At 49.0% G+C, this 230,686-nt stretch carries 213 protein-coding genes, 17 tRNA genes, 7 rRNA genes, 4 pseudogenes and 1 other annotated feature (2 of these 242 only partly in view); of the genes and pseudogenes, 151 read left to right on the forward strand and 90 right to left on the reverse strand.

All coding sequences use genetic code 11. The features are described from left to right. The 8 genes from ACN28R_RS00745 to rpoS all read left to right on the forward strand — a co-directional run. A protein-coding gene (locus ACN28R_RS00745; RefSeq protein ID WP_048637680.1) for a DUF3561 family protein crosses the window boundary here: on the forward strand, positions 1–124 show its end. Its footprint begins 209 nt before the window's first position; the window shows 124 of its 333 coding nt (coding positions 210–333); the start codon falls outside the window, past its left edge; its stop codon occupies positions 122–124. 258 nt (positions 125–382) lie between these two features. Continuing rightward, positions 383–712: a cell division protein FtsB gene (ftsB, locus tag ACN28R_RS00750; RefSeq protein WP_095833306.1), complete on the forward strand. Its 330-nt coding sequence runs from the start codon at positions 383–385 to the stop codon at positions 710–712. A gap of 3 nt (positions 713–715) precedes the next feature. Beyond that, positions 716–1,432 (forward strand): 2-C-methyl-D-erythritol 4-phosphate cytidylyltransferase, encoded by a 717-nt coding sequence (ispD, locus tag ACN28R_RS00755; RefSeq protein WP_095833307.1) that lies wholly within the window; start codon positions 716–718, stop codon positions 1,430–1,432. Positions 1,433–1,471: 39 nt separating this feature from the next. Beyond that, positions 1,472–1,969: a 2-C-methyl-D-erythritol 2,4-cyclodiphosphate synthase gene (gene ispF / locus ACN28R_RS00760; RefSeq protein ID WP_048637683.1), complete on the forward strand. Its 498-nt coding sequence runs from the start codon at positions 1,472–1,474 to the stop codon at positions 1,967–1,969. A gap of 2 nt (positions 1,970–1,971) precedes the next feature. Beyond that, positions 1,972–3,018 carry a tRNA pseudouridine(13) synthase TruD gene (gene truD, locus ACN28R_RS00765; RefSeq protein WP_095833308.1) on the forward strand — a complete coding sequence of 349 codons (1,047 nt, stop codon included), beginning with the start codon at positions 1,972–1,974 and terminating at the stop codon, positions 3,016–3,018. A gap of 126 nt (positions 3,019–3,144) precedes the next feature. Next, positions 3,145–3,771 (forward strand): protein-L-isoaspartate(D-aspartate) O-methyltransferase, encoded by a 627-nt coding sequence (locus ACN28R_RS00770; protein WP_048637685.1) that lies wholly within the window; start codon positions 3,145–3,147, stop codon positions 3,769–3,771. Between the two features lie 275 nt (positions 3,772–4,046). Then, positions 4,047–5,075 (forward strand): murein hydrolase activator NlpD, encoded by a 1,029-nt coding sequence (gene nlpD / locus ACN28R_RS00775; RefSeq protein ID WP_183096819.1) that lies wholly within the window; start codon positions 4,047–4,049, stop codon positions 5,073–5,075. A gap of 53 nt (positions 5,076–5,128) precedes the next feature. After that, entirely contained in the window at positions 5,129–6,121 is a 993-nt protein-coding gene (gene rpoS / locus ACN28R_RS00780; protein ID WP_048637687.1) for an RNA polymerase sigma factor RpoS, read from the forward strand. A 167-nt stretch (positions 6,122–6,288) separates the two neighbouring features. Here the strand turns inward: rpoS and proS are convergent, their stop codons facing one another. The 6 genes from proS to metN form a co-directional block, all read right to left on the reverse strand. After that, positions 6,289–8,007 carry a proline--tRNA ligase gene (gene proS / locus ACN28R_RS00785; protein WP_048637688.1) on the reverse strand — a complete coding sequence of 573 codons (1,719 nt, stop codon included), beginning with the start codon at positions 8,005–8,007 and terminating at the stop codon, positions 6,289–6,291. Positions 8,008–8,143: 136 nt separating this feature from the next. Then, positions 8,144–8,887, reverse strand: coding sequence for a tRNA (N6-threonylcarbamoyladenosine(37)-N6)-methyltransferase TrmO (tsaA, locus tag ACN28R_RS00790; RefSeq protein WP_095833310.1), 744 nt, complete (start codon positions 8,885–8,887; stop codon positions 8,144–8,146). Further along, complete coding sequence (gene rcsF, locus ACN28R_RS00795; protein WP_048637690.1) at positions 8,884–9,294, reverse strand: Rcs stress response system protein RcsF; 411 nt, start codon at positions 9,292–9,294, stop codon at positions 8,884–8,886. Before rcsF ends, tsaA begins: the two co-directional genes overlap by 4 nt. Positions 9,295–9,410: 116 nt before the next feature. Then, the gene (locus ACN28R_RS00800; protein WP_048637691.1) at positions 9,411–10,226 is read right to left on the reverse strand and encodes a MetQ/NlpA family lipoprotein; all 816 of its coding nucleotides are present in this window, start codon (positions 10,224–10,226) and stop codon (positions 9,411–9,413) included. Between the two features lie 71 nt (positions 10,227–10,297). Next, positions 10,298–10,951 (reverse strand): methionine ABC transporter permease MetI, encoded by a 654-nt coding sequence (locus ACN28R_RS00805; protein WP_048637692.1) that lies wholly within the window; start codon positions 10,949–10,951, stop codon positions 10,298–10,300. Then, positions 10,944–11,975, reverse strand: coding sequence for a methionine ABC transporter ATP-binding protein MetN (gene metN, locus ACN28R_RS00810; RefSeq protein WP_095833311.1), 1,032 nt, complete (start codon positions 11,973–11,975; stop codon positions 10,944–10,946). The genes ACN28R_RS00805 and metN overlap by 8 nt, the downstream gene beginning before the upstream one ends. Positions 11,976–12,153: 178 nt before the next feature. Here metN and gmhB point away from each other — a divergent pair, with 178 nt between their 5' ends. From gmhB to rrf (ACN28R_RS00845), 7 genes are all read left to right on the forward strand, one after another. Then, entirely contained in the window at positions 12,154–12,729 is a 576-nt protein-coding gene (gene gmhB / locus ACN28R_RS00815) for a D-glycero-beta-D-manno-heptose 1,7-bisphosphate 7-phosphatase (protein ID WP_048637694.1), read from the forward strand. A gap of 373 nt (positions 12,730–13,102) precedes the next feature. Next, a 16S ribosomal RNA gene (locus ACN28R_RS00820) occupies positions 13,103–14,644 on the forward strand. 90 nt (positions 14,645–14,734) lie between these two features. Continuing rightward, positions 14,735–14,810 (forward strand) — tRNA-Glu (locus ACN28R_RS00825). A gap of 258 nt (positions 14,811–15,068) precedes the next feature. Beyond that, a 23S ribosomal RNA gene (locus ACN28R_RS00830) occupies positions 15,069–18,167 on the forward strand. 106 nt (positions 18,168–18,273) lie between these two features. Continuing rightward, a 5S ribosomal RNA gene (gene rrf / locus ACN28R_RS00835) occupies positions 18,274–18,389 on the forward strand. A gap of 17 nt (positions 18,390–18,406) precedes the next feature. After that, positions 18,407–18,482 (forward strand) — tRNA-Thr (locus ACN28R_RS00840). A gap of 39 nt (positions 18,483–18,521) precedes the next feature. After that, a 5S ribosomal RNA gene (rrf, locus tag ACN28R_RS00845) occupies positions 18,522–18,637 on the forward strand. The 16S, 23S and 5S rRNA genes sit together here with 2 tRNA genes alongside, the layout of an rRNA operon. 200 nt (positions 18,638–18,837) lie before the next feature. Here rrf (ACN28R_RS00845) and pssA read toward each other — a convergent pair. The 4 genes from pssA to trxC all read right to left on the reverse strand — a co-directional run bounded on the left by pssA (position 18,838) and on the right by trxC (position 24,332). Then, entirely contained in the window at positions 18,838–20,193 is a 1,356-nt protein-coding gene (gene pssA / locus ACN28R_RS00850; RefSeq protein WP_048637695.1) for a CDP-diacylglycerol--serine O-phosphatidyltransferase, read from the reverse strand. 167 nt (positions 20,194–20,360) lie between these two features. Beyond that, positions 20,361–23,009: a bifunctional acetate--CoA ligase family protein/GNAT family N-acetyltransferase gene (locus ACN28R_RS00855; protein ID WP_095833312.1), complete on the reverse strand. Its 2,649-nt coding sequence runs from the start codon at positions 23,007–23,009 to the stop codon at positions 20,361–20,363. Positions 23,010–23,059: 50 nt separating this feature from the next. Next, the gene (locus ACN28R_RS00860; protein WP_095833313.1) at positions 23,060–23,758 is read right to left on the reverse strand and encodes a tRNA-uridine aminocarboxypropyltransferase; all 699 of its coding nucleotides are present in this window, start codon (positions 23,756–23,758) and stop codon (positions 23,060–23,062) included. 154 nt (positions 23,759–23,912) lie between these two features. Further along, entirely contained in the window at positions 23,913–24,332 is a 420-nt protein-coding gene (gene trxC, locus ACN28R_RS00865; RefSeq protein ID WP_048637698.1) for a thioredoxin TrxC, read from the reverse strand. A gap of 268 nt (positions 24,333–24,600) precedes the next feature. Between trxC and ACN28R_RS00870 the strand changes: the two genes are divergently transcribed. Together ACN28R_RS00870 and ACN28R_RS00875 are read left to right on the forward strand one after the other, a co-directional pair. Beyond that, on the forward strand, positions 24,601–25,752 hold the full coding sequence (locus ACN28R_RS00870) for a tRNA/rRNA methyltransferase (protein ID WP_095833314.1): 1,152 nt from the start codon (positions 24,601–24,603) through the stop codon (positions 25,750–25,752). Between the two features lie 235 nt (positions 25,753–25,987). Beyond that, entirely contained in the window at positions 25,988–26,431 is a 444-nt protein-coding gene (locus ACN28R_RS00875) for a DUF3574 domain-containing protein (RefSeq protein ID WP_095833315.1), read from the forward strand. 140 nt (positions 26,432–26,571) lie between these two features. Here the strand turns inward: ACN28R_RS00875 and emrB are convergent, their stop codons facing one another. The 7 genes from emrB to ACN28R_RS00910 form a co-directional block, all read right to left on the reverse strand. Then, entirely contained in the window at positions 26,572–28,107 is a 1,536-nt protein-coding gene (gene emrB / locus ACN28R_RS00880; protein ID WP_048637701.1) for a multidrug efflux MFS transporter permease subunit EmrB, read from the reverse strand. 17 nt (positions 28,108–28,124) lie between these two features. Then, positions 28,125–29,300 carry a multidrug efflux MFS transporter periplasmic adaptor subunit EmrA gene (gene emrA / locus ACN28R_RS00885; RefSeq protein ID WP_095833316.1) on the reverse strand — a complete coding sequence of 392 codons (1,176 nt, stop codon included), beginning with the start codon at positions 29,298–29,300 and terminating at the stop codon, positions 28,125–28,127. A gap of 266 nt (positions 29,301–29,566) precedes the next feature. Further along, positions 29,567–30,082, reverse strand: a complete 516-nt coding sequence (gene mprA, locus ACN28R_RS00890; protein WP_095833317.1) for a transcriptional repressor MprA — start codon at positions 30,080–30,082, stop codon at positions 29,567–29,569. Positions 30,083–30,519: 437 nt separating this feature from the next. Continuing rightward, complete coding sequence (gene proX / locus ACN28R_RS00895; protein ID WP_095833318.1) at positions 30,520–31,518, reverse strand: glycine betaine/L-proline ABC transporter substrate-binding protein ProX; 999 nt, start codon at positions 31,516–31,518, stop codon at positions 30,520–30,522. A 155-nt stretch (positions 31,519–31,673) separates the two neighbouring features. Beyond that, the gene (proW, locus tag ACN28R_RS00900; RefSeq protein ID WP_048637705.1) at positions 31,674–32,900 is read right to left on the reverse strand and encodes a glycine betaine/L-proline ABC transporter permease ProW; all 1,227 of its coding nucleotides are present in this window, start codon (positions 32,898–32,900) and stop codon (positions 31,674–31,676) included. Then, entirely contained in the window at positions 32,893–34,095 is a 1,203-nt protein-coding gene (proV, locus tag ACN28R_RS00905; protein WP_095833319.1) for a glycine betaine/L-proline ABC transporter ATP-binding protein ProV, read from the reverse strand. The genes proW and proV overlap by 8 nt, the downstream gene beginning before the upstream one ends. A gap of 773 nt (positions 34,096–34,868) precedes the next feature. Then, positions 34,869–36,455, reverse strand: a complete 1,587-nt coding sequence (locus ACN28R_RS00910) for a gamma-glutamyltransferase family protein (protein ID WP_095833320.1) — start codon at positions 36,453–36,455, stop codon at positions 34,869–34,871. A 930-nt stretch (positions 36,456–37,385) separates the two neighbouring features. Between ACN28R_RS00910 and ACN28R_RS00915 the strand changes: the two genes are divergently transcribed. The 3 genes from ACN28R_RS00915 to ACN28R_RS00925 all read left to right on the forward strand — a co-directional run bounded on the left by ACN28R_RS00915 (position 37,386) and on the right by ACN28R_RS00925 (position 40,240). After that, positions 37,386–37,742, forward strand: coding sequence for a YdiL family protein (locus ACN28R_RS00915; RefSeq protein ID WP_048637708.1), 357 nt, complete (start codon positions 37,386–37,388; stop codon positions 37,740–37,742). Between the two features lie 12 nt (positions 37,743–37,754). Further along, positions 37,755–38,318 carry a shikimate kinase AroL gene (gene aroL / locus ACN28R_RS00920; protein WP_048637709.1) on the forward strand — a complete coding sequence of 188 codons (564 nt, stop codon included), beginning with the start codon at positions 37,755–37,757 and terminating at the stop codon, positions 38,316–38,318. Positions 38,319–39,019: 701 nt separating this feature from the next. Next, entirely contained in the window at positions 39,020–40,240 is a 1,221-nt protein-coding gene (locus ACN28R_RS00925; RefSeq protein ID WP_095833321.1) for an MFS transporter, read from the forward strand. Positions 40,241–40,300: 60 nt separating this feature from the next. Here the strand turns inward: ACN28R_RS00925 and ACN28R_RS00930 are convergent, their stop codons facing one another. Continuing rightward, entirely contained in the window at positions 40,301–41,203 is a 903-nt protein-coding gene (locus ACN28R_RS00930) for a LysR family transcriptional regulator (RefSeq protein WP_048637711.1), read from the reverse strand. A 758-nt stretch (positions 41,204–41,961) separates the two neighbouring features. Here ACN28R_RS00930 and ACN28R_RS00935 point away from each other — a divergent pair. The 5 genes from ACN28R_RS00935 (at position 41,962) to ACN28R_RS00955 (ending at position 48,024) form a co-directional block, all read left to right on the forward strand. Next, positions 41,962–43,197, forward strand: coding sequence for an MFS transporter (locus ACN28R_RS00935; RefSeq protein WP_095833322.1), 1,236 nt, complete (start codon positions 41,962–41,964; stop codon positions 43,195–43,197). A gap of 165 nt (positions 43,198–43,362) precedes the next feature. Continuing rightward, positions 43,363–44,229 carry a quinate/shikimate dehydrogenase gene (gene ydiB / locus ACN28R_RS00940; RefSeq protein WP_095833323.1) on the forward strand — a complete coding sequence of 289 codons (867 nt, stop codon included), beginning with the start codon at positions 43,363–43,365 and terminating at the stop codon, positions 44,227–44,229. Positions 44,230–44,240: 11 nt separating this feature from the next. After that, entirely contained in the window at positions 44,241–44,996 is a 756-nt protein-coding gene (gene aroD, locus ACN28R_RS00945) for a type I 3-dehydroquinate dehydratase (RefSeq protein ID WP_048637714.1), read from the forward strand. A gap of 265 nt (positions 44,997–45,261) precedes the next feature. Next, a complete protein-coding gene (locus ACN28R_RS00950) occupies positions 45,262–46,854 on the forward strand; it encodes an acyl CoA:acetate/3-ketoacid CoA transferase (protein ID WP_048637715.1) in 1,593 nt (530 codons plus the stop codon). A gap of 21 nt (positions 46,855–46,875) precedes the next feature. Next, positions 46,876–48,024 carry an acyl-CoA dehydrogenase gene (locus ACN28R_RS00955; protein WP_048637716.1) on the forward strand — a complete coding sequence of 383 codons (1,149 nt, stop codon included), beginning with the start codon at positions 46,876–46,878 and terminating at the stop codon, positions 48,022–48,024. A 128-nt stretch (positions 48,025–48,152) separates the two neighbouring features. Here the strand turns inward: ACN28R_RS00955 and ACN28R_RS00960 are convergent, their stop codons facing one another. After that, entirely contained in the window at positions 48,153–49,064 is a 912-nt protein-coding gene (locus tag ACN28R_RS00960; RefSeq protein ID WP_048637717.1) for an AraC family transcriptional regulator, read from the reverse strand. Positions 49,065–49,853: 789 nt separating this feature from the next. Between ACN28R_RS00960 and ACN28R_RS00965 the strand changes: the two genes are divergently transcribed. From ACN28R_RS00965 to fadK, 6 genes are all read left to right on the forward strand, one after another. Continuing rightward, complete coding sequence (locus tag ACN28R_RS00965; protein ID WP_156186745.1) at positions 49,854–49,994, forward strand: hypothetical protein; 141 nt, start codon at positions 49,854–49,856, stop codon at positions 49,992–49,994. 8 nt (positions 49,995–50,002) lie between these two features. Further along, the gene (locus ACN28R_RS00970) at positions 50,003–50,767 is read left to right on the forward strand and encodes an electron transfer flavoprotein (protein WP_048637718.1); all 765 of its coding nucleotides are present in this window, start codon (positions 50,003–50,005) and stop codon (positions 50,765–50,767) included. Positions 50,768–50,789: 22 nt separating this feature from the next. Next, positions 50,790–51,743: an electron transfer flavoprotein subunit alpha gene (locus ACN28R_RS00975; protein WP_095833324.1), complete on the forward strand. Its 954-nt coding sequence runs from the start codon at positions 50,790–50,792 to the stop codon at positions 51,741–51,743. Positions 51,744–51,854: 111 nt separating this feature from the next. Beyond that, a complete protein-coding gene (locus tag ACN28R_RS00980; protein ID WP_048637720.1) occupies positions 51,855–53,144 on the forward strand; it encodes an FAD-dependent oxidoreductase in 1,290 nt (429 codons plus the stop codon). Next, positions 53,141–53,434 carry a ferredoxin family protein gene (locus tag ACN28R_RS00985; RefSeq protein WP_048637721.1) on the forward strand — a complete coding sequence of 98 codons (294 nt, stop codon included), beginning with the start codon at positions 53,141–53,143 and terminating at the stop codon, positions 53,432–53,434. Before ACN28R_RS00980 ends, ACN28R_RS00985 begins: the two co-directional genes overlap by 4 nt. Before the next feature lie 193 nt (positions 53,435–53,627). Further along, entirely contained in the window at positions 53,628–55,307 is a 1,680-nt protein-coding gene (gene fadK, locus ACN28R_RS00990) for a medium-chain fatty-acid--CoA ligase (RefSeq protein WP_095833325.1), read from the forward strand. A 13-nt stretch (positions 55,308–55,320) separates the two neighbouring features. Here the strand turns inward: fadK and ACN28R_RS00995 are convergent, their stop codons facing one another. Both ACN28R_RS00995 and ACN28R_RS01000 read right to left on the reverse strand, forming a co-directional pair. Further along, the gene (locus tag ACN28R_RS00995) at positions 55,321–56,088 is read right to left on the reverse strand and encodes an amidohydrolase (protein WP_048637723.1); all 768 of its coding nucleotides are present in this window, start codon (positions 56,086–56,088) and stop codon (positions 55,321–55,323) included. Then, positions 56,076–57,233 carry a pyridoxal phosphate-dependent aminotransferase gene (locus ACN28R_RS01000; RefSeq protein ID WP_048637724.1) on the reverse strand — a complete coding sequence of 386 codons (1,158 nt, stop codon included), beginning with the start codon at positions 57,231–57,233 and terminating at the stop codon, positions 56,076–56,078. The genes ACN28R_RS00995 and ACN28R_RS01000 overlap by 13 nt, the downstream gene beginning before the upstream one ends. Positions 57,234–57,444: 211 nt before the next feature. Here ACN28R_RS01000 and ACN28R_RS01005 point away from each other — a divergent pair, with 211 nt between their 5' ends. From ACN28R_RS01005 to ACN28R_RS01015, 3 genes are read left to right on the forward strand one after another with little or no spacing between them, the layout of a single operon-like run. Beyond that, positions 57,445–58,059, forward strand: coding sequence for a methylthioribulose 1-phosphate dehydratase (locus ACN28R_RS01005; protein WP_048637725.1), 615 nt, complete (start codon positions 57,445–57,447; stop codon positions 58,057–58,059). Further along, positions 58,056–58,760 carry an acireductone synthase gene (gene mtnC / locus ACN28R_RS01010; protein ID WP_048637726.1) on the forward strand — a complete coding sequence of 235 codons (705 nt, stop codon included), beginning with the start codon at positions 58,056–58,058 and terminating at the stop codon, positions 58,758–58,760. Before ACN28R_RS01005 ends, mtnC begins: the two co-directional genes overlap by 4 nt. Beyond that, entirely contained in the window at positions 58,757–59,302 is a 546-nt protein-coding gene (locus ACN28R_RS01015; protein WP_048637727.1) for a 1,2-dihydroxy-3-keto-5-methylthiopentene dioxygenase, read from the forward strand. The genes mtnC and ACN28R_RS01015 overlap by 4 nt, the downstream gene beginning before the upstream one ends. A gap of 205 nt (positions 59,303–59,507) precedes the next feature. Here the strand turns inward: ACN28R_RS01015 and mtnA are convergent, their stop codons facing one another. Then, positions 59,508–60,548, reverse strand: a complete 1,041-nt coding sequence (gene mtnA, locus ACN28R_RS01020) for an S-methyl-5-thioribose-1-phosphate isomerase (protein ID WP_048637728.1) — start codon at positions 60,546–60,548, stop codon at positions 59,508–59,510. A 136-nt stretch (positions 60,549–60,684) separates the two neighbouring features. Here mtnA and mtnK point away from each other — a divergent pair, with 136 nt between their 5' ends. After that, complete coding sequence (mtnK, locus tag ACN28R_RS01025; RefSeq protein ID WP_048637729.1) at positions 60,685–61,887, forward strand: S-methyl-5-thioribose kinase; 1,203 nt, start codon at positions 60,685–60,687, stop codon at positions 61,885–61,887. A gap of 42 nt (positions 61,888–61,929) precedes the next feature. On the opposite strand, the gene yajD is transcribed toward mtnK, so the two are convergent. Then, positions 61,930–62,280 (reverse strand): HNH nuclease YajD, encoded by a 351-nt coding sequence (yajD, locus tag ACN28R_RS01030; protein WP_048637730.1) that lies wholly within the window; start codon positions 62,278–62,280, stop codon positions 61,930–61,932. A 204-nt stretch (positions 62,281–62,484) separates the two neighbouring features. Further along, positions 62,485–64,203 (reverse strand): ABC-F family ATP-binding cassette domain-containing protein, encoded by a 1,719-nt coding sequence (locus ACN28R_RS01035; protein ID WP_048637731.1) that lies wholly within the window; start codon positions 64,201–64,203, stop codon positions 62,485–62,487. 489 nt (positions 64,204–64,692) lie between these two features. Between ACN28R_RS01035 and lpcA the strand changes: the two genes are divergently transcribed. Next, positions 64,693–65,277, forward strand: coding sequence for a D-sedoheptulose 7-phosphate isomerase (gene lpcA, locus ACN28R_RS01040; RefSeq protein WP_048637732.1), 585 nt, complete (start codon positions 64,693–64,695; stop codon positions 65,275–65,277). A gap of 34 nt (positions 65,278–65,311) precedes the next feature. Next, positions 65,312–66,079: a class II glutamine amidotransferase gene (locus ACN28R_RS01045; protein WP_048637733.1), complete on the forward strand. Its 768-nt coding sequence runs from the start codon at positions 65,312–65,314 to the stop codon at positions 66,077–66,079. Here ACN28R_RS01045 and dpaA read toward each other — a convergent pair. Together dpaA and ACN28R_RS01055 are read right to left on the reverse strand one after the other, a co-directional pair. Further along, positions 66,050–66,772 carry a peptidoglycan meso-diaminopimelic acid protein amidase gene (dpaA, locus tag ACN28R_RS01050; protein WP_048637734.1) on the reverse strand — a complete coding sequence of 241 codons (723 nt, stop codon included), beginning with the start codon at positions 66,770–66,772 and terminating at the stop codon, positions 66,050–66,052. The two genes, ACN28R_RS01045 and dpaA, sit on opposite strands and share 30 nt — an antisense overlap. A gap of 423 nt (positions 66,773–67,195) precedes the next feature. Next, the gene (locus ACN28R_RS01055; protein ID WP_095833326.1) at positions 67,196–67,966 is read right to left on the reverse strand and encodes a class I SAM-dependent methyltransferase; all 771 of its coding nucleotides are present in this window, start codon (positions 67,964–67,966) and stop codon (positions 67,196–67,198) included. A gap of 138 nt (positions 67,967–68,104) precedes the next feature. Between ACN28R_RS01055 and dinB the strand changes: the two genes are divergently transcribed. After that, positions 68,105–69,163: a DNA polymerase IV gene (dinB, locus tag ACN28R_RS01060; protein ID WP_095833327.1), complete on the forward strand. Its 1,059-nt coding sequence runs from the start codon at positions 68,105–68,107 to the stop codon at positions 69,161–69,163. A 28-nt stretch (positions 69,164–69,191) separates the two neighbouring features. Here dinB and pepD read toward each other — a convergent pair whose 3' ends face one another. Continuing rightward, positions 69,192–70,652, reverse strand: coding sequence for a beta-Ala-His dipeptidase (pepD, locus tag ACN28R_RS01065; protein ID WP_048637737.1), 1,461 nt, complete (start codon positions 70,650–70,652; stop codon positions 69,192–69,194). A gap of 466 nt (positions 70,653–71,118) precedes the next feature. Further along, entirely contained in the window at positions 71,119–71,481 is a 363-nt protein-coding gene (locus tag ACN28R_RS01070) for a hypothetical protein (RefSeq protein ID WP_048637738.1), read from the reverse strand. 239 nt (positions 71,482–71,720) lie between these two features. Here ACN28R_RS01070 and gpt point away from each other — a divergent pair, with 239 nt between their 5' ends. The 15 genes from gpt (at position 71,721) to ACN28R_RS01145 (ending at position 81,965) form a co-directional block, all read left to right on the forward strand. Then, entirely contained in the window at positions 71,721–72,179 is a 459-nt protein-coding gene (gene gpt / locus ACN28R_RS01075; protein WP_048637739.1) for a xanthine phosphoribosyltransferase, read from the forward strand. Between the two features lie 343 nt (positions 72,180–72,522). Next, complete coding sequence (gene frsA / locus ACN28R_RS01080; protein ID WP_095833328.1) at positions 72,523–73,770, forward strand: esterase FrsA; 1,248 nt, start codon at positions 72,523–72,525, stop codon at positions 73,768–73,770. 59 nt (positions 73,771–73,829) lie between these two features. Next, positions 73,830–74,204, forward strand: coding sequence for a sigma factor-binding protein Crl (gene crl, locus ACN28R_RS01085; protein WP_048637741.1), 375 nt, complete (start codon positions 73,830–73,832; stop codon positions 74,202–74,204). A 126-nt stretch (positions 74,205–74,330) separates the two neighbouring features. After that, positions 74,331–75,434, forward strand: a complete 1,104-nt coding sequence (proB, locus tag ACN28R_RS01090) for a glutamate 5-kinase (RefSeq protein ID WP_095833329.1) — start codon at positions 74,331–74,333, stop codon at positions 75,432–75,434. Between the two features lie 10 nt (positions 75,435–75,444). Further along, positions 75,445–76,698: a glutamate-5-semialdehyde dehydrogenase gene (proA, locus tag ACN28R_RS01095; RefSeq protein WP_048637742.1), complete on the forward strand. Its 1,254-nt coding sequence runs from the start codon at positions 75,445–75,447 to the stop codon at positions 76,696–76,698. Positions 76,699–76,888: 190 nt separating this feature from the next. Then, positions 76,889–76,964, forward strand: a tRNA-Thr gene (locus ACN28R_RS01100). 175 nt (positions 76,965–77,139) lie between these two features. After that, on the forward strand, positions 77,140–78,354 hold the full coding sequence (locus ACN28R_RS01105; RefSeq protein WP_095833330.1) for a tyrosine-type recombinase/integrase: 1,215 nt from the start codon (positions 77,140–77,142) through the stop codon (positions 78,352–78,354). A 326-nt stretch (positions 78,355–78,680) separates the two neighbouring features. Further along, the gene (locus ACN28R_RS01110; RefSeq protein WP_049594956.1) at positions 78,681–78,881 is read left to right on the forward strand and encodes a helix-turn-helix transcriptional regulator; all 201 of its coding nucleotides are present in this window, start codon (positions 78,681–78,683) and stop codon (positions 78,879–78,881) included. A 137-nt stretch (positions 78,882–79,018) separates the two neighbouring features. After that, positions 79,019–79,345 carry a hypothetical protein gene (locus ACN28R_RS01115; RefSeq protein ID WP_095833331.1) on the forward strand — a complete coding sequence of 109 codons (327 nt, stop codon included), beginning with the start codon at positions 79,019–79,021 and terminating at the stop codon, positions 79,343–79,345. Positions 79,346–79,430: 85 nt separating this feature from the next. Further along, positions 79,431–79,721 carry a hypothetical protein gene (locus tag ACN28R_RS01120; RefSeq protein WP_095833332.1) on the forward strand — a complete coding sequence of 97 codons (291 nt, stop codon included), beginning with the start codon at positions 79,431–79,433 and terminating at the stop codon, positions 79,719–79,721. A 54-nt stretch (positions 79,722–79,775) separates the two neighbouring features. Continuing rightward, positions 79,776–80,141: a hypothetical protein gene (locus tag ACN28R_RS01125; RefSeq protein WP_095833333.1), complete on the forward strand. Its 366-nt coding sequence runs from the start codon at positions 79,776–79,778 to the stop codon at positions 80,139–80,141. Positions 80,142–80,201: 60 nt separating this feature from the next. Further along, the gene (locus ACN28R_RS01130) at positions 80,202–80,444 is read left to right on the forward strand and encodes an H-NS family histone-like protein (protein ID WP_095833334.1); all 243 of its coding nucleotides are present in this window, start codon (positions 80,202–80,204) and stop codon (positions 80,442–80,444) included. 118 nt (positions 80,445–80,562) lie between these two features. Beyond that, entirely contained in the window at positions 80,563–80,886 is a 324-nt protein-coding gene (locus ACN28R_RS01135; RefSeq protein ID WP_095833335.1) for an antibiotic biosynthesis monooxygenase family protein, read from the forward strand. Then, entirely contained in the window at positions 80,879–81,271 is a 393-nt protein-coding gene (locus ACN28R_RS01140; RefSeq protein ID WP_095833336.1) for an amino acid-binding protein, read from the forward strand. The genes ACN28R_RS01135 and ACN28R_RS01140 overlap by 8 nt, the downstream gene beginning before the upstream one ends. Before the next feature lies 1 nt (position 81,272). After that, positions 81,273–81,965: an ArsR/SmtB family transcription factor gene (locus tag ACN28R_RS01145; RefSeq protein ID WP_095833337.1), complete on the forward strand. Its 693-nt coding sequence runs from the start codon at positions 81,273–81,275 to the stop codon at positions 81,963–81,965. Positions 81,966–81,981: 16 nt separating this feature from the next. On the opposite strand, the pseudogene ACN28R_RS01150 reads toward ACN28R_RS01145, so the two are convergent. After that, positions 81,982–82,446 (reverse strand): annotated as a pseudogene (locus tag ACN28R_RS01150) (DUF4756 family protein); the annotation flags it as partial. Between the two features lie 228 nt (positions 82,447–82,674). Next, positions 82,675–83,376, reverse strand: coding sequence for a DNA-binding protein (locus tag ACN28R_RS01155; RefSeq protein ID WP_095833338.1), 702 nt, complete (start codon positions 83,374–83,376; stop codon positions 82,675–82,677). Between the two features lie 1,319 nt (positions 83,377–84,695). Between ACN28R_RS01155 and ACN28R_RS01160 the strand changes: the two genes are divergently transcribed. From ACN28R_RS01160 to ACN28R_RS01190, 7 genes are all read left to right on the forward strand, one after another. Next, positions 84,696–85,493: a hypothetical protein gene (locus ACN28R_RS01160; RefSeq protein WP_095835694.1), complete on the forward strand. Its 798-nt coding sequence runs from the start codon at positions 84,696–84,698 to the stop codon at positions 85,491–85,493. 167 nt (positions 85,494–85,660) lie between these two features. Beyond that, on the forward strand, positions 85,661–86,731 hold the full coding sequence (locus ACN28R_RS01165) for a hypothetical protein (protein WP_095835695.1): 1,071 nt from the start codon (positions 85,661–85,663) through the stop codon (positions 86,729–86,731). An 8-nt stretch (positions 86,732–86,739) separates the two neighbouring features. Continuing rightward, positions 86,740–86,988 (forward strand): hypothetical protein, encoded by a 249-nt coding sequence (locus tag ACN28R_RS01170; RefSeq protein ID WP_121514261.1) that lies wholly within the window; start codon positions 86,740–86,742, stop codon positions 86,986–86,988. A gap of 138 nt (positions 86,989–87,126) precedes the next feature. After that, a complete protein-coding gene (locus ACN28R_RS01175; protein WP_095833339.1) occupies positions 87,127–87,681 on the forward strand; it encodes a hypothetical protein in 555 nt (184 codons plus the stop codon). A gap of 9 nt (positions 87,682–87,690) precedes the next feature. Next, positions 87,691–88,107: a type II toxin-antitoxin system YafO family toxin gene (locus ACN28R_RS01180; RefSeq protein WP_095833340.1), complete on the forward strand. Its 417-nt coding sequence runs from the start codon at positions 87,691–87,693 to the stop codon at positions 88,105–88,107. Positions 88,108–88,392: 285 nt separating this feature from the next. Next, positions 88,393–89,079 (forward strand): hypothetical protein, encoded by a 687-nt coding sequence (locus ACN28R_RS01185; protein WP_095833341.1) that lies wholly within the window; start codon positions 88,393–88,395, stop codon positions 89,077–89,079. A gap of 318 nt (positions 89,080–89,397) precedes the next feature. Continuing rightward, complete coding sequence (locus tag ACN28R_RS01190; protein WP_095833342.1) at positions 89,398–90,951, forward strand: P-loop ATPase, Sll1717 family; 1,554 nt, start codon at positions 89,398–89,400, stop codon at positions 90,949–90,951. A gap of 105 nt (positions 90,952–91,056) precedes the next feature. On the opposite strand, the gene ACN28R_RS01195 is transcribed toward ACN28R_RS01190, so the two are convergent. Both ACN28R_RS01195 and ACN28R_RS01200 read right to left on the reverse strand, forming a co-directional pair. Next, complete coding sequence (locus ACN28R_RS01195) at positions 91,057–91,434, reverse strand: hypothetical protein (RefSeq protein ID WP_095833343.1); 378 nt, start codon at positions 91,432–91,434, stop codon at positions 91,057–91,059. Positions 91,435–91,478: 44 nt separating this feature from the next. Then, positions 91,479–91,967 (reverse strand): DUF4755 domain-containing protein, encoded by a 489-nt coding sequence (locus ACN28R_RS01200; RefSeq protein WP_095833344.1) that lies wholly within the window; start codon positions 91,965–91,967, stop codon positions 91,479–91,481. A gap of 438 nt (positions 91,968–92,405) precedes the next feature. On the opposite strand from ACN28R_RS01200, the gene ACN28R_RS01205 reads away from it, so the two are divergent. The 4 genes from ACN28R_RS01205 (at position 92,406) to ACN28R_RS01220 (ending at position 95,476) form a co-directional block, all read left to right on the forward strand. Beyond that, positions 92,406–92,960, forward strand: a complete 555-nt coding sequence (locus ACN28R_RS01205; RefSeq protein WP_095833345.1) for a membrane lipoprotein lipid attachment site-containing protein — start codon at positions 92,406–92,408, stop codon at positions 92,958–92,960. Positions 92,961–93,295: 335 nt separating this feature from the next. Then, positions 93,296–94,492, forward strand: coding sequence for a hypothetical protein (locus ACN28R_RS01210; RefSeq protein WP_095833346.1), 1,197 nt, complete (start codon positions 93,296–93,298; stop codon positions 94,490–94,492). Continuing rightward, positions 94,479–94,829 carry a hypothetical protein gene (locus ACN28R_RS01215; RefSeq protein ID WP_095833347.1) on the forward strand — a complete coding sequence of 117 codons (351 nt, stop codon included), beginning with the start codon at positions 94,479–94,481 and terminating at the stop codon, positions 94,827–94,829. Before ACN28R_RS01210 ends, ACN28R_RS01215 begins: the two co-directional genes overlap by 14 nt. Before the next feature lie 245 nt (positions 94,830–95,074). After that, positions 95,075–95,476: a type II toxin-antitoxin system RelE/ParE family toxin gene (locus ACN28R_RS01220; protein ID WP_236840172.1), complete on the forward strand. Its 402-nt coding sequence runs from the start codon at positions 95,075–95,077 to the stop codon at positions 95,474–95,476. Here the strand turns inward: ACN28R_RS01220 and ACN28R_RS01225 are convergent. Continuing rightward, entirely contained in the window at positions 95,473–95,790 is a 318-nt protein-coding gene (locus ACN28R_RS01225) for a helix-turn-helix domain-containing protein (protein WP_095833348.1), read from the reverse strand. The genes ACN28R_RS01220 and ACN28R_RS01225 overlap by 4 nt on opposite strands. Positions 95,791–95,877: 87 nt before the next feature. Then, entirely contained in the window at positions 95,878–97,305 is a 1,428-nt protein-coding gene (gene mobQ / locus ACN28R_RS01230; protein ID WP_095833349.1) for a MobQ family relaxase, read from the reverse strand. A 757-nt stretch (positions 97,306–98,062) separates the two neighbouring features. Here mobQ and ACN28R_RS01235 point away from each other — a divergent pair. The 6 genes from ACN28R_RS01235 (at position 98,063) to ACN28R_RS01260 (ending at position 103,765) form a co-directional block, all read left to right on the forward strand. Beyond that, positions 98,063–98,932, forward strand: a complete 870-nt coding sequence (locus ACN28R_RS01235; RefSeq protein WP_095833350.1) for a hypothetical protein — start codon at positions 98,063–98,065, stop codon at positions 98,930–98,932. Positions 98,933–98,940: 8 nt separating this feature from the next. After that, positions 98,941–99,324, forward strand: a complete 384-nt coding sequence (locus ACN28R_RS01240) for a hypothetical protein (RefSeq protein ID WP_095833351.1) — start codon at positions 98,941–98,943, stop codon at positions 99,322–99,324. A gap of 73 nt (positions 99,325–99,397) precedes the next feature. Then, positions 99,398–101,524, forward strand: a complete 2,127-nt coding sequence (locus tag ACN28R_RS01245) for a KAP family P-loop NTPase fold protein (protein ID WP_095833352.1) — start codon at positions 99,398–99,400, stop codon at positions 101,522–101,524. 380 nt (positions 101,525–101,904) lie between these two features. Continuing rightward, positions 101,905–102,198 (forward strand): hypothetical protein, encoded by a 294-nt coding sequence (locus ACN28R_RS01250; protein WP_095833353.1) that lies wholly within the window; start codon positions 101,905–101,907, stop codon positions 102,196–102,198. A 28-nt stretch (positions 102,199–102,226) separates the two neighbouring features. Next, the gene (locus ACN28R_RS01255; protein ID WP_095833354.1) at positions 102,227–102,511 is read left to right on the forward strand and encodes a conjugal transfer protein TraD; all 285 of its coding nucleotides are present in this window, start codon (positions 102,227–102,229) and stop codon (positions 102,509–102,511) included. A gap of 213 nt (positions 102,512–102,724) precedes the next feature. Continuing rightward, positions 102,725–103,765, forward strand: coding sequence for a hypothetical protein (locus tag ACN28R_RS01260; RefSeq protein ID WP_095833355.1), 1,041 nt, complete (start codon positions 102,725–102,727; stop codon positions 103,763–103,765). A 62-nt stretch (positions 103,766–103,827) separates the two neighbouring features. On the opposite strand, the gene ACN28R_RS01265 is transcribed toward ACN28R_RS01260, so the two are convergent. Continuing rightward, positions 103,828–104,229, reverse strand: coding sequence for an H-NS family histone-like protein (locus ACN28R_RS01265; protein ID WP_095833356.1), 402 nt, complete (start codon positions 104,227–104,229; stop codon positions 103,828–103,830). Positions 104,230–104,331: 102 nt separating this feature from the next. Between ACN28R_RS01265 and ACN28R_RS01270 the strand changes: the two genes are divergently transcribed. From ACN28R_RS01270 to ACN28R_RS01290, 5 genes are all read left to right on the forward strand, one after another. Beyond that, the gene (locus tag ACN28R_RS01270; RefSeq protein WP_095833357.1) at positions 104,332–104,514 is read left to right on the forward strand and encodes a hypothetical protein; all 183 of its coding nucleotides are present in this window, start codon (positions 104,332–104,334) and stop codon (positions 104,512–104,514) included. Between the two features lie 248 nt (positions 104,515–104,762). After that, positions 104,763–105,329: a type 4 pilus major pilin gene (locus ACN28R_RS01275; protein ID WP_095833358.1), complete on the forward strand. Its 567-nt coding sequence runs from the start codon at positions 104,763–104,765 to the stop codon at positions 105,327–105,329. A 106-nt stretch (positions 105,330–105,435) separates the two neighbouring features. After that, positions 105,436–106,848, forward strand: coding sequence for a shufflon system plasmid conjugative transfer pilus tip adhesin PilV (gene pilV / locus ACN28R_RS01280; protein WP_095833359.1), 1,413 nt, complete (start codon positions 105,436–105,438; stop codon positions 106,846–106,848). 116 nt (positions 106,849–106,964) lie between these two features. Further along, positions 106,965–107,486, forward strand: coding sequence for a hypothetical protein (locus ACN28R_RS01285; protein ID WP_145957952.1), 522 nt, complete (start codon positions 106,965–106,967; stop codon positions 107,484–107,486). 12 nt (positions 107,487–107,498) lie between these two features. Beyond that, positions 107,499–108,695 (forward strand): hypothetical protein, encoded by a 1,197-nt coding sequence (locus tag ACN28R_RS01290; protein WP_095833360.1) that lies wholly within the window; start codon positions 107,499–107,501, stop codon positions 108,693–108,695. Between the two features lie 291 nt (positions 108,696–108,986). Here ACN28R_RS01290 and ACN28R_RS01295 read toward each other — a convergent pair whose 3' ends face one another. Then, positions 108,987–109,157 carry a hypothetical protein gene (locus ACN28R_RS01295; protein WP_183096849.1) on the reverse strand — a complete coding sequence of 57 codons (171 nt, stop codon included), beginning with the start codon at positions 109,155–109,157 and terminating at the stop codon, positions 108,987–108,989. Positions 109,158–109,626: 469 nt separating this feature from the next. On the opposite strand from ACN28R_RS01295, the gene ACN28R_RS01300 reads away from it, so the two are divergent. From ACN28R_RS01300 to ACN28R_RS01315, 4 genes are all read left to right on the forward strand, one after another. Next, positions 109,627–111,609 (forward strand): ORC-CDC6 family AAA ATPase, encoded by a 1,983-nt coding sequence (locus ACN28R_RS01300; protein ID WP_183096848.1) that lies wholly within the window; start codon positions 109,627–109,629, stop codon positions 111,607–111,609. 392 nt (positions 111,610–112,001) lie between these two features. Continuing rightward, on the forward strand, positions 112,002–112,295 hold the full coding sequence (gene yafN / locus ACN28R_RS01305; protein ID WP_095833361.1) for a type I toxin-antitoxin system antitoxin YafN: 294 nt from the start codon (positions 112,002–112,004) through the stop codon (positions 112,293–112,295). Then, positions 112,292–112,696, forward strand: a complete 405-nt coding sequence (locus ACN28R_RS01310) for a type II toxin-antitoxin system YafO family toxin (RefSeq protein ID WP_095833362.1) — start codon at positions 112,292–112,294, stop codon at positions 112,694–112,696. The genes yafN and ACN28R_RS01310 overlap by 4 nt, the downstream gene beginning before the upstream one ends. Positions 112,697–113,302: 606 nt before the next feature. Then, positions 113,303–114,834 (forward strand): IS3 family transposase gene (locus tag ACN28R_RS01315; RefSeq protein WP_375153882.1). Its coding sequence is split into 2 segments (ribosomal slippage): positions 113,303–113,753 and positions 113,753–114,834, totalling 1,533 coding nucleotides; the frame shifts between segments, so codons are not numbered across the junction. A 340-nt stretch (positions 114,835–115,174) separates the two neighbouring features. On the opposite strand, the gene ACN28R_RS01320 is transcribed toward ACN28R_RS01315, so the two are convergent. From ACN28R_RS01320 to ACN28R_RS01340, 6 genes are all read right to left on the reverse strand, one after another. Further along, a complete protein-coding gene (locus ACN28R_RS01320; RefSeq protein ID WP_095833364.1) occupies positions 115,175–115,879 on the reverse strand; it encodes a DUF6602 domain-containing protein in 705 nt (234 codons plus the stop codon). Positions 115,880–116,085: 206 nt separating this feature from the next. Next, on the reverse strand, positions 116,086–116,889 hold the full coding sequence (locus tag ACN28R_RS01325) for a hypothetical protein (RefSeq protein WP_222103762.1): 804 nt from the start codon (positions 116,887–116,889) through the stop codon (positions 116,086–116,088). Between the two features lie 41 nt (positions 116,890–116,930). Then, entirely contained in the window at positions 116,931–118,682 is a 1,752-nt protein-coding gene (locus ACN28R_RS01330) for an ATP-binding protein (RefSeq protein WP_095833365.1), read from the reverse strand. Positions 118,683–118,935: 253 nt separating this feature from the next. Then, on the reverse strand, positions 118,936–119,271 hold the full coding sequence (locus tag ACN28R_RS23850; RefSeq protein ID WP_472297956.1) for a phage integrase central domain-containing protein: 336 nt from the start codon (positions 119,269–119,271) through the stop codon (positions 118,936–118,938). 25 nt (positions 119,272–119,296) lie between these two features. After that, positions 119,297–119,467 (reverse strand): Arm DNA-binding domain-containing protein, encoded by a 171-nt coding sequence (locus ACN28R_RS23855; RefSeq protein ID WP_335634602.1) that lies wholly within the window; start codon positions 119,465–119,467, stop codon positions 119,297–119,299. 397 nt (positions 119,468–119,864) lie between these two features. Next, a complete protein-coding gene (locus ACN28R_RS01340; RefSeq protein ID WP_331456938.1) occupies positions 119,865–119,990 on the reverse strand; it encodes an integrase arm-type DNA-binding domain-containing protein in 126 nt (41 codons plus the stop codon). A 222-nt stretch (positions 119,991–120,212) separates the two neighbouring features. Here ACN28R_RS01340 and ACN28R_RS01345 point away from each other — a divergent pair. Next, positions 120,213–120,284, forward strand: a pseudogene (locus ACN28R_RS01345) (DUF4102 domain-containing protein); the annotation flags it as partial. A 51-nt stretch (positions 120,285–120,335) separates the two neighbouring features. Next, positions 120,336–120,998 (forward strand): VOC family protein, encoded by a 663-nt coding sequence (locus ACN28R_RS01350; protein WP_048637746.1) that lies wholly within the window; start codon positions 120,336–120,338, stop codon positions 120,996–120,998. 16 nt (positions 120,999–121,014) lie between these two features. On the opposite strand, the gene ACN28R_RS01355 is transcribed toward ACN28R_RS01350, so the two are convergent. Further along, a complete protein-coding gene (locus ACN28R_RS01355; protein WP_048637747.1) occupies positions 121,015–121,224 on the reverse strand; it encodes a hypothetical protein in 210 nt (69 codons plus the stop codon). A 235-nt stretch (positions 121,225–121,459) separates the two neighbouring features. Here ACN28R_RS01355 and ACN28R_RS01360 point away from each other — a divergent pair, with 235 nt between their 5' ends. Further along, positions 121,460–121,978, forward strand: coding sequence for a GNAT family N-acetyltransferase (locus ACN28R_RS01360; RefSeq protein WP_072065844.1), 519 nt, complete (start codon positions 121,460–121,462; stop codon positions 121,976–121,978). Positions 121,979–122,005: 27 nt separating this feature from the next. Here the strand turns inward: ACN28R_RS01360 and ACN28R_RS01365 are convergent, their stop codons facing one another. Further along, complete coding sequence (locus ACN28R_RS01365) at positions 122,006–122,680, reverse strand: MarC family NAAT transporter (protein ID WP_048637749.1); 675 nt, start codon at positions 122,678–122,680, stop codon at positions 122,006–122,008. A 96-nt stretch (positions 122,681–122,776) separates the two neighbouring features. Further along, positions 122,777–123,277, reverse strand: coding sequence for an SRPBCC family protein (locus ACN28R_RS01370; protein ID WP_095833366.1), 501 nt, complete (start codon positions 123,275–123,277; stop codon positions 122,777–122,779). Positions 123,278–123,492: 215 nt separating this feature from the next. Between ACN28R_RS01370 and pncC the strand changes: the two genes are divergently transcribed. The 13 genes from pncC to luxS all read left to right on the forward strand — a co-directional run bounded on the left by pncC (position 123,493) and on the right by luxS (position 133,760). Next, a complete protein-coding gene (pncC, locus tag ACN28R_RS01375; RefSeq protein WP_048637751.1) occupies positions 123,493–123,987 on the forward strand; it encodes a nicotinamide-nucleotide amidase in 495 nt (164 codons plus the stop codon). A 105-nt stretch (positions 123,988–124,092) separates the two neighbouring features. Continuing rightward, a complete protein-coding gene (gene recA, locus ACN28R_RS01380; protein ID WP_095833367.1) occupies positions 124,093–125,163 on the forward strand; it encodes a recombinase RecA in 1,071 nt (356 codons plus the stop codon). Positions 125,164–125,210: 47 nt separating this feature from the next. Then, on the forward strand, positions 125,211–125,699 hold the full coding sequence (gene recX / locus ACN28R_RS01385; protein ID WP_095833368.1) for a recombination regulator RecX: 489 nt from the start codon (positions 125,211–125,213) through the stop codon (positions 125,697–125,699). Positions 125,700–125,836: 137 nt separating this feature from the next. After that, the gene (alaS, locus tag ACN28R_RS01390; RefSeq protein WP_048637754.1) at positions 125,837–128,464 is read left to right on the forward strand and encodes an alanine--tRNA ligase; all 2,628 of its coding nucleotides are present in this window, start codon (positions 125,837–125,839) and stop codon (positions 128,462–128,464) included. Positions 128,465–128,785: 321 nt separating this feature from the next. Then, on the forward strand, positions 128,786–128,971 hold the full coding sequence (csrA, locus tag ACN28R_RS01395; RefSeq protein WP_048637755.1) for a carbon storage regulator CsrA: 186 nt from the start codon (positions 128,786–128,788) through the stop codon (positions 128,969–128,971). Between the two features lie 304 nt (positions 128,972–129,275). Further along, a tRNA-Ser gene (locus tag ACN28R_RS01400) sits at positions 129,276–129,368 on the forward strand. 8 nt (positions 129,369–129,376) lie between these two features. After that, a tRNA-Arg gene (locus ACN28R_RS01405) sits at positions 129,377–129,453 on the forward strand. 213 nt (positions 129,454–129,666) lie between these two features. After that, a tRNA-Arg gene (locus tag ACN28R_RS01410) sits at positions 129,667–129,743 on the forward strand. Between the two features lie 199 nt (positions 129,744–129,942). After that, positions 129,943–130,019 (forward strand) — tRNA-Arg (locus tag ACN28R_RS01415). A gap of 446 nt (positions 130,020–130,465) precedes the next feature. Beyond that, on the forward strand, positions 130,466–131,032 hold the full coding sequence (gene yqaB, locus ACN28R_RS01420; protein ID WP_095833370.1) for a fructose-1-phosphate/6-phosphogluconate phosphatase: 567 nt from the start codon (positions 130,466–130,468) through the stop codon (positions 131,030–131,032). After that, positions 131,029–131,457, forward strand: coding sequence for a YqaA family protein (locus ACN28R_RS01425; RefSeq protein WP_048637757.1), 429 nt, complete (start codon positions 131,029–131,031; stop codon positions 131,455–131,457). The genes yqaB and ACN28R_RS01425 overlap by 4 nt, the downstream gene beginning before the upstream one ends. An 81-nt stretch (positions 131,458–131,538) precedes the next feature. Next, on the forward strand, positions 131,539–133,092 hold the full coding sequence (gene gshA, locus ACN28R_RS01430) for a glutamate--cysteine ligase (protein ID WP_048637758.1): 1,554 nt from the start codon (positions 131,539–131,541) through the stop codon (positions 133,090–133,092). A gap of 152 nt (positions 133,093–133,244) precedes the next feature. Beyond that, on the forward strand, positions 133,245–133,760 hold the full coding sequence (gene luxS, locus ACN28R_RS01435) for an S-ribosylhomocysteine lyase (protein WP_048637759.1): 516 nt from the start codon (positions 133,245–133,247) through the stop codon (positions 133,758–133,760). Between the two features lie 67 nt (positions 133,761–133,827). Here luxS and ACN28R_RS01440 read toward each other — a convergent pair whose 3' ends face one another. After that, positions 133,828–134,622, reverse strand: coding sequence for a cytochrome C assembly family protein (locus ACN28R_RS01440; protein ID WP_048637760.1), 795 nt, complete (start codon positions 134,620–134,622; stop codon positions 133,828–133,830). 170 nt (positions 134,623–134,792) lie between these two features. Here ACN28R_RS01440 and ffh point away from each other — a divergent pair, with 170 nt between their 5' ends. The 5 genes from ffh to rplS all read left to right on the forward strand — a co-directional run bounded on the left by ffh (position 134,793) and on the right by rplS (position 138,335). Further along, positions 134,793–136,154, forward strand: coding sequence for a signal recognition particle protein (gene ffh / locus ACN28R_RS01445; RefSeq protein WP_048637761.1), 1,362 nt, complete (start codon positions 134,793–134,795; stop codon positions 136,152–136,154). Positions 136,155–136,309: 155 nt separating this feature from the next. Beyond that, positions 136,310–136,558 carry a 30S ribosomal protein S16 gene (gene rpsP / locus ACN28R_RS01450; RefSeq protein ID WP_048637762.1) on the forward strand — a complete coding sequence of 83 codons (249 nt, stop codon included), beginning with the start codon at positions 136,310–136,312 and terminating at the stop codon, positions 136,556–136,558. Positions 136,559–136,576: 18 nt separating this feature from the next. After that, a complete protein-coding gene (gene rimM / locus ACN28R_RS01455) occupies positions 136,577–137,125 on the forward strand; it encodes a ribosome maturation factor RimM (protein ID WP_048637763.1) in 549 nt (182 codons plus the stop codon). 38 nt (positions 137,126–137,163) lie between these two features. Next, a complete protein-coding gene (gene trmD / locus ACN28R_RS01460) occupies positions 137,164–137,919 on the forward strand; it encodes a tRNA (guanosine(37)-N1)-methyltransferase TrmD (protein WP_095833371.1) in 756 nt (251 codons plus the stop codon). Between the two features lie 68 nt (positions 137,920–137,987). Next, positions 137,988–138,335 (forward strand): 50S ribosomal protein L19, encoded by a 348-nt coding sequence (gene rplS, locus ACN28R_RS01465; protein ID WP_048637765.1) that lies wholly within the window; start codon positions 137,988–137,990, stop codon positions 138,333–138,335. 97 nt (positions 138,336–138,432) lie between these two features. Here the strand turns inward: rplS and ACN28R_RS01470 are convergent, their stop codons facing one another. Together ACN28R_RS01470 and btsR are read right to left on the reverse strand one after the other, a co-directional pair. After that, positions 138,433–138,780: a DUF2799 domain-containing protein gene (locus ACN28R_RS01470; protein ID WP_095833372.1), complete on the reverse strand. Its 348-nt coding sequence runs from the start codon at positions 138,778–138,780 to the stop codon at positions 138,433–138,435. A gap of 49 nt (positions 138,781–138,829) precedes the next feature. After that, positions 138,830–139,546, reverse strand: coding sequence for a two-component system response regulator BtsR (btsR, locus tag ACN28R_RS01475; protein ID WP_095833373.1), 717 nt, complete (start codon positions 139,544–139,546; stop codon positions 138,830–138,832). Between the two features lie 229 nt (positions 139,547–139,775). Here btsR and ACN28R_RS01480 point away from each other — a divergent pair, with 229 nt between their 5' ends. After that, positions 139,776–140,849, forward strand: a complete 1,074-nt coding sequence (locus tag ACN28R_RS01480) for a 3-deoxy-7-phosphoheptulonate synthase (RefSeq protein WP_095833374.1) — start codon at positions 139,776–139,778, stop codon at positions 140,847–140,849. Positions 140,850–140,854: 5 nt separating this feature from the next. After that, positions 140,855–141,976: a bifunctional chorismate mutase/prephenate dehydrogenase gene (gene tyrA, locus ACN28R_RS01485; protein ID WP_095833375.1), complete on the forward strand. Its 1,122-nt coding sequence runs from the start codon at positions 140,855–140,857 to the stop codon at positions 141,974–141,976. Between the two features lie 56 nt (positions 141,977–142,032). Here the strand turns inward: tyrA and pheA are convergent, their stop codons facing one another. From pheA to bamD, 3 genes are all read right to left on the reverse strand, one after another. Further along, the gene (pheA, locus tag ACN28R_RS01490; RefSeq protein WP_048637770.1) at positions 142,033–143,193 is read right to left on the reverse strand and encodes a bifunctional chorismate mutase/prephenate dehydratase; all 1,161 of its coding nucleotides are present in this window, start codon (positions 143,191–143,193) and stop codon (positions 142,033–142,035) included. An 89-nt stretch (positions 143,194–143,282) separates the two neighbouring features. Then, positions 143,283–143,411: a sequence feature (Phe leader region), on the reverse strand. A gap of 196 nt (positions 143,412–143,607) precedes the next feature. Further along, positions 143,608–143,946, reverse strand: coding sequence for a ribosome-associated translation inhibitor RaiA (gene raiA / locus ACN28R_RS01495; RefSeq protein WP_048637771.1), 339 nt, complete (start codon positions 143,944–143,946; stop codon positions 143,608–143,610). A gap of 298 nt (positions 143,947–144,244) precedes the next feature. After that, the gene (gene bamD / locus ACN28R_RS01500) at positions 144,245–144,979 is read right to left on the reverse strand and encodes an outer membrane protein assembly factor BamD (RefSeq protein ID WP_095833376.1); all 735 of its coding nucleotides are present in this window, start codon (positions 144,977–144,979) and stop codon (positions 144,245–144,247) included. A gap of 133 nt (positions 144,980–145,112) precedes the next feature. Between bamD and rluD the strand changes: the two genes are divergently transcribed. The 10 genes from rluD (at position 145,113) to ACN28R_RS01550 (ending at position 156,673) form a co-directional block, all read left to right on the forward strand. Next, a complete protein-coding gene (gene rluD / locus ACN28R_RS01505; protein ID WP_095833377.1) occupies positions 145,113–146,090 on the forward strand; it encodes a 23S rRNA pseudouridine(1911/1915/1917) synthase RluD in 978 nt (325 codons plus the stop codon). 7 nt (positions 146,091–146,097) lie between these two features. Next, positions 146,098–146,823: a purine nucleoside phosphorylase YfiH gene (gene yfiH / locus ACN28R_RS01510; protein ID WP_095833378.1), complete on the forward strand. Its 726-nt coding sequence runs from the start codon at positions 146,098–146,100 to the stop codon at positions 146,821–146,823. Between the two features lie 133 nt (positions 146,824–146,956). Beyond that, the gene (gene clpB / locus ACN28R_RS01515) at positions 146,957–149,530 is read left to right on the forward strand and encodes an ATP-dependent chaperone ClpB (protein ID WP_048637775.1); all 2,574 of its coding nucleotides are present in this window, start codon (positions 146,957–146,959) and stop codon (positions 149,528–149,530) included. A 484-nt stretch (positions 149,531–150,014) separates the two neighbouring features. Beyond that, a 16S ribosomal RNA gene (locus ACN28R_RS01520) occupies positions 150,015–151,556 on the forward strand. Between the two features lie 77 nt (positions 151,557–151,633). Next, positions 151,634–151,710, forward strand: a tRNA-Ile gene (locus tag ACN28R_RS01525). Positions 151,711–151,840: 130 nt separating this feature from the next. Then, positions 151,841–151,916 (forward strand) — tRNA-Ala (locus ACN28R_RS01530). 197 nt (positions 151,917–152,113) lie between these two features. Next, positions 152,114–155,212: ribosomal RNA gene (locus tag ACN28R_RS01535) — 23S ribosomal RNA — on the forward strand. Positions 155,213–155,320: 108 nt separating this feature from the next. Continuing rightward, positions 155,321–155,436, forward strand: a 5S ribosomal RNA gene (gene rrf, locus ACN28R_RS01540). A 118-nt stretch (positions 155,437–155,554) separates the two neighbouring features. Further along, positions 155,555–155,631, forward strand: a tRNA-Asp gene (locus ACN28R_RS01545). Positions 155,632–155,863: 232 nt separating this feature from the next. Beyond that, positions 155,864–156,673, forward strand: coding sequence for an endonuclease/exonuclease/phosphatase family protein (locus tag ACN28R_RS01550; protein ID WP_048637776.1), 810 nt, complete (start codon positions 155,864–155,866; stop codon positions 156,671–156,673). Positions 156,674–156,684: 11 nt separating this feature from the next. Here the strand turns inward: ACN28R_RS01550 and ACN28R_RS01555 are convergent. From ACN28R_RS01555 to gloB, 3 genes and pseudogenes are all read right to left on the reverse strand, one after another. Continuing rightward, a pseudogene (locus ACN28R_RS01555) lies at positions 156,685–158,018 on the reverse strand (IS4 family transposase). Positions 158,019–158,132: 114 nt separating this feature from the next. After that, on the reverse strand, positions 158,133–159,515 hold the full coding sequence (gene mltD, locus ACN28R_RS01560) for a murein transglycosylase D (RefSeq protein WP_095833379.1): 1,383 nt from the start codon (positions 159,513–159,515) through the stop codon (positions 158,133–158,135). Between the two features lie 70 nt (positions 159,516–159,585). Beyond that, positions 159,586–160,341: a hydroxyacylglutathione hydrolase gene (gene gloB / locus ACN28R_RS01565; RefSeq protein WP_048637778.1), complete on the reverse strand. Its 756-nt coding sequence runs from the start codon at positions 160,339–160,341 to the stop codon at positions 159,586–159,588. Positions 160,342–160,384: 43 nt separating this feature from the next. Here gloB and ACN28R_RS01570 point away from each other — a divergent pair. After that, positions 160,385–160,747 (forward strand): annotated as a pseudogene (locus ACN28R_RS01570) (methyltransferase domain-containing protein); the annotation flags it as partial. 63 nt (positions 160,748–160,810) lie between these two features. On the opposite strand, the gene ACN28R_RS01575 reads toward ACN28R_RS01570, so the two are convergent. Both ACN28R_RS01575 and rnhA read right to left on the reverse strand, forming a co-directional pair. Next, on the reverse strand, positions 160,811–160,957 hold the full coding sequence (locus ACN28R_RS01575) for a DUF2950 family protein (RefSeq protein WP_372490524.1): 147 nt from the start codon (positions 160,955–160,957) through the stop codon (positions 160,811–160,813). A 140-nt stretch (positions 160,958–161,097) separates the two neighbouring features. Further along, a complete protein-coding gene (gene rnhA, locus ACN28R_RS01580) occupies positions 161,098–161,667 on the reverse strand; it encodes a ribonuclease HI (protein ID WP_183096798.1) in 570 nt (189 codons plus the stop codon). Between rnhA and dnaQ the strand changes: the two genes are divergently transcribed. The 4 genes from dnaQ to ACN28R_RS01600 all read left to right on the forward strand — a co-directional run bounded on the left by dnaQ (position 161,621) and on the right by ACN28R_RS01600 (position 164,484). Beyond that, on the forward strand, positions 161,621–162,358 hold the full coding sequence (dnaQ, locus tag ACN28R_RS01585) for a DNA polymerase III subunit epsilon (protein WP_048637781.1): 738 nt from the start codon (positions 161,621–161,623) through the stop codon (positions 162,356–162,358). The two genes, rnhA and dnaQ, sit on opposite strands and share 47 nt — an antisense overlap. 126 nt (positions 162,359–162,484) lie before the next feature. After that, a tRNA-Asp gene (locus ACN28R_RS01590) sits at positions 162,485–162,561 on the forward strand. A 340-nt stretch (positions 162,562–162,901) separates the two neighbouring features. Beyond that, positions 162,902–163,822, forward strand: coding sequence for a DUF1266 domain-containing protein (locus tag ACN28R_RS01595; protein WP_095833381.1), 921 nt, complete (start codon positions 162,902–162,904; stop codon positions 163,820–163,822). Positions 163,823–164,001: 179 nt separating this feature from the next. Beyond that, on the forward strand, positions 164,002–164,484 hold the full coding sequence (locus ACN28R_RS01600; protein WP_236840225.1) for a hypothetical protein: 483 nt from the start codon (positions 164,002–164,004) through the stop codon (positions 164,482–164,484). A gap of 161 nt (positions 164,485–164,645) precedes the next feature. On the opposite strand, the gene nrdF is transcribed toward ACN28R_RS01600, so the two are convergent. The 7 genes from nrdF to ACN28R_RS01635 all read right to left on the reverse strand — a co-directional run bounded on the left by nrdF (position 164,646) and on the right by ACN28R_RS01635 (position 170,894). After that, positions 164,646–165,608: a class 1b ribonucleoside-diphosphate reductase subunit beta gene (gene nrdF / locus ACN28R_RS01605; protein ID WP_048637784.1), complete on the reverse strand. Its 963-nt coding sequence runs from the start codon at positions 165,606–165,608 to the stop codon at positions 164,646–164,648. Between the two features lie 24 nt (positions 165,609–165,632). Next, positions 165,633–167,783 carry a class 1b ribonucleoside-diphosphate reductase subunit alpha gene (nrdE, locus tag ACN28R_RS01610; RefSeq protein ID WP_095833382.1) on the reverse strand — a complete coding sequence of 717 codons (2,151 nt, stop codon included), beginning with the start codon at positions 167,781–167,783 and terminating at the stop codon, positions 165,633–165,635. Beyond that, positions 167,762–168,169: a class Ib ribonucleoside-diphosphate reductase assembly flavoprotein NrdI gene (gene nrdI, locus ACN28R_RS01615; RefSeq protein ID WP_048637786.1), complete on the reverse strand. Its 408-nt coding sequence runs from the start codon at positions 168,167–168,169 to the stop codon at positions 167,762–167,764. Before nrdI ends, nrdE begins: the two co-directional genes overlap by 22 nt. A gap of 8 nt (positions 168,170–168,177) precedes the next feature. Then, entirely contained in the window at positions 168,178–168,414 is a 237-nt protein-coding gene (nrdH, locus tag ACN28R_RS01620; protein ID WP_048637787.1) for a glutaredoxin-like protein NrdH, read from the reverse strand. A gap of 336 nt (positions 168,415–168,750) precedes the next feature. Continuing rightward, positions 168,751–169,545, reverse strand: a complete 795-nt coding sequence (speD, locus tag ACN28R_RS01625) for an adenosylmethionine decarboxylase (protein WP_095833383.1) — start codon at positions 169,543–169,545, stop codon at positions 168,751–168,753. Positions 169,546–169,574: 29 nt separating this feature from the next. Then, positions 169,575–170,438 carry a polyamine aminopropyltransferase gene (gene speE, locus ACN28R_RS01630; protein ID WP_095833384.1) on the reverse strand — a complete coding sequence of 288 codons (864 nt, stop codon included), beginning with the start codon at positions 170,436–170,438 and terminating at the stop codon, positions 169,575–169,577. A 108-nt stretch (positions 170,439–170,546) separates the two neighbouring features. Then, positions 170,547–170,894, reverse strand: coding sequence for a YacC family pilotin-like protein (locus ACN28R_RS01635; RefSeq protein ID WP_048637790.1), 348 nt, complete (start codon positions 170,892–170,894; stop codon positions 170,547–170,549). A gap of 329 nt (positions 170,895–171,223) precedes the next feature. On the opposite strand from ACN28R_RS01635, the gene ACN28R_RS01640 reads away from it, so the two are divergent. Beyond that, positions 171,224–172,858 carry an ABC transporter permease gene (locus ACN28R_RS01640; protein WP_220701768.1) on the forward strand — a complete coding sequence of 545 codons (1,635 nt, stop codon included), beginning with the start codon at positions 171,224–171,226 and terminating at the stop codon, positions 172,856–172,858. Next, the gene (locus ACN28R_RS01645) at positions 172,855–173,901 is read left to right on the forward strand and encodes an ABC transporter ATP-binding protein (protein WP_095833385.1); all 1,047 of its coding nucleotides are present in this window, start codon (positions 172,855–172,857) and stop codon (positions 173,899–173,901) included. The genes ACN28R_RS01640 and ACN28R_RS01645 overlap by 4 nt, the downstream gene beginning before the upstream one ends. Positions 173,902–173,926: 25 nt before the next feature. Here ACN28R_RS01645 and ACN28R_RS01650 read toward each other — a convergent pair whose 3' ends face one another. From ACN28R_RS01650 to ACN28R_RS01660, 3 genes are all read right to left on the reverse strand, one after another. Then, positions 173,927–174,322: a DUF6515 family protein gene (locus tag ACN28R_RS01650; protein WP_048637792.1), complete on the reverse strand. Its 396-nt coding sequence runs from the start codon at positions 174,320–174,322 to the stop codon at positions 173,927–173,929. Between the two features lie 65 nt (positions 174,323–174,387). Then, entirely contained in the window at positions 174,388–174,747 is a 360-nt protein-coding gene (locus tag ACN28R_RS01655; RefSeq protein WP_053085526.1) for a hypothetical protein, read from the reverse strand. A 198-nt stretch (positions 174,748–174,945) separates the two neighbouring features. After that, the gene (locus ACN28R_RS01660) at positions 174,946–175,371 is read right to left on the reverse strand and encodes a GNAT family N-acetyltransferase (RefSeq protein ID WP_048637793.1); all 426 of its coding nucleotides are present in this window, start codon (positions 175,369–175,371) and stop codon (positions 174,946–174,948) included. A gap of 156 nt (positions 175,372–175,527) precedes the next feature. Here ACN28R_RS01660 and hpt point away from each other — a divergent pair, with 156 nt between their 5' ends. Next, positions 175,528–176,061, forward strand: coding sequence for a hypoxanthine phosphoribosyltransferase (gene hpt / locus ACN28R_RS01665; protein WP_048639827.1), 534 nt, complete (start codon positions 175,528–175,530; stop codon positions 176,059–176,061). Positions 176,062–176,109: 48 nt separating this feature from the next. Here the strand turns inward: hpt and can are convergent, their stop codons facing one another. Beyond that, a complete protein-coding gene (gene can, locus ACN28R_RS01670; protein WP_048637794.1) occupies positions 176,110–176,751 on the reverse strand; it encodes a carbonate dehydratase in 642 nt (213 codons plus the stop codon). 267 nt (positions 176,752–177,018) lie between these two features. Here can and ACN28R_RS01675 point away from each other — a divergent pair, with 267 nt between their 5' ends. Both ACN28R_RS01675 and ACN28R_RS01680 read left to right on the forward strand, forming a co-directional pair. Next, positions 177,019–177,942: an ABC transporter ATP-binding protein gene (locus tag ACN28R_RS01675; RefSeq protein ID WP_095833386.1), complete on the forward strand. Its 924-nt coding sequence runs from the start codon at positions 177,019–177,021 to the stop codon at positions 177,940–177,942. After that, complete coding sequence (locus ACN28R_RS01680; protein ID WP_048637796.1) at positions 177,939–178,709, forward strand: ABC transporter permease; 771 nt, start codon at positions 177,939–177,941, stop codon at positions 178,707–178,709. The genes ACN28R_RS01675 and ACN28R_RS01680 overlap by 4 nt, the downstream gene beginning before the upstream one ends. 478 nt (positions 178,710–179,187) lie before the next feature. Here the strand turns inward: ACN28R_RS01680 and panD are convergent, their stop codons facing one another. From panD to thpR, 9 genes are all read right to left on the reverse strand, one after another. Continuing rightward, entirely contained in the window at positions 179,188–179,568 is a 381-nt protein-coding gene (gene panD / locus ACN28R_RS01685; protein ID WP_048637797.1) for an aspartate 1-decarboxylase, read from the reverse strand. Between the two features lie 16 nt (positions 179,569–179,584). After that, positions 179,585–180,439, reverse strand: a complete 855-nt coding sequence (panC, locus tag ACN28R_RS01690) for a pantoate--beta-alanine ligase (protein ID WP_095833387.1) — start codon at positions 180,437–180,439, stop codon at positions 179,585–179,587. Between the two features lie 155 nt (positions 180,440–180,594). After that, entirely contained in the window at positions 180,595–181,389 is a 795-nt protein-coding gene (gene panB / locus ACN28R_RS01695) for a 3-methyl-2-oxobutanoate hydroxymethyltransferase (protein ID WP_048637799.1), read from the reverse strand. Between the two features lie 109 nt (positions 181,390–181,498). Then, positions 181,499–181,996 carry a 2-amino-4-hydroxy-6-hydroxymethyldihydropteridine diphosphokinase gene (gene folK, locus ACN28R_RS01700; RefSeq protein ID WP_095833388.1) on the reverse strand — a complete coding sequence of 166 codons (498 nt, stop codon included), beginning with the start codon at positions 181,994–181,996 and terminating at the stop codon, positions 181,499–181,501. Further along, a complete protein-coding gene (gene pcnB / locus ACN28R_RS01705) occupies positions 181,996–183,408 on the reverse strand; it encodes a polynucleotide adenylyltransferase PcnB (protein WP_220701772.1) in 1,413 nt (470 codons plus the stop codon). The genes folK and pcnB overlap by 1 nt, the downstream gene beginning before the upstream one ends. 121 nt (positions 183,409–183,529) lie before the next feature. Beyond that, complete coding sequence (gene gluQRS, locus ACN28R_RS01710) at positions 183,530–184,450, reverse strand: tRNA glutamyl-Q(34) synthetase GluQRS (protein ID WP_095833390.1); 921 nt, start codon at positions 184,448–184,450, stop codon at positions 183,530–183,532. 175 nt (positions 184,451–184,625) lie between these two features. After that, positions 184,626–185,081, reverse strand: coding sequence for an RNA polymerase-binding protein DksA (gene dksA, locus ACN28R_RS01715; protein WP_048637802.1), 456 nt, complete (start codon positions 185,079–185,081; stop codon positions 184,626–184,628). Positions 185,082–185,404: 323 nt separating this feature from the next. Then, on the reverse strand, positions 185,405–186,109 hold the full coding sequence (sfsA, locus tag ACN28R_RS01720) for a DNA/RNA nuclease SfsA (protein WP_095833391.1): 705 nt from the start codon (positions 186,107–186,109) through the stop codon (positions 185,405–185,407). Positions 186,110–186,116: 7 nt separating this feature from the next. Continuing rightward, positions 186,117–186,653 carry an RNA 2',3'-cyclic phosphodiesterase gene (gene thpR, locus ACN28R_RS01725; protein WP_048637804.1) on the reverse strand — a complete coding sequence of 179 codons (537 nt, stop codon included), beginning with the start codon at positions 186,651–186,653 and terminating at the stop codon, positions 186,117–186,119. A gap of 75 nt (positions 186,654–186,728) precedes the next feature. Between thpR and hrpB the strand changes: the two genes are divergently transcribed. Both hrpB and mrcB read left to right on the forward strand, forming a co-directional pair. After that, on the forward strand, positions 186,729–189,173 hold the full coding sequence (hrpB, locus tag ACN28R_RS01730) for an ATP-dependent helicase HrpB (protein ID WP_095833392.1): 2,445 nt from the start codon (positions 186,729–186,731) through the stop codon (positions 189,171–189,173). 102 nt (positions 189,174–189,275) lie between these two features. Beyond that, on the forward strand, positions 189,276–191,759 hold the full coding sequence (gene mrcB / locus ACN28R_RS01735; RefSeq protein ID WP_095833393.1) for a bifunctional glycosyl transferase/transpeptidase: 2,484 nt from the start codon (positions 189,276–189,278) through the stop codon (positions 191,757–191,759). A 212-nt stretch (positions 191,760–191,971) separates the two neighbouring features. Here mrcB and ACN28R_RS01740 read toward each other — a convergent pair whose 3' ends face one another. After that, positions 191,972–192,562 (reverse strand): LysE family translocator, encoded by a 591-nt coding sequence (locus ACN28R_RS01740; RefSeq protein WP_048637807.1) that lies wholly within the window; start codon positions 192,560–192,562, stop codon positions 191,972–191,974. Positions 192,563–192,699: 137 nt separating this feature from the next. Here ACN28R_RS01740 and ACN28R_RS01745 point away from each other — a divergent pair, with 137 nt between their 5' ends. Further along, complete coding sequence (locus ACN28R_RS01745; RefSeq protein WP_095835699.1) at positions 192,700–194,160, forward strand: aminotransferase-like domain-containing protein; 1,461 nt, start codon at positions 192,700–192,702, stop codon at positions 194,158–194,160. Between the two features lie 40 nt (positions 194,161–194,200). Here the strand turns inward: ACN28R_RS01745 and hemL are convergent, their stop codons facing one another. Then, positions 194,201–195,481 carry a glutamate-1-semialdehyde 2,1-aminomutase gene (gene hemL, locus ACN28R_RS01750; protein ID WP_048637808.1) on the reverse strand — a complete coding sequence of 427 codons (1,281 nt, stop codon included), beginning with the start codon at positions 195,479–195,481 and terminating at the stop codon, positions 194,201–194,203. A 260-nt stretch (positions 195,482–195,741) separates the two neighbouring features. Between hemL and erpA the strand changes: the two genes are divergently transcribed. Beyond that, positions 195,742–196,092 carry an iron-sulfur cluster insertion protein ErpA gene (gene erpA, locus ACN28R_RS01755; RefSeq protein WP_048637809.1) on the forward strand — a complete coding sequence of 117 codons (351 nt, stop codon included), beginning with the start codon at positions 195,742–195,744 and terminating at the stop codon, positions 196,090–196,092. A gap of 288 nt (positions 196,093–196,380) precedes the next feature. Here erpA and ACN28R_RS01760 read toward each other — a convergent pair whose 3' ends face one another. The 3 genes from ACN28R_RS01760 to mtnN all read right to left on the reverse strand — a co-directional run bounded on the left by ACN28R_RS01760 (position 196,381) and on the right by mtnN (position 198,435). After that, positions 196,381–196,653: a hypothetical protein gene (locus tag ACN28R_RS01760; protein WP_095833394.1), complete on the reverse strand. Its 273-nt coding sequence runs from the start codon at positions 196,651–196,653 to the stop codon at positions 196,381–196,383. A 254-nt stretch (positions 196,654–196,907) separates the two neighbouring features. Continuing rightward, positions 196,908–197,726, reverse strand: a complete 819-nt coding sequence (gene btuF / locus ACN28R_RS01765) for a vitamin B12 ABC transporter substrate-binding protein BtuF (protein WP_048637811.1) — start codon at positions 197,724–197,726, stop codon at positions 196,908–196,910. A 7-nt stretch (positions 197,727–197,733) separates the two neighbouring features. After that, positions 197,734–198,435: a 5'-methylthioadenosine/S-adenosylhomocysteine nucleosidase gene (mtnN, locus tag ACN28R_RS01770; RefSeq protein ID WP_095833395.1), complete on the reverse strand. Its 702-nt coding sequence runs from the start codon at positions 198,433–198,435 to the stop codon at positions 197,734–197,736. A 123-nt stretch (positions 198,436–198,558) separates the two neighbouring features. Here mtnN and dgt point away from each other — a divergent pair, with 123 nt between their 5' ends. The 7 genes from dgt (at position 198,559) to ACN28R_RS01805 (ending at position 207,350) form a co-directional block, all read left to right on the forward strand. Next, positions 198,559–200,064, forward strand: coding sequence for a dGTPase (dgt, locus tag ACN28R_RS01775; RefSeq protein ID WP_095833396.1), 1,506 nt, complete (start codon positions 198,559–198,561; stop codon positions 200,062–200,064). A gap of 203 nt (positions 200,065–200,267) precedes the next feature. Then, the gene (degP, locus tag ACN28R_RS01780; protein ID WP_048637814.1) at positions 200,268–201,704 is read left to right on the forward strand and encodes a serine endoprotease DegP; all 1,437 of its coding nucleotides are present in this window, start codon (positions 200,268–200,270) and stop codon (positions 201,702–201,704) included. 275 nt (positions 201,705–201,979) lie between these two features. Further along, a complete protein-coding gene (locus ACN28R_RS01785) occupies positions 201,980–203,137 on the forward strand; it encodes a CdaR family transcriptional regulator (protein ID WP_048637815.1) in 1,158 nt (385 codons plus the stop codon). A gap of 405 nt (positions 203,138–203,542) precedes the next feature. Beyond that, positions 203,543–204,553, forward strand: coding sequence for a sulfate ABC transporter substrate-binding protein (locus tag ACN28R_RS01790; RefSeq protein WP_048639830.1), 1,011 nt, complete (start codon positions 203,543–203,545; stop codon positions 204,551–204,553). A 109-nt stretch (positions 204,554–204,662) separates the two neighbouring features. After that, positions 204,663–205,475, forward strand: coding sequence for a sulfate ABC transporter permease subunit CysT (gene cysT, locus ACN28R_RS01795; RefSeq protein WP_048637816.1), 813 nt, complete (start codon positions 204,663–204,665; stop codon positions 205,473–205,475). An 11-nt stretch (positions 205,476–205,486) separates the two neighbouring features. Further along, positions 205,487–206,368: a sulfate ABC transporter permease subunit CysW gene (gene cysW, locus ACN28R_RS01800; protein WP_095833397.1), complete on the forward strand. Its 882-nt coding sequence runs from the start codon at positions 205,487–205,489 to the stop codon at positions 206,366–206,368. Beyond that, positions 206,358–207,350, forward strand: coding sequence for a sulfate/molybdate ABC transporter ATP-binding protein (locus ACN28R_RS01805; RefSeq protein WP_048637818.1), 993 nt, complete (start codon positions 206,358–206,360; stop codon positions 207,348–207,350). The genes cysW and ACN28R_RS01805 overlap by 11 nt, the downstream gene beginning before the upstream one ends. 325 nt (positions 207,351–207,675) lie before the next feature. Here the strand turns inward: ACN28R_RS01805 and ACN28R_RS01810 are convergent. The 4 genes from ACN28R_RS01810 to ACN28R_RS01825 all read right to left on the reverse strand — a co-directional run bounded on the left by ACN28R_RS01810 (position 207,676) and on the right by ACN28R_RS01825 (position 208,076). Beyond that, a tRNA-Lys gene (locus ACN28R_RS01810) sits at positions 207,676–207,751 on the reverse strand. Between the two features lie 7 nt (positions 207,752–207,758). After that, positions 207,759–207,834, reverse strand: a tRNA-Val gene (locus tag ACN28R_RS01815). 45 nt (positions 207,835–207,879) lie between these two features. Then, positions 207,880–207,955: transfer RNA gene (locus tag ACN28R_RS01820), tRNA-Val, on the reverse strand. A 45-nt stretch (positions 207,956–208,000) separates the two neighbouring features. Next, positions 208,001–208,076, reverse strand: a tRNA-Val gene (locus ACN28R_RS01825). Positions 208,077–208,347: 271 nt separating this feature from the next. On the opposite strand from ACN28R_RS01825, the gene gltX reads away from it, so the two are divergent. The 3 genes from gltX (at position 208,348) to ACN28R_RS01840 (ending at position 210,157) form a co-directional block, all read left to right on the forward strand. Further along, positions 208,348–209,763, forward strand: a complete 1,416-nt coding sequence (gene gltX / locus ACN28R_RS01830; RefSeq protein WP_095833398.1) for a glutamate--tRNA ligase — start codon at positions 208,348–208,350, stop codon at positions 209,761–209,763. A gap of 198 nt (positions 209,764–209,961) precedes the next feature. Further along, positions 209,962–210,037, forward strand: a tRNA-Ala gene (locus tag ACN28R_RS01835). Between the two features lie 44 nt (positions 210,038–210,081). Further along, positions 210,082–210,157 (forward strand) — tRNA-Ala (locus ACN28R_RS01840). A 104-nt stretch (positions 210,158–210,261) separates the two neighbouring features. Here the strand turns inward: ACN28R_RS01840 and ung are convergent. Continuing rightward, positions 210,262–210,948, reverse strand: coding sequence for a uracil-DNA glycosylase (gene ung / locus ACN28R_RS01845; RefSeq protein ID WP_048637820.1), 687 nt, complete (start codon positions 210,946–210,948; stop codon positions 210,262–210,264). Between the two features lie 488 nt (positions 210,949–211,436). Here ung and grcA point away from each other — a divergent pair, with 488 nt between their 5' ends. Next, complete coding sequence (grcA, locus tag ACN28R_RS01850; RefSeq protein ID WP_048637821.1) at positions 211,437–211,820, forward strand: autonomous glycyl radical cofactor GrcA; 384 nt, start codon at positions 211,437–211,439, stop codon at positions 211,818–211,820. A gap of 190 nt (positions 211,821–212,010) precedes the next feature. On the opposite strand, the gene ACN28R_RS01855 is transcribed toward grcA, so the two are convergent. Then, positions 212,011–212,976, reverse strand: coding sequence for a metallophosphoesterase (locus tag ACN28R_RS01855; RefSeq protein ID WP_095833399.1), 966 nt, complete (start codon positions 212,974–212,976; stop codon positions 212,011–212,013). Positions 212,977–213,226: 250 nt separating this feature from the next. Continuing rightward, the gene (gene srmB / locus ACN28R_RS01860) at positions 213,227–214,552 is read right to left on the reverse strand and encodes an ATP-dependent RNA helicase SrmB (protein ID WP_095833400.1); all 1,326 of its coding nucleotides are present in this window, start codon (positions 214,550–214,552) and stop codon (positions 213,227–213,229) included. 133 nt (positions 214,553–214,685) lie between these two features. Between srmB and trmN the strand changes: the two genes are divergently transcribed. After that, positions 214,686–215,432, forward strand: coding sequence for a tRNA(1)(Val) (adenine(37)-N(6))-methyltransferase TrmN (gene trmN / locus ACN28R_RS01865; RefSeq protein ID WP_095833401.1), 747 nt, complete (start codon positions 214,686–214,688; stop codon positions 215,430–215,432). A 34-nt stretch (positions 215,433–215,466) separates the two neighbouring features. Here the strand turns inward: trmN and nadB are convergent, their stop codons facing one another. Continuing rightward, on the reverse strand, positions 215,467–217,068 hold the full coding sequence (nadB, locus tag ACN28R_RS01870; protein WP_095833402.1) for an L-aspartate oxidase: 1,602 nt from the start codon (positions 217,066–217,068) through the stop codon (positions 215,467–215,469). A gap of 376 nt (positions 217,069–217,444) precedes the next feature. Between nadB and rpoE the strand changes: the two genes are divergently transcribed. The 11 genes from rpoE to acpS all read left to right on the forward strand — a co-directional run bounded on the left by rpoE (position 217,445) and on the right by acpS (position 226,973). After that, positions 217,445–218,020: an RNA polymerase sigma factor RpoE gene (rpoE, locus tag ACN28R_RS01875; RefSeq protein ID WP_048637826.1), complete on the forward strand. Its 576-nt coding sequence runs from the start codon at positions 217,445–217,447 to the stop codon at positions 218,018–218,020. Between the two features lie 57 nt (positions 218,021–218,077). Further along, complete coding sequence (gene rseA / locus ACN28R_RS01880; protein ID WP_048637827.1) at positions 218,078–218,731, forward strand: anti-sigma-E factor RseA; 654 nt, start codon at positions 218,078–218,080, stop codon at positions 218,729–218,731. After that, positions 218,731–219,684: a sigma-E factor regulatory protein RseB gene (gene rseB / locus ACN28R_RS01885; RefSeq protein ID WP_048637828.1), complete on the forward strand. Its 954-nt coding sequence runs from the start codon at positions 218,731–218,733 to the stop codon at positions 219,682–219,684. Before rseA ends, rseB begins: the two co-directional genes overlap by 1 nt. Next, complete coding sequence (rseC, locus tag ACN28R_RS01890; RefSeq protein WP_095833403.1) at positions 219,685–220,152, forward strand: SoxR-reducing system protein RseC; 468 nt, start codon at positions 219,685–219,687, stop codon at positions 220,150–220,152. It abuts the gene before it with no gap. A 236-nt stretch (positions 220,153–220,388) separates the two neighbouring features. Then, complete coding sequence (lepA, locus tag ACN28R_RS01895) at positions 220,389–222,188, forward strand: translation elongation factor 4 (RefSeq protein WP_048637830.1); 1,800 nt, start codon at positions 220,389–220,391, stop codon at positions 222,186–222,188. Positions 222,189–222,204: 16 nt separating this feature from the next. Next, entirely contained in the window at positions 222,205–223,164 is a 960-nt protein-coding gene (lepB, locus tag ACN28R_RS01900) for a signal peptidase I (protein ID WP_095833404.1), read from the forward strand. A 285-nt stretch (positions 223,165–223,449) separates the two neighbouring features. Then, the gene (gene rnc / locus ACN28R_RS01905) at positions 223,450–224,130 is read left to right on the forward strand and encodes a ribonuclease III (RefSeq protein ID WP_048637832.1); all 681 of its coding nucleotides are present in this window, start codon (positions 223,450–223,452) and stop codon (positions 224,128–224,130) included. Further along, a complete protein-coding gene (gene era, locus ACN28R_RS01910) occupies positions 224,127–225,032 on the forward strand; it encodes a GTPase Era (RefSeq protein ID WP_048637833.1) in 906 nt (301 codons plus the stop codon). The genes rnc and era overlap by 4 nt, the downstream gene beginning before the upstream one ends. Before the next feature lie 11 nt (positions 225,033–225,043). Further along, the gene (gene recO / locus ACN28R_RS01915; protein WP_095833405.1) at positions 225,044–225,781 is read left to right on the forward strand and encodes a DNA repair protein RecO; all 738 of its coding nucleotides are present in this window, start codon (positions 225,044–225,046) and stop codon (positions 225,779–225,781) included. Between the two features lie 80 nt (positions 225,782–225,861). Beyond that, positions 225,862–226,593 (forward strand): pyridoxine 5'-phosphate synthase, encoded by a 732-nt coding sequence (gene pdxJ, locus ACN28R_RS01920; protein WP_048637835.1) that lies wholly within the window; start codon positions 225,862–225,864, stop codon positions 226,591–226,593. Next, positions 226,593–226,973 carry a holo-ACP synthase gene (gene acpS, locus ACN28R_RS01925; protein ID WP_048637836.1) on the forward strand — a complete coding sequence of 127 codons (381 nt, stop codon included), beginning with the start codon at positions 226,593–226,595 and terminating at the stop codon, positions 226,971–226,973. The genes pdxJ and acpS overlap by 1 nt, the downstream gene beginning before the upstream one ends. A 2-nt stretch (positions 226,974–226,975) precedes the next feature. On the opposite strand, the gene ACN28R_RS01930 is transcribed toward acpS, so the two are convergent. Next, positions 226,976–227,236 (reverse strand): YfhL family 4Fe-4S dicluster ferredoxin, encoded by a 261-nt coding sequence (locus ACN28R_RS01930; protein ID WP_048637837.1) that lies wholly within the window; start codon positions 227,234–227,236, stop codon positions 226,976–226,978. Positions 227,237–227,585: 349 nt separating this feature from the next. Here ACN28R_RS01930 and pdeH point away from each other — a divergent pair, with 349 nt between their 5' ends. Then, positions 227,586–228,377: a cyclic-guanylate-specific phosphodiesterase gene (gene pdeH, locus ACN28R_RS01935; RefSeq protein WP_072065848.1), complete on the forward strand. Its 792-nt coding sequence runs from the start codon at positions 227,586–227,588 to the stop codon at positions 228,375–228,377. Between the two features lie 823 nt (positions 228,378–229,200). After that, positions 229,201–230,686 carry the 5' portion of a sensor domain-containing protein gene (locus tag ACN28R_RS01940; RefSeq protein WP_095833406.1) on the forward strand. It continues 29 nt past the right edge of the window, so the window shows 1,486 of its 1,515 coding nt (coding positions 1–1,486); it begins with the start codon at positions 229,201–229,203; its stop codon lies beyond the right edge, outside the window.

A 230,686-nucleotide genomic window follows, 5' to 3' on the forward strand; every position in this document is an offset into this window, starting at 1 on the left:
GATAATCGTCGGCGTGGCATTCTGTTTTATGTTGTCTCAACGTATCTGGTACGCCTTGTCGGCAACGGGATTGTCAACGTTCTTACTGGTCTGGCTGACGTTTTCTTTTTTCATCGGCGAGTAAATCCTGCGCCCGTTAATATCAGGAGCCTCTCGATCCTTGACTGGGCGGTATGACGATGGGGAGGTGGGTTGTTTTTTCAGTGTGTTTCATCATTTTTCCCATTAGTGAACCACTTTTTCCCCTCTGCTATACGATCTATTTTCAGCATTCTTTCCTGTCTTTTCCCCTTCTTTCACGGGAATCTTCGCCCCTGTAGCTAGACAGTGTGGAGTCGAAGCAAAAGTTATGGGATGATTAGGCGGCTTTTCAGGGGGCGGGATGGGAAAACTTACGCTGTTATTATTGATAATACTCGGCTGGCTTCAGTATTCGCTGTGGCTGGGGAAGAATGGTGTTCATGATTATGTTCGGGTCAACGACGACGTTGTTGTCCAGCAGGCGAACAATGCCAAGCTGAAGGCTCGTAATGAACAACTGTTTGCGGAAATCGACGATCTGGACGGCGGACAGGAAGCGATTGAAGAGCGTGCGCGCAATGAACTGGGCATGATTAAACCCGGAGAAAGCTTTTATCGCCTGGTTCCTGAATCCGGATACCGCAGTGGCGTGAACGCCCCGTCATCGTTACCCAACAATACATCACACTAACGCATGCTAAAACAAATTGCTTCCCAGCCAGAGGTTGTCGCTGTCTTACCTGCCGCCGGCAACGGCAGCCGGATGCAAAGCACTTGCCCTAAACAGTATTTGACTATCGGCAGTAAAACCATTCTTGAACACGCGATCGGCGCGCTGTTGTCTCATCCCCGCATCACCCGAGTGATTGTCGCCATTAGTCCTGATGACACCCGCTTTCACGCTTTGCCTATCGCCGGCGATCCTCGCGTCAGTGTGGTTATCGGCGGGAAACAGCGCGCTGATTCCGTGCTGGCGGGGCTAAATAGCGTTGCCGGCGCTGAATGGGCGCTGGTGCATGACGCGGCGCGACCTTGCCTGCACCAGGACGATCTTGAACGGCTGCTGAGTATTACGCGGCATAGTGACGTCGGAGGAATTCTGGCGTCTCCCGTTCGTGATACCATGAAGCGCGGCGCGGGAATGGCGATAGATCACACGGTGGAGCGTAACGATCTGTGGCATGCCCTGACGCCGCAGCTGTTTCCATTGGCATTACTGAAAACCTGTTTACAGCAGGCGTTGCGTGATGGCGCGACAGTCACTGACGAAGCCTCCGCTCTGGAGTATTGTGGTTATCATCCACAAATCGTCAGCGGGCGGGCTGATAACATCAAAGTAACCCGTCCGGAAGATCTGGCATTGGCTGCGTTTTATTTAACGAATTTACAGCACAGCCATTCTATTGGGTAAACCTACATTCTACTGAATAAGTTATAAGGAGAACGCACGATGCGTATCGGTCACGGTTTCGATGTTCATAAATTGGGTGGCGAAGGTCCACTGGTGATCGGCGGGGTGCGTATTCCTTATACTCAGGGGCTGCTTGCGCATTCTGACGGGGATGTCGTCTTACATGCGGTGACGGATGCGCTGCTGGGCGCTGCCGCGATGGGCGACATCGGCAAACTATTTCCCGATACCGATCCGGCATTCAAAGGCGCCGACAGCCGTGGGTTGCTGCGTGAAGCGTGGCGTCGCATCGGCGAAAAAGGCTATCGGCTAGGCAATCTGGATGTCACGATCATCGCTCAGGCGCCGAAGATGGCCCCCCACATTCCGCAAATGCGCGTCAATCTGGCGGAAGATCTGCAAAGTCATATGGACGACGTGAACGTCAAGGCCACCACCACCGAGCAGCTCGGATTTACCGGCCGGGGTGAGGGCATCGCCTGTGAAGCCGTCGTACTGTTAGTGAAAAGTGAAGCGGGTGAAATCGTCGCATGGTAGGCATGGAAATGCATGAAACGCTTACCTGGTTGCATGGCAAACCGCTGGCATCGGGCGTACTGAAATCCACGGCGGAAGATTTCAAGGTGATTGAAGATTTGGGCTTTCAGCCTGATGGAGAAGGCGAGCATATCCTGGCGCGTATCCGTAAATGCGGTTGCAATACGCAATTTGTGGCGGAAGCGCTGGCGAAATTTGCCCGAATACCGCAACGTGCGGTGAGCTACGCGGGTCTGAAAGATCGGCATGCGCTGACGGAGCAATGGTTTTGCCTCCATATTCCTGGTAAAGATTCCCCTGATTTAAATGACTTCGCTCTGGAAGGTTGTGAAGTTCTTGAATTTGCACGTCATCGTCGTAAATTGCGTATTGGCGCATTGCAGGGGAACGCTTTTACGCTGGTATTGCGCCAAATCAGCGATCGGGCCGAGGTCGACGCCCGTTTGCAGCGGATTGCGCAAGACGGCGTACCTAACTATTTCGGCAGTCAGCGATTCGGCAAAAACGGCAATAACCTGGCGCAGGCCCGCCTCTGGGCAAACAATGATATCCGGGTTAAGGAACGCAGCAAGCGCAGTTTTTATCTTTCCGCCAGCCGCAGCGCCTTGTTTAATCAGGTAGCCAGCGTCCGGTTGACGCAGCAATTGGCTACAACGGTTTTATGCGGCGATGCATTACAATTAGCGGGGCGTGGCAGTTGGTTTGTCGCCAAACCCGATGAATTGTCCGTTTTACAGGCGCGTCTTGATGCCGGCGAACTTCTGGTAACGGCGCCGTTGCCGGGGGATGGCGCGCCGGGCACGCGGGATGCCGCGCTGGTTTTTGAACAGGAAAACCTTGCCGGTCAGGAAACGTTGCTGTCTTTATTGCGGCGCGAACGGGTAGAGCCGGCTCGTCGGGCGATACTGCTCTATCCGCGGCAAATGAGCTGGAATTGGCTGGATGAGGCAACGCTCGAACTGAAATTCTGGTTGCCGGCGGGGAGTTTCGCTACCAGCGTCGTGCGTGAAATTCTGAACCCGCATCAGGACATTGATATCAGCGCCTGATGTCTTGCGGTTTATTTTTAATTGACCGGATTTAATGACAACGATGATGGCGGCTGCAAATTTTACCCTGTGGGGGAAAATGAGTATATCGACGACAAGGTTAACCAAAGCTGAGGTTAGCGGGGTATGGTAAACAAACGCATGCAAACGCTGCTGGATCTCTTGCGCCGGCAGGGAATACAGGATGAGCGCCTGCTGCAGGCGATAGCCGCCGTGCCCAGAGAGCGCTTTGTTGACGAAGCTTTTGAACACAAGGCTTATGAGAATACAGCGTTGCCGATAGGGTCGGGGCAGACGATTTCGCAGCCCTATATGGTGGCGAAAATGACGGAATTATTGGGCTTGACGCCGGTTTCCCGCGTATTGGAAATCGGTACCGGCTCAGGGTATCAAACGGCGATCCTGGCGCATTTGGTTAAACATGTCTGTTCCGTTGAGCGTATCAAAGGGCTTCAGTGGCAGGCTAAACGCCGCCTTAAACAGCTTGATTTGCATAATGTCTCTACCCGTCACGGCGATGGCTGGCAGGGCTGGGCATCGCGCGGGCCCTTTGATGCCATTATTGTGACGGCCGCGCCACCGGAGATCCCCCAAGCCCTGCTGGATCAGCTAGATGAAGGCGGAGTGATGGTTCTGCCGGTAGGCGATCTGTCACAAATGTTACAGGTGGTTAAGCGTCAGGCAGGCGAGTTTATTATCCAAACAGTTGAGGCAGTTCGGTTTGTTCCTCTAGTCAAAGGCGAATTAGCCTGATACGGTTGCGGCGAGTCTTGTCTGTTGTTGGGAATTTAAGATTTCAATACAACTGGTTTATGGTATGAACTTGCTGATATTGCTAGCATCAGATAAGAATGTTGTCTCTCCGATTTCGTTTATGTGTCAGGGATGAAGAAATGGCGATCTTTCTCGTTCTGATTGACGAAAAAAATACCTGAACTCAGTTACGCTACAATGGATATGGGCTACAAATGTCTGAACTGATTACTGAATTTTATAGTTATAGGGGAGTAAGGCGCATGGGAAGCCGAATGATGAATTTGCGTCAGATCGCTGCTTGTTCGTTGGTTGTCTTAGGGTTGGCCGGTTGTTCTAATGATAATTCCAAATCCGCACCGATCAGCAGCGTCGGCGGAAATGCGGGCAGCGGCAGAAGCGGCATGATGTCCGCGCCCCCATCACAGATGACGTCCGCCGACTCGAAAGTGACCACTCGCGATGGCCGAATCGTTTATAACCGCAGTTATGACAATATCCCGAAAGGAAGTTACAACGGTGGGAGTACTTATACGGTTAAGCGGGGAGACACGCTGTTTTACATCGCCTGGATCACCGGCAACGATTATCGCGACCTTGCCCAACGCAACAATATTTCTGAGCCTTATAGTTTGAATGTCGGTCAGACTCTGAGTCTGGGCAACGGCGTGGATACTTCCGGCGCCGCGACCAGCGGCGGCATGATGGCGGCTAGAGATGCAACCACGGGGGGCGTACCGGTACCGCCTTCAAGCAATCAAATACAAACGAGTAATCAAATACAAAATACGCAGGTTGATTCTCGGACAACTAACGCGTATTCTGATAATTCGGGTAAACAGAATGTAGGTAAGATGTTACCTACAACAGGGGCTGCAACGACTGCTCCTGTTACCGCACCAGCGGCTGTTGCCAGCAGCAATACGGCTGCTGTCGGCAGTTGGCGTTGGCCCACAGAAGGGAAAGTCATCGATAGTTTCTCCGATTCGGAAGGAGGAAATAAAGGGATTGATATCGCCGGCTCTCGTGGGCAATCCGTTGTTGCTACCGCCAGTGGGCGTGTAGTTTATGCGGGCAACGCGTTGCGTGGTTACGGTAATCTGATAATCATCAAACATAATGATGACTACCTGAGTGCCTACGCTCATAATGAAAGCATGCTGGTCCGGGAGCAACAAGAAGTCACGGCGGGGCAAAAAATAGCTACCATGGGTAGCACCGGAACCAGTTCAGTTCGTTTGCATTTTGAAATTCGTTACAAGGGGAAATCCGTAAACCCGCTGCGTTTTCTTCCGCAGCGATAAATCGGGCAGAGTATTTCGGTATTCTGCCAAGGGATCACGGGTAGGAGCCACTTATGAGCCAAAATACGCTGAAAGTTAACGAGTTGCATGAAGATGCTGATTTTGAAGAGAATGGACTTGACGTTTTTGAAGACAAAGCGCTAGCAGAGGAAGAAACCAGTGATAATGACTCAGCTGAAGAAGAGTTGTTATCACAGGGAGTTCCGCAGCGTGTTTTAGATGCGACGCAGCTCTATTTGGGAGAAATTGGTTATTCACCGCTTTTAACTGCTGAAGAAGAAGTCTTTTTTGCCCGGCGAGCGTTGCGTGGCGATACGCCGTCACGCCGCCGGATGATAGAAAGTAATCTGAGGCTGGTAGTAAAGATCGCCCGCCGTTACAACAATCGTGGTCTGGCATTATTGGATCTGATTGAAGAAGGTAACCTTGGCCTGATCCGGGCCGTTGAAAAATTTGACCCAGAGAAGGGATTCCGTTTTTCAACTTACGCCACCTGGTGGATCCGGCAAACCATAGAACGGGCGATCATGAATCAGACCCGAACTATTCGCCTGCCAATCCACATCGTTAAAGAATTGAATGTCTATCTGCGTACCGCACGCGAACTTTCTCATAAACTGGACCATGAGCCGAGTGCGGAAGAGATTGCCGAACAGCTCGACAAACCTGTTGATGATGTTAATCGCATGCTTCGTCTGAATGAGCGCATTACCTCCGTTGACACTCCGCTGGGCGGTGATTCGGAAAAGGCGCTGTTGGATATACTGGCGGATGAAAAAGACAATGGGCCGGAAGATACCACCCAGAATAACGATATGAAGCAGAATATCGTTAAGTGGCTGTTTGAACTGAACGCGAAACAGCGTGAAGTATTGGCTCGTCGTTTTGGCCTGTTAGGATACGAAGCGGCTACATTGGAAGATGTTGGTCGGGAAATCGGTCTTACGCGCGAGCGTGTTCGACAGATTCAGGTCGAAGGGTTACGTCGTCTGCGGGAAATCCTGCAGGTGCAAGGGCTGGATATTGAAGAATTGTTCCGTGAGTAATGCCGATTGGCCGATCTTGACGGAATAGAAATGGTGGGGGAACCCACCATTTTTTATGGCGGGTATTCTGCCCGCCTGCCAGGATCGTCGTAAGCGACGTTTAAAATCGCTTCCGGCGATTTTTTATATCTGTCCTTCCCGTCATGGAAAGGACAGACTCCCGGCAATTAGCGCACCACGTTTGCCACCAGGAAATCGACGATTTCGCTGGTTTTAATCATTTGCTTCTCACCGCCGCGGCGATTTTTATATTCAATCTCTTCATTATCCAGATTGCGATCGCCAATGACGATGGTGTGCGGTACGCCAATCAGTTCCATATCGGCAAACATCACACCCGGACGCTCTTTGCGGTCATCCAGCAGGACTTCGATGCCTTTTGCCCGTAATTGTTGATAAATATCTTCGGCAACCTCTTTCACGCGGAAAGATTTGTGCATATTCATCGGCAGAATGGCAACGTGGAAAGGCGCGATAGCATCAGGCCAGATAATGCCGCGATCGTCGTGGTTTTGCTCAATCGCCGCCGCCACCACACGGGTAATGCCGATGCCGTAGCAGCCCATCATCAGGATCTGATTACGCCCGTCTTCTCCCTGAACGGTCGCTTTCAGGGCTTCAGAGTATTTGCTGCCTAATTGGAAGATATGGCCAACTTCAATACCACGTTTGATTTGCAGCGTGCCTTTTTCATCCGGGCTGATATCGCCTTCCACCACGTTGCGAATATCGGCAACCAGCGGCAGAGCTACGTCGCGTTCCCAGTTGATGCCAAAGTAGTGTTTGCCGTCAATGTTGGCACCGGCGCCAAAATCACTCATTGCCGCAACCGTGCGGTCGACCACGACGGGAATAGGCAAATTAACCGGGCCAAGCGAACCAGGACCCGCACCGATAATCGAACGGATCTCTTCTTCCGTGGCGAATGTCAGCGGGCTGGCTACTAACGAAAGTTTCTCGGCCTTAACTTCGTTTAATTCATGATCGCCGCGAACCAGCAGGGCGACCAGCTTATGGCCGCTCTCCTCGGTGGCTTTCACCAGCAACGTTTTTACGGTTTTCTCAACCGGAAGTTTGAATTGCCCAACCAGTTCCGCGATGGTTTTAGCATTTGGCGTGTCGACCAGGCGGAGTTCTTCTTTTGCTTCAGCGCGCCCTAATTTAGGCGCAACGGCTTCCGCCAATTCAATATTTGCGGCATAGTCGGAACCGGTAGAGAAAACGACATCGTCTTCGCCACTCTCCGCCAATACCTGAAATTCATGGGACGCATTACCGCCGATAGAACCGGTATCGGCCTGAACCGCTCTGAAATCCAAATCCATACGGCTGAATATTTTACTGTAGGCGGCGTACATTGCATCGTACGTGACCTGTAATGATTCCTGTGAGGTATGGAAAGAATAGGCATCTTTCATCAGGAACTCGCGGGAACGCATCACGCCAAAGCGCGGACGGACTTCATCACGAAATTTGGTCTGAATCTGAAAGAAATTCAACGGTAGCTGTTTATAGGAGCTGATTTCGTTACGAACCAAATCGGTAATGACTTCTTCATGCGTTGGACCGAGTACGAACGGACGTTCGCCGCGATCGACAAAACGCAACAGTTCGGGACCATATTGCTCCCAACGGCCACTCTCCACCCACAAATCGGCGGGCTGAACGACCGGCATAGACACTTCGATCGCGCCAGCGTTGTTCATTTCTTCGCGAACGATGTTTTCAACTTTTTTCAGAACCCGTAAGCCAGTCGGCAACCAGGTATAAAGGCCGGAGGCCAGTTTACGGATCATTCCGGCTCGGAGCATCAGCTGATGGCTGATCACTTCCGCATCGGCAGGCGTCTCCTTTAGTGTGGAGAGCAGATATTGGCTAGTACGCATGGTGTTTTAGTTCCGTTAGAACGACGAATGGCATCAGGCTGCCAGTGCAGCCGAAGACATAAAAAGTGGCTTAGTTTACCAGTGTGCGCCGTTCGTCAAAAGAGACGCCGAACAATTTTATGGCGGTTAGCGCCGTTCACTCATTGCGCCTGCTATCCTCGGTGTGAGAAAACGATGGAGCTTCAAGGCAGAGCACTTCCGTGCGCAGCGTCGACACCCGCCAGCGGACGTTAAATTCCAGCAGTAAAACGGCGTATTCCCTCTCGCTATCCTCACCTTTACGATAAGCAGGGCGCGGATCCTGAGCGAGTATCTGAGTGATAAACCGTTTTAAATGGGGATATTTTTTCTGCTGCGCGGCGATCTGCTGTTCCGCCAGCGGGGAAAAAATAACCGGCATTGCGCCTTCCGGAGCCAACTGCGCAAAACCCGCCTGGGCGTGAGGCTGACTTTCCGCAAATGGCAGATAGGGCTTGATATCAATCACCGGCGTCCCATCGACCAGATCGAGACTTCCCAACTCCAGCTTTACCGAATTGCCTTCAGTATGGATCGCTTTCAATTCCACCAGCGACATGCCGACAGGATTGGGGCGAAAGGTCGAACGTGTGGCAAAAACGCCCACGCGCGCATTTCCGCCTAATCTGGGAGGCCGAACGGTGGGGCGCCAGCCGCCTTCCATGGTTTGATGGAAAATAAACAGGATCCAGATGTGACTGAAATCAGTTAATCCACGCACGCATTCCGGCTGGTTGTATGGCGGCAGTAGCTGGAGTTCGCCTCCGCCATCTTCAATCAGACCCGGCTGCCGCGGAATGGCAAACTTTTCTTTATAAGGGGAGCGGATTACGCCGATCTGATTGAAAAAGAACCCTTTCATTGATTGGAAACTTGTAATGCCGAGCCTTGGCAAACCGCTTGACGATAACAGCCGGCGACGCCGCTGATAATCTGACATTCATGCAGCAGAACGGCATTGGCTTTGATGGCGGTTGCACGGGTCTGCATTCTTTTGCGGGCGGTGGCGATGTTGGGGGGCGCGTCTTGAACGCTTACCTGACAGGATGAGCCGGAAACTTCGCCCATATCACGGAACGGGGTGCCAACCAATTCTTCGGCACTCTTGTATAACACTGCCGGAGCGGCAGGCCGGGGAGCCGGTTTGGGTTTAGCCGCCGGTTCGACTTTATGTTCGCTGACGGGTGGATGCTCCGGGGCTGGTGACTTTTGTAATAGAGAACATCCTGTTAGCGACATTGCTAACAGAATAAGCGGTAGGGCGCGCATAAAATTTCCTCAGTTCTTTCTCCAAGAGCGGATATTGAAGCAAGCTATTGCACAAATAACAAGACGGGCCGTAGCCCGTCTTAGCGATATATTTTGTAAAGGTAATAATAATGATATTACCAACCTTTAACGGCGCCGCCATTAAAGATTTTATTGGCCGCGTCATTCACTTCATCTGACTGATACGCCTGGACGAATTTTTTCACATTCTCGGCGTCTTTATTATCTTCACGAGAAACCAAAAGGTTTACATAAGGAGAATCTTTTTCCTCAACAAATAGACCATCTTTGGTCGGCGTCAGGTTAATCTGGCTGGCATAAGTGGTGTTGATAACCGCCAATGCGATCTGGGCGTCATCCAGCGAACGTGGCAACTGCGGCGCTTCCAGCTCAACAATTTTGAGGTTTTTCGGATTTTCCGTTACATCCAGAACCGTCGGCAACAGACCAACGTTTTCTTTCAGTTTAATCAACCCCACTTTCTGCAACAGCAGTAACGTCCGGCCCAGGTTCGTTGGGTCGTTTGGCACCGCGACCTGAGAGCCGTCCTGTAATTCATCCAGTGATTTTATTTTTTTGGAGTAACCGGCAATGGGATACACGAAGGTGTTGCCCACGGAAACCAGCTTATAACCACGATCTTTAATTTGTTGATCCAGATAGGGTTTATGCTGGAAAGCATTCAGATCGATGTCGCCTTTGCTCAATGCTTCATTCGGCAATACATAATCATTGAACGTGACTAACTCAACATCCAAACCGTATTTATCTTTTGCCACTTTTTGGGCGACTTCCGCAACTTGTTGCTCTGCGCCAACAATGACACCCACTTTAATATGATTAGGGTCTTTTTCTTCCTGACCGCATCCCGCTATAGCCAGAGCGCCAATCAATGCGCCGACGGCTGCGATGGATTTCAATTTGATCGCCATATCCTTCCCTCTAAATTAAATGTCTTCGTGGCATGTGCTCGGAATAAGCACATGCGGGTTTCAACGCTTGCTTACTTATGTGTGACGGCTTTTACTGCGCGGTCGCCACAGAATTGAATCAGATAAACCAGAATAACCAACAATATTAATACAGTATTCATCACTGTCGCGTTATAACCAATATAACCATACTGATAACCAATTTGACCTAAGCCGCCCGCGCCAACGGCGCCGCCCATCGCGGAATAACCCACAAGTGTGATGAGCGTGATGGTCGCGGCGTTAATCAGACTCGGTAATGCTTCTGGCAACAGTATTTTTCTGATGATTTGCATGGGCGTCGCTCCCATGGCTCGTGACGCTTCAATCAATCCTGTTGGAATCTCCAGCAGCGCGTTTTCTACCATACGGGCAATAAAAGGCGCCGCGCCGACGGTTAATGGAACAATTGCGGCTTGCAGACCGATGGATGTACCGACAATGATGCGGGTGAATGGAATCATCCATACCAGTAAAATGATAAAAGGAATTGAGCGGAAAATATTTACCAGGGCTGAAAGCCCCCGGTAAAGTTTGGGGTTAGAGATAATTTGCCCCGGTCGGGTGGTGTAAAGCAGCACGCCCACCGGCAGGCCAAGCACAAAACCAAAAAAGCCGGAAACCAATGTCATTGCCACGGTTTCCCACACACCACGGGCCATTAGCCACATCATGGCTTCAGACATAACCTAATACCTCGATATTTGCATGGTGATCCTGCAGGAATTTTATTGCCGCCAGAGTATCCGCTTCCTGGCCGTGCATTTCCGCCAGCATAATGCCGAATTTTACTCCGCCTGCATAATCCATCTGCGCGCTGATGATATTATTGTTGATGTTGAAACGCCGGGCGACTTCGGATAGCAACGGCGCGTCCACGGATTGACCGGTAAACTCCATCCGCAGCAATGGCACGCTGCCTTCCCGCTGCGTTGGCGTCATGCGTTCAACGTAATCTTCGGGAATATCCAAATGTAATGTTGAATGGATGAATTTCTGCGCCAGCGGGGTTTTGGGGTGGGAGAACAATTGTCCCACCGTGTCCTGCTCAATCAGACACCCATCGCTGATCACGGCGACCTGGTCGCAAATACGTTTTACGACATCCATTTCGTGGGTGATTAATAGGATCGTCAGTCCCAGACGACGATTGATATCTTTAAGTAACGTCAAAATGGATCGGGTCGTTGCCGGATCCAACGCGCTGGTTGCTTCGTCGCACAACAAAACTTTAGGGTTACTGGCTAATGAACGGGCAATGGCTACACGCTGCTTTTGTCCGCCCGAAAGGTTGGCGGGGTAGGCGTCGTGCTTGTCTGACAGACCCACCAAATCCAGTAATTCATTCACCCGGCGGGTAATTTCGCTCTTTGGCGTGTTATCAAGTTCCAGCGGAAGGGCGATATTGCCGAAAACCGTGCGCGACGAAAGCAAATTAAAATGTTGAAAAATCATCCCAATTTGACGGCGAGCTTGTGTTAGCTGGTTTTCTGATAGTTTCGTCAGATCCTGCCCATCAACCAGCACGGTGCCTTGAGTTGGCCGTTCTAATAAATTGACGCAGCGAATCAACGTGCTTTTACCGGCACCCGATGAGCCGATAACGCCATAGATTTGTCCTTTGGGAACATGAAGGTTTACATTGGCAAGCGCGGTGATTTCTCGCCCGTTTTGCTGAAAAACCTTAGTAATATTAGAAAGTTCAATCATAAATTTTATTGTAAGCGCCTATGGCTGGATAAATCAGATTCTGAAGAGTCAGAATGTTAGCTGGATGTTAGGGCGTCTAGACGTCTAAGTCAATTGAGATTGTCGTTACCCGGCATTCTCACTGAGAAGAAAAACATGCGATACTAACCGGCAATTTACGCCATCGGGAGCAAAGTAAGTGGCACAGAGTGTTCCAGCAGTTTTTCTTGATCGTGACGGTACGATTAATGTCGATCACGGTTATGTTCATGAGATCGATCAGTTTCAATTCATTGACGGTGTTATTGATGCCATGCGTGAGTTGAAGAATATGGGATTCGCGTTAGTTCTGGTTACCAATCAATCGGGCATTGCCCGCGGTAAATTTACTGAAGATCAGTTTATGCAACTGACAGAATGGATGGATTGGTCTTTGGCCGACCGCGGTGTGGATTTGGATGGCATCTATTTCTGCCCGCATCATCCTGAATACGGAAATGAAGAGTATCGTCTGGTCTGCGATTGCCGCAAACCTGAACCGGGCATGCTGATTTCCGCACAGCGTCATCTGAATATCGATATGGCCGCTTCCTATATGGTAGGTGATAAAGCTGAAGATATGCAGGCTGCAATCGCCGCCGGCGTGGGAACCAAAGTTTTGGTTCGTACGGGTAAGCCCATCACCGAAGTGGGGGAGTCTTTGGCTGATGACGTTATCAATAGCCTTGCCGATCTGCCTCAGTGGATAAAAACGCGCACTAAATCGACCAAGTGAATGAATGTTGCGCAAACAGTAAAAAGTTGGCGATATTCGCTTGCGCTTCTGAGCTGGCTCCCTATAATGCGCCTCCATCGACACGGCGCTGTGAATTCACAACCGGGTCGGTAAAAAAAAGAGAACAACCTGTTTGAAATAAACATTGACTCTTAAAGAGGAAAGCGTAATATACGCCACCTCGCGCGGCGGCTCCGGCCACAGTGCACTGCTCTTTAACAATTTAATCAGACAATCTGTGTGGGCACTCACAAGACCGTATCGGCAACGATATAAAAAAGTCTTGAAGAGTGACTAGCAGTAAATTCATTACGAATAAACAGTTACTAATTCTTTGAGCACAGCTATTAACTTAGCGAATCAAACAAATCTTAAATTGAAGAGTTTGATCATGGCTCAGATTGAACGCTGGCGGCAGGCCTAACACATGCAAGTCGAGCGGCAGCGGGAAGAAGCTTGCTTCTTTGCCGGCGAGCGGCGGACGGGTGAGTAAAGTCTGGGGATCTGCCCGATGGAGGGGGATAACTACTGGAAACGGTAGCTAATACCGCATAACGTCGCAAGACCAAAGTGGGGGACCTTAGGGCCTCACACCATCGGATGAACCCAGATGGGATTAGCTAGTAGGCGGGGTAAGGGCCCACCTAGGCGACGATCCCTAGCTGGTCTGAGAGGATGACCAGCCACACTGGAACTGAGACACGGTCCAGACTCCTACGGGAGGCAGCAGTGGGGAATATTGCACAATGGGGGAAACCCTGATGCAGCCATGCCGCGTGTATGAAGAAGGCCTTCGGGTTGTAAAGTACTTTCAGCGGGGAGGAAGGGGATAGGGTTAATAACCTTATTCATTGACGTTACCCGCAGAAGAAGCACCGGCTAACTCCGTGCCAGCAGCCGCGGTAATACGGAGGGTGCAAGCGTTAATCGGAATGACTGGGCGTAAAGCGCACGCAGGCGGTCTGTTAAGTTGGATGTGAAATCCCCGGGCTTAACCTGGGAACTGCATTCAAGACTGGCAGGCTAGAGTCTCGTAGAGGGGGGTAGAATTCCAGGTGTAGCGGTGAAATGCGTAGAGATCTGGAGGAATACCGGTGGCGAAGGCGGCCCCCTGGACGAAGACTGACGCTCAGGTGCGAAAGCGTGGGGAGCAAACAGGATTAGATACCCTGGTAGTCCACGCCGTAAACGATGTCGACTTGGAGGCTGTGGTCTTGAACCGTGGCTTCCGGAGCTAACGCGTTAAGTCGACCGCCTGGGGAGTACGGCCGCAAGGTTAAAACTCAAATGAATTGACGGGGGCCCGCACAAGCGGTGGAGCATGTGGTTTAATTCGATGCAACGCGAAGAACCTTACCTACTCTTGACATCCAGAGAAGTTTGCAGAGATGCGAATGTGCCTTCGGGAGCTCTGAGACAGGTGCTGCATGGCTGTCGTCAGCTCGTGTTGTGAAATGTTGGGTTAAGTCCCGCAACGAGCGCAACCCTTATCCTTTGTTGCCAGCGATTTGGTCGGGAACTCAAAGGAGACTGCCGGTGATAAACCGGAGGAAGGTGGGGATGACGTCAAGTCATCATGGCCCTTACGAGTAGGGCTACACACGTGCTACAATGGCGCATACAAAGAGAAGCGACCTCGCGAGAGTAAGCGGACCTCATAAAGTGCGTCGTAGTCCGGATTGGAGTCTGCAACTCGACTCCATGAAGTCGGAATCGCTAGTAATCGTAGATCAGAATGCTACGGTGAATACGTTCCCGGGCCTTGTACACACCGCCCGTCACACCATGGGAGTGGGTTGCAAAAGAAGTAGGTAGCTTAACCTTCGGGGGGGCGCTTACCACTTTGTGATTCATGACTGGGGTGAAGTCGTAACAAGGTAACCGTAGGGGAACCTGCGGTTGGATCACCTCCTTACCAAAAGCCTGATGTAGGTAATGTGCAGTGTCCACAACAGATTGTCTGATGAAAGTCATGAGCAAAAGCGTCAACAAAGTACGGTGTCGTGTCCCCTTCGTCTAGAGGCCCAGGACACCGCCCTTTCACGGCGGTAACAGGGGTTCGAATCCCCTAGGGGACGCCAGCGCATCCGACCATTCCGGTGAAAGCGGGGGGTCATCCAGTAAGTCGATATTTTAATGCTTACGCCATATCCTAAAGCTGATTAGCAATAGTCAGGTTTTATGATATTTGCTCTTTAACAATCTGGAACAAGCTGAAATTTGAAACGATGCGGCTAAACATATCTCTCCGTGTAGTACTGAGATGTGATTTGGCTGTATCAGAGTCTCTCAAATAATCGCAGCGCGAATGTGTTTTACGAAACACCTTCGGGTTGTGAGGTTAAGCGACTAAGCGTACACGGTGGATGCCTAGGCAGTCAGAGGCGATGAAGGGCGTGCTAATCTGCGAAAAGCGTCGGCAAGGTGATATGAACCGTTACACCCGACGATACCCGAATGGGGAAACCCAGTGTGTTTCGACACATTATCATCACATGAATACATAGTGTGATGAGGCGAACCGGGGGAACTGAAACATCTCAGTACCCCGAGGAAAAGAAATCAACCGAGATTCCCCCAGTAGCGGCGAGCGAACGGGGAGGAGCCCAGAGTCTGCATCAGCTTGTGTGTCAGTGGAAGCGTCTGGAAAGTCGCACAACAAAGGGTGAAAGTCCCGTACACGAAGATGCACAGGTTGTGAGCTCGATGAGTAGGGCGGGACACGAGATATCCTGTCTGAAGATGGGGGGACCATCCTCCAAGGCTAAATACTCCTGACTGACCGATAGTGAACCAGTACCGTGAGGGAAAGGCGAAAAGAACCCCGGCGAGGGGAGTGAAATAGAACCTGAAACCGTGTACGTACAAGCAGTGGGAGCCCCACCACCAAAACACTTCCGGGCCGAAAGGCGATGCGGATGTCGAGGTGACGGTTGTCATCGCGTTTTTTGCGATGAGCAACACACAAAACAAGCAGTGAGTGTTTTGGGGTGGGGTGACTGCGTACCTTTTGTATAATGGGTCAGCGACTTATATTCTGTAGCAAGGTTAACCGAATAGGGGAGCCGCAGGGAAACCGAGTCTTAACTGGGCGTTAAGTTGCAGGGTATAGACCCGAAACCCGGTGATCTAGCCATGGGCAGGTTGAAGGTTGGGTAACACTAACTGGAGGACCGAACCGACTAATGTTGAAAAATTAGCGGATGACTTGTGGCTGGGGGTGAAAGGCCAATCAAACCGGGAGATAGCTGGTTCTCCCCGAAAGCTATTTAGGTAGCGCCTCGTGAATTCATCTTCGGGGGTAGAGCACTGTTTCGACTAGGGGGTCATCCCGACTTACCAACTCGATGCAAACTGCGAATACCGAAGAATGTTATCACGGGAGACACACGGCGGGTGCTAACGTCCGTCGTGAAGAGGGAAACAACCCAGACCGCCAGCTAAGGTCCCAAAGTCATGGTTAAGTGGGAAACGATGTGGGAAGGCCCAGACAGCCAGGATGTTGGCTTAGAAGCAGCCATCATTTAAAGAAAGCGTAATAGCTCACTGGTCGAGTCGGCCTGCGCGGAAGATGTAACGGGGCTAAACCATGCACCGAAGCTGCGGCAGCGAACGTATCACCCAAGACAATTTGGCGATGTGGAATGACGATTGATGGCGCGAAGCGACATCAATGCGTTTTACAAAGTCGAGTTGGCTTAGGGATACGTTCGTTGGGTAGGGGAGCGTTCTGTAAGCCGTTGAAGGTGGCCTGTGAGGGTTGCTGGAGGTATCAGAAGTGCGAATGCTGACATAAGTAACGATAATGCGGGTGAAAAACCCGCACGCCGGAAGACCAAGGGTTCCTGTCCAACGTTAATCGGGGCAGGGTGAGTCGACCCCTAAGGCGAGGCCGAAAGGCGTAGTCGATGGGAAACGGGTTAATATTCCCGTACTGGTTGTTACTGCGAAGGGGGGACGGAGAAAGCTAGGTTAGCCGGGCGACGGTTGTCCCGGTTTAAGCGTGCAGGTGGGTGTTTTTGGTAAATCCGGAACACTGTTAACACTGAGGCGTGATGACGAGTCACTACGGTGATGAAGTAACCGATGCTACGCTTCCAGGAAAAGCCTCTAAGCTCTAGGTAACAATCAATCGTACCCCAAACCGACACAGGTGGTCAGGTAGAGAATACTCAGGCGCTTGAGAGAACTCGGGTGAAGGAACTAGGCAAAATGGTGCCGTAACTTCGGGAGAAGGCACGCTGGATTTGGTGAAGTCCCTTGCGGATGGAGCTGAGACCAGTCGCAGATACCAGCTGGCTGCAACTGTTTAATAAAAACACAGCACTGTGCAAACACGAAAGTGGACGTATACGGTGTGACGCCTGCCCGGTGCCGGAAGGTTAATTGATGGGGTAAGCTTTCGGGCGAAGCTCTTGATCGAAGCCCCGGTAAACGGCGGCCGTAACTATAACGGTCCTAAGGTAGCGAAATTCCTTGTCGGGTAAGTTCCGACCTGCACGAATGGCGTAATGATGGCCAGGCTGTCTCCACCCGAGACTCAGTGAAATTGAACTCGCTGTGAAGATGCAGTGTACCCGCGGCAAGACGGAAAGACCCCGTGAACCTTTACTATAGCTTGACACTGAACCTTGAGCCTTGATGTGTAGGATAGGTGGGAGGCTTTGAAGCGTGGACGCCAGTCTGCGTGGAGCCGACCTTGAAATACCACCCTTTAATGTTTGATGTTCTAACGTGGGCCCCTGAGCGGGGTTGCGGACAGTGTCTGGTGGGTAGTTTGACTGGGGCGGTCTCCTCCCAAAGAGTAACGGAGGAGCACGAAGGTTAGCTAATCCTGGTCGGACATCAGGAGGTTAGTGCAAAGGCATAAGCTAGCTTGACTGCGAGAGTGACGGCTCGAGCAGGTGCGAAAGCAGGTCTTAGTGATCCGGTGGTTCTGAATGGAAGGGCCATCGCTCAACGGATAAAAGGTACTCCGGGGATAACAGGCTGATACCGCCCAAGAGTTCATATCGACGGCGGTGTTTGGCACCTCGATGTCGGCTCATCACATCCTGGGGCTGAAGTAGGTCCCAAGGGTATGGCTGTTCGCCATTTAAAGTGGTACGCGAGCTGGGTTTAGAACGTCGTGAGACAGTTCGGTCCCTATCTGCCGTGGGCGTTGGAAGATTGAGAGGGGTTGCTCCTAGTACGAGAGGACCGGAGTGAACGCACCACTGGTGTACGGGTTGTGATGCCAATTGCATTGCCCGGTAGCTAAGTGCGGAAGAGATAACCGCTGAAAGCATCTAAGCGGGAAACTTGCCTCGAGATGAGTCTTCCCTGGGACCTTGAGTCCCCTAAAGGGCCGTTGAAGACGACGACGTAGATAGGCCGGGTGTGTAAGCGCAGCGATGCGTTGAGCTAACCGGTACTAATGACCCGAGAGGCTTAACCTTACAACACCGAAGGTGTTTTAGAGACGACGAAGAATTTTAGCTTGTTCAAAGATTGGTTCTGATGGTTGCAGAGAAAACTGCGACGGTTGGGATAAAACAGAATTTGCCTGGCGGCGATAGCGCGGTGGTCCCACCTGACCCCATGCCGAACTCAGAAGTGAAACGCCGAAGCGCCGATGGTAGTGTGGGGTCTCCCCATGTGAGAGTAGGGAACTGCCAGGCATCAAACAACTAGGTGCGCTGATATGGCTCAGTTGGTAGAGCGCACCCTTGGTAAGGGTGAGGTCCCCAGTTCGACTCTGGGTATCAGCACCACAGATATATGGGTTAATGTTTCGGCTTAAAAAGAATTTACCTGGCGGCGATAGCGCGGTGGTCCCACCTGACCCCATGCCGAACTCAGAAGTGAAACACCGTAGCGCCGATGGTAGTGTGGGGTCTCCCCATGTGAGAGTAGGGAACTGCCAGGTTTCAATTAAGACAAAAGGCCATCCAGTTGGATGGCCTTTTGTCTATCTGCGATAGATACCTTCCCGACATACTTTCTTGACGAGCGCCTAAGTAAAAAATCAGTCAACCTATTCGTATTAAGCAAATTAGATCAGAAGCCCCAATATTGATGAATCAATATTGGGGCTTCTTGCGTTGGATAACGGCGGGAATATGCGTATTAGAGGATGCGGCTGATTAGGCGATCTATACGGATGCGGCGTAAGCGTCGAATGAGTTTACGCACTTTTACCGGATATTGCGCAATGCTTTCCAGCTCCATGTAGTTTGCTATCACATGGGTATGTATCCGGATGCTTTCCAGCTCCTGTAATCGCTGCGCCAGCAAGACCTTTTTAGGATCGTGAATGAGAATGGCGTTTTCCAGATCCAGGCGCCAGGCGCGCGGATTAAGATTATTTCCGGTCAGTAACTGCCATTTATCATCAACCCACATACCTTTAAGATGGAAGCTATTGTCACCGTCTTTCCACAAGCGCACGACGAGCTGCTGGTTATCAATATAACGCTGCAAACGGCTCAGGAATCGGCGCAGGTTGATTTCATAAAGGTAAGGTAAAGCGCCAATGATCTTGAACGGTTGATCTTCTGGAATATAAAAATCATTCGCGGTTTTATCACCAATAATGATTTCAACCTTTTTCCCTTCCCGCAGTAATCGAATAATGTTTCTGACCAGCAGGGCGGGCAGGTTAAAGTATGGCGTGCACATCACCAGATGATTATCTGTACAATACATTAAGTGATGAATGGTTGTATTCAACGGGCTTTTTTTACCTAGCCCCACTAATGGCGTAACGGTCAGCCGATCGTTAACATCACCGCAGTCCGGCGTATGGTAGTTCGTTGTACGCAATGACTGTCTAAATTGCCGGGTTTCATTTTTGATTTCCAGGCTTTTAGGCCGATCGCTGCGATCTAACCGATGTATTGCGGATGCTGACAGAATATCTTGAATATACTGCGCCATGGTATCGGCCAGTATTGGATTATGAATGATCTGATAGCGGTCGTAGCGGTATTTATCGTGTTGATGGAGATAGACGTCGTTCAGGCTCGCACCGCTGTATATCACGGTATCATCGATAATAAAGCCTTTCAGGTGCAGAACGCCCAGCGCCTCACGCGTATTAACGGGAACGCCATAGATAGGAAATTGCGTGTCGGCGTGTTTTTGCGCCATATCGCAATACCAGTCGGCATTGGTATTTTCTGCCGCTGCGCCTATTCGTCCGCGCTGCGCGCGATGCCAGTCTACCAATATGCGCACATCAAGTTCAGGACACTGCCGTTTGGCTTCATATACCGCAGACAAAATCCCCATACCGCCATCGTCGTGTTCCAGATATAACGCCACCAGATAAATACGTTTTCTGGCCTGCAGAATGCTATTTACCAGCGTTGTACGGAAGAGTTCAGGTGTGTGGAGTGTCTGAACGTCATCAGCTGTCTGAGGGATTTTGGGCAGTTGTGCAAGGTGTTGTTGGTATTTATTGCGTTTAAGTTTTGACAACATCACAGTGCGTTTCTTCTCTCATCAGTGTATGACCGGCCGGTCATCATCAAAAATTAAGGAATAGCCGAATCGGGCGATAATACCATTACTTTCCTGCCGTTGTGAGCAAGTTTTGCCATTGATAGCCAGATCGTCTCTTGAGGCGGGAGCTATATCACGTATGGTGATTAAACTTTCAACGGCAATTCCAGCGTGACAATACCCTCTTCCAACTGCACATTGACATTAAAGCCAAGCTTCTTCGCCAGCGTAATCATTCCTTGATTATGCGGCATGGTGATCCCGTTCAACCGCGCTAGCCCGTGTAGCCTGGCATAGTGAATCAGCTTTTCCAGCAGGCGTCTGCCCAGCCCCAGTCCTTTCAAATCGGAACGTACCAGAACAGCGAATTCGGCATTGGTATTGTCGGGATCGGATATGGCCCTTGTCACGCCGATAATTTCGTCATCATTTCCCATCTGACGAATCGCGACAAACGCCATTTCCCGATCGTAGTCAATCTGCGTCATATAGGCTAAATCTTCATGATTAAATTCACTGATTTCGCTGAAGTAACGATAATACAGATCTTCTTTTGTGACTTTTGCGATGAATTGACTCAGTAACGGTTCATCTTCGGGCAAAATAGGGCGGAATAGGCAGGTCGAGTTATCTTTTAGCGTAACGGCTTCTTCCAGATTCTGCGGATAAGGCCGGATAGCCAATCTTGACTGCGGGTCGCCGCTAAACGGCGTCAGATGAAGCGTAACATCCAGCAGGGTAAACTCATCGCCAGAGGCCAGCAGAGGATGAATATCCAGCCGGGTTATTTCTGGGCAGTCGAGGATCAGGTTGGAAACCTGTACCAGCAACTGGCTGAGCGCGGGAATATCCAAAGAACGCAGCGCGCTGCGGCGATGAATGTTCCCTCTGTTTACCGCCTGTAGCACCAGATAGCGAGCCAACGTCATATTTAACGGCGGTAGCGCGACGGCGACCCGGTTCTCTTGCCATTCAACACCGCCATCGCCCAGCATGATTAATGGCCCGAATACCGGATCCTGCTCAACGGCCACCCGCAGTTCCTGGGCGCCGGCCCGGTTTGCCATGCTTTGTACCAGCAAACCGAGGATGCGCGCCTGAGGATAAGTCTGTTTCACCCTATCGAGAATCGCTTCCGCCGCCAGTTGGACTTCTCTGGCGGTGCGCAGATAGAGCATGACGCCCTGGACCTCCGATTTATGCGCAATGTCTGGCGAGCGCAGCTTAATGGCGACCGGATAGCCGATCTGTTCGGCGATGTATACCGCTTCGGTACTGTCGTTGGCAATCCAGGTCGGCAGCGTGTTTAAGCCGTAAGCCTGCAGGATTGGCTGGACTTCGTGGGTGTCTAACTGAGTGATGCCGTTCGCCAGCGCCTGATGGATAAGCTCATGCGCCCGATCTGTATTGCTCGACAAATCCTGTGGCAGCGCGGGGGTTTCCATCAGTTGCTTTTGGTTACGCCGGTATTCGACAATGTGCATAAACGCTGTCACGGCGCCTTCTGGCGTGCGGTAGGTGGGAATGCCGGCCTCATTGAATAAACGCCGGGCCGCTTGTGACGAAAATTCGCCGGACCAGTTGGTCAGCAGCGTCAGGCGTTTGCCGCGCGGATGTTGCTGAAAAAGCCTAATCAGCTGTGCGGCGCTTTCGGTTCCCGGCGCGGCGGCGCTGGGAGAATAAATGATAAGCAGCGCGTCAAAGTCATTGCTATCCAGTAAAACAGACACGGCGGTCAGATAGCGTTCGACCGTCGCCTCGTCACCGAGATTAAGCGGATTGCCGATCGTGACGTGTTCCGGTAGCTGTTCGCGCAGCGCCTGTTGCGTGGTTTCGCTGAGTACGGCCAGTTTCCCTTGTCTATTCAGCAACTGATCAAGCGCCTGCGCCGCCGGCGATGCGCCATTGCTGACCAACAGTAAACGTTCGCCCTGTAAGGGCCGCAGATGGCTGAGCGTTTCCACCGCCGAGAACAGCTCATGGGTATCGCGTACCCGCAGTAGTCCCGCGCGTTGAATCGCCGCATCGTAGGCCGCGTCAGATCCTTGACGCTTGTCGTTGAGCAGCAGTTGCGCCTGCCGGCTGCGTCCGCTTTTGATCACCAAGATCGGTTTGTTTCTTGCAGCACTGCGGGCGGATGAAAGGAAACGCCGGGCATCGCTGATGTGTTCGAGGTGCAGCAGAATCGCACTGGTCTTGCCGTCGCGGGCTAAGAAGTCCAGCAGATCATCGACATCGATATCCAGGCTGTCGCCCAGTGCAATAAAATAGGAGAAACCAATTCCACGTTGCTGAGCCCAGTCCAGAATGGTGTTTGATACCGCGGCGGATTGAGAAATAAACGCCAGCTTGCCTTTCAGCGTGGGAACCGGCGAGAAACTGGCGTTGAATCCTTGCCAGGGCGCGAGCAAACCCAGGCTGTTCGGGCCTAAAAACCGTATGTTATAGCGAGTCGCACAGGCTCTTAATTCGCTGAACTGAGAGGGCGGAGCGGATAAAATAATGACGGTTTTGCAACCGGACTGCCCGATCTCTTCCAGCAACGCCAGATTGCGGCTGGCGTTGGTGCAAAGGATGGCAAGATCGGGCGTAATCGGTAAACTGGCGACATTCGGATAGGCCAACACACCGCAGACGGCGCGATATTTGGGGGTAACGGGAAGAATCGGCCCGTTGAAGTTGCCATCCAGCAGGTTTCTCATCAACAGAAAGCCTGCGCGTCCCGGTTTTTCCGAGGCGCCCACAACCGCTATCGACTTAGGACGTAATAGTGCTTCCAATCCGCGCTGGCTCATAAGTCACCCTTTTGAGGAAAGACTCTTTGATACTAAGCGTTTTTTGCCGATTATGCTGTGATGGAGGGGGAAAGTTCCCGTAAGGTATGATGAGATTTCCCTGCCAGATAGTGTTTACGGAAACGATCGAAATGATTCGCTAGCGCTTGCGCCGCGATGGAATCTCCGGCTTGCCCAAGCAGAGCGATGGCGATTTCTGCGGTACAATGCTGTCCGGCGTTGCTGGCTTCTCGAAGCTGGTAGCGGGAAAGCGCATCGACATGCAGCGATAGCATGGGCAGCTTATCCAGATAAGGGCTTTTACGGAACATTTTGCGCGCTTCCGGCCAGGTGCCGTCCAGCAGAACAAATAGCGGCGGTTTGCCCTGCGAGGGTAATTGCTGGAAAATCTGACGCTCTTCTTCGGTATCATCAGCCAGAAAGATCAGATAGGGTTGGTAATCCGGATCGCCGAGCGCGGCGAGCAACTGCGGATCGGGCGAGGTACGGGACCAGCGAAATGCCTGCGTTTCCGGCAGGATATCGGCGATCAAGCGCCCGGTATTGCTCGGTTTTAGCGGTTCTGTATCGAACATCACCAGACAAAAACGGCTACGGGCAGGGCGTGGCTGAATCGTGTGACACAGACAGTTTGCGGCCGGCAGCAGACAGCGCTGACAGCGTACGACACGGCATCCTCGGGCGCGAAATGGTTTGGTAGACAGCTCAAGACGTTGCTGGCGCAGGCGAAGAACGGCATTGTTAATCATGGCGTATCGGGGATCTCGGTGTTCTGTCAGGAAGCGGTTTACGGTCTGCGTTTGGGGAAACATCGACCATAATAGGCTTTGAAAGGGGCCATTCTAATCGACGGGCTGTCTGACCAAAAGACCCAGAGCCAAAATACTCTGGGTTGGGGGGAATTTACAGCGATTCGTCGAGCCAGCCTTCAAACGGTGCTTTAGGAAGCGCGCCATTGAGCATATCGACCAGTTTCCCCTGCTTAAACAGCATCAGGGTTGGGATGGTGCGAATGCGATAGCGTGAGCTAAGCGCGGGCTCTGATTCGGTATTAACCTTAATGAAGCGTATTTTGTCGCCGCGCTCCTGTGCGACACTCTGAAATACGGGGGCAAAGTTGACACAAGGGCTACACCAGGGCGCCCAGAAGTCGATGACAACCGGCAGATCATCCTGCAGCAGCTTATCCAGCGTTGCTTCGGTGGCATTAATAACTTCACCCGTGAATAGAGGTTCGCCGCAATTGCCGCATTTAGGGTGGTCGTCAATACGATCTTCGGGCAGACGGTTTGTTGTGTGGCAAGATGCACATACCGTATTCATAACAAGGCCTCAGGTAAAAGGGTCTAATAGTATGCAGTCGATAAAAACTGTTGCGAATAATCAGTGAATGTCGTCAATGTGTTAAATTATCGGTGCGTTACTCGAATAATATGTTACTTAGCAGTTGGCTAAGTATGGCGAGCCGTTTCGTCGTCAACAACGTGGTTTACTCAATAGCTACGATAGTTTTTGGCTTTTACCACAAGCGGGTAGCTAAGCGGCTGTACATAAGGTAATCTTCGCGCCCAGCGCGTAGGTGGAGATAACGATGAGCGATTCATTCAATAGTAAGAGCGGCAAAGTCCGTGTGATGTACGTCCGTAGCGATGATGAGGGCGAGAAAGAGAACAAAAACAAGCGTCCTGCTGGTAAAGATCGTCGCAGTGAGGGTGGGCGCGGCCGGCGTGATGATGCGGGTTCCCGTGATAAGCCCCAGCATCCCCGAGATAAAAACCCGCGCTACGCCCGCGAGAACCCTTCGCGTGATGGCGAGAAAAGCCCATGGGGCAAGGATCGCAGCGAGCGCAACGGCGAACGCGCAGAGCGGCCGCGTCGTCCGCGTGGCGAAGAGCGTGATACCAGTGATTCGCCCTGGAAAACGATTTCTCGTGCGCCGGGTGAAGAGGCTGAGTTCGATCATGGCGGGATCAGCGGGAAAAGCCAGATAGATCCTGCGCAGTTGCGTCGTCAGCGTCAGGAAGAAACGCGGGTTTATGGTGAGAATGCCTGCCAGGCGTTGTTTAACAGCCGTCCGGATTCCATTGTCCGCGCCTGGTTTTTGCAAGAAGTGACGCCGCGTTTTCGTGAAGCCCTTCGTTGGATGGCGGCCAATCGCAAAGCCTATCATGTCGTCGACGATGATGAATTGACCAAAGCCTCCGGCACCGAGCACCATGGCGGCGTATGCTTCCTGATTAAGAAGCGTCAGGGGATGGATATTCATGAGTATCTGAAAACGGCTGGCGAGCGTGATTGCGTCCTGGCATTGCAAGATGCCGGCAATCCTCACAACCTTGGCGGTATTATGCGAAGCTGCGCGCATTTCGGCGTGAATGGCCTGCTGGTTCAGGATGCGACAATGCTGGAGTCCGGGGCGGCGGTACGCACTGCCGAAGGCGGAGCCGAGCACGTTAAAGCGATCAGCGCTGATGACCCTATCGCGGCGTTCGATGAGTTCCGTAAAGCCGGGTATACCATTGTGACAACCTCCAGCCACAAAGGAACGGCATTGTCGAAAACCCTGTTTCCGGCTAAAACCGTGATTGTGCTGGGGCAGGAGGGGGATGGTCTGTCCGACAGCGCCTGGCTACAGGGTGATACCACTATCTCGATCGACGGCACGGGGAGGGTTGAAAGTCTGAACATTTCCGTTGCGACAGGTATTTTGTTGTCCGAATGGTGGCGGCAGAATCAAGCCTGATGAAATAAATTCGATTAAAGAAGGGAACGGCTCACGGCTTAACCTTCGCCCTCGGTCAAACATCAGCACAGGGAAACTTGCGCTGATGTTTTGTTTTTCAACGATGAAAGTCTGGTGCCAGGGTGATAGCGCATGTCAAGGCGCGGGATGCCACGGCGTTGAGGCTCGGACACGACAGGGATAATGGCGTAGTGAGCCGGTAAGATTTCACGATGATGACGACAAGAAACACGTAATGACACGGAAAAAATCACACTATGCAGCGCTATCGCTGCTCCTGGGAACACTTTTTATGAGCGGCTGTTCTCAGCCATTGCCTACCCCTGATACCGATCGCGCTGCGCCATATGCCTGCCATATCGGAGATAAAATGGTGCAAACCACCCTCTATTTCGGTCTGAACCGCCCGGCTGGCCCACCGGTTTCCGATGCGGAATGGAAGGACTTTGTCGATAACGAGGTCACGCCGCGGTTTAAAGACGGGTTAACGATTTTTGATACCAGGGGACAGTGGCTGGGTCAGAATGGCGCTGTGGTGCGGGAAAACAGCAAAGCGCTGCTGCTTATTCATGGATCTGAACAGGAAAGCGCTGTAGAAGCGTTGCGTACAGCATACAAAACACGCTTTGCCCAGGAATCGGTCATGCGGATTGATGCGCCGGAGTGTGTCGCTTTTTAAGTTTCCTGTCGGCCCTTCCGTCGGGACGAGCCGATAAATAGCATTACCGTACGGTCAGCTACAGTACCAATCCAGCCACGCAGACGAAAAACACGTTTCCCGACGAGCCATCCGACGGATCGGCGGCTCAGGGAACGTGTCTAGTGCGCGCCGCCGCCTCCGCCGGAGGTAAACGGCGGCCGGGCAAACCAGACCAGCACCAACAGCATCAGGAACACCGCCGCCGCCGCCCAGAAAATCTCATTGGCGGAAATAATCAGCCCCTGGGCGGTAATCTCGCTCGCAATATAAGACGAAGCCTGCGATTGGCTCATCCCCAGCGTCTGTTGTAGCTGTTGATAGGCCTCCTGAGCCTGCGGATTGTAAGGGGTGATCGACTCCGTCAAATGAGCGTGGTGCAGCGATTCACGCTGCGCCCATAACGTTGTGGTGATGGACGTACCGATGGAACCCGCCAGCGTGCGGGTAAAATTAGACAGACTGGACGCCGCGGCCATTCTTTCCGGCGGCAATCCTGACAGCGTGATGGTCGTCAGCGGCATAAAGAAGCAGGCGACGGCAAAACCCTGCACGAACTGCGGCCAGGCGGATGCGCCAAAGTCCATTCCCGGTTCAAAGGTATAGGCGCGCCAGTAAAAGCAGACGGCGTACATAATGAAGCTGAATGTGACCAACTGCCGCATATCCAGACGCGGAGCGAAACGACCGATAATCGGCGACAGCACCACCGGCATTAAGCCGACGGGGGCGGACGCCAACCCTGCCCAGGTCGCGGTATAGCCATAAACCTCCTGTAATAACTGCGGCAGCAGTACGATCGCGCCGAAATAGAACATATAGGCGAGGCTTAGGCACAGGCATCCAATGGTGAAATTGCGGGATTTAAACAACGATAAATCCACCACCGGGTGGTCGTCGGTCAATTCCCAAACGATTAAAAACGTCAGGGTGATGACGGCGATAACCGTAAGGATAATAATCTCGTTGGAGTTAAACCAATCCAGCTCTTTGCCCCGGTCCAGCATCATCTGGAGACTGCCGATGCCGACAATCAGCAAGGCCAGACCCACGGTATCAATGGGCTTGATTTCTGTTTTTGTCTCTCGCCCGCGCAGCGTTTGCAGGGTGATGACCACCACGGCCACCCCCAGCGGGACGTTGATAAAGAAGATCCAGCCCCAGTGGTAGTTGTCGCTAATCCAGCCCCCCAGGATCGGGCCGCAAATCGGCGCGACGACCACGGTCATCGACCAAAGCGCCAGCGCAATGCTCCGTCTGGCGGGAGGATAGTTGTTTAACAACAAACTCTGCGACAACGGGATCAGCGGCCCGGCGACAATCCCTTGTAAAACGCGGGCGAAGATCAGCATCTCCAGGCTGGAGGAGATACCACACATCCAGGAAGTGAAAGCAAACAGGGCGGTGGACAACAGAAAAAGGCGAACTTCGCCAAAGCGTTTGGCCAACCAACCCGTAATGGGAATGGAAATGGCGTTGGCGACCCCGAACGAGGTGATCACCCACGTTCCCTGCGAGTTGGAGGCTCCCAGGTTACCGGCAATTGTCGGAATCGCCACGTTGGCGATGGTCGAGTCCAGCACCTGCATGAACGTCGCCAATGACAGGGCGACGGTCATCCAGGCCAGACTGGCGCCTTTAAGCGGTTTTCTCTGCACGCTTCTCTCCTGACTGATTAGCTGGCATTCGCCTGGATGATGTCGCTGATCATTTGGTTGACCGGAGCAAGATCCAGCGACAGCGCATCGCTTGCATAAGCCGGAGTGCTGCGCGGCGTTTCCGACAGCGACGGTCCGCTGGCGTCGGCGGTATCGACATTGACCAGCGCGGACAGACCGATACGCAGCGGATGTTCAGCAATCTGCTGCGGATCCAATTCAATACGGACAGGTAAACGTTGGACGACTTTTATCCAGTTGCCGGTGGCGTTCTGCGCCGGAAGCAGAGAGAACGCGCTGCCGGTGCCCATGTCCAGACCCACGACCTTGCCTTGATAAACGACATCATCGCCGTAGATGTCTGCAATGACGGTAGCGGGTTGACCAATGCGCATCTTGGCCAACTGGGTTTCTTTGAAGTTGGCGTCAACCCACAGATGATCCGCAGGTACAACGGCCATGAGCGCTGATGTGGTTGCGATCCTGGCGCCGACCTGAACGCTGCGGCGTGAAACATAGCCATTTACCGGGCTGACGATTTTTGTTCGTTGCAGCGCCAGCCAGGCATCGCGCATTTCCGCCGCGGCCTGTTGGACCGTCGGCTGCTGTTCTAACGGCGTGTCCAGAATCATGGCCTGATTGGCCTGATATTGCTGCTTCGCCACTTCCAGCGAGGCTTTGGCGCTGGCTACCGCATCCCGTGCGTGCTGGACCTCTTCTCGGCCGATAGCATTGACATGACCCAGTGTTTCACGGCGATTTAAATCACTCTGCGCCTGATTAAGTTGGATCTGGAGTAACTCTATATTGGCCTGATACTGCTTGCCGTTAATCATTAACTGATGCGTTTGACGCACGCTGTTGGCCAGTGCGGTTTGGGTCCGCTCAAAAGCCTGCTGGGCATCGGTCGGATCCAACTCAACCAGAACATCGCCCTGCTTGACATAATCGGTGTTGTCCACATTCACGCGCGTGACGCTCCCCGTCACCTGCGCCATCACCTGAATCTGATTGCCCGCAATGTAGGAATCATCGGTATTTTGGTGATGCCTAAGGACCAGAAACCAATAAACAAACCAGGCGCAGCCAAGCACGATAAAAATAAGCGTTAACAGCGTTAGCACCCGTTTACGCTGTTTTTTCTTGTTGCGTTTTACTGGCTGTGGCGCCTGTTTTTCCACACTTTCACTCATGGCGTTCTCTCTTTTAATACTCTTTTTGGCCTGGTATCCGTCATTTGCTCACGCTGTAACGAATAAGCCCCCAGCGCCGATTCGCTGGAGGTTTGCAGGTGACGGGCAATTAGAGTCAGTTTTGTCTTATTATTAAGCGACGGAATGACAGGTTACTGAAAAGTAAACGAGCATCGTCCGCAGTAAACATCCGCGCTCCGATGACGCGAGCACAGGAAAACGTCAGATACAATGAGAGTTATATATTTCTTACAATAATCAATTGGTTAAAGATTTTCGGTTTTTTCCATTTCATCTATTCGGGCCAACAGCTTTCTCATTAATGTTTCAAGCTGTTTTTGCTCATCATTACTGAGCGTAGACCAGAGAAAATGGAGGCTTTTATGCTGCGGGGGAAGTAGTTGACCAAGGAAATTCTTGCCTTCTTCTGTCATATGCAGGTGCAAGCAGCGCCGATCGCTACTGCTTTCGCGCCTTTCAATCCAACCTCTTTTTTCCAATTCATCAGCAATACGCGTGGCGTTAGTCCGTGATGATCCCAATGCGGCACTGAGCTCTGAAGGTTGAATACTGTAAGACTCCTGTGATTCCAACGTGAGGAGAGCCATGAATAAGGTTTCATTAATGCCCTGATCTTTCAGTATTTTATTTCTGTGCTCTAGTATTTTGCTTTGCATATGCATGCATAAACGTAACAGCAGGACTTCCCGGTATGGGAAATCGGGTTTACGTGAAACACGCAGGCTCAGCATTTTCTCTATGGGAGTAAACGAACTATCCATTTTTATATAACCTCATTAATCACGGTCTGCATAGTAACGGAAGTTACTACTTGGGTAAATGGTATCAAGTTAGACAAATTTGATTATTCTGTGACAGAAAGTAAGCGATAGGGACATCGAGTATCGAAGGAAGTATCGCCATTAACGCTATTAAGTAATAGGGTAGCTCATGTGTGACGTTAGAGAATGGCGGAGTGGGGAAATCGGAATCAGTTGCTTACTAAGTCGTCACATAATGCAAAAAGGCGGCAAAAGCCGCCTGCGGTTACTGACAAAGTTTGAAACATTGCCATTAATGACCCCCGCCCAGCCTCCCCCTTGTCAGGGGGCGGAGCTACGCCGGATTTGCTCCCTTCCCTGTGAAGGGGAGGGCCGGGGGGTGGAGTTGGAACCAGAAGGTTTGTCATCAAACGCTTCTGAAATTCGCGAGTGGTGATTTATTTAGCCGCTTCAGCCGCAGTTTTGACCCAGCCGTCGAACAGCTGCTGGTGCGCCTTGATCCAGCCGTTGGCATGGCGTTCGATATCCTGCTGCGAGCTCTGACCATTATGCATGCTCTGGTTTTGCGCATTGATGTCGTTAATCGACAGTTTCATGATGGAAAGCAGCTTCGCTGCCGCCGGATTTTTTTCCGCCCATTCCTTATTGGCGGCGATTTTTATGCTATTGACCGGGAAGCCGTAGTCGGCGCCGTTAGGCAGCTTGGTGCTGACGCCCTGCATAACCCCAGGCTGAGAAGAGAAAGGCACCTGCAACCATACAACGTCGCGTCCCGGCACCAGAACGTCGCTTACCCAATAAGGCGTCCAGGTATAATAAAGGATAGGTTTGCCTTCTTTATAACGGGTGATGGTATCCGCAATCATGGCCGCATAGTTGCCCTGATTATGATCAACCGTTTTGGTTAAGTCATAAGCCTGCAAATGGTGATTAATCATCGCCTCACAGCCCCAGCCAGGGTTACAGCCGGTCAGATCGGCTTTGCCGTCGCCGTTGGTATCAAACAGTTTGGCGATTTTAGGATCTTTTAACTGCTCAACATTGGTGATTTTATATTGGTCGGCGGTTTTTTTATCGATCAGATAACCTTGAGCGGCGCCCGTAACATAGGTGCCTTCACGATAGAATTTATTGTCGCCGCCGGCGGCCTGATATTGATTGGCGTGCAACGGATCCCAGCTCACGGCAAGGAACGTGGCATCCCCGTTGGCCACGGTGGTAAAGGCGACGTTGTAATCCACTTCACGAATTGTCTGCACGTCATAGCCCAGTTTTTCCAGCGCCTTATTGACCAGCAGGGTCTGGAAGGTCTCTTCAGACAAGGTGCTTTGCACCGGAATAACTGTGACGCCTTTGCCCGGTAAATCGGCTGCATAGATGGATGAACTCAGCAGTGCAGTCGTCAGGGCTGCGGCCCAGATTTTTGTCTTGCTCATAGTTATTTCCTCGTTCCTATTCCATACCCTTGGCTTTCAAATTGCAGCGCTACTGCAGGTTAAAATCCATTGGATGCGGAAATCAGGTTTTATTATGTTGATTTAATTATGGATGGTTCAGTTACCCGGCGCGGGCCGGGTAACCGACTCGAAAATTACTGCTTGATGAAAGGACGGGTTACCAGGCCGATTGGGCCTGTGGTATACCAGCTTTTATTGCCCTTGCTGCGTCTGTCGCGGCCCAGAGACTGGGTCAGGCGATCGAGGATAATAGCCAGAATAACGATGCCGACGCCGCCGACAGCCGCTAATCCCATATCCAGACGGCCAATGCCGCGCAGCACCATTTGTCCCAAGCCACCCACGGCGATCATTGAAGCAATCACCACCATCGACAGCGCCAGCATTAACGTCTGGTTCACGCCTGCCATGATGGTTGGCATCGCCAGCGGCAGCTGAACTTTAAACAGCATCTGACGAGGGCTGGCGCCAAAGGACTCCGCCGCTTCAATCAGATCGGCCGGCACCTGACGGATACCCAGAATCGTCAGACGAATAATCGGCGGCAGGGCAAAGATAATGGTGACCACCACGCCAGGTACGTTGCCAATACCGAATAGCATGACGATCGGCACCAGATAGACAAAGGCCGGCGTGGTCTGCATCGCATCCAGCAGCGGGCGGATAATTTTGGCCGCTCGTTCGCTGCGAGCCAGCCAAATCCCTATCGGCAGCCCGATTAGCAGGCAGAAGAACAGGGCGGTCAATACCAATGCCAGCGTCACCATTGCCTGCGACCATGCGCCGATGGCGCCAATGATAACCAGTGAAATTAGCGCGGCGACCCCCATCCCGAAACTGGAGACTTGCCAGGCGATCAGCGAGAAGATCAGGATAGCGATCGGCGCAGGCATACCGAGCAGTAATTGTTGAAACGTGCTCAGGATGAAGTCGACCGGAACGCGGATCCCCTGGAACAGGGGTCTGAAGTGCAGCACCATCCAGTCGATCCCATGGGTTACCCAGTGATCCAACGGAATCAGCGTATCTTTAAACGGATCGAGCAGGCTGAAGTGCTCCGGCGTATCGGTCGGCGCGCTGTTCAGCCAGTCGTTGGCGCCCTGAGCCGCATCCGCTGAGCCGCCGTCTGGCGGCGTGGTGCTCCAGGCGTCCGCTCCGTTGGCCGGCGCATCCTGCGCGGGTGCGGCAGTGGACCAGGGGTCGCTTTGCGATCCGGCATCGGGCGCGGCGCTACTTTCCGCCTGCGGTGAATTCTGGGTCGACGCCGCCCAGGGATCGCTCTGCGCCGCCGCGCTGTGTTGGTCGGCGTTTTGCTCAGGCGCGGTGCTGCTTTCCCATGGATTGGTTGTTGATTTACTCATTGGTTGCTCCTTCCTTATCCAGTGCCTGTAGCAGCATTCCCTTTGAAATGATGCCGATGTACTCGTTGTTTTCACCGATGACGGGGACAGCACAAGGGGCTTGCGCTACCTGCGAAATCAGCTCATTGAGCGACATATCTGCGGGCACAGGGGCCGGATCGGATAACAGCGCATGTTCCAGCGGCTGCTGTTCTTTCAGGGCCTGTTTCAGCGAGTCGATAGAGACCACACCAATGAATTTTTGTCCGCGCTCCAGCACGTAGCCGTAATCGCGATCTTCGTCCTGCAAAATTTTCAGTGCGGAACGCGGTCCGACTGCCGGCGTTTTACGAATCAGCGTGACCGGGCGGCGGCGGGCGATATCCTTGGCGCTGAAGACATGGCTGACGTCCACGCCGCGGAAGAAGGTGCGAACATAATCATTGGCCGGGTTGTTCAGAATTTCATCCGGCGTACCCACCTGGATCACTTCACCGCCATGCATGATGGCGATACGATCGCCGATACGCATTGCTTCATCCAGATCGTGCGAGATAAAGATGATGGTACGCTGATTACGGGACTGGAGCTTGATCAGCTCATCCTGCATTTCTGTACGGATCAGCGGATCGAGGGCGGAAAAAGCCTCATCCATCAGCAGAATATCCGGGTCGTTCGCCAGCGCCCGCGCCAATCCGACGCGTTGACGCATCCCGCCCGACAGTTCATCCGGGTAGGAATTGGCGTAAGCTTCCAGACCAACCTGTTGCAGCGCATCCATCGCCTTTTGTTCGCGTTCCGTTTTCTCTATCCCGGCCAACTCCATACCAAAAGCGGTATTGTGGAGGATATTCAGGTGCGGCATTAAGGCGAAAGACTGGAATACCATACTGATTTTTTTACGCCGCACGTCGCGCAGCGCTGCGTCGGATATTTGGGCGATATCCTCGCCATCAATCAGAACCTGACCACGAGTAGGTTCTATCAGACGATTGAGAAGGCGTACCATGGTTGATTTGCCGGAACCGGATAATCCCATGATGACAAATATCTCGCCTTCTTCAATGGCCAGATTGGCATCTTTGACTCCGACGGTAAGACCCGTTTTTTCAAATATCTGATCTTTAGTCAGGCCTTTGTCGATCAGTTTAAATGCTCTGTTAGGGTGTTCGCCAAATATTTTATAAAGGTGTTTTACTTCTAGTTTAATTGCCATGAAACGATTGTTTTCCTATGGTCGTTTATAATTCTATAACGTTTGTCCTGGTAATGATTAAACGCTCTATACCCTACCATAATGAGATTCTGAGACAACCCCTGATAGCTGAATCGATTTTTTCGTGTACATAAATAAATCGGGCAAATTAACCCTATTGTTTTCATGTGATTGGATAAATGCTATCTATGTTCCTTGAGGTTTTCATGCTTTTTTTATGCTAAAGAACAATCAGTTAACTTGATTTCTGTCCATTGGCGTTTTTTGCGGGAAATAGGCTTTTCCCCTCGGCGGAGAATCGCTAATTATTGTTCGTTTTATCAATGGAATGCGACGGAATATAATTTTAAGGCATCGTGCGGCAGGCGCCGGAAATGCCCGATTTTTCGCGAAAAATAATTTACGCGAATTGTGATTATGACCTTAATTATAACAGAAATCGGGGTGGTGATTTTCTGGTGAAATTAGCATCCGGTTCAGCAGGCGCGCCAGAGAATATTGAGTGTGATGATGGTGTGATCCAGTTAACATTATTATCCTGTTGACAGGGATAATTCCCTGTCAACGGCGGGCGAAGCGTTCGTCAGATAATTGCCTGATATTTTGTGTGGTTAATCGGCATTATTTTCGTCCGCTGGCGATATAACTATTGCGGCGGTATCTGAACGCTCTTATAAAGCGACCGGGTTTGCACTGTGTTCAATAGCTTACTGATATAAAATGAAAATACCTTGGTCACTCTCTCTTATTCCTCTCTATCCCCGGTTATGAAATTAAAAACCAGCGGCGCTGCCGTTACTGCGCGGATCGAACGCCCCTTCCAGCATGCCGTGGGTATGACGGACGATCGCGCCGGCGTGACCGACGGCGTCGCTAAAGCCGTTCAGTAATTCGACGTCATGGCCCAAGGCTCTCAGCGCATCAACGGTGGCGGGCTTAAATCGATCCTCTAGCTTTAAGGTATCGGACGATTGTCCCCAGGTGCGGCCCAACAGCCAGCGGGGAGCGGTAATCGCCTGCTGCAAGGATAATCCCTGAAGCACATGGCGAATAAACAGCGCAGCCTGAGTTTGGGGTTGTCCATCGCCGCCCATCGCGCCATAAACCATGGTGCGGCCGTCAGACAATCTCGCCGCTGCCGGATTCAACGTATGGAACGGTTGTTTGCCCGGCTTCAGCGCCAGCGGGTGGTGAGGATCGAGACTGAAAGTGGCTCCGCGATTCTGCCAGAGCACGCCGGTACCCGGCAGTACGACGCCGCTGCCGAATTCATGATAGAGACTCTGAATAAAGGAAACGCAAAGTCCGCTACTGTCGCATACGCCCATCCAGACGGTATCGCCGGGGCCGTCTCCCGCGTCCCAGGGCGCGGCCTGACGGGTATCGATCTCGTGGGCCATGATGCCCAGTTTGTCGGGATCCAGCAGTTCCTGAACGTCCGGCGTCATCATGTTGGGATCGGTAATAAAACGGTCGCGCAACTTGAAAGCCAGCTTGGTGGATTCAACAATACGGTGAACGGTTTGACTGTCGTTTAAATCCGCTAGCTCCAGATGGTCGGTTAAGCCGAGGATAGCTAATGACACCAGACCCTGAGTCGGCGGGGCGAGATTATAAATATCGCCCTTGCTGTGTTTTAGGCGTAGCGGCGTGGTGCGTCTGGCATGATAGTTGGCCAGGTCGTCGCCGGTTACCGGCATGCCCAGTTTCGCCATCTGGGCGGCGAAGTGTTTTGCCAGCGAGCCGCGATAGAAGCTGTCCAGACCTTCCAGCGTCAACAGCGTCAGCGTCCCGGCCAGCTCCGGTTGAGTAAAACGGCTGCCGGCACGCGGGATCGTCCCCTGAGGCATAAAAACGCGCTCGAACTCCTGAAGATAGATCAGCTCATTATAGTGCTGCGTCAGCGCATCTTCCTGCGACTGGGTGATGGGGATGCCGTCTGCGGCATAACGGATGGCGTCGGCCAGCAGGCGCGAAATCGGCAGTGGCGAGCCGCCCAATTCCTGAGAGAACTTCAGGGCTTCTTGCCAGCCCCCGACGGTTCCGGCCACGGTGAGGGCAGCTTTGGGGCCGCGATGGGGGATCTGCGATTCCCCCTGGTAAAAATCACGGCTGGCAAGCTGACCTGCCGCGCCAGCGGCATTTATGGCGATCGGTTCGCCCTGCGGCGGCAGAATTAACCAGAAACCATCACCGCCGAGCCCGCTCATATGAGGGTAAACCACTGAGATGGTCGCCGCCGCCGCCACCATCGCTTCAATGGCGTCGCCGCCGTCACGCAGAATAGCCTGAGCGCTGGCGCTGGCTAAGTGATGTGGCGTCACCGCCATGCCCAATGGCGCGATATTACTTTGCATCATGCCGCTGTTCCTTTTCTTTGTCCGGCTTGTAGGGGAGTTTCAAACGGCGTTAATTCGTAATGGTTTTTTTATTACCGTCATGTTCTGTGTTGCCGAGGTCCGCTCTGTTAAGCAACAGTCGTGTTAAGCAAACCGCGTTCCAGTTTTTCCGCTCGGTGATAAAACAATTGAACTTTTTGCCTGTATCCCCGCTGCTTTTCAGGTTGCGATATGTTGGCTGCCGATTGAAATCTATTGGGGAGGTAGGATAGGCGTTTTGTGTTATGGCGCGATGAAACAAAAGACAATGCTGAAACCCGCGTTGCCGATGCTCAGTGGCGGGGGATTGTGCTATGAATCCGCTTAAAGAATGGGACATCGTCGTGGCAGCGGGCTTCCGCCGCCAAAAACCGCGGGCTGCGGATGTTGGTTCAAGCACCCGAGCGAATTGAGCGTTTGAGTGGTTAACCGTGCCGAACCGGCGCAGATAAAAAACGCCGCCAGCCGTTGATATCCCTCTCCCGGCTCCCCGGCTTCCGGTTATGCGCGAGGCGGCCGGGGCGCAAAAATGGTGATTTGCACAGTATGGGTGCGATCGCCCTTGCTAGGGTTGCGCAATACGCGCGGGCATAATTTTATGTTGGCGCCATGGACGGTTATGCCGCCCATCTTTCACCTGGCGAACACGTTGCTTTCTCTCTGCCAGCGGTAACATGGCGTTATGTTGATGTTTTTTTAAGAGCCTAGCCCGGCAGGGAATATTGGGAAAATACCATTCCTTCCTTTAATTAGCCCCTTTATTTTTCTGCGTCTTCCATTTTAAGACGGTAATCATAATTTGCTTATAACCGTCTTGTCTTTCCATCATATTTTGATAACGATCATACTTACATAAGAAACAGAATGCTATTAGTCATAAACTCGTCCAAATCACTCCTGGAGTCGTCAATTATGAATCATTTGGAACTACAGGCTCTGCGTCAAATTTTTTTTATGAGTATCGACGAAGCCTCAACTTATATTGCCGGTGATGAAAACAGCGAAAGGTGGCGGCAATGGGAGAAGGGGGAGCAAGACATTCCACTTTCCGTTATAAAAATCCTGACCTTAATGAATACAAAGCGAAAAGAAAGGATCAACGCCATCATTGAAAAGATAAATAATCGTATCGGGAATAACACCATGCGTTTTTTCCCCGATTACGACGCGTTTCGGGCGGTCTATATCGAAGGTGATTATTTAGAGTGGAAAATATATCAGTCCGTCGCGGCCGAACTCTATTCTCATAATCTGGAACGGTTGTGCTAAAAGGATGGATTCATGTTCAATATCATCATACTTGTCGGCCCGCGCGCGTCAGGTAAAACCACGGTAGGAAAGATTTTAGCAGCCCATCTGAAGCTGAATTTCATTGATACGGATGAGGTCGTTCAGAAAAAAACCAGCAAGACTATCGCGCAGATCGTCGATGAGCAGGGGTGGGATAACTTTCGGAGGATTGAAAGTCAGATATTGAAAGAGGTGACGCTCGCGGGTTGCATTATTGCCACGGGGGGCGGGATGGTGATGGCGAAAGAAAACCGCAATCACATGAAAAATAAAGGAATTGTGTTTTATCTTTCGACCTCTGCCGAGACGGTGGTTCAGCGGCTAAAGTCGGACCCGGCCGTGAGCCAACGTCCTTCGCTGACCGGGTTGTCGATTACCGAGGAGATTGCCGGCATTATCAAAACACGCGATCCGCTCTATCAGGAAACCGCTCACTTTATAATTGATGCTAATAACGGGAAAGATCAGGTCGCTCAAGAGATTAATACTATTTATCATACCTTGCTAAAAGATGCCGCTAACGATGCCACGGCGATACCGCCGTTAACGGAATAAGCCGATTCTGCGCGCTGAAATTGCGGCATGGCTATAATTTTTTGATTGGCGGGAGATACCGGCGCGCCGAGGGTGATTTATCACCTCTATTTTTCATAGTATGACTCCCGTCATAAAAATGAATAATATTTTTCATCCGTCACAAATTAAAAAAGGATGATGTCACCGATTGTACGGTAGTTCGCTATTTGAAACAGAATAAATGTAATCTGCGTCACAAAATGATAATCGATGCGAAAGTATTTATAAATTTTGTCTATAGAAACAATCTATAAATTTCTTTAAAAAAAGTAATTATTTATTCTCGATGAGAGTTGCTAGCATGGAAATACATGAATAAATGATATTTATGTGTGTCTTACGAATATATTCAGGCAGTTATACCCAGTAAATTTCAAGGCGCAGGAAATGGCAATGTCACGGCTCTTCGGGTATTCCGTTTACGCAATAACCGAGAGTAACCAACATATTCGCAACGGGAAAGGCGGCGGAGATATGGCGTAAGAGGAATGATTGTCGCGTCTATCGTGATGAGCGCTTACCGTCATCTTCTTTCTCAATACCATAAAAATGGATTTTCCGAGCTTTTAACCGATTAAGCATGACGCCGCGCCTTGGCGTCAGGGCTTTTGGGCATCAGGACAGGAAAGGAAATATCAGCCGATTAGATTAAAAATATCCTTTTCTGAAAAAGGCTTTCTATGAAAAACAATTACATACCGACATCTGTCGGGCTATATATCAACTATTTGGTTCACGGTATGGGCGTCATATTGATCAGTTTGAATATGCCCCATCTACAGCAGCAGTGGCAAACCGACGCCGCCGGCGTATCGATCGTTATTTCTTCTCTGGGGATTGGCAGACTGAGCATACTGCTGGTGGCGGGTATGCTTTCCGATCGCTTTGGCCGGAAGCCTTTCATTTATCTGGGAATGGTCTGCTACCTGGGATTTTTTCTGGGGATCCTCAGTACGCAGAGTATCGTCGTCGCCTACTGCTTCGGGTTTCTGGCGGGGATGGCGAACAGTTTTCTTGATTCCGGTACCTATCCGACATTAATGGAAGCGTTTCCCAAGACTCCCAGTACGGCGAATATTCTCATTAAAGCGTTTGTTTCCGGCGGTCAGTTCACCTTGCCGTTGATCATCAGCGTATTGGTCTGGTTCGATCTCTGGTTCGGCTGGTCGTTTCTGATTGCCGCCGGGATGATGTTTCTGAACGCGATCTATCTGTTCAAATGTCCGTTCCCGCCCCATCATTCTCTCGCCAAAGCAGAGGAAAACCCAAATACGGTTGAACCGGCGATATCTAAAGATTGCACCTGTTCCATGTTGGATCTCGCCAGTTTTACCGTTTATGGCTACATTTCCATGGCTACGTTCTATTTGATCAGCCAATGGCTGTCGCAATACGGACAGTTTGTGGCGGGAATGCCCTATACGATGGCCATCAAGCTGCTGAGTATCTATACCGCAGGTTCCCTGGTGTGCGTTTTTATTAGCGCCGGTCTGGTGAAGAAAACGGTCAGTTCGACCACGCTGCTGATGCTCTATACGTTTATATCGTTCATCGCGTTGCTGACCGTGTGTCTGCACCCCACCGTTGCGACGGTGATCGTCTTCGCCTTTGTGATTGGTTTTTCCGCCGCGGGGGGCGTCATGCAACTGGGATTGACGCTGATGGCAATTCGGTTTCCCCACGCTAAAGGGAAGGCTACCGGCATTTTTTACAGCGCGGGCAGTTTGGCCACCTTCACGATCCCTTTGATTACCGCCAAACTTTCGCAAATCAGTATCGCCAGCATTATGTGGTTTGATGTGGGCCTGTCGGCCGCCGGTTTCCTGATTGCTCTGTTTATCGGTTATCGCAGCATGAAAGAGCGTCGTTGTACGATGAAAATCAATCAGGTTCAGGTTTAAGTAAGCGCCGGAAGATTGATCATCAAACCGATAAAAATACGGTTATAGCGCCGTTCCGTTCTACTTGAACGGCATCGTTTGACAGGAACTGAAGATGAATTTTTTAAACGACTGGGTTGCCGGCGACAACACTTTGTCTTTACGGGTCGCCAGATAGATATAGCGTGTCGGCCCAGGATCCTTAATGCGCATGACGTGAACATTGGAATGCGAAAGCGTACTGATCCGCGGCATAATCGCAATACCGTAATCAATGCTCACCAGCCCGACCATCGCCGTATCTTCCTCGACATAACAGGCGATTTCAGGGATCAATTTTTTTTGCATGAACATTTTGTCGATGAACTGACGTAAACCGCTATTTTGTGAAAAAAAGATGAACGGATAAGGCGTGGTATCTTCCAGGGCGATTTCATGTTGGTTGCGCTGCGCCAGGGGGTGATTTTGAGACGTGACCAGCACCAGTTCCTGACTGATTAACGGGATAAACTCGACTTCCGGCTCTTCTGGAAGCAGGGAACAGATAGCCAGATCGAACTTGTCCGCCTTAAGGTCTTGTATGATTGACGCGGTCGTGCCCTGATAAAAACAAAAGCGCTTATTTTTATTGCCGGGAATATGGGTAAAACGATCGATCAGTTGTGGAACCACCGTCTCACCCATGGTGTAAATGAACGCCAGACCGATAATGTCGTCGTGATAGCCGCTCATTTGGCGTAGTGCAAGACGACCGTTTTCCAACTCAAGCAACGCATTTTCCACATAGGGTAAAAATATTTTTCCGCCTTGCGTTATCCGTACATTCCTGCCGCATTTTTCGAATAACATCACTCCCAGCTCTTTTTCAAGCTCGGATATCGCATGGCTTAAAGAAGGCTGGGCAATAAACAGACTCGATGCCGCTTCCGTGTAATGCTGCTTTTCAGCCAGACGTTTAAAATAGTGTAATTGTTTTAAATTCATTCAGTCTCTCATGGCATTGACGAATTATTTAACATACGGCAGACAGGCGCTACGCCGCGCTGGTCTGGTCACATTACGCGGGGCGGATGCTGCTGCGGTAGCGCGACCATTTGCAGCAGCATACATCAGGGATAAGAAAAGCTGTGCTACGTTGGTGGCCGATATGCAAAATTATTATGCCGCCGTGCAATATAATATGTCCTCTTGGTCATTTGCGGCGGCGAGAAGCGGTAAATAGATTGTTAATTACTGGTCATAATAAACAGGTATAGGTTAATGGTGACTAACCATGGCAAGCGATATCGCGTTATTCGAACCCGTTTATCGCACAAGAATGTTTGTTAGTTCACGGTAATAAGATAACTTTGTTATAAGAATTTCTTTTTTTAGCAATAGCTGACGTCATTTTTCTTTATGTGGGTTAAATAATTTTTAACCACTTCACAAAATTAAAATAATTGTTCGGCAATACCGATACGTATTCATTTCACTGCGCATTATGTGTTGATTTTGTAAAGACATAAACAACTCGTCAACAATAATCGAACGATTCCTCCCCATCGCGCTTTGCAATAAAGTTGGAAACAAAAACCTTATATTACGTATTCATCATTGCCCCTCTTCTATACATTAAATACAGATATTAATTTAACGATATTTTATGAGGTGTATGAATTCAGCGTCACTAAAATAAAATCAAGTAAAACGGCCGGCATGATCGATGTAATGAAAAATATTAACGATAAACGGAGAAAAGCATGAGCCAGCATAAGGCCTTCAATGCGCCATTTTTATTAGCCGCCATAGGTATATATCTGAGCTATTTTCTTCATGGCATCAGTGTTATTACTCTAGCGCAGAATATGACCCATTTAGCAGAAAAGTTTAACACGGATAGTGCCGGAATTGCTTACGTGATTTCGGGGATAGGACTGGGAAGGCTGATCTGTATCCTGTTCTTCGGCGTTATTTCTGACAAATTCGGCAGACGCTCGGTTATTTTTCTGGGCATAGCGTTATATATCCTGTTCTTCTTTGGCATTCTCGTCAGCCCTAATCTGATTGTCGCGTTTATTCTGGCTTTCTGCGTCGGTGCGGCGAATGCGGCATTAGACACGGGAGGATATCCGGCGTTGATGGAGTGTTATCCTAAAACCTCGGGGTCTGCCGTGATCCTGCTTAAAGCGATGGTCTCTTTCGGACAGATGTTCTACCCCATGTTAGTCAGCTACCTGCTGGTAAGTCATCTTTGGTATGGCTATGCGATGGTCATTCCGGGCGTCCTGTTTGTTTTGGTCACGCTATTGGTGATCAAAAGCAAATTTCCCAGTCAGACTGTCGATGCCAATATCGCCAAAGAATTGCCCCAAATGGATAGTAAACCGCTGGCATGGTTGGAAGGGGCGGCCTCTGTGGTATTTGGCGTTGCCGCATTTTCAACATTTTATGTCATCGTGGTCTGGATGCCGAAATATGCGATGGCCTTTGCCGGCATGGCGGAAGCAGAGGCATTAAAAACCATCTCCTACTATAGCCTGGGGTCATTGTTGTGCGTATTTATCTTCGCTTTTCTGCTTAAAAGTATGGTTCGTCCGGTGTGGGCCAATGTATTTAATACTGGCCTGTCTGTTATTGCCGCAGCCATTATCTATCTCTATCCGTCCCCGCTTGTTTGTATTGTTGGGTCGTTTATTATTGGCTTCTCTGCCGCTGGCGGGATATTACAGCTCGGCGTTTCTGTTATGTCCGAGTTTTTCCCGAAAAGCAAAGCCAAAGTTACCAGCATTTATATGATGATGGGTGGATTAGCCAACTTTATTATTCCACTGATTACCGGTTATTTATCAAATGTCGGGCTGCAATACATCATATTACTGGATGCCGTATTCGCTGCTATTGCCTTTGTTACCGCGATAATCGTTTTCGTTCGCTACTATAAGGTTTTCAAAATTCCAGAAAAAGACCTGCGTTTGGGTGAGCGTTTTTTTCAATAAAAACAGCCGATAAAAAATGAATAGTGAATTAAGTACGGCGATATAAAAATGGTTTTTATTCAAAACCAAAACGACAGGTTCTCTCTATTGGCTTATCGCTAGCCGCAATGGTTATCGCTGAGTTAAATGAATCAAACATGATAATAATTCAGTAAGGAGTTTATGATGGATGTAACCGCAAAATACGAACTGATTGGATTAATGGCTTATCCTATCAGGCATAGCTTGTCTCCCGAAATGCAGAATAAAGCGATTGAAGAGGTCGGTTTGCCTTATACCTATATGGCTTTTGAGGTCGACAACACCGCCTTTGGTCAGGCAATCGAAGGGCTTAAGGCGTTAAAAATGCGCGGTACCGGCGTTTCCATGCCCAACAAGAAACTGGCTTGTAAATATGTGGATGAATTAACCCCGGCAGCCAAACTGGTTGGCGCAATCAATACCATCGTAAACGACAACGGTTACCTCAGAGGATATAACACTGACGGTACGGGACATATTCGGGCTATTAAAGAAGCCGGCTTTGATATCAAGGGCAAGAAAATGGTGCTTGTCGGCGCCGGGGGCGCTTCTACGGCTATCGGCGCCCAGGCGGCAATCGAGGGCATCAAGGAAATTATGTTGTTCAACCGCAAGGATGAGTTTTACCAAGACGCGCTCGCCTTTGCAAAACGCGTTAATGACAACACGGATTGCACGATTACGGTCAATGACCTGGCCGACCAGAAAGCGTTCGCCAAGGCGATTGCCAATGCCGATATCCTGACCAACGGCACGAAAGTGGGGATGAAACCGCTGGAAGATATGTGCGTCGTCAGCGACAAATCGTTGCTGCGTCCAGATTTGCTGGTTTCCGAATGTGTCTACAACCCTCATATCACCAAGCTGTTGCAAATGGCGATGGATGTCGGCTGTAAAACCGTTGACGGTTATGGAATGTTGTTATGGCAGGGGGCGGAGCAGTTCAAGCTTTGGACCGGGAAAGATTTCCCCTTGGAATATATTAAAAAGGTCATGGGGTTCAACGCATAGAAGGGCGCAGAATGAAAACCGTAACAGTGAAAAATCTGGTGATAGGCGAAGGCGCTCCCAAAATTATCGTGTCATTGATGGGAAAAGATGTGCCAGCGATTAAGTCGGAAGCGCAATATTACAAGGATTTTGACTTTGATATTCTGGAATGGCGTATCGATCATTTTGATGATGTGGAAAATATTGAGAGTGTTATCGACGCGGCGCGCCAGCTCAGAAGCATCATTCACGATAAACCGATCCTCTTTACCTTTCGAACCGCCAAAGAAGGGGGGGAGAAGGATATATCGCCCGATGATTATATTTCTCTGAATCAAAAGATCGTTGATAGCGGTCTGGTAGACATGATTGATCTGGAACTTTTTACCGGCGATCAATGGGTGAGTGCGACGATAGAGCATGCCCATGCCAAAGGGGTAAAAGTCATCATGTCCAATCATGATTTCCATAAAACACCGCCTAAAGAAGAAATTATCAAACGCCTGCGTAAAATGCAGGAACTCGGGGCCGATATTCCCAAGATCGCGCTCATGCCGCAGAGCAAAAACGATGTCGTGACTTTGCTGGCGGCTACGCTGGAAATGTATGAAAAACATGCGGATCGCCCCATTATTACGATGTCGATGGCGAAACCCGGCATTATTTCGCGCTTATCGGGTGAAGTGTTTGGATCGGCCGCCACATTCGGCGCACTGAAAAAAGCGTCTGCTCCGGGGCAGATAGGTATTCAAGACTTAAGATCTGTTCTGAATATATTGCATCAATAATAAAGCGGCGTTTATTTAAATATTAAAACAGGAATCTGTCAGGAATTCTGAATAAATATCCGTACCCGTTATCACTCAAGTGGCAGCTGTGTCGGTATTCTGTCTCTGGCAAATTATCGGGTATATAAGATTACCGTTCAAATAGGTAATGGACGCTTTTATGTCATTTTTTTCGGTGGCTGCATTATCTGAGCCACGTTAATAACGGCGAGTGTTTCACCTGTTGAATGGAGAAAAATCAATTCGGTCATGATTAGGAGTACCCATGAAACTGGAAAAACCGAAAAGAATTAATGGTAGAGTCCCGGTCTTATCTGCTGAAGAAGCCGTAAAATATATTCCGGATGAAGCGACGCTGTGCGTGTTAGGCGCCGGCGGGGGCATTCTGGAAGCAACCACGCTCATTACGGCATTGTCTGAACGCTATAAAAGTACGCAATCGCCGCGTAATCTTTCTTTAATCAGCCCGACGGGATTGGGCGACCGGGCGGAAAAAGGAATTAGTCCACTCGCTCAGGAGGGATTGGTTAAATGGGCGCTGTGTGGCCACTGGGGACAATCTCCGCGTATTTCCGATTTGGCCGAACAAAACAAGATCAGCGCTTACAACTATCCGCAAGGCGTGTTAACCCAGGCCATCAGAGCGTCGGCCGCTCATCAGCCCGGTATTTTGAGCAATATCGGTATCGGTACGTTTGTTGACCCGCGCCAGCAAGGCGGGAAACTCAATGAAGTGACCAAAGAAGAGCTGATTAAACTGGTGGAAATTGATAATCAGGAATATCTCTTCTATAAGGCGATCGCGCCGAACATCGCCTTTATCCGCGCCACCACCTGCGATAGCGAAGGTTATGCCTCCTTTGAAGATGAAGTGATGTATCTGGACGCGTTGGTGATCGCGCAAGCGGTGCATAACAATGGCGGCATTGTGATGATGCAGGTCCAGAAGATGGTCAAAAAAGCGACCCTTCATCCCAAATCCGTCAGAATTCCCGGCTATCTGGTGGATATTGTCGTCGTCGATCCGGCGCAAACGCAGCTTTATGGCGGCGCGCCGGTCAACCGCTTTATTTCCGGTGATTTTGTGCTTGATGACAGTACCAAAATGGAGATTCCGCTGAATCAGCGCAAGCTGGTGGCTCGTCGCGCGCTGTTTGAAATGCGCAAAGGGGCGGTGGGGAACGTCGGGGTCGGTATCGCGGATGGTATTGGTCTGGTGGCCAGAGAAGAGGGCTGCGCCGACGACTTCGTATTGACGGTGGAAACCGGTCCTATTGGCGGCATTACCACACAAGGCGTTGCTTTCGGCGCCAATGTTAATACGCGCGCCATTCTGGATATGACCTCCCAGTTCGACTTTTACCACGGCGGCGGGTTGGATGTCTGCTATTTGAGTTTTGCTGAAATAGATCAGCACGGTAATGTCGGCGTCCATAAATTTAATGGAAAAATTATGGGCACGGGGGGATTTATCGATATCAGTGCGACGTCGAAGAAAATCATATTTTGTGGAACGTTAACCGCAGGCAGTTTGAAAACCGAAGTCGGCGAAGGGAAGCTGAAAATTACTCAGGAAGGCAGAGTTAAGAAGTTTATAAAAGAAATACCGGAAATTACATTCAGTGGAAAAATAGCGCTGGAGCGTGGGCTGGATGTTCGTTATATCACGGAGCGAGCGGTATTTACGTTGAAAGAAGACGGCCTGCATTTGGTTGAAATTGCGCCCGGTGTGGATTTGGAAAAAGATATTTTATCCCAAATGGATTTTAAACCGATTATATCCAGTGACTTGCAGTTGATGGATGAAAGAATGTTTTGTGACAAAGTCATGGGGTTTATTTTACCTGAAGGTGAATAATAATAAATAGGAGTGCGGATTATGGACTTTGCTTTAACCGAAGAGCAAGAGTTGCTGCTTGCCAGTATTCGGGAACTTATTACCAATAATTTCCCCGAAGAATATTTCAGAACATGCGACCAAACGGCAACCTACCCCAAAGAATTTATGAAGGCGCTATCTGATAATGGTATTTCCTTATTGGGCGTGCCGGAGGAGTATAACGGCATACCGGCTGACTATGTGACCCAAATGCTTGCTCTGATGGAAGTGTCAAAATGCGGCGCGCCCGCGTTTCTGATCACCAACGGGCAATGTATTCACAGTATGCGGCGATTCGGATCGCCGGAGCAGTTACAGAAAACGGCTGAAAGCACATTGGCTACCGGCGATCCTGCGTACGCGCTGGCGCTCACGGAGCCTGGGGCGGGCTCGGACAACAATAGCGCGACAACCACATACACGCGCAAAAATGGCAAAGTGTATCTGAACGGCCAGAAAACCTTCATTACGGGGGCCAAAGAATATCCCTACATGCTGGTACTGGCCCGCGATCCCGAGCCCAAGGATCCGAAGAAAGCGTTCACCCTCTGGTGGGTTGAGTCGAATAGTCCGGGCATCAAAATTAACCCTTTGCATAAAATTGGCTGGCATATGCTGAGTACCTGCGAAGTCTACCTGGATAATGTCGAGGTAGATGAAAGCGATAGGGTGGGTGAAGAAGGCATGGGCTTCCTGAATGTGATGTATAACTTTGAAATGGAACGCCTGATCAACGCCGCCCGCAGTACCGGTTTCGCGGAGTGCGCATTTGAAGATGCCGCCAGATATGCCAACCAGCGCATTCAGTTTGGCAAACCAATCGGCTATAACCAGATGATTCAGGAAAAACTGGCGTTAATGGCGATAAAAACCGAAAACATGCGCAACATGGTGTTGAAAGTGGCGTGGCAGGCGGATATGAATCAGTCGTTAAGAACCAGCGCGGCGCTGTGTAAGCTGTATTGCGCCCGTACCGCGCTTGAAGTTATTGATGACGCGATACAAATCATGGGCGGGCTGGGTTATACGGATGATGCGCGCGTTTCCAGATTCTGGCGCGATGTCCGTTGTGAAAGGATTGGCGGCGGAACGGATGAAATTATGATCTATATCGCCGGCCGCCAGATTCTGAAAGATTATCAGAATTAAGCCGCCCCTTCGCAGGGGAAGGGGTTTTAATCAGCTAGCTCCTCCCCCTGACAAGGGGGAGGCTGGGTGGGGGTAATTAACGGCACTATTTCGAACTTTATAAATAGGGGATGGGTTTCCTGAGACGGTCAGATTAACATTCCCTGATTTTCATCGCACCCTGTAATATATTCCAGATTATTGAGATCGCTTTTAAACTGTTTTCTGTATTCAGAGGGGGAACAACCGACATGCCGAATAAATAATTTTGTGAAATGGTCGACATTATCGTATCCGACTCTGAAAGAAATTTCATTTAGGCACAATTCCGTGTTAGTCAATGAAAACTTTGCTTCTGTAATCCGGCGTCGAATGACATAGTTGATGGGGGAAATATTATATTCTTTTGTAAACTCATGACAAATATAGCTCACGCTGGCGCGGAACTTCTTTGCCAGTCGATCCAGGGTGATTTTTTCTCTGTAATTATTATTCAAATAAACCAAAATATCTTTTACCAAAACATCTTTTATTATATGCCCGGAGTCCGTTCGATAGGCATTTTTGAAATTGTCATAAAATATGACCGTAAGCGCATAGCCAAAAGCATCATAGACGGATGACGGGATACTATTCTTTTGTTTCGGCAATATCATGCTGATTTCTTGGAAAATGCTTTTTATAACATCTTTGTTTTTGACGGCGGAAACAACAGGACATGAGTTCGGCTGCATTACCCGGCCTTCATCAAGACCCTTAATCTTGAAGCCATAAACCGCGCAAGTATAGGTCGTTGCGGGCGATGCGCTATCAGACGCCACGGCGTGCAGGCTGCCGCGCTCAATGACCACGATATCTCCAGCCTGAGCGATGTAGTTCGATGAGTCTATGGTGAGTTTGGCAACGCCTGTTTTCACATAGATCAGTTCGGTTTCAGCTTCATGCACATGATGGCCGGACTCCCAGTTTGGGTCATCGCTAATAACATATCTGGATAGCTTCGGCATCAGTCCGTTTTCAAAAATGGTATCCGTTTTATTGTCAAACCAATGCTGATACATGACTACCTCCGCGTTTAATCGTAAGGTGTTAGCCAACAATTAGATGATGAGAAAATATAGCAACCGATGACAGTTATAACACGGATCCGGCGCGCAAAAACAAGATTGTTTGTATGCTATGCAAGATAGTATGGCAGCCGAAAAATTCGATAAAACACACAATCGTTACAGGAATTGATCTATTTCTCTCTCTCCTCCACGCCCTGACGGCGCCTGTAATAGTCAAATTTCACACGCTGAATTTACAACGACAACGTAATTTTATTTTTTCACCGGAATTGCGAAAATCCTCCCAAAAAAGATCATTATTTATGATGCATATCACACCCTTTTTTCTCATCCTTTTGGGCGTGTTCATTTCGTGTTTAACGCCATTCTATCCTCATGTATTACTTTGTCAGAACAAATAAAAAATAAGTAATTAACATGTCATTATAGGACGCCACTTTTTTTTGCAAGATAGTTGGTAACTAAAACATATTATCATGTCGTTTTTTCTCCCGAACAGTATCAATATATCACCATACACTTTGTATATCCCTTTGAGATAAATAGCTTTTGTCATCAATAAATTTCATGGGGAAACAAAGAAATTTATTTTACCTATTAAAAATGCATAGCCGAAGTAAGGGGATATATACCCATCATACTTCAAGTTGTACTCGGTCACCTGAATCGCTTATCTGAGTAAGCACAGCGGGATTAATAAGACGTGTTGCAAGGCTCATGAATGAACCTTGTCCCGCACCGCGAATTATTTTGGGTATAGATGTTTAACCGGAGAAAAACATGCGCCAACAAAAGATCTTTCCCCTTTCTTTATTGCCGGCGATCGGCATTTATCTGAATCGTTTTATTCACCCGCAGGGGCATCACCATTTAGGTTCGGCGGTCTTTGCCGCTGAGCCGAATATCTGTTATTGCCGATAGGAGATACCATGAAAATCATAACCTGCTTCAAGCTGGTACCCGAAGAGCAAGACATTGTGGTTACCGCACAACAGACGCTCAATTTTGATCGCACCGACGCCAAGATCAGCCAGTTCGATCTGAATGCCATTGAAGCTGCCGTACAGTTGGCCGGCGATGAGGGTCAGGTAACGGCGCTCAGCGTGGGCGGTAAGTATTTGGAAAACACCAAGGTACGTAAAGACGTACTGTCACGCGGTCCGCAGGCGCTCTATTTGGTTCAGGATGCGCATCTGGAACAGGCGTTGCCGAAAGATACCGCTCAGGCTCTGGCCGCGGCGGCCGGTAAGATCGGATTCGATCTGATACTGTTCGGCGAAGGTTCTGGCGACCTGTACGCCCAACAGGTCGGGCTGCTGGTCGGCGAGATGCTGCAACTTCCCACGGTTAATGCCGTCAGTAATATCCAAGTTGTCGATAATCACGTCCTGGTTGAACGTACATTGGAAGAAGAAGTGGAAGTGCTGGAGTTACCGCTTCCGGCCGTACTTTGCGTCACTTCCGATATCAATGTTCCCAAAATTCCGACTATGAAGGCCATCCTCGGCGCGGGGAAAAAACCGGTAACGCAATGGAAGGCCGGCGACATCGGCTGGACACCGACTCAGCCCTATTCCGAACTTATCCATGTCCATGTGCCGCCGCAGGCAGAACGTAAACACATCATCATTGAAAGCGATACGCCAGAAGCGATTGGTGAGTTGGCGGAACATCTGAAAAAAGTGCTGAACTAATCCGAAACGGAGAAAAATCACCATGAGTAAATTAACCAATGTCTGGGTGTTCAGCGACAACATCGATCGCTACGCCGATTTGTTGGCGGGCGCCCGTCAGTGGGGGGAACACGTCAACGTACTGGTACAGGATTCCGACGCGGCGTCATCCGTTAAGCTGTTAGGGGCGGATATGATCTATGTTCTGGGGGAGAAATCCGCCCGGCAGCGCATAGAAAACTATGCTGAAACCATCGCTTCCCTTGTGGAAAAACCCGCCGCGCAGCCACGGCCCGTCGCCCTGATCCTGATGTCTGCGACCAAACGCGGTAAAGCGCTGGCGGCCAGACTGAGCATTCTGCTCGATGCGGCGGTGGTTAACGACGTTACTTCACTGACCGTCAGCGATGACGGCACCTATGCCGAGCACCGGATGTACGGCGGGTTGGCATTCGGCAGAGAAAAAATCAATACGCCGATTGCCATTGTCACGCTGGCGCCCGGCGCCGTAGAGCCGGTATCGGCAAATCAAACTCACGACTGTCCGCTATCACAGGTGAACTATGTCGCGCCTCGTCAGGAAATTTTGTGCAAGGAACGCCGGAAAAAATCGTTGAGCAGCGTTGACCTGAGTAAAGCCAAACGCGTGGTCGGTGTGGGCCGTGGTTTGGTTTCTCAGGATGATTTGCGCATGGTACAGGAACTGGCGACGGCGCTCGGTGCGGAGGTCGGTTGTTCCCGGCCGATTGCCGAAGGCGAACACTGGATGGAACGCGAACGCTATATCGGCGTATCAGGCGTACTGCTGAAATCCGATCTCTATCTGACGCTGGGTATTTCCGGGCAGATCCAGCATATGGTCGGGGGCAATGGCGCGAAAATCATCGTCGCCATCAATAAAGATAAGAACGCGCCTATTTTCAAATACGCCGACTACGGTCTGGTCGGGGACATTTACAAAGTGGTTCCCGCCCTGATAGCGCAACTGACTCGTTAATAATGTGAGTCCCGCCGCCTTAGCCCCATAGATTTCGCGGTGCAGGAAGCCAACGCACCTGCAACTTGAAAGATGAAGGGGATAGGCGTGGCGGGATAGGGAGCCGAGATAATGTCGGAAGAAAAATTCGATGCCATCGTGGTTGGCGCAGGCTGTGCGGGCTGCGTCGCCGGTTATGTCATGGCAAAAGCCGGGCTGGATGTGCTGGTCATCGAGCGCGGCAATGCCGCCGGCAGCAAAAACATGACCGGGGGGCGCCTTTACGCGCACAGTCTGGAAAAAATCATGCCCGGCTTTGCGCAGGAAGCGCCGGTTGAGCGGAAGGTCACCCGGGAAAAGATCTCATTTCTTACAGACGAAAGCGCCGTCACCCTGGATTTCCACAGCGAACAACCGGATATCGCATCGAAAGCCTCTTACACCGTGCTGCGCAACCTGTTCGATCCCTGGTTGATGGAAAAAGCGGAACAGGCCGGGGTGCAATTTATTCCTGGCGTCCGGGTCGATTCTCTGCTCAGGGAAGGCCATCGGGTAACCGGGGTGCAAGCCGGCGAGGATTCGCTGGAAGCCAATATCGTCATTCTGGCCGACGGCGTTAACTCGCTTCTTGGCCGCGCTATCGGAATGGTGCCGGCATCCTCGCCTCATCACTATGCCGTGGGCGTCAAAGAAGTGATATCCCTGTCGTCATCCCAAATTGAAGACCGTTTTAATCTCTCTGCTGGCGAAGGCGCGGCCTGGCTGTTTGCCGGTTCGCCGTCAAACGGCCTGATGGGGGGCGGATTCCTTTACACCAATCGGGATTCCCTCTCGCTTGGGCTGGTCTGCGGCCTGGGCGACATGGGGCACGCCACCAAAAGCGTGCCGCAGATGCTGGAAGATTTTAAACAGCATCCCGCCGTTCGTCCGCTAATTCAGGGCGGCACGCTGTTGGAATATTCCGCGCATATGGTGCCGGAGGGCGGACTGGCGATGGTGCCGCCGCTGATGGACGACGGCGTGATGATTGTCGGGGACGCGGCAGGGTTGTGCCTGAATCTGGGCTACACCGTCCGCGGGATGGATTTGGCCATAGCCTCGGCGGAAGCGGCGGCGTTGACCGCCATTGAAGCGAAGAACAGCCAGGACTTTTCCGCCGGCGGGCTGGCGGCTTACAAGAAAAAACTGGAACAAAGCTTTGTGCTGCGCGATATGCACCTCTATCGCAAGCTGCCGGCGCTGATGGAGAATCCACGCTTGTTTAGCCAATATCCCCGGATGGTCGCCGACATCATGACCGATATGTTCATTATTGACGGTACCCCCAGTAAACCTGTGCGTTCAAAAATACTGACCCGGTCCAAACAGGTCGGGCTGATGAATCTGCTGAAGGATGGCATCAAAGGGGCGACGGCGTTATGAGCAGCGAAAATACGGTAAACGTGGACGTAAAACTGGGCGTCAATAAATTCAGGGTGGATGAAAGCAATCCGCATATTATCCTGGTCGAGAACCCCGATATGGAACAGTTCCGCAAACTGATTAACGCCTGTCCCGCCGGCCTCTATAAGCAGGACGCCGAAGGCAATATCCATTTTGACTATGCGGGATGTTTGGAGTGCGGAACGTGCCGGGTACTCTGCGGCGATACCATTCTGCAAAAATGGGAGTACCCCCAAGGCACCTTTGGTGTTGAGTTTCGTTTCGGCTAATCCCCCTTTCATCGGGGAAGGCGTACTGGCCGGCTACGCCCCCTTCCTATGCAGGCGCCAGGGCTGGCTTATCCGCTGAATACGGTTTCGGTGCGATAGGCCACCCCTTTTTATGTACGTAGCGACCCGACATGTCGGCTATTGACTGATAAAACGGCGCCGCGCGGCAGCCGTTATAACTGAGATAAGAAGAATGACTGTCACAATAAAATTCAATGCCGCACGCAGGGAAGCGTACCGACAACAAGGCTACTGGGGAGACGCATCACTCGGCGATTATTGGCATCATGCGGTTAAGACCGTACCGGAAAAGATCGCCGTCATCGACAATCAGGGAACATCATATACCTACGCCGAACTGGATCGGGCGGCGGGAAGCCTGGCCGCTTATCTGCTGGACTGCGGTATCCTGCCGGGCGACAGCGTTGCTTTTCAGCTTCCCGGCTGGTGCGAATTCACGCTGATCTATCTGGCGTGTTTGAAAACGGGCGCCGTTTCAGTTCCACTGCTGCCCGCTTACCGCGAGACGGAACTCAACTGGATCCTCAATAAAAGCCAGGCCCGCGTCTTGTTCGTCCCCACAAAATTCAAAAACACCAATCCGCTGGAGAGAGTCGCCCCGTTACGTTCCCAACTCCCGTATCTACAGCAGGTGGTGGCGGTTGATAAGCTCGCGCCCGCTACGTCATCCCCGGCGCTCAGCCAGTTGCTGCAAGACTATTTGCCGCTGGAAAATCCCGTTAAGGTGCATGGCGATGAACTGGCCGTCGTGCTGTTTACCTCCGGTACGGAAGGCGTCCCCAAGGGCGTCATGCTGACGCATAACAATGTGCTTGCAAGCGAACGCGCCTATTGCGCCACGCTGAATCTGAACTGGCTGGATACGATATTGATGCCCGCGCCGCTGGCCCATGCCACCGGTTTTCTGCACGGCGTCACCGCCCCTTTCCTCATCGGGGCTCGCAGCGTGCTGCTGGATATTTTTAATCCGGTGGACTGCCTCACCCTGTTGGCGCGGGAAAGATGCACCTGTGTGATGGGCGCGACGCCTTTTGTCTACGATCTGCTGTGTACCGTGCAACAGCAGCATTACGACCTGTCTTCACTGCGTTTTTTCCTGTGCGGCGGCACCACCATTCCTAAAAAAATCACCCGCGACTGTTTACAGGTCGGCATAAAATTGCTGAGCGTCTACGGTGCGACGGAAAGTTCGCCCCATGCCGTCGTAAAACTCGACGATCCTATCTCCCGCGTGATCAATACTGACGGCATAGCCGCCCCTGGCGTTGAAATAAAAGTCGTCGACAAGGAGCGTAAGGTGGTGCCGCCCAATCAAGAAGGCGAAGAGGCATCCCGCGGCCCCAATGTTTTCATGGGCTATCTGGATGAACCCGAACTGACCGCGCGGGCATTGGATGATGATGGCTGGTACTACAGCGGCGATCTCTGCCGGATGGATGAAGACGGTTACATCAAAATCACCGGGCGCAAAAAAGATATCATTGTCCGTGGCGGCGAGAATATCAGCAGTCGGGAGGTGGAAGAGATTCTGTTACAGCACCCGCGCGTGCGCGACGCCGGCGTCGTCGCCATGCCGGATGAGCGTTTGGGGGAACGGTCTTGTGCCTATATCGTGCTGAAAACGCCTTACCAGACGCTGACGCTGGAAGAAGTGATCGCCTTTTTCAGCCGCAAGCGGGTTGCCAAATACAAATACCCGGAACATGTGGTTATTGTCGACAGTCTGCCGCGTACGGCTTCCGGGAAAATCAAAAAGTATCTGTTACGACAGGACATTATCCAGCGGCTGGCGATTCCCGCCGACGAGGATGACGCCAGTCACAAGGCGCCGACATCGCGCTCTTCTTCCTGAAACGCCCCTCTTTTCACAACGTAAAACGATCGGCGTCACGCCAGGCGGGGAAGGCTTCGCGGTAGCTTTGCAATACTTCCAGCGACAGCTCGGCATCCAGCCGGGCCGGCTGGTTTGGCGGCGCTGACGCCAGCGTTTCTCCTAACGCGTTAATGACCATGCTGTCGCCCTGATAGCTGTGACCGTTGCCGTCGCTGCCTACGCGATTACAGCCAGCGACATACGCCTGATTTTCAATCGCCCGGGCGGCCAGCAGCGTCTTCCAGTGCGCCGCGCGCGGCGCCGGCCAGTTGGCCACATACAGCAACAGATCGTAATCCCGATGATTGCGCGACCACGCCGGAAAGCGCAGGTCGTAACAGATCAGCGGGCAGATCCGCCAGCCGCGCCACTCGATAACGGTGCGTTCGCTGCCAGCCTGATAATATTGATGCTCATCCGCCATACGGAACAAATGACGTTTATCATAGTGATAAACGCCGCCCTGCGGATCGACCAGCAGAAAACGATTGACCGCGCCTTTTGGCGTTCGCAGCGCAACGCTGCCGCCGACCAGCGCATTATTGCGCTGCGCCCACTGATGGAGCCACTTTACAATCACCGGCCGCTCAATTCCCTTTTGCGCCGCTTCCATAGAGAAACCGCTGGTAAACATCTCAGGCAGAACGATCACATCGCGCCCGGTGACGTCGGTCAGCAGCGTATCAAAATGGTTCAGGTTGGCCGTGGCATCCAGCCAGGTCAGCGGCGCTTGCAGCAGGGTGATTTTCAAAGTCGACATAGGCGCTCCGCGGCGGCATCCAGAGTAGACTCCTGTTTGGCAAAGCATAGACGAATCAGCGTATGCGGGAAGGGATCGGCGCAAAATACCGACAGCGGAATCGCCGCCACGCCGACATGCTCGGTTAGCCAACGGCAGAAGCTGACATCATCCCGATCGGAAATCGCGCGGTAATCCGCCAGCAGGAAATAGGTGCCTTCACAGGGCAGTATTTTAAAGCGGCTGGCGGCCAGCGCGTTCACAAAACGATCGCGGCGGGCGCGATAAAAATCGGGCAGGGCGCGCCAGTGTTCGGGCTGCTCCCGCAGCATATCCGCAATCGCCAACTGCGCGGGAGTATTGACCGCAAACGTCAGATATTGATGAATTTTACGCACTTCGGCGCTGATCGCGGCCGGCGCTACGCAATAGCCCACTTTCCAGCCGGTCATATGAAAGGTTTTGCCGAATGAAGAGACGGCGATGGCGCGCTGACGCAGCGACGGATGCGCCAGTACGCTGGCGTGCCCCTCTGGGGCAAAGCAAATATGCTCGTACACTTCATCACTCAGCACATAGATTTCGTGGGCGGCAATGGCCTGCCAGAGCTGCTGGAAATCGTCTTTCCGCCATACGGTGGCGGAGGGGTTGTGCGGCGTGTTCAGGATCACCAGGCGGGTACGCTCGCTCAGCAGGCTGGAGAATTCCGCCCAGTCGACGCGAAAAGCGGGGGGCTGCAGCGCAACGCGTTTTAGCTCGCCGCCCGCCAGCGCCACCGCGGGCGCATAGCTGTCGTAGCTGGGATCGAAACAGATAACCTCATCGCCGGGGCGTACCAGTGCGGCAATGGCGGCAAACAGCGCCTCTGTTGCGCCTGCCGTTACGGTGATTTCCGTATCGACGTCCGGCCGCCAGCCATAAAGCTCGGCGGTTTTTTCCGCAATCACCGCACGCAACGGCGCAACGCCGGTCATTGGCGCATACTGATTATTCCCCTGGCTGACATGGTAAGCCAGACGCTGCTTCAAATAGTCTGGGCCGTCAAAATCAGGAAAACCCTGTGAGAGATTGATGGCTTTATGCTGCTGAGCCAGTGCGCTCATCTGCGTAAAAATGGTGGTGCCAAGTGAAGGCAGTTTACTGTCGGGAATAAGTGCGGCGCTCATGACTGATAAGGACTCCTGCAGGCCTGTGTTGCTAGCCAATATAACACGATGTTAGTATTTGGCAATCAAGACGCTTGGACGTTTAAACGGCTAAATGCTTTTAAATGCTAAGTCATAACTAAAAGTACTATACCGCCTGTATTTTAAACTGCGGCTCACCTGCGCAGTCTGAAAAAGGACGGTAAATAAGTACCATAAAATGGGAAGTAAAATGACGGAAAACCTGCAAATTACGTCGCTGCTCGCCGCCTGCCATTGGATAGGGCAAAAGGGCTGGTGTCCGGCGACCGGCGGCAATATGTCTGTGCGCCTTGATGAACATCAGTGTCTGATCACCGAATCAGGCAAGGATAAAGGCAGCTTACAGGCTGATGATTTTCTGCTGGTGGATATCGCCACCAATCATGCGCCCGGCGGGCGCACGCCGTCGGCGGAAACCGGGCTGCATACGCTGCTGTACCGCACCTATCCGCGGATTGGCGCCGTGCTGCATACCCATTCGGTCAACGCGACCGTGCTCTCCAGAGTGGAATCCGCTTCGGAACTGGCGCTGCAAGGCTATGAAATGCAGAAGTCGCTGGCGGGGCAGAAAAGCCATTTGGATCGCGTCGCCATCCCGATTTTCGATAACGATCAGGACATTGCGGCGCTGGCCCGCAAAGTGGCCGCGCAAGCCGAACGCGAACCGTTGCGTTATGGCTTTCTGGTGCGCGGTCACGGCCTTTACTGCTGGGGAGAGAGCGTTGCAGAGGCGCGCCGTCACCTTGAAGGGCTGGAGTTCCTGTTCCAGTGCGAACTGCAACGCCGCCAGCTGGAGGCCAGATGAGTAACGTGAATGGAATTAAAGCCATCGTGACGGATATTGAAGGCACCACCAGCGATATTCGTTTCGTGCATAACGTACTGTTTCCCTATGCGCGCGCCCGTCTGGCGGAGGCGGTGCGACAGCAGCGGAACAATCAGGAGATCGCCCAGGCTCTGGCGCTGTTACGTCAGGAACTGGCTACGCCCGATGCGGATGAAGAGGCATTAATTGCGGCGTTACATCGGTTTATGGATGAAGATCGCAAATCCACCGCGCTTAAGTTATTGCAAGGCATCATCTGGCGTAGCGGCTATCTTAACGGCGATTTTCGCGGCCATGTTTATCCGGACGTAGCGGCCCAACTGGCCGAGTGGCGGCGGCAGGGCGTTCGGCTGTATGTTTACTCGTCCGGTTCGGTTGACGCGCAGCGGCTATTGTTCGGCTACAGCGAGGCCGGCGACCTGCGTCCGCTGTTCAGCGATTATTTTGATACCCGCGTCGGCGCGAAACGCGAGGCGACGTCTTACCGCGCCATCGCACAATCCATCGGCCTGCCTGCCGGGCAGTTACTGTTTCTGTCGGATATTCATCAGGAACTGGACGCCGCGCAGCAGGCCGGATGGCATACCTGTCAGCTAATCCGTAGCGACGCTGATGACTTGAGCCGTCACCGTCAGGTGACTCGTTTTGACCAGATCGATTTACAGGAGTCTTTCCCATGAGTGCACTGACCATCTTTAGTGATAGCGATGCCAGCCAACCGATTTGGCAAAGTCAGGATGCGCAAGCTATCCGCCAACAGTTGGCCGATATCGGCGTGCGTTTTGAGCGTTGGCAGGCCAACCAGGCGTTAAGCGCCAACCCGAATGCCGAAGAGGTGCTGGCCGCCTATCAGCATGAAATAGATCGTCTGGTGGCGGAAAAAGGTTACCAAAGCTGGGATGTGATCAGTATTCGGGCGGACAATCCGCAGCGTGCCGAGCTGCGCACCAAATTTCTGGCCGAGCATACCCATAACGAAGATGAAGTGCGCTTCTTCGTTGAGGGCGCCGGGCTGTTTTGTCTGCATCTGCAAGGCAAAATTTTCCAGATCCTGTGTGAGAAAAACGATCTGCTGTCCGTTCCGGCGGGCACCGCCCACTGGTTTGATATGGGGCCGGAACCGCACTTCACCGCCATCCGCCTGTTCGATAACCCGGAAGGCTGGATCGCGCATTTCACCGGCGACAAAATCGCGGATGCGTATCCGAAGCTGGCGGGCTGACTTCAAGCCGGGTTTTCACATTCCTCTTGCGCCAGTTTGACTGGCGCTTTTTTTTTACCTCCTTAGCGAAGGAGGTGAATGGGTGACTCAACGCGGGTTTCCGCCGACGCCATTTTTTCCCAATAGGGTATCCGACGACTCAATGCAAAAAGCTGAACGGCATAAATGTTGGGAACGCCAATCCGTCGATTGACGTTGAGATCAATCAGGCTTCCTTTTCAGCTAGCGCTGAGTGAAATATCCCTTCTTTCACCGCCTGCGGCGTCACAATGCCGTTATCCAGCACCCAGCCGCTGATTAATGCCGCCGGCGTAACGTCAAAGGCCGGGTTATAAACCGGCGCATTCTCGGGCGCCCACCGGCAGTGGCCGAAACGGCCTGAAACGCCGGTGACTTCTGCGGCGGCGCGTTGTTCTATGGGAATGGCGTTGCCGTCCGGGCATGAGGGGTCGTGCGTGGTATGCGGCGCGGCCACGTAAAAGGGAATCTGGTGATAGCGCGCCAATACGGCCAGGCTGTAAGTGCCTATTTTATTGGCGACATCGCCGTTGGCGGCGATACGGTCCGCTCCCACCCACACCGCGTCCACCTTGCCCTGAGCCATCAGGCTGGCGGCCATCGAGTCGCAAATCAGCTGATAAGGAATCCCCAATTCGCCCAGTTCCCAGGCGGTGAGGCGCCCGCCCTGTAGCAGCGGCCGGGTTTCATCAACCCAAACCTGGGTAATTTTCCCCTGTTGATGCGCGCGCAGCAGTACGCCGATGGCGGTGCCGATGCCGGCGGTAGCCAGCCCGCCGGTGTTGCAGTGCGTCAGCAGACGGCTGCCGGGGAGAACCAGCGTCGCGCCGTAATCGGCGATCTTCTCACACAACTTACGATCTTCCTCGACCAGCCGCAGCGCTTCCTGCGCCATCGCATCAACAAATTGCGACTGCGCCAGCGCCAGCTTCATCCGGTCCAGGTTATTCATCAAATTAACCGCGGTGGGGCGGGCCGCGCGCAGCGTTTCCAGCGTCTCGGCCAGTTGTTGTCGGCTAACGCCTTGCTCCGCCAGCAAAGCGAGCAGCAGGCTGGCCGATAAGCCGATCAGAGGGGCTCCGCGTACTCGTAACGCCTGAATATGCTCGACCAGCGTCGCCGCGTCCGGGCAGGGGCGCCAGCGTTTTTCCTGCGGCAGCGCCTGCTGATCGAGGATCCAGAGCTGGCCGTCAACGATTTTCAGACTGGTGGTGTTAATGTTTTGCATTAGTGGTTAAATCCATGTTGCGTCGATTTTTATATTCTGCCAATATGCATCACGGATGTATAGACGTCCAAACGCTTTTATGTCCAAAAGTTGTCTTTCTCAAAAATGGTGAATGTAAAACAACAAGGGGTTGGCAATGCCGCTTTACCGCACCTTTACGGCAGATGATGCCGTGCAATATGCCCGCCAGTATGGCGGAGTGAGCGATCCGCAAACGCTGGTCGCCGCAGAAGAAATTGGCGACGGTAATCTGAATCTGGTATTTAAAATCCGCGATGTACACGGAGTAAGCCGGGTGATTGTCAAACAGGCTTTACCTTATGTGCGTTGCGTCGGCGAATCCTGGCCGCTGACGCTGGATCGCGCGCGTATCGAAGCGGAAACGCTGTTGGCGCACGCGCAGTTTTGCCCTCAACATACGGTTACCGTCTTGCACCATGATGCGGAACTGGCGGTGATGGTGCAGGAAGATCTTTCCGACCATCGTATCTGGCGCAGTGAGTTGATTCAGGGGATATTCTACCCTCAGGCCGCTGAACAGTTGGGCGAATACCTGGCGCAAACGCTGTTCCATACGTCGGATTTTTATCAGTCTCCGCACGCTAAAAAAGCGGCGGTGAGCCGGTTTACCAACCCTGAACTGTGTCAGATCACGGAAGATTTGTTCTTTACCGACCCCTATATCGATCACGAAAGAAACCGGTTTGACGCCGTCCTGTCGGCGGATGTGCAGGCGCTGCGCGACGATCGGGCATTGAAGTTGGCGGTGGCGGAATTAAAGCACCGCTTTTTGAGCAGGGCGGAAGCGCTGCTGCACGGCGATATCCACAGTGGTTCGATCTTTGTGGCGCAAGGACGTTTAAAGGCCATTGATGCCGAGTTCGGTTTCTATGGGCCGATAGGATTCGACGTAGGCACGGCGTTGGGTAATCTGTTGCTTAACTACTGCGGCTTGCCGGGGCTGCTGGCGCCGCGCGCCGCGGCGGCGGGCAGAGAGCAACGTCTTGGCGATATTCGCACGCTATGGAATACCTTCGCCGGGCGTTTCCTGTCGCTGAGCCGGCATCATGGCCGTGAGCCCTCTTTGGCTGAATCAGGCTATGCCGAGCGTTTTTTGCAGCAGGTGTGGCAGGATTCCGTCGGCTATTGCGGTACGGAACTGATTCGCCGCACGATTGGGCTGGCGCACGTTGCCGATCTTGACGACATCCAGGATGACGAGGCGCGGGCCGCGTGTCAGCGTCATGCGCTGCATCTTGGCCGGACGTTGATTATTGCCGCGCCGCATATCGACAATGTGGATGAACTGCTGGCTCGCGTGCGTCAAAGCGGGGCATAAGCCCGCCTTGCTCTGTCGGGGCGATCTGTCGCCCCGTTTCGCTTACTTTTTCCCTTTCTCCATCAACGCCTTCAGATCGGCAAAGGGATTATGTGTCGCTACGCCGACATCTTTCTGGGCATCTTCGCCCGCCACCACGGTCGAGCCGTAAGTATCCGCATCGGTGTATTTTGAATGCTCATGATCGTGACAGTACAGGCACAGCATTTCCCAGTTGCTGCCATCTTCCGGGTTATTGCTGTGGTCGTGATCGATATGGTGAACGGTGAGTTCACGCAGGTTGGAATAGACGAACTCGCGTGAGCAGCGCCCGCATACCCACGGGAAGAGTTTCAACGCTTTTTCACGATAGCCGCTTTCGAGCTTCGCGTAGTTCTTGGGGATATATGCCATGTGCGGATTGCCAATATAAAGGAAATAATAGTTATTCTAGCGCAAGCTATGGGGGCATCAAATAGCTATACCCGTCATACTTCAGCTTGCCGGTGAGTTGGCTTTCTTTCTGGCTCATCGTATTGGAAACATCAATGGCAACACGGATTTTAACAACCGCCCGTTTTTGATTGAAGCAGCCCCTGACTCGCAGGGGCTGCCTGGTTATTCCCGTTCCAGACGGGCGTTAATCGCGTCAATCTCCTGTCGCCACTGGGCCTGAAGTCGCGGCTTCTGGTGTTTTGGCTTACGCGCCAGATCGCCCGCCAATTGGGTTTCCAGCGCGATCAGTTGTTCCAGCAGGGTGTCGCTGTCCATCTCTGGCTTAGCCGCCGTTGTGGACGATGCGGCGCCGGGCACGTCAACAGCGTTATCACACAAACGTGCGAAAACCGCCTCAACATCGTGCCACTCGCTCAGTTCGCCATTTTCAACCAGCCAGAAGCGATTACAACTTTGGCTGATTAAATCGCGATCGTGGCTCACCAGCAGTATTCCCCCTTCAAATTGCGCCAGCGTTTGCGTCAACGCCTCTTTGCCGTCCATGTCCAGATGGTTGGTTGGCTCATCAAGCATCACCAACCCATAACGCGCCAGCGACATGCCGACGAACAGTAAGCGCGAACGCTCGCCGCCGCTCAGCGTACTGACTTTTTGCCCATGACGAACCCAGGCAAAACCGGCGCTAATCAACGCTTTTTGGCGCACGCTCGGCGTCGGCGCAAAGGACTCAAGGGCATCGAACAGCGTATCGTCATCGTTAAGCTGATGCAGCGTTTGGTCGTAATATCCGATCGTCACGCGCGGATGGAGCGTCAAACCATCAGACAAACACGATTGTTGGCTATGTTGCCAGATAAGGCGCAACAACGACGATTTCCCACAGCCGTTGCGTCCCATAATGGCCACGCGATCGCCGCTTTTCAGTCGTGCCAATGGCAGGGTAAAGAGCTGCGGCAGGCCAACAGCGGGGGGAACCGGCAACTGCGTCATTTCCAGCAGGCGATCGGCCCGCAGCGCGTCGCCCTGTAATGACAGCACCCACTGGCTGCCCGCGGTCACTGCGGTTTGGCTCTCTTTTAGCCGCTCGACCTGTTTTTCCATCTGCTTTGCCTTACGCGAGAGATCTTCGTTGTCGTAAACCTGACCCCACGTCGCCAGCCGTTTGGCGCTGGCGGTAATGCGGTCGATCTCTTTTTGTTCGGCTTTTTGCCGGAGAGCGTCAGTCTCATCCCTATCGGCTAGCGCCTGACGCGCGGCGGAACAGGGCAGCGCGAAGCTGTGCAGCGTCCGATCTCGCAGAACCCAGGTGGTGTTCGTCACGGCATCCAGCAAGCGACAATCGTGAGAAACCAGTACGAAACTGCCGGGCCAGTGGCGTAAAAAATCCTCCAGCCACAGCAGTGTCGGTAAGTCCAGATGGTTGCTCGGCTCATCAAGCAGCAGCAGGTCGGGGCGGCGAATTAGCGCCCGCGCCAGCAATAAGCGCGTATGTTGCCCGCCGCTTAATGTGCCGGCGCACAACGACTGGTCGTTATCATCAAACCCCATTGATGCCAGAAGCGCCTGCGCCTGCCAGCGCTGGCTTTCCCGATCCGCCGCCGGCAGCCGAGTCAGCACCGCCTCCAGCATGGTGAGCGGGAACAGATCTTCCGGTAAATGCTGTTCAACACGCGCCAGCAGGCAGCGTCGGGCAATAGAATACTGACCGGATGTCGGCGGCAATGACCCGTCGAGGACTTTTAGCAGCGTGCTTTTACCGCAGCCGTTGTAACCAATCAGGCCGATGCGGTCGCCTTTTTTGACGGTAAAAGAGATATCGCGAAACAGCGAACCGAACGCCGTATCGACATGGAGAGATTGTGCAGTTAGTAATGTGCTCATTGCTTACTCAAGAGTTACAGGCATGCATATGCCTCGTCAAACATCGCTGACGATAACTCGGTAAGCCCGAGAGAAGGGATTCAGTAGTGGACTTCGCTCAAGCCAAAGTTATCGCAGCACGAAACCGATAACGCTTGAGTGGCGACGATCGCCAAAGTGATGTGAAGTGTAAAACAGTTCACAGCGCAGCATAGTTATCCTCCTTTTTATTTTCCAGTATGTGATTCGGTGAATGAATTGTAGCGGGAGTTGAATGCCTTGGCTATGGCGAGTAGGCATCGGGGCGTTGCCGTTTATCCGCCTATTTTTATTAATTCGTTTACAGCATAATTACAACTCAACCCATAATTCGGGGCGGCTACCCGGCTTTTTCTGATTGTTATCAGCGATCCTGACGATCGTGACATTGTGCGCTTCTCGCTGTTTCGGCGATCCGCTACACTGCATAACAGAATATGATGATGTCACCGGACAAATTGAGAGGATTCCATGTATCAGGACTTAATCCGTAGTGAGCTGAACGAAGCGGCGGAAACGCTGAATGCGTTTTTGAGTGATGATGCGAATATTCAGTCTATTCAAAATGCTGCGGTATTACTGGCCGACGCATTTAAATCAGGCGGGAAAGTCATTTCCTGCGGTAATGGCGGTTCGCACTGCGATGCGATGCATTTTGCCGAAGAGCTGACCGGCCGCTATCGGGAAAATCGTCCGGGCTACCCGGCGATCGCCATTTCCGACCCAAGCCATCTTTCCTGCGTCAGCAACGACTTTGGCTATGACTTTGTCTTTTCTCGCTATATTGAATCGCTGGGCCGTGAAGGCGATGTGCTGCTGGGGATATCAACCTCGGGTAATTCCGGCAATATCATTAAAGCGATTGCGGCGGCGAAAGCTAAAGGCATGAAGGTTATCACGCTGACGGGTAAAGACGGCGGCAAAATGGCCGGTACGGCGGATGTGGAAATTCGCGTGCCCCATTTTGGTTACGCTGACCGTATTCAGGAAATTCATATCAAGGCGATTCATATCCTGATCCAACTGATCGAAAAAGAAATGGTTGCTAACAGATAACGGAAAACACACAAGAGAGGTTAAGAGATTTACCATGTGTGAACTGCTTGGGATGAGCGCAAATGTACCGACTGATATCTGTTTCAGTTTTACCGGGTTGGTGCAGCGTGGCGGTCTGACAGGGCCGCACCGGGACGGTTGGGGAATTACGTTTTATGAAGGACATGGCTGCCGGACGTTCAAGGATCCCCTGCCAAGTTGTAGCTCGCCGATAGCCCGGTTGGTGCAGGACTATCCCATCAAATCTTGTGCTGTGGTATCGCATATTCGTCAGGCGAACCGGGGAGCCGTGTCGCTGGAAAATACCCATCCGTTTACTCGTGAACTCTGGGGCAGAAACTGGACGTTCGCCCATAACGGGCAATTAAAAGGGTATCGTTCGTTAAAAACCGGCACATTCCGGCCGGTTGGACAGACGGACAGCGAATATGCGTTCTGTTGGCTGCTATATCAACTGTCGCAACGCTATCCGCGCACGCCGGGAAACTGGCCCGCGGTGTTTCGGTATATTGCCCAACAGGCGGATTTCTTGCGGAAAAAAGGCGTGTTTAACATGCTGCTGTCCGACGGGCAATTTGTGATGGGGTACTGCTCCACCAATCTTTATTGGATCACCCGGCGCGCGCCGTTCGGTAAAGCGACGTTGTTGGATCAGGATGTGGAAATTGATTTTCAGCAACAGACGACGCCGAATGACGTCGTCACGGTGTTGGCGACGCAGCCGCTGACAGGAAACGAAACCTGGCACAAGATCATGCCAGGCGAATTCGTCTTATTTTGTTTCGGTGAACGCGTAATTTGAGACAGGCTTGCTGGTCATCAACGGCGCATTGACGACGTACTGTCCGTTGAAAACCGTGATGGCCGGTGGCTGGTAGTGTTGATTGAAATAAGCATAGCCCGGTTGCAACTGACGCCAGAAAGCGTAATAGCTGGAATTACGGTGGCGTTGCATGTTTTTTTCCGTCATGCGGAACGGATAAATGGCGAGCTCTATTTTCACCTGCCCGTTAAGCAGTGCCTGTTCGGCATAACGATAGATCTCGTCAATGTAATTATTGGTCATGGCATAGCAGCCCACGGAAACGCATTCTCCGTGGATCATCAGATAACGGCCGGAATAACCTTGTGATTTATCATATTCGTTGGGAAAACCAATATTGATCGCCCGATAATAACGGCTGTCTGGTTTGAGCTGGCGAAGATCAACCTGATAGAAACCCTCAGGGCTTTTCAAATCACCCTCAGCACGTTTTGGCCCAAGGCCGCCCGAATATTTACAAATTGGGTAATTCTCCAATAAGCGATATTCATTTCCTACTTTTGCGTAGAGTTCTAATACTCTCTCTTCTTTAAATATCTGAATATAGATCGGAGAGCCCAATAATTGCCGCTTTAAGTCTTTTGCTATCGGCGCGGGTTCGCTGGCAGCGCAGGTAACGGCAAGGGATGGCAAAAAAAACAACATCGCAAATGACAGCGCGATTTTTTGCATTGTGGATCCTGGTGAAATAAAAGCTGTGCTACATAAACAACGGGTACGACGTTGGTTGTCCCGTATTCCTTTGCCATTAGGCGAATATATATCCAATAGATTTCGCATTGCATCAAGACGGCGGCCGCGTTAATCCCCAGGAACTTACACCAGTCAGTGACCGGATGAATAAGGGAAGCCAACACAGATACAGTTTGAAAGATGAAGGATATAAAACGTTTTCACATTATCACTGCCTTAATTTTAATCAAGAGTGAAAACCGATAAAAAAGGTAAATTTATGGCGGAAGTCGCGCAAAGCGGTTTACCAGACTCCCTGGTAATAAAGAGGACAGCCTTTAAGGGATAACCGTTTTACGGAAATGCCGTTTTTTGCTGTCCATTGTTTATTCAGCTTTAGCGAGCCAAGTGTGCAATCCGCGATTACAATTTTGTCGCTTCGAACATCATAATATCCGTTACAAAAGAGCCGTCATCCCGCACTTCAAAATGCTGAGCGACTTCCCCGGCCAGCGTTTTTTGCAGTTCGCGGATCGCGACGGCGAAATGTTCGGGCGTTCGCATGCGCGCGATCCAACTGCTGAACTCCAGCCTCAGACGATCGCTGGTGACGTTACGCACGATAAATCCGGCATCGGTAAACATCGTCAGCCATTCGCCGGGCGAGTAATCGCGTACGTGAGAGGTATCACGCAGTTTCTCCACGGTCTGCAAGTAGACATCCAGCAACGGATGTCCCGGCGATACCACATCCATCATGATGACCTGACCGCCCGGTTTCAGAACCCTGCGGATTTCACGCAGCGCCTGTCCGACATCATGCCAGTGGTGGGCGGAGTAGCGGCTGATAACGATATCGGCGCTGGCATCGGCAAACGGCAGCGACTCGGCGACGCCTTGTTGGGTGCGGATGTTGGTCAGGCCTTTCTGTTCGGCGGCCTGGGCGACGACATCCAGCATTTGGGCGGAAAGATCATAGGCCACCACGTTCGCCACCGCCGGCGCCGCGACGAAACTGGCGTGCCCGGCGCCACATCCCAGATCGATAACGCTGGCATGGGGGAAGGATGCTAATAACGCAGACAGCCGCTCCAGATCCTTGCCCTGCGCATGCACCGAACTGGTTAGGTAGTTTTGTGCCTGTGAACCGAACTGGCGTTCGACGCTGCTGCTGTGACTCTGTTTACTTTCCATCATGCTTCTCTTATCTGGTGAGACTACGGCTTAAAATAATTATGGCGAGGTTAACGCGAAGACAACATCGGCAAGTCTCTCCAACTTGTGTATGCGAATCAAGATATGTATATTTGTACAGTGTCGTGAGGGGGAAGCATGCGCAAAATTATTCATGTCGATATGGACTGCTTTTATGCGGCGATTGAGATGCGTGATAATCCGCGGCTGCGTGATATCCCTTTGGCGATCGGCGGCAGCGCCGACCGCCGCGGCGTGATCAGTACCGCTAATTATCCGGCTCGGCGTTATGGCGTTCGTAGCGCGATGGCGACGGCAACCGCCTTGCGTTTGTGCCCGCAACTGACCTTACTCTCCGGGCGCATGGAAGTCTATAAAGCCGCTTCCCGCCAGATACGCGATATCTTCGCGCGTTATACTTCGCTGATTGAACCGCTTTCCCTTGATGAAGCCTATCTGGATGTTACCGATAGTCCTCACTGCAACGGTTCCGCAACGCTGATGGCGGAAGAGATCCGGCAGGTTATTTTCGATGAGCTTAACCTGACGGCATCGGCGGGAGTGGCTCCCGTCAAGTTTCTGGCCAAAGTCGCCTCCGAACTGAATAAACCGAATGGTCTGTACGTCATTACGCCGGCTAAGATGGAGGCGTTTTTACTGCAATTGCCGTTAGCGAAGATCCCCGGCGTCGGTAAAGTGACGGCGAAACGGTTGGAAGAGAAGGGCATGCTGACCTGCGCCGATGTGCGCAATCATGATCTGGCGGAGTTATTAAAGGGCTTCGGTAAGTTTGGCCGGGTTCTGTGGGAGCGTTGCCACGGCATTGATGAACGCGCCGTATCGCCGGACCGGTTACGCAAGTCGGTTGGCGTTGAGAAAACGCTGGCGCAGGATATTCATCACTGGCATGAGTGTGAAGGTTTAATCGAGCAGCTCTATCAGGAACTTGAAGTCCGTTTAAAACGGGTAAAGCCCGATCTGCACATCGCGCGCCAGGGGGTAAAACTGAAGTTTGATGACTTTCGTCAGACCACGCAGGAGCACGTATGGCCGGTGCTGAACAAACAGGATTTGCTTACGCTGGCGCAGCAAACCTGGGAAGAGCGGCGCGATAAGCGCGGCGTGAGGCTGGTGGGGTTACATGTCACGCTGCTCGATCCGCAAATTGAGCGCCAATTGGTGTTGAACTGGGAATAAGCGGCTTCGAAAAGCCGCTTGGTATTGGTCAGGCGCGTTCGGGGATAGCCTTCAGCAATGCGGTCAGCAACTGCCAGTATTGACCGACGCTGGCGATATGCACCTGTTCGTCCGGCGAGTGAGGCCCGGTGATGGTCGGCCCGATGGAAACCATATCCATATCGGGATACGGTTTTTTGAACAATCCGCATTCCAGGCCCGCGTGGATAACCATCACATTCGGCGTTTTGTTAAACAATTTCTGGTAGGTTTCCCGAACCAACTGCATCACCTGGGATGTGGCATCAGGTTGCCAGCCGGGATAGCCGCCTTTCGGAGTAGTCTGCGCACCGGCCAACTGGCCCAGGGACGTCAGTGTGCCGACTACGGCATCTTTACCGCTGTCGATCAGCGAGCGAATCAGGCAGTTAATTTCCGCGTGGTTTTCATCCATGGTCACCACGCCGATATTCAGCGACGTTTCCACGACGCCCTTCACCACGTCGCTCATGCGGATGACGCCGTTCGGCATGGCGTTCAGCAAGGCCAGCAGCCGCGTGCCGATGTCTTTGGTCAACGCCTGAGCATGGCTGTCCGATGCTTCTAGCTGCAGCGTCAGGTTTTTCTCCACCACCGCCAGTTCGTTTTTCAGCACCGACAGATATTCCTGACTTTGTGCCTTGAACTGTTCGACATTGGCCGCCGGCAATGCCAGCGTGGCAAACGCCTCTCGCGGGATGGCGTTGCGCAGCGTACCGCCATTCAGATCCAGAATACGAATATCCAGCTTATCCGCCTGTTCGAACAGGAAGCGCGCCAGCAATTTATTGGCGTTACCTAAACCGAGATGAATATCGCAGCCGGAGTGGCCGCCTTTCAGCCCCTTGAGGGTCAGTTTCAGCGTTTGATAACCGGCGGGCAACGCTTCGCGCACTAACGGCAGGCGGGTAATGAAGTCGATACCGCCCGCGCAGCCCATGTAAACTTCGCCTTCTTCTTCTGAGTCGGTATTAATCAGAATTTCACCCTGTAACCAGTTGGCTTGCAGACCGAACGCCCCGTCCATGCCCGATTCCTCGGTCATGGTCAGCAGCACTTCCAACGGACCATGCTTCACGCCGTTATCAGACAGCACCGCCAACGCGGAAGCCATGCCAATGCCGTTATCCGCGCCCAGCGTGGTGCCGCGCGCTTTTACCCACTCGCCGTCAATGTACGGTTGGATCGGATCTTTGGTGAAATCATGTTCGGTGTCGTTATTTTTCTGCGGCACCATATCCAGATGCGCCTGCAAAACGACCGGTTTACGATTTTCCATCCCCGGCGTCGCCGCTTTACGCAGCAGAATATTACCAACCCGATCGCGCTCGGCATGAATGCCTTTCTCTTTCGCCCATGCAAGGATATGTGCGGCAAGCGCTTCTTCATGATAAGACGGATGGGGAATGGAACAGATTTTGGCAAAAATGTCCCACAGAGGTTGTGGGGCAAGTTGAGACAGTTCAGACACTATTAAAGTCTCCTTGTTCAGCACATAGGCGCAACAGGTTGAAAGTTAATCACTATCAGCCATCTATACTCTACATCATTCGAGTCGCAAGGGAGCTTACGCCAGCAATGACTCGGCGAGCGACAAATCTGCCGATGGCGGCCCTACAAGGGCAAGGCCAGGGGATAAGCCGGGTAACCAAGCCAACACACATGCAGCTTGAAGTATGGCGAGTATATAGGTTCATCTTCAGACCGCCGACCGGCGGTTTCCTGAAATCTACCGGGTTTCACATGGCGTCTTGCAACAGAATATCACTTTCCGCACAGGGTAGGGGAAGTTGCCGTTAAAAACCGAAGCCGCTTTAAACCGGCCGGCAATAAAAATGCGCAGGGAAAGGCATAGCTTGAAGGTCAGATGGCCTGACCTTACCGAATGAATAACGCGATAGGAAAATAATATGGCGGAGAGTGGCCGCTCAGAAAGGTTAAATATTCGAACCTGCGTGATGGTGGATTGTCACCCTGTCCCCCACCGACAATACCCGGTATTCAACCTCGGTGGTTTCAACCTGATAGCGCTGCCCGTTGGCTTCGACATCCAGAATAAACTTCTCGCTTTCCAACGTATGCACAGGAATATAGCTGTAAAAATTATCAATCAAGGTGAGCGTCTTTTGTGCGGGAAGATGGTAGCGGCGGACGATTTTCCCTGGTAATGCTTCAGGTTTCTTCCACAGAACCTGGAAACTGGCGGCGAATTCGTTATAAAACAGCGCAATCAGTCCAATGACTAAAACAGTGCTGATCACAGTGAGCTGTTCTTGCACCAAAACATAAAATTCGGTCATGGTCGTCTCCGATTGATTTGCCTTGCCCTTATTTAATATATTTTTCCGCCGACAGCGTCCAATCTCTTTTTGTGCTTAGTTATCGCCAAATTTTTGTTTAGACTGCACGAAAGCGGAGTAAACGCGGCTATAACGCAGAGAAACGCTGGTTTTTGTTTCGTTGGATATCTATAATCCCGCGCAACCTTTTTCCCCTCAGACTCAACGTAAGCCATTTCAACTCGGCTGGGATATATTTTATGAGCGAAAAGTACGTCGTAACCTGGGATATGTTGCAAATTCATGCCCGCAAACTGGCGCAGCGCCTACTGCCTGCCGAACAATGGAAAGGCATCATTGCCGTTAGCCGCGGCGGATTGGTTCCCGGCGCGCTGCTGGCGCGTGAGCTGGGTATTCGTCATGTTGATACGGTTTGCATTTCCAGCTATGACCATGATAACCAGCGTGAAATGAAAGTGCTCAAGCGCGCGGAGGGTGATGGCGAAGGCTTTATCGTGGTGGACGACCTGGTGGATACCGGCGGTACGGCGAAAGCTATTCGCGATATGTATCCCAAAGCCCATTTTGTCACGATTTTCGCCAAACCAGCCGGCAAGCCGTTGGTTGACGACTATATCGTCGACATTCCCCAGAATACCTGGATCGAACAGCCGTGGGATATGGGCGTGGCATTTGTCCCGCCGCTGTCCGACCGCTGATATACCCTTCATCTTTCAAGTTGCAGGTGCGTTGGCCGCGTTTGCTCACCCGAATCACTTACCTGAGTAAGCTCATCGGGATTCACTCACTCGCCGCCTTCCTGCAACTCGAAATCTATTGGGTATAACCACTCGTCTGTTTATTTGTCTCATGCCCGGTTATGCCGGGCATTTTTGTTTATCAACGCTCATCATATTTCAAGACTTGTTTCCCATTCATGGTTAATTTGCGCCGATTATGTGCACTTGTGTTGATTTGTGCGCGCTGTTATTTGTCTTCGCCATGATGAGTTAGTTACACTCAGGGCTAAGTTTAGTGTCGCTTACATAAAGGGAGACGGCTGTGGCGCAAGCTAACTTGTCTGAAATCCTGTTCAAACCATCCTTTAAGCACTCGGAAACCTCTACATTGGTAAAGCGTGCTCGTCATGACCAGGATGCACTGAGAACACACTCCGCGCTGGAAGGAGAGAATACCGGCAGCTGGTACCGCATGCTGAATCGGCTGATGTGGATCTGGCGCGGTGTCGATCCGTGGGATATTGAAGAAGTCCTGGCGCGCATCGCCGTTAGTCAGGCGGAAAGAAGCAAACGTCAATTACTGGATACGGTGATTGGCTACCGCAGCGGCAACTGGATTTATGAATGGGTTAAGCAAGGGGCTGACTGGCAGAGCCGGGTCACGGACGACGAAAATATCGAAAACGGCCAGTATTGGCTGAACGCGGCGAATCTGTATAGCATCGCGGCTTACCCCCATATTAAAGGAGATGAGCTGGCTGAACAGGCGCAGACGCTAGCCAACCGCGCTTATGAAGAGGCGGCGAAATACCTTCCCTATGAGTTAAAGGAACTGACTTTTCCAGTTGAAGGCGGCGGTTTGCTGACCGGCTTTCTACACCTGCCCCAAAAGGGCGAGGCGCCGTTTCCGACGATACTGATGTGCGGCGGGCTGGAAACATTGCAAAGCGACTACTATCGCCTGTTCCGTGATTATCTGGCGCCGGCCGGGATGGCCATGCTGACCATTGATGTTCCGTCGGTCGGTTTTTCCTCACGTTGGAAACTGAATCAGGACTCCAGCTTCCTGCATCAGCAGGTGTTGCGGGCATTGCCGGATGTGCCGTGGGTAGACCACTGCCGCGTCGGGGCATTTGGCTTTCGTTTCGGGGCCAACATCGCCGTGCGGCTTGCTTATCTTGAGGCGCAGCGCCTGCGCGGCGTCGCTTGTCTCGGCCCCGTGGTGCATCATCTGCTGTGTGACGCGGATCGCCAGCAACAGGTGCCGGGAATGTTTATGGATGTGCTGGCGAGCAGGTTGGGCATGCCGTTTTCTACGGATGCCGCGCTGAAGATAGAATTGAGCCGCTATTCGCTTAAAACGCAGGGGTTGCTTGGCCGGCGCTGTCCCACGCCGATGTTGGCCGGATATTGGGACAACGACCTGGTCTGCCCGAAGGAAGAGGCGACGCTGATCGTCAATTCATCGCAGCAGGGGAAACTGTTGCCGGTGAATTTTTCACCGGTCTATCAGAATTTTCATCATGCGTTACAGCAAATCACCCGTTGGTTAGGACAAAATTTAGCGTAGTTGATTGATAAATTACCATACTCTGTTAAAAAGGATGTTCAAACCAAGGAGATTGCCGAATGATGTTACCGAGTGGGCATACGAAAAGCAGACTCATGAAAAACTTTGCTTCTCTGGGGCCCTATTTACGTGAAGCGCAGTGTGAGCATGACCATTTTTTCTTTGATTGCCTGGCCGTTTGTGTCAATGTAAAACCCGCCCCGGAAAAACGTGAATTCTGGGGCTGGTGGCTGGATCTTGCCGCGCAAGACCAGACGTTTACTTACCATTATCGCTTTGGTTTATTTGATAAAAACGGTGATTGGCGTGAAGAACAAATTAAAGATAAAGAAGTAATGGATAAGCTGGAAAGTACGAAAGAAGCCTTCCATGTTCGTTTGGAAAAACTCCTGCAATCATTGGATCCGGTCTGTTCATTAACCGCACGACCGTGATGCTCCCTGCCTGATCCCCGATTTATTAGCGGGTTTTCGCGTTGTGCCTGTTGGCATAATGCGCCCGGCCTGTTACAACGTTTTTCTTATTTATCCTTTTTTGATGACTTTCAACGGCAGAAAATTATGAGCGGTAGCCAAACTTTGGTTGTGAAACTTGGCACCAGCGTGCTGACCGGCGGTTCACGCCGCCTTAATCGGGCCCATATTGTTGAACTGGTGCGTCAGTGCGCGCAGCAGCATGCGGCAGGGCATCGGATTGTTATTGTGACGTCCGGGGCGATTGCCGCCGGACGTGAACATCTGGGCTACCCGGAACTTCCGGCAACTATCGCCTCCAAGCAACTGCTAGCCGCGGTAGGGCAAAGCCGGTTAATCCAACTGTGGGAGCAGATGTTCTCCATCTATGGCATCCACATCGGCCAGATGCTGCTGACGCGTGCCGATCTGGAAGATCGTGAACGCTTTCTTAACGCGCGCGACACCATGAGGGCGCTGCTGGATAACCACATTGTTCCGGTCATTAATGAAAATGATGCGGTCGCTACGTTAGAAATCAAAGTCGGCGACAATGATAACCTTTCCGCGCTGGCGGCCATTCTGGCCGATGCGGATAAACTATTGCTATTGACCGATCAGGCCGGACTATTTACCGCCGATCCGCGTAAAAATCCGGATGCGGAACTCATTCGTGAAGTGACCGGCATCAACGATGCGTTGCGCAATATCGCGGGCGATAGCGTATCCGGCTTAGGTACCGGCGGCATGTCGACCAAACTGCAGGCGGCTGATGTCGCTTGCCGTGCCGGCATCGACGTGGTGATTGCCGCGGGGAACCAGCCGGGCGTTATTGGCGATGTTATCGCGGACGTCTCCGTCGGTACGCGTTTCCATGCCCTGGAAGCGCCGTTGGAAAAACGCAAACGCTGGATTTTTGGCGCGCCTCCGGCGGGTGAAATCACGGTGGATGATGGCGCGCTGTCGGCGATCCTTGAACGCGGCAGCTCGTTATTGCCCAAAGGGATCCGCGACGTGACGGGGGATTTTTCCCGAGGCGAGGTCATTCGCATCCGTAGCCTGAGCGGGCGGGATTTAGCGCATGCGATGACCCGCTATAATAGCGATGCATTGCGTATGATCGCCGGGCATCATTCTCAGCAGATCGCCGACATTCTCGGTTACGAATACGGCCCGGTGGCGGTTCACCGGGACGACATGATCATCAATTAAGGAGTACGCGATGCTTGAACAAATGGGCAAAGCGGCGAAAGCGGCGTCTTATCAACTTTCGGTGCTGAGTACGGCCGAGAAAGATCGCGCACTGGCGGCGATTGCCGATTTACTGGAACAGGAAAGCGTGCAGATACTGGCGGCCAATGAGCAGGACGTGGCGCAGGCGCGGCAAAATGGCATGAGCGAAGCGCTGCTCGATCGGCTGCTGCTGACGCCGGAAAGGCTGGCGGCGATTGCCAACGATGTTCGCCAGGTATGCCGGCTGACCGATCCGGTAGGACAGGTGATTGACGGCCGTATGCTGGACAGCGGGCTTAAGCTGGAACGACGACGCGTGCCGCTTGGCGTTGTCGGCGTGATTTATGAAGCTCGCCCCAACGTCACCATCGATGTGGCTTCGCTGTGCCTGAAGACCGGTAATGCGGTGATCCTGCGCGGCGGCAAGGAAACCTATCGTACGAACGCGGCAACGGTGAAGGTCATCCAGCTGGCGTTGGCGCAGTGCGGCTTGCCGGAGTCTGCGGTGCAGGCTATTGAAAGCCCGGATCGTGAACTGGTCAATCAGTTGCTGAAGTTGGATCGCTATGTCGACATGCTGATCCCGCGTGGCGGCGCCGGTTTGCACAAGCTGTGTCGCGAACAGTCGACGATCCCGGTTATTACCGGCGGGATCGGGGTATGCCACATTTATGCGGATGAAAGCATTGATTTTGACAAAGCCCTGACGGTGATTGAAAGTGCTAAAGTGCAACGTCCCAGCGCCTGCAACAGTCTGGAAACTCTGTTGGTAAACCAGAGCATTGCGGCCAGTTTCCTACCGGCGTTGAGCAAAAAAATGGCGGCGGCCGGGGTAACTTTACATGCCAGCGCATCCGCAATGCCGCATCTGGCCGATGGCCCGGCGAAAGTCGTACCGGTGGAAGCGGTCAACTATGACGATGAATGGTTGTCGAACGATCTCAATGTCACGCTGGTGGACGATCTGGCAGAGGCGGTGGCGCATATTCGCGAGCACGGCACACAGCACTCCGACGCGATTCTGACGCGTTCGCTGAGCAATGCGGAACGCTTTGTGCGCGAAGTGGACTCCTCGGCGGTTTATGTGAATGCCAGCACCCGCTTTACCGATGGCGGACAATTCGGTTTGGGCGCGGAAGTCGCCGTCAGCACACAAAAACTGCACGCACGCGGCCCGATGGGGTTAGAAGCGCTGACCACCTACAAATGGATTGGCTACGGCGACGATCTGGTTCGGCCATAACCCCGTTTTTTAATCCGTAAAGTTATAGGATTCTCTGTTATTAGTGTGGAAAATTATCAGAGAATCCCTATCTTCAATACAACGATTATAAAACCAGCAGACGATAGCCAATCGCTTGACTTGCCGCCTCATTTTCAATAGTTTGTCACCCCGTAGCTCATCGTCATGCATTCGCCAAGACGATCCCGAAGCCGATATAGCTCAGTTGGTAGAGCAGCGCATTCGTAATGCGAAGGTCGTAGGTTCGACTCCTATTATCGGCACCATCCTCCCTATTTTAACGTCTCCCTAAGTCTACTCAAACGCCCTTTAAACCCTTATAATACGCGGTTTCACGGCCCTTATTGTCTCTGCTCGTCTACTCACGTTCACAGAAATCTACGGTGAGTTGGGGGTATCAATGGGGGTATTCGCTGTTCGGTATAAAGGAGATACCCCCAGATGAAGCTCAATGCCAGACAGGTCGAGACTGCCAAGCCCAAAGATAAACCCTACAAGATGGCGGATGGTGGTGGCCTCTACTTATTGGTTAAAACCAACGGGTCACGCTACTGGCGTTTAAAGTATCGTATCGATGGAAAGGAAAAGTTATTGGCGCTGGGGGTATATCCCGATGTGTCCTTGGCTGATGCCAGAGCAAAACGTGATGAAGCTCGAAAGGGTATTGCTGGGGGTATCGATCCTTTAGAGGTGAAAAAAGAACAAAAAGTTGAGCGTGAAGCGCGGGTCAAAAACACCTTTCAAGAAATTGCGCTCGAATGGCACAACATGAAAGTGAAGAAATGGTCTGCGGGGTATGCCTCTGACATTCTTGAAGCCTTCAACAAAGACGTCTTCCCGTTCATTGGTCAACGCCCTGTTGCAGACATTAAGCCGCTGGAATTGCTGAACGTGCTGAAAAAGATGGAAGACAGGGGAGCAACCGAAAAGGCCAAGAAAGTGCGTCAACGCTGCGGCGAAGTGTTTCGCTACGCTATCGTGACAGGCAGGGCTGAGTATAACCCCGCACCAGATCTCACCAGTGCCATGCAAGGGCATGAGTCCACACATTACCCGTTCCTGACCACTGAAGAGCTTCCCGCCTTCTTTAAAGCCCTTGCTGGCTACTCTGGTAGTGAATTGATGGTGCTGGCAGCAAGATTGCTGATCATTACTGGCCTGAGAACAGGGGAATTGCGCGGTGCGTTATGGTCTGAAATCGATACCAAGAAAGCGCTATGGGAAATTTCTGCTGAACGCATGAAAATGCGCCGTCCCCATATCATCCCGCTCTCTACCCAAGCGTTAGCCATTATCGAACAGATCAGAGCAATGACGGGGCAATTTCCTTTACTGTTTCCGGGCCGCAATGATCCAAGTAAGACGATGAGCGAAGCCAGTATCAATCAGGTATTTAAGCGAATTGGCTATACAGGCCGGGTTACGGGTCATGGCTTCCGTCATACCATGAGCACCGTTCTTCATGAACAGGGCTACAACACCGCGTGGATTGAAACCCAACTGGCGCATGTGGATAAGAATGCTATCCGTGGCACCTACAACCACGCGCAATATCTCGATGGCAGACGCGAGATGCTGCAATGGTATGCCGATTATATGGATAGCCTTGAGAAAGGCTTCAATGTGACGCAGGGAACGTTTAATCGGCGTGCGTAAGGATAACTGCTGATGAATGAAGGGCTATGTCTTAACGGGCATAGCCCTTTTTCTTGGCTAAAGCAGATAAGAATTAAGTCAGAATTTAAACTGATACTTATTAACTAATTGATTAATATATAAATTTTAAAATACCTTAAAACAGGAAAATAAATAGCACTTTTTGCTAAATCGCTCTACACCCCGCCCAGTGACAGCTCTCCCGCTACCTCACCTGTTTTTGTTTAAAAAACGTTCAATTCAGGTTCAATTCTGATTTTTCGAGGGTTGAACGTCATAAGCGATCTGCAGATACTACATTCATCAAAACAACAACGGAGAAATATATGACAACAAGAAGACTTATTCGCCTGCCGGAAGTGATGAATAAAACAGGATATAGCAAAGCATGGATTTATCGACTTATTAGCAGGGGCGTATTTCCAGAACCGATAAAGATTGGAATAAGAGCCAGAGCTTTTGTTGAAAGCGAAATCGATGAATGGATTGAAAACATTATTCAGTTTTCACGTAAACATGCTGATTAATGGAAAATACACTATTAATACGATGAGGAGGTTTTATGTAAAACGTTAAATAACACATTTTATTAATCACATCCCTGTATTAAAAACATAATGCATTTCCATGCAGGGGATTTTACAACTAAAAAAGGATAATATAAATGAAAAATATAACATTACCAACAATGAAAATAAATGTCAGCAATGACGCTACAAAGTTTTTTATATTGAAAAGCGCAGAGGATTATGATGCTTACTTACAACGTATGCAGGAATATATGGGGGAAAGGTTCTATCGCAACCTTGAGGATAATGAGTATATGGAAGATGTTTTAAAATCAATCATAGAAAACGGCAAGAAAGATTTTAGCGAGTTTTTGAAGAAACATAAGTATAAGGGTTCGCTTAAGAACGTTTACTTTGATGAGGTGCTTGTTAATCTGCGACAAATAAACAATGTAATGAGCTACCATATTTTAAACAACTAATCGGTAGATTGTATCCATTCTACCCCAGCAGGGGTAAGTAATATTAAGCTGTAATATATAAGCATTTAACTATGAGGGTGTAAATATGTCTAAAAAAAGTGGTATTAAAAATAAATCTACAAGTCTGTTCCTTGATCTCGCCAAAAGGTCATTTGAAGCAAGCTGGGAGTTTTTTCAGGAAGTGAATGGAGAGAGTATTGAGTTGCTTGATGATCCTGATTTTATGAGTTTATTCATTATGTATATTATTGACCATGTCCAGAATAACTTTGAGAAGTTCACAGCTCAGGAAGGGGCTTGTGGTGATATTCGTGAGGTTAACTTTGAACAAGTCGCAGCAATGTTGGTGCTGTATTCGGATAACTTCAGGCGGTAAGTTTTAGCGTTGCCCCGTAAGGGGCTAACAATCAACTTAACAAAAGGATTCAACATGAAAGAGATTGTATTAAATGAAAAGAATGAAACGGTAATATATCTTATTTCAACAATATTACAGGGCTATTTCGAAACGATTTATAACATATCTGAAAATGAACCTGAAACAGCAATGAATATTCTGTTAGGGGAAATGCTGTCAGAGATACTTTATGATTTTTTGATTGCGTATGAGGTTGAAGAGTGTGAAAGGGAAGGGATATATAAGGACGTATCAGACATCAACGTTGATGAGATAAAAGAAACGATTTTATATTGGCATAATGAACATATCATTGAACTGGTGTTAAAAAACATAAAGCAGGATGACACTGATGATCCTATTTATTGGAAGTTAAAAATGACAGTTAACCGTCGTTGAGTAAGGAATATATTCCCTCGCTGAGAGGGAAATAAAATAGATAAAACTAAGGGGCCAAAAATGATTGATGAATTCCACGTTATGTTTATGTACAGAAAAATCCAAGCTGAAGCCGCTACTACTGATATAAAAACACTGAATCAACTGTTGAAGAAGTTCCGCAAGGTAGTAGCGGAGCGGCGTGAGGAGTATTATCAGGAGATTGGTGAGAAGAAGGCACACAAACATAAGATGAAAAGATTACAGAAGTTGCTTGAAAAAATGGAAAGTGATCGTGTATCACCAGAAGATCTTTATCACTAACACCTGAATCTGCCGTAGGTGCTATTGATGATGACATTCATATTTCGTCCTCCATCGAAGTGTTAGGCACTGAAAACGATACAGTTATACCCGTGTCTAATACATAGAGGGTAGGAATGTGATCGCAGTGCTTTTTGAAGCAGATGTTGTTGCCACACAGCAAGAGCGTTATCTCCAGCTTGCTGCTGAATTGAAACCGCTATTAGCAGATATTGATGGTTTTATTTCTATCGAGCGTTTCCTGAGTCTTACAACGGAGGGAAAGATACTGTCATTGTCTTGGTGGCGGGATGAAGAGGCCGTATTGCTATGGAAACAAAATGTTTTGCATAAGGCGGCTCAGTCAGAGGGACGTCAATCTATCTTCTCGTTTTATCGCATCCGTATTGCCCATGTACTCAGAGACTATTCATCAGAAACCAGAGGTCAGACCGATGTATGATATCCATGTTGTTTTAAAGAATACGCCGGGCGAACTGGCTGCACTGGGGACGGTATTAGGTCAAAATGGTATTGGCCTTGAGGGTGGTGGCGTATTTACCATTGGAGATAAAGCACATGCGCATTTTCTTGTTGAGAAGGGAGATGCAGCCAAAGCTGTGCTTGAAAAAGCAGGATTACAGGTTGAAAGCGTATGCAGGCCATTGATCCGCAAACTAAAGCAAGAGCGCCTCGGTGAATTAGGAGAAATAGCGGCAACGCTGGCTGAGAAGGGTGTTAATATCCTGTGCCAATACAGTGATCATGCAAACCAACTGATCCTCTTGACTGATAATGATAGGCTTGCCAGTAAAGTAACGGAGAAATGGGCTGTAGCGCCTGAGTAACATGTTAAAACACGCTAATTCAACAGATAGCGGTGATGAACTGGAATATGCAATGGCAGCCTTAGCTGCTGCCATGTCTGATCCTTCCCGCATAAAAATGCTCTGCGCACTGATGGATGGACGTGCATGGACGGCTACTGAGTTAAGTGCGGTCGCCGATATTGCGGCGTCAACGACTAGTGCGCATTTGTCCCGACTTGTCAGTGAGGGATTGATTACCTGTCTTTCTCAGGGGCGTCATCGTTATTACCGTTTGGCAGGAACAGATATTGCTGGGCTGATTGAAAACATTATGGGCGTGTCATGGCGCTCGGCATCATCAGCTAAAATCAGCACACCTTCCTCGTTACGAGTTGCCCGGACGTGTTATGACCATCTTGCAGGTGAAATCGCTGTTCATATCTACGATTTTATGGTCGCTGAAGGTTGGGTAACTTCAGATGGTGTTTCACTGACGTTATCGGGACAAAAACAGTTCCGGGAGTTAGGTATTATACTCAACCTCAAAACACGGCGTAAAACGTGCTGTGCGTGCCTTGACTGGAGTGAGCGGCGGTTTCATCTTGGTGGCGAAGCGGGGGCTGCTTTTTTTACGTATTGTGAGCAAAAAGAATGGTTAACCAGAATTCCGGGATTTAGGGAAGTAACCATTACCTCCAATGGAAAACTGGCGTTGAAAAAATTGTTCAAGTAGCATACGTACTATTCATTTAAACAGCCATTTTTCTACGTCTTATATTCGATGCCCCAAAATATGATGGTATATGAGAAAGTTGTTCAAGACTCTGCTCAACAGAATGCTTAAACTCAAGTGCGGCTTCTGTGCGCTGTTTTATTACCAGAGCAACAATTTCTTCATCACTTTTTTCCTTAATTGCTTTACTATAAAACATACGTTCATAAAACTTATCAAGATTTCCTGATGATTTTGCAGATGTGTTAGCTGTTGAAAAACTTATAGGATTAAGTTCAATAACAAAATTATCCATAAGCGATTTTCTTTTTCTATCTAATCTGCTTAGCTCTGTATGGGCAGAGTAATATTCTTTTAGTTTATATTGTGGCACAGAGTCATCGTCACGTAGTATGAAATACTCTTTTCGATACTCATCTATCGGGATGTGGTGTTTGAATGCTTCTATCGTATTTAAGTATCCAACTGTATCACTGTTATCTAATCATATATTTCTCATAAATACCTCGTTAATAATAATTGTTATATTTATATGTTAAGGTATATAGAGAAAGTGTCAAATTGAGCAGGGAATTAAATGAGAGAAATATTATTTACACGTTGTACATCTGTGGCATTGCAACTACCTATATTCATTTGTATAAATCTCACCCTCAGATATTCTTATAAATGGAGTGAGATCGTTTTTTTACTGAGTTTCTCAATATATCTATTCCACATCATCATAAACTGGCTCTGCTGTTTCAGGATATTGCAGAGTCAATGCTGGATCTGTTTCCTTGTTAGAACAGCTATCAGGTGTTTTATGCGGCTCAGATGTAGTCGTTCCCTCTGTAGGTTGATTGTCAGAATCATTTGTTTGGTTAAAGGCATAAACATTATTAAACGCTGGCTCGTTATTAGCGTTAAACCCCTGTGCCTTTTTAACATTAGGGCGTTGTCTTTTATTTATACTATGGGCTTGGCCTTTCAAAAAGATATTGGAATTCATAAAAAGATCGCCATCTTTATCGATAATGATACCCTTGGTTTTAAGTTTTTTGAAGATTAGCGACATATTGGATTTCCCTATACCTAAATCACGACAGAGAGCTGCCTGAGATATGTGGAATAGATTTCCGAACTCCATTTTATTAAGGATTTTAGCAATCACTTTCAGTTCACTCTTGGTAATATCAAGTTCAGCAAGGCATTCAAAGTTTTTCGTAAAGAGATGAACATAATCAACATCCTTTTTGATGGATTTAATATTTTCTTTTCGCTGATATATGTTAGTGGTATCTTTGTGCCTGCTATGATAATGCTCGAAAATCTGTAATCGCTGTTCCGGTGTGAAGTTGTTATCATCAATATATTGCTGTAGTTGGAAAGATGATAGTTCGTGCAAGTGTTTAAAATCGATAATCGTCATAATTCTCTCCTTTTATTATTGTTATTTTTAATACATAACAGATTAAACTTGATCGTCAATAATAAAGTCAAAAATAAATGGAAAAAGTTTAAAGATACTGGCGGGCTGTCCAGCTTTATTCCTGACTGGATAAAGTTTAGTTAAACTGGAGGTGTTGCCAGTGTTAATGTTAATTTGATTTCTAGTGTTACTATTTCAAGGTGAAACTAAGGTTATTGAATCTAATAACCCTAGTTTGTAAAATCAATAACCTTTGATATTCAATGGTTCTTATTTTTAATAACCTTTTACTACATAACCTTATGATAATAAAGTTAAAAACAGGCCGTAATATCTAGTACTAATATAGTAAAAGGGAAATTTGCACCAAACAAATGGCACCTTGTTATTTTGCATGATTTTTCTTTGTATTTTATGTGCAGCGATGTGATTGTTTTATACAGTCACGAAGCGCTGAATGGTTATTATTAAAGACTAAAATTTTGCTTCTACTTTATTTGCGGCTAACGCCGCGATCTTTTCTGGATAAATCCATCATTAACAGGGGTAAGCCCTGTTCCAGCAATGTGATTGTTTTGAACAATCACTAAGTGCTGCTTCTTTGAATATAGTTTTCCTATACGTTTAAGAGCAAATGCTATATGTTATCGCGGTAATTCTATGTTCAAACATAGGATCAATTTTGTTGTTTTATGATGAAATGATCTGGAAAAGATCTTTCCTCTTTTTACTATCAATATTAATAAGTCACCTCATCAAGATAAAAATACATATTTCAGAGTTAGGGCGTAGCCGTGCTCATGAAAACAGGTTTATCGTTTTCGGCAGTACATGAGCGTTAGCTCATAGATAGTGGTGATTTTCAAAAAAAAGATCTTAGTGAAATAAAAAGGAAAACTGTGCAATAAATAATATAAGCTGTAATCCTCAATTAATGATTTTATAAATGATAAAACCCCATATGGCGATCATGAAAATCGCCCGGTTTCTTTTAATCCTCTTAAGTATTATCTCTTACTTCTTGCAAAAATAAATTAAGCAAAAATCGGCTTGTAGCCCTTGCGTTATAAGGCTTATGACGAAAATATGCGACTGACCGTACAGTCAGTCTTCCTGACTGCACGGTGAGCTTTCCTGACTTTGCAGTCAGTTTTTATGTCATTTTTTAGCTTAAAAACGACAGTGCTTTAAATTATCGTCGCTGGAATATTTGCGATATTTAAAATATTTTCGCAAAAAAATATGCAAAAAAACTTGATATCTATTTTGTGCATGGTATTTAATTTATTATATATAAAATAACAAGAGGTAATAACATGATGAATGAAATGGAAGTTGACTTGGATTTAGGATTAAATCCTTTTTGTTTTGAGACAGAGCTAAAGATTGAAACACGAAAGAAAAATCTAACCGTTTCAAGAGGAACAGAACTTATTGAAAGGAAAGATACCAGTAAAAGCTACTTCGCAAATATTGTTCATACACAAGAGGTCGATAAAGAAGAGTTTATTAAACTCTATACCTCTCAGATAAAAGCGTACTTTGATCTCACGAAAACAGCATACAAAGTATTTTTCATCTTTTTACGTATTTATCAGGATGCGATAGGAAAAGATCACTTTTACCTGAGTTGTAAAAAAGCAATGTCGCTTGCGGAAAAGATAGATCACTTTGTCTTGTCTGAATCTATCTTTTACAGAGGGATAAAAGAACTTATCGAAAAACGTATTATTGCTAAAACCAATGAAAAAAACTGGTATTTCATAAACCCTGCTATTGTCTTCAATGGTGATCGTGCTCGCTTTGTTTCAGAGATTATAAAAAAGAAAGAGGTAATAGAAGAACAACCCGAAATCGTGGTCAGTAATGGGGGTAGCAATAGAAACGTTAAAGAAAAAAATAGATCAATTGCTTCAGCTATAGAAGAAGTAAATAATCAAGAAGACATAGATTTGTTAATCGCAAGATTACAGGCTAAAAAGTACCAAGGGAAAATGATGAGTAAAAGCATGGCTGGATGTGTCGCTGCTGAGGGAGCAACTCTTTTACCACCAGAAGAACCATTAGATTGGGATAATATCGAAGGTGATAATTACTTTGATAGGATGGTATCCTGAGCTATGTCAGAACAGCAAATACTCTGATCGGCTGGCCTGATTTTTGAACGTAGGTAGGGTGTGAGCGCTTTTCATGAGTAGGCGCTGAACCTTAAGATGCATAAAAACCTAATAATAGCACAACACAAAAACCTAATAGCTGTTTTAGATGAGAAGGAGAATATATGATGCAAGGCCGGTTAATTTTTTGTTCAGACTCGATATTGCGCTTTCGATCTGATTACGATGAAACAACAGCGCTCCCTTTACTATCGATTCAGAACGCGATAGGAAAGGAACCGGCTGATCCATACTTCCTGCTCAGGTTCTTCCGTCATGAGGTCATCATTGAAAAAGGAACAACACTGGCCCATATATTCTTTGCGATAGAGCCGTGGAAGGATTTATTAACGGCCTATCTGGATAGGAACGTTGGAGCCTATATCGATGAGATAAGAAAGCCATCTAAGCCTACTACATGGAATTTAGACTGGATTGGGATAGACCGCAGGACGGGTATTTACCGATCCTATGAGCATCAAGAGAAGATGGAAGGGGAAGAACTTACAGCCTATTTTAACCGTGAACGTATTCCGACGAAAGAATTTAATATAGAAAGTAGCTGTGATGCGTCTGGCTTCGCCAAAGGCGACAACGAACGTTGGAGTATCAGCGGAGATATTCATGAGATAAAAAATATTCCGGTAGTGTTATACAGAAAACAAGCGCTATCCACTCATTTAGACAAGAAAAAAAGATTATTTAATAAAAATATTCCGGGAGTTCATGATGACGGGAATGAGATCTTCATCATTGGCGAAACTTCATTATGTTTTTATGAGGTGATGGAAGCACTATTTATTAGCGGACTGTTCTATGATACGCCGCAGTATGCGCGTGAAAGCATCGACGAAATTAAAGGACTTTCTGAAAGTTTGCATGATAACTTGAATAAAGATGGCATAAACAATGTTATTAATGAAAACGTACTCAATATTTCCGAGGAAGAACCTGTTAAGGCAGAAACTGACGATGAAGAGGATAAGGCCATGAAGGTGGAAATAGCCGATGGTGCTTTCGATTCTGTAATCGACCATATGAAATATGAATCTGAGCAATGGAAGCTCCTTAAAGAGCAATGTAAAGGCGATAACAATCTACCTGTTAGGATTGGCTCGATTGAACCAGCAGAGCCGCCAGAGTTGCGTTTGTTTGGTAAAATCATAGAAGGCGACTCCAACAGTTGCGATGGGGAGTGAATACAAAGATGGAGAAGAGAGAAAGAGTTAATGTTTCATGTCCTACGGAGATGAGCATTGAGCAATGTAAGAAGATTGCTTCTGAGTCGCGTAAAGTTGCGGCACGTCGTACGGAAATGCTTAGAGAATGGCTTAGAGAGCAAGCCATCAGCTCTTATACTGATTACCAGAACAGCGGAAAACATCTGACAGGCAAAGAGGCTAGTGATTTTCTGCGCAGTGGCAAGACTGGAGAACTTCCAGAGTGCCATAGGTGATCTGGAACTTGCTTGGCCTAAGCCCGATGTTAAGGCTGCAGATCAATAAGGGATTTGTTTGCATGGGTAGTGTAGAGAGGGTAAAATTTGACTGCTGATGCGAAAGCGTCAAAATGATTATGTAAAGGGGGTGGATGTATGCGCATCGAGAGTTATGTGGAAGATATGCAGATCGTTGGCAATGTTCTTGCTAGCGTGTCCTCCAGTGCATTGCAGTTTTCGAGCACTCAACCTAGCAAACAAGACGTTTTAGCCTGCGAAGGTGTGTCTGCGGGCAAAAGAAAGTCTGTTCCTTTCTCTACATCTGTGCCAGCGACCCCATTTCTGATGAATGCTGCTGTTGAACATATTAAGTCTCTGACCGCTAAGCATGTGCGTCTTGTTCACCAGATCTCGAACTACAGTGCCGAACAGATTCGGGATTTCTTTGGTGAAAATAGCTATCAAGACGTTAAGAATCTTGATCTTAGCATTCGTGGGCTGGAAGGATACATTGCTATGTTGGTTCGTGTCACGAGCGGTACAAGCGCGAACCGGGCGCTTAAGCGTCTTGATAACGTTATTACCGAATATAGATTAGCTGTTTCCGATCTTTTGATGATTTTAGATCAGTCTTTCATTGAGTCAATAGTAGTTCCATCGCAAACGGAATTCGTTGACGAAAGCCTATTCGAAAATTTTAGCTTTCATTAAGGGCATCTAATGAAAGCATTATGGAATAGTGATAGCTACGATAAGTTCTTACTGCCCGTTTTTAAAGTAAAGCCATTGTGGGAAACGTCTTTGCTCAATGACTTTATTTCCTATAAAAGCAGTCAGTTTGGTACGATCCCAGCTATTTTCGGTAAAGATGATGTTTATACCGAACCTAATTCTATTGTTTCATCCCGTCTCTATCATATTCATCTAATGACAGGTGAATCAGATCGGAAAGGGAAAAATAAACAAAACTGGACGAGCAATTCTGCTCTGGTTTATACAAAACATATTAAAGCTGATGACGTATATAGTCTTTTGGCTATATTCCCTACGAATGCGCATTCCTTTGCCAGAAACAATGTGATCATGAAGGAGTTAGCTTCATACGCGAATAAATTCCACAAAAATCCAAATCCTTAATTAATCGATCATTTTCTGTTAATTGCAAAGTATTAGCGTAATATGTCATTTTCTGTCCCATAACGCAAAGAGATTGCAATAAAAATCATATTTATTAAGGGCGCAGCCGCGTGTTATGAAAACAGGTCCATTGTTTTCTACAGCACATGAGCGTTAGCTCATAAGATAAATATCTTTTCAAAAGAAGGTTAAAACAGGATGTAAAACGTTATTGTTCAATAGTTAAATTTGATTTTTCTAAAATAAATATGGTATTAAAAATAAAACAAAAAGGAAAATCATATAATGAATAATATTAAAATCATTACACTCTTTCACGCCCATGAAAAAATTCCATTCCTGACCTGCATAGTAAAAGACATGGAAGAAAATGAACAAGGAATAAATCTTATCCTTGAAAACGGTAATAACATCTATTTGAAAGATTACGATTCTTACTTCTTATCAGAATCTGCAAATGCCTGTGATAGTGAGCGAATGGTAAATGTTTATGGGAGATTAATTTCTGAACTCAGCCAAGTCAGCGACGAAACAATAAGATCGCTGATGTCAGAAACTGAAACCTATAACAGCCAGCATCCCAACACGCCCGTTAGAAAACTGGATGATTATTATTACTGTGGCAGAATGAAAGCTAATGGCCCGGATGAACCCAAACTGATGAACGTTCTTGGCTTGCAGGATCTGCGTGAATCCCTACACCAAGACAGCTTCTTGTCAGTGCTGGAAGCCGATGGTGATATCGTTATTCATGACAACATGGGCTATCCAGTGGCTGAGTATTTACATTCTGGCATCAGCATTGGTATAGAACCTGTAAACTCTATACGTCAGGGAGATCTGACCAATGGCTACGTGGTGATGTTCAGGAGCGGAGAGTTTGAGTATGAGATTGATGGCGATCTCTATGAAGCGTTATCTCATACTGTTGATAGGCTTAAGATCGCTGTTGTATATCAACTAACATGCTAATTGAAGAATATAGTAGATTGAAAAACGCAACAAATGATATGTTTGTAATATGGCTTAATTTTAGTAAGTTGATAAATGAGGAAACTAATTACATGCGTTACAATTTCAATTTATTATAATTCCAATGCTAATTTTTTACAAAAAGCATAATGTCATGTTTTGTACAATGTTGTGCTAGTTTATAAATAGCAGTATAGTGTAAAAATCTTATTCATAAAGGTGGTTATTTGTATCTAATAACTTAAAAATCATCTTCATCTAATTATTTATTAGTTAAGTATCTACAATGTTTTTATATAAAACAATAAGCAGGCTATAATGGATTCATATAAATTTAGAAAAAACGCTGAAATAGGTAAACTTGAAGCAGAAACAGATTCATTTTTATCGTCTTGTTTTTATAAATCTGACGTGTTCAACGGGCTTATAAATTTTGACTATAGTGTAAATAATCCAGATTTTACAAGGCGTATTATTGTTGGAAGAACGGGAAGTGGTAAAACTGCATTGCTTAAGCAAATTCTTGATAGTGATTCAATAAAGATACATGATAGAATTGAGGCGGAAAATACTGTTTTCGAACACATAAACAATAATGTGTTTATATCTAATTTAATGGAGAAAGGGGTTGATTTAAGAGTTTTTTATAAATCACTCTGGTTGCACGTTTTACTTGTTAAAGTTATAAATTTATTATATCGATCATCATATGAAAGTTTTTTTGAATACATTAAATCGTTGGCGAATGGAATAAAAAAGCCATATAAGCCTGATTTAGCAAAAGAATATCTTGAAAGTTATCGCAACCATTTTTTTAACGATAATATAGTTTCTGAAATAAGTAATAAGATGCAAAGCGATCTTTCAGGTTCGCTCGGTATTAGTTCTTTCAGCGCATCAGGGAAAGTATCTAAAGAGAACCTTAGGAAAGTGCAAACTGCGACATCAAGCTATGTCAGCAAGGAATTATTAAGAAAACAAAAAGAACTAATAAAAATAATTAAAGAAGAGTTTTCTAATGAAAAACAAATTAGAGTAATAATAAGTATTGATGATTTAGATAAATCGTGGTTGAGCTCAAGCACTATAAGATATGATTTTATTAATGCATTACTCGAAGCATTCAAAGAACTGCTCGATATCAAATCTGTTAAAGTACTAATATCAATAAGAACAGATATAATAATGGGTATTTATCAAAATAGCCTGAGACAAAATGAAAAAGATCAATCATTAATATATGCTATTTCTTGGAATAAGAACGAGATAAGAAAAATAATTGATTATAGGATTAATCACTTAATTAAAAATCAATACCAAGGTTCTCGGAATGTAAATTTTTCAGATGTTTTTAATTTTCAAGTTAAAGATGAAAATGCTGATGAATATATAATTAGAAGAACAATGTTGAGACCTAGGGATGCAATTAATTTTGTAAATTTATGCCTTGCAGAATGCGATGGAACTGTCGAACTGAATGAGGATATTATTCTTGAGGCTGAAGAAAAATTTTATTCCGTAAGAAAGAAAGCGTTAGAAACAGAGTGGAAAAGTATCTTTCCACATATAAATGATTATCTAGATAGTCTGGCATTTATTAAAAATAATGTTTTTTCTATAATAGAACTTGATAATAGAGATCAAATTTTAAATTATTTGATAAATAGGCCAAATGAAAATCCGAATGATGAAGAGCATAATAATCGGCTCTTAGATTTTGAAAAATTAGTTAAAGTATGGTTCATTGTTGGTATAATAGGAATAAAAAAATCAGAAAAACTTACTATTTATTCCTCGTTTGAGAAACCGGAGTTAGACATAACCGATTTAAATAAAAAATTTGAGATTCATCCCTTGTTTTTTAGAGGGTAACTAAAAAATAATATCAATAGATATAAGGAAGAATAAACATAAAACCCTCATTGCCGTGAGGGTTTTATGTTCTATTATTAATGATAATAGTTTAATAGTAATATATTAATCCAACAATCCACGAGAAACCTTACTCGCCGTCTGACTGAAATTATATCGGTCAACAACATTCCCTTTGAACCAAATATCTAACGAGTTCATATGCGCAGTGCTGCTGTTCTTCAGTAGAGCCAGACCGGGAATGTAGTATGAGATCTGGCTTTCGCCTGACATACTGGAATATGACCACATCTCTTGACCATCATTGGTTGCCCGCGTTTGTGGCTCACCGAACGCATTAATAACATCTTGCTGGGTAGTTTTCCCTTTAACAATTTTGGTTTTTACGGTTTGTTGGGATTCATCTTTCAGGGATTTGTTGCCATAGGTAGTGCAAGCGGTAAGAGGCAGGATCACCAAAGCAGCGATAAACAGTTTTTTCATGTTAACTCCAAAGATAACAAGTTAATTGTAAATATAAAAAATATCTATAAAACATATTTGTTAAAGATAAGTAGCCAACGATCACAAATTGCCTGATTAGAAGATGATGTTTTGTTTTTCAGGGGAAGATTAATTTTCCATGTGGGATTTTTAATATCGTCGGTTAATATAAAGATACCGGAGCGTTGATTCGCTAAAAGCTTTTCATTGCTATTGGCATCAGCGGTCTTTATCATAGAGTTCAGGTTATTACCTGTGTTATAAATTTTTCCTGCTTCGGAAACGGTATAGTTTATTTCCCTGATGTTGTCATAATTATAGGTGGTGATTTTATCTTTATTAAATATGCGGATAGTGCGATTTTTAGTATCAAGAACGATGCCTGTTTTTTGGCATTCATATGATAAGACATCGCCATCTAATACTTTGACGTAAGTGTTCAGATGTTTTCTTTTTTTAGGGTCAAAATAAAAAACTCTGCTGATAATAAAGATTATAAGAAATGACCAAATTAAGATGTTAAACGTTTCCACTTCGCCTGTCTCCGCGCCAATGCCTTAACTACATCCGCTAATCATTAAAAGACGCTTCTGCTTGGTTTTTCTCTGCCAAAGCATCTATCCCTGCGTGGCAAGCATACCACTCCGAAAGCCGAACTCAAGCAAAATGATCGGTATAACAGATCGATTATTATATATTGATAGTTAATAACGATTAAAAATCGTTTATCGATCGGCGTTTTAATTAGTTTAATCGATCGAATAACTAATTATGATAGATTATATCTATCGTTATTTTGTTTTTGATCGTTATAAACGATATGACGAGTCGTGAAAATAATTAAATTATATCAATTGGTTAAACAGGTTGTTTTGTTGGAGTATGCCTATTAGAGCCTGATGAAGCTTCTACTGGCGCAGGCAAAACACCTAAGAACATGCATTGGTAATCATTCAGAAAGGGATGGAAAGATGAAGAAGATTTTACTCGTTGCTGGCACAGCTCTGGTTTTGGCGGGATGTGGTGAGAAAGGAGACTTTGAGAAAGCGATTAATGCGAAAATTTCAAAGTCCAAGCTGTGCTACTCATTGCAGGACAATAACATTGTATTTAATAAAGGTTTTCCTATCCGGGTTAACAGTGGCTATCGTTCTGCCGGATACAGCGCCAGCGATGAAATTTTAAAGGGATTATCTGAGCAGGGTCTGCTCAACGTTTCACAACAGCCTAACGGTTTCAGTAGCGTTGATGTTCTGGAAGTCACAGATCAAGGCCAACAAGTTGAGTTTTGGGACAAAAAAGATGGTGCCTGTGTTGGTCATCGTGTTGTTGCTGAGATCACCGGCTGGACAGAACCCAGTGAATCTGATGGCCTAAAAGTGACGCAGGTTTCATATACATGGAAATTGGCCGATGTGCCGGGATGGGTTGATAAAGATGCCTTTTCTGGTGTGAAGGGGATGGCTGAACCAGAAGAAGCCAAAATTGTTCTGGTGAAAACCAATAACGGCTGGTCTGCAAGATAAGTCTCATTGTCTGTTGTTTGTGGATGGCTCCATGCGGGGCTGTTCACTGATGGTTTTCCTGACAAACCGAGTACGATGTTTGACACAAAAATTTATCGATGTTAAATTATCCCGAAATATAACTATATGTAGTCATTGTAGACCAATCGCAATCATCTATTCAGATTATGACTTGATAATCAACTATTTTGATAAATAGAGGTATACTTTGAGTGTTAATATATACCTATGCCAAAATTAGGAATCTCTAAACTTTTCAAGCCATAATGTCAGACTTTGCTGTGGGTACTTAGATATTAAATGATGTAGCATTAGCACATAAATGGATAGAACAAATGGATCATCTTTATGAATTGGGAAAAAGAATAGAGCGACTCCTATATTCAAGTGTAATTGTTATTATTGCAAGCTTGGTGATTTTTTCACTTTCCAATTCTATTATTGTATCATCAATTTCATCAACGGTTGAGTCATATCAAAATTTTAGAAATAATATTGTTAAAAGTAAGGTGGATATCGAAAATGCAAAAAATATAATTAGAAGATATGTGGAGTATAAAGAAGAGGATGAAAAGCGGAGAAAAGATTTTGACAAAAAAAAGGTAATTTATGAGGATAAGAAAAAATATGAAGAACAAAATAAAATAAGAAAAAAATTAGGATTGCCAATAATATCACTTCCTGATAGTGATTCATACATACCATTAAAAAATTATTATTATGATATAGATCTTATCGAGATAAATAAAATAGTTAAAAAATACAATATTGAGAAATATCGTGACCTTGAGTCTGCTATTAATGTAGAGAATGATATATTAATAAGTACCATAGGCGTTATTTCTTATAGGAATTATGACATATATAAAGAGCTACATTCAATTATAGATGTTAATAAAACTGCAGACAAAATAACTGAAATTATAGATAAAAAGATAGAGATTTTTAGAAATAGTAAGTTAAAGATTTTTGATGTTGAAACCCCATTAAATGTGCCTTTTTCAATTGGCGATATGAAGTCGAGTGTCTCGCTTTATAATGTTGAAAAATGGTCAATGCTGATTATGCCTGTTTTTCTTGTTATCTGGCTTGGCTCTATATTAATAACACGGCGATTTGAAATATATTTCATTCTTGAAAATAGACAAGTAACAAAGACATATCCACATATCTTAAGTATATTCAATATATCTGAGAGTAAATATCAATCAAAAAAAATTAAAAATATAATAGAAGCTGCTTTATTAGGAGATGCAAAGTCAATAAAAGAAATAAAAACATATAGTTATTTCGCGTTTTTTTTACGAGCTTTTATTTTGATCGCTATATTCATGATGATGACAATACCTGCATACTATGGATTTTATAGTGTGATTTTTAATCAAGGTATAGATGGTTTATTACTTTATTTAATATGGATTACTATAGGAGTTACTATAAATATAGTTCAAATGATTGGGGTTATTGAAGTAGAAGCTAGGATAATTAATAAAACCTTTATATTAAATGGCAATGAAAATGAAATTATTTAATTTTTTTCTGATCATGTTTACTTCAATTTCTTTTTCAGTGACGGCAAATACTATAACATTATATGGTGGTTATTATAGCTGTGATTTATGGAACTCTTCACAAGAGAAACAGAAAAAAGAAGAAAATGAGATCATAAAAAGTGCATTTGAAGGGTTTCAGATACAGTGGCTTGCTGGTTATATGACTGCTTTTAATCAAATAACAGGCGAGGATAATTTTCCAGTAATATCTACAATAACAGCAAGAGATTTTGTTTCTGATTATTGCATAAAGAATAAATCAAAGGACCTGTTTGATGGGCTACTGTTATTAAGAAAGAAGTTAAAAAATAAATAAAATTTTATTTCCAGTGAAGTTTTCATGTTATTTCCTATTATATTTTTTCTAAACATTCAAATAGCTGAATAACTGTGTTATCCGGATGTGCTAAGAAAAACGAAAATTGTCAATTTTAACCATGAAACTGTTCTTACTCATCTCTATTTGCTGGCTGGATGAGCGGGGACTATGCCATGTTCAATTTTTAACTTGTTTATTTTCCTCTAAAGAGTCTTGTTTTCCAATCGACTATAGTAAAAAATATGGTTTTATCAACAGATGATTACGAAAAATTTTGGAAAGGAGCTATCTTGAAAAAATTCGCATTTGTTAACGATGCTGCTGAAAGAGAATACAAGGCACTTCCTGCTGATGTGCAAGATGATTTTGGAAAAGATTTGCGGCGTATTCAGTTCGGGCAAGATCCTGAATTGCCGATTGATTTTATGGATAGTATTGGCATAGGTGTCATCGAACTAAAAATAAATGGTAGTCCTGCATATCGATGCACCTACGTCGCTAAGTATCTTGATACCGTGGTAGTTTTACATTCTTTTAAGAAAACTACCAACGGAGTTGATCGTCAAGCTAAAGAAGTAGCTGAAAAACGACTAAAGGAACTTATGGCTGATGTCAGAGAGGCTGAACGCTGTAAAAAACGTTAAGCGGCTGCTTCGGTTTCAGTGATTGCGATTGATGCCTGATGCAGACTTGTCATTGACATTTTAGCTCTGAAACCGAGGGTATCTAACATGTCGAACATGGAATCAATAGTGAAAAGCTCAATTTTGGCATTTTTCAGTTCTGAAACACGGGATTGGTTGATGCCGAGTTTTTCAGCCGCTTCTTTTTGCGTCCAGCCTTTCTCTTTGATTAAATTGATGATCATGATCGATAAATCCATTTTCATTGCCATTTTGCTGGCAGTTTCAGCATCATGTGTCACATGGAACGGACTTTCGTAGAATTTTAAGGCCATATACACCTCCTGATATCGATGAATGGATTATCTAATATTTTAGATAATTAGTCAAGTCTACTGGACAAGAAGTGTTCTGTATACTGATCACTCTTTATCGCGATAACCGGGTGGGCGCAGTGTGGGGAAAGGATCTTTTCTAATCTGCTTCGATGAGATAATTGAAGTGAGATCCATATTGTTATCTGTTTCTGGCTGCTCCTGTCTGGGACGACTCGGAAAACGTGTGATCTCTTCCTTGGTTGGACTATAAGTGTCACTGTTGAATCTGACACGTTTTTCATACTCGGCGCGTGACACATAGATACCCTGCACCTCATCAAACACGTAGTTTTCGGCAATACGTTTATCGTGCTCAACATCAGGATCAACGGGCTTCTTCTTGGCCCAGACGAATTTCTCTCTTATATATTCAACCACCAGTAGGGTGAAACGCTTGAACAAACCCGTCTGACGAGGTTTAACCTGCTTTCTCTTACTTTTAACAGGAGCGTCTTTGATTGCTCTGGCCGTTGAAGATGATGGGGTTTTCAGTTTAGTGCGTGTATGAGGTGCAGGGGCAACCAGAACAGGCTGTTGGTTTTCTGATGACGACGACTGTGAACCCGTTTCAGAGAACTCTGTTCGAGGTTGTATTTCAGGCAATACGATTTCAACAGGCTCAGGCATTTCTGATACGGTGAAGCTTCTAAGGTCAACAACGATCTGCAGATCTAAATCTTTGAAGGTGTTGTATGTGGCCTGAGCTTCTTGTTTCATCTCAGCACGAACAGCCTGTTCAGCAGCACGGTTCTCCTGAACGCTTTTGCTGTTCCACTTGGCACGGTGAACACGTTGCATTGGCGGACGGCTGGTTGCTGTTGCCTTGGCAAGCCATAAAGCTTTTTCCTCTGTATCTAAGGTAATAGCGGCGTTTTCCAGTGCTTCACTGTGTTGAACATCAATAGAACGATGATCAATACGCTCATTGCTGCCAGCATCAGTAAGATAGCGATTGGCAATCGCAGACCACGATTCACGCCAAAGGATTACGTTTTTCTTATCGTTCCAGCTTCTTTCTTTTTTACCGAAGCCATCAGCCGTGATCGGTTTTAATGTTAACATCACATGCGCATGAGGATTTTTACCATTGAGATCATGGAAAGCGATATCGGCAATCATGCCTTTCTCAACGAAATTTTTCTGGCAGTATTCGAAGACCAATTTTATTTTGTCTTCATTGTTAATTTCTGTGGGAATAGCAACATCAAAATAACGTGCTGTTTGACCGTCTTTTTGACGCTCAACCCTTTCAACTTCATTCCATAAGGCCGTGGAGCTTTCTATAATATGAGCCGGTGCGGAAACGGGTGCTAATATCTGATGATGGAATAAATCGGAACGGTGGCTAAAATCGTAGGTATTGCCTGTTCGCTCATCTGTTATTCTGCAGCGCGCATGGTAGGCTGCCTTCCTACAGGAAGACATACCCTCCGAGCGTTTCACAATTTTAAACTCAAGATGAAAAATAGCCATATAATAAATGCACCTCTGCTGCTGTTAGTTTTTCGCAAGAAAAACTTTTGTGTTGATGTTGACCTTTCTTTTAGCCTGCGGCAGGCAACCCCCGGTAGGGCCCACACGCTCACGAAGTGAGTGTATAAGTGGACATTGTTTTTTTGAACAATGTAAAACCCTCTACTTAATTAATACGAAATATATTAATGACTGTAAAACAAAACGCCGAATTAAGCGGCGCTATCTGGATGAAAGGGCGAAGTATTCCTCGATATTACATAGATGGGTTTTAGATGGCGTCCGAAGGACAAGAGAAGTGTTAATTTATCCCGCCGTAAGGCGGGAAAGACCTAAAATAAGAAAATAGTTGTTATAGCCGATAGTTTTCCCTGTTGCACAATTCACAGGTTAATGGAAAATTTTCAGGATAAAATGCAATAGGTAAAAACAAAAACACTAATGATCAAAATTAAGTAACGTGGTGAGTATTAGATAAAATAGTTAGTGATTACTATCGTATAGTGTTGTTAAATTTGATTTCACCTTTCAGTTTCATGCATTTTATTAAACTGGTCATACCTGAGCGTGATGAAAAACAATAAAAATTTTTATTGAGATCGAACCCTCATCATCGGGACAAGCCCCCATAGCTAGTGATTGCTATCGGCTCTTTCAACGCCACAGACCATTTCGAGCAGTTAAGCTTTACAAATGATGTTGATTTTCTATGTAAACTGGTATTTATTAATGTTATTCAAGTAGAAAGGACGCCAAAATGATTCTATCTGAGAAAACGCTTGAGAAGCTGAGGGTTTTGATCAATGAGGACACGGAGTATCGTTCCGGTCCAAAGCTTGTTCAGTTCTTTAATGATCTTGGTTTTCAAGATTCATATGGACAAGGATTTCCCTCAAGGTGGATATATACTGATGAAAAGTTGAACGTGATAAATGGTAGTCCACAGTTAGATCGTTGTATCAAGAAATTGTTCGCTCCAATTAACTTTGTTGGAGATATACCTCGATTAGATGCTTTGATCACTGAATTTAATAAATATATAGCATTTGATAAGTGGACTGTTAAGAGGGTAGATGCTGAGATTATTTTTGAGAAAAAAGATAAGATCGTAGTAGATGTTGGTAGTCAACAGAGTGATCCTGAAGATGATTTTTTAAAAAGAGAATTCAATAATGTTGAGTTCACTTCCGATTTGATTGATCCGTATATTGCTGATGTGTTGAAAGATAGAATAAAAGAAATTGAGAATTGCTATCCCGCAGGCGCATATCTGTCAGTGATATTTCTTGCTGGAAGCACATTGGAAGGTTTTTTGCTGGGAGTTGCATCGAAATATCCCAAAGCGTTCAATACAACAAAATCATCGCCTAAAGATAATAGTGGGAAAATAAAAAAATTTCATGAGTGGTCATTGTCTTCATTTATTGAAACGGTCAGAGAGTTAGGGTTAATTGAGTATGATACATATCGATTCAGTCATACTCTCAGAGATTTTAGAAACTATATACATCCATATCAACAACTATCACATCAATTCACGCCGAGAGAACATACAGCCAAAATTTGTTTACAGGTACTGAAAGCAAGTATTACGGAAATAAATAATCATATTGGGAAGTTAAAATAGGTGCCGTTATGGGCGAAGGTATTTTTATTGGGGTTTTAACGGGCATTATCAGCGGGGCTTACACAGGACTTATACTGTCTAAGTATGTGCTTTTCACATCATTACGGCGGGAGGCGCTCAGAATTGTCAGGCGGATTGATTATATCGATGGAGAAGGATACTCAAATTATGAGTCTTTATCTGAACTAATACTAATATCCTCTGATTTTCTTGCGTCAAAGCATAAGAGAGCAGGAGAAGAGGTGATGGTCATTTTCAAAGAACTGAACTCAGAGATATCGAACTCTAATAAGAAAACTAAGGGTGAAAAAATAGTAGATGCTCAGCGAAGGTTAAGAATAATACCTGTAAATATATGGTCTATTATTAATCCACTGTCTTTTAGAATGTGATTAATAATAAATAAAGTTGACATAGCCTAAGCTTAACACATTATCAATATTAAATCACAATGGTGAAACGAAAATGGGTAAGTATCATAATGACAAACCAATAACAGGTGGAGCTGACGATCCTGATTTATTGAATAGACTAGATTTCTCTAACAAATTGGCAGAGATTCTGCTTTTAAAATTAGATGATAGTTGTTTAACGGTCTCTTTGGAAGGTGAATGGGGGTATGGAAAAACATCAATAATTAACTTGGTTAAAGGTGCTTTACAAGAAAATGATACTCTTCCTATTATTGTGGAATACAATCCATGGTTAGCAGGTAATCCCGAATCGTTGATTCAGGATTTTTTACTACAGCTTTCATCACAACTCCATGTTAGGGATAGCTCGGCAGAAGCGCTTACTGCTTCAAAAGAACTTATAACATATTCAGGTCTTTTTAGTGTAGCAAAACTTATTCCCGGAGCAGAGCCGTGGGCCTCAGTGATAGAGAAAGCACTCTCTACACTTAGTATTACGGAAAAAAATATATCTAAGCTAAAAGAACTGGATTTAATTGGTAGAAAGAAAAAAGTAATCGACGCTCTGAAAAAAATAAAAACACCAATCATTGTTATAATCGATGATATTGATAGACTTACTCCATCTGAAACATTTCAAATTCTTAGATTAATAAAAGCTGTTGCTGATTTTGATGGTACTTCATTTCTATTAGCTTTTGATTCAAATTATCTTACATCTGTTCTTAGTCGAAATGACATAGTGAACTCTTATGAATATATTAATAAGATTATTCAGTTGCGGGTTCCTCTGCCATTAATATCAGAACATGGGATGAGTGAGCTTGCAACAGATGAATTTGAGAAGTTAGGCGGGGAAGAGCTTACGAATAAATTTGATGGTGATCAGGACCGATTTAGTTGGATTTATTCTAGGTATTTTAAAAAAATCATAAAAAGCCCTCGTGATTTAAAACGTTTATTTAATCATTTAAGATTTGTTTTAGACCAAGTCGGGGGACAGGTTTGTTTCTCTGACTTATTTGCATTGTCATTAATAGCTACAAGAGCAAATCCAGTTTATGAACATATAAAAAAATGTCCAGAGGCTTATATCGGACGCAATATTTTAGGGTATGATATATTGATGGATAAATCACACGAAGTTATAGAAAAACTAAGTAAAGAACGTGATGGATATTTAGAGCATTTCATTGATAATGAACGTAAATTAATAAAAAATCTTCTTCATGAAATATTTCCATTGATAGTAGCTGATGGTTATTCTTATCCTTTTGAAACTTCAAATGCTGATGCTGCAGGACGTGTTTCAGCTCAGCAGCGTCTTCATATAGCACTTCACTACTCGACTCCTATAGGTTACGTTACAGACTTAGAAGTAAATGATTTTATTTCAGGCTCCATTGATCGAAAAGAATTTCTTAACCAAGTACTCAGTAATAATGCCGAAGAACGTTTTTTTGAAATGTTAACGAATTATGCTGATAAATGTGCTGATAATTCTTTTGATGTGCTTGTTAGTATTTATGATATATTTATAAATTCTCAAAAGCTAAAGAGTTCTTTCATGTGTAACTATGGTATCTTGAAGCAGGATATTCATAGGAACATCTATTGGATTACAAGTGAAATAATTTCAAAAAACAATTCAAAATATGAATTAATTAAAAAGCTAATAGAAAGAAAGGAAAGTGCTCCATTTAGTGCTGATATACTGATTAATGCAAGAAAATATCTTGAAGAAAGAAATATTCAAGAGCAATGGTTAGATGATACTCAATTTATTGAAATTGAAAATATTTTTCAAGATATAGCATTTAACATACTGTCTAATGAAAATAGTTTTGATGATTATTTTATTTCTCATATGTTTTATGAACTTAAGCGTACTAATAAAGAAAAAACAAAAATACTTATCTCTAATTTGTTAGATGGTGAAAATGGTATTGTGAAGGTCGCTGACCTTATAAAGTATCTCGGAAGAGATTCAACAAATGGTCCATATATTCAAGTGAGTGAAGATAGTTTTGACAGTATTATGGACTTAAAAAAAATTAGGGCCTTAGCGAAGGAGATAAATATGGGGGATCTTCCTATGAGTACACAGGCTGCAATAAAAAGTATTCTTTATGGTGGTAAATATTATTTAAGAGATGGGGTTGCGGGAGAGGAATACTAATAAAATTGTTATTCGAATAATAATTTTTTGAGTTATTTTTTTGACAGGCTCATAACGTTCGCTTGTTGACGTAGAACATCCTCCCTAAAATAAAAGTGATTAAAATTAAAATAACACTCGATGGATGTTTTTTTATAATTTGCCATTTCAATAAAAATAAAGTAGAGAATAACAGACGTGAAATAAAAGGAGAACAACATGAGGTTTGGTGAGTTGGATGAGACAGCATTAATTTTAATGACAATAAATGCTGTGGCTTGGGGGATAAATATTGGGCTATTAAGTATGTGGATTATCAGATAAAAATATAATGTTATATCCTGTTGATAATTATTCAAAATGTGTTAATTGAATTGCACTGAATATTACAAGGAGAGGATATGCATAAAAATCACGATGAGGCCATTGATTGGGTAGCAAGACGATTAATTGAGGATGGCATCTACACCAATATTGAACAGGCATATGCTAAGGCAACGGATATCATCAACCAAAAGAGAGAGGAGGTTAGACTCAAACAGGAAAAGGATTATTTCCGTTTTCGTATTAAGTCCATAAAGAAAAGAATAAATTCCGGGTACGAATACGCAAACATTCCATACAAACCTAAAAAGCCGATAGTTAAAAACAACAATTCAGATTCATTTTGGGATTGGGATGCTGATGATAAATAAAATCATAAAAATATAAAGGAGAAAAATAATGACAACAAAAACAATCAAACAACAAATTGCTTCAGCACAGGAACGCCTATACTTCTTGGAAGCTAAAAAGAAACAACAAACAAAAAAAGAAAACACGCGTCAGAAAATTATTTTCGGCGCAGAGGTTGCCAAAGTCTTAGGATGTGATATTGGTTATGTAGATAAAGAGTTAGTCTTTGGTGTTTTACTTAACATATCCAATCTTCATGAGAGTGATGTTGAGGCATACAGAGCACAAGGACAAGCCTATATCGAAAGTGTTTTAAATAAATCCAAACAGTAAATTTCCTTATTTCACGTCCGAACGGTGAACTGGCCTAAAATTTGTTTTAGGTCGGTGAACTGTTGTGCAAGTCAAAATTAATGATGTAAAAAATGTTTTAATTTTCTTGAATATTTACATAATATAAGAGATTATCTCTAATAGAAGTGTTGTTCATTATGCAGCTAATGTAGTTTCCACTGAATATAAAGTTATAGATAAGGGGAATGATTAATGGGCAGTTCAATTAAAAAGTTATCACGTATATGTTGGAACTCTAATAATTGGAAAAAACCATCTGGAGGTGAAGGGAAATCGAAAAATAAAGATAGCTATGAGTATCAATACGGGTTCGGTCATGAAGAATGGATTTTTGATACAAGTAAAATAATAGATGGCTATCATTATGCATACTTACAGTCTGTTTACAATCATGGCGATAGAGAATGTGTTTATGATATATCACTATATACAATAAAATCAGAAGGAAATAAAAAAACACGATATTGGCTTGGTGAGATTATTCAGGTTGAGGCTGTAGATGCTGATGAATCAAAACGAATACTGAAAATATATAAAGAGAAAGGATGGTATGATGAAATGAAGGCTCAATTGGAAGCTGTGGGTGCGGATACTTCTGAATTTGATAAAATAAAAAAAGATGATTTTTTTGTTGTTAAATTTAAGCCTGAAAATTTGATCACTGTGACACCTTATTCTTTTCCGTATACTGACCCTGCAGTACCTTCTAATTATTATAATTTACTTAATTTCATATGCAAACCAAGTTTTAGCAACCAGAATAGCTCATTTGAGTTTGTATCAGGTAATAAAGATAAGAAAGAATTCGGGAATAGGCAGGGTAGTAAATCATATATTGAAATTGATTATTTGCATAATAATATTCAGAAAGGGCTATATGGCTTATTATGTTCTGAATATGGAAGTGAAAGTGTTGGAACTGAAAATAATACAGGATATAACTCAAGAATAGATCTTGTTGTAAGGCTAAGTAATTCATCTTTTTATTTCTATGAGATAAAAACAGGTACAAGCGCTTTGGCCTGTATCCGTGAAGCTCTGGGACAGGTTATCGAATATGTTCATTTCAGAGACAGCCCCATCAATGTGGATAAAATGTTTATAATAGGAATATACCCACCTAATGAAGAAGAGATTAAATATATAAAAATCCTCAGAGAAAAATATAAAATCCCTATTTATTATCAACAGTATTTCATAAAAGATAACTATCTTAGTTCTGAAGAGTATTAGTCTGCTAAACTAACTTAATTCCCCCAGTTTCATATAATCAGAGTGATACTGGGGAATGAAATTTAGATCTCAAACTCTTCCAAAGTTTTACCACTTTCAAGCGCAGCAGCGATAGCTTTAGGTGTCCGCCCCTGACCAGTCCACGTTTTTTCATCGCCGTTTTCATCAATGTATTTATATTTGGCAGGACGAGGTTCACGTTTAGCTTTTGCTGATTTACTTGTGGACACAGAGCCAAGCAGTTCAGCCGGATCGATACCATCTTCCAGTAGCTGGGCGCGTAAAGCTTCGATTTTAGCCTGACGTTCAGCCCGTTCTTTTTGACCACTAGCTTCTTCTTCACGCCGATCTTCAACAATGGCGGTAAGCTTTTCGAGCATTTCTTCCAGTGTTTCCAGATCGATTTCACGCGCCTGAGCACGCAGGGTACGAATGTTATTTAATACTTTAAGGGCTTCACTCATTGGGCGTCATCCTGATGGAGAAATAAGTCATGGTTAGGTGTATGTCAAAATTTGACAATTGGCAATGGAGAATCATATATCAATAGAACTAAGGAGGAAATAATGCAGAAGAAAAAATCAACTCGCAATCCCCTTGAAGACACGGCTATTTTAACGCGTTTGGCACGAAAAGCATCCAGAAAAGCGATTAAAGAGGCTTTTCAGGCTGGTGTGGCAATTCACTATATTGCTAAAGGGAAAATTGTCAGAGAATATCCTGATGGTAAGAAAGAGATTATCAGTTAAAAATGTTTTATAAAATCATCATATTCAATTGACTTCATGGCAAATAGTGATATGTATATTTATGTAATAAACATTTTTTTAGTTTTTAAATCTCCATAAAAGGCAAAAATTAAATCTTTTGCCTTTTCCATATACCTCGTCGTTAACCGTTCATCGGTAAAAAAGCCAAGTATCCGTTTTTTGCTCTTGTTCAATCAGGATTAATTGATTATCTCTTTTTTATCATTTAAATGACAAAGGAGATAAAAATGATCTTGTTGAAGAAAAGAAAAAGTAAAAAAGGGTTTTCCCTGCTTGAACTACTTTTAGTTCTTGGGATTATCGCAGCGTTAGTGGTTGCGGCGTTTATTGTTTATCCAAAGGTTCAGTCCTCGCAAAGAGCCACAGCGGAAAGTAATAACATAGCGACAATTCAGGCTGGGGTAAAAGCGCTTTACACGGCAGCATCCAGTTATTCAGGGCTAAATGAAACAGTAGCGGTTCAGGCAAAAATTTTTCCTGACAATATGTTAGTCAGTAGCAAACCAGTGAATGCCTTTAAAGGCAACGTCTTGTTAGGCACATCAACCGATAGTCCTTCCGGCGTGGCTAACTCGGCATTTACCATTACCTATATTGGCGTTCCCGCATCCGAATGCACCAAAATAGTGTCCGGTGTTGGCGCTAACTTTTACAGCGTAGCGATTGGAACGGGCAGCACAGCATTAACAACTGGAAATATTAGAAAAGCCAGCAGCGATATGAATATGGCGACAGTGGCGTCAACGTGCCAGTCTGGTGGAAATAGCAATACTATTACCTTCACATCATTATAAATAAAAGGGCGCTCGCCCTTTTATCAATTAATCCCTTACAGATATCTTGACCACTTTTTTATTTTTGCTAATTGATTAATAGGTGAAATAAAAAAGGACGAGAAAAATGAATAAACATAAAAAAGGGTTTTCCTTACTGGAAATTATTTTGGTGTTAGGTATTGGTGCGGCAACGGCTTTCATGAAGTTTCAGGATATGAAAAACGATCAAGAAGGCATCATGGCAAATACCGTTGGATCGCAAATGAAACAGATGGGGGAAGCGGTAAACCGTTATATCAGCATCCGCTATGACAAACTATCAACTTTGTCTTCCAGTAGCAGTCAGACCAGCGATCCGGGACCAAGAATCTGTTCAGCCGCAGGCTGTGAAATCACTTACCAGACGCTGATTAATGAAGGCTTATTACCTGCTGGCAATAAAGGCGTTAACACGCAGAAGTCTTCTTACAAGATTTTGTTAAAGCGTTCAGGCACCTCACCCAACTATGTTGTTAATGGCCTAATCACAACAACATTGCCGTGGATTGAGGGAAGCAGAGTTCGTTACGACCTGTTAGGCCGTGCCATGCAGGCCGCAGGGATTGACAGCGGTATGACACAATCATCAACCGTTGCATCAGGATCGGGTGGTCAATGGACAGAAAACCAAAATAGCTATGCAGGGATCAATTCGGCGGGGCTATTAGCTTACCGTGTTGGTTATGACAGCGCCATGTATTCGGTTTATCTGCGTCGTGATGGGACATTGCCAATGACAGGCGATCTCAATATGGATGGGAATGATATCAATAATATTGGAGACATGACGGCATCAGGAACCGCGACAGCCACAACATTAAAATCCACAGGCGCGACCAGTGTTGGCTCTACGTTAACGGTTGCAGGCGCATCCAGTCTTAAAGGTGCAGCATCTTTAGGCTCAACATTAACCGTTGCCGGGGCTTCTACCTATACGGGAGTAATGACAGTTAACAACAATATCAACGCGTCAGGAACGATAACTGCAGGCGGTCAGTTCATTGGACATAACACTGCCGGAGATAAATTTTCTATTGGTAGTGGAAATACTAACGCCTATGAATTTCGTCTGGATGCAGCCAAGCCGCTTACTATTTGGCGTAATGGTGGTGAAGCCGCAGAAGAAAGATTACTTGTCTCTGGTTCGCAGAGAAATCTTGGGGATTTGAAAATCGTAGCCAGTGGTTCGGCTACCGGTTCAATCACGTCATCAGGAAATATTACCTCCGGTGGCACAGTAGCCGCTCAGTATTTACAGCCAACATCGACGGTGGTTGCCGAGGCGGCTTGTTCTGCTACAGGAGCAATTAGTAAAGACTCAACAGGGGCAATCCTTTCGTGTCAGTCAGGGACTTGGAAAGGCTTTTCAAAAACAAATAAGTTACAACCTCTTTATGTGGGAACTGTTCCAAATTGTAATAATAAAGTGGTATCCACTAATCCAACTCATTTGAACTGTTCTACGGAATTTATTGGCTATGCCATACTTCCTGATTAATTTTTTATTTTAAGTCTGCCACCTGTTAGTCATTATTTAAATTGGTAGTGTAAAAGTATTGTTTTTATCTTTAATAGAGTTATATGTTTATTATCGTATAACTCTGGAGATAATAAATGAAAGGTTTTAACTATAAAGAAGGATTGTTGTTATTTACATATTTATCTTACAGTAGTATTGCTATTTCTGAAGATATGATATTTAAATCACCTGTGGGTAGTCTGTATACGCTTGAATATAACAACGAATATACAGGCGCTAATGTATTAAAGCTAACAATGACACATGTCTCTGATGATGCATGTACAAAGCTTGCCCCTGAGTTAGCAGGAAAATATTTTGAGGCTCAGGTAAACAATCAATATGTGCCATTGACTCCGCCTGCATCAGGAACAACATGGAACCGAAATTATGTTGTTGCTGATAAGGCCGCAGCGTTATGTCAATCAGGAAAAAATAACACCATTGTAGTGAATCATTTTATCTATCCAAAAACGTATGCGTTATATAACAAAAATGGCGATATTGTGAATTCAGTAAGCGGTTCGTCTGCCAAAGAAAACATTGTTAACAGTAGCTATGAAATCTACAGAAAAACTATGCAGACCAGAGAGAACCATCAGTTGTCGGTTAAATAAAGGAGCAACATTATGAAGAATAAAAAAGGATACTCAATATTAGAAATGGTATTAACACTGGCTATAGTGTCCGGTGTGGCCTATGCGGTGTTGAGCTATTATCGCAGTGAAAAGAAAGACAGAGCAATAAGGGAAAACGCCCAACAGATTGAAACGATATTCAAGGCATCGGATTTCTATCTTATTGGTTTAAGATCTGATGGCTCTAATCAGGACAGAAACAAGATCTCTATGCAGATCCTGAAAAATATGAATGCGTTGCCGATAAACCTCGGTGCGTTTACCAAACAAGAGATACTGGTTGATACGCTACCCGCAGCGCAAACGCCAGAGCCAGAAACGAATGAGAGTATTAATCAACCAGAAGAGCCGGAAATCGTACCGGAAATCCCATCTACACCTGAAACCCCGATTGTTGATAACGTCTCTTTCCCTGATGAATGGTTGAAGAGCGATCCTGTGGTTGTTGTTAATAATCCGGTTCCTGTTGAGCCAACACCTGAGACGCCAGTAGAAACAACACCAGAGCCAAGTATTCCGGTAGAGCCTGTTGAGGATGATACGACTACAGGTGCCGTTGAGAAGGAGATAGATGAAGCATTATCAAAAGACAGCTACTTTCTTTGGAGTGATGGGGGACTTGATGGCTATCAAATATCAATCGTAATGAAATTGGCTGATGGAGATTTAACAGTTCTGCCGGGGAATAATTACGTTAATCTCACACCATTCTTAGATTCTGGGACTCCTTACTTGAACTATCATGAAAAAATATCAAATATGGTTGCGCAGACGGCTAAAAATACATCCATATATTCATACGAGATTGAGTGTTCTAAAGTTTCTAATAGTTATTACGACAAGTGTGCGTATACCTCTGATTATTCGTATCTGAACTTTACCATTTATAACGCTTTTAATGTTTCTGTGGGATTAACAATAGAAAAATCCTCAAGCACTTTGATTAATTATTGGGTGAATAATAAATTATTGTCTTTAAAATCAGAAGTAAACAATAACGCTTATTCATGTATAATTCCAAATGTAAAAACAAGGACTCTCCTGATAGGATATCTTAATGATGGAACTTATAGGCGTTATGAATTGGCTACTGATGGCGTGTTGTATTCAGTATCTTTTAGCGCCTCTTATTTGTCTTGTAATTCTAATAGCAATAGAACCATCACTAAAGTGGGTGATTATTGGTAACATTGTTAAAAATAAGAATGTTATTAACCAGTTTAATAAAATGATAAATATATTTGACAAACAAAAAATAATATATTATTTAATATGTATCTTCAAAGATATTCACTTCACTTCAATGAAGTGTCTGATTGCTCCATATATGGAGAGTTTGTTTACAGCCCAATGGGCTGATATCGTTGCCCCAAATGTAGGGCTAAGTATTCTATCCTATGGATAGTGCCTCAATGAGGCAGTAAAAGGGCTTAACGGCCCTTTTTGCGTTTCAGCTTATAATAAAAAGCTATTCAGAAATTAACTCACATCTTTTGTTTGGTAGGTTCGATATAGAACATCAAGCCTTTCCCACAACACAAAAGACAGGATCTCTTTGGCTTGGGGATTTTCAATCTCAACAACGGCGTAAATTAATGCCCGGCACTGATCGATGATTTCTTCAAGTTCCAACGGCGTGTTATCGAACATGATAAGCCTCCGCTGCTGGATATGGCAAAAAAGCAGTAGCCAGATGCAGATTTTCAGGAAGTGAATAGGTAAACTGACAGACAGCCATAGCGTTATCCTTCTAACGTTGTGGTTAGCCCCTGTCTGGTATTGCTGTACCTTTCAGGGGCGACTGGTGTTCAGGTAGTCTTGTATACGTACCTGATCGGCTGCAATTTAAGGCTAAGAATGGTGCTAGTCAATTGCTAAACGTGATATAAGAAAATGCACGGTTAGTAAGCCTCCAACCTTTCAGATTCCTATAGTCCCCGGATCTGTGAGAGCGGTTTGGTGAAGTGGTGGCAAATGCGTTTCAATACGTTATCATGTCATCGTTACTCCATATGTATTGGCTGTAGCGACCTGCAGGTAGTACTCTGGATAAACATCAGAGCTTGAGGCAGTCCTAACCCAGAGATGTAATAGATACTTTAAATAATAATGGATGATTATGAGACCTATTAATTCAATTATTATGAGGCTCGCCAAGCGAGCTGAAAAATTACAACCAGATCATTTGATAAAATCTTTTGTTGATGTTGGTCCTACATACACTTTGCTTTCAAGTACAGACAATCAAATAATGTTTGGTCGAAGAGGAACTGGGAAAACTCATTTTTTAGCAGTACTTAACAATGATATACTGAAAAGAGGCATTATTAGTGTATCTATTGATATGCGATTGATAGGTTCAACTGGCGGTATTTTTTCCGATCAAAATATTGCCTTAAGCGAAAGGGCTACAAGACTTTTATCGGATACATTATGTAATATTCATGAGTTTATTATTGATTATATCTTTGAAAATGAAGTGGAGAATACAGCAGAATTAACTGAGCTATTGAATGAATTTATTGAACAAGCAACGGCATTGAGCATTGAAGGTACATCAGAAGAAGAGATGGGATTGTCCAATCAATCTACAAGAAACTCTTCCATAAAATCTACTTTTTCTAACAAAGGCATCTCTGCCAGTTTGGATTTTTCAGGAAATACCATATTATCGAATGCCGAAAAAAGTAAAATTACTGGAAGAAAAGTACTAAGAATACATTTTGGCACAATCACAAATTTACTTAACAATATAGTGTCAAAATTACCGAAAAAAGAACTTTGGATATTAATAGATGAATGGTCAGAGATCCCTTTAGATCTACAACCCTATCTTGCTGAACTTTTACGTCGCATTTTATATCCGATTCCGGGAATTACCGTGAAAATAGCCGCGATTGCGCATAGATGTAATTTTATGGAGTGCAATATTGAAACTGGTGTTAGTATAGGAATAGAGCTAGGTTCAGACGCCTCATCTGTAATAAATCTTGATGAATACATGGTATTTGACAATGATCGTGATGCAGCTAAAGATTTCTTTAGGACATTACTTCACCGACATGCTTGTGCAATAGATAAGAATTCAGTGTGTGATCAAGAAGCAACTTTATTCATAAATGATGTTTTTACTCAGATTTCGGCTTTTGATGAATATGTTCGCGCAGCTGAAGGCGTTCCTCGTGATGCTATAAATATAATATCACTTGCGGCTCAAACAGCATTATCAAATAAAATATCAATTTTACACATTCGGAAATCTGCTCAAAAGTGGTTTCAAGTTAACAAACATGCAGCACTCAATAGTAGACCTGAAGCTGTTTCATTACTTGATCGAATCATCAATGAAGTTATAGGACACAGAAAGTCCCGTGGTTTTCTAATTAGTAATGAAAAAAATTATCAATTAATCGACTATCTATATGATATGCGAGTTATTCATGTACTAAAGCAAGGCGTTTCTGCGCAAAACTCTATTGGGAAAAAGTATACTCTTTATACTCTTGATTATGGTTGTTATGTAGAGTTAATGTCATCCAAAAATGCCCCATTGGGGTTAATTATAGAATCTAATGAAAACGATGAACTTCAATATATAGAAGTACCGAAGTCGGATTATAGATCTGTTAAAAATTCAATTTTAAATCTGGAGAGTGATAATGAGCAATTAAGACTTGGGTTAATTGTTTCCACAGACCAGTTACAATTGCCTGTTAATCAAAGTAAAACAAGGAAATATGTCGAAAAATCTATTGATAAAAAATTATTAAATTCGATACCACATAACATTGGCACTCTGAAAATAACAGGGACAATATATATACCAATTATATTTGTTGCATTAGTTTTAAGGAAAGCCAAAGGATTTAATCAAAGCTATGCCTCGGAGTTAACTAAAATAATCAATGAGCATATAGTCTTGAACATAAATAGACCAAAAATAGCAACAAATAATATGTCTAGGGAGTTAAGAAAGGACAGTATACTAGACCTCCCTTGGTTGAATTTTCATGAAAATGGTAGAAATCCTTTATTTTCTTTGAATGAAAAATGGAGTGAGTATTGGGAGCTTTATTTCGGAAGGTCAGCACCTGAGTTGTAAATAAATTGAGACTATCCTTGTTAATGTGGACTAGCGGGATGAATATTTCAGTAACATGCAGTTGCTCTTATTTTCGCTTTACTGCTTTATGATTATCTGATTAAAATAAATACAATAGCAGTTCATAATAAGAAAATGCTTCTCAGAAACTCTACCCTTGTGGTTTCTAAGAAGTTGGAGGTGGTTGGCGTATGAAGTATGTGTGCTGCGAACTTTTGCTATGGTTTCACTGTTGTGTTTGTGAGTAGGGTAGGGATCAGCAAGACATTCATCGCATAACTCGCGGACTGCTTTCGGTTAACTAGCGATTGTGTGTTTTGTAATCTGAAATTTTTATGTGTATTATAATATGCTTTATAATGTATGTAATAAAATGCATTTTCAGGTGACATATGGAACGCATCCTCGCAGAAAAATCTATCAACATCACTGAGTTAAGAAAAAATCCGGCAAAATACTTCATTGATGAGCCTGTTGCTGTTCTGTCTAATAATCGTCCTGCTGGTTACATGGTCAGTGCCAAGGTGTTTGAAGAGCTGATCGATCTGTTAGAAGAGAAGCAGGGCAGGATTCATACCGCTGCGCGTTTCAGGCCAACGGCTGAGCGTTTAAGTGATATTGCGGATAGTGGGCAGAAACTGCTGCAAAACGCCTCTGACAAGGATCTGACCGAGTTCACGGAATGAGCATTAGGATTTTCAAGTCAGCACTGATTCGCCAGCAATTGAGCCAGCAAGAGCTTGATGATTTGGCGGCGGATTTTCTGTCCTACAAAAAAGACGGCGTGTTGCCAGATACCTTTGGTCGTGATGCACCCTATGATGATGACCGCACCTATCCCTTGGTAAAAGAAGAGCAGGTAGCTCACATTCATCTTGCCGATGCGGATGCCCCTTTCCCTAAGTTTTTACGTCAGTTCAAACGAACCAGCGATCAGGCGCATTTGGTATACTGCCAAGGTGCGATGGATCCCGATGCTTATCTGCTGATTATCATCCTGAAACCCGAAGCGCATAAAATGGCGCGAAACAATAACTATATGCATAAGATCGGGATGATAGCCGAAGCATTCAGGATGAAGCATTAAATTGGCTAAAAAACACCCGCCTAAACAGGACACAAAATTCATTGGGGGTATTTTGGGGGGTATCACCAAAGATGAAACAGGTAATTTACATTATTAATCAATCAAATAGTGAATAGGTGTTGTTCCTATTATCGCACCATCACAATATAAATTCTTATAAATCAATTGGTTGGGATTAAAAACCTGCCTTTTATTCATTCTATAAGAATCGGTAAAGCATCACTCATAACTGCCGTTATGGTTGATATGGCAATTGGGATTGTTAACTGTAACGTCCTGAAGTTGTACAGCTCGAACAGGTACAAGCTCAACTCGAAGCCTGATGACTCCCATAGTCTCAAAATTGCCCGATAAACGCTTAGAAGCCACGCATTCAGCCCCGATGCCCAAACAGGTTTATGGTGATTCTCGTCCCTGTAAACGATATACAGGCTCTATCTCCGGTTGGCTCACGGTTCCTTATGGATACACGAGCGTCCTAATAAGATGGTTTTTCAGCGTACATGATGAAGTCGCTAAAGCTCCCCGATGATTGGTATCACCCCCCTCTGTCAGGATAGTTGTCACCCCCTGTTGAAAATCTAAATGGGGACAATGGAGCCTGATATGAAACGTTATTCACCGGAACGTAAAGCCGCGGTATTGGCAAAATTATTGCCGCCTTACAACATGACCGTCTCCTTGCTGGCTCAGCAGGAGGGGATTTCTGACGCAACCCTGTATAATTGGCGTAATCAGGCCAGACTGGAGGGGAAACCGGTGCCCGGAGCCAATAAAACTACTGAGCAATGGTCGAGCGAAGCCCGTTTTGCCGTCATTGTTGAAACCGCCACGCTCAGTGAGGCGGAATTAGGGGAATACTGTCGTCGCAAAGGACTCTACCCACAGCAAATAGCACAGTGGAAGCAGGCTTTTATCGAACAGAATAACGATAGCCCTGCGGATAAAGCGCAGTTAAAGCAACAGGCTAAAGAAAACAAACAACTTAAACGTGAACTGGCGCGAAAAGAAAAAGCGCTGGCGGAGGCTGCCGCCTTGCTGGTACTGCGAAAAAAGCTCAACCGTTACTACGGGATGGAAGACGAGGACGACTGACGCCCGTCCTTGAACGCGTGCAATTTATCCAGTGGATACGGGAGGCGATGAACCAGGGGGCCCGTCTGGTTCCGGCCTGCCGGGAAGTGAATATCAGCCTGAGAACCTGGAAGAGATGGCACAGGCAGGCCGAAGATCGGCGTCCCATCGCAGTACGTCCGACCCCGGGCAATAAACTGACGCTGGCGGAGGAACAGCAGGTACTGGCCGTGTGTAACCAGCCGGAATACGCCAGCCTGCCCCCTGCGCAGATCGTACCGCGTCTGGCGGACAATGGCATCTATCTGGCAAGCGAATCAACGTTTTACCGGATACTCCGGCGCCATGGTCAGGTTCATCATCGCGGTCGTAGCCGGGCGCCGGTAACCCTCAGTAAGCCGACCAGCTACCATGCCACTGCGCCCCGTCAGGTCTGGACCTGGGATGTGACGTGGTGCGCGTCACGGGTACGAGGCCGTTATTTTTATCTGTACCTGATAGAAGATATTTTTAGCCGGAAAATCGTTGGTTATGAGGTTCATGAAGAGGAGAGCGGTGAGCACGCTGCCGCGTTGCTGCACCGTGCCGTGCTGCGAGAACGATGCTACCGGCAACCGCTGGTGCTGCATGCCGACAACGGTGGGCCGATGAAGTCCCAAACGTTAAAGGCAAAACTGGAAGAGCTGAATATCACGGGTTCGCACAGTCGGCCTCGGGTCAGTAACGACAATCCGTTCGTGGAGTCATTGTTCAGAACGTTAAAATATGTGCCGGGCTGGCCGTCAGCGGGCTTCACGGGACTTGATGAAGCCAGACGATGGGTTGAACGCTTTAGCCGCTGGTATAACGAAGCGCATCGACATAGTGGCATCGGTTATGTCACACCGGAACAGCGCCACCAGGGGCAAGATATAAGTCTGCTGGCAAACAGGAAAGCGGTGTATGAAGCGGCGAGGAAAGCCAGACCGGGTCGATGGTCAAGGCAATGTCGTCAATGGCAGCGAGAAGGCGTGGTGATGTTGAATCCGGATAAGCCACAAAACGCATCAGAAAAAGCAGCCTGAAAACGCATTAAGGGTGACAACTTCGTTGACAGCTACCGTCACCAGCCGGGGCTTTATGGCTTCTATTGTCTTTTTTTAGGGGGATTGAGGAGGGCTTTTTAAGCAGATTCTAATACGATGGGTATGCGAAAAGCGACCAGCAAAGCTACCCGAGCAAGGTTTAATGCCAGCCGAACGCACCTTGTTTGAGAGATTACGTTCTAACTAACATGGCATAGGCCGATTGAAACAGGAGTGATTTTCTCAGGGCTACGTTGGACAGAAGTTAGCCAACTGGCTCAGGTTTCCACTAAGTTATAGTCACGCATGGTCAGCGTTTCTTTGTTGGAAGGCGATTTCATCATGAAATATACGCGTCCCATTTCACACCGCGCATGACTAAACGTCCTGTCACCTTCGACAACAGAGCAAGCAAGCGAGCAAGACCTATGGCGGGGTTGTCAAACATAAGGAACGAATTGGAGCCATCTTGGCTAAATAGTAATCCATTGTTCTTAATGAGAATTCCCTTTGTGATATCTAGGTAAACATCTGGTTGGCCCGCATCTGGCAACTCAATAAGCTTTCTCTCGATACTATCCAAAGCTGCGCCTTTATATGTTAGAACGATACTCAATATCCTTGCATAAGGCCAATCCAGGTCGCCCAGTTGAGCGCCATCCAATGTGCTCGGCGCCAGCGCTTTCACGCTCTCAATGTTGAGAGCGATATCGTCAAGAACAGATGGAGTGATTTCAGTTTTGATCTCGCAAGTTGCTACCGTTCCCTCTTGAAAAATCAGATCATGGCCGCTAGCAAACGACAACCGTGGCATGGATTTCAACATCAGCACAATGTCTTGCTGTTTTGAGCGCCGCCCACTTGAATCGACAATCATTCCGCTTACGACGCTAGTCATTTCGGGAAGGTGTGCGATTAGAAAGTCTTGAATCAGTCGTTCCCGCGCTGACCCCGCAGTGGCAGGGTGATGTAATACATTAGTCATTTCGTATTGGGCATTTAATGCTTTGACGGCTCCATGACAGTATTCGACTAGTGGTTTCATTTGCTTGCTCTTTCCTGATCGTGTGAAGTTAATTTCTAAAGATTGCAACTGAAGTAAAGTTTTTAATAGTGAGTTCACCACCAATTAGTAATGACCTCTGGATAAAGACGCACTTGGTAAGCTCTCAATTGGGACTTACACGACAATCTTTCCGCTGTACCAGCACATACATGCACCGATTACCCGACGAATCTGAAATTATCATCCTACAGCGTTGGCAAATCCTCCTTGGACAAGTATTCCATCAATTGCTCATTATGCTGCACACCTTCATAGAAAATGTGTCCCCAGGAATTGATCGACTTTTCGAGCGCTAGATCTCGGAATTGCTCGATCTGAACCCTGACATCCAGATCTTTTTCCCGCATCTTTCGCACCAGACGCAGCAACCGAATGTAAGCCTTTTGGAAGTAGCGATAGTAGCGGGATTGAATGTCTAATCCCTGAAGATGCCGAGTGACCAGGTCTTGCAGGTCTCTGTGAATATCAGGGTGTGGAGAAAGCGCGATCGAAACCGGCGCATTGAAAGGCACACCGACCTCCAACCTCAGGATTTGCCGATCAAGGAAATCATCAAAATAAGGATGAAGGAAGAGACGTCTTCCCTCGTCATCTACGGTTTCGGTACCTTTTTTACCCTGACAAATGTCACACATGGGGGAAAGGTTAACCAGAGTAATCGAGAATTCAGGGAATAGGTCCTTTGGCAGGTAGTGATCCAGCGTGTTCGGTGTTCCATCCTCACCGCACGCTGGGCAATAGTCCAATTCACGATTCCGCAACGTTTCCAAAAGTGGCTTCTGAATAGATTGTTCTGACGGATATAAATAGAGATTGTTGAACCGCCCATGGACCGCCACATCCGCCATCTCGGCCCACTGACCAACACGGTCCGGATCACCCCCGACCTCAATGTAGCGGGCCACCCGTTCTCGCCAACCATCCCGAATCCTGAGAAAGTAATCACGGTGAATCCCTCCTTTCCGCTCTGCCACTACACGGTCGATCAACTCTAGGTCACTCAACCCCAAATTCGGTCTGTCAAGTCGGATCACCATTTTCCCTCAGCCATGGCATGAATTTGGATCAACATCTCTTCATTGATGTTGTCTCCCAAAGCCCGAATGAGCGCCTCAGCCGAGCCGTACTCCTCCAACTTCTTTTGCAACCAAGCCTCGAACGGCTTAGATACGGACTTATCGCCAAATACATAGGACGAAATCCGCTGGATATCACCGCCGAAAGTTTCGAACGGCGGATGTTTGATAAACACCCCATCCTCGGTACGTTCGAATACATGGACACAATCCCGCGGTAGCTCGCGTACCGTGACCAATGAATGCGTGGCCAGCAACGCCTTCGACCCATAGTTCTCCAGGATCTCTTTTAGCATCTGGATGAAGGCGATCTCAAGCGTCGGATGTAGAAACAGTTCGGGTTCATCGATCAATACGAGGCTGTTACGGCGCATCGCTCCCACGATATTCGCTACGATGTATGAAAATAGCCGCTGCCCTGAACTCAACGCCACTGGACGGCCCCCCTTAAGGAAGACAATCCCGGACTGATGGTGAAGAAACTCGCACAGCTTTTTCGTATTGGGTTCATCCAACCTAGATACCCTGATCGGAATGTAGGCATCCGGCAATCCATCGCCGTCAACGCGATTGTCGACCACGACAATCGCGCCATTAAACAGCAACTCGCCATCGAACAACTGCTTTTTATCTCCATAGCCGGAAACCCCAACAGCGAGCTCGTCAAAATCAATAGCAATGCCGAGCACAGAATACAGTGTTTTGATCTTGGCGGACCAACTCTTGATCGCACCATATTTCCGATCGTCCTCAAGGCAAGATATCAACGAACAGGCTGCGTTCTGATTCGGCCAACGCCTAGATAGCCTTACCACTCGATACTCATTTCCCGCTTCGTCCTTTCTGGTTTCGTAAGTGCGCAAACCGAAGTATCGATAGACGCCATGGTCCTTTCGCTCAGCTCCGGCCTTCTTGTCCGTGGCCTCACTGTCCAACGGAAACAGTTCGAAAGGACTATAGGAAACCACCACCATCTGGTTGATATTGGGATCTACCTCGAAACCGGTTTCAACCTTCTCGTCCAGATCCAGTCTGAGCCAATCCTCGACGAGCTGAATCAAGGCTCGCGACTTCCCCACACCGTTAGGACCGATCAGAACATTAATGTCGTGAGGCAAAGGAGTATCTGCCGCGAAGTTCAACTTCAACGGCTGGATATCTCCAGCCGAAGTACGGAAGCGAAACGTCAAGTTTCCGATGCTGATCCCCTGACGGCTTAGAAAACGCCAGCCGTCGAGAAATGCCTTGACCGAACCACGTTCGCGCTGGAGCGACTTCCTGAATCCCTCGGTTTGTACCAACTCAAGGCTATCTTCGTCTTCGGCGATGTGTACCATGTAACTTGCGTCACGGAGAACTTTGGCAACTTCAACAGCAGCTTCTAGACTAAGGTGCCCATCGATCTGCTCATAAAAGGTGATATCTTCTGGATTGGAAACGTAGTGCACTTCGGGAATTGGGAAGATGCCATTCCATCCGTTTGAGACAAGGCTGTCAAGGTAGCTAAAAGACGTTGCTTGATCTTCGATCAGAATCTTTACCGTTGGAAGCTCGACTATCTGGCCATTGATCCGGCAATATGTTGGAAACGATGTCTTGTAGTCGTAGTCATCCCATTTATCGAACAGTAATAAGATGACGTCGCCATGCGACTGAAGCACGACCTCCCGCTTTACAACATCCTTCCCCACGTAGATTATGTCCACACACACCTCTTCTTTTTATCAACGGCCGCGAACACCATTAGAACGTTCGTTCTTATCGTATTAGTTCCCCACTTCATGTGAGTCGGAATACACCAAAATCCTATGGCGAATAGAAGATGTTTGCAGGTAAATCCCATGATGACAATACTTCGGACAGCAAGTGCTATCATGTTACGACCTTATCCGGCCACCGATCAATCTCCCAGCTTTTCTTCCGATTCATTGATCTCCTCCCAATAATCAGGACCATTTACTACAACTGGTTAAACCATGTACGCACCTTTTCCGCGATGGTCAGCGTCTTGCGCCGTTCAATACGGGCAATCACTTCCAGCAGGTCAGACCGACGGATCTCAAAGATCGAACTCTCGCCCAGAGCGGGCAACACATCTTTAGAAAAAATACGCTGGATTTGCGACAGAGTACTTTGCCGCCCCTCTCTGAGTTCGAGTCTGCGATGGTCAAGCCAAAGGGAATAGAAAGTTTTGAAGCTATGTCCGGTGGCCAGACTCTCGGCCTGCCGTTTTTGTTTGCGAACGGTGCAGGGGTTGATGCCTTTAGCCAACAGCTCGTGAGCTTCATCGCGCAATACGCGTGCCTTGCGTAAGCCGATTTCAGGATAACGGCCCAGAGAGGCGCTTCTGTTTACCCAGCCAGTAATAGCGGAAATGCCATGACTTACCGCCCACCGGCGAAACAACCAGACCGAGGCCATCGCAATCAGGAAGATAACAGGTTTTGCCGCTGGCTTTAGCCTGCCGGATAATTAGATCGGAAAGTGCCATGAAAAAAGCTCCCAAGTTGAGACTCAGGCTCTATGCTTGTCACTGCCTTATTTGATCCCAGCAACAATCCGGAACGCGTTGCCACCCTGTTTTTTTGGCCTCAATTCTGGCCGAGGGTGGTTTTCAATGGATTGCTTTGGAAACTGTTCTGACGAACACATCTCAGGTGCTCGTAAATCATGGCTCGGGACTGATCGCAAACTCGAACTCGGCCAAGCACTTTTTCAAAATGACGGTAATATGCACCTTTATAGTCAGACAGTGTGCGATCGCTAATGGGTTTGGTTTCGGCTCGAAATGTCAGCCAGTCTTTCCATAGTTCAGCGAATGTGAGCATTTGCTCGTTCTGTTTTTTTTCATTTTGCCTGACATAACGGGGAACGATGCCTTTTATCACCTACTCAACGGCTTCTGCATGAGCTTGCCGTGCTTGTGCTAGTGTCATTGCAGGGTAGGCACCCAGTGTTAATTTGGCTTGCTTCTGGGTGATACCGGTAGTGGTATATCCAGCTTTTGCTGTCATTTCTGTTGCACACCCGGATATAAAGGCTTCCGTCTGCTTTGGATTTTACGGAAATATTTTAACGTCTCCCTAAGTCTATTCAAACACCCTTTAAACCCTTATAATACGCGGTTTCACGGCACTTGTTGTCTCTGCTCGTCTACTCACGTTCACAGAAATCTACGGTGAGTTGGGGGTATCAATGGGGGTATTCGCTGCTCGGTCTAGAGGAGATACCCCCAGATGAAGCTCAATGCCAGACAGGTAGAGACTGCCAAGCCCAAAGATAAACCCTACATATTATATTTATTGATCTAATCTGTTCCAATCATAGAGTCTGAATATTTATAATATTGGTTGCAAGTAATGGAAATTGATCATTTGTTTGTCTGTACAAAAAATAATGCATCTATTGCTGATTTTCTTGTCCAGAATGGATTTCTTGAAGGAACCGCAAATCGCCACCCAGGACAAGGAACGGCTAATCGTCGATTTTTCTTTAACAATGTTTTTCTTGAATTTATTTACCTTGATGATAAAGAACTTATCTGTCAGTTTGCCAAAACAACTCCATCGCTTGATATTCTGCTACGGTTAACTGATCAAGAAGGTCGTTATTCTCCATTTGGTATCGGTTTTCGCCCAACAAAGCAGGGGGAGGCTGTCCCATTTCCTCACTGGCGTTATCAGCCAAGCTACCTGCCAGATGAATATTCGATTGAGGTAGGGATGGCTTCATCCAATGAGCCGCTATGGTTCTTTTTAGATTTTTCTGGCCGCCCAGATCATGTAGCAGAGGAAAAACGTCAACCGCTCTCTCATCCTTGTGGCATACAGCAATTGACTGGCATCCAATTAACTATTCCAGACGATGACGCTCTTTCACATGCAGCGAATGCAGTAGCGATGTTGGATGAGATTGAAATAATCCGAGGTAAACAGCATGAAATTATTCTTACATTTGATTTTGCGCGGCAGAATAAAAAGGTTTCTCTCATGCCTGAGCTACCGGTAACCATCATTTACTAAGGTACTGAATAGACATTTAACTTTTTTCTGTTTCTTTGATGCTATCGGTGCTGACAATATCGGGCTTTTGTTGGCTGATAGCGTGGGTGATGTAGGTCAGATTGCTGTCAAGCTGTTCTTGTTGCTGACGACTTGGGAAACTGGAGATCTCTTCCTTGGTTGGCTTGTGGCTATCCCTGGGAGCCGTCCTCGATTTAGTACCTGTCAAGAAGAGCAAGTGGCCCATATCCACCTAGCCGATGCGGATGCAGTTAGCTGATGCTGCGGGGGGTATCTTGTGATCTGTTCACCGTTTGTTAGTGTATGGAATATTTTTATTAATAACATGAGGATACAACCCGTAACGATGTATTTCTCCAACGAATAGGTCATCTGCATTCTTTGCGAATCTGCAGCCGTTGTTTCAGCCTATTAGCTATAATCGATTAGCGGTTTATGATTAATTTCTCAATGGAAAGATGATGATTGAAATCCGCCAGGCTGGAATAGATGATTTAGATACGCTATCAGATATTGAGATGTCTGCCGATCAAGCCTTCAAAGAGATCTCCGAATTGGCGTGGATAGCGGATGATTCTGTACAGCATAGCGATCTGTACCGGAAATTAATATTACTCGGTTCCTGTTGGATTTTGGTTAATGAAAAAGCGCCGATAGGATTTTTAAGTGCTGAGGTAATAGAAAATGAATTGCACATATGGCAATTGGCGGTCTGTCGTGAAAAACAGGGAAAAGGTCATGGCCGAGCATTACTTGAAAAAGCCATAGCGATGGCTCACGCATATTCTCTTTCTGCCATTACTTTAACGACATTCAGTAATGTCCCTTGGAATGCGCCATTTTATGCCCGCATGGGATTTAATATCCTTAATGAGGGCAACATCAGCGAACGTCTAAAAAATACGCTTCTTTCCGAGCAAAAGAGCGGATTACCGTTAAAATGGCGGTGCGCAATGGTGTACGAGTTAGATAATTTTTAATCGTCCATTCTTCTGATATGCCCTGCATTAATGAATCTTTGCGACAATCTCTAATGTGCCATTGATGATGAACTGAACGCCCATACACACCAACAGAAAACCCATCAGGCGGGAAATGGCCTCAATACCGCTTTTCCCAACCATTCGCATGATGAATCCTGAACTTTTCAAACTTAGCCACAAGATCAGACTGATCAACATAAAAGTCAGTACGGGAGCAACCGCTACCACCCATGGCGTAATATCCACACCGCTTTTTACTTGTGATGCCGTACTGATGATCAGCGCGATAGTCCCCGGTCCTGCGGTACTGGGCATTGCCAATGGAACGAAAGCGATATTGACCGCACTGGAAGAATTGCTGTTATTGATTTCCGCGGCTTTACTTGCCACTTCCGGCGCGTGTTCTGGTTTCTGCTGTGGAAACAGCATACGGAAACCAATGAAAGCGACGATCAGTCCACCAGCAATACGCAATCCGGGAATAGAAATGCCGAAGGTATTCATGACCAGTTGCCCGCCATAAAAGGCGACGGTCATAATGATGAAAACATACAGCGATGCCTGAAATATCTGCTTGTTCCGTTCGCTGTAGCTCATACTTCCCGCTAGCCCGAGAAACAGCGCTACCGTTGTCAGGGGGTTGGCAAGGGGTAAAATTAATACTAAACCAAGTCCGATTGTTTGAATTAACTCCAGCATTTAATCTCTCTGTTAGCTGTAAACGGTACAAGACCAGCAGTCGATCTCTTCTTTAATAATAAGTCACGGGGTGGTCTGGCGATGTCTTACTGTATGTTAGTTTTCCCGGTGAGAACCGTCATTTTCTGCCAGGTTTTTAAAACGACGGAGCGTTTTTGTCAGCATGTCTTTGGACAAAATATCGAACATCTGACTGATTTTTTTCCCCAACAGACCGCCGGGAGGATCAAAGCGAATCATCAACGTGACTTCGGTTCCGGCGCCTGACTGGGCGGGTTTGAACGACAGTCTGCCTTCATTGGGAATGCGGGCACCTTCCAGTGAACGCCAGTAGATATATTCGCCCGGTTTCTCGTCAACAATCCGCGCCTGCCACTCAATGAGTGCGCCGAATGGCGTGTTAACACGCCAGCGTGAATCGGTATAGTTAAGAATATCGATCGTGGCGAAATGATTCATCAGAACCGGCAACGTTTCGGGCTTACGCCAGAGTGCAAATAACGTTTCCGCAGGACGATTAATCGTGATACTGCTACGAATTTCGTCTGAATCGCTATTGCCTCTGCCTCCAATATTTTTTAGAAAAGGCGGTCGCAACAAGACTCTCCTCCTAATGGATTTTGGACCCAAAGTGGCATCTTTAAGATCATTGTGACCGATATTAACCATTAAGCAAAGTCGGAAGACCGCGTGGGTTTTATGTAACATGATCTATTCCTCTGCAACGGGTCTCGCATATCTGATGGCAAGACCTCTTTTCCTGGGAAAAGTGTTACCCTGACTTATCAATTCCTGATTAGGATAGTGCGGCAATGACGGAAAACGACATTTTACAATTAAGTGGTCTGGTCGGCGATCGGCTTAAGGCCCGTGGTGCGAAGATGACCTGCGCAGAGTCCTGTACCGGGGGATGGTTGGCTAAGGTTATCACCGATGTGGCAGGTAGTTCCGGCTGGTTTGATTATGGCTTTGTTACATACAGTAATCAGGCCAAACAAGATCTGGTTAGCGTGAACGAAAATACGTTGGCTAGCCACGGCGCCGTGAGTTCGGCGGTGGTGCAGGAAATGGCCGCGGGGGCGCTGATTGCCGCCGGAGCGGATTTCGCTGTCTCTGTTAGCGGTATTGCCGGGCCGGATGGCGGAACTGATGAAAAGCCGGTGGGCACGGTCTGGTTTGGTTTTACTGATAATCAGGGACATGCCTTCACCCGCAAAGCGTTATTCAGCGGAGACAGGCATACCGTGCGTTTGCAGTCCGTCCATTTTGCGTTGCAAACGCTGTTGGATGAATTTCTGCAAAATTAATCTTGATGCTGTATGCACATACAGTATAATATTGGAAATTATTCGGTAATCCATGATTGAACGGCCGGTAGAGAAACAGCTTTACGCCGTATGACAGGAGCAGAAATGGCTATTGATGAGAACAAGCAAAAGGCACTGGCCGCAGCGCTGGGTCAGATCGAAAAGCAATTTGGTAAAGGTTCTATCATGCGTTTGGGCGAGGATCGCTCAATGGATGTTGAAACCATTTCAACCGGTTCCCTGTCCCTTGATATCGCATTAGGGGCGGGCGGTTTGCCGATGGGCCGTATTGTTGAGATTTATGGCCCGGAGTCATCGGGTAAAACGACGCTGACACTACAGGTGATTGCCGCGGCGCAGCGTGAAGGTAAAACCTGTGCCTTTATCGATGCGGAGCACGCACTGGATCCGATTTACGCCAAGAAGCTGGGCGTTGATATCGATAACCTGCTGTGTTCTCAGCCAGATACCGGTGAACAGGCGCTGGAAATCTGTGATGCGCTGACGCGCTCCGGTGCGGTGGATGTCATTATTGTCGACTCCGTCGCCGCGCTGACGCCGAAAGCTGAAATCGAAGGTGAAATCGGTGATTCGCATATGGGGTTGGCCGCTCGCATGATGAGCCAGGCGATGCGTAAATTGGCCGGTAACCTGAAACAGGCTAATACATTGCTGATTTTTATTAACCAGATTCGAATGAAGATTGGTGTGATGTTCGGTAACCCTGAAACGACGACGGGTGGTAATGCGTTGAAGTTTTATGCATCTGTTCGTCTGGATATTCGCCGCATCGGTTCTATCAAAGAGGGCGAAGAGGTCGTTGGTAGTGAAACCCGCGTCAAGGTAGTGAAAAACAAAGTGGCCGCGCCTTTTAAACAGGCGGAATTCCAGATTTTGTACGGTGAGGGGATTAACATCTACGGCGAGCTTGTCGACCTGGGCGTTAAGCATAAGCTGATTGAGAAAGCGGGTGCCTGGTATAGCTATAACGGTGAAAAAATTGGGCAGGGTAAAGCCAACGCATGTAATTATCTGAGAGAAAATCCGGCTATTGCGGATGAACTGGATAAGAAACTGCGTGAGATGCTGCTGCATAAGAGCAATGAGTTATCTCCTGCCATTGATGGCGAAGCTTATGACGAAGCCGCCGCAGGTGAAGGCGATAAAGAGTTTTAATGTTGGCCGGGTTATTTGTACCGCAACGGTGTTCATTGAGTTGGTGAATGAGTAAACCATTACGTTATGCGATGAACGTGCTTTCCGTCCGCGATTATAGTGAAGTTGAAATACGCCGCAAGCTTGCGGCGTATTTGCATAAGACGGTTACTGAAAGCGCTGATGTTGATGAAATGGCTGCGCGTGCTTCCGTAGAAGAAATCGAGTCAGCCATTGCCTACTGCACTGAGCACGGCTGGTTGGATGATGAACGCTATGCGCGTCGTTATATCAGCAGCCGTAGTCGTAAAGGCTATGGCGTTCAGCGCATCAAAGCAGAGTTAGGCCAGAAAGGTATTGATAAGGCAACCATCACCGCCGCATTAAACGAATGTGATATTGACTGGTATGAACTGGCTAAAATCGCGGCAGAAAGAAAATTTGGGCATCTTCTGCCTGTTGAGTGGAAAGAAAAAGCAAAACTTCAACGATATTTGCAATACCGTGGCTTTTCCCATGAGGAAATCCATTCCATTTATGCTAATTTTTCAGATTGAATGCATACGGGATTTTACTTCCCATCGAAGAAAATTTATCTTATTCCCACTTTTTGTTCGTGAGTTGCACGGTAGCGTCAGCATGCTGCACTAACCTTGCCCGCGATCTGTTCTTCTAGCTTGATACCAGGACAATTATGAGCAAGAGCACCGCTGAGATCCGTCAAGCGTTTCTCGATTTTTTCCACAGTAAGGGACATCAGATTGTTGCCAGCAGCTCTCTGGTGCCGAATAACGATCCAACGTTGTTATTCACCAATGCAGGTATGAACCAGTTTAAAGACGTATTTCTTGGACTGGATAAACGCAGTTATTCACGGGCGACGACGTCACAGCGCTGCGTACGCGCTGGCGGCAAGCATAATGACCTGGAAAACGTTGGTTATACCGCTCGCCATCATACCTTCTTTGAAATGTTGGGTAATTTCAGCTTCGGCGATTATTTTAAGCACGATGCTATCCACTATGCATGGGAACTGTTGACCGATCCCAAGTGGTTTAACCTGCCGAAAGAAAAATTATGGGTAACGGTATACGCCACCGATGACGAAGCCTACGACATTTGGGCAAACGAGATTGGCGTTCCCCATGAACGTATTATCCGTATCGGCGATAATAAAGGGGCTCCTTATGCTTCAGATAACTTCTGGCAGATGGGGGATACCGGTCCTTGTGGTCCTTGTAGCGAAATTTTCTACGATCACGGTGAGCATATCGCGGGGGGGCCGCCGGGAAGCCCGGATGAAGACGGCGATCGCTATATAGAGATTTGGAACCTCGTCTTTATGCAGTTCAACCGTCAGGCTGACGGGACATTGCTGCCGCTGCCCAAACCTTCCGTTGATACCGGTATGGGCTTAGAGCGTATTTCCGCGGTGTTGCAGCACGTGAACTCCAACTACGAGATTGATTTATTCAAAACGCTGATTGCCGCTGTGGCCAACGCGGTGGGAACGACCGACTTAGACAATAAGTCGCTGCGTGTTATTGCCGACCATATCCGTTCTTGCGCTTTCCTGATTTCTGATGGCGTGATGCCGTCAAATGAAAATCGGGGTTACGTTCTGCGCCGTATCATCCGCAGAGCGATTCGCCATGGAAATATGCTCGGTGCGACCGATACGTTCTTCTATAAGCTGGTCGCTCCGCTGATTGACGTGATGGGCCCAGCCGCCGACGAACTGAAGAGTCAGCAGGCGATGGTTGAGCAAGCGCTGAAAACGGAAGAAGAGCAGTTTGCGCGTACGCTTGAGCGTGGTCTTGCGCTTTTGGATGAAGAAATAAAAGGTCTGAAAGGGGATACGCTGGACGGAGAAACCGCTTTCCGTTTGTATGATACCTATGGTTTCCCGCTCGATCTGACGGCGGATGTTTGTCGTGAACGCGGTTTGAAAGTCGATGAAGAAGGATTTGACCGGGCCATGGATGCGCAGCGGGCGCGGGCGCGTGAAGCCAGTGGTTTTGGTGTCGATTACAACAATCTTGTCCGTGTGGATGCGAAGACGCCGTTCTCTGGCTATGAGCAAAATCAGCAACAGGCGCATGTCATCGCGATCTATCACAATGGTAATGCGGTAGAACAGATTGATGCGGGTCAGGACGCCGTTGTTATTCTGGATGAAACGCCATTTTATGGCGAGTCGGGTGGACAGGTTGGCGATCGGGGCGAATTAAAAGGCGCTAACGTCAGCTTCGTGGTGCAGGATACGCAGAAATACGGTCAGGCCATCGGCCATGTCGGTCAGCTGGCTCAAGGTTCGCTGCGAGTGGGTGATAGCGTGGACGCGATCATTGATAGCGAACGCCGTAATCGAATTCGCCTTAACCATTCAGCCACCCACTTATTGCACGCCGCGTTGCGTCAGGTTTTGGGCGATCATGTCGCTCAGAAAGGTTCTCTGGTCAATGATAGCTACCTGCGTTTCGACTTTTCACATCCTGAAGCGATGACTCCTGAGCAGGTTCGTCAGGTGGAAGATATCGTCAATGCGCAGATTCGCCGTAACTTGGCGATACAAACGGATGTCATGGCGCTGTCTGATGCAAAAGAAAAAGGGGCGATGGCTCTCTTTGGCGAGAAGTATGAAGATCACGTGCGGGTATTAACCATGGGTGATTTTTCTATTGAACTGTGTGGCGGCACGCACGCCAGCCGTACGGGGGATATTGGCCTGTTCCAGATCGTATCTGAGTCTGGTACGGCTGCCGGTATCCGTCGTATTGAAGCGGTTACCGGGGAAAATGCGCTGACGGCGTTGCACCACCAGAGTGATGTTTTACAAGATGTCACACAGCTTTTAAAAGGTGATAGTAATAATCTGGTTGATAAGGTACGTTCTGTACTTGAGCGTACCCGGATGCTGGAAAAAGAGCTCCAACAGTTGAAGGCGCAACAGGCCGCGCAGGAAAGCTCCTCGCTTTCAGGCAAGGCGAAAGAGATCAATGGCGCCAAACTGCTGGTCACTCAGTTGGACAATGTTGAGCCCAAAATGCTTCGCACCATGGTTGACGATCTGAAAAACCAATTAGGTTCGGCCATCATTGTGTTGGCAACGACATCGGAAGGTAAGGTTAGCCTTATTTCCGGGGTAACGAAAGACCTGACAAACCGGGTGAAAGCCGGGGAGTTGATAGGTTTTGTTGCTCAGCAGGTTGGGGGTAAAGGCGGCGGGCGCCCTGATATGGCGCAGGCCGGCGGCAGTGATATCGCCGCTTTACCCGCTGCGTTAGCCAGCATTGAACCTTGGGTGGCTGATAAGCTATAAATATTAAATCAGAGTGTTATCCTAGCAAAACGCCATAACTTCATTGGTTTTGGCGTTTTTGTCTTGCCGAAAAGGCTTCCGGCAAGCAAGATGAATGCGATGCTACCTTCGATGTTATTAAGTTGGATAGGCTTGCAAGTCTTGTTGTGGTAACAAAGGCACAAGCTACTTATATCGACTAAACTAACAGTAGCGACAAACAAATGAGTGAGATGGTGAGAGTTATAACTTCCATCTAGGTTTACGTTTTCACGGCACATGATGGATAATGACGGGGAGACAGAGAGACCCGACTCTTTATAATCTTTCAAGGAGCAAAGAATGCTTATTTTGACTCGTCGAGTTGGCGAAACCCTCATGATCGGCGATGAGGTAACGGTTACCGTACTAGGGGTAAAAGGCAATCAGGTGCGTATAGGTGTTAACGCTCCTAAAGATGTTTCTGTCCACCGTGAAGAGATCTATCAGCGAATCCAGGCAGAAAAATCGCAACCGACATCGTATTGATCGGCAAGGCGTCTCGCGGAAACGAGACGCTATTGTTGTTTTTCCGCGTTTTCCCCTTTTTGTCTGCTTGCTAACACGCTTTACCTCCTTCGATTATCTTTTCTCACGACAAGATAAGCGTCTGTTTTTCTGTTGATAAAATCCTCTTTTTGCTGTGAATCTGCCCGTCTTGGATGCGAATTGCGCAAACGAACATAAGTTGGGAAAAAGTATTTGACTTATAAGTCCGGGAAAGTAATATGTGCGCCACGCAGTACCGGTGACGACCACAAGAAACATCCGATGGTAGTCGCAGGTAAGGTTTGGTGAGGTGGCCGAGAGGCTGAAGGCGCTCCCCTGCTAAGGGAGTATGCGGTCAAAAGCTGCATCGAGGGTTCGAATCCCTCCCTCACCGCCATTTATTTTGCATCCGTAGCTCAGCTGGATAGAGTACTCGGCTACGAACCGAGCGGTCGGAGGTTCGAATCCTCCCGGATGCACCATATTGAGTTGGAATGGCAGTCATCCTGGTCTGATATAATTCGTTTTTTTCAAACGATGGCCAGGGAGGATAACATTGCTTCAGCAACGGCCCGCAGGGCGAGGCTTTGCCGAGTCATCCTCCCGGATGCACCATATTATGAATGGTAAGTTTAATCGGCATTTTAGTGCCGGTAGTGAAAAGCAAACACTACGTTATACCAAGAATCATCAATGCATCCGTAGCTCAGCTGGATAGAGTACTCGGCTACGAACCGAGCGGTCGGAGGTTCGAATCCTCCCGGATGCACCATATTAAGTTGGAATAGTAGCAACCCCGGTCTGATATAACTCGGCGTTTCGCCAAACGAAGACTAGGAAGGATAATGTTGCTTCAGCAACGGCCCGCAGGGCGAGGCTTTGCCGAGTCATCCTCCCGGATGCACCATTCTTGATATCCTGCGTTATCTGGCGCCTAATAGCCATTCGCTAAGACAGTTTCTCACTCTAATGCATCCGTAGCTCAGCTGGATAGAGTACTCGGCTACGAACCGAGCGGTCGGAGGTTCGAATCCTCCCGGATGCACCATATTAAGTTGGAATAGTAGCAACCCCAGTCTGATATAATTCGGCGTTTCGCCAAACGAAGACTAGGGAGGATAACGTTGCTTCAGCAACGGCCCGCAGGGCGAGGCTTCGCCGAGTCATCCTCCCGGATGCACCATATTGAATTAGAATAGCAGCAATCCTGGTCTGATATAATTTCCTTCCCTTTCTCTGCTTCTTCATCCTTTTTTGTTCTCACTGTTCACGTCTTAAACGTTGTATATCACCGTTTTTCTTGCGGTATGCCAGGTTTATCTTTTTTTGTTCGCCGCTTTACCTGGCTGATTAATTCCGTTTTTGGCACTCGTTCGATAAATGACATTACCAGCATCAGTAATACTATGATTTTTATGTGCTTATTGAATAAGCGACAATGTTTTAACTTTGCGATAAAGTAGGACACTTATTTTCAGTGATCATGGAGTCATGATGTACGATCGCTATCAGGGTCTAATCTTTGATATGGACGGCACCATCCTCGATACGGAACCCACGCATCAGAAAGCATGGAACAGCGTGCTGGCAAGGTATGGGATTAGCTATGATCCCGCTGCCATGTCGGCATTGAACGGTTCTCCGACCTGGCGTATCGCCCAGGAGATTATTAGCAGTAATCAGGCGGATATCGATCCCCATCGGTTAGCTGCCGAAAAAACAGCCGTGATGGAGGAGATGCTGCTGGATACGGTAACGCCATTGCCGCTGATTGATGTCGTCAAAGCATACCGGGGACGTCGTCCGATGGCGGTTGGCACGGGGAGTACGCATAGTATGGCGGACCGACTTTTGAAGCATCTTGGGTTACGCGACTATTTTGACGCAATTGTCGGTGCGGATGACGTAGATAATCATAAACCGTTTCCTGATACCTTCTTACGTTGCGCTGAACTGATAGCCGTTGCGCCAGAAAACTGCGTGGTGTTTGAAGACGCGGATTTTGGTATTGAAGCTGCCGTACGAGCAAAAATGGCCGTGGTTGATGTCCGTAAACTGTGAGTGAGTTTTGGGCCGCTTTTTCTCTCTTCTGGAGTAGCCTGCTGAGTGCGACGCTGTTGCCTGGTAGCTCGGAAGTCTTGCTCGTTTCTTTGCTGGTTTCTGATAATGCCCGGCCCCTATTGCTGATTATGGTGGCGACGCTGGGGAATACACTGGGTGGATTAATCAATGTTTTTATCGGGCATTTGCTGCCTCCGCCAAAACAACAGACGGGATATGGTTTGGCTGTGCGCTGGTTAAAGCGTTACGGTTCGACTGCGTTATTATTTAGTTGGGTCCCGATAGTTGGCGACTTGTTGTGTATATTGGCGGGTTGGCTGCGCATGCCTTGGGCGAGTTCGGCGATTTTTATCTGTATTGGAAAAGCGCTGCGCTATATCGTTTTGACCGGGATAACCCTGCAAGGTATCGCATGGTGGTCTTAATCAGAAAAAAATGAGATCTGGTGTGGTTTATCAAGTTTCAATTATGCTTACAAACATTACATTTAACATCGGGAGGTCGATTTGATCCCGGATATATCACAGGCGCTTTCCTGGCTGGAGCATAATCCTCAGGCAGTGAAGGGTATCCAGCGTGGAATTGAACGTGAAACTTTGCGCGTTATGGCTGATGGGCACCTTGCCACAACCAGACATCCAGAGAAATTAGGCGCGGCGTTAACGCACCCGTGGATTACAACGGATTTTGCTGAGGCATTGTTAGAGTTCATTACGCCGGTCGATAAAGACATCGATCATCTGTTGGCGTTCTTGCGCGATATTCATCGTCATGTTGCTCGTAATCTCGGTGATGAGAGAATGTGGCCATTGAGCATGCCGTGCTTTATCGCTAATGAGCAGGATATCGAACTGGCGCAATATGGTTCATCCAATATCGGGCGTTTTAAAACCCTTTATCGTGAAGGGCTGAAGAATCGTTATGGCGCGTTGATGCAGACGATTTCCGGCGTGCACTATAACTTTTCATTGCCGCTGTCATTCTGGCAAGCCAGGGCAGGTATCAGTGATATTGAAAGCGGTAAGGCGGAAATTTCGGCTGGATATTTCCGTTTGATCCGAAATTACTACCGCTTTGGCTGGATCATTCCGTATTTATTTGGCGCGTCTCCCGCTATTTGTTCTTCCTTCCTGCAAGGTAGAGAAACATCGTTGCCATTTGAACGTACAGATACAGGGATGTGCTACCTGCCTTATGCAACATCTCTGCGGCTGAGCGATCTCGGTTATACGAATAAATCGCAAAATAATCTGGGTATTACGTTTAACGATTTGAACACCTACGTGGCGGCGTTGAAACGGGCGATAAAAACCCCTTCCGAAGAGTATGCCAGGATTGGGGTGAAGAAAGACGGTCGCTATCTGCAACTGAATACCAACGTATTGCAGATTGAGAATGAACTTTATGCGCCAATAAGGCCGAAGCGTGTTACCCGGGCTGGAGAGTCACCCTCCGACGCCTTGCTACGAGGCGGGATTGAATATATCGAAGTGCGTTCATTGGATATCAATCCTTTCTCGCCTGTCGGGGTCAGCGCCAGTCAGGTGCGTTTCCTTGATTTGTTCCTGATTTGGTGTGCGTTGGCGGATGCGCCGGAAATGAGTGCGGATGAGCTGCTGTGTACCCGTAAGAACTGGAACCGGGTGATACTGGAAGGCCGTAAACCGGGGCAGACCGTCGGTATGGGATGTGAAACCGCACAGCATCCGATCGCCACTGTCGGCAAATCGTTATTTACCGATTTACGCCGCGTGGCGGAGGTGTTGGATAACGGTAATGCTCAACCCTATTATCAACAGGTTTGTGATGAGTTGGTTACCGGTTTCGACGATCCTGAAAGCACGTTCTCCGGCCGGTTACTTAACTTAATGAAAGAAAGCGGTAATCGCGGGGTTGGACTTCATCTGGCGGAAGAATACCGTAAGATGCTCTGCCATGAACCGTTGCAGGTATTGACAGAAGGACAACTGACGGCGGAAAGTGAACGCTCGTGGCGTCGTCAGCGGCAGATCGAAGCGGACGATAAAATCGGTTTTGATGCGTATCTGGCCGCCCAATAAATAAAGAAAAGGCCACATGTAAATGTGGCCAAATGTACATATCTAATAGGGATGATGATAAATGCGCGTCTTTCAAGTAATCAGACTCGCATGAAACAGAAAAGTTCCTGTAAATGAGAAAAAATGAATTTTTTCTATGAGGAGGTGGCTTTATGCCGTTACTAGATAGTTTTACCGTAGATCACACCCGTATGGCGGCGCCGGCCGTCAGGGTTGCCAAAACCATGAAAACCCCTCATGGCGATACGATCACCGTATTTGACCTGCGTTTCTGCCGCCCTAACATCGAAGTGATGCCGGAACGTGGTATTCATACGTTGGAACACTTATTTGCCGGTTTTATGCGTGACCATCTGAATGGCGATGGGGTAGAGATTGTTGATATTTCCCCTATGGGCTGCCGTACCGGTTTTTACATGAGCTTAATTGGCACGCCTGACGAGCAGCGCGTTGCGAATGCCTGGAAAGCGGCAATGGAAGATGTGCTGAAGGTGACCGATCAACGTAAAATCCCTGAGCTTAACGAATATCAGTGCGGATCGTATGAATTGCATTCGCTGACTGAAGCCCAGGATATCGCCCGGCATATTCTGGCTCACAACATCGGTATCAACCATAATGATGAACTGGCGTTGCCGAAAGAAAAACTGTCAGAGTTACATATCTGATTGGCAAAAGTAAAAAAAGAGAGCCGCAACCGGCTCTCTTTTTCTTATGGCGTGATGGCTAGCTGTATCAAGCCGCAACGAAGTGCTGAATTACCCGGCTGCCGAAGTAGGATAGCGTCAGTAACAGCGCGCCAACCAGGCTAAACCATACCACTTTCCGTCCGCGCCATCCCTCGTGGTAGTGTCCCCACAACAGCAGGATATAGATGAACCAGGCGAACAACGAGAACAGCGCCTTGTGCAGATTCTCTTTGTTGTTGATCACGTCATCCATATAGAACAAACCGGTACACAGCGTCAGCGTTAGAAGAATCACGCCGACCTGCGTGATGTGGAACATTTTTCGTTCGATGCTCATCAGCGGCGGCATATCGGCGGCGAAGCTCAGCTTTTTATTCTTTAACAAATAATCCAGCCATGCCAGCTGTAGCGCATAAAGTGCGGCGATGATTAGCGTCGCGTAGGAAAATAGCGCCAAACCGATATGGAACAATAGCCCCGGCGTGGTTTCCAGATGGGTGATGAACTCGCCCGGCATAAAGCTGGCAAACGCCAGATTGATTAGCGCAAATGTATAAATAATTGGCAGCAGAAACCACCCGCGATCCCGTGAGGCGACAATCGTCATTACTGTGCAAATGATGAGGCTAACAAGGGAGCCGATATTCAACAGGCTGAGGTTTTGTCCCGCCTGAACATCAAAAATGCGTTGATAAAGCGCCACTGCATGGCAGATAAGCGCAACGCTGGCCGAGAGTATTGCCAGCCGACGATATGCACTGTTCTTGCGCAGCAGACTGGGGATAATCAGTCCAAGGCTGAGTGTGTAGGCGATTAAAGCTACAATGGCGAAAACAGACATACGAGTAGGTTATTAAATATCAACTAAGTAAAATGAGCTGTCAGTATAGCGTTAGTCGCCATGGGCACCAACTGTTCTCCACCCGAGGCGCAGAGATCGCCGCGGCTTTCGTGTTATAATCCGTTTCATTCGCGTCGCGGTAGCGGCTTGTCTTACATTGAGCATGAGATATGTTTGAAAATTTAACCGATCGACTATCGCGCACATTGCGCAATATCAGCGGCCGCGGGCGGTTGACTGAAGACAATATAAAAGAAACGCTGCGCGAAGTTCGCATGGCGTTGCTTGAAGCCGACGTCGCCTTACCCGTGGTGCGAGAGTTTATTAACCGGGTAAAAGAGCGGGCTGTTGGTCATGAGGTAAACAAAAGCCTGACCCCAGGGCAAGAGTTCGTCAAGATCGTTAAGAATGAACTTGTCAGTTCGATGGGGGATGTTAATGCTGAATTAGACCTCGCCGCCCAGCCGCCGGCCGTGGTGTTGATGGCGGGTCTGCAAGGGGCGGGGAAAACCACCAGCGTTGGTAAATTAGGTAAGTTTCTCAAAGAAAAACAAAAGAAAAAAGTGCTGGTGGTTTCTGCCGACGTATACCGCCCGGCGGCCATCAAGCAGTTGGAAACGCTGGCGCAAAGCGTCGGGGTCGATTTTTTCCCGTCGGATGCGCAGGAAAAACCGATCGATATCGTCAGCCGGGCGCTGCAGCACGCCAAGCTGAAGTTCTATGATGTGCTGTTAGTCGATACCGCCGGGCGTCTCCATGTCGATGATGCCATGATGGATGAAATCAAACAGGTTCACGCGGCGATTCGCCCGGTAGAAACGCTGTTTGTCGTTGACGCCATGACCGGGCAGGATGCCGCGAATACGGCAAAGGCCTTCAATGAAGCATTGCCGCTAACCGGGGTTATCCTCACCAAAATTGATGGCGATGCTCGCGGCGGTGCGGCGTTGTCTATACGGCATATCACCGGTAAGCCAATCAAGTTCCTCGGCGTTGGCGAAAAAACGGAAGCGCTGGAACCGTTTTATCCAGAGCGTGTCGCCTCGCGTATTCTTGGCATGGGCGATGTCTTGTCCCTTATCGAGGATATTGAAAGTAAGGTTGACCGGACTCAGGCGGAGAAACTTGCCAAGAAGCTGAAAAAGGGCGACGGATTCGATCTGACCGATTTTCTGGAACAGCTGAAACAGATGCGCAATATGGGCGGCATGGCCAGCCTGATGGGCAAAATGCCCGGCATGGGGCAGTTGCCCGATAATGTGAAGTCGCAGATGGATGACAAGGTTCTGGTGCGGATGGAAGCGATCATTAATTCCATGACGCATCAGGAACGGGCGAAGCCCGAGATTATTAAAGGTTCGCGGAAACGCCGCATCGCGACGGGTTCCGGGATGCAGGTGCAGGATGTCAATCGTCTTCTGAAGCAGTTCGATGATATGCAACGGATGATGAAGAAAATGAAAAATGGCGGCCTGGCGAAAATGATGCGCGGTATGAAAGGTATGATGCCGCCAGGGTTTCCGGGGCGTTAATCGCAGGAAATCGGTTGAATAGACAAAGCATCTCAAGTTTATACGCTTTAGATTGCTTTTTGCGCCAAAATGAGTAAGATCTTGGGGCTTTTTATATGACACTGGGCCCCGTTCCTCGATGGGGCCCGGTTGTTTTATTAACTAAAGAGGATGTTATGGTAACAATTCGTTTGGCACGTGGCGGCGCGAAAAAACGCCCGTTTTATCAAGTTGTCGTGACCGATAGCCGCAATGCGCGCGATGGTCGCTTCATTGAGCGCGTAGGCTTCTTCAACCCGATCGCAACCGGTCAGGCAGAAGCTCTGCGTTTAGATCTGGATCGAATCGAACATTGGGTTGGTCTGGGTGCAACGGTTTCTGATCGCGTAACTTCGCTGATCAAAGACGCAAAAAAAGCAGCGTAATCTGTTGCGGTGGTGGCAATGAGCAAGCAACTCAGCCCGACAGATCCCGTTAATCCCATCGTATTGGGTAAAATGGGGTCGACTTATGGCATCCGAGGTTGGCTCAGAGTGTTTTCATCCACCGAAGATGCTGAAAGCATTTTTGATTATCAACCTTGGTTCATCCAGACAAAAAGCGGTTGTCAGCTTGTCGAAATTGAAAGCTGGAAACACCATAATCAGGATCTAATCATCAAGATTAAGGGTGTTGACGATCGTGAAGCGGCAAACTTACTGACTAATTGCGAAATTATCGTCGATTCGTCGCAGTTGCCCGATCTGGATGAAGGTGATTATTACTGGAAGGATCTTATTGGCTGTCAGGTCGTAACCGTAGCAGGTTATCAACTGGGGAAAGTCATTGATATGATGGAAACCGGTTCAAACGATGTGATGGTGGTAAGAGCTAACCTGAAAGATGCCTTTGGGGTCAAGGAGCGGCTGATTCCGTTCCTCACTGAACAGGTTATTAAGCGTGTTGACCTTTCTGCTCAAACTATTGAAGTAGATTGGGATCCTGGTTTTTGAACTCTGAATTGACCGGCAGTATTAAGTGGAACGAGACTATGTGGATTGGGGTTATTAGCCTGTTTCCAGAGATGTTCCGCGCAATTACTGATTACGGAGTCACTGGCCGGGCAGTTAAAAATGGCCTGCTGAGCGTACAGTATTGGAGTCCGAGAGACTTCACTTACGATCGGCATCGTACCGTGGACGATCGCCCTTATGGCGGCGGTCCCGGAATGCTGATGATGGTGCAACCCTTGCGGGATGCGATTCAGGCAGCAAAAGTAGCGGCAGGCGAAGGTGCTAAAGTGATCTATTTATCACCTCAGGGTCGTAAATTAGATCAGCAAGGCGTGCGTCAACTCGCGGCAAACCAGAAAATGATTCTGGTTTGTGGTCGGTACGAGGGAATTGATGAGCGCGTAATTAAAACCGAAATTGATGAAGAATGGTCAATAGGCGATTACGTTCTCAGCGGTGGGGAATTACCGGCAATGACCCTGATTGATTCTGTGTCCCGGTTTATACCGGGGGTTCTGGGTCATCAGGATTCGGCAGAAGAGGATTCTTTCGCTGATGGATTGTTGGATTGCCCCCATTTCACTCGTCCTGAAGTGTTGGCAGGTATGGATGTTCCGCCAGTTTTACTGTCAGGCAACCATGCTGAAATACGTCGTTGGCGTTTGAAGCAGTCGCTGGGCCGAACCTGGCTTAGAAGACCTGAACTTCTGAAAAGCCTAGCTCTGACTGACGAGCAAGCAAAGTTGCTGGCTGAATTTCAACAGGAATATCAGTCCGGGCAACAACAGTATTAGGTGGTCGTCCAGGCATGACCTGACGTGACGAACCCAAATATCAGTTTACCTAGGGTAAGAGACATATTATGAGCAACATTATTAAGCAAATTGAACAAGAACAGATGAAGCAGGACGTACCTGCATTTCGTCCGGGTGATACCGTAGAAGTGAAGGTATGGGTTGTTGAAGGTAGCAAAAAACGTCTGCAGGCATTCGAGGGCGTGGTTATCGCTATTCGTAACCGCGGTCTGCATTCTGCATTCACTGTTCGTAAGATTTCTAACGGCGAAGGTGTAGAACGTGTTTTCCAAACACATTCTCCAGTAGTGGATAGCATTACTGTTAAACGTCGTGGTGCCGTACGTAAAGCCAAATTGTACTACCTGCGTGAACGCACTGGTAAGTCTGCCCGTATTAAAGAGCGTCTTAACTAATAGCGCGCTTTCGCAACATCCGAAAGTAATTAGTTATCAGGGGTTTAGCCATCGGCTAAACCCTTTTTTCATCGCCACTCTGCCGCCTTCCTATCCGTTAATTTATGCCTTGTTGCCACAGTGCGCGTAATTGTTCGGCATTGGCGACGCCATCACAACTGGCGGGGAAATTTTTGCCGGCTTTTCCCCACTCATGCATATTCTCGGTTTGGCAAAAGGCCGCCTGCCCTGCGTTGTATCCGAATAAATAGGACTCACGATCTACCTGGGGATCGCCGAACCACTCCGCCAGCGTACTATTATCTTTGACCACCATGCCGGATACGGCGTCTTTGTAACCCGCATCGTACCAGAAGTTTTTTTCTCCATTAACCGTTGGCGCAGAGGCGTTGTTTTGGCACCCGGTGATAAAAAGAATTACAGCCAGAATATAACTGTATTTCATAACCGAACCTGTCATCAGTGTGGGCATGTCCATAAAAATCACACTATTTTTATGCGATGCCTAGTTTTTCTTTTAACAATTTCAGATAACGACGACTTACCGGAATATGTTTGCCCGTGTTGGTGAGCACTTCTGCCGCACCGTTTTCCATCAGTTGAATCTCTTTCAGTAGATCCGTATTGACCATATATTTCCTGTGGCAACGCACAAAGGGGGTTTTTTCTTCCAACGTTTTTAGCGAGAGCTGGGTATAACCCGACTCGTTTACACCAACAACATGCACTCCGCTAAGTTCAGAACTGAGATATTCAACCTCATCGACCTTAAGTAAAAAAATGCGGTTATGTCCGTTGCACGGAATATGGCGAAGATAGGGCTCGGTAATTAGCTGTACGTTTTTGTTTACACTTGTACCGCGCCGTAATCGATTTAGCGTTTTGCTGAGCCGCTGTGAGTCCAGTGGTTTTAGCAGATAGTCAAAAGCATGTTCTTCGAACGCGCGTACGGCATATTCATCATAGGCGGTTACGAACACGACGTAAGGCATGTTTTCCGGATCCAGCATCGCCGCTAATTCCAAACCACTGACTTTTGGCATCTGTATATCCAGAAAAATAACGTCAGGCTGTAAGCGATGAATTGCCGGTATCGCCTCCAGCGCATTACTGCATTGGGCGATGATCGTTATGTCCGGTTCATTTTCCAGCAATAAAGCCAGCTCTTCGCGAGCGGGTAATTCGTCGTCAATAATGATGACTTTCAACATTGTCCCCCCTTATGTTCCGCTGATTCTACCACTATTCATGCCAGGGATTGGAATGATGAAAAGCAGAACGGGGTATCAGAGTCGGGGCATTTCACAGTAATATTCATGGGTGGTAATTTTAGTTTACGGATATGGATTGATAAATTTACGGTTCGTGTTATGGTATAAGCATAATGCATAGTCGCATTTATCGATTACGCCATACAGGACTTACCAGGAATATATGAACATGCAAAAAGATTCGCTTAACAACATTAATATTGTTGAAGAACAAATACTTATCACTCCGGATGAGTTAAAGGCGAAATTTCCACTGAGTGACGAAGAGCAGAAGGCCATCGCCCGCGCCCGTGAAACTATTGCCGATATTATTCATGGGCGCGATCGGCGTTTGCTGATTGTGTGCGGACCCTGTTCAATTCACGATACCGATGCCGCGCTGGAGTATGGTCGTCGCCTGCAATCCCTCTCTGCGGAGTTGGGCGACCGCTTGTACATCGTCATGCGGGTATATTTCGAGAAACCCCGTACCACTGTCGGTTGGAAAGGATTAATCAACGATCCCCATATGGATGGTTCATGCGACGTGGAGGCGGGGTTGCACATCGCTCGCGAACTACTGCTCAAGCTGGTCAATATGGGATTGCCGCTGGCAACCGAAGCGCTGGATCCGAATAACCCGCAGTATCTAGGGGACCTGTTCAGTTGGTCTGCGATTGGCGCTCGTACCACCGAGTCACAAACACACCGTGAAATGGCGTCAGGTCTGTCAATGCCGGTAGGTTTTAAAAATGGAACCGATGGCAGTCTTGGTACGGCGATCAATGCGATGAGAGCGGCGGCCATGCCGCACCGGTTTATGGGGATCAACCAATCCGGACAGGTTTGCCTGTTGCACACACAGGGAAATGTGGATGGGCATGTTATTTTACGCGGCGGCAAAAAACCGAACTACAGCGCGCAAGATGTTGCAGAATGTGAAAAACAGATGCTTGATGCGGGACTGAAACCGTCCCTGATGATAGATTGTAGCCATGGTAACTCAAACAAAGATTACCGTCGGCAGCCTATCGTGGTTGAGTCGGCAATTGAGCAAATTAAGGCAGGCAACCAATCTATCATTGGTCTGATGCTGGAGAGTCATCTTCACGAAGGCAGCCAGTCTTCAGAACAGCCTCGTTCAGAAATGCGCTATGGCGTATCGGTAACCGATGCCTGCATTAGTTGGGAAAATACAGAAACGTTGCTGCGTTCCGTACATCAGGAGATTGGCGCAGAACGGGTAAAACATTCAGGAGAGTAACAGTAATGGTAGCTGAACTGACCGCATTGCGTGATCAGATAGATGAGGTAGACAAAGAGCTGTTAACACTATTATCACGCCGGTTGCGTTTAGTGGCTGAAGTAGGTGAGGTGAAAAGCCGTTACGGCTTGCCTATCTATGCGCCAGATCGTGAAGCGACAATGCTCAGTTTGCGCCGTAAAGAGGCTTCTCAGTTGGGGGTGCCGCCCGACCTGATTGAAGATATCTTGCGCCGTGTTATGCGCGAGTCATATTCCAGCGAAAACGACAAAGGATTTAAAACCCTGTGCCCGCAACTTCGCCCGGTGGTTATCGTGGGCGGTCGCGGGCAAATGGGGGTGCTGTTTGAAAAAATGCTGACGTTGTCAGGCTATCAGGTCAGGATCCTGGAACAAGAGGACTGGCCGAAAGCTGAAACCCTGCTGTCGGATGCCGGTATGGTTATCGTCAGCGTGCCTATTCATCTGACAGAGCAGGTCATCGCCCGTCTGCCTAAACTGCCGGATGATTGTATTCTGGTTGATTTGGCCTCGGTAAAGAATGGTCCTTTACAAGCGATGCTGGCGGCACACAACGGGCCTGTACTGGGGTTGCATCCTATGTTCGGGCCGGACAGCGGCAGCCTGGCTAAACAGGTAGTCGTCTATTGTGATGGGCGTCAGCCGGAATCTTATCAATGGCTGCTGGAGCAAATACAGGTTTGGGGCGCTCGTTTACATCGTATTAGTGCGGTAGAGCATGACCAAAATATGATGTTCATTCAGGCCTTGCGGCATTTCGCTACCTTTGCTTATGGTTTGCATTTGGCGGAAGAGAACGTACAAATAGAGCAATTACTCGCGCTGTCATCGCCTATTTATCGCCTGGAGTTGATCATGGTGGGGCGGTTGTTCGCTCAGGATCCGCAGCTATATGCTGATATCATCATGTCTTCCGAAAATAATCTGGCATTAATTAAGCGTTATTATAAACGCTTTGGTGAAGCTATTGCGTTGCTGGAGCAGGGAGATAAAGCGCAATTTATCAATAGCTTCAAAAAAGTGGAGCACTGGTTTGGCGACTATGCGGGACGATTTCAGGCGGAAAGCCGAACGTTATTACGGCAGGCCAATGATATCCGCCAATAACCACCGTATTAATCCTCAAGTCTTGCCATCGCGGCGGTTTACCGCGATGGCTTCCTTCATTCGGTTACGTCCACGGGAACAACGTTTTCACTGGGGTAGCAGCCTAAAACTTTGAGTGAGCGCGTAATCGACGTCAATCCCTGCAGCGCTTTCTGCATCGCCTCGCTGCGCAGGTTCGCCTGTACATCAATATAGAACATTTCCTCCCAGGGATTTCCGTTAATCGGCCGGGACTCCAGTTTGGTCATAATGATGCCGTGATCGCGCAGCACCAGCAGCGCTTCAACCAGTGCGCCGGACTGTTGTCCTGTCGCCATGATCAGCGTGGTCTTGGCTGGAACCTGTTCTGAAACCTCAATGGGCTTACGGGCCAGAATAATAAACCGGGTGATGTTTTGCGACTGGTTGGCCAGGTTATGTTCCAGAACCTTTAACTGGTACAGCATACCGCCTGCTTCACTGCCTAATGCGGCGGCTTTGGGAGAGTTGAGCGCCGCCACTTTTTCCATTGCCGCAGCGGTACTTTCGCAGTATTCAATTTTCCAGTTAGGAAAACGGTTGATGAAATGACTACACTGCTGGAACGGTTGCGGATGACTATAGACCGTCTCTATCTGATCGAGATCCGTATCGGTAGCGACTAAAACACAGTGATTAATCGGATTCGACAGTTCACCGACGATCGATAACCCGGTGTGTTGTAACAGGTCATAGACATCGTTAATTGAACCTGAACTGGTGTTTTCAATCGGCAGCACGGCGTAATCAGCTTGACCCGTCTCCACCATATTGAAAATGTCCTGGAATTTCTGGCAACCGCACTCGATGAGTTGCTCGAAATGTCGCGCTGCATACTGGCGGGCCGCCAGGTGTGAATAGGATCCCTTGGGGCCAAGAAAGGCGATACGCGCCGAGTGAGCGGTTGTTTGATTGAGATGATGTTGCAATAACGCCTGCTGTGTCAGCACCGAGTCTTCAATAATGATCTGGAATAAACGGGTAATGTAGTGACCATCAAGGTGATATTTTTTCCCAGCAGCAGTGAGCTTATCCAGTAAATCACGCTCGCGTTCTTTATCGCGGATAGGGCGATGAGAAAGTAGCTTGCTGCGTGCAACCTCAAGCGCCAGTTCCCGTCTTTCTGCTAGTAATCCCAGTAGTTTTAAATCCAGTTCACTGATGCGTTCACGTAGAACCAGTAGTGGGTTATCGGTCATTATATTGTTACCTGTTTGTGTTACCTGTTTGCTGTCCTGATAAAAAATCGCCAGCGACGGCCCGAAAGGGGGCGGACAGGGAGCCTACCATAAAAAAAGCCTCCTGTTTTCAGGAGGCTTTTTTGTTCGTCTTCGTATTCTTGCTCTTACGACGAATCGCCTCCCAAGTTCAGGGGAAGGTGAAAAAGAATACGAAGAAAAACGATGAGTTAGTCATGTTGACCCAGTATGAAAGCATGAATAAGAAACACAATAGTGTGTAAGGTAACTGTTGGCTTTTCATCCTGTCAATACAAAATCGCCGCAAGCAAATTTTGAACAACGCGTGGCGTTAGCGCTTTAGCGGGGCGGACAAGGACGCCCGCCATACAAAAACGCGCCAACAGGCGCGTTAGATAGCTGGAATGATGGCGATTACTCTTCTTGCGGAACTTGAAGGTTGGCATCTTTGACGCAGGTAGCGGCACGACGCGCTTCGCCTTTATGTTGAACCTTGTTTAGCTGACGCTCAAGTTTAGCAATGAGTTCATTGATGGCGGCGTACATATCTTCATGCTTGGCACTGGCTACCAGAGGTCCATTTGGCGTACTGATTGTTGCGTCGGCAACGAAACCCTGTGGTTCTTTTGACAGAATGATATGCGGGTTAATCAGATGGGCTTGCCACTTATCCAGTTTGGAGAGACGGTCTTCGACATGCTGGCGTATTGCGGGGGTAATATCCATTTGCTTGCTGGTAATATTGATAGTCATATAACTTACCTCTCTGTCTTTGTCCGTCTTGGATAAATTCAGCATAACGCGGGTGAGGATAAAATGCGTGATTATGATCACTTTTTTTTGTCACTTTTGGGCAAAAAAACATGATTTGTGAGGCGAGATCGGGAGTTGATGGGAAGTGCTTGAGAGGGGGGATGAGCTATGTCATTATTGAGCGGATGACCTATCCGCACCCCGCCTGGTTTCTATCTTTCCCTTTTGCCGTAGGCAAAAAACAGACATAAAAAACGGCAACCTAAGCTGCCGTTGGATTGTTTTTTGTTCAGTTATCTTAAGCCGGATTTGCCGCAATGATTTTCGCGACTTTATCCGCCTGTGCGGCTAACTGAAGCTCGCGGTAAGCATTTTCCATCAGCGGTAACGCGTCTTTCGTTGCGTGAGTATCTGGATAATCGCGTAGCATTTGCTCCACCCGATTAACTACTGCCACATAAGCGCCACGTTTCGTGTAGTATTGCGCGACAGAAAGTTCATATTTAGCCAAACGTTCTTTCAGATAGACCAGACGCTTATTGGCGTCGGTCGCATACTGGCTGTTTGGATAGCCCTGAATTAGACGGCTAAAGTCTCGGAAGGCCGTGCGGGCATACTGGGGATCGCGATCGGAACGATCAACGCCAAAGAATCCCTGCAATGCGCTGTCATCGAGAGCCATATCTGTCAATCCGCGCATGTACAAGACATAATCAATATTTGGATGCGTGGGGTTTAATCGCAGAAAACGATCGATAGAGGCCTGGGCCAAAGGTAGCTCAGCAGATTTATAGTAGGCGTAAATTAAATCCAACTGCACCTGCTGAGAATAAGGACCAAATGGATACCGGTTGTCCAGTGCTTCCAACTGCGTGATGGCTGCTCTAAAGTTACCGTCCTGCAATTTTTGTTGCGCATTGGCATAGAGTACAGATGGCGGACTGTCAGGAACCGCATCTTTGGAACCGTTGGAGCAACCAACCAGCGCCAGGCTCAACGTGGCGGCAGCCACCAGATATTTCATACGCGTCATGACGTTTTGATTATCCTCAGAGTGTTATTCCGGGAAACTGTCCGTTAAGCTCCCGATTTAGACCAGCTACAATAGTACATTATTTTAAACGGCATCGCCGTGAAAACCCAACGTTAACGAAGAAGCTGCAACTATGGCACAACAAGTACAACTCACCGCAACGGTGGCCGAATCCCAACTCGGACAACGTTTAGATCAGGCTTTGGCCGAATTGTTCCCTGATTATTCACGATCTCGTATAAAAGAGTGGATTCTTGATAACCGGGTACAGATTAACGGTAATGTAATCAATAAGCCAAAAGAGAAAGTACTGGGTGGCGAATTGGTTGATATTGATGCAATCATTGAAGAAGAAGCACGTTGGGAAGCGCAGGATATCGCGCTGGATATCGTGTATGAAGATCAGGATATCCTGGTCATTAATAAACCCAGAGATTTGGTCGTTCATCCTGGCGCTGGCAATCCTGACGGCACGGTGCTCAATGCGCTATTGCATTACTATCCTGAGATAGTGGATGTTCCGCGGGCGGGTATTGTTCATCGTTTGGATAAAGACACCACGGGACTAATGGTGGTGGCGAAAACCGTCCCCGCCCAGACCAGACTGGTTGAATCATTACAGGCGCGTGAAATTACGCGTGAATATGAGGCCGTTGCCATTGGCACCATGACCGCGGGGGGAACGGTGGAGGAACCCATCGCCCGCCATGCAACAAAACGCACGCATATGGCGGTTCATCCTATGGGGAAACCGGCGGTCACCCATTATCGAATCATGGAACATTTCCGCGCGCATACGCGGTTACGTCTGCGGCTGGAAACGGGGCGCACCCACCAGATTCGTGTGCATATGTCGCACATTAGTCATCCTTTGGTGGGGGATCCTTTATATGGTGGACGTCCGCGGCCGCCCAAGGGCGCTTCAGAGGAATTTATTACGGTGCTGCGTGGTTTTGATCGGCAGGCGTTGCATGCCACGATGCTACGCTTATATCATCCTATCAGTGGGATACAAATGGAATGGCATGCGCCTTTGCCACAGGACATGGTCGATCTCATTAATGCATTAAAAGCGGATACCGAAGCGTTCGAAGATCAACTCAATTGGTGATTAAATAATGCTAATACATCCTGACTGGCCTGCCCCGGAGAGCATCCGGGCATGTAGCACAACGCGTAACGGCGGCGTCAGTTTGCCGCCGTACGATGCGCTTAATCTTGGAAACCATGTCGGCGATGATGCAGAAAAAGTGAGGATAAACCGTCAGATCCTGTCGGATAAGGCCGGATTACCCTCGATGCCGCACTGGCTGGAACAGGTTCACGGTACGCATGCGATTCGTATCGACAGTATGCAGCAGCCCGCCGTTTGCGGTGATGCGGTTTACACCGATCAAAAAGGGCAGGTTTGTGCGGTGATGACCGCCGATTGTTTACCGGTACTGTTTTGTTCCGCTGCGGGTGATGAAGTCGCTGCGGCTCATGCCGGTTGGCGCGGGTTGTGCGCCGGCGTACTGGAAGAGACATTGTCCTGTTTTCGCGCCAGACCGTCTCAGATTATGGCATGGCTTGGTCCTGCCATCGGTCCCGAAAAGTTTGAAGTCGGGCCGGAAGTCCGGGAAGCATTTATCCAACATGACGCCATGGCGATATCCGCATTTAGGGCTAATGGAGATAAATTTCTTGCCGATATATATCAGCTGGCCCGCTTACGTTTACGTGCTGGCGGAGTAACGCAGGTCTTCGGTGGAGAGCTGTGTACCGTCAGCGATCCGCGGAGATTTTTCTCTTATCGGCGTGATGGTGTGACGGGCCGTATGGCAAGTTTAGTCTGGCTGATATAACCTATTGAATTAAGACGATCCACGGCAAATAACATTTTATTCCCATAGCTATTGGCAAAATAACCTTGAAATTTTGAGGGATGACCTCATCTGATCTCCAGTAGCAGTTTTGTCCAGTTCCATGGGAGGTGTTATGCGTCTGGATCGTCTTACCAACAAGTTTCAACTAGCCCTCGCCGATGCCCAATCTTTAGCCCTCGGGAGAGATCACCAATTTATCGAACCCCTTCACATGATGAGCGCTCTGCTTAATCAGGAAGGTGGTACAGTCGGCCCGCTTCTGACTGCGGCCGGCGCCAATGTTCCTCACTTGAAAACCGAGATCGATCATGCGATAGCACGCTTGCCTCAGGTGGAAGGCACTGGGGGCGATGTTCAGCCATCCAGCGAATTGGTTCGTACCTTGAATGTGTGTGACAAACTGGCGCAGAAGCGCGGTGATACCTTTATTTCCTCTGAGCTTTTTGTGCTGGCCGTGCTGGATTCGCACAGTACGCTTAGTGACATGATTAAAAATACGGGGGCGACACAGGAAAGCGTTACCAAGGCAATTGATCAAATAAGAGGAGGCGAACAAGTGAATGATCAAGGCGCCGAGGACCAACGGCAAGCATTAAAAAAATATACTATCGACCTGACCGAGCGTGCGGAACAAGGCAAGCTGGATCCGGTGATTGGCCGTGATGAAGAAATTCGCCGTACCATTCAGGTGTTACAACGCCGGACGAAAAATAACCCGGTATTAATCGGTGAGCCTGGCGTGGGTAAAACAGCCATTGTTGAAGGCTTGGCGTTGCGTATCGTTAATGGCGAAGTGCCGGAAGGTTTAAAGAACAAACGTGTTCTCTCGCTGGATATGGGGTCACTGGTCGCCGGCGCTAAATATCGTGGGGAATTTGAAGAGCGGTTAAAAGGCGTGCTTACCGACTTATCCAAACAGGAAGGGAGCGTCATCCTGTTTATTGATGAGCTCCACACAATGGTAGGGGCGGGTAAAGCCGACGGCGCCATGGATGCCGGAAACATGCTGAAACCAGCCTTGGCTCGGGGTGAGTTGCATTGCGTCGGCGCCACGACGCTGGATGAATATCGCCAGTATGTCGAAAAAGACGCGGCGCTGGAGCGTCGTTTCCAGAAAGTGTTCGTTGCTGAGCCAACGGTAGAAGATACCATCGCCATTTTACGTGGTCTTAAAGAACGTTATGAACTGCACCACCATGTGCAGATTACCGATCCGGCAATTGTAGCCGCGGCGACACTGTCTCATCGCTATATTGCAGATCGTAAGCTGCCAGACAAGGCGATCGACCTGATTGATGAGGCGGCTTCCAGCATCCGTATTCAGATTGACTCAAAGCCAGAACCGCTGGATCGTCTGGATCGCCGTATCATTCAGCTAAAGCTGGAACAGCAGGCGCTGAAAAAAGAGTCGGATGAAGCCAGCCAGAAACGTTTAGAGTTGTTAAATACCGAGCTTGAAGAAAAAGAACGTGAGTACTCCAAGCTGGAAGAGGAGTGGAAAGCGGAAAAAGCCTCACTTACCGGGACTCAGAATATTAAGGCGGCTTTGGAACAGGCGAAAATATCGCTGGAACAGGCCCGTCGCCAAGGTGACCTGGGGCAGATGTCCGAAATCCAATACGGCAAAATTCCTGAACTGGAAAAACAGCTGGCGGCGGCAACGCAGCTTGAAGGTAAAACCATGCATCTGTTACGTAACCGCGTTACGGATACTGAAATAGCCGAAGTGCTTGCCCGCTGGACCGGTATTCCTGTGTCCAGAATGTTGGAAAGTGAACGTGAAAAATTGCTAAGAATGGAAGAGGCGCTGCACCAGCGCGTAATAGGACAGGATGAAGCTGTCGAAGCGGTGTCGAACTCCATCCGACGCAGTCGTGCCGGTTTGTCCGATCCCAATCGTCCAATTGGTTCTTTCCTGTTTCTTGGGCCGACTGGGGTAGGTAAAACAGAACTGTGTAAAACGTTGGCCTCTTTCCTGTTCGACAGTGACGATGCGATGGTTCGTATCGACATGTCTGAGTTTATGGAAAAACACTCGGTGTCGCGTTTGGTCGGGGCGCCTCCGGGATATGTGGGTTATGAAGAAGGCGGCTACTTGACTGAAGCCGTCCGTCGCCGTCCTTACTCGGTGATTCTGCTGGATGAAATCGAGAAGGCGCATCCAGATGTGTTCAATATTCTGCTGCAGGTCTTGGATGACGGGCGTCTGACCGACGGCCAGGGGCGTACAGTCGACTTCCGCAACACGGTGGTGATTATGACGTCAAACCTTGGTTCCGATCTGATTCAGGAACGCTTTGGCGAACGGAGCTATGCAGAGATGCGCGGTATGGTGCTTGAGGTGGTTAGTCATAGCTTCCGTCCTGAGTTTATCAACCGTATAGATGAAGTGGTGGTATTCCATCCTCTGGGGCGGAAACATATCAGCTCTATCGCCAAGATTCAGCTACAGCGTTTGTATAAACGTCTTGAAGAGCGCGGTTACCATGTGACCATAACAGACGCGGCGCTGGAACGCTTGGGAGAAATCGGTTTTGATCCGGTCTATGGCGCGCGTCCGCTTAAAAGGGCGATACAGCAACTGATCGAAAACCCGTTGGCTCAGCAGATTCTGTCCGGCAAGTTGATACCCGGTAAACCGGTTACGCTGGATGTTGATGGAGAGAATATCGTCGCTCGCCAATAATCTTTTCTTTTTAACTTAATGTGGGCAAAAACGGGGGAAATAATCTATTTCTCCCGTTTTCTTTTGTACTGGTGTAATAACTCTCGTTTTCTGCACAAAATATTGGCTGAAAGCAGTCTTCTGACTCATTTTTGAGCGCTTGATGATTTTTTTGCATTTAGCGCTTGTCAGCCGCCGAGAAGTCCCTATAATGCGCTCCCACTGACCCGGCAACAGCGCTTGCGCGGTTGTGCGGCGAGTCGGAAGTCAGGCAATAATTACTTGACTTTCCAGCGGAAAAGCATAGTATATGCCGCCCGCGCCACAGGTTAATGTGGCACTGCTCTTTAACAATTTAATCAGACAATCTGTGTGGGCACTCACAAGACCGTATCGGCAACGATATAAAAAAGTCTTGAAGAGTGACTGACAGTAAATTCATTACGAATAAACAGTTACTAATTCTTTGAGCACAGCTATTAACTTAGCGAATCAAACAAATCTTAAATTGAAGAGTTTGATCATGGCTCAGATTGAACGCTGGCGGCAGGCCTAACACATGCAAGTCGAGCGGCAGCGGGAAGAAGCTTGCTTCTTTGCCGGCGAGCGGCGGACGGGTGAGTAAAGTCTGGGGATCTGCCTGATGGAGGGGGATAACTACTGGAAACGGTAGCTAATACCGCATAACGTCGCAAGACCAAAGTGGGGGACCTTAGGGCCTCACACCATCGGATGAACCCAGATGGGATTAGCTAGTAGGCGGGGTAAGGGCCCACCTAGGCGACGATCCCTAGCTGGTCTGAGAGGATGACCAGCCACACTGGAACTGAGACACGGTCCAGACTCCTACGGGAGGCAGCAGTGGGGAATATTGCACAATGGGGGAAACCCTGATGCAGCCATGCCGCGTGTATGAAGAAGGCCTTCGGGTTGTAAAGTACTTTCAGCGGGGAGGAAGGGGATAGGGTTAATAACCTTATTCATTGACGTTACCCGCAGAAGAAGCACCGGCTAACTCCGTGCCAGCAGCCGCGGTAATACGGAGGGTGCAAGCGTTAATCGGAATGACTGGGCGTAAAGCGCACGCAGGCGGTCTGTTAAGTTGGATGTGAAATCCCCGGGCTTAACCTGGGAACTGCATTCAAGACTGGCAGGCTAGAGTCTCGTAGAGGGGGGTAGAATTCCAGGTGTAGCGGTGAAATGCGTAGAGATCTGGAGGAATACCGGTGGCGAAGGCGGCCCCCTGGACGAAGACTGACGCTCAGGTGCGAAAGCGTGGGGAGCAAACAGGATTAGATACCCTGGTAGTCCACGCCGTAAACGATGTCGACTTGGAGGCTGTGGTCTTGAACCGTGGCTTCCGGAGCTAACGCGTTAAGTCGACCGCCTGGGGAGTACGGCCGCAAGGTTAAAACTCAAATGAATTGACGGGGGCCCGCACAAGCGGTGGAGCATGTGGTTTAATTCGATGCAACGCGAAGAACCTTACCTACTCTTGACATCCAGAGAAGTTTGCAGAGATGCGAATGTGCCTTCGGGAGCTCTGAGACAGGTGCTGCATGGCTGTCGTCAGCTCGTGTTGTGAAATGTTGGGTTAAGTCCCGCAACGAGCGCAACCCTTATCCTTTGTTGCCAGCGATTCGGTCGGGAACTCAAAGGAGACTGCCGGTGATAAACCGGAGGAAGGTGGGGATGACGTCAAGTCATCATGGCCCTTACGAGTAGGGCTACACACGTGCTACAATGGCGCATACAAAGAGAAGCGACCTCGCGAGAGTAAGCGGACCTCATAAAGTGCGTCGTAGTCCGGATTGGAGTCTGCAACTCGACTCCATGAAGTCGGAATCGCTAGTAATCGTAGATCAGAATGCTACGGTGAATACGTTCCCGGGCCTTGTACACACCGCCCGTCACACCATGGGAGTGGGTTGCAAAAGAAGTAGGTAGCTTAACCTTAGGGAGGGCGCTTACCACTTTGTGATTCATGACTGGGGTGAAGTCGTAACAAGGTAACCGTAGGGGAACCTGCGGTTGGATCACCTCCTTACCAAAAGCCTGATGTAGGTAATGTGCAGTGTCCACAACAGATTGTCTGATGAAAATAACGAGCAGAAATACCTTAATAGGCTTGTAGCTCAGGTGGTTAGAGCGCACCCCTGATAAGGGTGAGGTCGGTGGTTCAAGTCCACTCAGGCCTACCAATTCTTTCCCATGCTGTGTTGTCGCCCCACTCGTTTACTGATCTGATGTAAACGTCGTGAGACGCCGCCTTGCCTGAAAAAGAATTGGGCGACTCATCATGAGATGGGTTGATAGAGGTATAACTGATTTGGGGCTATAGCTCAGCTGGGAGAGCGCCTGCTTTGCACGCAGGAGGTCTGCGGTTCGATCCCGCATAGCTCCACCATATAAAGACTTCAGAGCGTATTGGGAACAGTATGCTGTGAAGTATTATGCTCTTTAACAATCTGGAACAAGCTGAAATTTGAAACGATGCGGCTAAACATATCTCTCCGTGTAGTACTGAGATGTGATTTGGTTGTATCAGAGTCTCTCAAATAATCGCAGCGCGAACGTGTTTTACGAAACACCTTCGGGTTGTGAGGTTAAGCGACTAAGCGTACACGGTGGATGCCTAGGCAGTCAGAGGCGATGAAGGGCGTGCTAATCTGCGAAAAGCGTCGGCAAGGTGATATGAACCGTTATACCCGACGATACCCGAATGGGGAAACCCAGTGTGTTTCGACACACTATCATCACATGAATACATAGTGTGATGAGGCGAACCGGGGGAACTGAAACATCTCAGTACCCCGAGGAAAAGAAATCAACCGAGATTCCCCCAGTAGCGGCGAGCGAACGGGGAGGAGCCCAGAGTCTGCATCAGCTTGTGTGTCAGTGGAAGCGTCTGGAAAGTCGCACAACAAAGGGTGACAGTCCCGTACACGAAGATGCACAAGTTGTGAGCTCGATGAGTAGGGCGGGACACGAGATATCCTGTCTGAAGATGGGGGGACCATCCTCCAAGGCTAAATACTCCTGACTGACCGATAGTGAACCAGTACCGTGAGGGAAAGGCGAAAAGAACCCCGGCGAGGGGAGTGAAATAGAACCTGAAACCGTGTACGTACAAGCAGTGGGAGCCCCACCACCAAAACACTTCCGGGCCGAAAGGCGATGCGGATGTCGAGGTGACGGTTGTCATCGCGTTTTTTGCGATGAGCAACACACAAAACAAGCAGTGAGTGTTTTGGGGTGGGGTGACTGCGTACCTTTTGTATAATGGGTCAGCGACTTATATTCTGTAGCAAGGTTAACCGAATAGGGGAGCCGCAGGGAAACCGAGTCTTAACTGGGCGTTAAGTTGCAGGGTATAGACCCGAAACCCGGTGATCTAGCCATGGGCAGGTTGAAGGTTGGGTAACACTAACTGGAGGACCGAACCGACTAATGTTGAAAAATTAGCGGATGACTTGTGGCTGGGGGTGAAAGGCCAATCAAACCGGGAGATAGCTGGTTCTCCCCGAAAGCTATTTAGGTAGCGCCTCGTGAATTCATCTTCGGGGGTAGAGCACTGTTTCGACTAGGGGGTCATCCCGACTTACCAACTCGATGCAAACTGCGAATACCGAAGAATGTTATCACGGGAGACACACGGCGGGTGCTAACGTCCGTCGTGAAGAGGGAAACAACCCAGACCGCCAGCTAAGGTCCCAAAGTCATGGTTAAGTGGGAAACGATGTGGGAAGGCCCAGACAGCCAGGATGTTGGCTTAGAAGCAGCCATCATTTAAAGAAAGCGTAATAGCTCACTGGTCGAGTCGGCCTGCGCGGAAGATGTAACGGGGCTAAACCATGCACCGAAGCTGCGGCAGCGAACGTATCACCCAAGACAATTTGGCGATGTGGAATGACGATTGATGGCGCGAAGCGACATCAATGCGTTTTACAAAGTCGAGTTGGCTTAGGGATACGTTCGTTGGGTAGGGGAGCGTTCTGTAAGCCGTTGAAGGTGGCCTGTGAGGGTTGCTGGAGGTATCAGAAGTGCGAATGCTGACATAAGTAACGATAATGCGGGTGAAAAACCCGCACGCCGGAAGACCAAGGGTTCCTGTCCAACGTTAATCGGGGCAGGGTGAGTCGACCCCTAAGGCGAGGCCGAAAGGCGTAGTCGATGGGAAACGGGTTAATATTCCCGTACTGGTTGTTACTGCGAAGGGGGGACGGAGAAAGCTAGGTTAGCCGGGCGACGGTTGTCCCGGTTTAAGCGTGCAGGTGGGTGTTTTTGGTAAATCCGGAACACTGTTAACACTGAGGCGTGATGACGAGTCACTACGGTGATGAAGTAACCGATGCTACGCTTCCAGGAAAAGCCTCTAAGCTCTAGGTAACAATCAATCGTACCCCAAACCGACACAGGTGGTCAGGTAGAGAATACTCAGGCGCTTGAGAGAACTCGGGTGAAGGAACTAGGCAAAATGGTGCCGTAACTTCGGGAGAAGGCACGCTGGATTTGGTGAAGTCCCTTGCGGATGGAGCTGAGACCAGTCGCAGATACCAGCTGGCTGCAACTGTTTAATAAAAACACAGCACTGTGCAAACACGAAAGTGGACGTATACGGTGTGACGCCTGCCCGGTGCCGGAAGGTTAATTGATGGGGTAAGCTTTCGGGCGAAGCTCTTGATCGAAGCCCCGGTAAACGGCGGCCGTAACTATAACGGTCCTAAGGTAGCGAAATTCCTTGTCGGGTAAGTTCCGACCTGCACGAATGGCGTAATGATGGCCAGGCTGTCTCCACCCGAGACTCAGTGAAATTGAACTCGCTGTGAAGATGCAGTGTACCCGCGGCAAGACGGAAAGACCCCGTGAACCTTTACTATAGCTTGACACTGAACCTTGAGCCTTGATGTGTAGGATAGGTGGGAGGCTTTGAAGTGTGGACGCCAGTCTGCATGGAGCCAACCTTGAAATACCACCCTTTAATGTTTGATGTTCTAACGTGGGCCCCTGAGCGGGGTTGCGGACAGTGTCTGGTGGGTAGTTTGACTGGGGCGGTCTCCTCCCAAAGAGTAACGGAGGAGCACGAAGGTTAGCTAATCCTGGTCGGACATCAGGAGGTTAGTGCAAAGGCATAAGCTAGCTTGACTGCGAGAGTGACGGCTCGAGCAGGTGCGAAAGCAGGTCTTAGTGATCCGGTGGTTCTGCATGGAAGGGCCATCGCTCAACGGATAAAAGGTACTCCGGGGATAACAGGCTGATACCGCCCAAGAGTTCATATCGACGGCGGTGTTTGGCACCTCGATGTCGGCTCATCACATCCTGGGGCTGAAGTAGGTCCCAAGGGTATGGCTGTTCGCCATTTAAAGTGGTACGCGAGCTGGGTTTAGAACGTCGTGAGACAGTTCGGTCCCTATCTGCCGTGGGCGTTGGAAGATTGAGAGGGGTTGCTCCTAGTACGAGAGGACCGGAGTGAACGCACCACTGGTGTACGGGTTGTGATGCCAATTGCATTGCCCGGTAGCTAAGTGCGGAAGAGATAACCGCTGAAAGCATCTAAGCGGGAAACTTGCCTCGAGATGAGTCTTCCCTGGGACTTTGAGTCCCCTGAAGGGCCGTTGAAGACGACGACGTAGATAGGCCGGGTGTGTAAGCGCAGCGATGCGTTGAGCTAACCGGTACTAATGACCCGAGAGGCTTAACCTTACAACACCGAAGGTGTTTTGAGAGCGACTCACAATAAAATCAGCTTGTTCAAAGATTGGTTCTGATGGTTGCAGAGAAAACTGCGACGGTTGGGATAAAACGAATTTGCCTGGCGGCGATAGCGCGGTGGTCCCACCTGACCCCATGCCGAACTCAGAAGTGAAACGCCGAAGCGCCGATGGTAGTGTGGGGTCTCCCCATGTGAGAGTAGGGAACTGCCAGGCATCAAACACGGATTATCGGATTGACCTTCGATAGTCGACGGATCCCGGAAGTGGATCTGAGCAGTGGAAAGCTGGCCCTGATGGGCGGTATCAGGAAGATACACGTAACAGAATCGGTGGAGCGGTAGTTCAGTTGGTTAGAATACCTGCCTGTCACGCAGGGGGTCGCGGGTTCGAGTCCCGTCCGTTCCGCCACTTATTGCATAAGCCCTGGGTTAACCGCTCAGGGCTTTTTCGCATCTGTTTTTCATAACCTCTGCGATATAAGCTGCAAATAATCATCTAACTTATATTTGCCGTGCTATCTTCTTTTTTCCTTTGTCGTCTAACTATGCATTGAAAGTCTGCTATACAATCCCTATAACAGAAGTGTACCTTTGCTTTATGAAGGTGTATTTACGTACTGGAATGTATAGCAAGGCGTGGCGTGCGAAAAAAAACATATGCAATGAGGTACGTAGCGGGTCAGCCGGCTGAGCGTATCTTTCCACCCGGAACAATGCATCATCCGGAGCAAAAGGTGGCGTCAGGCCCGCTGCTGCTGGAGGAAGACGTTTTACGTATTATGGTGTGGAATATCTTTAAACAGCAAAGAGTGAACTGGCTTTCTGTTTTGCAGAACTTTGGCAGGAACACGCAGTTGGTTTTACTTCAGGAAGCGCAAAGCTCACCAGAACTCATTAGCTTTGCCACCTCTAACTATCTTGCTGCCGATCAGGTGCCCGCAATCATTTTGCCGCAACACCCCTCTGGCGTGATGACGCTGTCTGCTGTTCAACCGATGTACTGTTGTCCCTTACGAGAAAAAGAACCTCTGTTGCGTTTGTCCAAATCGGCGCTGGTGACGGTTTATTCTTTGCCCGATGGACGGCCGTTGATGGTAGTTAACATTCACGCGGTTAATTTCAGTTTCGGCGTGGAAGTTTACAGTAAACAGCTTGAAGCTATTGGCGATCAATTGCTCTATCATCGTGGGCCAGTGATTATGGCGGGAGATTTCAATGCTTGGAGTCAGCCTCGCATTAAAGCGCTCTATCGCTTTGCCTTGAGGATGGATTTACAGGAAGTACGATTTGATGACGATCTCCGTCGTAAGGTCTTTGGTCGTCCGCTGGATTTTGTGTTTTATCGTCAGTTAGAGGTTACCCAATCCTCCATATTGGAAACGCAGGCATCGGATCATAATCCGTTGCTGGTCGAATTTCTGTGGAACAGCCATAAAAAAACTGCCATATAGGCTAATGCCAGTCAGTTAAGCAACTGACTGGCAGTTTTACTTTGAGGCTTTGGATATTTCCAGGGCCTTTCTTTCACCACTCGGGGATAGGCTCTTTCCCGCCTTCCCGGCAGTTTGACCAACTGCGCCATGCTTTCCATATCCCGTATAAGTTCAGGGATGCGACCCGGCGAGGCTCCCTGTAATGTCATCAACATCCGCATGACCAGGCCACATGATCCCGAGAAGCTCAACTGATTTGGCCAGTAACCTTTCAGACTCGCCGCCATTTTTATCATCTGATACCTGACCAGATTGTAGGCCAGCAGCACTCCCCACAGTTCCTGCTCAACCAACTCCGGCTTTTTACTTCTAAGCGTCAGCCTGTTTTGCTGCATTGTCTGCTTGATTTCACGATAGCCCAGTTCGATTTCCCACCGATGGCTGTACAGCTCCGTCATCTCCCCACCCGGATAACGCATCGCATCCGTCATCGATGTCAGCAGATAATACGTTTTCCCCTTGCGGCTCAATGTCAGCAGTCGGGCCGTTATCGCTTTATTCAGTTCCGGCCATTTTTTTCTCGACTGAGGCGAGGTCTTGAGGGTAATTAACTATCACCTTTACCCAACCGCCGGATTTCCTCGTACTGAGCGCCCTTCTTCAGCGGTATCATCCAGTGACGCTCTGTCCCCCTGCGGCTCCAGGCATCAAGTAATCCCAGTGAGTAATACCCCTTATCGAACAGCGTCAGCGTATTGTCACCCGTCTGGCTTATAAGCTGCTCTGCCAGCGTATACTCGCTTTCTTTCATCGTGCCGAAGGCGGCAGCGGTAAGAAGATGACTGGTCAGCTCCATCTGGCAAACCATTTTCACCTGAGGATAAGCCCCGGGCTGACCACCAAAATGCTGTCGGGGGAACGCCGCGTCATTTTCTGGCGTATCCTGAGTTCTCCAGACCACGCCATCCACAGCCACCAATGTCAGTCCACACCAGTGCGGATGAGTGACTGAGGCGTGCCACAGTTGCGCAGTCTGTGTAAAAACACGCCGGACAGCGTCACTTCCCAGCCGCTGGCGAGCCTGAATCACGGCGCTGGGGGCAACGAAGGGGCGATTACCGGGCAACATGATATCCAGTCGGTTGACAATCTGATGAAGCGGTTCTTTACGTTCAAGCGCCATGCCGACAACGCACCAGACCATCATTTCCAGAGGAAGACGACGCTTGCGCAGGGTGACCGTGCCGGATTCGGTCAGACAACGGGCAATCAATTCCGGGTCAAGAAACTCGCCTAGAGATGTCAATGGGTTACGGGTGGAGTCGTAACAGGATACCAGGTTGAGAGCCTGAGCAATTTGCATAATAAAAAAATCCGGAAACCATGAGATTTCCGGATTCTTACACAACCACTGGATCGTTCAACCGATCCTTAACTGATCGGCATTAGCCATATAGGCAGTTTTTATGTAATGCAGTTACGATTCAGGGCGCGTGTTTTTACTGATGTAAAGCGTCAAACGATCGCCTGGTTGGATATTGGCATTTTTGATGACTGAATTCCAACGCATAACATCAGCAATGTTTACACCATGACGTTTGGCAATACTGGAAAGCGAATCACCTTTGCGTACCTGATAGGTGATTGACCCTGCTTTATCGCCGCTGTCAACGTTAGACACTTGAGCAACCTGCAATGTTTGGCCAACTTTCAGTGCATGTGTATTGCGCAGGTTGTTCCAACTTTGCAAATCTTTCGTGCTGACGTTCAGCCGTGCGGCAATCGTAGATAATGTATCGCCAGAGCGAACCTTATACTGCGATTCCTGCGTTGACGACTGCGCCAAGCGTGTTGCTGGCTGTATGGCTGCGATATCGCTATCTGCCAGTGAGTCCTTCAACTGCTCGACGTGAGCCTTCGGCACCATGACATAATGTGGGCCATTAGGTGCGGTCACATTACGTTTGTAGCCTGGATTGTAGCTCTTCAGTTTATTCAACGACAGACCAGCCATTTCTGCTGCTTGCGTCAACTGCATCTGTTGCCCAAGATCAACCCTGGCCAATGCTCGGCTTTCGTTGGGTTTGGGCAGGCTAACACCGTATTTTTTACTATTCTTGAGAATATCGCTCAAGGCCAGCATCTTTGGAACATAGATTGACGTTTCACGTGGTAACGCCAATGCCCAGAATTCCGTTGATAGTCCTTTCGCTTTATTCGCTTTCATGGCCTTCATGACGCGACCTTCACCGCTGTTGTAAGCTGCGACAGTTAATAACCAGTCACCGTCAAACATGCTGTTAAGGCGTTGCATCATATCCAGGGCGGCGGTTGTCGATGCAACAACATCACGACGTCCGTCATACCACTGGTTTTGTTTCAAACCATAATTACGCCCCGTGCCAGGGATAATCTGCCATAGCCCTGCGGCGTTGGCGGATGATGTGGCGTGTGGGTCAAAAGCGCTCTCCACTATGGGTAGCAGTACCAGTTCCATCGGCATCTTACGTTGCTTAATCTGCTCGACAATCCAGTACATGTACGGCTCTGCCCGTAATGTTACATCGTGGAGATAGCTCTTATTTTTTAAATAACGCATTTTTTGTTCGCGGATCCGGGCGTTATCCGGAACCTCCATCTTCAGCTCGTCGCCAATGAAGTTCCACAGATCCTGTTGCGCGATGCTGTCATCATCCAGCCATCGCGCCGAGGTCTCTCGACCCTCTGCGTACTTTACTGCTTCACTTTGACTTGCCGAAGACAGGCTCTGTGCATGCTGCTTCGGTTGGGAGGTATCGTAAGGCGGTACCTGGCAACCGGCCAGCAAGACTGAGGCGAGTATTATCGCTCTAGCCTTCATATGTGGGTCAATAGTTGCTTAAAAGACGAGCAATAATACTTTGATTAGAGGATTAGCACAAGGTAAACCTTCAGAAGCAGTCTTTCTTGCTGCGTAACTGGGCAAAAACTTGCCAATTCTCTATGCTTTCTGGTTCATCTGATAGTTTTCTTTTTAAATCAATATCATGGCATCTAAGAAAAAGGTTGATTTTTCGCTCCAATCCCAGCGTGGTGGGGAGGGTAGACTGTGATTTTTCGCGTATCTGACTGATTTTATGAAGATAGGCCTTAATAGTGGGCTCTTCCGGCCATATTGCATTAGAAAATTTTAAGTTTGATAGCGTGTATTCATGGGCGCAGCAGATTAGCGTATCGTCGGGTAGTTTCGATATTTTTTCTATTGAATCATGCATTTGCCTTGGCGTACCTTCAAAAATACGTCCGCATCCACCGGAGAAAAGCGTGTCCCCGCAGAACAGGAATGGGTGGGAATAATAAGCAACATGTCCTGCTGTATGACCTGGAACGGCAAGTACAGAAAAGTCCGAATTTAGCAGCGACAGGATATTCCCCTCTTTCACAATGTTCGTTGCGCCGCTTTTTTGTGTTTCCTGAGGACCAAAAACCGGCAGATTGGCATAATGCCCGACAATAGCGGCGACGCCTCCGACATGGTCATGATGGTGATGTGTCAGTAAAATCGCGTCGGGTGTAAGCTGACGCTTATTGAGCGCATCCAATACCGGCTGCGCGTCTCCCGGATCGACGATAACACAATGGTTTTCTTTATTACTCAGTAACCAAATGTAGTTGTCCTGAAGTGCTGCAATACTGATAAGATTCATGGATTACCTCGCTTTGCTATCAGCCCGGGGAAGATAATAGAACATGAAGCCAGCACAAACACCTCAAACTGTCTTGGTTCCCGCCTCGTGGGACGATATTTCCTGGGGCGGGTATTACCGAGAATCGCTTGAACAGGCATTGCTCCCCTGGTGGCCGAAGTTATTCGGTTTTCATTTATTGAAAATAGGGCCATTGAGTGCGGCGATAAACATAAAAGATTGCACCATATCCCATCAGGTCAATGTCGCACCGGATGGCGATAGTGTACAGGTCATCGCCGATCCGCATTATTTACCCTTTTCTGAGAAATCGGTAGACGCTTGCCTGTTAGCGCAAACGCTGTCCTATTCCGCCGATCCGCATCGTATTCTACGGGAAGTGGATCGTGTGCTGATTGATGATGGCTGGCTGATATTGAGCACTTTTAATCCGGTCAGTTTGTTGGGGATCGCAAAATTAATTCCTGGGTTAAACAAACGGCAGCCATACAGCAGCCGAATGTTTACCCAAATGCGAATCATAGACTGGCTCAGTCTGCTGAATTATGAAGTGGTGCATCACGCCAGTCTTCAAGTTACTCCGTGGCGTAAAAACAAGGGAAAACTGAATAAACATTTCCCTATATTCGGTTGCCTGTCGCTGATTGTTGCGCGCAAGCGGACTATTCCCCTGAGCTTCACGCCGATGCGTACCCGGCTTTGTAAAGTGCCTTTGGGCCGCACGGTGGGCGTGACGAAGATTTTTCGTAATCGCGATTAATTCTCTGGGTTGTAACCGATATCATCAAGCGTAGGGGCGTTGGCGGCGCTGCGGGCAAGTTCGTCACAGCGTTCATTCTCAGGATGACCTGCGTGACCTTTCACCCATTCCCAGCGCAGAGTATGGCGCTGGATCGCCTGATCCAGCCGCTGCCAAAGATCGACATTTTTTACCGGTTTTTTGTCTGCCGTTTTCCAGCCACGCTTTTTCCAGTTGTGGATCCAACTGGTGATCCCCTGGCGAACATATTGACTGTCGGTGCTTAAAACCACTTCGCAGGGTGAAGTTAAACTTTCAAGCGCGGCAATGGCGGCCATCAATTCCATACGGTTATTGGTGGTCAACCGATAGCCCGCACTCAGGGTTTTTTCATGCTGTTTATAGCGCAGCAGAGCGCCATAACCTCCGGGGCCCGGATTACCGAGACAAGATCCGTCGGTGAAAATCTCTACCTGTTTAAGCATCTCTGGTAGACTCTTCCTTATGGTGAAAATGGCAAGTCTGACATAAACGAAAACGATGAGCACTGAAATTACGCGACAAATCGTCCTGGATACGGAAACCACCGGTATGAACAAGCTGGGGGTTCACTACGAAGGGCACAAAATTATTGAGATTGGCGCTGTTGAGGTGATTAACCGTCGTCTGACCGGGCGACACTATCATGTGTACATCAAGCCCGATCGTTTGGTTGATCCTGAGGCCTATCATGTGCACGGCATCAGCGATGAATTTTTGGCGGATAAGCCGACCTACGCGGAGATTGCTGACGATTTCCTCGACTTTATCCGCGGGGCTGAATTAGTCATCCATAACGCAATGTTTGATATCGGCTTTATGGATTATGAATTCCGGATGTTAAACCGGAATATTCCCAAGACGGAAACCTTCTGCAAGATAACCGATAGCTTGCTGATGGCGCGAAAAATTTTTCCGGGCAAACGGAATAATTTGGATGCGTTATGCGATCGCTATCAGATAGACAACAGTAAGCGAACGCTGCACGGCGCATTGCTCGATGCCGAAATCCTGGCGGAAGTTTATCTGGCGATGACGGGGGGCCAGACATCGCTGGCATTCTCGATGGAAGGTGAAGTTCGGCAGCAGGAAAATGAGAGCGAAAGTATTCAGCGCATTGCGCGCCCGGTTTCGGCGTTAAAAGTGTTATACGCCGATGAAGAAGAATTGCTGATGCATGAAAAGCGTCTGGATTTGATCGCGAAGAAAGGCGGTAGCTGCCTTTGGCGTAATGAATAGTACGACGGTGATGATGAAACCGTCTCTCAGATGAAATTATGAGCAAACAGAATCGCTTAGTTATAAAAACCATTGACGTAATAGTACCATCATCTTAGTATTCACCCCGCTCAATGAGCACCGAGTGGAGCGGTAGTTCAGTTGGTTAGAATACCTGCCTGTCACGCAGGGGGTCGCGGGTTCGAGTCCCGTCCGTTCCGCCACTTATCTATTCCGGGATGTTCCTATACATCTCTGGATGAATGAAAACCGTATCGCTGTCAAAGGCATACGGTTTTTTTTCGTCTTTACGTTTGCTGCGGCGTGTCGGGGTAGCGCAAAGACCATGTGTAGATCGCCCTAAGAGGGTTGGTTTCCAGCGCTCTATTGGTATGGCTGCGACGCGTTCTCGGGGACCGATCAGCAAGATGCGCGTTTCGCTGAATTCGATGGCGCGGAGTTGGAAATAGTCTTTTATCCGAATCAGTTATTTATGTAAACTTACCGGTAGTCCATTGTTTACTATCGGGTTGCCGAGAGTTGTTTAAATGATTGAGGTCGGGGATGCTTAAGTTTTTTTATAAAGATACTTTCTATTTAATGCGAGGGGTTTTGGTGGTATCAGTATTTCTGATAGTAATCGATTTGCTGTGCACATTGTCTAAAAAATACCTTCACCAAGATATATCCGGGGTATACACACTGTTCTTTTATATATTTCTTTCTATTCTGGCGATACCCGTCTTAAAGATAGGGACAAAAGCGCTTTTTATCATTACAACAAAAAAAGAGAACAATAAAATCATTCAGGGTATTAACAAAAATCCCAAATATCCATGCAGGGATGAAAAAGATGCTTTGTTGGTAAAAATTAGCGGGCTATATTCCATTACCGCCACAGGGAACGGTAAAAACAAAAACCATCCAAATTTCGTTAATAGTATAGAAGAGTGCGACCTGGACAATCCCACCGCGGTTGACCTGATTAAAAACGCATTATCGGGTAGCTATGATATTGAAACTGATGAACAGTTGAAGTGTTTTATTTATTCCCTGCTGGATGAGGATAACTACGGGAAAACGCACCATGCAAATTACCAGAAGCAGCTTGCGCATTTATATCGTCTGGCTGGTAAAACCGGTGCTGATATCACGCCGGTAAGCGATATGGCTAATGTTGATTCGGCCTTCAATCTTCAGCGTGCGGCATTATTAATGAGATCGGGCGTCACCCTCGGCATGCTTACGCTGGATGAGTGGGACGCATTAAAAAATATTCTGGCGCAACGGCTAGAGGAAAATTTTTCCTCTCTCGACGAATTTATTCATGATTATATGCTGGCTGTTTACCTTTTCCATCACGAGGGCGCGATGGGCGCGTCGATGATCCTTGAAAGGCTTTATGGCCTTGCCACGCTTCAGGAAAATAATTATTTCGCCTGGAGCGCCGCTGAATTAAACCGCCCGCCAGCAACGCTGGTATAGTCCGCGTTGTCTGACGGATACTTTTGTGACCATCGATGGCTTAACAGCCGCCGGATGACTTTCAAATCGCGAGTCGGTCCAGGCGGCTGCAGGTAAAGGATAAGCCTGATTGTGTGGGGGCCTGAAGGCCGACGATAAAGTGAAATTAACTGTGCTTGTTGAGGATAATCATTGTGAGTATGGATGTTTTTCTGGCGGCGGTTGCACAGGGTGATGAAGGCTTCATTCCTTTAGCCGTGGTGGAGTCCGCTTTTCATCATGCCATTACTCTGCGGGAGGTTGCCGACAATAAATGTACGTTGTTATTGGAATATCCCAATCCTGACGCCGGAAAACAAATAGCCTGGCCTGATGGCTCAACGGCCACCGTTAGCGACGTCGACACCCTGGATATTACGATTAAGCTGGTGTCGAACGGCAAGGAACCGATGACCAATGGGTTTGGCGTCAATCGCCCCCCTCACCACGCTCCTTTCTGGCAAAGCCTGTATCAAATACTGGAAACCACCCACACGGCCTTTTTTTGGCCCGGTAATGGCGATAATTTAATTGTCGGACAGAAAGAAACCATTCCACATCTACCTGAATCCATGATAAATGCCTTGGGCGCGCCTTACGTCGTATCAAACTATCAACAAATTACCGAGCGAATGCGCGGCTAAAATAGCTTGCCTGCGCCATTGCTGATTGAGCTGCCTCTCGCTTTCGTTGATTGATTTCTTGAAAGCGAGCAGGGGGCTGAATCAGCTGCCGATCATCGTTTACCGACATCAGTGCTTTGCTGCGGTTCTGGGCGTATTTGAACCCTTACCCGATGGTCAGGTTAAAAATCCCAATCCTCATCTTCGGTGTTTACCGCTTTGCCAATAACGTACGACGAACCGGAACCGGAGAAGAAGTCATGGTTCTCGTCGGCGTTTGGCGAAAGGGCCGACAGGATCGCCGGATTGACGTCCGTCATGCCAGCGGGGAATAACGCCTCGTAACCCAGATTCATCAGCGCTTTGTTGGCGTTATAGTGCAGAAATTTCTTCACATCTTCCGTCCAGCCGACGCCGTCGTATAGCTCCTGGGTATACAGCACTTCATTGTCATATAAATCTTGCAGCAATTCGTAGGCGAAGTTTTTCACCTGCTGCTGGCGGGCGGCGTCCGCCTTCGCCAGACCTTGCTGAAATTTATAGCCGATATAGTAACCGTGTACGGCTTCGTCGCGAATAATCAGCCGTATCAAATCGGCGGTGTTGGTCAGCTTGGCCCGGCTTGACCAGTACATGGGGAGGTAAAAGCCCGAATAGAACAAAAAGGATTCCAGAAACACGCTGGCGACCTTTTTCATCAGCGGATCGTCGCTGCGGTAGTGACTGAGGATAATGGACGCCTTTTTCTGCAATGCTGTATTTTCCTCACTCCAGCGGTAAGCGTCATCCACCTCGCTGGTCAGGCACAGCGTGGAAAAGATGGAACTGTACGAGCGGGCATGCACCGCTTCCATAAAACTGATGTTGGATAACACCGCTTCTTCGTGAGGCGTTACCGCGTCGGGCATCAGCGTGGGCGCGCCCAGCGTATTCTGAATGGTGTCCAGCAGCGTCAGACCGGTAAATACCCGGATGGTTAACTGCCGCTCCTGCGCGTTCAATGTTCCCCAGGAGGGAATATCGTTGGATAGCGGGACTTTTTCCGGTAGCCAGAAGTTCGACGTCAGCCGGTTCCAAACCTCCAGATCCTTGTCGTCTTCAATTTTGTTCCAGTTGATGGCCTGTACGCGTGTCAGCGATGTCATAATCAGATTTCCTTCAGCGATGGCTTATAACGCACAGGACACGCAGCCCTGAACTTCGGTGCCTTCCAATGCCATCTGCCGTATACGAATGTAGTAAATGGTCTTTATGCCTTTTTTCCAGGCATAAATCTGTGCTTTGTTGATATCACGCGTGGTGGCGGTATCACGGAAAAATAGCGTCAGCGACAGCCCCTGATCGACATGCTGGGTGGCCGCCGCGTAGGTATCGATAATCTTTTGCGGCCCGATCTCGTAGGCGTCCTGATAGTATTCCAGGTTGTCGTTGGTCATGTAGGGGGCCGGGTAGTAGACGCGGCCGATTTTGCCCTCTTTACGGATTTCAATCCGCGACACGATCGGGTGGATGCTCGACGTGGAGTGATTGATATAAGAGATCGAACCGGTCGGCGGCACCGCCTGCAAATTCTGATTATAAATACCATGCGTCATCACGGCGTCGCGCAGCGCGGCCCAGTCCTGCTGGTTGGGAATGGTGATTCCCGCCCGCTCGAACAGTTCGCGCGCTCGTTCCGTAGCCGGCTCCCAGCGCAGCTCAATGTATTTGTCGAAATATTCGCCGGAGGCATATTTCGAGTTTTCGAATCCTTTGAAGCACTGACCGCGCTCTATCGCCAACTGGTTGGACGCCCGCAGCGCATGGTAGGCGACGGCGTAGAAGTAGATGTTGGTAAAGTCGATCGCTTCCTCGGAACCGTAAAAAATTCTCTCGCGGGCCAAATAGCCGTGCAGATTCATTTGTCCGAGGCCGATGGCGTGGGATTCATCATTGCCTTTTTCAATCGACGGCACGGAGTGGATGTGGCTCATATCGGAGACGGCGGTCAGCGCCCGAATCGCCATCTCGACGGTGAGGCCGAAATCCGGCGATTCCATCGCCTTGGCAATGTTCAGCGAACCCAGGTTGCAGGAAATGTCTTTACCGGTATAGCGATAGCCTAAATCCTCATCGTATTGACTGGCATCGTTAACCTGCAGGATTTCAGAGCACAGGTTGCTCATGTTGATGCGGCCCTGAATCGGATTGGCGCGGTTGACCGTATCTTCAAACATCATATAGGGATAACCGGACTCAAACTGGATTTCAGCCAGGATTTGAAAGAACTCCCGCGCTTTGATCTGCGACTTGCGGATGCGCTTGTCGTCGACCATCTCCTGATATTTTTCCGTGACGCTGATTTCCGACAGCGGCACGCCGTAGACCTGCTCGACGTCATAAGGCGAGAACAGATACATCACCTGATTGTTTTTTGCCAGTTGGAAGGTGATATCCGGGATGACCACGCCGAGCGACAGGGTTTTAATGCGGATTTTTTCATCGGCATTTTCCCGTTTGGTATCCAGGAAGCGCAGAATATCGGGATGGTGCGCGTTGAGATAAACGGCGCCCGCCCCCTGGCGCGCTCCTAGCTGGTTGGCGTAGGAAAACGCATCTTCCAGCATTTTCATTACCGGTATGATGCCGGATGACTGATTCTCGATTCTTTTTATCGGCGCGCCGGTTTCCCGGATATTGGTGAGCATAAACGCGACGCCGCCGCCGCGTTTGGAAAGCTGCAGCGCGGAGTTGATGGCGCGGCCGATAGACTCCATATTGTCTTCAATACGCAGCAGGAAGCAGGACACCAGCTCGCCGCGCTGTTTTTTCCCGCAGTTGAGGAACGTGGGGGTGGCGGGTTGAAAACGTCCGCTGATGATCTCTTCGACCAGCGCGCTGGCGAGCTCGGTATTTCCGGCGGCCAGCGTGAGCGCCACCATGCAGACGCGATCTTCGTAGCGTTCCAAATAGCGTTTGCCGTCAAAGGTTTTGAGCGTATAGCCGGTGTAATACTTGAAGGCGCCAAGAAAAGTTTGAAAGCGGAATTTGTGGCTGTAGGCCTGCTGGAAAAGGCTCTTGATAAAGCTGAAGGCGTACTGATCCAGCACGTCGGCTTCGTAGTAGCCCTCTTCGACCAGATAACGCAGCTTCTCTTCCAGGTTATGGAAGAACACCGTATTTTGATTGACGTGCTGCAAGAAATAGCGCCGCGCCGCCAGCTTATCCTGTTCGAACTGGATGCGCCCCTCGGCGTCGTAGAGGTTCAGCATGGCGTTCAGCGCATGGTAATCCAGCTCCGTGTTGGCTGGTTTGGTGATCACGGATTCTGTCGTTGCCAAAATTCAGTTACTCCCTTACGCACGTTTTCAACGTCTTCTGCCGTACCCAGTAGCTCGAAGCGATACAGAAAGGGTACCTGGCACTTCTGCGCGATGATATCGCCGGCGATGCAGTACGCCGTCCCAAAGTTCATATTGCCTGCGGCAATCACTCCCCGCAGCCGCTCGCGGTTATGCCGATCGTTAAGAAAACGAATCACCTGTATGGGTACGGCGCCTTTGGCGCTGCCCCCGCCATAGCTGGGAACCACCAGAATATAAGGTTGATCCATTTTCAATACGGGTTGGTCAGCCGCTATCGGAATACGCAGGGCTGGTAAACCGACCCTGGTGATGAAGCGATGGGTATTTTCCGACTGGCTGGAAAAGTAGACCAGCGGGTTCATCTTGCCCCCTAAGACGCTTGTAATTGGTTCAGGGTGCTGATTTTGTCCGGGCGGAAGCCGCTCCAGTGATCGTTAGCGGTCATGACTACCGGCACCTGTTGATAGCCCAGCGCTCTTACCTGCCGCAATGCCTGCTCATCTTCTGTTAGGTCCACCAGTTGGTAGGCAATTCCCTGCTTATCCAGTGCACGGCATGTCGCATTGCATTGAACACAATCTGGTTTGGTGAAAATAGTAATACGCATGATTCGTATTTACCCTTTGGCTTGAAAGAAGTATATCGGAGCGGTTATGTTGTTGGGCTTTGCCTCTGACCGATCCACGGAGCAGCCGTTGCATGTCTGGTGGCTACGTCTTAGATACTAGATGTAGATGTTTTAAATTTCAACCATACAATATATAGGAAATTCACTGAAATGTATCAAGCCGGGATCTAAGCCAGACGGCACAAGGGAAAAACAGGAATCAAGCAAAAAATTTTCTTTCGGCGCAGGGAATAAGCCGCGTCATTGTTGGCTGAATTTTGTTCTTTTCGGGGGAGCGGATAAGAAAAAGGGAGCCAGGCTCCCTTCATCCGTCGATTACACGACCGGCAGATTTCTGCCGTAATAAATTTCCTGCATTTCGTGATACAGCAAATCGGTGATTCGTTTACGCTCTTCCGCGCTCAATGTGGCGGGATCGACGTTAAACAGGTAGTGCTTGAGATCGAAATCCTTCAGCAACATCTTGGTGTGAAACATGTTTTCCTGATAAACGTTCACATCCATCAGGTGATACAACGATTTCATGTCTTCCGACATAAAATTCTGAATCGAATTGATCTGATGGTCGATAAAATGTTTTACGCCGTTAACATCACGGGTAAAGCCGCGCACACGATAATCAATGGTGACGATGTCCGATTCCAACTGGTGGATGAGATAATTCAGCGCTTTCAGCGGAGAGATAACGCCGCAGGTCGACACTTCAATATCGGCGCGGAAAGTGCACAGTCCGACTTCAGGATGGCTCTCCGGGTAGGTGTGTACGCAAATGTGGCTTTTGTCCAGATGGGCGACCACGGAGTTAGGCAGTGGCCCCGGAAGCTCCGAGTTATCGACATCGCGCGGATCGATCGGCTCTTCGCTGACCAGTATGGTCACGCTGGCGCCCTGTGGCTCGTAATCCTGACGGGCGATATTGAGAATATTGGCGCCGATAATCGAGCAGGTTTCGCTCAAGATTTCGGTCAAGCGGTTGGCGTTATACTGTTCATCAATGTAGGCGATGTAACCGTTACGGTCATCGGCAGTTCTGGTGTAACAGATATCGTAGATACAAAAACTCAGGCTTTTAGTCAGATTATTAAAGCCGTGTAGTTTCAGCTTGTGCAATTTAAGTCACCCCCTTATGGATGCGGTAATCAGCGTGAAGCCGATAACGCATTCAGTAAATATTGCGGCAGTGCGAAACTACCAATATGGACGGCCGGATTGTAGTAGCGGCATTCAATACCGGACGCATTAACGCGTTGTTGCAGCGTCTCTGCGCTTATCTGGCGTAATGACGGATGGTTACTGGCCCAGGCGAACGTCATGATGCCGCCGTAGTAGGTCGGGATCGCCGCCTGATAAAACGTGACGTCGCTAAAATAGTTGCTCAGTTTGTTGTGGCTGTTAACGGCTTCGTCCTGTTGCAGGAAGCAGACGCCGTTCTGCGCAACGAAAATGCCGCCTTCATTCAGACAACGGGCGCATCCCTGATAAAAGTCGGACGTGAACAGACTTTCTCCCGGACCGATGGGATCGGTACTGTCAGAAATAATGACGTCGAATTTCTCAGTACATTGATTAACGAAATTCACGCCATCGTCGATCACCAGACGAAAACGCGGATCGTCGTAAGCGCCGGCATTATGATTGGGTAAATACTGACGGCAGAATTCCACCACGCCCGCGTCGATTTCCACCATCGTGATTTGTTCGACGCCGGCGTGACGGCTGACTTCACGCAGTATGCCGCCGTCGCCGCCGCCGATAATCAGCACGCGTTTGGCCTGGCCGTGGGACAACAGGGGAATATGGGTCAGCATTTCGTGATAGATAAATTCGTCACGCTCGGTGGTTTGCACCACGCCGTCCAATGCCATGACACGGCCAAGCGCCGCATTTTCAAAAATGATCAGATCCTGGTGGTCAGTCTTTTCGTGGTATAGCACCTGGTCGATGGAAAAGTACTGACCAAAGTTGGCATGCAGGGTTTCATACCAAATTTCTTTCTGGGCCATGTTCGGGCTTCCTCCGCGATAGCAGTCATGAAAATTGGCGCGTCATGATAGCTAACTCTTACCGCGCTTGCACGGTCAAATTTCAGTCAGTGCCGGGGAAGGAGGAAATTATTTCGTGTAGGCGAGCAAACCGAGTGAATTACGGGCCAGAGACTGACATTTTTTTGGCGTCGGGATAGCAATTTTACTTAGATCCCGGTAGCTGTCCTCGCCTAATGCGGTCATGTTAAACGCACCGTAATTGCTGAGATCCCAACTGTTTTGTTGGGCGAACGTCAACAGCGCCCGGCGAATTTGATCATTGGGTAAGTCCTGATAACCGCAGTTATTTTTCAGATAAACGAAAACGGCAGTTAAATCGGCGAGATCTTCTGCTTCAAATTCATTCAGTGCCTTACTGGCGGAGGAGAAGCTCATCAGACTAAGCAGGAGCAGCACCAGCGCTGAGTTTTTCATGGTTAAACTCGTTTCGATTTTTGTCAGAAGACGTTACCACAATTGTAGATTACCTGACTAAATTTTCTTGTTTGTAAGCGTTTTAATTATTTTGAGTCAATTGGAAACGGTCGGCGCGGATCTGTCTCAACCGCAGCAAGAGAATATTCCACCGCAATAACGTGATTCCCACGGGCGCGGGTATCAGCAGGCATGGCGCTTGATTGATGAAGTTAAGTTTGATCTGTAGATAATCCTCTGATATTCAGATAGCAGAATATATCCCTGCCCGGAATACATCGCATTGCTTACTTGTTCCGGGCATTTTTTACGGATGGTGTAACATAAACGTGGCGAGTTATCGTGGTTCGGGTATCCGGCGCTGGCGCGCTGGGAGTTGGCTATGCACAGGATTGTTGCTGTTGCCGATAGCCACTATCTTTTTCCAGACGTTTTTCGCCCGTGGCGATGGTTTCATCCATCTCTGGCAAACCGTGTTGCCCACTTACATTCTCAACTCGCTGGGGTTGGTGATAGCAACCGTGTCGCTGAGTCTGGCGTTTGGCTTGCCCGCCGCCTGGCTGATGACGATGTATCGTTTTCCCGGGCAGCGGCTGTTGCGCTGGATGCTGTGCCTGCCGCTGGCAGTGCCGCCTTATCTGATCGCGTATGTTTATACGGATTTATTGGACTATGACGGGCCGGTGCAGAGGGGGTGGCGTCAGATATTTTCCCTGCATAGCGCCGGTGATTACTGGTTTCCCTCCATTCGCTCGCTTGGCGGCGCCTGCATGGTTCTGGCGCTGGCGCTCTACCCGTATGTTTATCTGCTGGCTCGTAAGGCGTTGCTGGAACAATCGGCAACGCTATTGCAATCCGCCCGCCTGCTGAACCATTCACCCAACAGCGCTTTCTGGCGCATTTCCTTCCCTCTGGCCAGGCCGGCGATCGCCGTTGGCGCATCACTGGTGGCGATGGAAGCGCTGGGGGATTTCGGCACCGTCTCTTATTTCGCTCAGCCTACGTTAACGACCGCCGTTTATGACGCCTGGCTGGGATATGGCGATCTTGGCGCCGCCGCGCGGATTTCCGCGTTAATACTGCTGTTGATCTCTTTTATCGTGACGGCCGAGTTTTACAGTCGGCGCCGTCAGCAAATTTATCAGAAAACCATGGGGCAGGAGCGGGACGGCGTACCGGCCTTGTCCGGAATATACAAGATTGTGGCGCAGGGGTATTGCTGGGGGCTGATTCTGTTGGCGGCGGGCATCCCTTGTATGATGCTGCTTAACTGGAGCTGGCGCTATTTTTCCTGGAGCGCCTCTTTTTTACATTATGCATGGAATAGCGTACTGGTTTCCGTTCCGGCCGCCGGTGTAACGCTGCTGGTCTCCCTATTGCTGGTGTTTTATTCCCGCCTGAGCAATGAACGTTCAGCGAAGACGATGTTGCGTCTTGCCGGCCTGGGATACGCCGTACCCGGTACGGTGCTGGCGATTGGGTTATTGATTCCGCTGGCCGCCTTCGATCACGGCGTGAATATTGCGGCGCGAATGTTGTCGCTGCCTTTACCCGGCCTGTTGTTATCAGGTTCGATAATTGCGCTGGTGTTGGCCTACAGCGTTCGGTTCAGCGCCATGATGATCGGCAGTATTGATAGCAGTATGGCGAAAATTTCTCCCTCACTGGATATGGTGTGCCGGATGTTGCGAAGCTCGCCCGGACGGATGTTGACGCGCGTGCATTGGCCTTTGTTGCGGCGGGGCGTACTGATGGGCTCGTTGCTGGTCTTTAGCGAAAGTATGCAAGAACTGAACGCGTCCCTGTTGCTGAAGCCGTTTAATTTCGAAACCTTGGCCACCTATGTCTTTACTTTCACCTCTGATGAACGGTTGGAGCAGGCTGCGCTACCCGCAATGGTTCTGGTGTTGGTCGGGCTGTTCCCTGTGATTTATCTGAATGCCGTATTGGAAAATAAAAAATGATCAACCCGCCCGATATATTGACCATTGAGCACGTTACCTGTCGTTACCAGCAAAATAATGTGTTGAGTAATTTTTCCCTGTCAGCGCGGGAGCGGGAGATCGTCTGTCTGTTGGGCGCCAGCGGCTGCGGCAAAACCACATTGTTAAACGCCGTGGCCGGACTGATCCCCATCGCCGAGGGAACGATAGCGGTGTCGGGGGAGATCATCGGCAACGGGCAGATTCAGGTGCCGCCCGAGTTGCGTCAGGTGGGCATGATCTTTCAGGACGACGCGTTATTTCCTCACTTAACGGTGGCGCAAAATATCGCGTTTGGGCTGTATGACCGGCCGCAAGACGCCATTGCAACGGTGGTTTCCGAGATGATGGCGTTGGTTAAGCTGGAAGGACTGGATGCGCGTTACCCGCACGAGCTGTCTGGCGAACAGCAGCAGCGGGTGGCCATTGCCAGGGCATTAGCCCGTAAGCCGAAGATCCTGTTGTTGGACGAGCCGTTTTCCAATATTGATAATCAGGTCCGTTATCATCTGATTACCGAATTGCGCCTGATACTCAAACAGCTGCAGGTCGTGACGATATTCGTGACGCACGACAGGGACGAGGCGTTCGCCTTTGCCGATAGGCTGGCCGTGATGGACAACGGCGGTATTGTACAGGAGGGCTATCCGGCAACGCTGTATCAGCGGCCTAACAGTCGTTTTATCGCGGATTACCTGGGCAGCAGCAACTATCTGTCGGTCACCATTCTGAGCGATCATCAGTGGCATAGTATTTTTGGCGATCACACCGCCACCCATGTTCATGGACAACCTATCGGTTCTTCCTGTGACTGGCTGGTTCGGCCGCATGATATCGCATTGGCGCTGGATCCTGACGGTGTCGCGGAGATTGAGGATCGCGTCTTCATGGGGACGTTGAACCACTACCGCATCAGGCTGGATGAACAGATGATACAGGTGCAAAGCAGCATCTGGTTCGAGCCGGGACAACGGGTCAGGTTGAGTATAAAAAACGAACAACCCATCCTGTTTCCCGGCTCATAGCCACGTGCTTATCTTTATTGTATTGTCATAGTCCGGCGGGTTTGGGAACCTCAATGTATTCGCCGTTGATATTGCGTTTGTAATAGAAACCGTTTTTGACATAGAAACGCTCGCCGTTCATGTCCAGTACGGTCATTCCGCCCTGGGTCGTCGCGGTGGCGGCGTTGGGGGGCGTATCAACGACAACGTACTGGTCATTCTGGCGTTGGTAGAAAATGCCGTTTACGACGTAGTAGGTCAGCCCGGCGATTAACACGGTTTCCACCCCATAAGGGAGTCTGTCGAACGACATTCCCGGCCTTGGCCCCCAGCCCCAACCTCCGTGACCAGGACCGCCAGGACCACCGGGACCGGGGTGTGCAATCGCACTCACCGGTAGCAGCAGACTAAGTGCTACAAGAATCGTCAGCGATCTTTTCATACCGTACTCCATACCGATCTTATCTCATCGGATGCAACTCTGAATTTACTGCCTGCGGGTGAAGATTATTTATTGGTTGCCTGCTCCGATGGCGCAAAGGGATCGGGGGGCAGTTCTCTTACCATAACTCTGACTTCGTAATTTTTATCCGCCGCGCCCTTCGGTGTATTGGCGACCAATCTATTTAATGCTTCTTCGGGATTCCGCGTCTGAAGAGAGGCCTCATACAGCGGAGCAGGCGGTGGGAAACCCGGCCCGGCATGAGGGAACTGCGCCATTGGCATGGGCGGCTGCTTCTGTTTAACGATTTCTGGCTTGGCGGCATCAGGTTTAGCCGCTTCAGGCGCAGCCCAGGCCGTGACGCCAGCGGCGGAAAGCGCCAGCAGTAGCGTGGCGATACCGGATAGTTTGATCAGCTTTTTCATACAACCCTCATTGATTGAGATTCTCTCCGGCTATAAGAAACTCAATCGGGCGACGCCGCAATGTGCTTTACGCAGATTTATTTTGTGATAACGCAATCTTATACATTCATTAACAATTGTGGGAATTACGCATCCCGGCTTTGGCGAAACCGCTATGCGAACGGCGTAATGCCTATCCTGGCTGTAGGGGCGTATCGTTTACAGCAGTGCTTTAACCGGGATGACCCAGGCGCTGTCGTGTTTTGTAAAGCCCAGCTTAGGGTAATAATCCACGGCCTGCGGCGCGGCCAGCAGAATGATTTTGCACTGTGAGGATAATTGCTGCGCCGTGAGCTGAATCAGTTTTTTTCCTATCCCTCGGTGTTGCATCTCTTCTGACACGGCCAGGTCGGACAGGTAACAGCAGAAATGGAAATCGGTAACGCTACGGGCAACGGCTACCAGCGTGTCGCCTTGCCAGGCCGAAATCAGCAGGCTGGCGTTTTCCAGCATGCCATTGATGGCGACGCTATCGGACAGCGGACGACGGGAGCCTAATGATGTTTTGGTCAGTAATTCAATGAACTGTTGACTGGAAATAGGCGCATTCACTTTATAATCAATGTCTGTCTCTGGCTTGTTCATTATGGTTCCTGTCGCTGGGGATGGGGCTGGCCGGCGCTTTCTGGTATACTTCGCGCCCTTAGGCGCTATCTGTCTGCACTGGCGCATCATCAATAATCCGGGGCCGAGCCCTTCTTGATGATGCAGAATACCTTTATTCAAAGAGTTATGAGTATGATGAAACATACCGTAGAAGTCATGATTTCTGAACAGGAAGTTATGGCGCGCGTTACCGAATTAGGCCGGGAAATTAGTGAACACTATCGTGACAGCGGCAGCGATATGGTGTTGGTTGGCTTATTGCGTGGGTCGTTTATTTTTATGGCCGATTTGTGCCGGGCGATCGATGTTTCACACGAAGTCGACTTTATGACGGCCTCCAGCTACGGCAGCGGTATGAGTACTACCCGTGATGTGAAGATCCTTAAAGATCTGGATGAGGATATCCGTGGTAAAGATGTCCTGATTGTCGAAGATATTATCGATTCAGGTAATACGCTGAGCAAGGTGCGGGAAATTCTACAATTGCGTTCGCCGAAATCGCTGGCGATTTGTACTCTGCTGGATAAGCCGGAACGTCGGGAAGTGGATGTGAAAGTCGAATGGGTTGGGTTCGCGATCGCTGATGAATTTGTGGTCGGCTATGGCATTGACTACGCACAGCACTATCGGCACTTGCCTTATGTCGGCAAGGTTGTGCCTCAGGAGTAGGCAACGATGCCGCTGATGACGCCCTGCACCGGGCGTCGTTATTGGTGGTCAGGAAAGGGAAGACATGGCCCGACGATAGCGTTGCTCCAGCGTCTCCCGGCTGGTGGCGCTGATTTCCAGATCGCGCAATCGTCCGTCCTGAATACCATAAACCCATCCATGGATTGTCACCTTCTGGCCGCGTTTCCAGGCCGACTGCATCACGGTGGAATGGCCGAGGTTATAAACCTGTTCGACCACGTTGATTTCACACAACGTATTCAACCGCTGTTCGGGAGGCAATTCCCCCAGCAGCGAACTATGCTTGTACCACAAATCACGGATGTGCAGCAGCCAGTTGTTGATTAAGCCCAGCTCGGGGTTTTCTACCGCGGCCTGGACGCCGCCACAGCCATAGTGGCCGCAGATGATGATATGTTCGACCTCTAACACTTCAACGGCATATTGCACCACGGAAAGACAATTCAGGTCGGTATGAATAACCAGGTTGGCGACATTACGGTGAACAAACAATTCGCCCGGTTCAAGGCTGGTCAGGCTTTCTGCCGGTACACGGCTGTCTGAGCATCCAATCCACAAAAAGCGGGGGCGTTGTGCCTGCGCCAGTCGTTCAAAATAACCAGGATCTTCTTCCACCATCGTTGTCGACCAGCGTTGGTTATTGGCGATGAGCGTTTCAATTTCTTTCATGAAAGTAAATGACCTGTAACAAACAAGGAGCAGTGGGAGGTAATATAAGACAACATTCATCGTTTTTAAAACGATAGTTTTATACTCGTCACACTTCAAGCTGCGGCGTTGGCTGCACTTATTACTCAGCCCTTCCCTGGGCTTCGCCCCTTCGGGGTCGCTGCAAGCAGCGTTCAAAACGCCATGCGCTTTGTCCTGCAACTCGAATTATTTAGGGTATAGAATCTAATCTGTAGAACTGACTGATAATAAGGCAACACATTTCTTATGACATATGCACTGGAACTGGCGCAGTTAACCAAAACCTACTCAGGAGGAGTCAAGGCGCTGCGTGGCATCGATCTGCGCGTTGAGGCCGGCGATTTCTATGCGCTGTTAGGACCGAACGGCGCAGGGAAGTCCACCACGATCGGTATCATCAGCTCGCTGGTCAATAAAACCGCCGGCAAAGTTCGGGTATTTGGTTACGATCTTGAGCAGGATGTGGTCAATGCGAAGCGTCAATTAGGGCTGGTCCCGCAAGAGTTCAACTTTAATCCGTTTGAAACCGTATTGCAGATCGTGGTCAATCAGGCGGGTTACTACGGCGTAAAACGTCATGATGCCCTGCAACGGGCGGAAAAATACCTGAAACAGCTGGATTTATGGGGAAAACGCGACGAACGCGCCCGGATGTTATCCGGCGGCATGAAGCGCCGTCTGATGATTGCCCGCGCGCTGATGCATGAGCCTAAATTACTGATCCTTGATGAACCCACCGCCGGCGTGGATATCGAACTGCGCCGCTCCATGTGGGGATTTCTGAAAGAACTCAATGCGCAGGGAACCACGATTATTTTGACCACCCACTATCTGGAAGAAGCGGAGATGCTGTGCCGTAACATCGGGATTATCCAGAATGGCGAACTGGTGGAAAATACCTCCATGAAGCACCTGCTTTCCAAACTTAAATCAGAAACCTTTATTTTCGACCTGGCCATCAAGAGTCCGTTGCCGAAGCTTGATGGTTATAAACATCGTTTGCTGGATACCTCGACGCTGGAAGTCGAGGTCATGCGTGAGCAGGGGTTGAACGGGGTATTCAGTCAGCTCAGCGCGCAGGGGATTCAGGTGCTAAGTATGCGCAACAAGGCTAACCGGTTGGAAGAGCTGTTTGTCACCCTGGTTAATGGTTATGGAGAAAAAGCATGATGCGTTTGTATTGGGTGGCGTTGCAGAGTCTGTGGATTAAAGAGATAAATCGTTTTGGCCGGATCTGGATACAGACGCTGGTGCCGCCGGTTATCACGATGACGTTGTATTTCATTATCTTCGGTAATCTGATTGGTTCGCGTATTGGCGATATGCATGGTTTTGATTATATGCAGTTTATCGTTCCTGGGCTGATCATGATGTCGGTGATTACCAATGCCTATGCGAACGTGGCCTCTTCCTTTTTCAGCGCGAAATTTCAGCGCAATATTGAAGAGTTGCTGGTGGCGCCGGTGCCTACGCATGTGGTGATTGCCGGTTATGTCGGCGGCGGCGTTGCGCGCGGCATTTGCGTCGGGGTGCTGGTAACGGCGGTGTCGCTGTTTTTTGTGCCGCTGCATGTTCATGCCTGGTGGATGATTATTTTAACGTTGGTGCTGACGGCGGTATTGTTCTCACTGGCGGGGTTGCTGAATGCGGTTTTTGCCAAAAGTTTCGATGACATCAGCCTGATCCCGACCTTCGTGCTAACGCCGTTAACCTATCTTGGCGGGGTGTTCTATTCGCTGACGCTATTGCCACCGCTCTGGCAGGCGATATCAAAACTTAACCCCATCGTGTATATGATCAGCGGCTTCCGCTACGGTTTTCTTGGCATTCAGGATGTCCCGCTGGCATTTACCATGGCCGTGTTGATCGCTTTTATCGTGGTGTTTTACATCATGGCATGGTGGCTGATTGAGCACGGTCGCGGGCTGAGAAGCTGATTCGGTTGTTGGCAAATATGCCCTAATCTACAAATGCGTCATGCCCGCGCAGGCGCTGAAGGCTCCCCATAAATCGGAATATGTCATATCGAAGAATATTTCGTGCGCGAAAAGAAAGGCTTTTTCATGCCACGTCGTTGCACGCGCCCGACGCAGGGTGGTTCAAACGCCACCACCCTCCGGACCCGGGCTTGTGGCTGAAATCACGCCGCTGACGCGGTTCCTTCGGCGGCCGTCCCCTTTTCCGAACCGCCAGTGACGCGTTCCCGACGCGGCACTGGCTTGAGCAGCATCCATGCTGCTCATTCGCGGGGTCGTTCACCTCAGCGTAATTTCTTACGCCGTGAGACGAACGGTTTAAGTACTGAATATATGTTTAATATCAGCATGTTAAATGTAAAATATTAACAAGGTATTTTTGTGGGGATTCCTCAGCGCGCAGGCGGGCATCTGTTTTTAATCAATGGGCCTCAGCCATTTAGGCCACCTGCACCGGAATGGCCTTGGCCTGGCGCTGGAGCTCGTTGTCGTCGGAGAAATAAGCGATTTTAGGGTGATGCTCTCTCGCCTGTTCGTCGGACATCTGCACGTAAGAACAGATAATCAGCTTGTCGCCCACGCAGGCGCAGCGCGCGGCGGCGCCGTTTACCGAAATAATCCGCGAGCCACGCTCGCCGGCGATGGCGTAGGTTGAGAAGCGTTGACCGTTATCCACGTTATAGATATCAATCGCTTCGTATTCCAGTATGCCCGCCGCATCCATAAAGTCCCGATCGATGGCGCAAGATCCTTCATAGTGCAAATCAGCCTGGGTCACTTTTACCCGATGTAGTTTGCCCTGCAACATGGTACGTATCATTGTTTGTTACCTCGGGTCATACGGTCAAATCGACCTGCTGGTTATCAATTAAACGCGCCTTACCCAACCAGGCGGCCATTAATACCACCGCTCGGGAACTCTCCGTCGTCAACGGCAGCAGCGTTTCGGCGTCGCGAATAAATAGCTCGTCCGGCGTGAATCCGGCTTGTTTCAGTTGCTCTTCGGTCTGAGCCAGTAATTCATCCAACTGACGATTGCCATCCGCCAACTGCGCCACAACGGTCGCCATGATTCGGTTTAGCCGCGGCGCGATCTGGCGCTGTTCGGCGCTGAGATAACCATTGCGGGAACTGAGAGCCAGCCCGTCTTTCGCGCGTACAATCGGTACGCCGATAATGCTGATGTCATAACCCATATCGCTGACGAGCTGGCGGATTAGCGCCAACTGTTGATAATCTTTTTCGCCAAAGCAGGCCAGGTCGGGCTGTACCATGTTAAACAGCTTGCTCACAATGGTCGCGACGCCCCGGAAATGACCGGGACGGCTGGCGCCTTCCAGCATATAAGAAAGACCGGGAACTTCGACAAACGTTTGCTCTTCCAGCCCGTTCGGGTATATCGCATCCGGACTTGGCGCGAAAACCAGATCGACCTCGCGCCGAGTCAGCTTCTCACAGTCTTCCTGCAACGTTCGTGGATAGTGGGTCAGATCGTCCGGTCGTTCAAACTGCATCGGGTTGACGAAAATACTGACAACCACGATATCAGCGCGTGCCCTGGCTTCATCAACCAACCTCATATGCCCATCGTGTAAATTACCCATCGTGGGAACCAGGGCGATACGTTTCCCCTCCTGGCGCCAGCGACGGATTTCACGACGCAGCAGTAGAGGGGTTTCAATAATCAACACGTCTACACTCCTTAACGAAAGCAGCACATATATCCTTCATCTTTCAAGCTGCATCTGCGTTGGCTTCCCTTACTCGCCCCAGTCACTTACTTGAGTAAGCTCCTGGGGATTCATTCGGTTGCCGCCTTGATGCAACTCGAAACCTATTGGATATTTTAATGGAAAGAATGTTCTTCGGCTGGATAAGTACCTTGTTCAACTTCCTGCACATAAAGACGCGCGGCCGCGCGGATGTCGCCGCTTTGCGCCAAAAAATTCTTGGCAAATTTGGGCGTCTTTTCACCCGTGATGCCAAATGCGTCATGCATGACCAGAATTTGCCCATCGGTAACGTTGCCTGCGCCGATACCGATAACCGGAATAGAGAGGGCTTCAGTGATGCGTTTCGCCAACGCCACTGGCACGCATTCCAGCACCAGCAGCTGCGCCCCGGCCTGTTCTATGGCCCTGGCATCATCGAAGAGTTGATTGGCTGCGGCTTCATCCCGGCCCTGGACTTTATAACCGCCGAAAATATTGACGGACTGCGGCGTCAGACCTAAATGACCGCACACGGGAACGGCGCGTTCCGTCAGCATCCGCACGGTTGGCGCCAGCCAACTCCCTCCTTCCAGTTTCACCATGTTTGCGCCTGCGCGCATCAGTTCCGCCGCCTGGCCGAATGCGTGTTCCGGCGTGGAATAGCTCATGAACGGCATGTCGGAAAGGAGCAAGGCAAGCGGCGCGCCGCGGCGGACGCACTGTGTGTGGTAAACCACATCATTGATGGTTACGGGCAGGGTGGAGTCGTGCCCTTGTAGTGTCATACCCAGTGAGTCGCCAATCAGCATCACCCGGATGCCTTGTTCAAAAAATAAACGGGCAAAGCTGGCGTCGTAAGCGGTAATTGAGGCGAACTTCCGCTGCTCTTGTTTCCATTGGCGCAAGTGGGATAGGGTCGTCGGTTTCATGACAGCCTTCCTAAATCAATCAATAGGGCGAAGAAGTAAGGTGGATCATTCTAATGGATGCGAACGGACAGCGATAGCGATCAAACGCTCACTTGGATCAACACTTAGGTCAGCCGACGCTGTCGTTATCCCAAAGGGTTAAGCCGTTGCGGTCGATGTGCGTCAGAAGGCGCGAAAGCGGCTCGCCATCGGGTAAAACCAGTTCGGGAGCGATCTCCGCCAGTGGATAGAGCATAAATTCGCGGTTTTTCATATCGTAGTGGGGAATGATCAGTCGCGGTGTGTTGATGACCGCGTTGCCGAATAACAGGATATCCAGATCCAGCGTGCGGGGGCCCCAACGATGCGCTTTACGCTCCCGCCCCTGTTCCCGCTCAATGGCTTGCGTATGATCCAACAGTTGTTCAACGCCCAGGGCGCTCTCCAGTTCCGCCACGGCGTTCAGGTAATCGGGCTGATCCTGCGGGCCCAGCGGCCGGCTACGATAAAAGGATGAACAGCGGACCAAACGGGTTTGCGGCACGGCATCCAGCGCGTTCAGGGCCGCTCGCGCCTGCTGCAGCGGGGACGCGAGATTGCTGCCCAACGCCAGATACACGCGTGTCATCAGGCATTTTCTCTGCGAGCGGCGGCTGGCTTGCGTGGGCGGCGCGGACGGGAGCGGCGGTGGGGCGTCGGGCCGTCGTTCAGCGAATTCAGCATGGTCTGCTGACGCGGCGGCGGCGCGACCTGGAACTCTCCCCACCATTGCGCCAGACGCAATAGCTCCTGATGATTCTCTATTTCGGCGCGCAGGCAGAGCAAATCATAGGCCGCCCGGAATTTTGGATGTTCCATCAGTTTGTAGGCGCGTTTACCCTGACGCCGTGACAGGCGCAGTTGCAATTGCCAGATATCGCGAACTAATGAGGTAATGCGTTTGGGGATGGCCAGCGAACGGCATTGCTCATCCAGAATGTCATTCATCGCCAGTGAGAACGCATCAAAATAGGCCAGACCGCTTTCTTGCGCCAGCTTTTGCGCATGTTCAATCAACGGATACCACAGCATGGCTGAGAACAGGAAAGCCGGGTTAACCCGCATATTGTTTTGCAGACGTTGATCGGTGTTCTTTAACACCTGCTCGACCATTCGTTCCAGCGTCGTGTCGCCGGCTTCGGTAAAGTTACCGCTGATTAACGGGAACAGCGGCTGGAATAGCTGGTATTCACACAGCATCTTGTAAGTCGGATGACCGTAACCGGTCTGCAGCAGCTTCAGCGACTCTTCAAACATCCGCGCCGCCGGGATATCGTGTAGCAAGGCGGCAAGCCGGGGAATCGGTTCGGCGGTTTCGCGGCTGATGGTCATACCCAGTTTGGCGGCGAAGCGAACGGCGCGCAGCATGCGCACAGGATCTTCGCGGTAGCGGGTTTCCGGGTCGCCGATCATGCGAATAACCCCCTGACGCAGATCGTTCAGGCCGTCGGTGTAGTCCCGTACGGTGAAATCGGAAATGCTGTAATAGAGGCTATTGATAGAGAAATCGCGGCGTTGCGCGTCTTCCTCGATGGAACCAAAAATATTATCACGCAACAGCATGCCGCTCTGGGCCTGCTGGGCCGAGTTCTTCGCTTCTTGCTGCTCCAGATGCTGATCGTGATGTCCGCGGAAAGTGGCGACTTCGATCACTTCCGGCCCAAACATGACGTGGGCCAAACGGAAACGACGGCCGACCAGACGGCAGTTGCGGAATAGTTTACGTACCTGATCGGGAGTGGCGTTGGTGGTGATATCAAAATCTTTCGGCTTTTTGCCCAACAGCAGGTCACGAACACCGCCGCCGACCAGATAAGCATCAAAGCCCGCTTTACTCAGGCGATAAAGTACTTTCAGTGCGTTATCACTGATATCACTGCGTGAAATATTATGTTGGTCACGCGGGATCACGGTCAGATGTTGACGCGGTTCCTCGGTTTCGACCGTTTCGTTCTCACGATTCAGTACTTTACGGCAAAAATTAGCGACTCGGGTAAAGATAATACACCTCGATAGTGATGAATAATTTAAAGACACAACAAAAAACTTTTGGGAGAAGTTTTTGACGTCGCTCCCAGCGACGGCCCGCAAGGGCGGCGCGCTATAAAAAAATAGCGGCTAATCATAGCTCACCAGGCTCAGTTTGAGAATGCTGATGTGATCGACGGCCGATTTTTGCCGCTTGCCGGGGGATTGACGAAAGCGACCAATGCGCGACAGACCACTCAAGTAATGCCGGGAGCGTTAAGTCTTGCCAGCTTTCAGGCAATGGCTGACGCAGAAACTCTAATGCGGCGATCAATACCGGACGCGGATCGCTATTCGGCAACGACGGGGCGTGATTTTGTTTGGAGAGTTTATGCCCGTCCGCATTCAGCACCAGCGGCAGATGGATATAAGCGGGTTCGTTATAGCCCAACTGGCGATATAACGAAATTTGTCGCACCGTGGGTTCTATCAGATCCGCTCCGCGCACAATCTCCGTGACGTTCTGTTCATGATCGTCGACGACCACGGCCAGATTATAGGCAAACAGCCCGTCGCGACGATGAATAATAAAATCTTCGCTCGCTAATGCCGGATCCGCATGAATCTCGCCACTTAGCTCATCATGGAAGCGGAAGACCGGCGTGGTCTGTCGTATGCGGATCGCGGCATTTTCCGCTGGCAGATTACGATCCCGGCAGTGGCCGTCATATCGGCCGCCGATCTGCTGGATACGGCTACGGGGACAGGTGCAATAGTAGCTCAGTCCTTGTCGAGCGATCCAGTGGAGTACCTCTTGATACCGCGCATGGCGCTGTGACTGATAGGTCACTTCGCCGTCCCAATAAAGGCCATAGTGCTCTAACTGGGAGAGAATTCGCGTGGCGGCGCCGGGAATTTCACGAGGAGGATCGATATCTTCAATACGAACCAGCCAACGCCCATGACGGGCACGAGCTTGCAGATAACTGCCGAGCGCGGCAATCAGTGAACCGAAGTGCAGATCGCCAGACGGGGATGGGGCAAAGCGACCGGTGTAATAATCTGTTTTAGACATAAAGTTAAGAACAACGCCGCGATACCCGGCATTTTACAAGCCGCAGGTATGCTGGCCGCTCTCAATAATTCGCCCTTTTGCGGGCCGGTAAACAATTAAGCGGGAATCATTCCCGCAGTATCTATCCCTGGGCGCGATGGTCTTGTCCGCAGGGATAGACTGTTAGGATGAGTGATTATCCTGCCATCTGCTTTTCGCGTATTTCCGCCAGGGTCTTGCAGTCAATACACAAATCAGCTGTTGGACGGGCTTCCAGACGACGGATGCCAATCTCTACGCCGCAGGATTCGCAATAACCGAAGTCTTCATCTTCGATTTTTTGCAACGTTTTGGCGATCTTCTTGATCAGCTTACGTTCACGATCGCGGTTGCGCAGTTCGAGGCTGAACTCTTCTTCCTGAGCTGCACGATCCACCGGATCGGGAAAATTGGCTGCTTCATCACGCATATGCGATACAGTACGATCCACTTCATCCCTGAGTTGGTTGCGCCATGCTTCAAGAATACGCTTGAAATGAGCCAGCTGAGCGGCGTTCATATACTCTTCGCCCGGCTTCTCCTGGTACGGCTCTACTCCGGCAATTGCGAGAATGCTCAGAGAAGATGTCTTACGGTTTTGCCCTTCTTGCATGTTGCTTCTCCTACATAACACGACACGCACTATACCCGTCTTACTCGAAGTTACAGCGTTGTTTAGCGCTCCTCATTTATCCGACTAACCTACCTGTGTAGGCGCATCGGATTCACTCGTTTTGCTTTACTGCAAATCCAATATATTGGGTATATCGACCCCCTAAGGGGGAAAACAGGCCGCTATAAATAACAGATGAAGATTGGGTTGGCAATGGTTCCTGACACCGGCCTGATAAAGTGTGAGGAACAACGTATTATCATCAGATGATAAACAATGTGTTAGCGTGCTATTGCATGGTCACTTTATTTATCTATTTATCGCTATATTAGTAACGGCAACCGATCCGTAAGCTTGATGCCATCGGGAGATAATTTGGCGCCATAACATAAAACTTCAACCCCCCGTTGCTGCGCCGCGATGAATAATTCAGCATAACGCGGGTCAATATGCCGTGCGGGGGAAACCTGTTTGATACCCGAATGCAATACCGCGAAAAACAGCACTGCCCGCTCACCGTTGGCGACGACCTGTTGCAGTTCCCGCAGATGCTTTTGCCCCCGCAGGGTAATCGCATCGGGAAAATAGCCCTGTCCTTGTTGCAATAATGTAACAGATTTCACCTCAATATAGCAGTTAATCCTGCCTGGCGCCTGTAATAACAAGTCTATCCGGCTGTTTTCCGAACCGTACTTCATTTCGGTTTTGCAAGACGTATAACTTGCTAACGATTCTATCCGATTGTCAATCAATGCTTCGTGCAAAAGTGTGTTGGCACGCAGAGTATTCACACAAATCCAGTCGTTCTGCTGTGTCTCGGTCAGTTCCCAACTATGCGGATATTTACGTTTGGGGTTGTCGGAGGTGGAGTACCAGACCGTATCGCCGGGTGTTGCACAACCGGTCATGGCGCCGGTATTGGCGCAATGAATCGTGAGTTCTTTTCCTTCTGGCGTCACCACGTCGGCAAGAAAACGTTTGTAACGTTTAATTAACCTTGCCGGCTGTAAGCGGGGCATATATTGCATCGGTATCCTATTTTTGTTTCGTCAGCGGCCAGCTTGCTATGGCCTGATAGCGAGTCCTGCCATTTTCAAACAGCGACTGGTACAGGGAGAAATGGCGTATGGGAATCGACCAGTTGAAATCAGCGGGAGGCAAGGCGACAGGCCGGGTGGCGCCTCGCAACAGAGTGATGTGCGGGTGGAACGGCTGCGCGCTCTGATGACAGCCGTTGCGAGCCGCCTGAGAGCGCAATAGATCGGCCAATTGCAGTAACCCGCGGGACGCCTGCCGACAACCCATCCACACGACGCCAGGACGCGGCCATTGGCCCGCGTCATTCAGATTTAGCGTAAATCCGGGTTGGCCGATCCGTCCCGCCAGCGTGCGCAGCGCCTGCTCTTTTTGTGCGCTGACCTCGCCAAGAAAAGCCAGCGTCAGATGAAGATTGGCGGCCGCAACCGGTCGGCCGGCTTCCGGCGGAAAGTGGTCGGCGCGCCAGCGGACGATCTCCTGCTGGACGTTTTCTGGCAGCGATAAGGCAAAAAACAGGCGTCGGGTCGGGTGCATGTCGCTCTCTTAAGTTCTGGTTCCATCCGATGCTACAATGCCTGCCAGTGAAAGTTAACCTTTACGGAGATTTCTGTGATTTTACCGCCCGTCAGTGCCGTCCTGGGTGATGTGATAACCGCGTTGCACATGTCGTCTCAGGTTTTGTTGAATGCGCCGACCGGTGCGGGGAAATCAACCTGGCTGCCGTTGCAACTGCTCCGTCAGGGGAAACTGGACGGAAAGATTATCATGCTGGAACCTCGCCGGCTGGCGGTAAAAAGCGTGGCCTGGCGTCTGGCGCAGCAGTTAGGAGAAGAACCAGGGCAGACGATTGGCTATCGGATGCGCCTGGAAAGCCGCGTCGGCGCGGCAACCCGTCTGGAGGTCGTCACCGAAGGTATTTTGACGCGCATGCTGCAACAGGATGCCGAACTGAAGGGCGTCGCGCTGGTTGTGCTGGATGAGTTTCACGAACGCAGTCTACAGGCCGATCTGGCGCTGGCGCTGTTGCTGGACGTTCAGCACGGGCTGCGCGACGATTTAAAGCTCCTGATTATGTCCGCCACGCTGGATAACAGCCGGCTTGCCACGCGGCTTCCCGATGCGACGACGGTGGTATCGGAAGGGCGCAGTTACCCGGTTGAACGTGACTATTATCCTTTGAATAGTCAGGAACGGCTGGAAGAGGGCGTCGCCCGTCAGGTAATGCGTTTATTAGCCGAGCAGCCCGGATCGCTGTTGCTGTTTTTGCCCGGCGTCGCCGAAATCAAGCGGGTAAATGCTTTGCTGGCGGACAGCGTGGCGGGTGACGTGGATCTGTGCCCTTTATATGGCGCGCTGACGCTGGCGGAACAACAGAAAGCTATTCTGCCGTCGGATAAGGGGCGGCGTAAGGTGGTGCTGGCGACCAACATTGCCGAAACCAGTTTGACTATCGAAGGGATCCGGCTCGTGGTGGATAGCGGTCTGGAGCGGACCACGCGCTTTGACGTCAAAAGCGGTTTAACCCGGCTGGTTACGCAGCGCATCAGTCAGGCGTCAATGGTGCAGCGTGCCGGACGCGCCGGCCGATTGAGCGCCGGCGTCTGCTGGCATTTATGTTCTCGTGAACAGGCGGAACGCGCCGCGGCGCAAAGCGATGCTGAAATACTTAACAGCGATCTCGGCAGTTTTTGGCTGGATCTGTTGCAGTGGGGCTGTACGGACGCCGATCAGTTAATCTGGCTGGATCCGCCGCCGATGCCCGCGCTGCGGGCGGCCCGTCAACTCTTGCATCAATTACGCATTACCGACGCGCGGGGCATGTTGACGTCCGAGGGGCGGAAAATCGCCGCATTAGGCTGCGATCCGCGGCTGGCGGCCATGCTGACGGCCGCGGCACGGCAGAGTAACGATGCGTTGGCCACGGCGGGGTGTCTGGCGGCGATATTGGAAGAGCCGCCTCGCGGCGGATCGATAAATCTGCTGGATTGGCTGCATCGCCCGCTGGCGCACTGGCTGCGGCGGTCACGGCAGCTTACTCGCCGTTTGTCACCGGAATCAGGCCGTATTGATGAAGGATGGGCTGTCTGGCTGCTTGCTCAGGGGTTTGCCGATCGTATCGCCCGACGGCGCAGTCAGGATGGCCGCTACCAGTTGGCAAACGGCGCCGGAGCGATGATGCCGGCGGATGAAGCGCTGTCCGGCGCCGATTGGTTATTGGTTCCCGCTTTATTGCAGAACAGTCATAATGCCGATGCGCGAATTTTACTGGCGTTGCCGCTGGATATTGCGCGTTTGGAACAGCAGTTGCCCGACTTGATTAGCGAACATAACGTGGTGCACTGGGACGAAGAAAAAGGTACTCTGCGCGCCAGCAAACGTAGCCAGATCGGATGCCTGACGTTACGTTCCCGTCCGTTAAGCAAACCCTCCGATGAGGAGTTACAGCTGGCGATGTTGGCCTGGCTGCGGGAACAAGGACTTGCTGCGCTGAATTGGAGCCCGGCGGCGCAACAACTGCGCGTTCGGCTGCGGTGCGCCCGCCAGTGGCTGCCCGAGGTAAACTGGCCGCCGGTGGATGAAGAAACCCTGCTGGCGACGCTGGAGCAGTGGTTACAGCCGTCTTTGTCCGGCGTGAGGGATTTGCGTGCGTTGCGCCAGATCGATCTGGTTGAGGCGTTAATGCGCTTGCTGGATTGGCCTTTACGTCAGCGGCTGGATAGGGCGTTGCCCAGTCATTACACGGTGCCGGGCGGCAGTCGTCTGGCGATAACCTATTATGAGGATAAGCCGCCAGTGCTGGCGGTGCGGATGCAGGAAATGTTTGGCGAACGTCAAAGCCCGATGTTGGCGGAAGGGCGCGTCGCCTTGGTGCTGGAGCTGTTGTCGCCGGCTCAGCGGCCTTTGCAGATTACGCAAGACCTGGCTGCTTTTTGGCAGGGCGCTTACCGTGAGGTACAAAAAGAGATGAAAGGGCGTTATCCCAAACATGTCTGGCCGGACGATCCGGCGAATACGGTTCCGACACGGCGCACCAAGAAATATCAGAATCATTAATTTCAGATGTTTCCTCTTCCTTGAAGAAGGCGCTGGAAACAGAGTAGGCGCCTTGAGCGTAAAGCAAAAGGGCCGTTACAACCTGACGGAGAAGTAACAAGCATGTCTCGGGATGACCGCGAACCTATTGGACGTAAGGGAAAAACGTCGAGACGTAAACCTGCTCGCAGGCAGGAAGTACGGCGCCGCAGGGATGACGACTATGATGATGATTATGAAGATTATCAGGATGATTTTGATGACGATGATGATGATGGCTATGATGATGAGGACGCTATGACGAACAAACCGCGCAAGAAACGGCGTTGGCTGGGACTCTTCATCAAACTGGCCCTGATTTTTGCCGTGCTGCTGGCGATGTATGGCGTGTATCTCGACAGTCAGATTCGTGCCCGTATCGAAGGCAAGGTGTGGCAGCTGCCGGCGGCGGTGTACGGACGAATGCTCAATCTTGAGCCCGGGATGCCTTATAACCAGAAAGAGATGATCAGCCTGCTGGAAGGGATGCAGTATCGTCAGGTTAGCCGCATTACCCGTCCCGGCGAGTTCAGCGTACGCGGCAACGGCATTGAAATGCTGCGGCGGCCCTTCGATTTTCCTGATGGCAAAGAAGGACAGATTCATGCTCGCCTGACGTTCAGCAACGAGCGTCTGTCGCAGATCCAGAATCTGGATAATCAGCGTAATTTTGGTTTCTTCCGTCTCGATCCGAAGTTAATCACCATGATGCAGTCGCCGAATGGCGAACAGCGGTTGTTTGTGCCGCGAGCCGGATTTCCCGATCTGCTGGTGGATACGTTGATCGCCACCGAAGATCGCCATTTCTACGAGCATGACGGCATCAGCCTGTATTCGATCGGGCGCGCATTTTTAGCCAATATCACCGCCGGCCGCGCGATCCAGGGCGGGAGTACGCTGACGCAACAGTTGGTTAAAAACCTGTTCCTCACCAATGAGCGTTCCCTGTGGCGTAAAGCGAACGAGGCTTATATGGCGCTGATCATGGATTATCGCTATAGCAAAGATCGCATTCTGGAACTGTACCTTAACGAAGTGTACCTCGGTCAGAGCGGCAGCGATCAGATCCGCGGATTTCCGTTGGCCAGCCTCTACTATTTTGGCCGTCCGGTGAATGAGCTCAGTCTCGATCAGCAGGCGCTGCTGGTGGGCATGGTGAAAGGCGCGTCGCTGTATAATCCGTGGCGTAATCCTAAAATTACGCTGGAGCGCCGCAATCTGGTATTGCGCTTACTGCAGAATCAGCAGGTTATCGACGCCGATCTGTATAACATGCTGAGCGCGCGTCCGTTGGGCGTTCAACCCAAAGGCGGGGTGATCAGTCCTCAGCCGGCGTTTATGCAACTGGTTCGTCAGGAGCTACAGCAAAGGCTGGGAGATAAAGTCAGCGATCTGTCCGGCGTGAAGATTTTCACCACGCTTGATCCGGTATCGCAGGATGCGGCGGAGAAGGCGGTAGAGGATGGGATTCCGGCGTTAAGGGCCGCGCGCGGCGTTGACGATCTGGAGGCGGCGATGGTGATCGTCGACCGTTTCAGCGGCGAGATCCGCGCCATGGTCGGGGGATCGCAGACGCAATACGCCGGATTCAACCGCGCCTTGCAGGCGCGCCGTCCTGTGGGGTCGCTGGCCAAGCCGCCTACCTATCTGGCGGCGCTGAGCCAGCCTGACACCTACCGTCTGAATACCTGGTTGGCGGATGAACCGCTGTCGCTGAAGCAGCCCAACGGCCAACTGTGGCAGCCGAAAAACTACGATCGCCAATTCCGCGGGCGCGTCATGTTGGTCGATGCGTTGGCGAACTCGCTTAACGTGCCGACGGTGAACCTGGGGCTGGCCGTCGGGTTGGATCAGGTTACGGCGACGTTGAAGAGTTTGGGAATTCCGGCGAACGTTATCGAACCCGTGCCATCAATGCTGCTGGGGGCGATCAGCCTGACGCCAATGGAAGTGGCGCAGGAATACCAGACGATAGCCAGCGGCGGAAATCGTGCGCCGTTATCGTCTTTACGTTCGGTGATTGCCGAAGACGGCACCGTGTTGTTCCAGAGCTTCCCGCAGGCTGAACGCGCCGTTCCCGCCCAGGCTGCCTACCTGACGTTGTACGGCATGCAGCAGGTGGTGGCGCGGGGGACTTCACGCTCGCTGGCGGTCAAATTCCCGAATTATCACCTGGCGGCGAAAACCGGCACCACCAACGATCTGCGCGACAGCTGGTTTGCCGGCGTGGACGGCAAGGAAGTGGCGATAAGTTGGGTGGGGCGCGACAACAACGGGCCGGCAAAACTGACCGGGGCGAATGGCGCATTGACCATCTATCGCCGCTATCTGGAAAACCAGACGCCGCTGCCGCTGATGCTGACGCCGCCAGAAGGCATCACGGCCATGACCGTGGACGCCAGCGGCAATTTTGTCTGTAACGGCAGCAGCGCCGGGCGAACTTTACCGATATGGACGGATAATCCGCAGGCATTGTGTCAGACCAGACCGGCGCAACCGGCTCAGCCAGAGCAACAACAAAATGGCGACGGCGTGGCGGACTGGATCAAGGAAATGTTCGGTCAGTAACTCTTCCTCTTATTCAGACTGCTGACAAAGCCTGTTATTACTCGCCTCACCCCCGTGGTCGCTCCGGGTATCTCGATCTCATCACAATGGGTTTGTCATCAAACTCTATTATCCCCCGCTTGTTCGGGGGATAATTTCATCTGATTTCCAGATGGCAAATCCTTTCACCTTTCTCATCTGATGCTGAAAAATGATGGTTGAATCGCAATGCATTATGCGGGAATGCCAACCGCCTCCAGCAGCATCCAGAGGGCGGTGATCACCAGCGACAGCGCCATGATGCCGTTGAACAACCGCAGTTTCCAGGGGGCTTGAAGGTGCTTGCCGATTAGGTCGCCAAATGCCGCCCATACCAGAATGCATGGTAGGTTTAGCGCCATAAAGGCGAACATGATGGTGAGAATGCCGCTGCTGGCGGTATAGAGCAGCGCCACGTTGCTGGCCATCAACCAGGCTTTGGGGTTGACCGCCTGGAACAGCGCGCCCTGAAGCAGGGTCATCGGCTGGCTTTTAGCGCGTAACTCCGGTGCGGATGCTCGCATAATTTTCCAGGAAAGCCACAGCAGATAGCCGCATCCCAGCACGGTGAGCGGCACTCTTACCGCGCTCATCCAGCTCAGCAACAGCTCCAGCGCCACGCCCATCAGCGCCGTTTGCACCGCGCAGCCAAACATAATTCCCAATAGCATGGGCAGCGTACGCCGTATGCCGAAATTAACACCGGAGGTCGCCAGCAGCAGGTTGTTGGGGCCGGGGGTAATCGACATGACGGTGACATAGCTGAGAAAAGAGGGATCGAGCATGGCGTTTTCCTTTAATGCTGAATGAGAACGCCATAATAAGTGGAATAAAGATATGGTAACAGTTACAGATAAATACTATTGTAATGAGCACAGTTACAGTGAAGTTTTAATTGTACCCATCGATTGGCGAGGTGATTGTGTCCAGTATCGACCCACAAGAAAGCACGCTTTATCAGCAGTTGGCTGAAACCTTTGCCACGGCGATCCACCAGGGGACCTGGTTGCCGGGAAGTCGTTTGCCCGCCATCCGCCGCGTAGCGGGATCGCATCAGGTGAGTGTGAATACCGTGCTGAATGCCTGGCGCATTCTTGAGGATCGCGGTTTGATCGAAGCCCGCCCGCAATCAGGCTATTTTGTGCGTGGACGTTTGCCGCCGTTGACGAAAACCTGGCAGCACCGTGCGCAGGTCATCTCGCCAAGCAGCGATAAATTAGATCTGATTGATTCGGTTTTCGCCGCGCAAAATCATCCCGACTACCTCAACATTTCGCTCGCTTGCCCACAAAATAGCGATTTTTACCCCGCCGCGAAGCTCGGCCGTATTACCGCCTCGCTATTGCGCCGTCAGCCGGACATGATTGGCCGCTATGCTTTGCCGCCGGGCAGTGAGCGGCTGCGGCGCGAGGTGGCGCGGCGGGCGATGGAGTCCGGCATGGCGTTGAGCGGCGGCGATATCACGGTAACCCATGGCTGCATGGAGGCATTGCAACTGGCATTACGAGCCGTGACCCAGCCGGGTGATTGCGTGGGGCTGGAGACGCCAACCTACTTTTATCTGTTTCCTCTGTTGGCCAGTCTGGGACTGAAAACGCTGGAGATTCCGACCAGCCCGCAACGCGGGCTTTCATTGGATGCATTGGAACTGCTGCTTTCAGAGCAACGGCTGCAGGCGATCGTCGCCATGCCCAATGTACAAAATCCACTGGGTTGCAACATGACGTTGGAAGATAAAAAGCGGCTGGCGAAATTGGTTAACGATTATCAGGTTCCGCTGATAGAAGACGGTTTGTATGGCGAACTACAGTTTAGCTGGCCGCTTTCTCCAGCGGTTAAGGCGTTCGATCGTGATGGCTGGGTGATTTACTGTTCCAGTTTTACGAAAACGCTGGCGCCGGATTTTCGTATCGGCTGGATGGCCGCCGGGCGCTTTAGCGCGACGGTGGCGCGGTTAAAAGCGGTGTCGTCAATGGCGGAGTCTACCCTGCTGTCGGAGACGCTGGCGCAATTTTTGGAATCAGGCGGCTACGACCACCATCTGCGCTCGATACGCCGCCGCTATGCCGCCCAGTTGGATGAGGCCCGCGGACTGATCGCCCGCCATTTTCCGCAAGGCACCCGCGCCACGCAACCGCAGGGCGGCTTTGTCTTCTGGTTGGAGATGCCGGGTAACGTCGACGGCGTGGCGCTGTTTCATCGCCTGTTACAGGAGAAAATCTGTGTGACGCCCGGAGCGCTCTATACCCTGAGCGACCGCTGTCAACATGCGATTCGTCTCTCCTGCTGTTATCCCTTTGATGAGCGCTACACCTACGCGCTTAAGCGCGCAGGCGCGCTGGCCTGTGAAATGAGCGGCATTGCGCCGGGCAGCGAAAGTTAGTCGCTCGCTACAACCTTCGCGATGCGCGATCCTGATGCGCTTATAATTGAGCGAAACTGCGGCGCGCCGCCTCGATAGTGCGCTCAATATCCTGCTGGCTGTGGGCCAGAGACATAAAACCGGCTTCGAAGGCGGAAGGCGCCAGGTAAACGCCTTCTTCCAGCATCATGTGGAAGAAGCGCTTGAAACGGTCTACGTCGCTCGTCATGACTTCCTGATAGCAGGTGACGCGCCCGGCATCGGTGAAGAATAGCCCAAACATTCCTCCGGCCTGATTGATCACCAACGGAATATTGGCCGCTTTCGCCGCCGCCGACAGCCCGGCGGTAAGCTGTTCGGTCAGCTCGGTGAGCTTTTGGTGTACGCCGGGTTTGGCCACTTCCGTCAGGCAGGCAAACCCGGCAGCCATCGCAATCGGGTTACCGGAGAGCGTTCCCGCCTGATAAACCGGGCCGGTTGGCGCCAGCGCCTGCATCACTTCTCGTTTGCCGCCGAATGCGCCGACCGGCATGCCGCCGCCGATAATTTTACCCAGACAGGTCAAATCAGGCACCACGCCGTAGTGAGCCTGTGCGCCCGCCAGCGCAACGCGAAATCCGGTCATCACTTCATCAATGATCAATAAGGCGCCGAATTCGTCGCACAGCGCCCGCAGCCCCGGCAGGAATTCCGGCAGCGGCGGCACGCAGTTCATATTGCCGGCGACGGGTTCGACGATAACGGTGGCTATCTCCTCCGGGTATTGTTCAAAGGCGGAACGCACCGAGGCCAGATCGTTGTAGGTGCAGGTCAGCGTGTGGCGGGCGAAATCCGCCGGTACGCCGGGTGAATTCGGCTGACCCAGCGTCAGGGCGCCGGAACCGGCTTTCACCAGCAGACAGTCTGCATGTCCGTGATAGCAGCCTTCGAATTTGATGATTTTGTCGCGTCCGGTAAAACCGCGCGCCAGCCGGATCGCGCTCATGGTCGCTTCTGTCCCGGAGTTGACCATGCGCACCATATCCATGGTCGGCACCAGCGAGGTCACCAGTCGCGCCATCTGGACTTCCATCTCCGTTGGCGCGCCAAAACTCAATCCACGTTCGGCGGCGGCGATGACCGCCTGACGAATGGCCGGGTGGTTATGTCCCAATATCATCGGCCCCCAGGAGCCAACGTAATCAATGTAGGATTTGCCATCGGCATCGTAAAGATAGGCACCGTCTGCCCGTTCGATAAACAGCGGAACGCCGCCCACGCCGTTAAACGCACGGACTGGCGAATTCACGCCGCCCGGAATGAGTTGCTGCGCCGCCGCGTACAGACTTTCAGATTTATTCATTAAAGGGTCCTGACTTTGCGTTTGTCGTGGAAAGTAATGCCATTCTAATCAACTGACCACGGTTATGAAATCATTGTACTGAGATCGAACCCGATCAACCGGTGAGATGGCTGGCGGAACCGCTATCGTGGCTGCATAATGCGTGGAGCCAGGCATCAATTGACGTCAAATATTGAACGTTTTAATCCGCTATTGGATAATAGGCGTATAATTGGGTGAAAAGAGTATCACCCGATGAGAATCGAGTTGGGAGTAAAAATATGAGCGACGATGTAGCTGTAGCAGTGCCTCTGCAATTTACGGATGCGGCGGCGAAAAAGGTGAAACTCCTGATTGCTGATGAAGAAAACCCCGAGCTGAAACTGCGGGTTTATATTACCGGGGGCGGTTGTAGCGGCTTCCAGTATGGTTTTACTTTTGACGATCAGATCAACGAAGGCGATATGACCATTGAGAAGCAGGGCGTCGCCCTGGTAGTTGATCCCATGAGCCTGCAATATCTGGTGGGCGGTTCGGTCGATTATACCGAGGGGCTGGAAGGTTCGCGTTTTATTGTAACCAACCCGAACGCCAAGACAACCTGTGGCTGTGGTTCTTCTTTCAGCATCTGATAACGCCTTTACCCGTCAGAAAAGATAAAACCCGTGCAATCTGAGTGGCTGCGCGGGTTTTTTGTATTTGTCGATGACGCATACTGTCATTACAGATAGCGAGGGTGAACGATAGGAGGCGCAAATTAAACGGATATTGGTTATCGGTGGATATGGTCATGCGGGCACGCAGATAGTCGATCTATTACTGGCGGTCTGTCAGGCGCATATTACGGTGGCTAGCCGAAATTTAGCGCGCGCCTCGCGTTTTGTGCATCGGTAAGCGGCCTGATGTTCGCTGACTCAGGTTTACCACTCAACCGTAATCAGGCGCGCGCCCATGTCGCTTTCCGTTGTGGCTGATGACGGGGTTATCTGCTCCGTCAGAATGGGGGATTCGGTTATTTTAGGCTGAAGGACGGAAGCGACGTTGCACTTCATCTGATATTGGCCGTGTTGAGGCTCAATGCCGCATGAAGGCAGAATGGTTAGCTTGGCGTTAATTTGCCCGCTGCTATTGCCCGCATAAGCGGAACCGCAGACAGCCAGAAGCAAGCCTGCGCTAAGCAAGATATGTTTCATTTTCAGTTTATTACCTGGTGCTGAAAGAGCCCATTCAGGCTCAAAATTATCTATACCCTTCATCTTTCAAGTTGCAGGCGCGTATCTATCAGTGATGGGGTTTTTATCGGCGGCTGGTGTTTATTTCAACCGTTGCGGCGAGATTATAGGCAAATCGCCGTTGCGAAAACAACGATGATGTTACAAAATATTTTATCTAAATAATCTATAATAATCAGATGGTTAATTTGATTTTTCTAGTGATGGTCACGCGGCTAATCATTTTTTTTCAGTTCGGCTAATTGTCGGCAAATCTGCTGCGCCGCCAGTAATAAACGCGGTCCGTTGCGATTGAACCAATCTTCATTGACTGCAATCACCGGAACGGATAATTGCGGCTGCCAGAATGCTTGTGTATTCGCTATGGCGTCAGAGGAACCGCTGATGATAATCGCCTGTGGTTTGCGCATTAATACCTGTTCCCGGCTAACCTGCGGCCAGGGAACCGGACTGTCGCTGAAGATATTCTGCGCGCCGCACAGTGAGATAACCTGACTTTGCAAGGTGCCTTGCGCTGAAGTGAACAGCGGATGGGCGCCAAACTGCATAAACACCCGCACCGGACTATTGCTGGCGTATTGCCGCTGTAGTTCCGCCAATTGCTGGCGAAGCGCGCTGGCGGTTTGCTTCGCCTGTTCCGGATGAGAACTGTATTGCGCCAGCTTCGTCAGTGTAGCGGGAATATCATTAAGCGTTTTGGCATCCAGATAAACAATAGGAATACCAAATCCGGCCAGCTGATCCAGCGGCCTTTGCGGATTCCCTTCACGCCAGGCCAGAATGAGGTCGGGCTTGAGTTCCAGGATCCGTTCAAGGTTAATCCCCTGCCAGGAGGCAACCTGTTCCAGCTTTTGCGCTTGCGCAGGATAGTCGGACCAACTGCTGACCGCCACTAACTGGGTTCCCATCCCGGCGGCGTATGCCATTTCCGTGGCATGCGGCGCCAGACTGATCACGCGTTGCGGAACCGCGTTTGCCGCGGCGGCGGTGAAAAATAGCAGAAGTCCGAAAAGAGCGCGAATCCGCAATGTCATTGCTGCATTACCGATGCTCCGCCAATGCCTGCAACATGGTTTCTACCATGCGGGTAGATTGCTGCGCGGCCACGGACAGAAATTCATCAAAGCTCAGGTGGGACTCTTGGTCGGCGACGTCGGAAATTGCCCGCACGATGACGAAAGGTACGGCAAACTGGTGGCAGACATGGGCAATCGCCGTGGCTTCCATCTCAACCGCGATGGCCTTGGGGAAGGTTTTACGGATGCGGGCCAACGGTTCCGCGCCGTTAATAAACACATCGCCGCTGACAATCAGACCGCGCACCGCGTTCAACTGGAGTTTCGTAATCGCATTCTGAGCCAGCGTGATTAACCCTTCATCCGCGATGAAGGCGGCCGGACAACCCGCCATCTGGCCGGGTTCGTAGCCAAAGGCGGTAACATCGGCGTCGTGATAGCGAACTTCATCGGAAACCACGATATCGCCCACCTTCAGCGTTGCGGCCAGGCCGCCGGCCGAACCGGTATTAATCACCGCGTCTGGCCGGCAATGTTCCAGCAATAATGTAGTGCCCAGCGCGGCGGAGACTTTACCGATGCCTGACTTCAATAAGGCGACGTCGACACCGTTTAATTGACCGCTGTAAATTTCGCAACCTGCGCGCTGTATGGTCTGGAGGTTTTCGATGCGATCGCGAAGCAAGGTAACTTCTTGTTCCATAGCGCCGATAATGCCGACTTTCATAGTGTTCCCCACAAATTTTGTTATAAATAGCACGAGTATAGCGTCGGCTAGTCTATCATGGCTTAGTGGGGTAAATGGAGACGGTTATGCAGCGGCACGCGACCCGTCAATATGGGGAGTTTTATGTCTGATATCGATTTTGCGAAAAAGATGAGTTTTCAGCGCCCCCTCAGTCATCCGATTACGGCTGAGGATGAATATTCCATTGTTCGTCAGTTTGAGAGCGATCGCGGACGTATCATCAACTCCGCCGCCATTCGCCGGTTACAGCAAAAAACCCAGGTTTTCCCGCTGGAACGTAATGCCGCGGTGCGTTCCCGTCTGACGCACTCAATGGAAGTTCAGCAGGTTGGGCGTTACATCGCCAAAGATATTCTGGAACGGCTAAAGCGGGACAACCGGCTGGAAACGCTGGGACTGGCCCAACTGCAAACGCCGTTTGAAAGCATGGTGGAAATGGCCTGCCTGATGCACGACATCGGCAACCCTCCTTTTGGTCATTTCGGCGAGTCGGCGATTAATAATTGGTTCGGTCAGTTAATGGATGTTGCGCATGCCGGAGATGCAGCCCGCGAAGATAACTGTCAGGTCGGCTTTTTACATCTTAAAGAGGATGGCTTGAACGAATTGCGTTGCCGTATTCGTCAGGACTTAAGCCATTTTGAAGGCAATGCGCAGGCTATCCGTTTAGTCCATACCCTGCTTAAGCTGAATCTGACCTATGGACAGGTCGGCTGTATTTTGAAATATACCCGCCCCGCGTATTGGCGCGAAGAAACGCCGGCGGAATTTGATTATCTGATGAAAAAGCCCGGCTATTATCTGGCGGAGGAAGCCTTCGTAACGACACTGCGTGAAGAGCTGGCGATGGGGGAGTTTCATCGCCATCCGCTGACTTATATTATGGAAGCGGCGGATGATATTTCTTATTGCATCGCCGATTTGGAAGATGCCGTAGAGAAAGATATTCTCACCATTGAACAGCTCTATGAACATTTACATCACTCCTGGGGCGAGGTTCTGTCGGGAGATCTATTCAGTAAGACAGTGGCGAAATCTTATGAAAACCGCAGCCGTCACCAATGGCGCAGCACCAACGATCAGTTTTTTATGAATCTTCGCGTGAATACAGTGGCTAAACTGGTGCCGCACGCCTCTCAGCGTTTTATTGATAATCTGCCGGAAATTTATTCGGGAGCCTTTAATCAGGCGCTGTTGGAAGATGAAAGCGCCCAGAATCGGTTATTGAAAATATTTAAGCAGGTGGCGTTAAAACACGTATTTAATCACCATGAGGTTGAACAGCTGGAGCTTCAGGGTTACCGGGTGATCCGCGGGTTACTGGATATTTATAGTCCGTTGCTTGAGATGTCGTATCAGGACTTTAGCCAATTAGTGCAAGAAGGAACGCACAGACGCTATCCGATTGAAACGCGGCTGTTTCACAAATTATCCAGCAAACACTGCATGGCCTACCGGGAAGCCGTGGAGAACCTGCGGCACCTGTCTGATAAAGAACAGGAGATTCGCGAATATTATTTCCGGGCTCGTTTGATTCAGGATTATATCAGCGGTATGACCGATCTTTATGCCTACGATGAGTATCGTCGCCTGATGGCGGCGGAATAATAACTTTTGTAAAGAGATCCAATATTTTCTTACGGTTCAGCATCTTCCATTGATGAACTTAGTGGATCAATATTTATCTTATACAGCACAACCTCTATATCTTTTTTCAAGCTGCGGGCGCATCGGCCTTATGCATCTTGAAATCTATTGGGTATTTAAAGGCTGTGATAGCTTGCCTGTTGATTACTGTGAGACATATTCCCATGAAAAGAAAATCATTGGTTCTGAGTGCGCTGACGCTAAGTTTGGCGATGGCTATGGGGCCGCTGGGTGCAAATGCGGCAGAGTTGATCCCATCCTCTTCTTCCTCAAATCAGTTGCCCAGCCTGGCGCCGATGCTGGAAAAAGTTATGCCTTCGGTAGTGAGCATCGCCGTAGAAGGGCATACCAGCGTCGCCAGAGAAAAGATCCCGCAGCAGTTACAGCCGTTCTTTGGTGATAATTCCCCATTTTGTCAGGATGGTTCGCCGTTTCAGGATTCCCCCATCTGTCAGGGCGAGGACGACGGTGACGGGCAGTCATCCCGCCAGCAGGCTTTTCAAGCACTGGGCGCCGGGGTGATCATCAATGCTGAAAAAGGCTACGTGGTAACCAATAATCACGTGGTGGATAACGCGGATAAAATTCAGGTCCGGCTTAACGACGGCCGTAAATATGATGCCAAAGTGATCGGCAAAGATCCGCGTTCTGACGTTGCATTGGTGCAGTTGCAGAACTTCAAGAATCTGACGGCGATCCAAATGGCTGATTCCGATCAGCTGCGCGTCGGCGATTACACCGTCGCGATCGGTAATCCGTATGGTCTGGGTGAAACGGCAACCTCCGGGATTGTCTCGGCGCTGGGGCGCAGCGGGCTGAATATCGAAAATTATGAAAACTTTATTCAGACCGATGCGGCCATCAACCGCGGTAATTCCGGTGGGGCGCTGGTTAACCTGAATGGCGAACTGATTGGTTTGAACACCGCTATTCTGGCGCCGGACGGCGGCAATATCGGTATCGGTTTTGCGATCCCCAGCAATATGGTGAAAAGTCTGGTCGCCCAGATTGTTGAATTTGGTGAAGTGAAACGCGGTGAACTGGGCATTACCGGGACGGAACTGAACTCAGAACTGGCCCAGGCGATGAAAGTGGATGCGCAACGCGGCGCGTTCGTCAGCCAGGTTCAACCGAAATCAGCCGCCGCCGAAGCGGGAATTAAAGCGGGTGACGTCATCGTTTCGTTAAACGGCAAAGCGATAAGCAGCTTCGCGGCATTGCGGGCCCAGGTCGGGTCGTTGCCGGTGGGCAGCAAACTGTCGCTGGGTCTGCTGCGTGACGGCAAGCCGCTCACGGTAGAGGTCACGTTGCAGCAAAGCAGCCAGGCGCAGGTTGCATCGGGGAACCTTTATTCCGGTATTGAGGGCGCCGAACTAAGCAATACTCAGATTGATGGTCAAAAAGGCGTCAAGGTCGATAACGTCAAGGCGGGTTCCGCTGCGGCGAAAATCGGTTTGAAAAAGGATGACATTATCCTGGGCGTCAATCAGCAGCCGGTACAGAATCTTGGCGAGCTGCGTAAGATTCTGGATAGTAAGCCGGCCGTCCTGGCGTTGAGTATCCGTCGCGGCGACAGCAATATTTATCTGCTGACGCAATAATCCAGCTTTGTTAACGCCGGGGATTCTCATCCCCGGTTCCGCCCGTTGGCGCAGTCCGCTATCAGGGACTGTGCCTTTCGGTATGATAATCCCGCTATCACTGCCGGGGAGCATCAGCCCCGGCAATCACTCTCCATCTGCTTGTCGTGCCTGCTTTTTGTGAGGTTTCCCACAGTTTAAAGCGAATCCCCGGTTCTTTGTTAATTTGCACAATGTACGACGCAGAACGCAGCGCTATGCTAGTGCGATTGTCAATGTTCCCCTCCGAGGTAGAAATGGCGTCGTATCATCTCAATGCTAAAATGGCTCAGGATATTGTTGCGCGTACAATGCAGATTATTGATAGCAATATCAACGTGATGGATGCCCGCGGCAAAATCATCGGCAGCGGCGACCAAGAGCGATTGGGTGAATTGCATGAAGGCGCATTACTGGCGTTATCGCAAGGGCGGATCGTCGACATTGACGAAGCGGTGGCTCGGCACTTGCACGGCGTACGCCCGGGTATCAATTTGCCGCTGCATATTGACGGCGATATCGTCGGGGTAATTGGCCTTACCGGCAATCCGGGGCAGTTACGTCAGTATGGCGAACTGGTCTGCATGACCGCGGAAATGATGCTTGAGCAGGCGAGGCTGTTGCATATGCTGGCGCAGGATAGCCGCCTGCGTGAAGAACTGGTGCTTAATCTGCTGCGTACTGATGAACTGTCGCCCGCTTTGATGGAATGGGCCCAGCGTTTAGGTATCGACCTTAATCAGCCGCGCGTTGTGGCCGTGGTTGAGGTCGATAGCGGACAGCTTGGCGTAGACAGCGCCATGGCCGAGCTCCAGCAGTTGCAGACGTTGCTGACGACGCCGGAGCGCGACAACCTGATAGCCATTGTTTCCCTGACGGAAATGGTGGTGTTGAAACCGGCATTGAACGGCCATGGCCGCTGGGATGCGGAAGAGCATCGCCGGCGGGTGGATAACCTGCTGTCGCGCATGGCGGAAAGCAGCCGGTTGCGCGTTCGTCTGGCGTTGGGGAACTACTTCTCCGGTCCGGGTAGTATTGCCCGTTCTTACCGTACCGCCCGGACGACCATGAGCGTCGGCAAGCAACGGATGCCTGCGCAGCGTTGCTATTACTATCAGGATTTAATGCTGCCGGTATTATTGGATAGCCTGCGGGGCGGCTGGCAGGCGAACGAACTGGTGCGTCCGTTAACCAGGCTCAAGGCGATGGACAGCAATGGTTTGTTACGCCGAACGCTAAACGCCTGGTTCCGTAATAACGTCCAGCCCGGCGCCACGGCAAAAGCCTTATTTATCCATCGCAATACATTGGAATACCGTCTGAATCGCATCTCTGAACTCACCGGCCTGGATTTAGGTAATTTCGACGATCGTCTGCTGCTGTATATCGCTCTGCAACTGGATGAAGAAGAGTAGAAACCGACAGCGTACGGACGGCTGAAACCGTGCGTTGATCGGTGTTATTTACTTAGATTGAAAACTATTACATAACCATAAACAATATAACGCGAGAGTATAAATTATCGCGAAACAGTATTTTTGCCACTTTCCCATATCCTCTATTGTCACTTCCATGTCGTTGCTCTGATGTCCGTGAGTGAGCCGCGCCAATCAGCCGCATTCATCGTCATTTTTATGGCCTGTTCCCTTGGCTGCGGCCTCTTTGGTTTGTGCTGTTTAAGGTCGCTCAAGCCCGGCTGATGCAATACGGCTGGAGAGATAACGCTTAAGTGGTTGTTCTGATGGGAAAGGATGCCAACAGCGCTACAGCTTGAAAAATGAAAGGTAAAAATAACAGTTCAATTTTGGAGAGTGATAATGATGTCAATACGCCGTCTGGGATTATCTCTTGCTACAGCCACGCTACTATTTTCTGGCGTTGCCTCTGCGGCAACAGAGTTACTGAATGTTTCTTATGACCCTACCCGCGAGCTCTATCAGCAATATAACGCCGCTTTTATCAAGCATTGGAAAGAGACTACCGGCGAGGATGTTTCGATCAAGAATTCACATGGCGGGTCGGGTAAACAGGCCCGTTCCGTCATCGACGGTTTACAGGCGGATGTGGTAACGCTGGCGCTGGCGGGCGATATCGATGCGCTTAATCTGAATACACAAATTATCGATCCGAAATGGCAGGCACGTTTGCCTGACAACAGCACGCCTTATACCTCCACCATCGTTTTTCTGGTGAGAAAGGGGAATCCGAAGCAGATTAAAGATTGGGACGATCTGATTAAACCGGGTGTTGAAGTGATCACGCCAAATCCGAAAACTTCCGGCGGGGCGCGTTGGAATTTCCTGGCGGCCTGGGCCTATGCCAAAGCTCAGCCCGGCGGTAATGATGAAACGGCGCTGAAGTTTGTGACTGAAGTGTATCGTCACGCGCCGGTTCTGGATACCGGGGCTCGTGGTTCGACCATCAGCTTTGTTCAGCGTCAACTGGGCGATGTTCTGTTGGCCTGGGAAAACGAAGCCTATCTTTCTCTGCAAGAGCAGGGCGGCGATCAGCTTGAAATTGTCACGCCATCGCTGTCCATTCTGGCCGAACCTCCAGTTGCGGTGGTGGATAAGGTGGTAGATCGCAAAGGCACGCGCAAGCAGGCGGAAGCCTATCTGCAATATCTTTACAGTGATGAGGCGCAGCGGATTATCGGTAAAAACTTCTATCGCCCGCGTAATGCCAAAATTGCCGAAGAATTTAAAGATCAGTTTGCGCCGGTGAATCTGGTAACCATTGATAAAGACTTTGGCGGTTGGAAAACCACACAGGAAACCTTCTTTAATGATGGCGGTGTGTTCGACAAAATCTTCCAAGAGATTAATAAGTAAATAACAGATTTCTGATGTTGGAAAGCCGCTGGCTGGATCCAGCGGCTTTGATTCGTCGGCAAGGGGTTAATTAGCCCGAATCATTGAGTATGACTATTAAAGGCGCCGTATGTCACAACGTAGCTCCCCGGTAATTCCCGGTTTTGGATTAACTTTAGGTTTCAGCCTGAGTTATTTAGGGTTGATTGTACTCATTCCATTGGCAGGAATGTTTCTTTATGCCAGCCAATTGACACTGGTGCAGTTTTGGGAGCTGATTACCAGCCGACAGGTGCTTTTTTCCCTCCGTTTGTCCTTTGGTACGGCGCTGATGGCCGCTTTTATCAACGGTATTCTGGGAACCCTGTTGGCATGGGTGTTGGTGCGTTACACCTTCCCCGGTCGCAAAGTTATTGATGCGATGATCGACATGCCCTTTGCTTTGCCGACGGCTGTCGCGGGGATTGCGCTAACGGCCTTATATGCGCCGAATGGACTGATCGGCTCGCTGTTTCCCTTTAAAATCGCCTATACCGGTATCGGTATTACGCTGGCATTAATTTTTGTCACCTTGCCTTTTGTGGTCAGAACATTGCAGCCCGTTCTGGCCGATATTCCGAAAGAAATCGAAGAGGCGGCGGCCTGCCTTGGCGCGCGGCCGCTGCAAGTCTTCCGTCATGTTTTGGTTCCGGCGTTGCTTCCCGCCTGGTTAACCGGCTTTGCCCTGGCATTCGCCCGCGGCGTGGGCGAGTACGGATCCGTGGTGTTTATCGCGGGGAATATTCCGTTTAAAACTGAAATTTTGCCGCTGCTGATCGTCTCCAAACTCGATCAGTATGACTATAAAGGCGCGACTGGCATTGGCGTATTCATGCTGCTGGTTTCTTTCATTATGTTGCTGCTGATTAATTTATTGCAGCGCCGTATTCAACCGAAACTGTAAGGCATGCCGTCATGGAACAGGTTATTTCTACTCAAACCCAGACAACGAAGTCGCCAAAGCATCCGGCGGCGTATTACGTTTTGGTTGCGCTGGCGTGGATCGTCTTTTTTCTGATTCTGGTGTTACCGCTATTGATGGTGGTGACGCAGGGATTGCATAACGGGGTAGGGGCGTTCTGGGATGCCATTACCGAACCCGATGCGATCTCGGCGCTGAAACTGACGTTACTGGCTACGGTGATTTCGGTTCCGCTCAACGTGGTTTTCGGGCTTGCCACGGCATGGTGCGTGACCAAATTCGAATTCCGCGGCAAAAGTTTTTTGCTGTCGTTAATCGATCTGCCTTTCTCCGTCTCCCCCGTTGTCGCGGGCCTGGTTTATGTTCTGCTGTTCGGCGCGCAAAGTAAGCTGTATCCGTTCCTGACCGCGCATAATCTGGAGATCGTTTATGCGGTGCCGGGAATTGTGCTGGCGACAATTTTTGTCACGTTGCCTTATGTCGCCCGTGAATTGATTCCGCTAATGGAACAGCAGGGCTCACAGGAAGAGGAGGCGGCCAGATTGCTGGGAGCTAACGGCTGGCAAATGTTCTGGCATATCACGCTGCCCAACGTGAAGTGGGCATTAATCTATGGCGTGGTGCTATGTACCGCCAGAGCGATGGGGGAGTTCGGCGCGGTTTCCGTGATCTCCGGCCATATCCGCGGGCTGACCAACACGCTGCCGCTGCATATCGAGATTCTTTACAACGAATACAATATCGTCGCCGCTTTTAGCGTCGCCATTCTGCTGTTAGTGATGTCGCTGGTTGTTCTATTGCTACGCCAGTGGAGCGAGAGCCGTCTGACGAAGCAATTACAGAAACAACAGGAGTTGACCAAAAATGAGCATTGAGATCCGCAATATTAATAAACAATTTGGTCAGTTTCAGGCGTTGAATCAAATCAATCTTGCCATTCAGAGCGGCGAACTGGTGGCGCTGCTGGGGCCGTCCGGGTGCGGCAAAACGACGTTATTGCGCATTATCGCCGGTTTGGAAAGGCCGGATAGCGGCAATATTATTTTTCATGGCGAAGATGTGTCTGTTCACGACGTGCGCAAGCGTAACGTGGGGTTTGTGTTCCAGCACTATGCCTTATTTCGCCATATGACGGTGTTCGACAACGTCGCATTCGGTCTGCGAATGAAGCCTAAAAGTATTCGCCCGTCCAAACGTGATATTGAGAAAAAAGTTCATGAGCTGCTCGGTCTGGTCCAACTGGACTGGCTGGCGGATCGCTATCCTGAGCAACTGTCCGGCGGGCAGCGCCAGCGTATCGCCCTGGCCCGCGCGTTGATTGTCGAGCCTAGCATTCTGCTGCTGGATGAACCCTTTGGCGCGCTGGATGCCAAAGTGCGCAAGGAGCTGCGCCGCTGGTTATCGCGGTTGCATGAGGATATTAATTTGACGTCGGTGTTCGTTACTCACGATCAGGAAGAGGCGATGGAAGTAGCCGATCGTATCGTACTGATGAACAAAGGCGTCATTGAACAAATCGGCTCCCCTGACGAGGTTTATAACCATCCGGCCAGCGAGTTCGTCTATCACTTTTTAGGGGACAGTAACCAGCTGAAAATTGAAAAAACGGATGAAACCATTCTGTTTCGTCCGCATGAAGTCGCCTTATCCGTTCAGGCTCAGGACGGCTATCAGCCCGTTATTGTTCGTGATATTCGTCCGCTGGGCGCATTAACCCGTCTGTCGTTAAAGATTGGCAATCAACAGGAGTTGATAGAGGCCGAAGTGGCAAGAGACGATCTTAGCCTGCAGGGTTTGCAAAAAGGGGATGTTATCCAGTTCAAACCCAAACGCTATAACCATGATTGGGAAATTTGATGTTTTATTGATGTCCTGATCAAACCACATTTCTTCCTCTGCTCCTAACCCTCTCGTCATGCCCGCGTAGGCGGGCATCTTTGCGACGCCGAGTCGGCGGTGAGTACTCACCCGCTTTCGCGAAAACGCCGAAGGGCATCAATTTCGCTTCGCTCGGCTCGAACCTGAACGCAGGGCTATTCGTCTCATCCTGAGACTCACCCTTGCGGGCCAACGCAAGCGTTGTTAAAAATCGTTCCAGACGATTTTTTCTCACCCGCACGACTCGGTGCGATATGGGTATTCAAGGGAAAAGTATTTCAGAAGGGTAAAACTATGCGGATAATGGTGGGTCGTGCAGGATTCGAACCTGCGACCAATTGATTAAAAGTCAACTGCTCTACCAACTGAGCTAACGACCCGCAGAAGTGGTGGGTGATGACGGGATCGAACCGCCGACCCCCTCCTTGTAAGGGAGGTGCTCTCCCAGCTGAGCTAATCACCCACTTCTTGTTCCTCATTTTCAGTAAGAAGACAGCTGGCATGAGTTTGGTGGGTGATGACGGGATCGAACCGCCGACCCCCTCCTTGTAAGGGAGGTGCTCTCCCAGCTGAGCTAATCACCCAATCTCAATTCTTCTTACTTCACACAACGCGGTACTCTAAAAGAGTGGTGGGTGATGACGGGATCGAACCGCCGACCCCCTCCTTGTAAGGGAGGTGCTCTCCCAGCTGAGCTAATCACCCTCGCTGTGTGGAGTCGCATTATAGGGATAGTTGAAAGTGAGTCAACGCTTTTTAAAAGTAAAACGGTTGTTCGTTGTAAAATTAGTCAGGGCGCCTTAATTCTGGTCGTCGGCGATGCTTCCTTATTCACTTCCATGAGGAATAAAGCACGGAGTAATACGTTACAGCGTTGAGGAATCGGGGCAGAATGATAGAATGTTGCCCACTTTCGTTATTTGAACTCATGTCGGTATATGCCGGCAGCCGTTGCGTAATAAGGCTGTAATCCCAAATGAAAATTAAAACCCGTTTCGCGCCCAGTCCGACTGGCTATCTTCATGTAGGCGGCGCTCGTACCGCACTATACTCCTGGTTATTCGCCCGTCATCAAGGCGGTAAGTTTGTTTTGCGTATTGAAGATACCGATCTGGAGCGTTCCACTCAGGACGCGATCGATGCCATTATGGATGGCATGAACTGGTTGAATCTTGATTGGGATGAAGGCCCGTATTATCAGACCAAACGCTTTGACCGTTATAACGCCGTGATTGACCAGATGCTGGAAAACGGCACCGCTTATCGCTGCTATTGCTCGAAAGAGCGTTTGGAAGCGCTGCGTGAAAAACAGATGGAAAACGGCGAGAAACCCCGTTATGACGGGTGCTGCCGCGACTCCCACGCGCATCATGCGGATGATGAGCCCCACGTGGTGCGTTTTCGCAATCCACAGGAAGGTTCCGTTATTTTCAACGACCGTATCCGTGGACCGATTGAATTCAGCAACCAGGAACTTGATGATCTGATCATCCGTCGCACGGATGGTTCGCCCACTTATAACTTTTGTGTGGTGATTGATGACTGGGATATGGAAATCACTCACGTTATCCGCGGTGAAGATCATATCAATAATACCCCTCGTCAAATCAATATACTGAAAGCATTGGACGCACCGGTTCCGGAATATGCGCATGTTTCCATGATCCTGGGCGATGACGGTAAAAAACTGTCCAAACGCCACGGCGCCGTTGGCGTCATGCAATATCGTGATGATGGTTACCTGCCGGAAGCGCTGCTGAACTATCTGGTGCGTCTGGGATGGTCCTCCGGCGATCAGGAGATTTTTTCTGTCGATGAGATGAAAGCGCTGTTTTCATTGGAAGCCATCAGCAAATCCGCCAGCGCATTCAATACGGAAAAGCTGCAGTGGCTGAATCATCACTACATTAATCATCTGCCGCCGGAATATGTGGCGACGCACCTGGCATGGCATATAGAACAGGCCGGCATTGATACGCGTACCGGTCCGCAATTGAGCGAGCTGGTGACCTTGCTGGGCGAACGCTGCAAGACGCTGAAAGAAATAGCCGCTTCCTGCCGCTATTTCTATGAAGATTTTGATCAATTTGATGCCGATGCGGCGAAAAAACACCTGCGTCCGGTTGCTCGTCAGCCGTTGGAGCTGGTGCGCGCCAAGCTGGCGGCGATTACCGACTGGACGGCAGAAAACATTCACCATGCGATTCAGGGAACCGCTGACGAACTGGGACAGGGAATGGGGAAAGTAGGCATGCCGCTGCGTGTGGCCGTAACCGGCGCGGGGCAGTCTCCCGGCGTTGACGTTACGGTTCATGCGGTTGGTCAGCAGCGCGCGCTGGCTCGTATTGATAAGGCCCTGGAATTTATCGCGGCGCGTGAAGCTCAGCAATAATCACTGCCGCCGTTTTTATCGTTAGACGTCGAACCCTGGATTTATCCAGGGTTTTTTACATCTGGTGTTTTTTGCTATTTTTTCCAATGGTTGATGCCTTTTTCAGCGGTTAATCGCATAAAAAGATTTAGCCGTTGACACTGGTAGGCGGGTCTCATATTATGCGACCCGTTCGCACGGATACGGTCTGTAAGAAACGGGGCTATAGCTCAGCTGGGAGAGCACTTGCATGGCATGCAAGAGGTCAGCGGTTCGATCCCGCTTAGCTCCACCAAATTATTTTGGTTTGGATTGCGTATCAGGAACATTCCACATTGTGGGGCTATAGCTCAGCTGGGAGAGCGCTTGCATGGCATGCAAGAGGTCAGCGGTTCGATCCCGCTTAGCTCCACCAAATCACTATTCTCTTCTTTTTGTATTATTTCTCTGTTTGGCAAAATACTGTGCTTTACCGCATCAGCGTTATTTCTGCCCCCAGCAATTGAAGGCAGCGGTGTCTTATCGGCTTTCAGGTAAACGCGGCGTCCAGTCAATCGGGGCAATGCCTTGTTTTTCCAGAAGCTGGTTAGCCTGAGAAAAGTGGCGGCATCCCAAAAAACCACGATGTGCTGATAAGGGGGAAGGGTGCGGCGCTCTTAGTATATGATGGCGTTGACGGTCGATAATGCTGCCCTTTTTCTGCGCGTGCGATCCCCACAGTAAAAAAACAAGGCCCTCCCGGCTTTCATTCAATGCCGAGATAACGCGATCGGTAAAGGTTTCCCATCCCAAATTTGCGTGCGAGTGCGCCTTGCCGGCCTCAACCGTTAATACGGTATTAAGCAGCAATACCCCTTGTTCGGCCCAGCTTTGCAGAAAACCATGCTGTGGAATTTCAAAATCGGGGATGTCATTCGCCAGTTCTTTATAGATATTCACCAGTGACGGTGGCGCAGGAACACCGGGACGAACGGAAAAGGACAATCCGTGGGCCTGATTCGGCCCGTGGTAGGGATCCTGACCAAGGATAACCACCTTGACCTGATGAAGTTCGGTAAAGCGGAAAGCATTAAAAACATCTTTCTGCGGGGGATATATCGTTTTCCCGGCCGCACGTTCTTTAGCAACGAATTCCAGCGTGTTTATAAAGTAGGGTTGCTGTTTTTCTTGTGCCAGCACGTCATGCCAGGTTAGGGAAGTTGCCATTATTCACCCTTTGTTTTACAGGAAAATTTATTGTCAGTAGCTTACCGTTCAATTGTTCCGAGGTAAAACCGTAACGGTAGGAAAGTGGGCTGGGATAGTGATTTCTCTAAAAAAAATTGAAAATTTATAAAAATATTTGCGATCGTTGGTTGGGGTTAAATTTGATATGAAACAATAAATTGCCCGAATGGTGAGATTCGCATTGGTTTTAAAATTGATTTAAATCAAAGAATCATGGCTAAGGTACTGGTATATAAGAGTACAGAAGCAATTGATTTTATATAATCGTTAAAAATTAATGGCAGTTTGTTGCTAATGCCGACTTTTAATTAAGACAATAGACCCTAAATAATTTGAGTTGCGGGAAGGCGGCGACGCCGCGAATCCCTAGACGTTTACTCAAGTAAGTGGCTGAGGTGAGCGAGGGAAGCCGACATCCCGGCAATTTGAAGTATGATGGGCAAATACGCCGTTTTACGGAGGCAATAATGGTTACTGGTATTCAAATCACCAAGTCAGACAACAATGCGCTGGTCAACTCTTTCTGGTTGCTGGATGAAGAAAACTCTCAGGCACGCTGCGTCTGCGCCAAATCTGTTTATAGCGAAGATCAAATTGTTCCGGTAAGCGATCTGGGCCAGATCGAATATCGTGAAGTTCCGCTGGAAGTTAAACCAGAAGTCCGCGTGGAAGGCGGTCAGCACCTGAATGTGAACGTGCTGCGTCGTGAGACACTGGAAGATGCCGTTAAACATCCGGAAAAATATCCGCAGCTGACTATCCGTGTTTCAGGCTATGCCGTGCGTTTCAACTCGCTGACCCCTGAACAACAGCGCGATGTAATCACCCGTACTTTTACCGAAAGCCTGTAAGCGGTAAATTCGCGCTGGTCGGATTTTAGTTAATATTGCGGTAATCGGGATGCCAGTAGCGGTATCCCGAAAAGGGTTCATGTTGATTCATGAACCCTTTTTTATGCGACTGATTCCTGGCAGGAAAATTCCATACCCGATGATGGAAAAAATAAGAAACAGACGATGTATTGCGTTTTAATAATAGTGTTCAGGCATGCGCTTTATTTAGCTGCCTGGAAACGGCGTCGTACATGCCTTCCACATAAATATTCAGATCTTTATCAATCGTGACGATGGCGCAGGCGTTATGAGGCAGCGGCCATTCAACCAGCGCTTTGGTGGTGAAGTAATGGATGCCATTTCTGAAATTATAACGGCCCGGATGATGGTGGCCGGAGAAGACCGCCAGAACCCGTCCCGAATCTTCCAGCGCTTTGACCACAGGCTCCGCATTCTGAACGATAACTTTCGCTTTCGCCATTGCCGGGTCAAAGTAATCCAGCGTCTGGTGCGTAAACACCACGATGGGTTTGTCGTCGGATTTCAGTACGGCGCGCAGCCAGTCAATCTCTTCATCAGGAATATTGGCAATATCCCAGGTAAAGTTGTTGTGAGAGAAGTGCACGCCTTCGCCTTTGGCGTCGGTATAACAGGCGTCTAATACGATGAAGCGAACGCCATTTTTTACAAAGGTATAATAGAGCTTGCCGTTGGCATCGCCGGCGTTTTGCGTACAGGCAAGAAAGTCCTGTGGGCTGATGGCGTCAAAGTCATGATTTCCGACTACGTGGTAGCGATCGCCTTTAAACTTAGCGAATTCACCCTCCACTTGCTTTAGGAAACCTATGGTCTGTTCATGATTCTGGGGGCTGACGCAGTCCTTAAAGTCGCCAAGTTCAATGGCAAAGTCGAGCGATTGCGTGTTGAACAGGTCAACGACCTGGCGAAATTTCGGCAATGCATGGCGGTAGACCTCGTAGAACTCCTCTCCCGGAGCGCCATAGGTGTCGTTATCCGCATAATGGATATCGGTGACCAGGCCGAACTTCAGTAATTGTTTGCCTGATTCAGGCAGCGTGAGTTGAGAGGCCGTAGGCGTTTCGGACAAGGCTGCAGTTGCGCGGGATGCCAGAAAAATCGCTCCGGCTAACTGCAGGAATTGACGACGACGCATAACATAATTCTCCTGTTAATGAATTAATAGCGAGAGAATTATGATGGCGTAATGTATTAATCTTGTGACGCTTATATGAAAAGATAAGCGTCATCCTGGTTTGAAGCGCGCGTGTCGATGGGGATTTTGCCGGCGGCTTCCGGTGGGCTAGCGCGATTCGCCACGCCGACAAGCGATCGTGGTCGAACAACAAACGGCGCTACGCTAAGCAGTCGCGCGCCGTCTGTTAATCGCGCGGTTATTTCGTTGCTTATTCAGCGGAGGATTCGTCAGCCTTTTGGACTGGCTGCCGGCGTTTACCGATGTTTTTCTTATCCCGCTGACGCACTTTCACCTTGGTTTTCTCTTTTTCTTTCTCTTTCTTTTCTTTCCGCTTGGCCAACACTTTCTTGGAGGGTTTGCCCGTCGTCTTGGCACTTGGCGCTTTGGTCGCGGGGCGCAGCTCATCGATAACACGGGGCTTGAGCGGTTCATTCAAGTAGCGGCTGATCTTGCCAAGCAGTAAATGGTCGTGCGCTTCAACAAAAGAGATGGCGCAGCCTTTACGGCCTGCCCGGCCGGTACGTCCGATACGATGAAGATAAGTATCGGCGGTACGCGGCAGGTCAAAGTTGAACACATGACTGATATCGTTGATGTCTATACCGCGTGCGGCGACGTCGGTCGCAACCAACACGTTTACTCGTCCGTCGCTCAAGCGTTTAATCGCTTCATTACGTTTGGCTTGCACCATTTCGCCTTCAAGATAACAGGCGGTAATACCGGCTTCCCGTAACCAGGCGACTAACTCGTGTACGCGTTCACGCTTACGGACGAAAACAATGGAACGGGTGACGTCCGGCTGTTTCAAATGGTGGCAAAGCAGCGCCGTTTTGTGTTTGATATCGTCGGCACGATAGCACCATTGCAGAATTTTTTTACGTTCGCGGCGTGAGGGATCGGCCTCAACCTTAACGGGATCGTTCAGCAAGCGCTCGGCAAAGTCTTTAATCGCTTCGCCTTCCAGCGTGGCGGAAAACAGCAGCGTTTGTTTGCGCCAACGGGTTTCACCGGCGATATGCTCGATATCTTGCGCAAAGCCCATATCCAGCATTCTGTCCGCTTCATCCAGAATCAGCGTCTCGACCGCGCGACAATCAAAGTTTTCTTCTTTGATGTATTGCAGCAAACGGCCGGTTGTCGCCACCACAATATCCTGGTTTTCACTAAACACTTCGGCATGGTTCATATATGCCACGCCGCCGGTGATGGTTGCAATATCCAGGTGGGTATGTGCGGCCATGATGCGGGCCTGATCGGCGACCTGCATGGCGAGTTCACGCGTCGGCGTTAAGATCAGAATACGCGGCGGCCCGGATTTTTTACGAGGAAAATCTAACAGATGCTGCAAGACCGGCAGCAGATACGCTGCGGTTTTACCGGTACCCGTTGGCGCGGAACCTAGCACGTCGCGGCCGTCCATCGCCGGCGGGATCGCCGCCGACTGAATTGCCGTCGGACGTTCATAACCCATGTCGCGCAGGGCGTCTAGCAGGCTGTCATCAAGATCTAACTCGGAAAAATTTGTGGCTGTCATGGTCTACCTCTGTTTGGGGCGCCGATTATAGACGTATTGGCCGGGTTCTTCACCTGTTTAAACAGACAACGGCGCTTTTACTGTATAGATGTTTATCCTATGCTACGACGGTTTTAATCAGGAACGAGTAATCATGAGCGGGCAAGCTGATAATAAACCGGTGCTGCGTCAAGGTGGGTTTACCTTCAAACAGTTTTTTGTCGCGCACGATCGCTGTGCCATGAAGGTGGGAACCGATGGCATATTGCTGGGAGCCTGGGCTCCGCTACCCAGTGCCGGGCGAATTCTGGATATTGGCTGCGGCTCAGGTTTGATTGCGCTGATGTTGGCGCAGAGGAGTGATGATAATGTCCGGGTTGATGCGGTTGAACTGGATACGGACGCCGGTCGTCAGGCGGCTGAAAATATAGCCGCGTCTCCATGGCCTGAACGGGTGACAGTTTACATCGATGATATTGTAAAGTTTGCCGAGACCGGGACAGAGCGTTACTCGCTGATTGTCAGCAATCCGCCTTACTTCGCGCCGGGTGTCGCTTGTCGCTCGGCGCCGCGTGCTCAGGCTCGCTATACCGTCGCGCTGACGCATGAATTACTGCTGAACTGTGCGCGGCGTTTGATTATGCCTGATGGCATGTTCTGTGTGGTATTGCCGATGCAGGGTGTTGAGAATTTTGTGCGGCTGGCGCAGCAGCAGGGCTGGTTTATTCGTCAGCGTACGGACGTGACCGAATATGTTTCCCGTCCGGCGCATCGCGTATTGCTTGCGCTGTCCCGACAGGCGGGAGACTGCCCGGAGCGGCAATTGGCGATACGCGATGCGGATCGCCGCTACTCTGCGGAATTTCAGGCGCTGACTAAATGTTTTTATCTCTTTATGTAGGTTCCCGGCAGGGGAACCTACATAAAAGGGTGAACTATGGCGTAAGAACGGTGGGTTTGGGCGTATCGAACTGGTTGGGGTAGTCCAGAGTGTAATGCAATCCGCGGCTCTCTTTTCTGTCTAGCGCGCAGCGCACAATCAATTCGGCTACCTGAACCAGATTGCGCAGCTCCAGTAAGTTGTTGGAAATACGGAAGTGCGAATAATATTCATCAATTTCCTTTTGGAGCAGATTAATGCGGTGTAGCGCCCGCTCCAGCCGTTTTGTGGTTCTCACGATCCCGACGTAATCCCACATGAATAACCTTAGTTCGTGCCAGTTGTGCTGGATAACAACCTGTTCATCTGAATTATCAACCTGACTTTCATCCCAGGCCGGCAGTTCCTGAATCAGGTCGATTTGCGGCAGGCGCCGCAGGATATCTTCCGATGCTGACCAGCCGTAGACCAGGCACTCCAGCAATGAGTTCGACGCCATGCGGTTTGCGCCGTGCAGCCCGGTGTAGCTCACCTCGCCGATGGCATACAGCGCGTCAAGATCGGTGCGCCCCCGTTGATCGACCATCACGCCGCCGCAGGTGTAGTGCGCGGCCGGAACAATAGGAATGGCTTCCCGAGTAATATCAATACCCAGAGTCAGCAGTTTTTCATAGATGGTGGGGAAATGCTGTTTAACAAATTCCGCGGGTTTGTGGCTAATATCCAGATACATGCAGTCAGCGCCAAGACGCTTCATTTCGTGGTCAATGGCTCTGGCGACGATATCGCGCGGCGCAAGCTCTCCTCTGGCGTCGAAGTCCGGCATGAAACGGCTGCCGTCAGGACGTTTCAGGTGGGCTCCTTCGCCGCGCAAGGCTTCCGTCAGCAGAAAGTTGCGTGCCTGAGGATGGAATAAGCAGGTCGGGTGAAACTGATTAAACTCCATATTGGCGACCCGGCAACCTGCGCGCCACGCCATGGCGATACCATCGCCGGATGAAATATCCGGGTTGGTGGTGTATTGATACACCTTGGATGCGCCGCCGGTGGCGAGAACCACGGTTTTCGCGCGGCAAGACTCAACGGTTTCACGTTCACGGTTCCAGATGTAGGCGCCGACAATTCTGCGGGGGCCAGGTAAGCCAAGCTTGCTGGAGGTGATTAAATCAACGGCGTTACAGCGTTCCATAATGTGGATGTTGGGATGCGACAGGGCTTTTTGCACCAGCGTAGTTTCTACTTCTTTTCCTGTGGCATCGGCCGCATGCAGGATCCGGCGATGGCTATGCCCGCCTTCGCGGGTAAGGTGATAACGTTCCTCACCGCTGGTGCTGGTTTCCGTATCAAACAGTACGCCTTGTTCGATCAGCCATTGCACGCAGTTTTTGGCATTGCCGGCGATGAACTCCACGGCTTCACGCTCGCACAATCCGTCACCCGCGATTAATGTATCTTCAATATGTGATTCGATGCTGTCGGTCTCATCAAAAACAGCGGCAATACCGCCCTGGGCATAGAAGGTCGAACCTTCACTCAGCGGGCCTTTACTGAGAACGGTAACGTTTGCTTGCGAGGCCAAGCGAAGAGCGAGAGACAGCCCGGCTGCGCCGCTGCCAATGATTAATACATCGCAGGAGTATTCAGTGGTCGGTTGCATGTTCGTATCGTCACGTAAGAAAGAAGGGAAAACCGATGGTAGCACTCAACGTTTTATCCATGTATTGATTTTTATGGCGCTGTAAAGATGTATAAATACCGGGCATCAGACAGGGCCGGTTCGTGCTAATGAAATGGATTTATCGTATGATCGGTTCGATGCGCCTGATGATAAAGAGGAAAACCAGCGTGCTGATGGGGTTGAACCTACTGTGATTAAACAACAATAAGCAGAATTAAACGCGGTTTATCCGGAACTTTACGAGAAGTGTCAGCTCTAAGCTAGTGCTTGCTCTGGGTATAACTATATATGGCTTATATATGGCTGGCAGTATTATTTTACGTGTGGAGAACGGTTTGAGGAGATATTACCTCGGATGAGCGAGCAGCTAGCAGATCAGGTTCTGGTTGAGCGGGTTCAAAAAGGCGACCAAAAGTCGTTTAACTTACTGGTTATTCGTTACCAGCATAAGGTGGCGAGCCTGGTATCCCGTTACGTGCCCCAAGGGGACGTGCCTGACGTGGTTCAGGAATCCTTTATCAAAGCGTATCGTGCGTTGGAGTCATTCCGTGGCGATAGTGCTTTTTATACATGGCTATACCGTATTGCCGTGAATACGGCTAAGAACTATCTGGTTGCGCAGGGAAGACGTCCGCCTTCCAGCGATATTGATGCCAATGATGCTGAAAATTATGAAAATGCAGGCGCATTGAAAGAAATATCGAACCCTGAGAACTTAATGTTGTCAGAAGAGCTAAGAAGCATTGTTTTCCGTACGATTGAGTCTTTACCGGAAGATTTGCGTCTGGCGATCACGCTGCGTGAATTAGATGGATTAAGTTACGAAGAGATTGCCGTTATCATGGATTGCCCTGTCGGTACTGTTCGTTCCCGTATCTTTCGGGCTCGGGAAGCTATTGATAATAAAGTACAACCGCTTATTCAGCGCTAGTGTGTTTCAAGCATTGCGCGTGACTAATGATGGATTTGACAAAGTAAGGGTGTCGGTATGCAGAAAGAGAAACTTTCCGCTTTAATGGATGGTGAGGCAGTTGATTCTGAACTGCTGAATTCCTTGTCACACGATGACAAGTTGCAGCAAAGTTGGCAAAGTTATCATCTAATCCGCGATACGTTGCGTGGGGATATTGGCGAAGGTGAACACGTTATTCATCTGGATATCGCCTCTCGCGTGGCTGCTGCGATTGAAAAAGAACCTGTCCGTCTGGTTCCGCAAGCGCAACCCGAATCACAGCCACACCCTGAGCGTTGGTCTCAGATGCCGTTCTGGCATAAGATTCGTCCGTGGGCCAGCCAGTTAACGCAGGTAGGCGTCGCCGCCTGCGTATCTTTGGCCGTTATCGTTGGCGTTCAGAATTATAACCATACCGGTGCTTCGGATGGTATGTCGGAATCGGCCGCGTTCAGCACGTTACCCGCAATGGGAACCGCCTCGCCGGTCAGTTTCGGGGTGCCTTCGGAAAGCGTGGCCTCCCATGGCGGTCAGCAAAAGTTTGATACGCAGCGCAACCGTCTCAACGCTATTTTGCAGGATTATGAGCTGCAGCGCCGCTTGCACGCTGATCAACTTCAGCATAATGACGATCAGCAAGCTGCAATTCAAGTTCCAGGAACTCAATCATTAGGAACTCAGTCCCGGTAATGAAGCACGTCTGGTTAACCGTCTGTTTGCTGGTTGGCAGTTTGTTTTATCCCATCATCGCCCCGGCGCAAACTGCGTCCGGGGCGTTGTTGCAAGAAATGAACCACGCCAGCCGCTCATTAAATTATGAAATTTCTTTCATCAATATCAATCGCCAGGGGTTTGAGTCGGTGCGATACCGCCATGCCCTGATTAATAATCATTCATTGGCTCAGTTGGTCTTTATGGATGGGCCTCGGCGTGAAATTGTGCAGCGTGGGAATGACATCAGCTATTTCGATGCCGGTCTTGAGCCTTTTACGCTGTCGAGCGATCATATCGTCGATTCGCTGCCCGCGTTGGTCTATGCCGATTATCAAAGTATCGCACCGTATTATGATTTCATTCCTGCTGATGGACGTGTTCGCATAGCCGATCATCTGGCTGTCGGGATCAGGATTATTTCCCGAGATGCGACGCGTTACAGCTACGCGGTCTGGATGGATACCGAGTCTAAACTGCCGCTGCGCGTCGATTTGCAGGATCGTAACGGTGAGCGTCTGGAACAGTTTCTGGTGACGTCACTCGTCGTGGATGATAATGTCGCAAAAGCGATGCGGCCGCTGGAAAACATCAATTTACCTCCCGCATTGCCGACTCCCGCGCCAGAAAGCGCAAACTTTTCCTGGTCGGCGGAATGGCTGCCGACGGGAATGAAAGAAGTGTCACGCAGCAGAAGGACGTTGCCGGGCATCAATCTCCCTATCGAAACGCGACTGTATAGTGACGGCCTGTTTAGTTTTTCCGTTAATATCAGCCCGTCTTCCGAAGCGCGAGCTGAACAGTCCGTTCGTACCGGAAGGCGTACGATTCATACTGAAACTCGCGATAATAATGAAATCACCGTTGTCGGTGAGCTTCCGCCGGCCACGGCTAAGCGTGTGGCGGACAATATTATGCTGAAGGCGCAATAAATGATTAAAGAATGGGCGACGGTTGTGTCATGGCAAAATGGTATCGCCACGCTGAGCTGTGAACAGCGTTCGGGGTGCGGTAGTTGCCAATCTCGCTCTACCTGTGGAACCGGAGTGTTAAATCAGTTGGGGGCGCCTGCTGAACACCAACTGAGGGTGCCTTGTGAACAGCCTTTGCAAGTCGGGCAGCGAGTCGAGCTAGGCATTGCCGAAGCGCGTCTGCTTCAGTCCGCTGTTATGGTCTATTTTGTTCCTTTGGTGGGGTTATTCGCCGGATCGGCGCTATTACAGGCTCTCTTCGCCAATGAGCTTTCTGCCGTTCTGGGCGCGTTGCTGGGCGGTGGACTGACGTTTTTATCGGTGAAGCGTTGGGCGGAAAACCAGGGGGGGAATGGCCGTTATCAGCCTGTTATTTTGCAAATTGCGCGGCCTGGCGAGTTACTACAAATCAAAACCATAACTGAGTAATTCTTCATTATTTTCACTCGTTGTCATCGGTTTAACATCTTCTTTCATCCTGTCGTTCCGCTATTTCGCATAAAACCGTCATAATCAGGGGTAATGCGCCGGACATGACTAGGTTTTCATGCGCTCGGCATGTAGAATGCAGCGGTTCAGGTGGAAGCTCGTCGCGGTTGTTTTCACCTAATGCGCATGCCCATCGGCAAGAATTCCAGGAATATCAAGGTAGAAAAATTTTTATAATGAAGCACATACGAAATTTCTCCATTATTGCCCATATCGACCACGGTAAGTCGACGTTATCTGACCGCATTATCCAGATTTGCGGTGGTTTAACCGAACGTGAAATGGCTGCGCAGGTTCTGGATTCAATGGATCTGGAGCGCGAACGCGGCATAACGATTAAAGCGCAGAGCGTGACGCTGGATTACAAAGCTCTGGATGGTCAAACTTATCAGCTAAACTTCATTGATACGCCCGGACACGTCGACTTTTCTTATGAAGTTTCCCGTTCACTGGCTGCCTGTGAAGGGGCTTTATTGGTGGTTGACGCTGGTCAAGGGGTCGAAGCCCAAACGTTGGCGAACTGTTACACCGCGCTTGATATGGATTTGGAAGTTGTACCGGTACTGAACAAAATTGATTTGCCTGCCGCTGACCCAGATCGTGTTGCCCAGGAAATTGAGGATATTGTTGGCATTGACGCCACGGATGCGGTGCGTTGCTCGGCTAAAACCGGTGTCGGCGTGCCTGAAGTATTAGAACGTCTGGTGCGGGATGTTCCACCGCCGCAGGGAAGTGCGGATGAGCCGTTACAGGCGCTGATTATCGACTCCTGGTTTGATAACTATCTGGGGGTCGTTTCACTGGTGCGCATTAAGAATGGTTCGATGCGCAAAGGTGACAAAATAAAAGTAATGAGTACCGGTCAGATTTATAACGCCGACCGTCTGGGGATTTTTACGCCGAAGCGGGTTGATCGCGACGTGCTCAACTGCGGTGAGGTCGGCTGGCTGGTTTGCGCCATCAAGGATATTCTGGGCGCGCCAGTCGGCGATACGCTGACGTCGGCCCGCCAGCCGGCGGAAAAAGCGCTGCCGGGGTTCAAGAAAGTCAAACCGCAGGTTTATGCCGGATTATTCCCCATCAGTTCCGACGATTATGAAGCCTTCCGCGATGCGCTGGGTAAACTGAGCCTGAATGACGCCTCTTTGTTCTATGAGCCGGAAAGCTCGACGGCGTTGGGATTTGGTTTCCGCTGTGGTTTCCTGGGGCTGCTGCACATGGAGATCATTCAGGAGCGGCTGGAGCGTGAATATGACCTGGATCTGATCACGACCGCGCCTACGGTTGTTTATGAAGTTGAAACGACCAGCCACGAGATCGTTCACGTCGATAGCCCATCGAAACTGCCGCCGCTGAATAATATTCAGGAATTGCGTGAACCTATCGCCGAATGTCATATGTTGCTGCCGCAGGAGTATCTGGGCAACGTTATTACCCTGTGTATTGAAAAGCGCGGCGTACAGACCAACATGGTTTATCACGGTAATCAGGTTGCGCTGACCTATGAAATTCCGATGGCGGAAGTCGTGCTCGATTTCTTTGATCGGCTGAAATCGACTTCTCGCGGTTACGCGTCGCTGGACTACAATTTCAAGCGTTTTCAGGCCTCTGACATGGTGCGGGTTGATGTTCTCATCAATGGCGAGCGAGTAGATGCATTGGCTCTGATTACTCACCGGGATAATTCACTGTATCGTGGTCGCGAGCTGGTGGAAAAAATGAAAGATCTTATTCCTCGCCAGCAGTTTGATATCGCCATTCAGGCGGCTATTGGTAATCACATTATTGCCCGCTCAACCGTTAAGCAGTTGCGTAAGAACGTACTGGCGAAATGTTATGGCGGTGACGTCAGCCGTAAGAAAAAACTGTTGCAGAAACAGAAAGACGGTAAGAAACGTATGAAGCAGGTAGGCAACGTTGAATTACCGCAGGAAGCCTTCCTGGCTATTCTTCACGTTGGCAAAGACAACAAATAAATCCTGAGGAGTTGGCATGGCCAATATGTTTGCCGTAATTTTGGCGTTGGTAACGCTAATCACGGGAATTGTCTGGTGCTTTGAACGCTTTGTGTGGGCACCCGCGCGCCGGAAAAAATTTGCGGCATCAAGCGAAGCGGCGGACAGCGCCGAATTATCAAAAGCCGTTGCACAACCAGGATGGGTTGAAACGGTCGCTTCGGTATTTCCCGTCGTCGCGCTGGTTTTAATTGTGCGTTCATTTATCTATGAACCGTTTCAGATCCCATCCGGTTCAATGATGCCGACGTTACTGATTGGTGACTTCATTCTGGTGGAGAAGTATGCCTATGGGATTAAAGAGCCCTTCACTCAGCATACCCTCATTGAGACGGGTCATCCGAAGCGTGGCGATATTGCGGTATTTAAATATCCATCCGATCCCAAGGTTGATTTTATCAAGCGAGTGGTCGGTGTACCGGGCGATCGCGTCAGTTATAACCCTTTAACTAAGCAGGTTACGATTCAACCGGATTGCGATGGTCAGCAATCGTGTGATAAAGCGTTGGCAGTCACCTATAATAATGTTCAGCCCAGCGATTTCGTTCAGACATTTAATCAGCCTGAATTGGAATCCCGCAGCGGGTTTTATCAAATTCCGGTTGGTGAAAATAAAATCGATGGCGTGCGTATGGAAATACGTAAAGAGTCGTTGGGTAATGTGACGCATAATATTCTGATTGTTCCGGGAGTGCGGGATCAGCTCGGCGGATATTATCAGCAGTCGCAACAATCGCTCGCCACCTGGGTCGTACCGACCGGTCATTACTTCATGATGGGTGATAACCGCGATAATAGCCTGGATAGCCGTTATTGGGGGTTTGTACCGGAAAAAAATCTTGTTGGCAAAGCAACAGCAATCTGGATGAGCTTTGAAAAACAAGAGGGCGAATGGCCTACCGGGGTTCGGTTGAGCCGTATTGGCAGTATTCATTAATCAATGATAATAAACACGCAGCATTATTATGCTGCGCGTTGTAGAATATTTCCAGATATGAACGTGGGCTCCCGGTCGGGGGCCTGTGCAAACGAAACAGTTTTGGCTGAATACCCCATTGATTTCAATATGCAGGACGGCGGTAACGGGACGCATCCCGATAAGCCTGTCAATAAGCGGATTCGCCTCTGCAAATTGAAACATGACGTGTATAGCTGATATTAGCAAAGCAGGGCTGTTCCGTGTGCTGTTGTTTTTGACGCATTGTTGATCTATTGGTAACACATGAATCCCATCCTAATAAACCGTTTACAAAGAAAGCTGGGCTATACTTTTCAGCAGTACGAACTTTTGTTGCAAGCCCTGACACACCGGAGTGCCAGTAGTAAGCACAACGAGCGACTTGAATTTCTGGGCGACTCCATTCTGAGTTTTGTTATCGCAAATGCTCTGTATCATCGTTTCCCCAAGGTCGATGAAGGAGATATGAGCCGGATGCGGGCGACGTTGGTTCGCGGCAATACTCTGGCTGAAATCGCACGGGAATTTGAATTGGGCGAGTGTCTGCGCCTGGGGCCCGGAGAGTTAAAGAGTGGGGGCTTCCGTCGTGACTCTATTCTGGCCGATACGGTAGAAGCATTGATCGGCGGTATTTTTCTCGATAGTGATATCCAGACTATTGAGCGATTGATCCTGAATTGGTATCAAAGTCGCCTGGCTGAAATCAGCCCTGGCGATAAGCAAAAAGATCCTAAAACGCGGTTGCAGGAGTTTCTGCAAGGGCGTCACTTGCCGCTGCCAACCTATCTGGTTGTTCAGGTTCGTGGCGAGGCGCACGATCAAGAGTTTACTATTCACTGTCAGGTGAGTGGTTTTAGTGAATCGGTAGTCGGTACCGGTTCAAGCCGCCGGAAGGCTGAGCAGGCTGCGGCAGAACAAGCGTTGAAAAAACTGGAGCTTGAATGAGCGAAGAACAGACATACTGCGGTTTTGTCGCCATTGTCGGTCGGCCTAATGTCGGTAAATCTACATTATTGAATCAGCTGCTGGGGCAGAAAATTTCTATTACGTCGCGTAAGCCCCAGACGACGCGGCACCGTATTATGGGGATTCATACCGAAGGGCCGTATCAGGCCATTTATGTGGATACCCCTGGGCTGCATATTGAGGAAAAACGGGCAATTAACCGCCTGATGAATCGCGCGGCCAGTAGCTCTATCGGCGACGTTGAGCTGATTATCTTTGTCGTGGAAGGTACGCACTGGAACGATGATGATGAAATGGTTCTGAACAAACTGCGCGACCAGAAACACCCGGTTCTTCTGGCGATCAATAAAGTGGATAACGTAACGGATAAAACCAAGCTGTTGCCGCATATTCAATTTATTAGCCAGCAGATGAATTTCCTGGATGTGGTGCCGATCTCGGCGGAGAAGGGCACGAACGTGGATACGATCGCCAGCATTGTGCGTAAGCATTTGCCGCAGGCGGCACATCATTTCCCAGAAGACTATATTACCGATCGCTCTCAGCGTTTTATGGCTTCGGAAATTATCCGTGAAAAGCTGATGCGTTTTTTGGGAGAGGAATTGCCCTATTCAGTGACGGTGGAAATTGAACGTTTCGCAACCAATGAACGTGGCGGCTATGACATTAATGGTCTGATTCTGGTGGAGCGCGAAGGCCAGAAGAAAATGGTGATCGGGAATAAAGGCTCCAAGATCAAGACGATCGGCATTGAAGCGCGCCATGACATGGAAGAAATGTTTGAAACCAAAGTTCATCTGGAATTATGGGTAAAAGTGAAATCAGGTTGGGCGGACGACGAACGAGCTCTGCGCAGCCTGGGTTACAGTGAAGATTCGTAAGGCTGAAGCCGATGGAAGGCTGGCAACGCGCATTTGTCTTACATGGGCGGCCTTACAGCGAAACCAGCTTATTGCTGGACTTGTTCAGTGAGAGTGACGGTCGGGTTCGGGTGCTGGCGAAGGGTGCCCGGGCGCGACGTTCCAGCCTAAAAGGGTGTTTGCAGCCATTCACGCCGCTGTTGGTCCGTTGGAGCGGCCGCGGGGAAATGAAAACCCTGCGTAATGCCGAGCCAGTATCGCTGGCGCTTCCTCTTACCGGCATCATGCTCTATAGCGGTTTATACGTAAATGAGTTGCTTGCCCGCGTCCTTGAACATGAAACCAACTATTCCGCGCTTTTTTTTGATTATCTCAATTGCTTGCAACAGCTAGCTTCTCAGCATGCATCGCCCGAGCCGGCGCTGCGTCGTTTTGAGCTGGCTTTGTTGGGAAACCTGGGGTACGGGGTGGATTTTCTGCATTGCGCGGGAAGCGGCGAGCCGGTGGCTGATACCATGACCTACCGGTATCGTGAAGAGAAGGGGTTTGTCGCCAGCCTGATCGTCGATAACAATAGCTTTACCGGCTATGAACTGCGAGCGCTTGCGTCACGTGAATTTCCCGATTCAGCAACGTTGCGGGCAGCCAAGCGTTTTACGCGTATTGCGTTAAAACCTTACATCGGCGGTAAGCCGCTGAAAAGCCGTGAACTGTTCCGCCAGTTCGTACCCAGGTCTGATTTACCTAAAACCCCGTCTTCAGATAAATAATCCTGCTTCCACTGTACCCAGAAATGCGCTCATCGGTGTAAACTGCCTCGTAATACGCATTATTTTATCGAGGATTTATTATGTCTGAGCTGTTGTTGGGCGTGAATATTGATCACATCGCAACCCTTCGTAATGCCCGTGGTACTTCTTATCCTGATCCTGTCCAGGCGGCGTTTTTAGCTGAACAAGCGGGCGCGGACGGAATTACGGTGCATCTGCGTGAGGATCGACGCCATATCACCGACCGTGACGTTCGTATTCTGCGAAAAACCATTCAAACGCGTATGAATCTGGAAATGGCAGTGACCGAGGAAATGGTGAATATTGCCTGTGAGTTGAAGCCCCACTTTTGCTGTCTGGTGCCTGAAAAACGTCAGGAAGTGACAACCGAAGGCGGGTTGGATGTTGCCGGTCAGCAGGAAAAAATGAACGATGCCGTTGCCAAATTACGTCAGGCGGGAATTCAGGTTTCTCTGTTTATTGATGCTGATAAAAAACAAATCGATGCGGCTGTCGCCTGTGGCGCGCCTTATATTGAAATTCATACCGGCGCCTATGCGGATGCCGTTGATGAACAGGCCCGCCGGCATGAGTTTGAACGTATCCAGACAGCCGCTGCCTATGCGGCAAGCAAAGGGTTAAAAGTGAATGCGGGTCATGGCCTGACATACCACAATGTACAACCTATCGCGGCTTTGCCGGAAATGCATGAACTGAATATCGGTCACTCAATCATCGGACGCGCGGTCATGAGCGGATTGAGCGGCGCAGTGGCTGAAATGAAAGCGCTGATGCGGGAAGCTCGTCGCTAATGGCGATCCTTGGACTCGGGACGGACATCGTCGAGATTGCCCGTATCGAATCTGTGATCGAACGTTCAGGAGAACGACTGGCTCGTCGTATTCTGACAGAAAGCGAGTGGTTGCAATACCAGGAGCATCAGCAGCCGGTTCGCTTTCTCGCCAAACGCTTTGCCGTAAAAGAGGCGGCGGCCAAGGCTTTTGGCACCGGAATTCGCAATGGATTGGCTTTTGCCCAGTTTGAGGTTTTTAACGACGAACTGGGGAAACCCTGTCTGCGCTTTTTCGCCAAAGCAGCCGAATTGGCTGCCCGCATGGGGGTAAAGCATGTGCATGTCACATTAGCTGATGAACGACGTTATGCCTGCGCGACGGTAATTATCGAGGGTTAAGCTTAGAGTTTGTCCGCGTGGTGCATTAACACATACTTTTCCCACAGTTGATCATGGCCTTCCTGATGTTCGGGATCCTTGATGATGGTATTGTCGATCGGACACACTTTCTGACAGGTCGGCGTGTCATAATGTCCGACACACTCTGTGCAACGTGTTGCATCAATTTCGTAGATGTCCATTCCCATTGATATAGCCTGGTTTGGGCATTCCGGTTCACACATGTCACAATTGATACATTTATGGGTGATAAGTAACGCCATGATAATCTTCTACCTTACAAACAGGGCGCAGATTATACCTGCTGAAGGCCGTTTAAACACCTGCAACTGTGATTGATGTGCGAAGTTACGGGGTAAAATGGCCATCTGTTCGTTAAATTGTTTTTGAATTTATCCTTTAGACTATACATATCGACTGATATGGCCGCGGTTACATGGTTTTAATCTGTTGATTTAAAAATCAAATTAAGTTAATTATGATGTTGATCTTCATGTTCTCATTGTAATATGAGCATGGAGCCTCTGTATTGCCGATAAAGTTTGTGCCTGGGTCGTCGGTAACGATGCAACCTGTATGATGTAGTTTTTAATAATTAACAATGTCAGTCTAATGGCGGAACTCATAGTGCAGCAGGAAGGGAATGTTAATCAGTTTGGGCTATTATTTTCTCAGCAAGGGGATGCTGAACCATTGGATTCTGATTACTGGAGCCAATGCCAACGGCGGTATACCTTTCAGCCAATTTACCGAACATCAGGTAAACTTATGGCTATTGAGTTGTTAACCTCAGTTTTTTCCCCAACGTTGCCACAAAAACCAATTTCTCCCGAAAAATACTTTGCCAATATCAATGTCGAAGAGCGCTTACGGATTATTGTGGAACAGTTGCAGCTTTTATCGCATTGGAGCTTGCGCTTCATCCGTGATGATCTGCTAGCGTCAGTCAATATTGATGGTATGACGCTGCTTGCTTTACAGAAGAGCCACGAAGCGAAGCGTCTTATCTCTTCCATGCCATGGATCCGTTTTGAAATGGTGGAGAATCAAGGAGGATTGCCAAAAGAGGCATTAACGAAACTCCCGGAAGCACAAACCTTATGGCTGGATGATTTCGGTTGCGGAGTAGCAAATTTTTCCTCATTAATGCTAGCGCAATATGACTGTATCAAAGTTGCCCGTGAGCTCTTTATTTTGTTGCAGCAAAGTGGGGAAGGTCGTGAGGTTTTTCCGGCGTTAATCACTTTACTTGCCCGTTTTTGTAATTATGTTGTTATCGAAGGAATTGAAACGCAGGAAGAATGGGCTATTGTTAAGTCTTCCTCCGCAGATGCCGCACAAGGATATTATCTTTCTCGTCCCCAACCATTTGATAACTTTGAGGCGCTAAAAACAGAGTTCTAAATAAAATAGAGCTATCTATTTTTATTAACATTTAATGGTGTGTCTACAATACCAAGCACAATCCACTCTAAATCTTTCTTTATTGATCTTTTATTTCCTCTCTTAATTACATTAATTTATTTAATTTTTTGTCGACCGTGCGAAATGATAGGTGCTTAGTGATAATAATTTCTTATGATTATAAAACATATATTGCTTTGTTAATTTTGTTAAGTTTATTTCTTTGTGCTAATTATGTTGTTATTTTTAGTGATTTATTTTATTAATAAATTTATTTATGGAATTAATATCTGACTATTGTGTTAATAGTAATCGTGTTTGGTGATATTGTTAATCGTTTTTTGGGTTTGTTTAATGTATTGATTTTAAATAATAAAAAAATCAATGTTTGTTATGAACGATCGAAAATTGCATTACGATAGATTTTTCTGATTAAAATAATGATATCTATTGGTATAATTGATTTGATTACGGGAGATTGATGGTCAAAATGTACCTCAATGCTAGGCATAGAATATTTATTAATTCCATTAGAGAAACTTATAACGCAAGCATTACTAATATTAAATTAAAACACTTTTTTGAGGTTTGTAGACCTCATTTGCACACAGTGATATGCGGGGTTTTTATGTTGATGTTCCTATGTTTTTGAATCATCTGGTCGTCTGGCGCATTTTTTCTTTTATCCTTTCTGCTCTCCGGAAATGTGCCGATTCTCTTGCAAAACAGCAGGGTCAGGGAAAGTGGCTGTTATCGGTTTTTTTTGTTGCCTATGCTGTGACTTGCACGATCAGGACCTCTCGGGCCTGAGGAGAGTGTTATTGTGTATGAAATTATAATAACCATATTGTCATTGCTGCTATTGTACGCTTCTATAAAGAATAGAAAAATTAAGAAAAAGTTGAACGCAGAGCAGCAAAAACAAGATTTTTTGAACATGATGTTCTTTGCAACGGAATATAGCCCCGCTTCCATTATGATTGCGGATGAAAACTGTGAAATTGTTTATGTCAATCGTCAGTTTGTCGCCATGTCTGGCTATATGCCCGATGAAGTGATTGGCAAAAAAACGAATATATTAAGCTCTGGTATGACTAACGCCAGTGTCTATGAAGATCTTTGGTCCACTTTGAAAAGAGGGGAAGTTTGGAGCGGCGAATTTGTTAACCGTCGAAAAGATGGACAGTTGTTTTGGGAAAAGGCCAATATTGCCAAGATTCATAATAAGACCAATGATTCAACGCAATACGTCGGGGTTAAGCTTGATATCACGGAGAGAAAAATCCAGGAGCACCACGATAATTCCTATAACCGGGCATTAGAGCTTTTATCGAGTGGGGCGCCGTTAAAAGACATCCTTGATGCAATCATATTTAGTGTGGAAGAGAAAAATCCCGGTCGTATCGTCTGCTCGGTGTTGCTGGTTGATAAAGAAAAAAAATGCCTGACCTTAGGGTCTGCGCCCAGTCTGCCCGGCTTTTATAAAAATGCTATTCATAATGTTAAGATTGCAGATGGTATCGCTTCATTTGGGACGGCGGCTTATACCGGAAAACGTGTGATAACAGATGATATCTCCGTCCATCCTGACTGGTCTCTGCATAAGGGGCTGGCTCTGTACGCTGGTTTACGCTCATGCTGGTCCGAACCTATTTATGGGCAGAACAAAGAGGTATTAGGTGTATTAAGCGTTTATCACCGCAAGGTGTATGTACCTAATGAGGAAGAAATATTTTCGATTGAGAAGTCGGCGCAATTAATATCCATCGCCATAGAACGCTATCGCGCTATTGATATGCTGCGACGGAGTGAAGAGCACTATCGACAGTTGGCGCATTATGACTCGTTAACGTCGTTGGCGAACGGTTTAACGTTTGCTGAACAAATGGAACAAGCTATATTGCTGTCTAAGCAAACAGGCAGAAAGATTGCGTTGATGTTTCTCGATCTTAACAAATTTAAGCAGATAAATGATTCCTTCGGTCATGCCGTCGGCGATCTGTTATTAAAAGAGGCGGCAGCGCGTATGCGTGAAGCCGTAAGAGACTCAGATACGGTGTATCGGCGCAGTGGCGATGAGTTCATTATTCTGTTGCAAGGCATCAAGGAGGTGGATAACACGTTGTACGTTGCTGAAAAAATTCATCATGCGTTAAATAAACCCTTTTTTATTGAAGGGAAGGAAATGGATATCTCCTGTAGTATCGGGATTGCGCTCTATCCAGAGCATGGCACGGATTCTTTAACACTCGCCATTAATGCTGACTCGGCAATGTATCAGGCGAAAGCGATGGGGCGTAGTCAGACGC

Source organism: Brenneria goodwinii (assembly GCF_002291445.1).
GTDB lineage: Bacteria > Pseudomonadota > Gammaproteobacteria > Enterobacterales > Enterobacteriaceae > Brenneria > Brenneria goodwinii.

Coding starts and splice junctions, on each gene's coding strand:
- ftsB (WP_095833306.1), top strand. CDS start 383: ATGGGAAAACTTACGCTGTTATTATTGATAATACTCGGCTGGCTTCAG.
- ispD (WP_095833307.1), top strand. CDS start 716: ATGCTAAAACAAATTGCTTCCCAGCCAGAGGTTGTCGCTGTCTTACCT.
- ispF (WP_048637683.1), top strand. CDS start 1,472: ATGCGTATCGGTCACGGTTTCGATGTTCATAAATTGGGTGGCGAAGGT.
- truD (WP_095833308.1), top strand. CDS start 1,972: ATGGAAATGCATGAAACGCTTACCTGGTTGCATGGCAAACCGCTGGCA.
- ACN28R_RS00770 (WP_048637685.1), top strand. CDS start 3,145: ATGGTAAACAAACGCATGCAAACGCTGCTGGATCTCTTGCGCCGGCAG.
- nlpD (WP_183096819.1), top strand. CDS start 4,047: ATGATGAATTTGCGTCAGATCGCTGCTTGTTCGTTGGTTGTCTTAGGG.
- rpoS (WP_048637687.1), top strand. CDS start 5,129: ATGAGCCAAAATACGCTGAAAGTTAACGAGTTGCATGAAGATGCTGAT.
- proS (WP_048637688.1), bottom strand. CDS start 8,007: ATGCGTACTAGCCAATATCTGCTCTCCACACTAAAGGAGACGCCTGCC.
- tsaA (WP_095833310.1), bottom strand. CDS start 8,887: ATGAAAGGGTTCTTTTTCAATCAGATCGGCGTAATCCGCTCCCCTTAT.
- rcsF (WP_048637690.1), bottom strand. CDS start 9,294: ATGCGCGCCCTACCGCTTATTCTGTTAGCAATGTCGCTAACAGGATGT.
- ACN28R_RS00800 (WP_048637691.1), bottom strand. CDS start 10,226: ATGGCGATCAAATTGAAATCCATCGCAGCCGTCGGCGCATTGATTGGC.
- ACN28R_RS00805 (WP_048637692.1), bottom strand. CDS start 10,951: ATGTCTGAAGCCATGATGTGGCTAATGGCCCGTGGTGTGTGGGAAACC.
- metN (WP_095833311.1), bottom strand. CDS start 11,975: ATGATTGAACTTTCTAATATTACTAAGGTTTTTCAGCAAAACGGGCGA.
- pssA (WP_048637695.1), bottom strand. CDS start 20,193: ATGTTGTCAAAACTTAAACGCAATAAATACCAACAACACCTTGCACAA.
- ACN28R_RS00855 (WP_095833312.1), bottom strand. CDS start 23,009: ATGAGCCAGCGCGGATTGGAAGCACTATTACGTCCTAAGTCGATAGCG.
- ACN28R_RS00860 (WP_095833313.1), bottom strand. CDS start 23,758: ATGATTAACAATGCCGTTCTTCGCCTGCGCCAGCAACGTCTTGAGCTG.
- trxC (WP_048637698.1), bottom strand. CDS start 24,332: ATGAATACGGTATGTGCATCTTGCCACACAACAAACCGTCTGCCCGAA.
- ACN28R_RS00870 (WP_095833314.1), top strand. CDS start 24,601: ATGAGCGATTCATTCAATAGTAAGAGCGGCAAAGTCCGTGTGATGTAC.
- ACN28R_RS00875 (WP_095833315.1), top strand. CDS start 25,988: ATGACACGGAAAAAATCACACTATGCAGCGCTATCGCTGCTCCTGGGA.
- emrA (WP_095833316.1), bottom strand. CDS start 29,300: ATGAGTGAAAGTGTGGAAAAACAGGCGCCACAGCCAGTAAAACGCAAC.
- mprA (WP_095833317.1), bottom strand. CDS start 30,082: ATGGATAGTTCGTTTACTCCCATAGAGAAAATGCTGAGCCTGCGTGTT.
- proX (WP_095833318.1), bottom strand. CDS start 31,518: ATGAGCAAGACAAAAATCTGGGCCGCAGCCCTGACGACTGCACTGCTG.
- proW (WP_048637705.1), bottom strand. CDS start 32,900: ATGAGTAAATCAACAACCAATCCATGGGAAAGCAGCACCGCGCCTGAG.
- proV (WP_095833319.1), bottom strand. CDS start 34,095: ATGGCAATTAAACTAGAAGTAAAACACCTTTATAAAATATTTGGCGAA.
- ACN28R_RS00910 (WP_095833320.1), bottom strand. CDS start 36,455: ATGATGCAAAGTAATATCGCGCCATTGGGCATGGCGGTGACGCCACAT.
- ACN28R_RS00915 (WP_048637708.1), top strand. CDS start 37,386: ATGAATCATTTGGAACTACAGGCTCTGCGTCAAATTTTTTTTATGAGT.
- aroL (WP_048637709.1), top strand. CDS start 37,755: ATGTTCAATATCATCATACTTGTCGGCCCGCGCGCGTCAGGTAAAACC.
- ACN28R_RS00925 (WP_095833321.1), top strand. CDS start 39,020: ATGAAAAACAATTACATACCGACATCTGTCGGGCTATATATCAACTAT.
- ACN28R_RS00930 (WP_048637711.1), bottom strand. CDS start 41,203: ATGAATTTAAAACAATTACACTATTTTAAACGTCTGGCTGAAAAGCAG.
- ACN28R_RS00935 (WP_095833322.1), top strand. CDS start 41,962: ATGAGCCAGCATAAGGCCTTCAATGCGCCATTTTTATTAGCCGCCATA.
- ydiB (WP_095833323.1), top strand. CDS start 43,363: ATGGATGTAACCGCAAAATACGAACTGATTGGATTAATGGCTTATCCT.
- aroD (WP_048637714.1), top strand. CDS start 44,241: ATGAAAACCGTAACAGTGAAAAATCTGGTGATAGGCGAAGGCGCTCCC.
- ACN28R_RS00950 (WP_048637715.1), top strand. CDS start 45,262: ATGAAACTGGAAAAACCGAAAAGAATTAATGGTAGAGTCCCGGTCTTA.
- ACN28R_RS00955 (WP_048637716.1), top strand. CDS start 46,876: ATGGACTTTGCTTTAACCGAAGAGCAAGAGTTGCTGCTTGCCAGTATT.
- ACN28R_RS00960 (WP_048637717.1), bottom strand. CDS start 49,064: ATGTATCAGCATTGGTTTGACAATAAAACGGATACCATTTTTGAAAAC.
- ACN28R_RS00965 (WP_156186745.1), top strand. CDS start 49,854: ATGCGCCAACAAAAGATCTTTCCCCTTTCTTTATTGCCGGCGATCGGC.
- ACN28R_RS00970 (WP_048637718.1), top strand. CDS start 50,003: ATGAAAATCATAACCTGCTTCAAGCTGGTACCCGAAGAGCAAGACATT.
- ACN28R_RS00975 (WP_095833324.1), top strand. CDS start 50,790: ATGAGTAAATTAACCAATGTCTGGGTGTTCAGCGACAACATCGATCGC.
- ACN28R_RS00980 (WP_048637720.1), top strand. CDS start 51,855: ATGTCGGAAGAAAAATTCGATGCCATCGTGGTTGGCGCAGGCTGTGCG.
- ACN28R_RS00985 (WP_048637721.1), top strand. CDS start 53,141: ATGAGCAGCGAAAATACGGTAAACGTGGACGTAAAACTGGGCGTCAAT.
- fadK (WP_095833325.1), top strand. CDS start 53,628: ATGACTGTCACAATAAAATTCAATGCCGCACGCAGGGAAGCGTACCGA.
- ACN28R_RS00995 (WP_048637723.1), bottom strand. CDS start 56,088: ATGTCGACTTTGAAAATCACCCTGCTGCAAGCGCCGCTGACCTGGCTG.
- ACN28R_RS01000 (WP_048637724.1), bottom strand. CDS start 57,233: ATGAGCGCCGCACTTATTCCCGACAGTAAACTGCCTTCACTTGGCACC.
- ACN28R_RS01005 (WP_048637725.1), top strand. CDS start 57,445: ATGACGGAAAACCTGCAAATTACGTCGCTGCTCGCCGCCTGCCATTGG.
- mtnC (WP_048637726.1), top strand. CDS start 58,056: ATGAGTAACGTGAATGGAATTAAAGCCATCGTGACGGATATTGAAGGC.
- ACN28R_RS01015 (WP_048637727.1), top strand. CDS start 58,757: ATGAGTGCACTGACCATCTTTAGTGATAGCGATGCCAGCCAACCGATT.
- mtnA (WP_048637728.1), bottom strand. CDS start 60,548: ATGCAAAACATTAACACCACCAGTCTGAAAATCGTTGACGGCCAGCTC.
- mtnK (WP_048637729.1), top strand. CDS start 60,685: ATGCCGCTTTACCGCACCTTTACGGCAGATGATGCCGTGCAATATGCC.
- yajD (WP_048637730.1), bottom strand. CDS start 62,280: ATGGCATATATCCCCAAGAACTACGCGAAGCTCGAAAGCGGCTATCGT.
- ACN28R_RS01035 (WP_048637731.1), bottom strand. CDS start 64,203: ATGAGCACATTACTAACTGCACAATCTCTCCATGTCGATACGGCGTTC.
- lpcA (WP_048637732.1), top strand. CDS start 64,693: ATGTATCAGGACTTAATCCGTAGTGAGCTGAACGAAGCGGCGGAAACG.
- ACN28R_RS01045 (WP_048637733.1), top strand. CDS start 65,312: ATGTGTGAACTGCTTGGGATGAGCGCAAATGTACCGACTGATATCTGT.
- dpaA (WP_048637734.1), bottom strand. CDS start 66,772: ATGCAAAAAATCGCGCTGTCATTTGCGATGTTGTTTTTTTTGCCATCC.
- ACN28R_RS01055 (WP_095833326.1), bottom strand. CDS start 67,966: ATGGAAAGTAAACAGAGTCACAGCAGCAGCGTCGAACGCCAGTTCGGT.
- dinB (WP_095833327.1), top strand. CDS start 68,105: ATGCGCAAAATTATTCATGTCGATATGGACTGCTTTTATGCGGCGATT.
- ACN28R_RS01070 (WP_048637738.1), bottom strand. CDS start 71,481: ATGACCGAATTTTATGTTTTGGTGCAAGAACAGCTCACTGTGATCAGC.
- gpt (WP_048637739.1), top strand. CDS start 71,721: ATGAGCGAAAAGTACGTCGTAACCTGGGATATGTTGCAAATTCATGCC.
- crl (WP_048637741.1), top strand. CDS start 73,830: ATGATGTTACCGAGTGGGCATACGAAAAGCAGACTCATGAAAAACTTT.
- proB (WP_095833329.1), top strand. CDS start 74,331: ATGAGCGGTAGCCAAACTTTGGTTGTGAAACTTGGCACCAGCGTGCTG.
- proA (WP_048637742.1), top strand. CDS start 75,445: ATGCTTGAACAAATGGGCAAAGCGGCGAAAGCGGCGTCTTATCAACTT.
- ACN28R_RS01105 (WP_095833330.1), top strand. CDS start 77,140: ATGAAGCTCAATGCCAGACAGGTCGAGACTGCCAAGCCCAAAGATAAA.
- ACN28R_RS01110 (WP_049594956.1), top strand. CDS start 78,681: ATGACAACAAGAAGACTTATTCGCCTGCCGGAAGTGATGAATAAAACA.
- ACN28R_RS01115 (WP_095833331.1), top strand. CDS start 79,019: ATGAAAAATATAACATTACCAACAATGAAAATAAATGTCAGCAATGAC.
- ACN28R_RS01120 (WP_095833332.1), top strand. CDS start 79,431: ATGTCTAAAAAAAGTGGTATTAAAAATAAATCTACAAGTCTGTTCCTT.
- ACN28R_RS01125 (WP_095833333.1), top strand. CDS start 79,776: ATGAAAGAGATTGTATTAAATGAAAAGAATGAAACGGTAATATATCTT.
- ACN28R_RS01130 (WP_095833334.1), top strand. CDS start 80,202: ATGATTGATGAATTCCACGTTATGTTTATGTACAGAAAAATCCAAGCT.
- ACN28R_RS01140 (WP_095833336.1), top strand. CDS start 80,879: ATGTATGATATCCATGTTGTTTTAAAGAATACGCCGGGCGAACTGGCT.
- ACN28R_RS01145 (WP_095833337.1), top strand. CDS start 81,273: ATGTTAAAACACGCTAATTCAACAGATAGCGGTGATGAACTGGAATAT.
- ACN28R_RS01155 (WP_095833338.1), bottom strand. CDS start 83,376: ATGACGATTATCGATTTTAAACACTTGCACGAACTATCATCTTTCCAA.
- ACN28R_RS01160 (WP_095835694.1), top strand. CDS start 84,696: ATGAATGAAATGGAAGTTGACTTGGATTTAGGATTAAATCCTTTTTGT.
- ACN28R_RS01165 (WP_095835695.1), top strand. CDS start 85,661: ATGCAAGGCCGGTTAATTTTTTGTTCAGACTCGATATTGCGCTTTCGA.
- ACN28R_RS01170 (WP_121514261.1), top strand. CDS start 86,740: ATGGAGAAGAGAGAAAGAGTTAATGTTTCATGTCCTACGGAGATGAGC.
- ACN28R_RS01175 (WP_095833339.1), top strand. CDS start 87,127: ATGCGCATCGAGAGTTATGTGGAAGATATGCAGATCGTTGGCAATGTT.
- ACN28R_RS01180 (WP_095833340.1), top strand. CDS start 87,691: ATGAAAGCATTATGGAATAGTGATAGCTACGATAAGTTCTTACTGCCC.
- ACN28R_RS01185 (WP_095833341.1), top strand. CDS start 88,393: ATGAATAATATTAAAATCATTACACTCTTTCACGCCCATGAAAAAATT.
- ACN28R_RS01190 (WP_095833342.1), top strand. CDS start 89,398: ATGGATTCATATAAATTTAGAAAAAACGCTGAAATAGGTAAACTTGAA.
- ACN28R_RS01195 (WP_095833343.1), bottom strand. CDS start 91,434: ATGAAAAAACTGTTTATCGCTGCTTTGGTGATCCTGCCTCTTACCGCT.
- ACN28R_RS01205 (WP_095833345.1), top strand. CDS start 92,406: ATGAAGAAGATTTTACTCGTTGCTGGCACAGCTCTGGTTTTGGCGGGA.
- ACN28R_RS01210 (WP_095833346.1), top strand. CDS start 93,296: ATGGATCATCTTTATGAATTGGGAAAAAGAATAGAGCGACTCCTATAT.
- ACN28R_RS01215 (WP_095833347.1), top strand. CDS start 94,479: ATGAAATTATTTAATTTTTTTCTGATCATGTTTACTTCAATTTCTTTT.
- ACN28R_RS01220 (WP_236840172.1), top strand. CDS start 95,075: ATGGTTTTATCAACAGATGATTACGAAAAATTTTGGAAAGGAGCTATC.
- ACN28R_RS01225 (WP_095833348.1), bottom strand. CDS start 95,790: ATGGCCTTAAAATTCTACGAAAGTCCGTTCCATGTGACACATGATGCT.
- mobQ (WP_095833349.1), bottom strand. CDS start 97,305: ATGGCTATTTTTCATCTTGAGTTTAAAATTGTGAAACGCTCGGAGGGT.
- ACN28R_RS01235 (WP_095833350.1), top strand. CDS start 98,063: ATGATTCTATCTGAGAAAACGCTTGAGAAGCTGAGGGTTTTGATCAAT.
- ACN28R_RS01240 (WP_095833351.1), top strand. CDS start 98,941: ATGGGCGAAGGTATTTTTATTGGGGTTTTAACGGGCATTATCAGCGGG.
- ACN28R_RS01245 (WP_095833352.1), top strand. CDS start 99,398: ATGGGTAAGTATCATAATGACAAACCAATAACAGGTGGAGCTGACGAT.
- ACN28R_RS01250 (WP_095833353.1), top strand. CDS start 101,905: ATGCATAAAAATCACGATGAGGCCATTGATTGGGTAGCAAGACGATTA.
- ACN28R_RS01255 (WP_095833354.1), top strand. CDS start 102,227: ATGACAACAAAAACAATCAAACAACAAATTGCTTCAGCACAGGAACGC.
- ACN28R_RS01260 (WP_095833355.1), top strand. CDS start 102,725: ATGGGCAGTTCAATTAAAAAGTTATCACGTATATGTTGGAACTCTAAT.
- ACN28R_RS01265 (WP_095833356.1), bottom strand. CDS start 104,229: ATGAGTGAAGCCCTTAAAGTATTAAATAACATTCGTACCCTGCGTGCT.
- ACN28R_RS01270 (WP_095833357.1), top strand. CDS start 104,332: ATGCAGAAGAAAAAATCAACTCGCAATCCCCTTGAAGACACGGCTATT.
- ACN28R_RS01275 (WP_095833358.1), top strand. CDS start 104,763: ATGATCTTGTTGAAGAAAAGAAAAAGTAAAAAAGGGTTTTCCCTGCTT.
- pilV (WP_095833359.1), top strand. CDS start 105,436: ATGAATAAACATAAAAAAGGGTTTTCCTTACTGGAAATTATTTTGGTG.
- ACN28R_RS01285 (WP_145957952.1), top strand. CDS start 106,965: ATGAAAGGTTTTAACTATAAAGAAGGATTGTTGTTATTTACATATTTA.
- ACN28R_RS01290 (WP_095833360.1), top strand. CDS start 107,499: ATGAAGAATAAAAAAGGATACTCAATATTAGAAATGGTATTAACACTG.
- ACN28R_RS01295 (WP_183096849.1), bottom strand. CDS start 109,157: ATGTTCGATAACACGCCGTTGGAACTTGAAGAAATCATCGATCAGTGC.
- ACN28R_RS01300 (WP_183096848.1), top strand. CDS start 109,627: ATGAGACCTATTAATTCAATTATTATGAGGCTCGCCAAGCGAGCTGAA.
- yafN (WP_095833361.1), top strand. CDS start 112,002: ATGGAACGCATCCTCGCAGAAAAATCTATCAACATCACTGAGTTAAGA.
- ACN28R_RS01310 (WP_095833362.1), top strand. CDS start 112,292: ATGAGCATTAGGATTTTCAAGTCAGCACTGATTCGCCAGCAATTGAGC.
- ACN28R_RS01320 (WP_095833364.1), bottom strand. CDS start 115,879: ATGAAACCACTAGTCGAATACTGTCATGGAGCCGTCAAAGCATTAAAT.
- ACN28R_RS23855 (WP_335634602.1), bottom strand. CDS start 119,467: ATGGCACTTTCCGATCTAATTATCCGGCAGGCTAAAGCCAGCGGCAAA.
- ACN28R_RS01340 (WP_331456938.1), bottom strand. CDS start 119,990: ATGACAGCAAAAGCTGGATATACCACTACCGGTATCACCCAGAAGCAA.
- ACN28R_RS01350 (WP_048637746.1), top strand. CDS start 120,336: ATGGAAATTGATCATTTGTTTGTCTGTACAAAAAATAATGCATCTATT.
- ACN28R_RS01355 (WP_048637747.1), bottom strand. CDS start 121,224: ATGGGCCACTTGCTCTTCTTGACAGGTACTAAATCGAGGACGGCTCCC.
- ACN28R_RS01360 (WP_072065844.1), top strand. CDS start 121,460: ATGATTGAAATCCGCCAGGCTGGAATAGATGATTTAGATACGCTATCA.
- ACN28R_RS01365 (WP_048637749.1), bottom strand. CDS start 122,680: ATGCTGGAGTTAATTCAAACAATCGGACTTGGTTTAGTATTAATTTTA.
- pncC (WP_048637751.1), top strand. CDS start 123,493: ATGACGGAAAACGACATTTTACAATTAAGTGGTCTGGTCGGCGATCGG.
- recA (WP_095833367.1), top strand. CDS start 124,093: ATGGCTATTGATGAGAACAAGCAAAAGGCACTGGCCGCAGCGCTGGGT.
- recX (WP_095833368.1), top strand. CDS start 125,211: ATGAGTAAACCATTACGTTATGCGATGAACGTGCTTTCCGTCCGCGAT.
- alaS (WP_048637754.1), top strand. CDS start 125,837: ATGAGCAAGAGCACCGCTGAGATCCGTCAAGCGTTTCTCGATTTTTTC.
- csrA (WP_048637755.1), top strand. CDS start 128,786: ATGCTTATTTTGACTCGTCGAGTTGGCGAAACCCTCATGATCGGCGAT.
- yqaB (WP_095833370.1), top strand. CDS start 130,466: ATGTACGATCGCTATCAGGGTCTAATCTTTGATATGGACGGCACCATC.
- luxS (WP_048637759.1), top strand. CDS start 133,245: ATGCCGTTACTAGATAGTTTTACCGTAGATCACACCCGTATGGCGGCG.
- ACN28R_RS01440 (WP_048637760.1), bottom strand. CDS start 134,622: ATGTCTGTTTTCGCCATTGTAGCTTTAATCGCCTACACACTCAGCCTT.
- ffh (WP_048637761.1), top strand. CDS start 134,793: ATGTTTGAAAATTTAACCGATCGACTATCGCGCACATTGCGCAATATC.
- rpsP (WP_048637762.1), top strand. CDS start 136,310: ATGGTAACAATTCGTTTGGCACGTGGCGGCGCGAAAAAACGCCCGTTT.
- rimM (WP_048637763.1), top strand. CDS start 136,577: ATGAGCAAGCAACTCAGCCCGACAGATCCCGTTAATCCCATCGTATTG.
- trmD (WP_095833371.1), top strand. CDS start 137,164: ATGTGGATTGGGGTTATTAGCCTGTTTCCAGAGATGTTCCGCGCAATT.
- rplS (WP_048637765.1), top strand. CDS start 137,988: ATGAGCAACATTATTAAGCAAATTGAACAAGAACAGATGAAGCAGGAC.
- ACN28R_RS01470 (WP_095833372.1), bottom strand. CDS start 138,780: ATGAAATACAGTTATATTCTGGCTGTAATTCTTTTTATCACCGGGTGC.
- btsR (WP_095833373.1), bottom strand. CDS start 139,546: ATGTTGAAAGTCATCATTATTGACGACGAATTACCCGCTCGCGAAGAG.
- ACN28R_RS01480 (WP_095833374.1), top strand. CDS start 139,776: ATGCAAAAAGATTCGCTTAACAACATTAATATTGTTGAAGAACAAATA.
- tyrA (WP_095833375.1), top strand. CDS start 140,855: ATGGTAGCTGAACTGACCGCATTGCGTGATCAGATAGATGAGGTAGAC.
- pheA (WP_048637770.1), bottom strand. CDS start 143,193: ATGACCGATAACCCACTACTGGTTCTACGTGAACGCATCAGTGAACTG.
- raiA (WP_048637771.1), bottom strand. CDS start 143,946: ATGACTATCAATATTACCAGCAAGCAAATGGATATTACCCCCGCAATA.
- bamD (WP_095833376.1), bottom strand. CDS start 144,979: ATGACGCGTATGAAATATCTGGTGGCTGCCGCCACGTTGAGCCTGGCG.
- rluD (WP_095833377.1), top strand. CDS start 145,113: ATGGCACAACAAGTACAACTCACCGCAACGGTGGCCGAATCCCAACTC.
- yfiH (WP_095833378.1), top strand. CDS start 146,098: ATGCTAATACATCCTGACTGGCCTGCCCCGGAGAGCATCCGGGCATGT.
- clpB (WP_048637775.1), top strand. CDS start 146,957: ATGCGTCTGGATCGTCTTACCAACAAGTTTCAACTAGCCCTCGCCGAT.
- mltD (WP_095833379.1), bottom strand. CDS start 159,515: ATGAAGGCTAGAGCGATAATACTCGCCTCAGTCTTGCTGGCCGGTTGC.
- gloB (WP_048637778.1), bottom strand. CDS start 160,341: ATGAATCTTATCAGTATTGCAGCACTTCAGGACAACTACATTTGGTTA.
- ACN28R_RS01575 (WP_372490524.1), bottom strand. CDS start 160,957: ATGTTTATTCAGTTTTCCCTTGTTTTTACGCCACGGAGTAACTTGAAG.
- dnaQ (WP_048637781.1), top strand. CDS start 161,621: ATGAGCACTGAAATTACGCGACAAATCGTCCTGGATACGGAAACCACC.
- ACN28R_RS01595 (WP_095833381.1), top strand. CDS start 162,902: ATGCTTAAGTTTTTTTATAAAGATACTTTCTATTTAATGCGAGGGGTT.
- ACN28R_RS01600 (WP_236840225.1), top strand. CDS start 164,002: ATGGATGTTTTTCTGGCGGCGGTTGCACAGGGTGATGAAGGCTTCATT.
- nrdF (WP_048637784.1), bottom strand. CDS start 165,608: ATGACATCGCTGACACGCGTACAGGCCATCAACTGGAACAAAATTGAA.
- nrdI (WP_048637786.1), bottom strand. CDS start 168,169: ATGAACCCGCTGGTCTACTTTTCCAGCCAGTCGGAAAATACCCATCGC.
- nrdH (WP_048637787.1), bottom strand. CDS start 168,414: ATGCGTATTACTATTTTCACCAAACCAGATTGTGTTCAATGCAATGCG.
- speE (WP_095833384.1), bottom strand. CDS start 170,438: ATGGCCCAGAAAGAAATTTGGTATGAAACCCTGCATGCCAACTTTGGT.
- ACN28R_RS01635 (WP_048637790.1), bottom strand. CDS start 170,894: ATGAAAAACTCAGCGCTGGTGCTGCTCCTGCTTAGTCTGATGAGCTTC.
- ACN28R_RS01645 (WP_095833385.1), top strand. CDS start 172,855: ATGATCAACCCGCCCGATATATTGACCATTGAGCACGTTACCTGTCGT.
- ACN28R_RS01650 (WP_048637792.1), bottom strand. CDS start 174,322: ATGAAAAGATCGCTGACGATTCTTGTAGCACTTAGTCTGCTGCTACCG.
- ACN28R_RS01655 (WP_053085526.1), bottom strand. CDS start 174,747: ATGAAAAAGCTGATCAAACTATCCGGTATCGCCACGCTACTGCTGGCG.
- ACN28R_RS01660 (WP_048637793.1), bottom strand. CDS start 175,371: ATGAACAAGCCAGAGACAGACATTGATTATAAAGTGAATGCGCCTATT.
- hpt (WP_048639827.1), top strand. CDS start 175,528: ATGAAACATACCGTAGAAGTCATGATTTCTGAACAGGAAGTTATGGCG.
- can (WP_048637794.1), bottom strand. CDS start 176,751: ATGAAAGAAATTGAAACGCTCATCGCCAATAACCAACGCTGGTCGACA.
- ACN28R_RS01675 (WP_095833386.1), top strand. CDS start 177,019: ATGACATATGCACTGGAACTGGCGCAGTTAACCAAAACCTACTCAGGA.
- ACN28R_RS01680 (WP_048637796.1), top strand. CDS start 177,939: ATGATGCGTTTGTATTGGGTGGCGTTGCAGAGTCTGTGGATTAAAGAG.
- panD (WP_048637797.1), bottom strand. CDS start 179,568: ATGATACGTACCATGTTGCAGGGCAAACTACATCGGGTAAAAGTGACC.
- panB (WP_048637799.1), bottom strand. CDS start 181,389: ATGAAACCGACGACCCTATCCCACTTGCGCCAATGGAAACAAGAGCAG.
- folK (WP_095833388.1), bottom strand. CDS start 181,996: ATGACACGCGTGTATCTGGCGTTGGGCAGCAATCTCGCGTCCCCGCTG.
- gluQRS (WP_095833390.1), bottom strand. CDS start 184,450: ATGTCTAAAACAGATTATTACACCGGTCGCTTTGCCCCATCCCCGTCT.
- dksA (WP_048637802.1), bottom strand. CDS start 185,081: ATGCAAGAAGGGCAAAACCGTAAGACATCTTCTCTGAGCATTCTCGCA.
- sfsA (WP_095833391.1), bottom strand. CDS start 186,109: ATGCAATATATGCCCCGCTTACAGCCGGCAAGGTTAATTAAACGTTAC.
- thpR (WP_048637804.1), bottom strand. CDS start 186,653: ATGCACCCGACCCGACGCCTGTTTTTTGCCTTATCGCTGCCAGAAAAC.
- mrcB (WP_095833393.1), top strand. CDS start 189,276: ATGTCTCGGGATGACCGCGAACCTATTGGACGTAAGGGAAAAACGTCG.
- ACN28R_RS01740 (WP_048637807.1), bottom strand. CDS start 192,562: ATGCTCGATCCCTCTTTTCTCAGCTATGTCACCGTCATGTCGATTACC.
- hemL (WP_048637808.1), bottom strand. CDS start 195,481: ATGAATAAATCTGAAAGTCTGTACGCGGCGGCGCAGCAACTCATTCCG.
- erpA (WP_048637809.1), top strand. CDS start 195,742: ATGAGCGACGATGTAGCTGTAGCAGTGCCTCTGCAATTTACGGATGCG.
- ACN28R_RS01760 (WP_095833394.1), bottom strand. CDS start 196,653: ATGAAACATATCTTGCTTAGCGCAGGCTTGCTTCTGGCTGTCTGCGGT.
- btuF (WP_048637811.1), bottom strand. CDS start 197,726: ATGACATTGCGGATTCGCGCTCTTTTCGGACTTCTGCTATTTTTCACC.
- mtnN (WP_095833395.1), bottom strand. CDS start 198,435: ATGAAAGTCGGCATTATCGGCGCTATGGAACAAGAAGTTACCTTGCTT.
- dgt (WP_095833396.1), top strand. CDS start 198,559: ATGTCTGATATCGATTTTGCGAAAAAGATGAGTTTTCAGCGCCCCCTC.
- degP (WP_048637814.1), top strand. CDS start 200,268: ATGAAAAGAAAATCATTGGTTCTGAGTGCGCTGACGCTAAGTTTGGCG.
- ACN28R_RS01785 (WP_048637815.1), top strand. CDS start 201,980: ATGGCGTCGTATCATCTCAATGCTAAAATGGCTCAGGATATTGTTGCG.
- ACN28R_RS01790 (WP_048639830.1), top strand. CDS start 203,543: ATGTCAATACGCCGTCTGGGATTATCTCTTGCTACAGCCACGCTACTA.
- cysT (WP_048637816.1), top strand. CDS start 204,663: ATGTCACAACGTAGCTCCCCGGTAATTCCCGGTTTTGGATTAACTTTA.
- cysW (WP_095833397.1), top strand. CDS start 205,487: ATGGAACAGGTTATTTCTACTCAAACCCAGACAACGAAGTCGCCAAAG.
- ACN28R_RS01805 (WP_048637818.1), top strand. CDS start 206,358: ATGAGCATTGAGATCCGCAATATTAATAAACAATTTGGTCAGTTTCAG.
- gltX (WP_095833398.1), top strand. CDS start 208,348: ATGAAAATTAAAACCCGTTTCGCGCCCAGTCCGACTGGCTATCTTCAT.
- ung (WP_048637820.1), bottom strand. CDS start 210,948: ATGGCAACTTCCCTAACCTGGCATGACGTGCTGGCACAAGAAAAACAG.
- grcA (WP_048637821.1), top strand. CDS start 211,437: ATGGTTACTGGTATTCAAATCACCAAGTCAGACAACAATGCGCTGGTC.
- ACN28R_RS01855 (WP_095833399.1), bottom strand. CDS start 212,976: ATGCGTCGTCGTCAATTCCTGCAGTTAGCCGGAGCGATTTTTCTGGCA.
- srmB (WP_095833400.1), bottom strand. CDS start 214,552: ATGACAGCCACAAATTTTTCCGAGTTAGATCTTGATGACAGCCTGCTA.
- trmN (WP_095833401.1), top strand. CDS start 214,686: ATGAGCGGGCAAGCTGATAATAAACCGGTGCTGCGTCAAGGTGGGTTT.
- nadB (WP_095833402.1), bottom strand. CDS start 217,068: ATGCAACCGACCACTGAATACTCCTGCGATGTATTAATCATTGGCAGC.
- rpoE (WP_048637826.1), top strand. CDS start 217,445: ATGAGCGAGCAGCTAGCAGATCAGGTTCTGGTTGAGCGGGTTCAAAAA.
- rseA (WP_048637827.1), top strand. CDS start 218,078: ATGCAGAAAGAGAAACTTTCCGCTTTAATGGATGGTGAGGCAGTTGAT.
- rseB (WP_048637828.1), top strand. CDS start 218,731: ATGAAGCACGTCTGGTTAACCGTCTGTTTGCTGGTTGGCAGTTTGTTT.
- rseC (WP_095833403.1), top strand. CDS start 219,685: ATGATTAAAGAATGGGCGACGGTTGTGTCATGGCAAAATGGTATCGCC.
- lepA (WP_048637830.1), top strand. CDS start 220,389: ATGAAGCACATACGAAATTTCTCCATTATTGCCCATATCGACCACGGT.
- lepB (WP_095833404.1), top strand. CDS start 222,205: ATGGCCAATATGTTTGCCGTAATTTTGGCGTTGGTAACGCTAATCACG.
- rnc (WP_048637832.1), top strand. CDS start 223,450: ATGAATCCCATCCTAATAAACCGTTTACAAAGAAAGCTGGGCTATACT.
- era (WP_048637833.1), top strand. CDS start 224,127: ATGAGCGAAGAACAGACATACTGCGGTTTTGTCGCCATTGTCGGTCGG.
- recO (WP_095833405.1), top strand. CDS start 225,044: ATGGAAGGCTGGCAACGCGCATTTGTCTTACATGGGCGGCCTTACAGC.
- pdxJ (WP_048637835.1), top strand. CDS start 225,862: ATGTCTGAGCTGTTGTTGGGCGTGAATATTGATCACATCGCAACCCTT.
- acpS (WP_048637836.1), top strand. CDS start 226,593: ATGGCGATCCTTGGACTCGGGACGGACATCGTCGAGATTGCCCGTATC.
- ACN28R_RS01930 (WP_048637837.1), bottom strand. CDS start 227,236: ATGGCGTTACTTATCACCCATAAATGTATCAATTGTGACATGTGTGAA.
- pdeH (WP_072065848.1), top strand. CDS start 227,586: ATGGCGGAACTCATAGTGCAGCAGGAAGGGAATGTTAATCAGTTTGGG.